Source organism: Solidesulfovibrio carbinoliphilus subsp. oakridgensis, assembly GCF_000177215.2.
GTDB lineage: Bacteria > Desulfobacterota > Desulfovibrionia > Desulfovibrionales > Desulfovibrionaceae > Solidesulfovibrio > Solidesulfovibrio carbinoliphilus.
The window spans coordinates 3,930,125-4,102,695 of sequence record NZ_CM001368.1 but is presented as its reverse complement, the minus strand read 5'-3'; the positions used below and the strand labels follow the sequence as shown (position 1 = coordinate 4,102,695).

Genomic DNA, 172,571 nt, shown 5'->3' with positions numbered 1-172,571 from the left:
TTTTTCGTGTTCCAACCGGCAACTTTTTGGTTGACCACAGGGAAAACCCGCTCGGCCCCTGCCTTGGCGTCCCAAGGCCCTGGCACGGCCGACTTGCACAAAGGAAGAACAATCACCTCATTTCATTAATCAAATGCGCGTAGCGGTATTGGGCAGCTGGTGGAAATGGCCAAAACAAAAAGCCCGCCGTCGAAACAGCGGGCCAAAAATCTGCACAAAAAAGTCGGAATTCTGGATTTATGCGGGAATTTGCGGATTTTCGAAGCGGCGCGGGTAGCGGCCGCAGGTAAACCGTTCATCTTCGGGACAATAGCCCAATCGTTCGCAACGCGCCCCGGCGCCGCCGAAAATGACCGGCAGCGCCTCCCGGCAAAGTCCCAGCATGGCCAGGGCCATGGCCCGGATCTCCCACTGGGCCCGGGTGCAGCAGCGCAGTTCGAAAAAGTGCAAAAGCGACCGGCAGTTCATGGTCACGACCACCTTGGTCTCGCAGGCGTTTGGCAACACGAACCGGGCGTCCTCGTTGGCCTTGCCGGCCCGGCCGTGGCGGCCGAGGATCTCCTGGAGCTCGGCGTAGGCCGCCCCGGCCTGCTCCATGGCCGCCTCGAACCGGGCCTTGGCCTCGGGAATGGCGGCCACGGCCGGCGGCAGGACGTAGTCGAAGGAGGCCGCGTCCACGTAGCGCTGGGACTGCTGGGAATAGCTCGCGATGCGGTGGCGCACCAGCTGGTGGGACAGGGCACGGGACACGCCGGCCACGGCAAAGGTGAAGGACACGTGTTCGATGGGCGACTCGTGGCCCGAAGCCAGGATGCGCGAGACGAACTCGGCCTGCCTGTCCCCGGGAATGTCGCCGGAAAGCAGCCTCGGCCACATGTCCGCCACATACCCCGGATGGTAACATTGGCGAAAGGCGGCATAGATGAGGGACAGGGCGTCCGGGGTGTGGGCCAGAAGGGTCACGGCAAGGGTGGTCTGGGGCATCAGTCGAGCATCCGTTTTTTGATGTGCGCGTAGGCCTTGGCCGTGGCCACCCGGCCGCGCGGGGTGCGTTTTATGAGCCCGCACTGGATGAGATACGGTTCGTAGATCTCCTCCAGGGTCCGGACCTCTTCGCTGATGGCCACGGCCAGGGTCTTGACCCCGACCGGGCCGCCCTCGTAGTGGCCGATCAGGACTTCGAGGATTTTGCGGTCCATCTGGTCGAGGCCCTGCGGGTCCACGTCCAGGCGGGCCAGGGCCTCCTTGGCCAGTCCCTCGTCCAGGGTGGCGGCCCCGGCCACCACCGCGAAGTCGCGCAGCCGGCGAAGGAGCCTGTTGGCGATGCGCGGCGTGCCCCGCGACCGCTCCCCGACCACCCGGGCCCCGGCCGGGGTGACGCCGATGCCGAGGATGGCGGCGGCCCGGGTGACGATGCGGGCCAGTTCGTCGGGGTTGTAGAATTCCAGGCGGAAGATGACGCCGAACCGATCGCGAAGGGGCGAGGTCAGAAGCCCGAGGCGGGTCGTGGCCCCGACCAGGGTGAAGGGTTCGAGGTCGATGCGGACCGTGCGTGCCCCGGGCCCCTGGCCGATGATGAGGTCGAGCTTGTAATCCTCCATGGCTGGATAGAGGATCTCTTCCACGGCCGGGGGCATGCGGTGGATCTCGTCGATAAAGAGGATGTCGCCCCGGCGCAGGTTCGTCACGATGGCGGCCAGGTCGCCACAGCGCTCAAGGACCGGGCCGGTGGTGGTCACCAGATTGACGCCGAGCTCCGAAGCCATGATCTGGGCCAGCGTGGTCTTGCCGAGGCCCGGCGGGCCGTAGAGGAGGCTGTGGTCCAGGGCACGGCCCTGCTCCATGGCCGCGCGCAAAAAGACGCGCAGGTTGGCCCGCAGCTCGTCCTGGCCGATGAATTCGTCCAGCTTCGAGGGCCGGATGGTGTCTTCCGGGGAAGCCGGGCCGGCGCTTCCGTCCGGCAGTCCGCAGGTGTCGAAATCGCTGGTCATGACTTCTCGGAGGCCAGGCGCTTGAGCGCCTGCCTGAGGGCTTGGGCCACGTCCAGGTCGGGTTCGGCCTCGAGCACGGCCCCGGCCACCCGCGAGGCGTCGGCGTCGGGATAGCCGAGGTTGGTGAGGCCGGCGATGACGTCGGCCAGGACCCCGCCGCCGATGGCCGGATGGGGGCCGGCGGAGACGGGGCCTTTGCCCTCGAGCTTGTAGGTCAGTTCGATGAAAATCCGCTGGGCGCTTTTCTTGCCGATGCCCGGCACCCGGACGAGGGCGTCGGCGTCGCCGGTGGCCACGATCCGCAGCAGGTCCTCGGTGGTGAAGCGCGACAGGATGGCCAGCGCCGTGCGCGGGCCGAGCTTGGTGATGCCGATGAGCGTGCGGAAGGTCTCGCGGTCGTCAAGCGTTGCGAAGCCGAAGAGTTCGAGGGCGTCCTCGCGGACCACGGTGTGGACAAACAGGCAAACCTGCCCGCCCTGGGGCGGCAGGGCCGCGGCCACGGGATCCGGCAGTTCGAGCTCGTAGCCGACGCCGCCCGGGGTCAGGACAATGGCCCACCGTTCGCGCCGGGCCAGGACCCGTCCTTCCACATATCCGATCATTGCGTCCCGCACAGGCGGCGAAGCCGCCGCTGGTTCAGATGGCACACGGCCGCGGCCAGGGCGTCGGTCGCATCGAGGGCGAACGTTTCCCGGCAGGAAAGCACCCGCCCGACCATGAAGGCCACCTGCGATTTTTCGGCCCGGCCCGTGCCGACCAGGCTCTTTTTAATGATGGTCGGCTCGTAGGAGAAGACCGGCAGCCCGGCCACGGCGCAGGCGGCCAGGGCCGCGCCCCGGGCCTGGCCGAGTTTGAGGGCCGTGCCGGCGTTTTTCGAGACGAACACGTTCTCCACCGCCGCCTCGATCGGGGCAAGCCGGCCGATCAACTCGGCCACGGCCGTATATATCACTCCAAGCCGGGTGGGAAAATCGTTTTCAGACCCGGTGCGCACGACGCCGGCAGCCACGAGTTCCAACACGCCCGATCGCTCGCGCACAACGCCATAGCCCGTCACCCGCGATCCGGGATCGAGTCCGAGCACCATCATTTCCTGGGAAGATTCCATGTCGACAAACAGCCTCGGCAGGAGGCTATGTCCTGCCTGCCGCCCTTCCTACCCGCAATCGGCCAAGAGAACAACACAAGGGAGAAACGGCGCAACTGCCGCCAACGCCCCCACCCAGGGGGGTCCGGGGGGGGGATGCCCCCCCCGGCGGGGCCTGGGGCGGCGCCCCAGCGGGGTCCGGGGCGGAGCCCCGGCCGCCGGAGGAGTCTGACAGCGCCGCCCTACCCCAACAGTTCGTCGGGCAGGTCGCCGTTGGTGTGGACTTTCTGCACGTCTTCGTTGTCTTCCAGGGCGTCGATGAGCTTCAGGAGCTTCTGGCCGTTTTCCACGTCCAGGGCCACGGTGTTGGCCGGCATCATGGCCACTTCGGCATCGTCGGACACCATGCCCGCCGCCTCGAAGGCCCGGCTCAGGGCATCGAAGTCTTCGGGTGCGCAGTGGACTTCCCAGACGTCGCCCTCGTCCGCGATCTCCTCGACCCCGTGCTCGAGGCCCACTTCCATGAGCTGGTCCTCGGTGAAGGTGGCCTTGGGGAAGGAGAAGACGCCCTTTTTGGCGAACATCCAGCCCACGCAGCCGGCCTCGCCCATGGCCCCGCCGCCCTTGGCCAGGATGTGGCGCACCTCGGCCACGGTCCGGTTGCGGTTGTCGGTGGCCGCCTCGACCAGGATGGCCACGCCGCCCGGGCCGTAGCCTTCGTACATGACCTCGTCGAAGTTCTCGCCGGCGATCTCGCCCGTGCCCTTCTTGATGGCCTGCTCGATCTTGTCCTTGGGCAGGTTCACGGCCTTGGCCGCGGCAATGGCGGTTTTGAGGCGGTTGTTGAGCGCCGTGTCGGCCCCGCCGGCCTTGGTGGCGAGCATCAGCTCCTTGGTCACCTTGGTGAAAAACTTGCTCTTCTTGGCGTCCTGGACCGACTTGCGGGCCTGGATGTTATGCCATTTGCTGTGTCCGGCCATTGCTCCTCCTGGGATGTCCACGGGCGTTCGCCCGAAATGTTTATGGGAGTGAAGATGCCTCCGGCGGCCGGGAGGGGGTCACCCCCTCCCGGACCCTCCCGTCCCGGGGGCCGCCTCTGCCCGGCCGCAAAGCCGGCCGGGCAGAGGCGGCCCCCCAAACGAGAGCATCCGGACAGGCAGTCGGCATCCGGATATACCGTCCCGGGTTTCCAAAGGGCCAAGCCCTTTGGCCGCCGGAGGCTTCAATACGACAATCTTCCGTCAGCCAGACGCGACCGCGCCGGTAAATCCCGTGGCCACGTAGAAAATTTCCTTGCTCTCGGCCCGCGAACTCTGGGGCTTGGCCACCCGGACCTTTTGAAAGAACTCCCGAAGCCCTTTCAGGTAGGCCGGAGCGTCCGGGCCCTGAAAGATCTTGACCACAAACCCGCCGCCGGGCCTCAGCCGCTCCCTGGCCACGGACAGGGCGGCCTCGCACAGCTCCAGGGACCGGCACTGGTCCGTGAACTTGATCCCCGTGGTCTGGGGGGCCATGTCGCTTATGACCACGTCAAAGGGGCCGAAGGCGGCAAAGGCTTCCAGGATGTCGGGACCCGGGTCGAGCATGTCGCCGAGCAGGTAGGTGACGTTGTCCGGAAACTCCGTGCCGGCCGGATTGAGGTCGATGGCCAGCACCCGGCCCTGGGGGCCGATCCGTTTGGCCGTAAAAAGGGTCCACGAACCCGGGCAGGCCCCGAGATCGAGCACCTTGGCGCCCGGAACCAGGAGGCGCGATTGTTTTTCGATCTCCTGGAGCTTATAGACCGAACGGGCCGGATAGTTCTCCAGCTTGGCCTTGTTGAAATAGTGGTCGCGATAGATTTTCATGGCGGCTGCCCCCGATACCGTTAACTGAGACAGGTTTCAAGGAAAAGACGCCCTATGCCCTCTGGCGAGCGCCCGCAGCGGACAACCGTTGTCGACGAAACCGGCTCCCCACGCGCCCTGGGCGTGGGTCCGGAAACCTTTGCGTCCTTTGGCCGCGGCCCCGAGCCGGTCTTTCTCGGCCTCGGCCCGGACCCGGCCGTGGCGGTCGGACTGGCCGGCGGCCGGCCGGCGGCCTTTTTGGAATGCCCGGCCTTTGCCGCGGCCATGCCGCCGCCGTGGGCCCAAGCCGTCCCGGCCGATTGGGAACGCCTGGAACCGGAGGCGCTTTCGCCCGCGCGGGCGGCCCGGTCCACGTTTTACCTCTACCGCCAGAACACGCGCCTTTTCCCGAGCTTCTGGGGGTCGATCTGGGCCAGGGCCCAGCTCGCCCTCCTGCCCCGGCCGGAGAAGGCCGAAACGACCCCGGCCGTGCTCCTGGCCCGGCGCCAGGGCGGGCTCCTGGAGCCGGAAATCGCCCGGGCCCTGGCCGCCCTCGGCCGGCCCGTCACGGACATCCCGGCCGAGGCCTCGGGCCCGGCCGTGGCCCGGATGCTTGCCGCCGGCAAGCCGTCCCTCTTTCTTTGCGTAAACGGCGCGGGCCTGGACGACGACGGCCTGCTTTTTTCCCTGCTGGCCGAGGCCGGGGTGCCGGTGGCCGTCTGGTTCGTGGACAACCCGTTCCACGTGCTCGGCCGTTTTCGCGGCGCGTTTTGGAAAAAGGCCCGGCTCTTCGTCACGGACGGGGCCTTCCTGGCCCCGCTGCGAAGCCTTGGCGCCCAGTCCGCCGTCCACCTGCCCCTGGCCGCCGCGGACCATTTCTTCACGGCCCGGCCGGAGCCGGGGCTGGCCAACCGGACGGTCTTCGTCGGCCGCAGCGCCTTTGCCGGGCGCGACCAGTTTTTCGCCGGCTGCCGGGTGCCGGAGGCCCTTCTGGCCACGGCGCGGTCGCTGGTCGCGGCCGGGGGCCGGCCGGACTTTTTCTGGTGGCGCGCGCGCCTCGGGGACGCGCCCCTTTGGCCGGGCAAGGCCGGGCGCACGGCCGGGCTGGGGGCCGAAACGGCCAGCCTGTTCCTTCGGGCCGGGGTCCTTGCCGCCCTGGCCGGGGCCGTGCCGCTGTCCGTCTACGGCGACCCGGGCTGGCAGGGCCTTTTACCCGAAAGCGCCACCCTTCACGGCCCGATCGACTACTACGGGCCCTTGGCCGGCCTTTACGCCGGGGCCGGGCTCGTGGCCAACGTGACGAGCCTTCTTTTGCCAGGCGGCCTGACCCAGCGCCACTTCGACGTCTGGGCGGCCGGGGGATGCCTTCTCACCGACGCCACGCCCGGCCTGCCCCTTTTTCCGGCCCGGCTGACGGCCCCGGTCACCTACGCCACCCCGGCCGGGGCCGCGTCCCTGGCCAGGACACTCCTGGCCGACCCCGGCCGCCGGGCGGACATCGCGGCCGGCTGGCGGCGGCTCATGGCGGCCGAACACCGCTACGAGCACCGGCTGGCGCTGCTCCTCGACCAGTGCACCCTCTGAAAGACACAACCAGCGAAGCGTCCCCTTGCCGCGCCCCGTTTCGGCCTTAGCTTCCGGGCAGCACACACGAACAACGCCGACAAGGCGGGAGGCCCATGGCCACACTGACTCATCCGACCATCATGCGGGCCCTGGACTGGGCCTGGACCCGGGCGGCCAAGGGCCTGCCCGGCCAGGACTCGGCCGAGAAACTGGCCAGCCGGCACAGGGACCCGTCCGTGCCCCTGGAAACGCGGCTGGCGGCCATCCTTAAAAGCCATCGGCGGCAGGCCGCGGCGGCCGGATTTCTCACCAACGTCGGCGGTCTGGCCCTGCTGCCGGCCACACTCCCGGCCAACTTGGCCGGCACGCTTTTCATCCAACTGCGCATGGTCCAGGCCATGGCGCTGGTCTGCGGCCACGACCTGTCCGACAACCGGGTCCGGGCCCTCTGCGGCCTGTGCCTGTGCGGCTCCAAGGCGGCCGAGGTGGCCGGGGCGGCCGGCGCGAAATTCGGTGTCAAAATAACCGAACGGTTTCTGGCCGAGCTTTCGACCCAAATGGCCGCCCGCCTGAACCGGCTGGTCGGGTCCCGGCTGCTGGCCCGGCTCGGGGAGCGTGGGGTCCTCGGGGCCGGCGGCCGGCTCGTGCCCGTGGTCGGCGGCCTCATCGGCGCGGCCTGCGACGGGGCGACCACGGCCGGCATCGGCAAGGCGGCCATGGTCCTGTTGACGGCGACCGCCGCCGGGAAAGAAGCATCGGGGCGCCGCCCCGAACCCCGCCGGGGGGAATGATTCCCCCCGGTCCCCCCCGCCTGTTTTCCCCCGCTCGGGGGGGCCGGGGGGGTGTGCAACCGGGAACATCGTTGACAGTTTGGACCGGGTACATCCCTGACACTTTTTAGCTGATCAGGGATCGAACCGGAACCACCCGTTTGGGGTCTTTGGGGCAAAACCCGCCGAGCAGGTGCTCTCCAAGATAAACCAGCCAACGATCATCATAATTTCTGGTCAGGCCGATGCGACATTTCGCAAATGCCTCGCCGAGAAAAATCTGCCTGCCTTCCCAGTTGAACATCCCATCCCGGCGAACCGTCCGACTTTCGAAAGAGGAGGGATACTCAAAGCATGGTTCGTTTCGAGGCAGCCGCCGGGACGAAGGCCGGTAGATTGAAGCCGGCGTGGCCTGATCAAGTGCTTCATGGGGACGATGGCTATTAAATCGCTCCCGCCAGGACTCCAATCGTTCTTGTTGCTCCCGCAGATTCGCCGAAGGCGGGATAGTGGCTTCCAGTTTCAAGGTCCGATGCATTCTTTCGTGGCAGCCATTTTGCTCGGGCTTTCCAGGCGCGATGAAGTCCACGACAATACCCAGCTGGAGCCACCAGACGCTTAAGCCGGTCAAACCTGCGATCCCGGTCGAACCAAACGGAGTCCCATTGTCCACGCGGATGGCGCGTGGCAGGCCGTATCGCATAAACACCCGCCGCATCGCCTCTTTTGTTCGTTCAAGCGTCTGCGTAGGAAAGACGTAACACCCTAAGACATAGCGGCTAAAGATGTCACTGATTGTCAAAGGATGGCAAATGCTCCTGTCCTCCAGGCGAAACCAGCCCTTGTAATCCGCACTCCAAACATCATTTGCCTGTTTGGGCTGCCGGAGATCCTCTCGCCGCAACCGGCCTCCTGACTGACGGCGCTTTGCTTTTGTGGCGGTGATCAATCCGTGCCGTTTCAAAATGTCGCCGGCTGTACTTTTGGCCGGTGGGTACTCTATGCCGTGCACATCTTGCAGAAGCCTGACGAGCTTTTTGGGACCCCAGTAGGGATTCTCCTGTCGCAATGCGAGTAATAACGTGACGACTGCATCAGGTGTTTTGTGCGGGCAATGCCGGGCAACGCGGCTTCGTTCCCCAAGCCCTTCCCCTGCCTGATAGCGGCGCAGCCACTTGTAACCCGTTTCGCGACTGATCCCATACTTGCGGCACAAGGCTGCAAATGATTCCCGTCGCTGCGACAACTCCACAATGAACCGGGCGCGTTCTTCCATCGGATTGACCTTTTTCCAGGGCATTGGAGCTTCCTCCTCTGCCCAAAAGTGTCAACCATGTACCCGGTCCGTTCTGTCAATCATGTACCCGGTTCATACCGGGGATGATCCCCCCCGGCCGCCGGAGGCCTCTTTCTCTGCCTCCTCTCCATCACCCCTTCTGGGGCACCCGCCAGGAAGGATCGTACCGGCCCTGGCGCGGCCGGCGGGAGGTGCCGCCGTGGAGCCCCCGGCGCACGAGATAGAGGAGCCGCCGGCTGAACTTGGCGGCCCAGGCGTCGCAGGCCCGGTCCTCCCGGATCTGCTCCTTCATGGTGGCGGCCGTCTCGGGCCGACCTTCCCGCCGGGCCAGCCGGCGGCGCAGGGCGTAGTGGCCAAGCTCGTCCACCAACGCCATGGTCTTGCGGAAATCCCGCACCGAATCGTTGATATAAATATGGTAGCGGCCGTCCCGGAACAGCAGGAACCCCCAGCTGTCGATGTCGTCCACCACGTCCACCACCAGATCGTCCCGTCTTTGGGCCAGGTCATAGAGCCTGGACAATACCCCCGCCATAGGCGCTCCTTTGCCGGCCGTGCCGGTACGACCATGACAATAACCCCTGTCCGCCACGCGTCAAGGCGGCGAGGCGGCCAGGGTTGCGCAGGGGCTGCGCCGGTGCTAGGAGTCGGACCGGGCGCGTGCAAGGCGCCGGCCGAAGTACCCAGGGCCGAGTCATGGCGCTTATCGAATTCAAACGTTGCCCCCACTGCGGCAAGACCACGTGGCAGGAGTTTGTGCCCCAGGCGCCTCCGGCCCCGTCCTATTGGCGTTGCCGCGACTGCGGCGACCGGCGGGACGCCAGGCGGATCAGTGTCGGCCAAAGCGCCCTGCTCAACCATGGCCGCATCCAGACCGACCAGTTGTGCGCCGATGTCCTGATCGTGGACATCAGTCCGCGCGGCGCCAAGCTCCGCTCTGACGAGGAAATGCCGGTCGTCGTGCGCGAGGGCGAGCGCCTGCTTTTCAATCCCCAGCTCCAGCCGTTCGGCGAACTGGCCCGCTACCATCCGAGCATCGTGCGCTGGATCCGGGACGGCGACTTCGGCGTCCACTTCGAGCGCCCCCTGGCCATGGCCTCCGTGGACATCATGCGCATCGTCAAGAACTGACCGCCTTTCCCCCCGGTTCCACTGCCGGCCGGAACATGGCCGCAAAGCCGGGCATGGCCGTTGCGCCCGGCCGGCCAAGCGGGTATGCTGCGTCCACCTCATGGCCGCGAAGCGGCCGTACCGGAAAGGAAGGCGCGCGGCCATGCAGGACTACGAAAAAATTCGCCACGCGGTAAAAACCGGGGACAAGATCATGGACCTGGCCGTTTCGCTCGGCCTCGATCCGGAGCACAGCACCATCCGCGACCTGGCCGACATGCTCCTGCAAAACGCCCTGGCCCCGGCCGATCCGGCGGCCCTGCCGGCCAAGCGCTGACCCGCCGGCCCCCCTTCTCCCATGTCGCGGCCCCGGAGCCCGGGCCTGCGGATTTCGAGAAGAACAGACCTGAGGAATCGTATTTTTCTTGGAAAATACCACCCTGTCCTTCAAAGGGCGCACCCTCAGGCCACAAGCCACGAAAAAAGCCCGGCGCGCGCGTCGGGCTTTTTTGCGGCACGAGGCCGCCGCCATCCGCCACCCTCTGCCGGCGCCGGCCGGAAGGCGGCCGGACGGCGGCGGGCCGCCTACTGTCGCGTTCTCGAAATTCGTGCATACGAATTTCGAGAATAACATATTTAAATAACTATCTTTTTCTAAAAAATAATAACCTATTTTTTAGCGAACGCCACCCTAGTTTTCCAGGTCGATGATGACCGGACCGAGGATGCTGGCCAGCGGGCGGGACAAAAACTCCTCCCGCTTGATCTCCTTGCCGTCGTACAGCATGCTTTCGATGTGGATGATCTTTTGCATCCAGACGTTATTCTCGATGGTCTTGGGGATCTCGGTCTCCACGATGCGGGCCGTGATCTTGTCGATATCGATCTCTTCCACGTCGCTGAACGAATACGTATGGATGTATTCTTCGTTGTATCCGAAGCAAAAGAGCAGGTTGTTCTTGACGTAAGGCTGGAATATCTTCTTGGCCGGGTGGCTCTTGACCTCGCAATTGATCTTGTTTAGGCTGACCCGGAGCTTTTCTTTCTCATTGACAATGATATAGACGACCGGACGATTGCTTTCCAGCAGATCCTCGCCTGAAGAGTGGACGTTGTTGTCCACCCCGTGGAAGATGTAATCGATATACCGTTCCCGGTTGGCTTCCCTGGCTTCCCGCACCAATTCCTTCTCGATGTAGGAATAAAAAACGCGCTGACCGAAACCCTTGATCTCAATGTTAAACTTCATCCTCAGCCTCCTCGGCGGATTCCATGGTGTTCCGGCCTTGTCCGGGAAACGGCCCCAGTCCTTCCGGCCCGGCTATCGTTTTGATACTACGCGGCTTTTCCGCTGTGGTCAATTTGCCGTCCTGTGCGCCGTTCTTTTCGGGCCGCTTCTTGGCCTTCCGGCCGTCCCGGCCCTGGCCGCCGACCCCATCGCGGCCCTGGCCCCGCTTCTCGACACCCCCTACCGCGATGACGGCGTGGACGATCCGGCCGGACGCCACACCCTTTTCGCCGACCCGGCCGCCGTCTTTCCCGGGCCGGGCTACAACTGCAGCGGCTTTGTCACCACGGCCTCGCGGCGTCTTTTCGGCCGTGCCCTGCCCTTGGATGCGGCCAAGCGCGACCGCAAGGGCGATTCCGGTCCGGGCTGCTGGCTCGGCCAGGACTGGGACTTCGGCTACGACCTGATCCTGAACATCACCGACGGCCTGCCCCGGCATGTGCTCGGCCCGGACGGCGGCGGCCTCGACCCGGCGGCCGTGGACGCGGCCCGGTTCCGGGGCTTTCCCCTGCACGACGCCGCCGCCTGGGCCGCGGCCCTGGCCGGCCTTGGGCCCGGCGAGGCCGCCCTGGCGGCCCTTAGCAAGAAAAAGGACGGCCGGCTTCTCTACTACCACGTGGGCCTCGTCGTCCGGGACGGCCAGGGCCGGATCTTTTTCTACCATGCCACCCCGGGCCGGGGGGCCCACCGCCTGGACCTGTCCTCGCCCGCCGGCATGGCCGCGCTCAAAAAGGAATTCGCGGAAAAGACCTTTGGCGAAAAGTGGATCCTGCTCGTGGCCGCGCCCCTGCCCCGCTAAGTCCCGCCCTCTTCTCTCGACTTCCTTCGATCAGCACAGCGGAAAGAGCCGGATGCCCTCGGCCGTATCCTCCACCCGGTAGCCGAGCCCCTCGATTTCGGCCCGAAGCGCGTCGGCCCGGGCGAAATCCCGGGCCTCCCGGGCCCGCGTCCGCTCGGCGACAAGCCTTGCCGCCGCCTCGGGCCAGGCCTCCCCGGGCACGGGCAGCCGGGCGGGGTCGAGGAGTCCGAGCACCGCGTCCGCCTCGGTGAGGGCCCGCAGGAGCCGCGCGGCGTCGGCCCCGGGCAGCCGGCCGGCCGACAGCCGGCCGTTGGCGAACCGGCAAAAGGCGAACAGGCGGGGCCAGAACTGGAAGACCGACAGGTCGTCGGCCACGGCCGCGGCAAGCGCCTCGCCAAGCCCGCCCGCCTCGGTCTCCACCGCGTCCGACGCCGCCCCCCTGCCCTCGGGAATGAGCCCCAGATTGGCGGCCAGCTCCTGGACCCGGCCCCGGTTTCTCTCCCACATGCGAAGGGCGTCCGGCGCGGCGGCCAGCGGCTTGTGGTAGCCGATGGAAAGGAGCCAGGCCCGCACCGTCAGCGGATGGACGCCAAGGGCCAGGAGATCGCCAAGGACCGGGGCCTTGGCCTCGGGCCCGTCCCGACCCGTGACCCGGCCGCCGGCCAGCCAGGCCGCCGGCGCGAGCCCGGCCCCGACCGCCCAGATGGCGCGCAGGTTTTCCAGATGCGGAAACGTCTTGTCCTCGTCGGTCAGGACCACGGTCACGGCCGGCAGGGCCTGGGCCGCAGCCGCGGCCATCTGGAGGAACCAGCTCGGCCGCACATTGCCCCAGGTCGTGGCCAGGGCGTCCCCGGCCTTGAGGTCTTTGAGGCTCACGCGCTTTAAAAGCGTGAAGTCCTGGGGGTTGTCCTTGGCGTAGGCCAAGAGGTCCACGGTCTTGCCAAGCGCCAGCTTGGTCATGTCCGTGCCAAGGAGCCGGCCGTAGGCCTTGTCCCGGGCCACGTCGAAATAGACGCTTCGAAGCTTCTCGTAGGCCAGCCCCTTGCCCATGAGCTTTCGCGTCAGGGCCAGGGCCTCGTCCAGGGCCTCGCCGGCCAGGGGAAAGACCGCGCCCGAGACGCCAAGGAGCCCGGCGTACCCGGCCACCCGGGTCCGGGCCGCCTCGGCGAAGTCGCGGCACTTCTGCCCGGCCGCCCGGGCGGCGTCGAGGCTCCTGTCCTCAAGATCCGCCAGCCCCACGGCCAGGGTCGGCCGGGCGGGCCCCCGGGACAGGGCCCGCCGCAACACGTCGAGGGTCACCACCCGCCGCCAGGCGTCCAGGTCGCCGGGTTCGGCCAAAGGCGGGCCGAAGGTGAAAAGCCCGGGAACGGCCCCGGCCGGGTCGAGATAGACCGGCTCGGCCGTGCCCAGGCCGCGCAGGGCCACGCCCTTTTTCTCGGGCACGGCGAAAAGCGTGGTCGACAGGTACCGTTCTCCGCCGTCGGCCAGGATGACGACCACCAGCCCCTCGGCGAGGGAGGCGGCCAGGGTCGCCGCCGCGGCCATGGCCGCGCCGCCGCTCATGCCGACCAAGAGGCCCTCCTCCCGGGCCAGACGCCGGGCCATGGAAAAAGCCTCCTCGTCCTCCACGGACACGATGGCGTCCAGGGCGTGCTTGTCGAAGATACCCGGCGGATAGGATTCCTGCATGTTCTTGAGGCCCTGGATCTTGTGTCCCGGATGGGGCTCCACTGCCACCACTTTGACGGCCGGATCGTACTCCTTCAGTTTTTTGACCAGTCCCATGGCCGTGCCCGAGGTGCCGAGGGCCACCACCACGTGGGTCACGGCCCCGCCGGTGGCCTCGAAGATCTCCACCGCCGTGCTGCCGTAGTGGGCCTCGATGCTGGCCGGATTGTTGAACTGGTCCATGAGCACGTATTTTTCCGGCTCCTCCCGGGCCAGCCGGTAGGCCTCCTCGATGGCCCCGTCCGTGCCGAGGTTGCCGGGCGTCAGCACGATTTCCGCGCCGTAGGCCCGCATGATGCGCTTTCGCTCCTCCGAGGCCGAGGCCGGCATGAGGAGCTTCAAGCGGTATCCCTTGACCGCGCAGACCATGGCCAGCCCGATGCCGGTGTTGCCGGAAGTGGCCTCGATGATGGTGTGGCGCGGGGTCAGCTCGCCCGCGCGCTCGGCCGCCTCGATCATGGCCAGGGCCACCCGGTCCTTGATGGATCCGCCCGGGTTTCGCATCTCGATCTTGGCGGCCAGGGTCACGGCCGGGTTGGGATTGACGCGCGCCATGCGCACGAGCGGTGTTGCGCCGACCAGGGAAAGGACGGAGTCATGGATCATGGGAGCCTCGCGGATTGGAACCGGACCGGTCCGGCTGGCCTTGGTGGTAGGCAAAAAACGGCCAACCGGCAAGAGTGGCAGGATTATTGCTTTGGGTTTGGCACTCCACCCCAAGGACGGCGCCATGCGGATCAACACGTTTCTTGCCGACAACATCAAGGCTCTGGCCGAGGCCAAGGCTCCGGTGGCGGCCTGGCTGGCCGCCACGGCCCCGGACCCGGACATGGTCTTCGACCGCATTTTCCTCAACCGGGCCGGCACCTTCGACTGGCGCATGGACAACGGCCAGGGGATTTTCGAAGGCCTGCCCCCGGCGCTCCTCTACCGGGACTGGCGCCCCAAGGACATGGCCGAAGGCGGGGCCACGGTCATCGTCGGCACGGCGCTCGGCTATGGCCTGAACCACGTCCTGACCGGCACGCCCCATTCGCACAAAGTCCTGGTGGTGGAACCCCGTCCGGAGATGCTGCTGGCCTGCCTCGGCCAGACCGATTACCGGGCCTTTCTGGCCCACGGCAAGCTCAAGTTCCTGACGCCGGACCCGGCCGCCATCGAGCAGGCCATCCATTCCCTGGACGTCAGCTTCCTTTTCGCCCGCATCCACCTGCGAAGCGACATGCCGAGCAAGCAGATGGGCCCCGAATACGCCCGGGCCACGGCCCTGGTGCGGGCCAAGCTCGAAAGCATGTCCGTGGAGCTGACGACGCTTCGCCACAAGCAGGAGGTCATGGTCGGCAACGAACTGCGCAACTTTTCCCGGGCCATGCGCGACGGCAGCCTGGCCCGGGTCGAGGGCATGGCCCGGGGACTTACCTGCGTCATCCTCGGGGCCGGGCCGTCCCTGCCGCGCTTCGCCCCGCTTCTGGCCGAAAACCGGCGGGGAGCGCTCTTTGTCTCGGCCCTCCAAACCCTGCCGGCCCTCGAACGCCTGGGCCTCAAGCCCGACCTGTGCCTGGCCATCGACTTCAACACCGACATGGCCAAGTGCCTGGAAAATCTTCAAGACCCCGGCTTCGCCGCCGACATCCCGTTCATCTATTCCACCAAGATGCAGCCCGGGGTCCTGGACCGCTATCCCGGGCCGAAAATTCCGCTGTGGACCCAGGGCGGCATCGGCACCTTTGTCCTGCGGGACCAGGAGCTGGTGCTCGACGCCGGCGGCAACGTGGGCGTGACCTTGGAGCGGTTCCTGACCTGGGCCGGGGCCGAGCGGTTCGTCCTGGTCGGCCAGGACCTGGCCTGGCAGGGGACCTCCACCCACGCCGCCGGCCACCACAACGCGGGCTGGGTCCACACCTACAACCCGAATGAGGACGTCAGGCTCAAGAACCTGGCCGGCGAGGACATCTACACCCACCACGGCTTCCTGGCCGCCAAGCGGGACATGGAAAAAGACATCAAAACCGCCAAGGCCGCCTTTTTCAACCTCTACGGCGGCGGCGTGGTCATCGAGGGCGCGGCCAACATCGGCCCGGACGAGCTTCTCTCCGGCGACCTTCTCCAGAGCGTCGGCATCGCCCGCGAGGTCTTCCTGGACGCCCTCGACCGGGCGGCCGCCCCCCGGGTGCGGCCGGTCTTTTCGGCCAAGGCCGCCGAGTGGGGCACGTCGCTCAGAAACGTCTCGCGCCGGCTGGAGAAGCTCATGCGCAAGGCGGACAAGCACCAGGACGAAATCCGGACGCTCTTGTCCCAGGTCCAGTTCTTCATCAAGCACGATCCGCTCTACATGCCCTACCTCTACAACGAGATCATGGACCTGGCCGGGCTCATCCACACCCGGCCCCGCTACGGCGTCAAGGAACTGACGGCGTTCAAGGCCATCCGCCAGCGCGTCCTCGACAAGGTCAAGGAAATCGACGCCTCCCTCGCCCCGTCCGATTCGTGGGCGGCCTGAGGGTGAGAGGAGAAGAGAAGAGGCCTCCGGCGGCCGGGGGGGATCATCCCCCCCGGACCCCCTGGAAGGGGATTTGGGGAAGCGGGAGGGGCTGCGGCCGTTGGCGGAAGACGGAGCGAGTTGAGCAGACGGCCCCCTTTCGGGTGGGTCCGGGAGGGGGTGACCCCCTCCCGGCCGCCGGAGGCCTCTTCCCTCCGTCTCACCCGGGACGAACACCGTCCACGATCCGCCGCAGTCTTGCGGCGGCTTCCCTGGGATTGGGCGCCGAGCAGATGGCCGAGACCACGGCCAAGCCGGCCGCGCCCTGATCGAGGACCGAGGCGGCATTGGCGCTGGTGATGGCCCCGATGGCCACCACCGGCACCTCGGCCAGGGCGATCATGGCGGCAAGACCGGCCAGGCCCTGGGCCGCGCCGGCATCGGGCTTGGTGGCCGTGGCGAAGACCGGGCCGGCCCCGAGGTAGTCTACGGGCTCGCCCCGGGCCGCCCGGGCCTCGGCCTCGCCCGTGACTGACAGCCCGATGAGGGCGTCCGGCCCGAGGATGGCCCGCACGTCCGCCGGGCGCATGTCGTCCTGGCCCACGTGCACCCCGTCCGCCCCGGCGGCCAGGGCCACATCCACCCGGTCGTTGATGAGGAGCGGCACCCCGCGCGGCCGGAGGATGCCGGCCACGGCCCGGGCCAGCTCCACGAACTCCCGTGTGGATGCCGTCTTCTCCCGCAACTGCACCAGGCCCGCCCCGCCGGCCACGGCCTGCCCCACCACGTCCAGAAGGTCGCGGCCCAAAAGCGCCGGCCGGTCCGTGACCAGGTAGAGGCCGAGGTCCAAACGCGGCCGGCTCACGACGCCACCCGGGCCCCGGCCCGGAGGTCCGCCTCGGCCAGGGAATACAACGTGTCCAGAAACCGGACGGCCAAGCTCCCCGGACCGGTCGCGCCGGCTGCGGCCAGGGAGCCGGTGGCCGCCATGACGGCCATGGCGTGGACCGTGGCGGCAAAGGCGTCGCCGTTGACCGCCAGAAACGCGCCGACAAGGGCCGTGGCCGTGCAGCCAAGGCCCGTCACCCGGGTCATCATCACATGCCCGCCGGCCAGCTCCAGGCGTTTTTCCCCGTCCGTCACCACGTCCACCGCGCCGCTGACGCAGACCACGCAGGACCGGTTTCGGGCCAGGGCGGCGGCGGCGTCCACGGCTTCGAGGCTCCCTTGCAGGCTGTCCACGCCGCGCGAGGCGGCCTCCTCGCCGGCCAGGGACAGGATTTCCGAGGCGTTGCCGCGTATGGCGGCCACCGGCCCGGCGTCAAGGACGCGCCTCGCCACCTCGCGCCGCCAGGGTGTGGCGCCGGCGGCCACCGGGTCGAAGACCACCGGCACCCCGGCCGCGTCCGCCGCCCGGCTGGCGGCCAGCATGCTGGCCACGTCCTCTTCGCCCGGCGTGCCCATGTTGCAGACCACGGCCCGGGCCAGTCCGGCCAGGGAGGCGGCATCGGCCGGATGGTGGGTCATGGCCGGCGAGGCCCCAAGCGCCAAGAGGGCGTTGGCCGTGGTGTTGGTGACGACCGAGTTGGTGATGTTGACCACGAGCGGATTTTCGTCGCGGATGCGGCCAAGGTCGGCAAAGGCGGCAGCGGCAAGGGGCATGGCAGTATCCCGTGTTGGCGGTGGCGGCCGGGCGGCCGTGACGGTCGGAGCGCAGGGGGAAACGGGCGGGCGGGCATCCGAATTCCCTCCGGCGGTACGAGCCGCGTCAGGTTCCATGGGTATGCTCTCAGCCGCGCCCCCGGGACGCGGCACCCCAATCGGACGCCGGACCGTAGCCGGTCGCTTTGGCCCTGGCAAGCCGGCACTGGAGAGAGGAAGAGGCCTCCGGCGGCCGGGGGCGATCATCCCCCGGACCCCCTGGACGGAGGAAAACGACGAAGGGCGGCCCCGTTTGGGGACCGCCCTTCGTCGTTTTCCGGGTCGGGTGGGTCCGGGAGGGGGTGACCCCCTCCCGGCGGGGTCCGGGGCAGAGCCCCGGTCTTCCTCTTCCTTTTATACGAACACCAGTGCCTCGTCGCGCACATCCACGGTGACGGTCTGGCCGTCGGCCACTTGGCCGCCGATAAGGGCCTTGGCCAGGGGCGTCTCCACGTGGGCCTGCAGGTAGCGCCGCAGCGGCCTGGCCCCGAAGACCGGATCGTAGGCCGTCTCGGCGATGAAGGCCTTGGCCGCGTCGGACAGGACCAGGCTGATCTTGCGGTCGGCGAGCCTGGCCCGCAGGCCGCCGAGCATGAGCTCGACAATGGCCGCGATCTGGCCGCGCAACAGCGGCTTGAAGAGTACGATCTCGTCCACCCGGTTTAAAAACTCCGGCCGGAAGTGCCCGCGCAAGGTGTTCATGACCGCCTCGGTCACACCCGGCAGAAACGCCCCCGACGGATCAATGCCCTCCAGCAGATGCTGGGCCCCGAGGTTCGAGGTCATGATGATGATCGTGTTCTTGAAATCCACGGTCCGGCCGTGGCTGTCGGTCAGCCGGCCGTCGTCGAGGATTTGGAGCAGCGTGTTGAACACGTCGCTGTGCGCCTTCTCGATCTCGTCGAAAAGGACCACGCTGTAGGGCTTTCGGCGCACGGCCTCGGTCAGCTGGCCGCCCTCGTCGTAGCCGATGTAGCCCGGAGGGGCGCCGATCAGCCTCGCCACCGTGTGCCGCTCCATGTACTCGGACATGTCGAGCCGGATCATGTTGTCCTCGGTGTCGAAGAGCGCTGCGGCCAAGGTCTTGCAAAGCTCGGTCTTGCCGACGCCGGTCGGCCCGAGGAAAATGAACGAGCCGATGGGGCGTCGCGGGTCCTTGAGCCCGGCCCGGGCCCGCAGGACCGCGTCGGCCACGGCCGTCACCGCCTCGTCCTGGCCGACCACCCGGCCATGGAGCAGGTCGCCGAGGCGCAAGAGCTTCTCGCGCTCGCTCTCGAGGAGTCTCGTCACCGGAATGCCGGTCCACCGGGAGATGACCATGGCCACGTCGTCGGGGCCGACCTCCTCGCGGATCATGCGGGCCCCGCCGGCTGCCTTGCCGATGGCCTCCTCCTGGCCGGCCAGCTCCTTTTCCAGGGCCGAGAGCCGGCCGTAGCGCAGCTCCGCCGCCCGGTTGAGGTCGTAGTTGCGCTCGGCCTCCTCGATGGCCTGCCGGGTCTTTTCGATGTCTTCCTTGATGCGCCGCAGCACATCGACCGCGCCCTTCTCCCGCTCCCACTGGGCCAGATAGCCGCCCTGCTCCTCCTTGAGGTTGGCCAGCTCCTCCTCGAGCTTCTCCAGGCGCTCCCGCGAGGCCTTGTCCGTCTCGCGCTTGAGGGCCTCGCGCTCGATCTCGAGCTGCATGACCTTGCGGTTGATCTGGTCGAGCTCGGCCGGCAGGGAGTCGATCTCGGTGCGAATAAGGGCCGCGGCCTCGTCGATGAGGTCGATGGCCTTGTCCGGCAACTGCCGGTCGGCGATGTAGCGGGCCGAGAGCACGGCGGCCTCGACAATGGCCGAGTCGCTGATGCGCACGCCGTGGTGGACCTCGAACCGCTCCCGAAGTCCCCGCAGGATCGAAATGGTGTCCTCGACCGTGGGTTCGTCCACGAAGACCGGCTGGAACCGCCGCTCCAGGGCCGGGTCCTTTTCGATGTACTTGCGGTACTCGTCCAAGGTGGTCGCGCCGATGCAGTGGAGCTCGCCCCGGGCCAGCATGGGTTTGAGCATGTTGCCCGCATCCATGGAGCCCTCGGTCTTGCCCGCGCCGACGATGGTGTGGAGCTCGTCGATGAAAAGGAGGATGCGGCCCTCGGACGACTGCACTTCCTTGAGCACGGCCTTCAGGCGCTCCTCGAACTCGCCCCGGTACTTGGCCCCGGCAATGAGGGCCCCCATGTCCAGGGCGAAGATGGTCTTGTCCTTGAGGCCCTCGGGCACGTCGCGGTTGACGATGCGCATGGCCAGGCCCTCGACGATGGCCGTCTTGCCGACGCCGGCCTCGCCGATGATCACGGGATTGTTCTTCGTGCGCCGCGACAGGATGCGGATGACCCGGCGGATCTCCTCGTCCCGGCCGATGACCGGGTCGAGCTTGCCCTTTTTGGCGGCATCGACCAGATCCCGGCCGTATTTAGCCAGGGCCTCGTAGGTGCCTTCGGGATCGGCCGAAGTGACGCGCTGGCCGCCCCGGATTTCACTGAGGGCCGCCAAAACGCGGTTTTTATCGATGCCAAGGGCCTTGTTGATCTGGCCGGCCATGGTCGAGGGCGGCTCGTCGCAAAAGGCCAGGAACAGGTGTTCGACGCTGACGTATTCGTCTTTGAGGTGCTTGGCCAGATCCTGGGCCTTGACCAGCATCTCATTGAGGCGCGGGGTGACGTAGACCTGCCCCGGACTCGACCCCGGGCCGCTGACCCGGGGCAGCTTGCCAAGGGCGCGTTCGAGCTCGGCCAGGTAGGTATCGGGCGCATAGCCGGCCTTCTCCAGAATGCGCGGCACCAGCCCCTGCTCCTGGGTCAGGAGGGCATAGAGCAGGTGCTCGGCGTCGACCTGCTGCTGGCCCATGCGCACGGCCACGGCTTGGGCCTCGCCGATGGCCTGCTGGGATTTCTGGGTGAACTTGTTGAGATCCATGTAGTATCCTCCTCCGTGACTGCGACAAAGATAAGGACGCTTGCGCCGAAGGCAATACGAAAAATATTACAGCAGCCGGTTGAGCTCCCGAACCTTGTTCTCCAGGCGCTCAATGCGCTCCAAAAGATCGACCACGATGCTGGCCCCAAGGAGCGGCAACTCGAAATCGCGGCAAATGCGATCAAGTTTTCGCAATCTATAAACATCCCGTGGTCGAAACAAATAGGCATCGGCCAGGGTGCGTTCCGGAGTTATCCAGCCGAGTTCGATCAATTCGCCCACAACAGTCGGATCAAGGCCCGTCAATTCCTGGAGCTGGGCGAAACTCAGGCGTTCGGAGCGGGCGGGCACGGTGGCGACGGTGATGACTTGCTTGATGTCCATAACGACCTCGCTTGGGCGCTAAAACGACCGGGGACTGAAATCCGAGGCCGCGGCCAGCTGCTCCCAGAGCGCGCGCTCCTCGTCCGTGACGCTTGGCGGCACCGCGACCATGAGCCGCACGAGCTGGTCGCCGCGCTGGCCCCGGCCGCCGAGGCCCTTGCCGGCCAGCCGCAACTTGCGGCCGGACGACGAGCCGGCCGGAATGTGCATCTCCACCGCCCCGTCGAGGGTCGGCACCCGGACCTTGGCTCCGAGCGCCGCCTCCCAGGGCGTCAGCGGCAGGTCGAGGATGACGTTGCCCTCCTCGAGCTTGAAAAGGGCATGGGGCAGAATCTTGACCTTGAGGTAGAGGTCCCCGGCCTGGCCGCCGGACCGGCCGGGATTGCCCTGGCCGGACAACCGGATCTTGCCGCCTTCGCGCACCCCGGCCGGAATGTTGACGCTGAGCGTCTTGGTGCCAAGGCGCGGCGAGCCGTCGGGCCCGATGGCCTGCTCCTGGAGTGTGATGGACTTGGCCCCGCCCCGGTAGGCCTCCTCCAGGGTCAGTTCGAGGGTGGCGTTGGCGTCCGTGCCCCGCGCCGGGCCGCGCGAATAGCCGCCGGCCCCGCCAAAGCCGCCCGCGCCGCCGAAGTCGCCAAACGTGCCGCCCCGCTCGAACCGGGTCCGGCCGCCCCCGCCGCCCTGGCTGAAACCGCCGCCAAAGACCGTCTCGAAAAAATCCGAGAACGCGCCGGCATCGAACTGCTGGCCGCCCGCGCCGCCGAAATGGTACTGGGCCCCCTCGGCTCCCGGCGGCCGCCGGAAATTCTGCCCGTCCTGCCAGTTCGGCCCCAGGGAGTCGTAGAGCTTGCGCTTCTCCGGGTCCTTCAAGACCTCGTAGGCCTCGTTGAATTCCTTGAACTTCTTCTCGGCCTCGGGTTCGTCGGGATGGAGATCCGGGTGGTGTTTTCGGGCCAGCTTCTTGAACGCCTTGGAAATCTCGTCCTGGCTGGCGGTCTTCGAGACGCCGAGGAGCTTATAATAGTCCTTGTATTCCACGCTCATAAGGGCTCTGTCTCCCGTTATTCCGGCTGGTTTTCCGGCAAGTTTACATAATAAGTCGGCATCGTATTCCGTCAACCATCCCGGATGATTATCCCTCGGGGGGCCGGCCCTTTCCGTTTTATACCAGGGCGCGGGCAAAGGCCATAGCCGGGCGGTTCTTTCGCAGGCCCGCTTGCCAAGGCCGGGGCTTGCCGGTAGCTTCCCCGGCCATGTCGAAAAAGGATAAACCAGACGCGCACCACCCCTTTGCCGCCGCTCTCAAAGGGGTCAAGGTCGCCAAGAAAAAACACGTTCCGGACATCGTGGCCCAAGCGATTTCCTCGGCCTCCAAACCGGACACCCCGGAAGACGTCGACGAATCGCACTTCTTCCGGGCCATGAGCGGCGTCGCCCCCATGGACCGGGAAAAAACCAGGGGCCGCGACGTCCGCCCCGTCACCCCGCCGCCGCCCCCGCCTTCCCCGGCCGACGAGGAGGAAAAGGCCCTGGCCGCCCTCCACGACCTGGTCTCCGGCCGGGTCGAATTCACCCTCGAATACAGCGACGAATACGTGCAGGGCTTCGTCTCGGACCTCGATCCCAAGGTCTACCGCCAGCTGCGGGCCGGCCAGTTCTCGCCCGAAGCCCACTTCGACCTCCACGGCCTCAACACCGACCAGGCCATGCTCTCGCTGCTCCACTTCGTGCGCGAACAGTACATGGCCGGCAAGCGCTGCCTGCTCGTCATCCCCGGCCGGGGGGCCAACTCGCCGGGCGGCGTGTCCGTGCTCAAGGAAGAACTCAAGACCTGGCTGACCCGCGATCCCCTCAAACGGGTGGTCCTGGCCTTCACCACGGCGCTCCCCCGCCACGGCGGCGCCGGGGCCCTCTACGTCCTCTTGCGCAAGTTCAAAAAGACCAAGGGCAAGGTCCGCTTCGAAAAGGACTGGCCCGACTACGGGTGAGAAGAGGCCTCCGGCGGCCGGGGGGGATCATCCCCCCCGGCCCCCTGAATGGGGGACACAAACGACAAAGGGCGGTCCTGCCATGGGACCGCCCTTTGTCGTTTCCGGGTCGGGTGGGTCCGGGAGGGGGTGACCCCCTCCCGGCCGCCGGAGGCATCTTCGTCTTCGTCTTCCTCGCCGACGTCTACAGGATCTGCTCTAAAAACTTCTGGGTCCGCGGATGCTTGGGGCTCACGAAAAATTCGGCCGGCGTGGCGATTTCGAGGATTTGCCCTTCGTCCATGAAGACGATGCGGTCCGCGACTTCGCGGGCAAAGCCCATTTCGTGGGTGACGCAGACCATGGTCATGCCTTCGCGGGCCAGTTTGACCATGACGTCGAGGACTTCGCCGATCATTTCCGGGTCGAGGGCCGAGGTCGGCTCGTCGAAGAGCATGATCTTGGGGCTCATGGCCAGGGCCCGGGCGATGGCCACGCGTTGCTGCTGGCCCCCGGAGAGTTTGGCCGGGAAGACGTTGGCCTTCTCGAGGATGCCGACTTTTTCGAGGAGCGTGCCCGCCATGGCGTCGGCGTCGGCCTGGGCCATGCCCTTGAGCTTTATCGGGGCAAGCGTGATGTTTTGCAGCACGGTCTTGTGCGGGAAGAGGTTGAAGCTCTGAAAGACCATGCCCACTTCCATGCGCACCTTGTTGATGTCCACGGCCGGATCGTCGAGATCGAAGCCGTCGACCACGACCTTGCCGGCGCTGATGTCCTCGAGCCGGTTGATCGTGCGCAGGAGCGTGGATTTGCCCGAGCCGCTCGGACCGATGATGACCACCTTTTCGCCGCTCGCCACGTCCAGGCTGACGTGGGACAGGGCGGTCACGTGGTCGAAGCGCTTGCTGACGTCGCTTATGCGGATGATGGGGTTGTTATCGTTTGACATGGTGGGACAGACGCTCCTCCATGATGCTCACGAGCTTGGAGAGGATCAGGGTGATGATCAGGTAGATCACGGCGACCATGGTAAAGGTTTCGAAGTACTGGAACGATTCCGAAGCGTATTCGCGCCCCCGGCGCAGGAGGTCGGCCACGCCGAGGATGGAGACCAGGGAGGTGTCTTTTAAAAGGGCGATGAATTCGTTGCCGACCGGCGGGAGGATGGTGCGCCAGGCCTGGGGCAGGATGACGTGGTACATGGTCTGGGCCCGGTTGAACCCGAGCGACCGGGCGGCCTCGGTCTGGCCCACGGGAATGGCGATGATGCCGGCCCGGAAGACCTCGCCCATGTAGGCGCCGTAGCACACGCTCATGGAGAGGACGGCGGCGAGCAGGTCCGGGACGTGCACGAAGCGGCCAAGGGCGTAGTAGATGTAAAAAAGCTGCACGAGCAGCGGCACGCCGCGCACGATCTCGACGTAGGTCGAGGCGATGAGGTTTATGTGCTTGTTGCGCGAAATCCGTCCCAGGCCGGTGACGAGGCCGAAGACCAGGGCCAGGGCGATGGAGCAGACCGTGACCTGGAAGGTGACCAGGATGCCGTCCGGCACGAATTTGAAGATGCGCAGGTAGGGATCCGGCTTGAAATAGAGCAGCGCGCCAAGCACGAGCAGCGCGCCGACAAACGAGATGCGCCAGGCCGAAACCAGTCCTTTGTCCGAGGGTTTGGGAATGGCGGCCCCGTCGCCGACATCGATGACGACGGGCGTCTCTTCCACGACAACCTTGCCTTGTTTGTTCATGCGACTCTTTCCGATTGGCGCGTCCGCCGGCTGGAAAAAGCCGGCGGACGCCGTCTGAATGCCAGGAGGCGGACTTATTTGCCGCCGCCGATCCACTTGGCGAGGAGCTGCTTGTCGATGCCCTTGCTTTTGACGGCTTCGATGCCCTTGTTGATGAGTTCGAGGTCTTCCTTGTTGCCCTTCTGCACGGCGATGCCGTAGAATTCGTCCTCGCCGGCTTCGACGATGCAGGCGATCTTGAGCGAACCCTTGTACTTCTCGTTCTGCAGGGCGTACTGGGCGGCAACCGGGTCGTCGCAGACCACGCCGTCGATGCGGCCGTTGTACAGGTCTTCGAAGGCCAGGCCGACCTCGTCATACGACTTGTCCTTGATGCCTTCCATCTTCTTGATGGCAAAGTGGCCGGTGGTGCTGATCTGGGCGCCAAGGGTCTTGCCCTTCATGTCGTCCACGCATTTGGCCGTGGACTTGACCGGAACGACCAGGGCCTGGCGGACCTTGAAATAGGGGGTGGAGAAATCCATGGTGTTCTTGCGTTCGTCGGTGATGGAGACCGAGGAGCAGATGGCATTGTACTTGCCGGAGGCCAGGCCGGCGAAGATGCCGTCCCAGGCCACGGCCTTGAATTCGGCGGTGAACCCGGCCTCCTTGCCGGCGGCCTTCATGTAGTCGATGGCGTAGCCGGTGATTTCCTTGTCGGCGTTGACGAACTCCATGGGCGGCCAGGTGGCGTCCGTGGCGAAGACAATGGTCTTGGCCAGGGACGCCGAAGCGGCCATGGCGACGATCACGAGGGCCAAAGCAAGTTTTTTGACCATGGAAGACTCCTCTCGTTGGATGTGGTACAATTTACGGGACAGTCCCTTGGCACCGGGTTGCGGGTCACATCCTTGTGTCCGAAACGACACAAAAATTCAAGGTCATGGGACCGTTATTTCGACCGTCCCGCGCCGTTGCGGCCGGCGGGCCCCCTGTTCCAAATTCGGCAAAATCCGGCCAGTCTTTCCAGATTTTCGGCGAAATCGGCCCGGCCGAAGCCGATGCGGAACCGGCCGGGCCACTCCTCGCCGTAGAGGCGTCCCGGCAGCAGCAGGAGACCGGCTTTTTCGAGGGCTTCCCGGCAAAAGGCGTCGGCGTCCCCGGAGACCAGCCCCGGAAAGGCCGTCAGTCCGCCGCGCGGGGCCACGAAATGGAACAGATCGGCCCGGTCCAGAAAAAAGGTCTCCAGGAGCCGCCGGTTGCCGGACAGGAGCGCGCGCATCCGGGCCAGGAGCGGCTCCCGGGCGGCCAGGGCGCAGCCGGCCAAAAATTCCGAGGGTCCGGAACCGCAGATGGACAGGTAGTCCTTGACCGTGGCCATGCGGGCGAGGAGCTCCCGGTCGCGGCAGGCCACCCAGCCGACCCGCAGTCCGGCCAGGCCGAAGGATTTGGACAAGACGCCAAGGGACACGGCCCCGGGGTCCAGGTCGCAGGCGGCCGGCAGGGTCGGCACGCCGTCGGCCTCGGAGAACCGGTAGACCTCGTCGGAAAAGACCCGGGCCCCGCGCTCCCCGGCCAGTTCGAGCATGGCGGCGAAGGCGCCGCGCGTCGGCAGGTAGCCGGTGGGGTTGTGGGGAAAATTGACCACCAGCACCTTGGCCCGGCCGTCCAGGAGGGAATCCAGCTCGGCCATGTCCGGGGCGAAGCCCCAGGCCGGATCGCAGCGCCAGGCGGCCACCCGGCACGAAAGGCTCCGGGCCACGTCGGTCAGGGACTGGTAGCTCGGGGTGGTGGCCACCACCTGGTCGCCCGGGGAGAGCGCCGCCCGCATGAAGGTGTAGATGGCCTCCTCGGCCCCGACATGGACCAGGATATCATCGGGCGTGACGGTCTCGTAGAGGCCGGCGATGGCCGCCCGCAGTTCGGGCGCGCCCCGGGAGTCGGTGTAGCCGAGCCGCAGCCGGGCCAGGCCTTCGGCGGCCCCGGGCACGAGGTCGAGCAGTTCGGCCACGGTCAGGGTTTCGCCGTCCGAGGCGCACAGCAGATGGGGCGCGGAAAATTCATGTTCCGCGAAAAAACGTTCCAGGCGAAAGGGAGGCAGCACGGCGTTTGCAATCCTTTTTGGGGCCGGATACGGTGCTTTGGCAAAAGAAAGCGGACATACCCATGATTTCATCTCCCGGCAAGCTGCTTGTGCTGCTTGGGCTGGCTGTGACCTGCCTGGGCCTCGTCCTGCTTGCGGCCGAAAAAACCGACCTGTGGCAAAGCCTGTGGTCCCGGTTTCCCCTGGGCCGGCTGCCCGGGGACATCCACCTGCGCGGCCAGGGGTTCTCGGTGCATTTCCCCTGGGTCACCTGCCTCGTCGTCAGCGCCGTCGTTTCCATCTTCCTGTGGATTTTCAGAAAATAACGTTTCCATGACATCCGGCCGGCCGGATTGTGGCCCGACCGGTTTTGTGCTAGCCCTCCCCTCCTATGCCATTCGACATCGCCCAGATCCTGCGCACCAACAAGACGTTGGCCATTTGGGCCGCCTTTTTCGGTCTTGTCTGGCTGGCCAGCTATTACGGCCTGTTTGGCCTGGTGTTCATCACCTACATCCTGTGCTTTCTCTTCAACGGCCCCATCGAGCGGCTGGCCGCCCGGACCAAACTGCCGCGCACCCTGTGGGCCGTGGTCGTCTACCTCATTTTCGTGGCCATGGTCCTGACCATCGCCTCCTCGGTCCTGCCCAAGCTCGGCTCCGAGTCCACGGCCTTCCTGAAAAAGCTGCCCGACACCCTGGAGACCCTGCGCCAGCGCCTGGATGCCTGGGCCTGGCTGGCCCCGGACATGGCCGCGCCCATCTCCAAGATCAAGGACTACCTGGCCCTCGAAGCCCTGGTCGGGGTCAAGGCGGAAACCCTTTTCGTCATCGCGGTCAATTCGTTCAACCAGATCACCACCTACATCTCGACGTTTCTCCTTGGCACGCTTTTCAGCTTCCTCATCATGCTCGACTTCCCGAACCTGCGCGCCCGCACCATCGCCCTTCGGGACTCGCGGCTGCGCGACATCTACGACGTGACCGCCCGCAGCGTGATCCGGTTCGCCGTGGTGGTCGGCATGGGCTTCCGGGCCCAGATGATGATCGCCGCCTTAAACACCATCCTGACGGCCATCGGGCTCGTGATCCTCGGCATCCAGCCGGTGATGCTCCTGTCCACGGTGGTCTTTTTCTGCGGCCTGATCCCGGTCCTCGGCACGTTCATTTCCTCGGCCCCCATCGTGCTCGTGGCCGTCAACACCGTCAGCCCCGGCCACGCCGTTTGGGCCATCGTCATGATCATCCTCGTGCACACCATCGAAACCTATGTCTTAAACCCCCGCATCGTGGCCGCCATGTTCAAGATCAGCCCGCTGCTCACGCTGGTCATCCTCTACGTCGGCCACAAGCTCTTCGGGTTGTGGGGCATGGTCCTCGGCGTCCCGGTCTCGGTCTTCCTCCTGCGCCACGTCATCCTCGGCTCGGACCTGGATGCCTCGCACAAGGACGCCCTGCCGCCGGCCGTGAAAAAGGAGTGGGGAGAAGGCGGCGGCGATGCCTGATCGGGTGCGGCGATTTTTCGCGGCAGCGCCGACCGCGCTGGCGCTCGTCCTGTGCCTGGGGCTGGCGGCCCCGGCCACGGCCGGCCTGGAGGAAGGCAAGCAGGCCTACCGCGACGGCGACTACGCCCGGGCCCTGGAGGAATTCCTGCCCCTGGCCACGGCCGGCGACGCCACGGTCCAAAACCAGGTGGCGGCCATGTACTACATCGGCCAGGGAACGTCCCAGGATCTGGCCCAGGCGGCCGAGTGGTTCCGGAAGTCGGCGGCCCAGGGCAATGCCGACGGCCAGTATTGCCTGGGCAAGCTCTACTATTCCGGCCAGGGCGTGGCCCAGAATTTCGAGGAGGCGGCGCGGCTCCTGACCGAGGCGGGGCTGGCCGGCAAGGGCGGGGCCCAGTATCTCCTCGCCACCCTCTACCTCTACGGCAAGGGCGTGTCGCGAAATCCGGTCAAGGCCTATTTCTGGTCCCTGCTGGCCGTTGGCGCGTCCGATCTGCCGGCCGAGGACAAGGCCGGGGCCTTGGGCCTTCGCGACCAGATCCAGGCCATGCTCTCCCAGCGCCAGATCGACTCCATCCAGGCCATGGCCCGCAACTGGACGCCGGGCAAACGCAGCGTCCTGCCGGGAATGCGCCGGGGGGGCTGATCGCCCGCCGACGCCTCTGCCGGCGGCCGGGCCCCTGTCCCGGCCGCCAAAGCCCGCTCGCGCGCGGCCCCCTCGCTATAAGGCGCTGCCGCCGGTTTCTCCGGTGCGGATGCGCACGGCGTCGCCAAGGGGAATGACGAAGATCTTGCCGTCCCCGATTTCGCCCGTATGGGCCGCCTCGCGGATGGCCGCCACCAGCCGGGGCACGTCCGCGTCCTCCACCACCAGCTCGATTTTGACCTTGGGCACAAAATCAATGGTGTATTCCGCGCCCCGGTAGACCTCGGTGTGGCCGCGCTGCCGGCCGAACCCCTTGACCGCGTCCACGGTCATGCCCCGGATGCCCATTTCCGTCAGTTTCTCTTTCACATCATCGAGCTTGAAAGGCCGGACGATGGCTTCGATGCGTTTCATGCAAGGCTCCCAGATGGCGACGCCGGGCGTCGGCGGAAGGTTGGCCGCTATTCGCCGTAGGCGGCTTCGGTGTGTTCCGAGAGGTCGAGCCCGATGGTCTCGGCCTGGGGTTCGAGACGCAGGCCCATCGTGGCCTTTAGGACCGCGAGAATGATCCAGCTGACGGCAAAGGCAAAGACCCCGACCACGGCAATGGCCAGGACCTGGGTCAGGAGCTGGTGGGGATTGCCGTAGAAAAGCCCGTCCGCCCCGGCCGGGTTGACCAGCTTCTGGGCCAGCAGGCCGACGAGCAGCGTGCCGAGCACGCCGCCGACGCCGTGGATGCCGACCACGTCCAGGCTGTCGTCGAAACGCAGCCGGGCCTTTAACAGCACGGCCCCGTAGCAGACCAGGCCGGCCACCATGCCGATCGCGACAGCCGCGCCCGGGGCGACGAAGCCCGCGCCCGGGGTGATGGTGGCCAGGCCCGCCACCGCGCCCGAGGCCGCGCCGAGGGTCGTGGGCTTGCCCCGGTGCCACCACTCGACGGCCGACCAGGTGGCCATGCCGGCCATGCCGCCCAGATGGGTGGCGGCAAAGGCCCCGGCGGCCACGCCGTCGGCGGCCAGCGCGCTGCCGGCGTTGAAGCCGAACCAGCCGAACCACAAAAGACCCGTGCCGAGAAGGGTCATGGGCAGGTTGTGGGGCACGATCTGGTGCTTGCCATGGTCCTTTCGGGGTCCGGTCACCAGGACGGCGGCCAGGGCGGCCGCGCCGCAGGTCAGATGGACCACGATGCCGCCGGCGAAATCGAGGACGCCCATTGCCTTCAGCCAGCCGCCGTTGCCCCAGACCCAGTGGCAGACCGGATTATAGACCAGGATGGTCCAGGCCAGGGAAAAGAGCAGAAAGGGGCCAAAGCGCATCCGCTCGGCCACGGCCCCGGTGATGAGCGCCGGGGTGATGGCCGCGAACATGCACTGGAACATGGCAAAAGCGATGTGGGGGATGGTGGCCGCGTAGTCCGGGTTGGGGGCCGCGCCCACGCCGCCGAGGCCCACCCAGGCCAAGGACCCGATGAGGCCGTGGCTGTCCGGACCAAAGGACATGGAATAGCCGAGGTAGACCCACTCGAAGGTGACCAGGGAAATGAGGATGAAGCTTTGCATGATGGTGCCGAGCACATTTTTCTTGCGCACCATGCCGCCGTAAAAAAGGGCCAGTCCCGGAATCATGAGCAGCACAAGGGCCGCGCTGACCAGGACAAAGGCCGTGTCGCCACTTTGAAGCATGTCGCCCCCCCAAAAATGTTTGGTGGGCTTCTAACACGGCGAAAGGCTTGGAGCAAATTCACGAGAATGTTAACACGGAAGGCCTTTGGGGCCGAATTCTTGTCGGGTTTGCGACAGGATAGCGGGCGTTGTCCGGGCAAAGGCGGGATGTGGCCGGCGCGGCGTGGGAAAACCGGCGTACAAACCAAAAGTGGGAGGCCCAAGGCCTCCCGCAACGGGCGAATAGACAAATTTCGGAAATACACCGGACGCACATCTCCCCAGGCAGGGGGCCCGGGGGAGTCCTTCCCCCGCTGGGGTCCGGGGCAAAGCCCCGGTTTCCTAAGCTCCCGGCAGGGCCAGGGTCCCCCGGTAGGCGTCGAGGCTCCCGATCCCGAGCTCTTCCATCAACACCGGCAGCCGTTCGGCGATGCGGAAGGCCATGTCCGGGCGCATGAAGTTGGCCGTGCCGATCTGGACGGCGTGGGCCCCGACCAGCATGAATTCCAGCACGTCCTCGGCGGAGCTTATGCCGCCAACGGCGATGACCGGGGCCGAGACCGCCCGGCAGACCTGCCAGACGCAGCGCAGGGCCACGGGCTTGATGGCCGGGCCGGACAGGCCGCCGATGCCATTGGCGAGCCGCGGCTTTCGGGTCCGGATGTCCACGCTCATGCCGGTCAGCGTGTTGATGCAGGTCAGCGCGTCGGCCCCGCCGAGCACGGCCGCCCGGGCGATGGCCACGATGTCGGTGACGTTTGGCGAGAGCTTCACCCAGACCGGCTTGTCCCCGGCCCGCTTTTTGACGGCCTCGGTCAGTCGCCCGGCCATGGCCGGGTCCTGGCCAAAGGCGATGCCCCCGGCCTTGACGTTGGGGCAGGAAATATTGACCTCCAGGGCGGCCACGCCCTCGGCCTTGGACAGGACCCCGGCCAGCTCGGCGAATTCGTCGGCATCGCAGGCGTAGAGGTTGGCGATGATCGGCGTTGCGGCGTGGGGCAGGCGCGGCAGCTTGTCGCGCAAAAAGACTTCCACGCCGCAGTTTTGCAGGCCGATGGCATTGAGCATCCCGGACGGCGTCTCGGCGATGCGCGGCATGGGGTTGCCCAGGCGCGGCGCAAGCGACAGCCCCTTGACCACGATGCCGCCCAGGGCCCGCAGGTCGCCGTAGGGCGCGAATTCCAGGCCGTAGCCGAAGGTGCCGGAGGCGGTCATGACCGGGTTTTTGAGCCGCATCCCCGGCAGGCGAACGGTGGTGTCCACGCTCATGCCTCCTCCGAAAGGGCCAGTTCCTCGACCCAGAAGACCGGACCCTCGGTGCAGGTCTGGACGTAGGAGCCAAGGACGTTTTTCTCGACGCAGCCGAGACAGCCGCCCACGCCGCAGGCCATGCGGTTTTCAAGCGACACCTGACCCCGGACGCTGTACTTGCGGCAAAGCCGGGCCACGGTCACCAGGAAGGGCCGCGGCCCGCAGGCCAGGACCAGCCCGTCGGCATGGGCGGCCACGGTGGCGTCCAAAAGCGCCACAAAGGCCGGCAGGTCGGCCGGCGTCTTTTCCTGAAACGCCCGGGCCGCGACCAGTCCGGCCAAATCGTCGAAGGGATAGCAGGAAAGCGGCTGGCGGTGGCCGAAGACCAGGGACAGGTTCTCCGGCCTCGGGTGCGTGGCCGCGTATTCCACAAAGGGCGCGATGCCGACCCCGCCGGCCAGCATGACCGTCGGCAGATCCGGCTCCAGGGCGAACCCCTGGCCGAGCGGCCCCCAGACCGTCACTTCCGCTCCGGCCGGCAGGCGGCAGAGGATGTCCGTGCCCCGGCCGCAGACCTGGACGAAAAGCGTCAGCCGTTCGGCCGTCAGGCGGCAGATGGAAAAGGGCCTCGGCCAGACCGGATCGGTGCCGAAGGCCTTGGGCCGGACCATGACGAACTGGCCGGCCACGGCCGGGGCCAAGCCCGGATTTTCCAGCTCCAGGATGTAACAGCCGCCGGCCGGGCCCGCTTCCCCCACCGGGGAGACGGACAGGACGGCCACGTCGCGGCAAGCGCCGGCAATACCCACAAGCCACCTCGCATTGAAAACGTGCCGCCTTTTACCGCCTTTGCCCGGCCTTGTAAAACAGGGACGTCCCGGACGCCCGGATCGCTTGAACTTGACCGGCCTTGCCCGTAGTGTGGCCGCACCCCGACAACGATCGGCCGGCCACGCGCGCCGGCCGCACGAGGAACCGCATGCGCCGAGACATCGACCTCGAGGACGAGCAGCGCGACACGACGGTGCGCACCTTCCACAAAGGCGCCACGCTGTTCAAGGAAGGCCAGCCCGGCGACGTGGCCTATATCGTGAAGACCGGCCGGGTGGCCGTCTACCGGGTGATCAACAACCGCCGGGTGGGTCTTGGCGAACGCGGACCGGGAGAGATGGTCGGCGAAATGGGGGTCATGACCGGCGAGCCGCGCGGCAGCTCGGCCGAGGCCCTGGAATACACCGAGGTGCTGGTGTGCGACCAGAACCTCGTGCGCACCATGCTGCTCAAAAGCCCGCGCCCGGTCCAGATCCTGGCCGGCTATCTGGTCGACCGGGTGAAAGCCCTGTCCGCCCGGGTCACCGACCGGCCGGCCGCCAATCCCTTCCTGTCCGTGTGCCGGGTGACGGCGCTCGCCTGGCAGGCGGCCAGCCGGACCGAAGTCCCGGAACTGCGCTACGCCGAGCTTTCCCGCACCATCAAAGACATCCTGCTCGTCAGCCAGATCGAGATCGACGCGGTCTTCGACCGCTTAAAGCAGATGCACCTCGTGACCGTAACCGACGTCAAAGGCAGCTTCACCCGCAAGGACCCGGTCCTTGGCTCGGAAAAGCCGGGCACGGCCTTTGTCAAAGACCGACTCGTCCGCCTGCCGGACGCGGACAAATTCCTGGCCGTGGCCAAAAACATGGCCCGCGACGCCAAGGGACGACCCGATTTCGAGGTGGACCTGGAATTTTGCGACCTGCCCGACTTCGCCGCCGCGGCCGGCACCACGCCGGACATCCTCTACAAGAAGATCGGCTACCGCGAGATTCCCGAAGAGCTCTTCTTTTTTCACAAAGGGCAAACCATGGCCTACATCGAGCGGATGGGGCCCGACTATTTCAAGCAGGCCCGCAAGCCGCGCCTCTCGGCCGCCGATCTCGAATGCCTCGACGACATCGTCCACGTGGACAACGCCACCTTGCAAGAGGCCTTCTCGAACCTCGGCTTCCACAAGGTGGCCGTGGCCGCGGCCACGGCCGGCGAGGCGGCCTGCGAGAAGATTTACAAGAACCTGTCGAAAAAGATCGCCGCCGTGGTCCGCGAAGAGGCCGCCGCCCTGGCCGGCTGCGACGAGGACGAGGCCGCCGACGTGGAGAAGGAATTGCTCGACCGGATCAAAGCCATCAAGGGACTCGCCCTGTGAACATCGCCACCGTCATCGGCATCGTCTTCGGCATCACCATCCTCGGCTTCGCCACCTTCCTGTCCACGGACAGCGCCGGGGTCTTCATCAACTTCCCGGGCCTGGCCATCGTCCTTGGCGGCACTTTGGCCTCGACCTTCATCTGCTTCCCCCTCAAAGAGGTCATGCGGGTTTTCAACACCTTCCTCATCGCGCTCAAGCGCGAGGAGCTGCCGACCGACAACTACATCGAGGAGATCGTGGAGATCGCCCGCCACGCCTCGACCCGGGGCACCATCCACCTGGAAAAAGCCCTGCCCGGCATCGAAAACGAATTTCTGCAAAGCGCCATCCAGATGCTCGTGGACGGCTACTCCCGGGAAGAGATCCAGGAGATCCTCGACACCCGCATCGAGCAGACCTACCAGCAGGAGCTGTCCTCGGCCGGCATCTACCGGACCATGGCCAAGCTGGCCCCGGCCTATGGCATGATCGGCACCCTGATCGGCCTGATCGGCATGATGCAGTCCATGAGTGTGGGCCTTGGCAATCTTGGCGCCCACATGGCCGTGGCCCTGACCACCACGCTCTACGGCATCCTGCTGGCCAACCTGATCCTCCTGCCCATCGCCATCAAGGTGGAAAAACGGATCGAGGAACGCATCATCCTCATGTGCGTCATCCGCGACGGCACGCTTTTCATCAAGGACAAGACCCCGGCCGCCATCGTCCTCGACAAGCTCAAGGCCTACCTGCCGACCAGGCGCTGGTCGTCCATCGAACGCAAGGACAAGGAAGAGGTCGAGGCGTGATGCCGCCGGCCAAGGCCAAGGCGACGCCCCCCTCTCGCACTGCCCCGAAGCAGGAAGACACGACGTGCTGAAACTCTCCGACCTGCGCAAGCGCCGCCCCGAAGACGATGACCTGTGGCCGATCTCCATGGCCGACATGATGACGCTGCTCCTGTGCTTTTTCCTGCTCCTCGTGGCCGTGTCCCACGTGGACCTCGGCCGCTACGAGCGGGTGGCCGACTCCATGCAAAAGGCCATGATCCCGGACAAGCCGGCTTCCAAGCCCAAAGCCCCCGAGCCGCAACCCGCACCCCCCAAGGCTCCCGCGCCGCAGGCCGCCCCCAAGTCCCCGCCTCCGCCGCCAGAGCCCGCGTCCGTGCGCTCCAAGGTCAGCCACACCACCCTGGCCAGCGACCCCGTGCCGCCGCTCGAACCCGAAAAGCCCAAGCCCGAGGCCAAACCGGCCGAGCCCGCCCCGCCCCAAGCCGCGGCCGTCCCGGCCGGACCCGAGGCCGAACGGACCGGACCCACCAAAAAAAGCCTGGAAGACATCCGCAAGGAACTGGCCGGCAAGCTCGACATCACCTCCGGCGCGGTGGAAATCCTGCCCCGCGAGAACGGCGTGGAACTGAACCTGCGCGGCGCGGCCTTCTTCGACGCGGCCAGCGCGGACATCAAATCCGGCGGCCTGCCGCTTTTGCGCGACATCGCCGCCACCCTGTCCGGCACGCCCTACAGGGTGACCGTCGAAGGCCACACCGACAACCGCCCCATCGAATCCTGGCTCTACCCCTCCAACTGGGAACTCTCCTCGGCCCGGGCCAGCCGGGTGGCCCGCCTCCTCATCGACGGCGGCGTGCCGGCCGGCCACATGCGCGTCGAAGGCCTGGCCGACACCCAGCCCGTGGCCCCCAACACCGACCCCGCCGGCCGGTCCATTGCCGAGAACCAGGCCCGCAACCGGCGCGTCGTCATCTTGGTCAGCCCGTAAGAGGGGGAAGGAGAAAAGATGCCTCCGGCGGCCGGGAGGGGATGATCCCCTCCCGGACCCTCCTCACTGGGGTTGGAACGGGTGGGAGGAGATGGGAAAGTGGGCGGCGCTTTTTCTTTAAAAGCCTGTTCGTAAAGTTCCTTCAAACTCGCCCGGTTCCTCCGGCCACACCGACGTACACCCGACCACGACCTCCAGCCACCCGCTTCCCCAACTTCCGCTCCCCCGCCCAGGGGGTCCGGGGGGGATGATCCCCCCGGCCGCCGGAGGCATCTTCCCCTCCTGCCTCCTCTCCTCGACCTTCGTCCCCCTACTCGTCGCGCAGCGACTCTGCCTCGTGTCGCCCCGCACCGCCCCCTGCCCCGGGACTGGGGCCGGTGCGGGGGAATTCCCGGCCGGCGAGCTTGCGGTAGAGCCGGCGGCCTTCCTCGAAGCCGGGACTGATGTCCAGGGCTTTCTCGACGCACTCCCGTGCCCGTTCGGTATTGCCCATGAAATAGAAGGCCTTGGACATGTTGAAATGGATGTTCTCGTCTTGGGGGGTGAGGGTCAGGGCCTGCTGGTAGGCGTGGAGGGCCCCGGCCAGGTCGCCGCTCTTGCGCAGCTTGACGCCAAGCGAGTTGAAGGGATTGGGGGTGTTGGGGTCGTATTTGAGGACTTCGATGAACAGTTCCTTGGTCTCTTCCATGCGGTTGAACTGGGCGTGGATCTCAGCCGCCTTCTGGAGATAGCGCTTGAATTCGTCCAGTTCGCCCTTGCCCTTGTAGGCGTCGGCCAGGCCCTTGTAGGCCTCGGCGAAGAGGTCGTTTATCTTGATGGCCTTTTTAAACGCGATGATGGCCTGGCCGTACTTCTGGCGGATCAGGCAGCGGCAGCCCATGTCGTAGTATTTCTGGGCCATGTTCTGTTCGGAGATGATCTCTTCGAAGGCTTCGATGGCGTCGTCGAAGTTGCCCATGGCCACCATTTCGCGGGCGTCCTCGATCTGCTCGCGCTCGATTTCGGTGACGCGTTCGACTTGGCAGCCGCGCAGGACATGCTTGGTGAAGGTCTCCTGGGAGTAGGGGCGCAGGATGTAGCCGGCGCAGCCCACGGCGATGGCGTCGAGGACCTTGTCGCGCTGGCTCTCCGAGGTGACGAGGACCACGGGCACGTCTTTGAGGCGCAGGTCGCGGCGGGCGGCGCGCAGGAACTGGGTGCCTTCCATGTCGTCGAGCTGGCTGTCGAGGAGCACCATGTCCGTGCGGTTGGCGGTGAGAAACTCCAGGGCTTTTTCCCCGGAGGAAAACTGCTCCACCCGCCTTGGCCGGAAGGCGGCCAGGGACCGGCGGTCGCGGCGGGCGTTCTCCTCGTTGCGGGTGACGATGACCACGGTGTCGAAGAGGATCGGGGAATAGTCCATGGCGACGCCCTCGTGTTACGCTGCGGGGGCGCTTGGCCCGAAGCGGTCGTGGTAGCGGTCCTTGAAGGCGCGAAGGGCCGGCAGGCCGGGCAAGACGTCGAAGAGTTCCCGGACGTGGCCGCGCTCGAAGAAAAGCCGCCGGGTCCGGGGAAAGGCCATGTCGTTGATCCAGCTTAAAAGCAGCAGGGCGAAATCGTTGGTCGTGCCCATGGCGGCGTAGTTCCCGATGCGGCCGGCCTCGATGTCGGCGAGGACGTCGGGGTTGTAGCGGTCCGGGATGTCGGGGAGGCCGAGGAAGACCACGTCGTCCTTGTCGCTTGGAGCCTTGAAATGCTCGATCATGATCCGGGCGATGTCGAGCTTGTCGGCGTCGCGCACGATGCGGACAAGCGTCAGGGCCTCCGGATCGCCGCCAAGAACCGCCCGGGGGATGGTCCGCCGGTTGTGGGCGACGACGGCCAGGCGCACGAGCCGGCGGTCCCGGTCCGGGAGCCCGGCCAGGCCGTGGTGGCGGGCCAGGGCGATGGCCCCGAGGACGGCGTGGTTGGCGCTGTCGGCGTCCCGGAAGGTCCGGTAGCGCTGGTATTGGGGGAATCTGCCCGTGTCGTGGACCAGTCCGGCCACGGTGGCCAGCCTGACTAGGCGCGGCGAAAGGTTCAACTCCAGGGCCTGCTCCCGGGCCTCGTCCATGACCAGCCGGCAGTGGCGGCGCTTGAGTTCCAGGCGCGCGGCATCGGCCGGCTCCGCCATGGCGCAGCCGGCCACGAAATCATCGAACCATGCGAGCAGCCGGTCAATCATGGCGCGTGCCCTGTCCCCTAAAAGACATGACCTTCTTTTTTAAGAAAAAAAGCAATTGTCCCCAGGCGTGGCTTTCGAAATCCCCTGCACGGATTCCGCGGGCCCGACCCTAGGGCCGGTCGTGGTCTTCGTGCCCGTCCTTTTTTTCGTCCTTCTTCGGGAGTTCGGGATCGGGCTCGTCGAACTCCTTGTCGCGCAGCGGCCCGCCCGGCCCGAACAGGAAGCGCAGGAGCCAAGCCATGCCGCCGAGGATGGCCGCGATGAAAAGGCCCTTGAGCACGACGGAAAAAAATCCCTCTTCGAGTCCCGGGCCGAACGGCCAGGTCTTATGCCAGCTCGGTTCCACGGCGCTCGAGGCCCAAAACACCAGGCCGCTGAAAAAACCCATAAGATGCTCCATAGGCGCATTTGCGCATCTCTTAAGACTTACTCGGGATTTTGACGCGTTGCAAGGTGCCTGCCGGGCTCGGATGCATTGCCTTTTCCCGGGGTTGCGCCTACAAGAAGCAGACTTGGGCGTTTCGCGAATATCCTCGCGCGCCCCTCCCCAATGGCCCCATGCCGGCCCTTTTGGGAAGACGTCTGGTCATGGAGGCATTGATGCGCGTGTTGGTTGTCGAGGATGATTTCACCAGCAGGAAGATCCTCCAGAAGATTCTCGGCCCCTTTGGCGAAGTCGACATCGCGGTCAACGGCCTGGAGGCCCTCCAGGCCTTCAACCAGTCCCTTGACGACGACAATCCCTATGACCTGATCTGCATGGACATCATGATGCCCGAGATGGACGGGCAGACGGCGCTTAAAAAGATCCGGGCCATCGAAAAGGAACGGGGCATCCTCCCGGCCAAGGAGGCCAAGGTCGTCATGACCACGGCCCTGGACGACCCGAAAAACGTGGTGGAAGCCTATTACAAGGGCGGGGCCACCTCCTACGTGCCAAAGCCCATCGACAAGCACATGCTGCTCCACCTGCTCAAAAATCTCGGCGTCCTCGAATAACGCCCCCCTCCCGGGATTCCCGGACTCGCTTTCCCCCGAACCGGCCGGTCCGTCGCCGCCGGCGGCCGGCCTGTGCCGTCCGGCTTCCGTTGCCTCCCCGCTTTTCCGCCCGTTCCCGGGCCACGCCCCCGTCCCGGCGGGCATGCCGCGACGGCATGGGCCGGCCGGTTTGCCTGGCCTGACCCGCTTCCGAGGCCCCTGCCGCGCCGGCCACCTTGCCCCGGCGGGCTTCCCGCTTTTGGTGCGCGCAAAAAAAACGACACCCCGGCCCGCTGCAGCGGGCCGGGGTGTCGCCGGAGAGGAAGGCGGGGGTTACGCTTCCTTCTTGATCTTGGACTTGCTCATGGACAGGCCTATGCCGCCGAACATGTCGAAAATGGCATAGCCATACCACATGGTGTAGAGGACGTAGAAGATGAGCAGACCGGCCACGGTCGGGATCTTGGTCATGATACTCTCGGCCGGGATGCCGTAGAAGTTGTAGGCCGGTTCGATGGCCTTCTGGTTGACCATATTGACGACGTTGGCTTCCTCGATCTGCTTGGCCTTTTGCAGCGGCTTGATCATGGAGGAGAGCAACGACCACCAGCCCTTCATGGCCACCTTGCCGTCCATGCCGTAGGCGTCGGTCAGGGGTTTGGCGTCGTCCTTGTAGAGCAGGTCGGCGTCGGCCACGACCTTGCCGAGTATGGCGCCGAGGTCGCAGGAAACGCCCAGCATTTCGCCCTTGACCTCGGCCGTGGCGCCGACCTTGGCCAGAAGCGCCTGGGCGATCTTCAGGTCCTCGGCGCTTTTGGGCTTCACCTCGACACTGATCTGCTTGCCTTCAAACGGCTTCACAGCCTTGGCAACCTCGGGAATGAAGTAGGACGATCCCTTGGACAGCTTGTTGAAAAGGTCGTCGGAGAAATGCAGTCCGTTCACCCCGCCCGGGAAGATCGGTGAGAAGATGAGCAGGAAGACCACGAGAAAGGACAGCATCAACATCGCGCCCTTGGCAAAGAGCTTTTTATCCCTGATAAGCATGCCTTATCCCTCCTGGCGCAAGGCGCCGATATTGACGATGAACTTGCCGATGACCCACGCGCCGAAGAGGGCGACCACGATCCAGAACACGATGTTGCCGACGTATTCGATGCCGTTGACCAGTTCCTTGGACATGTTCAGGTATTCGAGTTCCACGAACTTCTTGGGCAGGGTGGCCACCCGGTTGATGAAGCCGGCGATGATGGACATGGCGTAAAAGCCGCGGATGTGGATGCCCTTGACCACCTTGGTGGTCAGGGCCCCGACCTGGATGCCCAAAAGCGAACCGAGCAGCATGCCCATGGCCAGGGTGTAGAACACGTAGCCGTAGATGGCGTACTGGGCGATGGCGCCGAGGCCGGCGGTGAAGATGATCTGGAGGATGTCCGTGCCGACCGTGGTCATGGAGGACACGCCGAAGACGTAGACGAACATGGGGAAGGTGACGAAGCCGCCGCCGACGCCCATGAGCGCGGCCAGGATGCCGACGATCATGCCGCCCGCGGCCACGATCCAGCCCGAGATCCGCTTGCCGCCGGGCACGAAGTCCTCGTCGAAGGTGATCATGGGGGCGATGTTGAGGTTTTGCAGCTTGAGCGCCATGCCGGTGACGCCGGCCGGTCCGCCGTGGCTGCCGCCGTGGGCGTCGCTGCCGCTCTCCTTGCGGCTGGCCCGCAGGAAGTCGAACAGGGCGTAGAAACCGAGGAACCCGAGCAGCACGGCGTAGATGGAGCTGATGAAGAATTCGGAAAGGAGCGGATCTTTGTTGTAAAGGCCCTTGTTGATGGCGCCGCCGATGAACGTGCCGCCGCCGGAGCCGACCAGGAAGGCGATGGCCAGCTTGCCCGAGACGTTGCCGAGCTTTTTGTGCACGGCCGTGCCCATGATGGCCTTGGCAAAGATGTGAAAGAGGTCGGTGCCGACGGCCAGGATGCCCTTGACGCCCGCGGCCATCAGCGCCGGGGTGATGATGAAGCCGCCGCCCGCGCCGATGCAGCCGGTGATAAGGCCGGCGGCCAGGCCGACGGCGATGGACACCAGAAAGATCTGGGTGGTGTAGAAGGCCGGCCCGTAGGCGGTCTTGCTGCCGATGAAGTCGCTGGCCTCGACAAAGGACACTGCCAGGATGGGCAGGGCCAGGATCATGAGGAAAAGGAGCTTTTTCCTGTTCTTAAGAATGGACGTGGAAACTTCCATGTCCCACTGGGCGTGCGCGATGGACGCCGCCTTGAGGAATTCATAGACCTGTCTGCCGAACCCCATTTTCGCTTCCTCCGTTTTGAAAGTGCCGTTTCGCGCGTGTCGCGTCGCGCGACAACCCCTACCTCGCGACGATCAAACCCGTCCGTTTCCTTGCCTTCCCCGCCTGGTCAGCCGGCGCCGCCGCATTCTCCCAGCACCCGGCGCACCGTGCGCTTGAGACGTTCGAAATCACCCTCTTTCTCCACCCGGACCACGCCGGTCGCGCCGGCCTCGGCCTCGAAGCCGGGAAACACGTGCAGCACCACGGGCAGCAGAGGGTAGAGACGGGTGACATGCGGGACAAGGGAGCCGCCTTGCGGATCGCCGATCTCGGCATCGAGGACGAGCAGATCGGCCGACGCCGGGGCGGCCAGGTGCGCGAGGACCTCGGCGCCCGAGCCCGCCGTCAGCACGGCATAGCCCTCGCGGCCGAATTCCCGGCGCAAGAGCTCCCGGATGTTGGCGTTTCTCTCGGCGATAACAAGCGTTGCCCCCGCACACTTCACAACCACGCTCCATGACAAGGTTTAGCCGCCATATCGCAACTCCCGTGCCAAAAAAGACCGGGGGCACAGACGCATCAATAGACTGGAATTAAAAGTCTTTTGCCGCCGCCGATGCCGCGTCTCCCGGGGCTTGTCCGGGAGAGCCTGTCAGCAATCTTTACGGTTTGTAAAAGAAGGCGGAGGGGAGGGTCAGGAATCGGATTGGCGCACGCGCGATTCGATGCGAAGGCCGTACTTTTCGATCTTGGCCAAAAGCGTCGGCCGGGACAGGCCAAGGAGCCGGGCCGCCTGGGAACGGTTGCCGCCGGTGGCTTCCAAGGCCTCGCGGATGACGAGGAGGCCAAAACGGTCCATGAGGTCCTCGAAAAGGCTTTCCCGGCCGGAGGCGAGTTCCCGGCGGACGTACCGGGCCAGGGAATCGCCCGGATCGGCCTCGGCCGGACCGCCCCCCCGCAGCGGCTCGCCCGAGGCCTTCTGGACCTCGTCCGGGCCAAGGGGCGCGCCGAGGTTGAAGATGAGCGCCTTCTTGACGGTGTTGCCGAGCTCCCGGACATTGCCCGGCCAGGGCTGGGTGGTCAAAAGCGCCATGGCCTCGTCCGAGACGCCGGGGTCGGGCTGGCCCATCTCCCGGGAATACCGGGCCAGGAAATAGCGGACAAGAAGCGGGATGTCGCCCGGCCGCTCCCGCAGGGGCGGCATGGCCATGGTCACGACCTTCAGGCGATAGTAGAGGTCCTCGCGGAACTGCCCGGCCCGGACGGCGGCCTCCAGGTCCCGGTTGGTGGCCGCGATGATGCGGACGTCGACCGGGATGACCTGCCGGCCGCCCAGACGCTCGACGTTTTGCTCCTGCAAGAGGCGCAGGATCTTGGCCTGGATCGACAGCGGCATGTCGCCGATCTCGTCCAGAAAGACCGTGCCCCGGTTGGCCTGCTCGATCTTGCCCACCTTGCGGCCGGTGGCTCCGGTGAACGCCCCCTTCTCGTAGCCGAACAGTTCGGATTCGAGCAGCGTTTCCGGGATGGCCACGCAGTTTATGACCAGAAACGGTTTGTCCGCCCGCAGCGAATGCTGGTACACGGCCCGGGCCACCAGCTCCTTGCCGGTGCCGGATTCGCCCCGGATGAGCACCGTGGCGTCGGTGGGCGCGGCCCGGCCGATGGCCTTGTAGAGGTCCTGCATGGCCTGGCTGCGGCCGATGATGGCGTCGGCCGCCACGGCCGCCTCCCCCTCCTCGCCCACGGCCACCCGGCTGCGCATGGACCGGCCGGCGGCCACGGCCTTTTCGATCAGCTTGAGGATCTCCGGGATGTCGAAGGGCTTGAGGATGTAGTCGTAGGCCCCCATCTTGGTGGCCTCGATGGCAATGTCCGTGGTGCCAAAGGCCGTCATGATGATGACCGGCAGCCTGGGCTCGAACTCGCGCATGGCGGCGTAGGCCTCGAGTCCCGAGATGCCGGGCATGCGCACGTCCATGACCACGAGGTCGGGCACGGCCTCGCGCACGGCCAGGATGCCGGCCTCGCCCGAGGAGGCGGTGCGCACCGCGTAGCCCTCGGCCGCAAGCAGCCGTTCGAAGCTCTGGCGCAACTGGTGATCGTCGTCGACGATGAGAATCTGGGCCGTGCGGCTATCCACGGCGGGGCTCCGAAACGCCGGCGGCGCAAGCACCGTTGCCGGTCCCGGGCGCCGCCCCTATGCCCTGTGCCATCCCCGCTCCCCCTCGTACGGAAAGACCATGGTGAAGGTGGCCCCGCGCCCTTCCGGGGACTGGACCGTGATCCACCCGCCATGCTCCTCCACGATCCGTTTGACAATGGGGAGGCCAAGGCCCGACCCCTCGCCCTTGGTGGTGAAAAACGGCTGGAAGATCCGTTCGACCAACCCCGGCGGCACGCCCGGGCCGCTGTCCGTCACCCGCACGGCCAGGACGTGGCCGTAAGGTTCCAAAAGGCCCACCTCCTCGCGGATGCGGATGGAGCCGCCCTCGACCATGGCCTCGCAGGCATTGAGGACCAGATTGACCAGGGCCTCCTTCAACTGGTCCGGGTCGGCGCTTATCTCCGGCAGGGGCCGGGAGCGGTCCACGGTGACCTCCACGTTGTAGGACTCCAGGCGGTGCTTCAAGAGGACGAGCGCCGTGTCCACCACGTCCGAAAGGCCGACCGGCTGGGCCGTCAACTTCGGGGGCCGGGCGAACTCCAGGAAGTTGCGCACGATGGTATCGATGTGCCCGATCTCCTCGGCAATGACCTCGAAGTCCTCCTGCTGGGAGGGATCGAGCTTGAGGCCGCGCTCCAGGGAGAAAAGGCGCATCTTAACCGAGGTCAGCGGATTTCGGATGGTGTGGGCCACGCCCGCGGCCAGCCGGCCGGCCATGGCCAGCTTTTCCGACTGCATGAGGTGGCCCCGGCTCTGCTCCAGGTCCAGGTGGGCCTGGTCCACGTCCTTTTCGAGGTCGCGAAACTTCTGGCCGATGGCCTTGACCTCGTCGGAAACGCCCGCCATGGCCCCCTTGCCCCGGTCGCCCCGGGCCAGCCGCCGGATGGGGTCCAGGATCTGGCCGACCAGGACGTAGGCCAGGAAAAAGCCCAGGGTGGCGTTTATGACCACGCCGATCACGGCCACGCCCATGACCAGGTCCGTGCGCTCCAGGTAGACCAGGCCGGTCTGGCGCATGCGGGCCCGGTAGAACTCCTTGAACCGGTCGCACAGGTCGCGCAGGCCGTCGAAATCGTCGCGCACGGCCCAGTGCTGGTTCTTGGCCGCCTCCTCCCTCCCCTGCTGGTAGAGGTCGATGACATTGTCCTTGGCCGCCGAATACTCCTTGTAGGCCGCCGTGATGGCTTCGAGGAGCTCGGTCGGCTCGGGGGCGTCCACGTCCTGGCGGATGCGTTCGAGCCACAGGGCGAACGTCCGGCGGCTCTCGCTCAGCTTGCCGATCCAGGACGGGTCGCGGCTGAGGTAATAATAAGTGGCGTAGCCTTTCTGGTTCAAAAGGGCGTTTTCGAGTTCATGGGCGGCGGTCAGGGCGGCCAGGTCCTTGTCGGCCGTGGCCGTGTAGAGGTCGCGGGCCATGGCCGCGTACCAGACCATGATGACCGGACCGGCCATGTTGACCAAAAGCAGGCTTCCGAGCAGCAGGTAGACCCTGGCCCGCAGGCCCAGGCGGGAAAGTCCCGGGCGTCCCGGAACGGTGGCGGCGGTCATGGAACTTTTCGCGTCCTCGGTTGGCCGGTGGCAGAGGGAGCCGGCCCGGGCATCGCCTCCGGCATGGGCGACGTCCCGGTCTTACCGGGACCGGCCGGCCGTGGCAACGGGTCGCGGCCCGGGCAGCGAGGTTTCCTGCTTGCCGGGACTCAGGCCGCGGCCAGAATCTTCGGACGGGCCTCGTGGCCGCGCAGCCGGCCGATCAGGTCCTTGAGCTCCTCGGCCATGTTCGACAGGGCGTGGGCCGCCCGGCTGGAGGCGTCCACCCCGGCCACGTTGTCCTCGGCCACCTTGTTGATTTCGCCAATGGCCCGGCTGATCTGCTCGGACGCGGCGGACTGCTCCTCGGCCGAGGCGGCGATGGACTGGACCTGGGAGCTGGTGGCGTCGGCATGGCCCAGGATGGCGCGGATGGCCTCCCCGGACCGGCCGGCCAGGGAATTGGCGTCGGCCACGGCCGAAACCGCCTGGTCCATGCTCTTGATGTTGCGGCCGGCCGCCTCCTGGATGGCCCGGATGCGGGACTCGACTTCCTTGGTGGCCACCATGGTCTTTTCCGCGAGCTTTCTGACCTCGTCGGCCACCACCGCGAAACCGCGCCCGGCCTCGCCGGCCCGGGCCGCCTCGATGGCGGCATTGAGCGCCAGCAGGTTGGTCTGGTCCGCGATATCGTTAATCACGCCGACGACCTGGCCGATGGACTCGGCCTCCTGGCCGAGGCTGGCCATGTCGCCCTTGAGTTCCGTGGCGATGCCGTTGACCTTGGCCATGGACTGGCCGGCCCGGCTGACCACCTCGGCCCCGGTGGTGGCGTTGTCGCGGGTCTCTTCGGCCGTTTGGGCGGCCGCGCCGGCATTGGAGGCGATTTCGAGGATGGTGGCGTTCATCTGGCCGATGGCGGCGGCGGTTTCGTCCACCCGGCGGCGCTGCAGTTCGACGCCCGAGGCCGCCTGCTCGGTCTGGGCCGACAGTTCAAGGGCGGCGCTCGAAAGCCGCTTCGAGATGTCGCCGGCCTGCTCGGCCACGGCCTGCATGCGCGAGAGGGTGTGGGCCAGCTCCTCCTCCTTATGCAACGTTTCGCGCATGGCCTCTTCGGCGGCCTGGGCCTGCCGCGTGGCCTCGGCCTGCTTGTCCGCCACCTCGCGCATATGGATTTTCAGATTGTCGACCATGGCCGTGGTGTCGTCGCGAAGGGCCGCGAATTCCGCCTCGAAACGCCCGGTCGGCCTGGCGTCCAGGTCGCCCGAGGCCACCTGCCGGGAATAGCCCCCCAGGGCGGCCAGGGAACCGGTAATACCCCGGATGATCCACAGGATCACGGCCAGCACCGCCAGTCCCAACACGGCCTGGACCGCGAGCAGGGCCCCGTCGACCAGCCCCTGGACCTCGGCCCGGCGGGCGGCGTAATGGGCCTCGATCTTCTCGAAATGGGGCATGAGGTCGCGGCCGCTCGCCACCATGGCCTCGGTGACCTTCTTGGCCTTGGCGCTGGCCTCGACGTAGGCGTTGAAGCTGCGCTGGTAGGAATCGATGACCGCCACGAAACTTTTTTTCCGGTCCGCGGCCAGATCCGGATCGGCCGCGACCATGGCCTCCAGGCGCTTGACCCCCTCGGCCACCTTTTCCACGTAGCCGGCCTCGTCGCGCAGTTGCCAGTTCTTCTCATGCCGGCGGATGGTCAACAGCAGGATCTGGAAATCCTTGTCCGTCACGGGCTTGAACTTTTCGTCCAGATCCCGGGCGGCGTAGACGAAATCGCGCATCAGGCCTTCGTTCTCGTTAAATCCCTTGATCCGCGCAATCCCGACCAGCTCCTCGAAACCCTTGCGGTAGGCGGCGAGCTCGGCCAGGGCCTCCCGGGCCTCGCCGGCCAGGGCCCCGTCCAGTCCGGAGAGGCGGCCGATGTCGTCCCGCACCTTGTCGGCATGGCGCAAGGCCGGCTCGATATAGGCCGGGTCCATGCGCATGAGGAAATTCTTCTCCTCGCGCCGGGCCTGCAGGATTTCCAGATAGGCATTGGCGGCCAGGCCTTCAAGCTCCTGGAATTTCGCGGCATAGTAACTTCCTATCCGATCCGCCGCAAACGCGCAGCAAAATCCCAGCACGCACACACCGAGCAACAGATACAGTTTGCGTCGCACGCCCATCACATCCCCCCTTGGTTCCCCGCGACCCGCCTTCGCCATGCATCGCCTAGCCGATAGGCGATACGCCATACCGCAACGAATGTCATGAGGCCCATCCCCATCGTTCTGGCCGGGAATACGCTTCACGCAAAGGACATGCCAACCCGGCTCCGGCCCGAAGGCCCGGTTCCCGGGCCTGTCCGTCCGGCCGGGCCGGCCGGGGTGTCAGCATTTTTTCCACCTTGTCAAAGCCGGCGCATTGACTTGCCCGCCCCCCTTTGCCACACAGGCAGCATGGACACGCACCCCGGCTCCCCCAAGGCCCTGGCCGCCCTCCTCTCCCGCATCCCCAGCCGCACCCTGGCCGCCGCCGTCGGGCTGGCCCTGGCCCTGCCCTCCCCGGCCCGGGCCGAGGACCTGCTGACCGGCGGCCTGCTCGGCAGCGTCTTTCGCGGCGACGACTTCACCGGACCGCGCCTGGTCGATCTGGCCGTCCTCGGGCTGGCCCTGTTTCTGGTCCTTCGCCTCCTGCTCGGCCGGACCGGAAAAACCGGCGCAAACCAGCAGCCCCCGCCACCACCGCCGCCGGCCGCCTACGACGACGAGGCCCCGCCGCCCCTCGACAGCCCGCCCGGCAAGCCCAACATGTACACCAACGCCCAGGCCACCTGGGCCGCCCTCAAGTCGCCTCCCCCCAAGGGCACTCCCACGACCGCCGCCCCCTCCGGTGCCACCGGTCCCCTGCCGTCGGGTGCGACGCCGGAACAGGAATTCCTGGCCGGCGCCAAACTGGCCTACGGCCGCATTCTGGCCGCCATGGCCAAACGCGACTTCGACGATCTGGCCAACTTCACCACGCCGCTCTTTCTGGCCCAGCTCAAAAACAGCCTGCCCGCCTCGCCGCCGCCCGCGCCCGAGATCCTGCTCGTCGAAGCCGTCCTGGCCGGCGAACGCCAGGAATCCGGCCGCACCGTCATGGACGTGGACTACGAGGTTCTCGTCCACGAGCCCGACGCGCCCCACAACACCGACCGCAAGGAGCGCTGGCGCTTCGTCCGCGACACCGCCGCCCCCGGAGCACACTGGCTGCTCGACGGCATGGAGCGCGGCAGGGAGTAAGCGAGGAAGGGAGAAAAAGAATGCCTCCGGCGGCCGGGAGGGGATGATCCCCTCCCGGACCCTCCCCAATGGAGTGCGAAGGATGGCGTGGCGTAGTCGGACGGCCACACCGACGCACATCCGCCAACGCCCATCACGCCACCCGTTTCCCCCACTCCCATTTCCCCTTCCAGGGGGTCCGGGGGGGATGATCCCCCCCGGCCGCCGGAGGCATCTTCTCTTTAAAAGGGTGTGCCGTTCGCCTGGATATCGGCGACGATCCGTTCCTTGATGCGCCGGGAGACGGGGCCGGGTTTCCCGTCGCCGACGGGCGCGCCGTTGTAGCGGACGATGCTCAGACAGTCGTTGGTGGTGCCGAGGATGAACATCTCGCGGGCGGTGGCAATGTCTTCCTCGCGGATGCCGGCGAAGACCGTTTCCACTTCGCCATGGAGGAGTTCCACGGCGCGAAGGAGGGTCGTGCCGGTCAGGGCGTTGTTGAGCTCCGGCACGACGAGGCGGCCGCCGGCGTCCACGATGCAGATGTTTTCCGTGGCCCCTTCGGCGAGGAGCCCCTTGTCGTCGTAGCAGACGGGATAGTCTTCGCCGCGTTCGGTGGCTTCACGCTTCATGAGCACGTTCGGCAGGTAGTCGATGGATTTGATGCGGGCCAGATAGTTCTGTTTGGCCGGGATGGAGGTGCGAAAGGCGGTGACGCCCTTGGCGAAGGACTCGGCCGGCCGGGCGTGGAACCTGTAGGCCACGATGGTCAGGCTCGGGGTCGGACATTCGGCCGGATCGATGCCAAAGCCGCCGGGGCCGCGGCCGACCAGCACCCGGACCATGCCGTCGTCGGCGCCGGCGGCCTGGCATACGGAAAGCGTAAGATCGGCCACTTCGGCCCAGGAACAGGGCGGCGCGAGAAAGATGGCCGCAGCCGACCGCTCCATGCGTTCGAAGTGGGGGGCGATCTGATAGAGCCGGCGGCCGAGGTATTTGAGCGTCTCGAAGACGCCGTCGCCCCGGTGGACGAGGTGGTCGTCCAGGGGAATGAGCATGAGGCGCGGATCGGTGCCGATGACGCCGAGCCGGTGGTCGTAAAAGGCCAGGACCGCCTCGCTGCCGGGGCGCGGCGCGGCCAGGAGCCGTTTCAGGTACACGTCGGTATCCACAATGTCGGGCATAACTTCCTCCCAAGCAAAAGGGGAAAACATGCAGGCCATGTTTTCCCCTGTTCGATACGTTCGTCCACCCCTTTCGGGAGGGTCCGGGAGGGGGTGACCCCCTCCCGGCCGCCGGAGGCATCTTCTCCCGGCTTCCGCGCCCCTACTTCTCGACCCGCACCTTGTCGCGTTCGATGAGGAGCTCCGCGATCTGCACGGCGTTTAAGGCCGCGCCCTTGCGGATGTTGTCGGCCACGATCCAGAGGTGCAGGCCGTTGTCGATGGTCTGGTCCTCGCGGATGCGGCCGACGAACACTTCGTCCTCGCCCGCGGCGACAAGCGGCATGGGGTAGATCTTTTCCGACGGGTTGTCGTAGACGCGCACGCCCGGGGCCTGGGCCAGGATGGCCCGGGCTTCCTTGGCGGTCAGTTTCTTCTCGGTCTCGATGTTGACGGATTCGCTGTGCCCGTAAAAGACCGGCACGCGCACGGTGGTGGCCGTCACCTTGATCGAGTCGTCGCCCATGATCTTGTTGGTCTCTTTGATCATCTTCACTTCTTCGAAGGTGTAGTCGCCGTCGGTGAAGACATCGATCTGGGGCAGGCAGTTGAACGCGATCTGGTGCGGATAGACCTTCACGTCCGGGTCCTGCATGTGGAAAAGCTGGCGGACCTGGGTTTCGAGTTCGGCGATGGCCTTCTGGCCGGTGCCGGACACGGCCTGGTAGGTGGAGACGATGACGCGTTTGATTTTCGCGACGTCGTGCAGGGGCTTCAAGGCCACCACCATCTGGATGGTCGAGCAGTTGGGGTTGGCGATGATGCCGTTGTGCCAGTCCACGTCCTGCGGGTTGACCTCGGGCACGACCAGCGGCACTTCCGGGTCCATGCGCCAGGCGCTCGAATTGTCGATGACCACGCAGCCGGCCTTGACGGCAAAGGGCGCGAATTTCTTCGAGGTGGAGCCGCCGGCCGAAAAGAGCGCGATATCGACGCCTTCAAAGGAATCTTCCGTCATCTCCTCGACGGTCAGCTCGGTGTCGGCGTACGGCACCGTGGTGCCGGCCGAACGCGAGGAGGCCAAGGCCTTGATGGTCTTGGCCGGAAACTGCCGCTGTTCGAGGGTTTTCAGCATCTCCCGTCCCACGGCTCCCGTGGCCCCGGCCACGGCCACAACCCATTCGCCCCTGCCCATACCGTCCTCCATCTGTTGAAGAAAGAATGCCTCCGGCGGCCAGGAGAGGCTCTGCCTCTCCTGGACCTCTCCGCCGGGGGGGATCATCCCCCCCGGACCCCCTGAAAATATTGGTCGCATTCCGGCGTGGGGCGCGGCCCTGGGTACAGCCAGGGACCGCGCAAGAGTGCGCCGGAAGGGTGTTACATGGTCAGGCCCGAGACGATGGAGAGCACGGCCTCGGCCTTGTTGAGCGTGTAGAGGTGCACGCCCGGCGCCCCCCGGTCGATGAGATCCTGGGCCTGTTTGCGGGCGTGGGCAATGCCGACCTCGGCCACGGCCGCCGGGCCCCCGGCCGCGTCGGCGGCTTCCAGCGCGGCCAGATAGGCCGGCGGCAGGCTCGCGCCGCAAAGGCTGGACAGCCGCTTGACGCTGGCCAGGCTCATGACCGGCAGCACGCCCGGCACGATGGGCACGGTGATGCCCATGCCGCGCACCTTGTCCACGAAAGCGAAATAACAGTCGTTATCGAAAAAAAGCTGGGTCACGGTGAAATCGCCGCCAAGGGCAATCTTTTGGCGCAGGAAATCCAGGTCCGCCCGGGCCGACGGGGCCTCGGGATGGCACTCGGGATAGCCGGCCACGCCGATGGCCAGGGCCGGATATTCGCGGCGGATGAAGGCCACCAGATCGGAGGCGTGCTGGAAGTCTTCGGAGTCCGGGACGAACTGCTCCTGTCCCTTGGGCGGATCGCCGCGCAGGGCCAGGACGTTGTCCACGCCGGCCGCCGCCAGGCCGTCCAGAAAGCCCCGGATCTTCTCCCTGCTCGCCCCGACGCAGGTGAGATGGGCCATGGGCTCGAGGCCGTAGGCGGTTTTGAGGCGGGAGACGATTTCCAGGGTGTGGGCGTGGGTGCTGCCGCCGGCTCCGTAGGTCACGGACACGAACAGCGGCCGCACGGGCAAAAGCCGCTCCACGACGTCGAAAAAACCGGCCCAGGCCTCGCGCTCCTTGGGCGGGAAAAACTCCAGCGACACGAACGGCCGCTTCGCTTCGATCAACTCCCCGATTCGCACGCGGTCTCCTTGGTCATGGTGAGGGCTGGCGGGCGCTTCACGGCTTCCGGGCTAGCCGACGTCAGGCCGAACATCCTTCTGCCCGAAAGCGGCGACTTCGGCCAGTTCCGCGACAACATCCCGGTCCGCTTCCAGAAACGGACGGGCCAGACCGTCCTGCGGCGTCAGCCATTCCATCTCCTGGCCTTCCAGGGCCGCCGGTTCTCCAAGGAAGGCGCGGACGTGAAAAAAATGAAGATGGACGGAAATATGTTCGTAAGCATGCGCTTTTTCCCTGAAAAAGGCAATTGCGGTCGGCGTGATGCCCAGTTCCTCGGCCAGTTCCCGCACCAGCGCCGCCCGGGGCGATTCGTCGGGCTCGATCTTGCCGCCGGGAAACTCGTAGGCTCCGGCCAGGGGCTTGCCCTCGGGCCGGCGCACGCCGAGGTAGCGCCCTTCCCGCCAGATGACGGCGGCCACCACATGCACGATCTTCGGTCCGCAGTTCATGCGCCTTCTCCCAAAGCGGCCCGACGGGCCTCCAGATCGCCGATCTCCTCTTCCAGCACGGCCATGCGGGCCAGCAGGTCCTCGGCGGCATGGGAAAGCGCGCCGTACTCCTTGCTGAGTGTGGAGAAAAGCTCTTTCTGGGCATAGGTTTCCGGATCGGCCATGGTGGCTTCGACCTCGCCCTGCTTGGCGAGAAGCGCCTCAAGCTCGGCCTCCATGGCCTCCATGGCCTCGCGCTTGGGCTTGATGTCGCGGTAGAGCGCGTTTCGCTGCTCGGCCACCCGGCGTTTGCGCTCCTTGTCGTCCTGGCGCGAGACCTTGGCCGCCGGGGCCTCGGGCGCGTCCAGCCGGCAGGCGTTGGCCTCGGCCTGGGCGGCCTCGTAGGCGGCAAAGCCCTCGTCGTGGACCGTAATGCCGTCCTCGCCCACGGACCAGACCTCCCCGGCCACTTCACCGAGCAGATAGCGGTCGTGGGCCACCATGAGGATGGTGCCCGCGTATTCGGACAGGGCCCGCACCAGGGCCTCGCGGCTTTCCAGGTCCAGGTGGTTGGTCGGTTCGTCGAGGACCAGAAAGTTGGCCCGGGCCGAGAAGAGCCCGGCCAGGACCAGCCGCGACTTCTCGCCGCCGGACAGTTCCGACACCCGCCGCTCCCAGTAGTCCTCGCCGAGAAGGAAAAGCCCCAGGATGGAACAGACTTCCAGGTGCGTGGCCTTGGGGCCGGCCATGCGCCGCATCTCGGCCATGACCAGGGCGTCGGTATTGAGGATCTCGGTCTGGTGCTGGCTGAAGTAGCCGAGCTTCACCCCGGTGCCGAGGAGCACCCGGCCGGAGGCGGGCTTCAAGGCCCCGACCACGAGCTTTAAAAGCGTGGTCTTGCCCGCGCCGTTGTGCCCGACGAGCGCCACCTTCTGGCCGCGAAAGAGCTGGAAGGTCAGCGGCGGCCAGATGGGGGCCCGGTCCGGGTAGGCATAGGACAGGTCGGCGGCCGCGGCCACGGTCTTGTCCGATTTCTCGGGCTCGGGCAGGGTGAAGTTGAGGGTCCTCCCCTTCACGTCCGGCCGTTCGCTTTTCAGCGAGGACAGTTCCTTTTCGAGCTTGTCCTTGCTCTTGAGCTTGCTCTGGGCCTGCCTTGCCTTGGTGGCCTTGTAGCGGAACCGGTCGGCAAAGGCGTTGACCTGCTTGATCTTGCTGTCGATGGCCGCGGCCTGCCGCTCCCACTGCTTGTCCATCTCCTCGCGCCAGGCCAAAAACTGGGTGAAGGAGCCCGGCCGCCAGACGGGCTTCCCTTCGCCCGTGAAAAGGGTGTGCGTGGCCACGCGGTCGAGAAAGATCCGGTCGTGGGCCACGAAGACCAGCACGCCGGCAAAGGCGCACAAAAAGGATTCGAGCCAGGCGACGGCTTCGAGGTCCAGGTGGTTGGTCGGCTCGTCGAGGAGCAGGACGTCGGCTCCGGCCGTCAGCACCCGGGCCAGCTTGGCCCGCTCGCGCCAGCCGCCGGACAGGTCGGAAATGGGGGCATGCTGGCTTTCGTCGGAAAACCCCAGGCCCGTCAGGATGGTCTTGGCCCGGTACTCGGGGTTGTAGCCAAGGGCGTGCTCGAGGCTCGTCTGCTCGGCGGCAAGGACCGCCAGCGTCGCCTGGTCGCCGGCAGCCACGGCCGCGTCGTAGCGGACCCAGAACTCCTTCCAGGACGGCAAAGCGGCCATGACCCAGGCGAGAAGCGTCATGCCGAGGTCGCCGGCCTCCATCTCCTGGGCCACGTAGCCAAGGCGCGCTCCGGTCGAGAGGACCACCCGGCCGCCGTCGGGCTCGGACACGCCGGCAATGAGTTTCAAAAGCGTGGACTTGCCCGCGCCGTTCTGGCCGACCACGGCCAGCCGCGTGCCGGCCGGAATCTCGAGCGAGAAATCCTTGAACAGGTCGCGGCCGCCGTAGGACTTGGAAAGCTGTTGCAGACTGACTTTTGCCATGACTTCTTTTGCTGCGCTGGATGTGACGGCCGAAAGCGGCGACGGCCGGCATGCACGCCGGCGGGCCGCTTCATACGAAAAAACGGCCCGAAGAACCAGCCCCCCGCCCTCGCAGTGGAAACGGCGGTCCGGCCGGCCCCTGGGGCCGTTTTGCCAGGCCGGCCGGACGCGCGTCCGGCCGGCCGCGGTCGCGGGTTCTCAGCCGAGGCGGGCCACCACCAGGTCGCCCATCTGCCGGCAGCCGACCAGCACCTTGCCGGGCTCCATGATGTCGCCCGTGCGGTAGCCGTCGGCCAGCACCCTGGCGCAGGCCGCGTCTATGGCGTCGGCGGCGTCCGTCTGGCCGAAGGAGTGCTTGAGCAGCATGGCCACCGACAGGATGGTGGCCAGCGGATTGGCCTTGTCCTGGCCGGCGATGTCCGGCGCCGAGCCGTGGATGGGCTCGTACAGGCCCGGATTGCCCTCCCCGAGGGAGGCCGAGGGCAGCATGCCGATGGAGCCGGTGATGACCGCCGCCTCGTCGGACAGGATGTCGCCGAAAAGGTTCTCGGTCACGATGACGTCGAACTGCGACGGGTCGCGCACGAGCTGCATGGCCGCGTTGTCCACGTACATGTGCGAGAGTTCCACGTCCGGGTAGTCCTTGGCCACTTCCAGGACCACGGCCCGCCACAGGCGCGACACGTCGAGGACGTTGGCCTTGTCCACGGAGCAAAGCTTTTTGCCGCGCTTGCGGGCCGTCTCGAACCCGACCCGGGCGATGCGGCGCACCTCGTGCTCGGCATAGACCATGGTGTTGAACCCGACCTTCTCCCCGCCCCGCTCCTCGATGCCGCGCGGCTCGCCGAAATAGGCCCCGCCGGTCAGCTCGCGCACGACCATGACGTCAAGCCCCTTGCCGACGATGTCCGGCCGCAGGCAGCAGGCCGAGGCCAATTCCGGAAAGAGCTTGGCCGGGCGCAGGTTGGCGAAAAGCCCCAAGGCCTTGCGGATGCCGAGCAGGCCCTTTTCCGGACGGATGGCCGGGTCGATGGCGTCCCATTTGGGGCCGCCGACCGCGCCCAGAAGCACGGCGTCGGCCGCCTTGCAGGCGGCAACCGTCGCCTCGGGCAGAGGCGTCCCCTTGGCGTCGATGGCCGCGCCGCCAATGAGGGCTTCGGTAAAGGCGAACTCCAGCCCGAACTTCTTGCCCACGGCCTCCATGACCTTGCGGGCCTCGGCCACGATCTCGGGACCGATCCCGTCCCCCGGCATCACGCAGATGTTGTAACGCATGGTGTGTCCTTGGATGTATGTATGCCTCCGGCGGCCAGGAGAGGCGCTGCCTCTCCTGGACCTCTCCGCCGGGGGGAATCATTCCCCCCGGACCCCCCGGAAGGGGTAAGGGTATCGCGTGCATGTTTATTTCACATCAGCACCGCTGTCTGTCGCGGCTCCTGCTCTCCTGCCACCAGTCCCCGCGCTGTCGGGGGGTCCGGGGGGGATGATCCCCCCCGGCCGCCGGAGGCATCTTCCTCTTCCGGCGGGGTGGCATCGAGAAGGGCGGCGCCCCTCCCGAGCTTATCCTCGGGCAGCCAGACGTTCCTTGACGTAGGGAACCAGTCCGCCGGCGTCGAGGATGCTCTGCATGAACGGCGGCACGGGCTTGCACTGGATTTTCGCGCCTGTGGTCACGTTCTCGATGACGCCGGTGTCGGCGTCGACCGTCAGTTCGTCGCCGTCCTTGATCTTGGCCACGTCGTCGCCGATCTCCAGGAGCACCAGCCCCATGTTGAAGCTGTTGCGGTAGAAGATGCGGGCGAAGCTGTGGGCGATGACGACCGGGATGCCGGCCCCGAGCAGGGCCAGCGGCGCGTGCTCGCGGGAGGAGCCGCAGCCGAAGTTCTCGCCCGCGACCATGATGTCGCCCTTCTCCACCCGCTTGATCCAGCCGGGTTCCAGGCCCTCCATGCAGTTGGCCCCGAGTTCGGCCGTGTCGGTGGTCACCAGGAACTTGGCCGGAATGATCGCGTCCGTATCGATATGCGCGCCGACCTTATGCGCCTTGCCGTGGTACATGGCTGTAACTCCTTCGGAGTGGAGAGTGTGGGGAGGAAACCCCTTTTTGCAAAAAGGGGTTTCCTCCCCACGCCCCTCCTTCCCCAAAAACTCTTAACGGGGGCGTCCCCCATTATTCACGCTCTATTCCCTTTCCCCTACCACCACCTATGCCTCCATTTTTCCCGTCGAGGGGGGTCCGGGGGGGATCATCCCCCCCGGCCGCCGGAGGCATCTTCCTCTTCCTCCTCCCGCTACACCTTGGCCGGATCGACAATCTCGCCGGCGATGGCGGCGGCGGCGGCGGCGGCGGGGCCGGAGAGGTAGACTTCGCTTTCGAGGCTGCCCATGCGGCCTTTGAAGTTGCGGTTGGTGGTGGCGATGGCCCGCTCGCCGCCGGCCAGGATGCCCATGTGGCCGCCGAGGCACGGCCCGCAGGTGGCGGGACCGACGACGCAGCCGGCGTCCATGAAGGTCTCGATCAGGCCTTCGGCCAGGGCCTGGCGCCAGATCGACGGCGTGGCCGGCAGGACGATGCAGCGGACGTTTCGGGAAACCTTTTTGCCCTTGAGGATGGCGGCGGCTTGCCTCAGGTCCTCGATGCGGCCGTTGGTGCAGGAGCCGATGACGGCCTGGTCGATGGGCAGGCCGGCCACTTCGGACACGGGCTTGACGTTGTCCGGCAGGTGCGGGCAGGCGATCTGCGGTTCCATGCCGGTGGCGTTGATGGTGACGGTCCGCTCATAGGCCGCGCCCGGATCGGCGGCCAGGAGTTTGTCGCCGGTGCGGCCGGCCTTGGCGGTGTACTCCAGGGTCTTGGCGTCGGCCGGGAAGAGGCCGGCCTTGCCGCCGGCCTCGATGGCCATGTTGGACATGGTCAGGCGGCCTTCGATGGACAGGGCGGCGGCCAGGGGGCCGGTGAATTCCAGGGCCTTGTACAGGGCCCCGGACACGCCGATGGCGCCGATCAAGGCCAGCATCAGGTCCTTGCCGCCGACATAGGTTCCAAGTTCGCCGGTCAGGACGACCTGGATGGTCGGGGGAACCTTGAACCAGGTCTCGCCAAGGGCCATGCCGCCGGCCACGTCGGTGGAACCCATGCCCGTGGCAAAGGCGCCCAGGCCGCCGTAGGTGCAGGTGTGGGAGTCCGCGCCGATGACCACGTCGCCCGGGCCGACGAGGCCGAGTTCGGGCAGGAGCGCGTGCTCGACGCCGACGTTGCCGCCCTCGAAGTAGTGGGTGAGCCCCATGGCTTTGGCGAACTCGCGGCAGACCTTGACCTGCTCGGCCGAGGCGATGTCCTTGTTGGGCGTGAAGTGGTCGGCCACGATGACCACCTTGTCCTTGTCGAAGACGCCGGCGGCGCCCATCTTCTTGAAGGACTTGATGGCCAGGGGTGCTGTGATGTCGTTGGCCAGGACCAGGGACAGGCGGCAGCGGACGATCTGGCCCGGTCCGGTCACCTGTTCGTCGCTGTGGGCCTGCAGAATTTTTTCGGCTAAAGTTGCGGGCATATCCGGTCCTCCTTCTTGGCCAACCGATTGAGGGCGTTGATAAAGGCGAGGGTGCTCGCCATGATGACGTCATCGTGGACGCCGCGTCCGACGGACGTGGCGTTGCCTTCGCGCACGCGCACGGTCACCTCGCCCTGGGCGTCGGTGCCGCCGGTGATGGCGTTGATGTGGAACTCTTCCAGCTCTGGCTTTCTGCCGACGAGCTTGCACACGGCGTTGAAGGCCGCGTCCACCGGGCCGGAACCCGACGAGTACTCCCGCACGCTCTGGCCTTCCACTTCCATCTCCAGGACGGCCGAGGGGGCGAGTTCCACGTTGCCGCAGTGCACGGACAGGTGCTTGAGGGCGTAGTGGTCGGGCCGGCGCAGGACCTTTTCGAGGATAAGGGCCTCGATGTCCTCGTCGAGGATGCGCTGCTTGCGGTCGGCCAGCTCCTTGACCGCGTCAAAGACGATCTTGAGCTCGTCGTCGGTCAGCGTGTAGTTGAGCTCCTTGACCTTGGCGTCCAGGGCATGGCGGCCCGAGTGCTTGCCAAGGACCACCACCGCGCCCTTGCGGCCGATGTGCTCGGCGGTCATGATCTCGTAGGTGCGCCGGTCCTTCATGATGCCGTGCTGGTGGATGCCGGACTCGTGGGCAAAGGCGTTGCGGCCGATGATCGGGGCATAGGGCGGGATGGGCTGGCCGATGATGCCGGCGAGGCGGCGGCAGGAGGGGAAGATCTCCTCGGTCACGATGCCGGTGGTGAGGTTGTAGTAGTTGGGCCGGGTATTGAGGCCCATCACCACCTGCTCAAGCGACGCGTTTCCGGCCCGCTCGCCGATGCCGGAGAGGGTCACCTCGGCCTGGCGGGCGCCGGCGTGGACCGCGGCCAGGGTGTTGGCCACGGCCAGCCCGAGGTCGTTGTGGCAGTGGACGGCGAAAGTCACCTTGTCCGCCCCCTTGACCGTGCCGAGGAGGTGGCGGATCAGCTCGGCGAATTCGGCCGGCTGGGCGTAGCCCACGGTGTCCGGGATATTGATGATGGTGGCGCCGGCGGCGATGACCCGGTCGCACACGGCCACGAGAAAGGCGGGATCGGACCGGGAGGCGTCCTCGGCCGAGAACTGGACCTCGACGCCCTTGCCTACCGCGTGGCGCACGGCCGCCTCGGCCATTTCGAGCACCTGCTCGGGCGTCTTGCCGAGCTTGTGCTCCATGTGCAGGGCCGAGGTGGCGAGGAAGGTGTGGATGCGGCGGCGTTTGGCGTTTTTGATGGCCTCGAAACCCCGGTCGATGTCGGACACCAGGGCCCGGCACAGGGCGGCCACGACAGGTTTGGTGACGGTTTCGGCGATGGCGGCCACGGACTGGAAGTCGCCTTCGCTGGCGGCGGGAAAGCCGGCCTCGATGATGTCCACGCCGAGCGTTTCGAGCTGGCGGGCCATGCGGATCTTTTCCTCACGGGTCATGGTGGCCCCGGGCGACTGTTCGCCGTCCCGGAGCGTGGTGTCAAAAATGTAAACCCTGCTGTCGTCGGACATGGGTATCTCCCTTTGGTATCCCCGCGCGTGGCGCGGTACGGCTGACGCATGCGCGGCAGCCACGGCAAGAGGCTGTTAGCCGAGGGCCGGGACAATGACAAGCGATGTCAAAAAGGGATAAATGGTATTATGAGAGCTCCTGGAGGGGCTCCCGTAGCTTGGAGGCGCGGCGCGGCAGAACGAAAAAGGTGTAGATGGGTCCGGAGATGAGGTAGGCCGTGAAAAGCAGAAAGCCGATGAGCCAGGGCTCGGAGGCCACGACCACGAAGAGGAGCATGGCGGTCACCATGGCGCTGAAGGGGTGGGCCTTGACCAGCCCGAACTCCTTGAAGGAGGCATAGCGCACCCGGCTGACCATGAGGAAGGACAGGGCATAGACGAGGATGAGGCAGGCCCGGGGAACCACCGCCGCGGCGAAGGCGTCCGGGAGATAGCGCTCGAACATGAAAAAAAGCGAGATCATGCACCCGGCGGCCGGGATGGGCAGACCGATGAAGAACTTCTTGGAGGTGATGGTCTTGCCGGACATGACGTTGAAGCGGGCCAGACGCAGGGCCCCGCAGGCCACGAGCATGAAGGCGGCCAGAATGCCGAGCCGGCCGAACCGGGACAGCTGCCACTGGTAGACCATGATGGCCGGGGTGACGCCGAAGGCGACCAGATCGGCCAGGGAGTCGAACTGGACGCCGAAATCGCTGCTGGTGCCCGTCAGCCTGGCCACCTTGCCGTCGAGCCCGTCGAACAGGCAGGAGACCAGGATGGCCAGGGCGGTCATGTCGAAGCGGCCCTCGATGGCCCACAGCATGCCGAGGAACCCGGCGAAAAGGCTCGCCGTGGTAAACAGGTTCGGCAGGATGTAAACGCTCCTGCGCGCCCGGCTCTGGGTGGGTTTTTCTTCTTCCATCTAGTCCGCTTTCCGGGCCAGGACGGTCAGTCCGGCCGTGGTCTTCTGCCCCATTGTCACGGCAGGAAGATAACCATGTGGCAAATAGACGTCAAGCCGGGACCCGAACTTGATCATGCCATAGCGCTCGCCGCGCGAAAGCCTGTCCCCGGGCACGGCCTTGCAGACGATGCGCCGGGCGATCAGGCCCGCGATCTGGACCACCGACCACTGGCCGCCTGCGGCGTCGCGGATGCCGAGCACGTTGCGCTCGTTGTCCACCGAAGCCTTGTCCAGGGAGGCATTGAAAAACTTGCCCGGGAGATAGCGCACTTCCGTCACCGTGCCGTCCACCGGCGAACGGTTCACGTGGACGTTAAAGATGTTCATGAAGATGCAGACCACCTGCCGCATCTCGCCGGTGAGCGGATCGACGGCCTCGCCCATCTTGCAGACCACGCCGTCGGCCGGGGCCACGGCCAGCCCCTCTCCGGTCGGGGCGGCCCGGTCCGGATCGCGGAAGAAGTTGAGGCTAAAGGCGGTCAGAAGCAGCAGCACCACGGCCGGCGCGGGCCAGCGCAGGAGGGCGGCCACCAGGGTGGCCAGGGCGAAAAGGCCGATGATGGGCAGGCCGTCGCGGGCCAGGCCGAAAAGCGGATTATACATGGGTCGCTCCAAGGGGCGGACAGACGGCGGCCAGTTCGGTGAAAAAGGAGGCCTCGTCCCGGTAAAGGATGGTGTGAAAGCCAAGCGACGCGGCAAGGGCCGTGTTTCTCGGGGCGTCGTCGATGAAAAGCGATGTCCCGGCCCGGGCGTCCATGGCGGCCAGGGCCAGGTCGAAAAAGGCCCGGTCGCGCTTGGAAACGCCGTGCTCGCAGCTGTTAAATACCGCGTCGAAATGGGAAAAGACGCCAAGCCGCGCATCAAGCCGGGCCAGCCACTCGGTCTGGTCGCTCAAAATGGCGGTGCCAAGGCCCATTTCCCGGGCGGCGTCGGCCACGTTGAAAAGAAACGGCCGGGGCGTGAAGCGCGACAGCACGGCCTCGGTCAGGTCCGCGTCGCTGCGGGCGATGCCCGTGGCCCGGCGAAAGGCCTCCCAGAAACCGGCCTCGTCGCAGCCGCCGACCACGAACCCGGTGCTCCAGGCCATCTCGTAGGCCACGGGCACGATGGCCGCCGGGTCGCGGCCGGCCTCCTCCGCGATGGCAATGAGGCCCTCGCGGAAGCCCTCCTCGGCCAGCACGCCGCCGAAATCGAAAAAGACGGTGCCGATTCGGCACCCGCTCTCGCCTATTGCCTGCATGACACGTCATCCACCTTTGCCCGCCGCCTTTCCTTGGCGTCGTAAAAGCCGTAGAAACCAAAAAACGCCTGCAAGGCCTTAGCCGCTAACCCCGCGCCGGGCAAGCCGGGAAAACACACCGAGGAACAGATGCCCGAAGAAATCCGCGTCGGCGTCAGCGCCTGTCTGCTTGGCCAGCCCGTGCGCTACGACGGCGGCCACAAGCACGACCGCTACGTCACCGACACCCTGGGAAAGTATTTCACCTTCGTGCCGGTCTGCCCCGAGGTCGAAGCCGGATTCGGCGTGCCGCGCGAGGCCATGCGCCTTGTCGGCGATCCCGAAGCCCCGCGCCTGGTCACCCTCAAGACCGGCACGGACCTGACCGACCGGATGCGGGCCTTTGCCACCCGTCGGGCCGACGCGTTGGCCGGGGAGAACCTCTGCGGCTTCATCTTCAAGGCCAAGTCCCCGTCCAGCGGATTCACCCGGGTCAAGGTCTACAACGACAAGGGCTCGCCGGCCGAACGCGGGGTGGGGCTTTTCGCCCGGGCCTTCATGGACCGCCTGCCCCTCGTGCCGGTCGAGGACGAGGGGCGGCTCCACGACGACCGGCTGCGGGAAAACTTCATCGAGCGGATCTTCACCCTCGCCCGCTGGCGCCAGACGCTCGCCGGCGACGGCCAGACGGGCCTCACCGCCCGGCTGATCGGGTTCACGGCCAGCCACAAGCTGCTCCTCCTGTCCCACAGCCCGCAGCTGGCCCGGCAGATCGGCCGCCTTGCGGCCGAGGCCAAAAACTGGCCCGCCGACGCCCTGATCCAGTCCTACGAGACCCTGCTCATGCGGACCCTCGCCCTGCCGGCCACCCCGGCCAAACACGCCAACGTCCTCCAACATATAATGGGCTATTTCAAAAAGTCCCTGACCGGCGACGAAAAAAATGAACTGGGCGAGGTCATCGACACCTACCGCCTGGGCCTGGTGCCGCTCATCGTGCCGGTGACGCTTCTCGCCCACTACACCCGCAAGTACGACGTGGCCTATCTGCGCGGCCAGCACTACCTGACCCCCCATCCCGTCGAACTCAAACTGCGCAACCACGCCTGACCCGCCCGCCCCTGCCCTGGAGACGTCCCCATGCCGCGACCTTCTTTTTCCCTGCCGGCCGCCCTCGTGGTCCTGCTCGCCCTGCTCCTCGGAGCCGGGCCCCCGGCCCGGGCCGCCGGCCTGCCCGGTCGGCAGGCCACGGCCCAGGTCGTGGCCCGGCTGACCGAATCCGGCCGGGTCCACGGCTTGGTCGTCGGCTACGTCAGCCCGGCCGGCCGGGTGGTCCACGGCTTCGGCCGGGCCGGCGAGGGGCGGCGTTCCGGGGCCCCGGACGGGCGCACGCTCTTTGAGATCGGGTCCATCACCAAGACCTTCACCGGGCTCCTGCTGGCCCAGGCCGTCATGGCAGGCCGGGTCCGGGCCACGGACCCCATCCGCCTCGATCTGCCGGCCGGCACCCTGGGCAAGGAGTCGCCGCTGGCCCCGGTCAGCTACCTCGACCTGGCCACCCACGCCTCGGGCCTGCCCGAAGGCCCGGACAACCTGCCGTCCAGGGACCCCCAGAACCCGCTGGCCGGCTATTCCACGGGCCTGCTCCTCGACTATCTCGCCCGGGCCCGGCCCATCGCCCCTGTCGGCCGGGATTTTTTCTACAGCAACGTCGGGGCCGGGTTGTGCGGCTATCTCATGGCCCGGCTGGCCGGGACGGACTACGAGACGCTCGTCAAACACAAGGTCTGCGAGCCCCTGGCCATGGCCGACACCACCATCACCCTGTCGGCCGAACAGGCCGGCCGCATGACCCACGGCCATGACGCCAAGGGCAGGATCGTGCCCAACTGGGACGTGACCGGACTCGAGGGGGCCGGGGCCCTGCGGTCCACGGCCGACGACCTCCTGACCTACGCGGCCGCCAACATGGGCCTTCTGCCCACCCCCCTGTTGCCGGCCATGAAGCTGGCCCAGCTGCCCCGGAAACACGTCTCCTCCATTCCGACGCTCTTCCTGGGCTTTTTCTGGAACATCATGAACTTCGGCGGCAAGGAATACCTGCTCCACGCCGGCCGGTCGGGCGGCTATTTCGCTCTGGTCCTCCTGTCCCCGGAAGACAACGCCGGCATCGTTCTTTTGTGCGACACGGAAGGGGACTTCACCAAGGAGGGCTGGCGACTGCTGGAGCTGGCGACCGGGAAAGACCTGCCCTAGGCCGGCGTTTTTTCCCACCGTGGGCCGGGGGCAGAAGCCCGCTGCCGGCTTCCGGGCAACGGCAGGCCTTGGCCGGGCCGCAACCCCGCTGAGAGATGCCGTGCCCCGGCCATGACCATGGCCGAGCGGCAGCCTCCGCCTCGGCCGGCCAAATTTTTCCTGGCACCACTTTTGCTTAAAGACCGCGACGCAGCACACCCGGCAAGGCGCGACGCCAACCGGGCCACGGCCGGGACGTTGGTCCCGGTCCGGCCCGCCCGTCGGCCCCGGAACGGAGGAACAGTATGGCCCAGGCAGGAGATTCGGAAAAGCTCGCAGGCCTCGGCGGCGAACTCGCCGCCTTGAACATGGACGCGGCCTGCAAATATTACCACAACTATCTCAATACGTTCCAAATAGATTTGCCGCTGTCGGTCTCCTTTATCAACCGCCTTTTGGCCGAAGACATCGCCGAGTTGCCCCCCTATGCCAAGTCGCTGCTCGAACAGGCCATCAAGTCCGCCGTGCAGTTGGCCAATTTCGATCCGGACGTCCTGAGCATCGGGGTGGATTCCGGCATCTCCCCGGGCGCGGCCACGGTGGTCAAGGTCCTGGCCGGCACCCATGTGGAGCCCCAGACCTTCACCGAGCTGCGAAAGGCTTCCATGAAGTACCAGGGTGGGGACATCCGCACGATCTGCGAGCGCATCCTGGCCCGCCACCCCATGGCCGTGCGCTACGCCGACCTGCTCCTCAGCCTGGATTTCTACCAGGGCCAGCCGCCGAGCGAGAGCCTGGCCGCCTTCAAGTGCCCGAAGGTCCTCTTGCCCCTTTGGACCAAGCGGCTTTTCAACCACCACGCCGCCCTCGGCGACGATGCCGGGGCCTGGCCCCACTGGCCGGCCATCGCCGGCCGGGTGGACGACCCCTTCACGCTCAGCCGGGCGGCGGAGATGCACCACCGGGCCGGGGATACGGAGCAGGCCCTGGCCCTCTACGGCCGGGCTTTCGAACTCGATCCCCTGCAACGGCCCTATGCCCTGCGCCTGGAGGCCCTGCGCGCGCCGTTCGTCCCGAACCCCGGGCTCGTGGACGAGAGGCGCGTCGCCATCTATCTCTACAGTTACAACAAAGGGCAGGTGCTCGGGGAGACGCTGGCGAGCCTGGCCCGGTGCGCCATCGGCCCGGCCAGGATCAAGATTCTTTTAAACGGCTGCACGGACGACAGCCTGGCCGTGGCCGGCCGGGCCCGGGAGCTTTTCCCGCAAAACGAGGTGGAGATCATCGCGCTTCCGGTCAACGTCGGGGCCCCGGCCGCCCGCAACTGGCTCTTGGCCCAGCCGGCCACCCGGGAAAGCGACTACGTGGCCTTCTTGGACGACGACGTCTATCTCCAGCCCGACTGGCTGGCCCATTTCCTGACCGTGGCCGAAAGCGACCCGAAAATCGGCAACGTCGGCTGCAAGGTCGTCTTCCCGGGCCGGTTCAAGATGCTCCAGTACCTCTACCGCCACGTCTCCCTGACCCACGACGACGCCATCCGGGTCAGCCTGCCGACCGGCTACCAGCAGTACGACATCGGCCTTTACGACGTGGTGCGCGAGGCCCGGGTGGTCATGGGCTGCCAGCACCTCCTGCGCGTGGCCTCCCTGGCCGACGCCCCGAGCTTCGACATCCGCTACTCGCCCTCCCAGATCGACGACACGGACCACGACCTGCAACTGTGCCTGGCCGGCTGGAAGGTCTTTTTCTGCGGCACGGTCACCTGCGTGCACAGGCAGGACTCCGGCACCTCGGCCAAAAGCAGGTTGTCCCTGGCCAGCCAGGGCAGCATCATGGGCAACGACCTCAAGTTCCACTACAAGTGGTATGAGCGCAAAGAGGAGCTGTCGGCCCTCGATTCCCTGGGCCTGAACCGGTAGGCGCGCCCGGCCGGCCGGGACGTTTCGGGCCGGGAAAATCCGGTACCCGGGCCAAGGGGCCGGCTCCCGGGCCGTTGGCGGGCCGTGGCCGGCCGGGAAGCGGCCCGAAAATCATCCATAGTTTTAATTTAAATTGCAGCATGTTACAGAAAAAATTCGATCGGGCGCAAATTCCTTGTTGACGAAGGCCCGCAATTTTGACAGTTATGCGCCTCGGCAACGGCGGCCGCCCCGCCGCTCCGGACCGGACAGAAAGAAAGTTTGAAAAAACGATTGACAACCGGGCCGGGGGCGAATAAAGAGATTGGTCTTTGAGATTGAGGCGGCATAGCCAAGTGGTAAGGCAGAGGTCTGCAAAACCTCCATTCTCCGGTTCAAATCCGGATGCCGCCTCCACAGCCGAACATGAGCGGGAATAACTCAGTGGTAGAGTGCAACCTTGCCAAGGTTGAAGTCGCGGGTTCAAATCCCGTTTCCCGCTCCACTCCGCAAACCCAGGGCCGGCCCCAAAGCCGGCCCTTTTTCTTTGCCTCCCGGCCGCTTTTGGGCTAGAGGCGTTTTCATACCAGAACGGGAGTGATTGTGCATCCAACCATCCCCCTTTCCGCCCCGCTCGACGAACTCCTGGACGCGGCCAAAAGCCGCTACGACGTCCGGTTCGAACCCGTGTCCATCGCCGGCGAAACCTTGGAGATCCTCCAGATCGCCGACCTCGAGGCCCTGATCGACCGCCTCGTCCTGACCGCCGGCCAAGGGCCCATCACCCTGCCCTACTGGGCCAAGATCTGGCCCGCCTCCATGCTCCTCGGCCATTTCCTGGCCCACCTCGGCCCGGGCGACGGCCGCACCCTGCTCGAACTCGGCGCCGGCGTCGGCATTTGCGGGCTGTTTGCGGCGAAACAGGGCTTCACGACCCTTTTGACCGACATCCACCCCGACGCCCTGCTCTTTTCGCAGATCAACATCCTGCAAAACGGCCTGGCCGACCGGGCCTCGGTGGCCCACGCCGATTTCGCGGCCGACCGGCTCGGCCGGCGCTTCGACGTCATCCTCGGCTCGGAAGTCCTCTACCTGGAAGACCTCTACCGGGGGCTCCTGAAATTTCTCCTGGCCCACATCGCCCTCGCCCCGGGTGCGGAAGTCGTCCTGGCCAAGGACTACACCCGCAAGGCCACCCGGTTTCTCGGCATGGCCGAAAAGGAATTCCACCAGGCCGAGCGCGTGGTCGGGTACAAGGAAACCAACCCCGAAAGCGGCGAGCCCGAACGCAAGCTGTGCCAGATCTACCGCCTGCGCCCGCGCAAGCACGCCTGAGCCGCCCGTGGGCCGGGCCCGGCCCACGGCTCCCGCACTCCCCAAGCAAGCGAGCACCCATGGATACCAGCCGTTTCGTTCCCAAGGGACTGGCGTCCCGCCCCAAGGGCTATGCCCTGGACCAGGACAAGATCTGCCCCCCGGCCGAGACCGTGGCCCGGGCCAAGGCCGCCTTCGCCCGGCTTGGGGCCGGCGTCCTGGCCGAGACCCGGCGCATCGACACCGGCCGGCTCGGCATTCCCGTCTTTCTGAGCCTCTGCGGCGAAGCGGCCCGGGCCGTCATGCCAACCCGCAAGCAGATGGGCAAAGGGGCCTCCCCCGAGCAGGCCGAGGCGTCGGCGCTTATGGAACTGGCCGAGCGGTTCAGCTTCTTCTCCTTCTGGGAGGACGGGGGCCGGCTGGTTTCCGCCACCTGGTCCGAGGCCGAGGCTTCGTTCGGCGACCGCCTCGTGCCGCTGTCGCTCATCCGCCATTCGGTCGGCGAGACGGGCCTCGACGACGCGGCGGCAAGGCGCATCCTGGACCTGCTCCCCTGGCGGTTCGCCCTGGTGCGCGACGTGGCCGCGGGCGAGGACGTGGCCGTGCCCTTGGACTGGTTCAAGCTCTTAAACGAGTTCAACGGCTCCTCGGCCGGCAACTGTTTCGAGGAGTCCGTGCTCCAGGGGGCCTGCGAACTGGTCGAGCGGCACGTCTGCGCCGTGATCGATCGCGACCGGCCGGAACTGCCGACCATCGACCCGGCCACCTGCGACGATCCGGTTCTCTCCGGCCTCCTGGCCGCCTTTGCCCGGGAAGGGGTGCGGGTCTGGCTCAAGGACTTCAGCCTGGGCATGCCCGTGCCGACCGTCGGGGCCATCGCCTACGATCCGGCCACCTTCCCCGAGTCCTCGGAAATCGTCTTCACCGCCGGCACGGCCGCCTCGCCGGCCAAGGCCGCCATCCGGGCCCTGACCGAGGTGGCCCAGCTGGCCGGCGATTTCGAGACGTCGAGCAACTACGAGGCCTCGGGCCTGCCGAAATTCAGGACCCTGGACGAAGCCGCCTGGGTCTTTGCCGGGCCGACCGTCGGCCTTTGCAGCCTGCCGGGCATCGAGCGGGAGGACATCGCCGAGGAACTGGCCGAACTGGCCGGGCGCCTGGCCGCCATGGGCCATCCGCTCCTGACCATCGACACCACCCATCCGGAGCTCGGGCTGTCCGCCAACTACAACATCGTGCCCGGCTTCGCCTTCCGGGAGCGGACCCCGACCGCGAGCCTCGGGCTTTTCACGGGCCGGCTCCTGGCCGAACAGGCCGATCCGGACACGGCCGCAGCCGGCCTGGCCGCCCTGGCCGACATCTACCCGGACGCGCCGTTCGTGCCCTTTTTCGAGGGACTGCTTGCCCTTCGCACCGGCGACCCCTGCCTGGCGCTCCACCGTTTCGCCGTGTCCGAGGCCTTGCAGCCGCTGCCGGAAGACCAGGCCCTGGCCGCCTTTTACCAGGCTCACGCCCTGGCCCGGCTCGACCGGTACGGGGAGGTGGTGCCGCTCCTTGACCGGGCCATCGCCCTTTGCCCGGAGGTCAAGGAGTATTTCAACCTGCGCGGCGTGGCCCGGTTCAAGGCCGGGGACTATCAGGCCGCGGCCCACGACTTCGAGGCGGCCCTCGAGCTCGACGCCGGTTCGGCCATGGACCTGGCCAACCTGGGCCTGTGCCAGGCCCGGCTCGGGCGCACGGAACTGGCGGCCCACCACCTGAACGCGGCCCTGGCCCTTGATCCGGCTATCACCTTCGCCCGGGAAGCCCTGGCCGGTTTGGCCACAAAAAGCGATTAGGCGGCGATCCTGATTCAACACCTTGTCATAATGGACAAAATTGTCATTACCTTGTCACCGTGGCAGGGAAAGACGTTGACAAGAACCTTTTTTCCGGCGTACGTTAAAAAAGTAACGCGGGAGCCTGTTTGTCACACGGCGCCCTGACACACACGACCCATCGGGCATCAAGGGTGCTCTGATTCATGGGTGAGGCCCCCTGCCCCGCAGGGCGGCGCTTGCGAACCGCCCGGTTTTTTGAAGCAACGTTCCGGGCGCTTTTCTCATCAACCTGTAAGGAGGATGCGCATGGCTACTGTCGAGTACAAAGGCAAATCGTTCGAGGTCGATGAAGACGGCTTCTTGCAGAAATTCGAGGACTGGACGCTCGAGTGGGTTGATTACGTGAAGGACTCCGAGGGCATCAAGGAACTCACCCCCGAGCACAACAAGGTCATCGAGTTTCTTCAGGACTACTACAAAAAGAACGGCATTGCGCCCATGGTCCGCATCCTGTCCAAGGTGACCGGATTCAAGCTGAAGCACATCTACGAGCTGTTCCCGTCCGGACCGGGCAAAGGAGCCTGCAAAATGGCCGGCCTGCCCAAGCCCACGGGCTGCGTCTAGGCTTTACGATTCCTCGAGGAAAAAAGGCGGAGAGGCGACTCTCCGCCTTTTTTCATGGCCCCGGCCCCGGATGCCGGCCGCCGGGCGGGACGGCCGGGACCGCGCCGCCCGGGCGGCGAATGGCCCGGTGCGGCAAAGACAGAAGCGCTCCACCCGGCCGTCCGGGTGGCGGCCGGACGGAAGGGACGCCGGCTGCCGGGGCACGGGCGCGGCGGGCGGACGCCGCCGCACCGCCGTCCCGTCACTTGGCGGGCTTGGACTTTGGCTTGGGCTTCGGCTTGGGCTTTTTTTTCGGCTTGGGCTTTTTGACCGGCAGCTTGCCTTCCTCGGCCAGCTTGAAGAGCTTGCGCTTTTTCGAATCAAAGGTCATGGCCGTCTTGATGGCGGCCAGGGCCATGGCCGAGATCGTCAGGATAATGACCAGCCCCTTTTGCAGCTGCCACTTCTGCTGCTCCATCATGTCCGCCACCCAGCCCTGGCCCGAACGCTGGAACACGTAGACGAAGACCGGCACCAGGACGAGCGACAGGCCAAGGCCGACCACTTCCATCCACAGGAAGTTGCGGCCAAGGAGCATGCAGAAAAAGGTCGAGTCCCGCACGATGCGAAGGGTGATGAGCCGGGTGCGCAACGTCCGGATCCGCTCGTCCACCTCGGGCAAAAACACCCGGCTCTTGTGGAAATTTTCCGCCTCGGCCATGGACGAGGTCCGCATCCAGTTGAGCTTGGTGGCGCAGTAGTTGAAATCCTTGTTGAATTCCCGAAGGAGCGTGGGAAAGGGAAACCAGGCCGCCTCCCGCTGCACGCTTTTGAGATCCTCGAACTGCCGGGCCTGCTCCTGCTGCATGACCTTGATCTCGGAATCGATCTTCTTGCGGACCGCCTCCTCGATGTCCCCGACCCCGGCCTCCAGGCGCTTGAAGGCCACGAAGTTGCCGACCTGGCCGAGCGTGACCAGCGCCTTGACCCGGTCCTCGGATTCGACCAGATACGGCTCGCCCTCCAGAAAACGGGCGCGCAGGGACTCGGACAAGGCGCCGAGGGCGGTAAGTCTCGCGTTGGCCTCCTCCCGCGACTGCTTCCAGATCCGCCACAGGGAGGACAGGATGTGCAGCCTCCCCCGCTCCAGCTCCGGGTCCACCATCACCCGGTTGAACATGGTCGGGTCCCCGGCCAGAAGCTGGCCGAAAAGCTGGAGCCCCTGGTCCGTGAATCCCATCTTCACCAGGCAAACGCCCTGGCGGTAGACCGGCTCGGTCCATTTGGGACACTCCCGCAGGGCCTCCCGGAACAGGGCGATGGCCTTGTGGAACTCCCCCTGCACCTCCAGGGCCCGGGCCTGGAGGAACAGGAAATAGCCGCGCTGCAGGGCCGTGTAGCAAAGCCGCCCCGACTCCTGCCAATAATAGACCGCCTTGGTCCAGTCGTCGGCCTCCATGGACGCGAACCCCTGGACGGACTTCGGCTGGTAGGCCCGGGGGTATTTGGCCAGGGCCTGGGCGAGCTGGGCCTCGTAGTTCTGGTCGTTGCGCTCGCGAAGGGCGGCGAGCGCCTCCCAGAAATAGTCGCCCTCCCGGGGCCCCAGCTGCTCGAACCCGGCCGGCAGGTCCTTGCCCCGGCTGCGCCAGACCATCTCCAGGGTGCGGGTCTGAAACGGCAGGTCGATCTCGAAGATGGCCTGCAGGAGCAGATCCATCTCCTCCTTGCCGCCGAGCCGGCGCGTCATCTCGGCCACCGGATCGGCGGCCAGGGCGGCATCCAGGCTCTGGGACAGGCCCTCCAGGCGGCCGATGTCCAGCCGGCCGAACCGCTCCCAGACCTCGGGCCGGGGCCCGGCCAGGACCTTGGACGGACACTGGCGGGCCGGGTGGTTGTTGAGGCCGCAGTAGAAGCAGAGCCGGGCGTCCCCGCCGGACAGGTTGGACGGCAAGGGCACGGCCAGAACGCCCTGGGGCTCGGCCTCCTCGGCCGCGTCGACCAGGCTCACGTTGCACCAGTCCTCGACGGTCAGCCCCCGGGACAGGGTCCGGGCCTCGTGGATGACGAATTCGTCGCCAAGGAGGAAGGCCGAGCGGTAGTTCATGTGGGGGAAGTCCGGGGTCAGCTTGTCCCAGTCGAGCCCGATCCGCCGGGGCAGGTCCTTGCCGCAGGTCCGGCCCTTGGACGGGACCGCGGCCATGACGCTTGGCCAGTAGTGGCCGGCGTCCCCTTCCTCCTTGAGGCGCACGATGCGGGCCACGGTGTCCCGGCACCAGGATCGGAAAAGGCGCAGCCCGGGCACCTCGAAGATGAGAAACCCCTCGTGGCGCAAAAACTTGAGGCCGAGCCGGTCCACGATGTCCAAAAGCTCCACCGCGATGTTGCGCCACCCCTCGGCCGTGTCCCGGGCCAGCGGATCGCCAAGCGGCCGCAGCACGCACAGCCAGCCGAGCCCGGACTCGTAGGACAGGCCGTGGTCGGCCTCGAAATGCTCGAAGGCCACCCGGGCCAGGCCGGAGGCCGGCTTGGCCGGGGTGCAGGAGAGCCCGGGAATGAGCGCGATCTGGTTTTTGAGGTTGGGGTGGATGAGGATGTCCAGGGAATCGGACGGGTTCACGTGCTGGCGGGAGAGCTCCACGGACATGGACAGGGACAGCTCGAACTTCGGGCTTATGAGCATCGTGGCCGGGAAGACCTCGATGAAGACCGGCATGGCATTGACCCGGCCCCAGACATGGATGCGCCCCAGGGCCCGCAAGCCCTCGTCGCCGAAGAAAAACCACAAGGCCTGGCCCGTGGCCTCGGCCATGCGGAATCCGCCGTAATCGCGCAGCATGGCCTCGAAGGCGGTGTCGAGCTGGCCGTCCCAGGCCACCCAGACGCCGATGCCGGCATGGACCATGCGGGTGGAGCCGACCGTCGGCAGGCGGTCCAGGAGATTGGTGATGTAAAGCGTGGACAACGGGGCGATTCTCCCTTACTTGGCGGCCATGGACATCTCAAAAACCATTGCAGCGCTCAAGGCCGAGCCGGGCTTTCTCGAAAAGGTCGGCATGGTGCTCGTGCACAACGGCGTGGCCCGGGCCACGTCGCGCCAAGGCAGCCCCGTGGCCTCCCTGGAGGTCCGGGTGAACCAGGACCTGGTCGAGGCCATCCGCCGTGAGGGCGAGGCCATGCCCGGCATGTTCCGGGTGCTGGTCGAGGCCAGGGCCGGGACGTTCGCCCCGGGCGACGACCTGCTTTTCATCGTGGCCGCCGGCGACATCCGGGAAAACGTCCTGGCCGGGCTCACCCACACGCTGACCCGCATCAAGGCCGAAGCCATCACCAAGAAAGAAGTCGCGCCCTAGGCGGCTCCTTCGGCTTTCCGGCCTCATAAGGCGGCCGCCGCCTCGGCCAGGGCCAGCACGCGACCGGCCTCTTCCGGCCTGTCGCGCTTCAAGCACCCCGTGGCGTAGATCCGGGCCTTGCGGCCCAGCTCTTTTCGAATGCAATCCCTATGCCATGGGGACAGGTCGGGCCGCGTGAGCAACCGGGCCATGGACCGGATGCGGTAGAGGTCCTGGCCCAGGTGGATGGCCGAAAGCTGGTCCGGCCGGCCGCCGTGGCGCACGGCCAGATATTCGTCCAAAAGGCCGATCGGGTGGCACAGCAAGGTCCGCAGCCACAGGTCGTAATCCTCGCAGGCCGGCAGGGTCTCGTCGAAACCGCCCATCTCCTCCCAATAGGCCCGCACGCCCATGCTCGTGGACGGGCTGACCACGCACCGCACCAGCGCCTGCTCGAAAAAAAAGCCGTCCGGCTTGCGGTTTGCGGCCGTGGGATTGACCCGCCGGCCGTTGCGCATCCAGATTTCCTGGGTCTGGCTGACAGAGAGCTTCCGCTCCCGCATGAAGGCCAGTTGCCGCTCGATCTTGGCCGGCAGCCACTCGTCGTCGGAATCGAGCAGGGCCACATACGCCCCCCGGGCCGCCCCAAGGCCGGTGTTGCGGGCCGCCGACACGCCGCGCCCGGCCGCGTGGGACAGGACCCGAAGCCTCGGGTCGCCCAGGGCCGAGAGGCGCGCCACCGTGTCGTCCACCGACCCGTCGTCGACCACCAGCACCTCCAGGGCCGCGTGGGTCTGGGCCAGGACCGAAGCCACGGCCCGGACCACCAGCGCCGCCCGGTCGCGGGTGGGAACGACCACGGACACCAGGACGTCGCGCCCCGGTTCCCCGCGTCCTCTCCCGTCCCCTTTCGGTGATGCGCCGCCCACGGGCCGCGCCGCCTCTCGCTGCATCGTTTGGACTCTACAGGCCCGGCCCCGGCCTGCCAAGGCCATCCCCCTTTCCTCCCCTCCCCGATCCGGGCATACTGCCGCCGTCCCGATCCTCTATCCGCCGGAGCCTTCCCATGCCGCCCATCCATGACGATCCCGTGCGCGCCTACCGCCGGCCGCTGGTCCCCCGGCCGGGCGAGACCGCCTTCCAGGTGGTGGTGGCCCAGACCGACCTTTGGATCGTGGCCGACCGCCGCCTGGCCCGGGAAATCGCGGACTTCGTTTCAGGCCTGCGCGCCGGGCTCATGACCTACATCCTGCTCAATCCGGAATTTCGCGCGAGCCTCGTGCCCGTGGCCGTGCCGGACGACGCGCCCGCCATCGCCCGGGACATGGCCGAGGCGGCCACCCGCTTCGGCGTGGGGCCCATGGCCGCCGTGGCCGGGGCCGTGTCCCAGGCCGTGTCCGACCGGTTCGCCCCGCTTTCCCCCAACCTGCTGGTCGAAAACGGCGGCGACGTTTTCCTGCGCTCCACCGTCGGGCGGACCGTGGCCCTGCTCGCCAAACCCGTGGAAGGCGCCCGCCTGGCCCTGCACTTTGGGCCGGACAGGCTGCCTGCCGCCGTGTGCGCCTCCTCGGCCAAGGTCGGGCACTCGCTCAGCCTCGGGCAGGCCGACATGGTGACCGTGGTCGCGGACCGGGGAGCCGTGGCCGACGCCGCGGCCACGGCCCTTGGCAACCTGCTCGTGTCCCGGGCGGACCTCGAAGGCGTGCTGGCCGCCGCCCGGGGCATGGCCCGGGACGGCGTGCGCGGCGCGTTCGTCCAAATCGGCGAGATGGTCGGCCTGGTCGGCGACCTGGAACTGGTGGCGATCGAAGGGGAGGACGAAGCCTGAGCGGGAGGCCTTGGGCCTGTCCGGACGGACAGGCCGGATTGCCGCGGGGACCCCGGCGGCACGGACGGCGGGCGCGGCCCTTGGCCCAGCCCCGGCCGGGGGCGACGCCCCCGCCCCCGGCCGGGGCTGGACTATTTCAGCGAGCCGATCTTGCCGAACTTGCTGGATTCGGCCCGGTAAAAGACGTTCTCGATCACCTTGTCGTTGCCGACATCCTTGTAATCGATGCGCACGGGCGAACCGTCCTCCTTCACTTTGCGAAAGAAGTCGGCGATGTTTTTGAACTTGTCCGAGCGCAGGCCCGGGTCCACCACGAAAAACCCCTGGCTGGTGACGATGGTCAGGACATTTTTCGTCTCCTGCACTTCTTCGACCAGGGCGGTGGTTTTCTTGTACTTGACCGCCAGGCTGTCTTCGGTGACGAAATCCATCACGTAATAGGCGGCTACGATAAAAAGCAGAAAGGAAAGGACCAGGAGCACCTTTCCCTTGTTGACGGCGAAATCGCCGATGGCCTGCCGCAGTCGCGAAATCTTGGTCAAATCACTCATAGCGCCTCGTTGCGTCGGCGGTTCTCTGTGCGTCGCCGGCCCGCTCATCGCCAAGGGCTATACCACTGTTGGCCTGGGGAAAAAAGAGAAGAATCAGGGACGGCCCCGAAGGCCTGGGCCGTTCCCTGGCGCCGGATGCGCACCATGCCGGGAATCCGGCCTGATTTTTCGACCTTAGGGCTCGATTTTCGTGCCAAGCAGCCCCAGAAACTTGCGGATCCATTCCGGATGGGCCGGCCAGGCCGGTCCGGTCACCAGATTGCCGCTGACCACCGCGTTGGTGAAGGTGGCGTTGGGGCCGACGTAGGTGCCCCCGGCCCGCTCGATGTCCGGCTGCACGGCCGGGTAGGCCATGCACTGGCAGCCGGCCACCACGTCGGCCGCGACCAGCACCTGCTGGCCGTGGCACACGGCGGCGATGGGCTTTTTAGCCCCGGCGAAGTGCTTGACGATCTCGATGACCCGGGGGTTGAGCCGGATGTATTCCGGGGCCCGGCCGCCCGGGATGACCAGGGCGTCGTAAGCGGCCGGGTCCACGGCCGCGAAGTCGGCATTGAGCGTAAAATTGTGGCCCGGCTTTTCGCTGTAGGTCTGGTCGCCCTCGAAATCGTGGACCGCCGTGCGGACATGGTCCCCGGCCTTCTTGTCCGGGCACACGGCATGGACCTCGTGGCCGACCATGAGCAGCATCTGGAACGGGACCATGACCTCATAGTCCTCGACGTAATCGCCGACCAGCATCAGGATCTTCTTGACCGCCATACGTTCCTCCTTGGCTGACTGTACGGACTGGCCGCCGCCCCCTGGCGGCGGCCAAAACGCGGCGTCCGGGACAACCGGACCGGCCGCCTGCCTAGCTACTTGGCGCAGTTGCAGCGGTAGAACTTGCGGTTGCAAAACTCCCGGCAGGCGGCGTGGGCCGCCTTGACCTTGGCGCCGCACGGGCTGGACACCGAGGCCAGAAGCGACTCTTCCCGGTCCTTGCAGGCGGCATAGCAACCGTTCATGTCTTCATAGTAGTCCGTGACCACGGCCTGGTAGACGTCGCAGACCCTGGCCGCGCAGGCCGGATCGGCCCCGGCGGCGGCCTGCCGGCAGGAAGCCTCGAATTCCTGGGGCGTGATGATGGGCTGGACCTTGGCGCAACCGACGGCGGCGAGGCAGCAGACGAGCAGGGCGAGCGGAATGTATCGTGGCACGTGGTCTCCTCCCCGCGATAAGGACGGGATTTTCTAGGGGTTCCCGATTCTCGTACCCCCAAGCGCCGGCCCTGACAAGCGGCCTTGCGCATCCCGGCCGGCGGCTCTACCATCCCGCCCCAGCCAAGGAGACCGACGGGGCAACAACCGCATGGGCCACCACGCCGAGATCGCGCCATGAAGCGGGGCATCCCGCCGCTTTTGCCCTGGCAGCCGTGCCTGCTGGCCTACGCCGCCGGCATCCTGGCCGTGGCCTACGCCGTGCCGGCCGCCTGCGCCTTGCTCCTGCTCCTCCTCTTCCCGCGCCCGGCCCCGGGCCGGCCTTCCCTCGCCTGCCTCGTGCTCGCCTTCGGTCTCGGCTGCGGCGCGGGCGCTCTCGCCCTGCCGGCCGTGCCCCGGGACGTGCCGGCCTGGATCGCGGCCGGCGGCCCGGTCGCCCTCTCCGCAACCGTGGCCTCGGTCGACCCCCGGCCCGAGGGCCGCCTGTCCGTGACCCTGACCCGGGTCGCCGTGGCCGCCGAGGGCCGCGACACAGTCCCTCTTCCCGGCGACCTGGCCCTGACCATCGACCGGCCGGCCTTCCGGCCCATTCCCGGCGACGTCCTCTCCGTCACCACCCGGGTGCGGCCGACCAGCGGCTTTTTGAATCCCGGCACCGCCGACTTCGCCTTTTCCCGCCGCCTGGACGGGGTCTTTTACCGGGCCTTCGCCCGGGGCGACCGAGGACAGGTGGCCCTGGCCACGGCCAGCGGCGACGCCTTGGCCCGCCGGCGCGAGGCCCTGCGCCAGAGGATGGCCTCGGCCCTGGCCCCGCCTCCGGAGGCCGACGCCGCCACCCGGGCCGGCCGGGCCATGGTGGTGGCCCTGGCCTTCGGCGACCTGTCGGATTTTTCCCCGGCCGACCTGGACCGCATCCGCCGGGCCTCGCTCTCCCACACCCTGGCCCTCTCCGGCATGAACATCTCCTACGTGGCCGCCATGGGCCTGGCCCTGGCCTGGCTGGCCGGCCGGCTGCGGCCCACCCTTTTCCTGCGCCTGCCCCGGCCCTATCTGGCCCTGGTCCTGACAGCACCCCTGGTCGTCGGCTACTGCTGGCTCGGCGGCTATTCTCCCTCCCTCTACCGGGCGGCCTTCATGTTCGCCGGCGGCGGCCTGCTGCTCCTTCTCGGCCGCCACACCACCCTTTTCGACGGCCTGTTTCTGGCCCTGGCCGCCATGCTCGCGGCCATGCCGCTGGCCGCCTTCGACGCCCGGCTCCAGCTTTCGGCCCTGGCCGTGGCCGGCATCGGCCTTTTCTGGCCGCCCTTTGCCGCCTTCTGCGCCCGGTCCACCCTCAAAAGACCGTGGCGTTGGGTCGTTCTCGGCGGGCTCGGCATCCTCTGGACGAGCCTTTGCGCCGAGGCGGCCGTCATGCCGGTCATCTGCCGCCTGTTCGGCGACCTGAACTTCAATCCCTGGCTGAACGCCCCCTGGCTGCCGCTCCTCGGCCTGCTGGTCACGCCCCTGGCCCTGGTCGGGCTGGCCCTGCTGCCGGTCCCCTTTCTGGCCGGCTGCGGCACCGCCCTGCTCCTCGCCGCCGCCTGGTGCTGCGAAGGGCTCATGCGCTGCCTCGCCTTTCTGGAGGCCAACCACCTGCTCCTGACCCGGGCCGTTCTGCGGCCGTCCTGGCCGGAGATGCTCGGCTGCTTTGGCCTCCTCGCCGGCCTGGCCGTCACCCTGTCCGGCCGCCGGCGTCCCCTGGCCGCGCTCCTGGCGAGCCTCGCCCTCCTCACCGGCCCGACCGTCTGGCGCGCCGTGGAGGACGCCCGGGAGCAGGTCGTGCTCACCGTCCTCGACGTCGGCCAGGGCCAGGCCGTGGCCGTGACCCTTCCCGGCGGCCGACGGCTCCTGGTCGACGCCGGCGGGCTTTTCGGCAATTTCGACGTGGGCCGGGCCGTGGTCGGCGCGTTTCTGACCGACGGCCGGCCGCCGCGCCTTTCCCTGGCCCTGGCCAGCCATCCGCACGCCGACCACGTCAAAGGCTTTCTCTCCCTCCTCGACCGCTTCGCCGTCGGCCGCTTCCTCGACAACGGCGGCGCGCCCGAAGGAGCGCTCGCCGCGCCCATGGCCGCCGTCCTGGCCGGCCGCGGCATCCCCCACGGGAGCCTGGCCGCCGGCGACCGTCTGGACCTCGGCCACGGCCTGGCCCTGGCTGTGCTTCACCCCGGACCGCACGACGACCTGTCCGGCAACAACGGCTCCCTCATCCTGCGCCTGACCTGGAACGGCCGGGGGCTGGCCGTCATCCCCGGCGACGCCGAACGGCCCGTCCTTCGCCGGCTGGCCGTCGCCGACCCCGACCTCGCCGCCGACGTCCTGGTTCTGCCCCACCACGGGTCCGCAACCGGCCTGGCCAAGCGCTTCCACACCGCTGTTGCGCCCAAAATCGCCATCGCCAGCTGCGGCGACGGCGGCCGCTACCCCTCGCCCAAGGTCGTCGCGAGCCTGGCCCGCCTCGGCTGCGCCACCTACGCGACGAATGGGAACGGTGCGGTGACTGTGCGCTTCGCCGGCCCGGAAGCGGGGCCGGTGGTGGAAGTGATGACGGAGGAAGACAAAGGCATGTCTCCGGCGGCCGGGGGGGATCATCCCCCCCGGACCCCCTGAACGGGGCGTGCGGGAGGTGGGGAAGCAACGTCGGGCGGCGGTGCATCGACGTCTGTTGGCGGAATTGGGCCGGCGACACTGGCTGCAAAGCCAGCCAGCACGCCGGCCCAATTCCGCCAACAGGGTGCGCCAGCGGCGAAGCGCCGCAAGGGGAAGAAAAATCCCGTCCACCCCTTGAGGAGTTTTTAGGGGAAGGAGGGGGTCCGGGGGAGGGAACCCCCTTTTTACAAAAAGGGGGTTCCCTCCCCCGGTTCACATCAGGGCCGGCAGACGGGCTTGCCGGCGTCGCGGGGCGTGCCGGTCTTGAGGTCCAGGGCCATGGGCATGATGGCGGTCTGGCCGGCGGGGCAGAATTTCTGGGCGGCGTGCGGGCCCAGGAGTTCGCTGTAACGGAGTGTCCCCTTGTCCAGGGAAGAGCCGGGCACGACCGTGGCGTCAAGCGTTTGCTTTTGCGTGGCTAGGTTGACGGCCATGAGCCCGTGGATGGCATCGGCCGGGCCGTTCCGGACAAAGAGCGTATCGCCGGAGAGGCCTGCGAAGGAAAAATCGCCGCCGTTGAGGATTTCGAAAAGCGGCCGGCCTTCCAGGTTTTCGCACACAGCGTCCTTGGAATCGCCCGGGGCGTGGGCCAAAACGCGCAGGGTGTGGCCGTCGGAATAGGAGGCCAGGGTTTCGAGCACCGCATACCGGTCGTAGAGGTAGCAGGTCTTGTCGTGGTAGGCGTGGATTTGCCCCGCGTCGGCTCCGGGCAGGCCGAAACGCTGGCCTTGCTCGATGGTGGTCGAACCGTATTCGGCCGTCATGGGTCTGATGTCCGAGACGGCCAGGATGCGGTAGTTCTTGCCCTGGCGGGTGAAGGAATCCCGGATCTCGCCCTGGACCTGGACCTGGATGTTTACGACCTCGCCCATGATGGAGCCGGGATCGAAGGGAAGATAGACCGCGTCCGGTTCCTCGGCGTTGTTGAACACAATGCCCCCTTCCGGGGTCTGGTGGAACATGCCGTACAGCGTCACCTTCCTGGGGTCCTGCTCGGACGCGGCCAGGGCCGGATCGCCTGTCGCGGCGCAGGCAAGAACGCAAAGCGCCAGAATCGGGAAGAGCAAGCGGTGCATGGAGCCTCCTTGGCGGGGATGCCTTGGGGTAACAGACCCTTTTCTTTTTGCAAACGCCCTCCCTGGGCCGGTCGTTGTTGAAAAAAAACCGGGCACGGGTATTACTGGCGGCAAGGGAGGGCGGCATGAACGAAACGCACCCCGGCACCCGCCGCGAAACCGGCAAAAACTGGCTCATCGCGGCGCTGGCCCTGATCGCGCTGCTGGAACTGGTCCTGCTCATCCGCCGCCCGGCGGCACCGCCCGCCCCGCCGGCCCCAGATGGCCGGGAAGCGGCCGCCCCGGCCGCCGACGCCGTGCGCGTGGCCGGCATGGCCATGGACCCGGAGCGCGGCCGCTATCTCCTCCTCGCCTTTGACCGGCCCGTGGCCGGGGCCAGGGACGGCGCCTCCCCGGCCGGAGACCCGGCCGCCATCGAACCGCCGACCCCGGGCCGCTGGACCTGGGTGTCGCCCTACATGCTGCGTTTCGAGCCCAAGGACGGCTTTGCCCAGGCCACCACCTATTCCGTCAGGCTTTTGCCCCAGGGCTTTCTGCCCCCGTCCCAGACCCTGGCCGGCCAGGACGTCTGGCAGGCCTCCTACGGCTCCTTCGAGGTGGCCCGCCTGACCGCCCACCTGGAACCGGCCCCGGAAGGCGGGGCCATGGTCGTGGTCCGGGGCGAGGCGGCGTTCAACCGGAACGTGGACCCCAAGGCCCTGGCCGACCACATCGCCCTGGTCGATCCCCGCGATCCCGGCAAGACCGTGGCCGTCTCCCTGACCACCTCCTATGCCACGAAAAAGATAGGTTTCGTGTCCGATCCGGTGGAGAAGACGCCCCAGCAACGCGACGTCAAGGTCGTGATCACCCCGGGCGTCAAGCCGGAAAAGGGCGACATCACCCTTGCGCGCGAGGCTGTGGCCGTCATTCCGGTGGTCCTCGACCCGCACCTGCGCCTGCGCGAAGTGAAAGCCGCTTCCGAAGAAGGCGCGTCCACCGTCCGCCTCACCCTGTCCACGCCCGTGGAGGCCAACGACGCCACGGCCGACCATCTGAAAATCGAGCCCGAGGTGGAGGGCAACCTGTCCGCCGACGGCGGCGACCTGGTGGTCAGCGGCCCGTTCGAGCCCGGCCGCGAGTACGCCGTCACCCTGGAAAAGGGGCTGGCCGCGGCCGACGGCGCGGTCCTCGGCGAGACCGTCAGCCGCACCGTGCGCATCCCGGACCTGGAGCCGAGCGTGGACTTCAAGGACCAGGGCATGTTCCTGTCCAAAAACGGCTACAAGAACCTGGCCGTCAAAAGCATCAACACCAACGCCGCCGAGCTCAGCATCGACCGGGTCTACTACAACAACCTCTTCCCGCTCTTTTCCATGGACTACTCGGCCTTTGACGACGAGGCCAGCGGCTCGGGCGTCAATTCGAGTCTCGGCGACCGCATCTACCACGACCGGATTCCCCTGCGCTACAAGAGCAACAGCGCGGTGGTGACGCCGGTCAACCTGGAAAAATACATTGAGGGCCAGGAACCGGGCCTCTACCGGGTGGCCCTGACCGTGCCCGGCAAGTTCGAGGGCTTCCAGCGGTTCGTGCTCGTGACCGACATCGGCATCGTGGCCAAGCACGGGGTGGACGACTTCCTGGTCTGGACCGCCTCCTACTCGAGCCTCGCGCCCCTGGCCGGGGCAAGCGTGCGCATCCTGTCCTACCAGAACCAGGAGTTGGCCGCAGGCAGCACCGACGCCCAGGGACTCTTCCGGGCCAAAATCAGCCCGGCCATCATGTCCGACAAGCGGCCCTACCTCATCGTGGTCCAAAAGGGTGCGGACACGAGCTTTCTCCTCTACGACCGGTTCCGCGTGGATACGACCGGCCTCGACGTGGCCGGCGCGGTCATGCCGGCCACGGGCTACACCGCCTTCGTCTACGGCGAGCGCGACATCTACCGGCCCGGCGAGACGTTGGAGGGGCTGGCCGTGGTCCGCGACGCCCGGCTCGGCCTGCCGCCGTCCATGCCCGTGACCATCCGGCTGTCCGATCCCCGGGGCAGGAAGCTCGGCGAGCAGGCCGTGGTGACCGGGGCCGAAGGCATGGTCAGCCTGCGCCAGACGCTCCCTACCCAGTCCCTGACCGGGGCCTATGTCATCGAAATCGTGGCCGGCGAAACCGTCATCGGCCAGTACCGGTTTCAGGTGGAGGAGTTCGTGCCGGACCGCGTGAGCGTGTCCGTATCCTCCGAGACGGCTGCGGCCGGGCCGGGCGAGGCCCTGCCCTTTGCCGTGTCCGGCCGCTACCTCTTCGGGGCCCCGGGTTCGGGCCTGCCGGTCGAGGTCCGGGCCCGGCTCATAAAAGCCCCGTTCGCGCCCAAGGGCTTCGAGGACTACACCTTCGGGGACCCGGAAAAAAGTTTCGAGGACACCGAGATCCTTGAGGAGACCGGGGCCCTGGACGCCGACGGCAAGGCCGCCTTCGAGGCCGCCCTGCCGGGCGACCTGGCTCCGCCGGCGGCGCTTGAAGCCGTGTTCACGGCCCGGGTCCGCGAGGGCGGCGGCCGGGGGGTGACGGGCCTGGCCCGGACGCCGGTCCACGTCTACGCCGCCTACCCGGGGTTAAAGCGCTTAAAAAGCGAGGCCGCGACCCCGGGCAAGCCCCTGCGCTTCGATTTCGTGGTCGTTGCCCCGGACGGGACGCTGGCCGAGGGCGACGCAGAACTGACAGCGACCCTCTACCGGGACACCTGGCAGACGGTCCTGCGAAAGGGCCCGGACGGGTCGTACAAGTACGAGTCCGTGCGCGACCCCAAGACCGTGGACACCCGGCCCGTGGCCGCCAAGGGCGGCAGGGGCTCGGTCACCTTCACCCCGCCGTCCTTCGGCAGCTACCGGCTGGTCCTGTCCGACGCATCCGGGGCGGCCAGCCAGCTCGAATTCTACGCCGGCGGCTTCGGCTATTCGCCCTGGGCCGTGGAGAATCCCGGCCGGCTGGAACTCAAGCCCGACAAGGCCGACTACGTTTCCGGCGAGACCGCGACCTTCCAGGTCCGGGCCCCCTTTGCCGGCAAGCTGCTCGTGACCGTGGAGGGCTCCGGCGTCCACGACGTCCAGGTCGTGAATCTCCCCGGCAACACCGGCCAGATCTCGGTGCCGGTCAAGCCCGAATACATGCCCGGCGTCTACGTGACCGCGACCCTGGTGCGAAAGGCGGCCGACGTGGTGGCCGACGCCCCGTCCCGGGCCTACGGGGCCGTGCCCATCCCGGTGGACCAGGCCTCGGGCCGGCTGCCGCTTTCCCTCTCCGCCCCGGCCGAGATGCGGCCTGGCGGCAAGCTCACGGCCGAGGTGTCCGCCCCGGCCGGCGCAATCGTCACGGTCGCGGCCGTGGACGAGGGCATCCTCCAGCTCATCGCCCAGAAGACCCCGGACCCGTTCGCCTTTTTCTACGCCAAGCGCCAGCTCCAGGTGGAGACCTTCGACACCTTCTCGCTCCTTCTGCCCGAGGTCCCGCCCGTCATGGGCAAGGCGCTGGCCGGCGGCGGCGACTCCCTGGAAGACCTGTCCAACTTCGTGCGCTCCCAGAGCCCGGCCATAAAAACCGTGGCCTACTGGTCCGGACCGGTGACCGTCGGCCCGGACGGCAAGGCCCGGGTCTCCTTCGACATCCCGGAATTCCAGGGGCAGGTGCGCCTCATGGCCGCCGCCGTCTCGGGCCGGCGGTTCGCCGCGGCCGAGGCCCGGACCCTGGTCAAGAGCCCGCTGGTCCTGCTTCCCTCCTTCCCCCGGTTCCTGTCCTTTGGCGACGCGGCCAAAATTCCGGTCACCGTGCGAAACGACACCGGCAAGGACGGCACCTTTGCCGTCAGCCTGACGGCCACCGGCCCGGTCAAGGTGGAGGACCCGACCCGCACGGTGGCCCTTGCCAAGGGCGCGGCCGCGACGGTGGAATTTCCGGTCGTGGCGGGAAACGCCGAGGGCGTGGCCGTATTCGCGGTGGCCGTATCCGGCGGCGGGGAATCCTCGTCCGATGGGGCCCGGCTGCCGGTGCGCTCGCCGCTGCCGGCCCGGACCTCGGTCCGGTCCGGGGCCCTCGAAGCCGCGAGTCTCACCGTGCCGGACCTGGCCTCGGGCGAATTTCTGCCCGGCACGGCCCGGCGCGACGTGACCGTCGGCCGTTTTCCGCTCATCCGCTTCACCGGCAACCTCCGGTCGCTCCTCGGCTATCCCTACGGCTGCATCGAGCAGACCGTGTCCAAGGCCTTCCCGCTCCTCTACTTCGCGGATCTGGCCCGGGCCCTGGACCCGGCCGCCTTCGAGGCCCTCTCGCCCCAGGCCATGGTCCAGTCGGCCATCCGGCGCGTCACCGGCATGCAGCTCTATAACGGCGGCTTTTCCATGTGGCCCGGCGGCGAGGAGCCGCAGGCCTGGATGAGCCTCTACGCCACCCACTTCCTGATCGAGGCCAAACAGGCCGGCTTCCCGGTGGACCCCTCGCTCTTGTCCCAGGCCCTGGCCTTTGCCGGCGAGACCGGCCGGGGGGCGGACCTGGCCAAACCCGAGGGCCTGAACCTGGCCGCCTACGCCCTCTTCGTCCAGGCCCGGGCCGGCCGGGCCGACATCGGAGCCATGGACAACCTGCGCGACAGCCAGGCCAAAAAGCTCCCGCCCGAGGCGCGGGGGCTGCTCGGCGCGGCCTACGCGGCCGTGGGCAACACCCGGGCGGCGGACATCCTCGTTTCCGGCCCGGTGCCGCCGGCCGAACCGCGCAAGGAAACCGGCGGCAACCTCGATTCCACCCTGCGCAACAAGGCCCTGTTCCTTTCGGCCCTGCTCGACGCCGCCCCGGCCGACCCGAGGCTCGGCAGCCTGGCCGCCGAGGTCGGTCGGCTCCTGGAAGGCGAGGCCTACCCGTCCACCCAGGAAAACGCCTTCGCGCTCCTGGCCCTTGGCAAGTTCTACGCCCGGCAGCAGGCCAAAAAGCCCTTCTCGGGCCTCGTTTCCGCCGGCTCGGGCGTCCTGTCGGACTTCACGAGCGGGAAGGTCCTGACCCTTCGCGGCATCGACCAGGAGGGGGACCTCAAAATCAGCCTGGACCAGGGTTTCGAGCCCGGGGCCTGCTTCTATTCCGTGCGCACCCGGGGCATACCCACGCCCGCGGCCTACACCCCCCAGGCGGCCGGGATCGAAATCGCCCGGACCTACCTGACCCGCGACGGCCAGCCCCTGGACCTCAATGCCGTGCCCCAGGGGGCCCTGGCCGTGGTCAAGTTCTCGGTCCGGGCCGCCGCCGGCCCGGTGGCCAACGTGGTGCTCGAAAACCTGCTGCCCGCCGGGCTCGAGATCGAGAACCCGCGCCTGGCCACCACCGAGCGCCTGCCCTGGATGGAGCCGGAAGCGGAGGCCGGGGACGGGCCGAAAGCCGAGCCGGCCGCGCTTGACCTGCGCGACGACCGGGTGCTGCTCTTCACCGACCTGCCCGACGCCAAGTGGCACACGTTTTACGCCCTGGTGCGGGCCGTGACCCCGGGGGTCTTCACCCTGCCCCCGGCCCAGGCCGAAGCCATGTACGCCCCGGAACTGCGGGCCTCGGGCGACATGTCCCGGCTGACCGTGACCAACAACAGCCAATAAAAAGGGTTATGGAAAAATTCACCAAGCTCGTCAGCACCTGCGTGCGAAACGGCATCACCGACCTGCACATCCGCACGGGCCAGCCCGTGGCCGTGCGCAAGACCGGACACCTGCACTTCCAGCGGGAGATCGTGTTCGACACCGCCGAAATGGACGCCCTGCTCAAGTACGTGACCACCGAACGCCAGCGCCGGCTCCTGGCCGAGCGGTGGTCGGTCGACTTCTCGACCTGCTCGAGCGACGCCCAAATGCGCCTGAACGCCTTCTACACCGCCGACGGCCTGGGCCTGGCCGTCCGGTTTCTGCCCTCGGTGGTGCCGGACTTCGAGGCCTTAAACCTCCATCCGTCCCTGCGCGAACTCTGTTCGCTCCACCACGGCTTGATCCTCATCTGCGGCCCGACCGGCAACGGCAAGTCCACCACCATCGCGGCCATGATCCGGGAGATCAACCAGACCCGCTCGGCCCACGTCATCACTCTGGAAGATCCCATTGAATACCGCTTCACTTCGGAAAAGGCGCTCATGGACCAGCGGGAGCTCGGGGCCCATTTTCCGAGCTTCGAGCAGGGCCTGCAGGACGTGTTGCGCGAGGACGCGGACGTCATCATGGTCGGCGAGCTGCGCGACCCCGAGACCATGCGCCTGACGATCAACGCGGCCGAGGCCGGGCATCTGGTCATCGCCACCCTGCACGCCGGCACGCCCGAGGAGGCGCTTTTGCGCCTTTGCAACGCCTTTGGCGAGGGCTCCCAGGATTTCGCCCGGGCGCAGATCGCCTCGAGCCTCGGGGCCGTGGTGGTGCAGCACATGGAGATCCTGGCGCGGGTGGGCTTTCGCGCCCCGGTCCTGTCCATCGTCCGGTCGACCGTGTCGGTCAAAAACATCATCCGGGAAAACCGCTTCAACCAGCTCGAAAGCATCCAGCAGGCCGGACGCGGCGAGGGCATGTTTACCTTCGAACGCTACCGCGAGGATTTCCTGGACCAGAAGACCAACCTCGTGCCGCCGACCGTGGCCTTCCGGCCGAACGCCGCGGCCGCGGCGCCGGTCCGGCCCGTGGAAGCGCCGCAACCCCCGCCGCCTTGCGATCCCAAGCTGCCGCCATCGGCCAGTATCCCGGTCACCCCGCCTGTGGGCCAGACGGCCGCTCCCCGGTTCCAGGAGCGGGACGGGGCAGGCCCCTACCGTATCGACGACGAGACGCCCCTCGAGGAGCTCGTGGCCCAGATGCGAAAGACCATGGTTTAGCCGGCTTTTCCTTGTCCGGGTCCTGGTCCGGCCGCCCGCCGGGCCGCCTCCCCCAGAAATGCCGCCGCCCGGCCGGTCACGGCCGGGTGGTAGAGCATGGCCACGTGGGAGACCGGGGGCGTCGCTTCCTCGCGCCAGCCCGGCCGGCCGAGGGCGAGTCCCTCCAGCGGAATGACCATGTTGTCCACGGGCGAGGCCAGGGACAACAGCGCCGCCCCGGGCGGATCGGGCAAGGCGGCCAGGGCGGCGAAGAGCGGCGCGCCGGGCACGAGCCCCCGGCCGAGCCGCCCCACGGCCAGGGCCGCCAGTTCGCTGCCCCGGTGCGGCGCGCCCAGGGTGACCAGGGCCAGGGTTCGTGGCCCGATGTCCGGCTCGGCCGCCAGACGCCGGGCAAAAAGGCCGCCCAGGCTGTGGCCCAGGAAGAGGAGCGGCCCGTCCGGCGGCAGGTCGCGGCGCAGCCGGGCCAGAAGGTCCTGGGCCACGGTTTCGAACTCCGCGCCAAACGAGGAATAGGCCAGGCACAGGACATGGGGCAGGCCGGCCCGGCCCAGGGCCGGGCGCAGGGCCAGGAAGGCGGCGGCGTTGTGGTAGAGGCCGTGGAGACACACGACCGTCGGCCGGCCCGGTCCGGCCGGCGGCCCGTGCCGGCCGACCAGGCGCCCCAGGGGATAGGTCAGGACCAGGGTCGCCTGGCTGGCCAGGCCGGTGGCCACGCCGAGGGCCAGGCAGACGGCCGGCCGGTCCCGGCAGGCCCGCAGGAACTCCGGCGGCCGTCGGCGCCCCAGGGACCGGACAAAGAAGCCGTAGGTCAGCCCGGCCACCATAAGGGCCTCCAGAACCACCAGGAACGCAATCGCCGTCAGGACCGCCATGGCTCCCTCCCCTCGGCACCGGGTTCATGCTCCTTCCATACTGCCGGAATCATGAAAAAAAGTCGATAATTGCAAACTTTTCGAAAAAACCTGTTGACGGTTGGGGGGGAGATGCGTAGATACCGTGTCTCGCCGGGCGGGCGGGTAGCTCAGCTGGGAGAGCATCGGCCTTACAAGCCGAGGGTCACAGGTTCGAGCCCTGTTCCGCCTACCAGAGAAAATGCGGGGTCGTAGTTAAGCTGGTTATAACGCCGGCCTGTCACGTCGGAGGGCGAGGGTTCGAGTCCCTTCGGCCCCGCCAGATTCCAAAAGGATTCCTAATCCTTACAACCCCCCGGAGGTCACCGCCTTCGGGGGGTTCATTTTTGGTACGCTTTTGGTACGCTTTTGCCCTCCAGAGAGGCATTCGAGGTAGGGCCTCACCGTCTCCATTCGGCGCACATACCGCTCGGTTGTGGACAGTTTTTTGTGACGCAAGATGCCCTGGATGACGACCATGGGTACGTCGGCCCGGGCCAGGATCGAGGCCGTCAGGTGGCGGATGGCATGGCATCCGAACGGCTTGACCTTCACCTCTCGGCAAAGCTCCTGCGGGAACCCCCGGTTCTCGGTATAGGGCTTCCCGTCGTGGCGTCCCACCGTCTGCGTGAACACCCATTCATTCCTGGCGACCTGCCGGTGGGCCAGCAGCACGTCATAGAGTTCGCCCACCATGGGCACCCATTCTTCCTCCATGCTCCCGTCCTGGCGCTTTCTGGTGGTCAACCGGACTTGGCTTCGGGAGAAGTCCACGTCGGCCCAGGTGAGCCGGTAGACCTCGCCCTTGCGGGCCGCCAGATACAGCATGGAAAGGAGCAGCACCCTGTCCTGGCCGGTCGCGGCATCGGCCACCGTCCAGAAGTCGGCTTCCGTTGGGACGTATCGCGGCTCCCGGGCCTCCGGGAACTTGCGCACCAGCTTGAACGGGTTGATGGCCGGGAACCCTTCCAGGTAGTCGGCGCCCCAGGCCCAGGCCGCCGCAAGGTTTTTGCGATCCTTGTTGGCCGCATAGCCGCTTCGGCCTTGGAATTGCGCCTGGAGGAAGGTAAGCGCCTGCTTCCGGTCAAAGGCCCCCGCCTGCGTCTCGTGGCTCACAGAAGCAAACAGCCGGCGGAAGACGTTGGCCTTGTCGTTGGTGGTCTTGGATGCGTACCTGACGCAATAAGCCAGGTATTCAGTTGCCCATCCGAGGAGTGAGACAGAACGGGTCACGGTCGGCTGGGGCTGGTCGTGGTTCAACTCCCAATCCTGTGCCTCTTTTTTGGTCGAGAACTGGCGTTGGATCGTTTTCTCCCCGATCCTGGCCTGCCCACGCCAAACCGTCTTGCCCCGTCTTTTCAGTTTGTAAGGCATGGTACTTCCTCACCATCTCTGCAACTAAGTTTTCAAAGAACAGGACACGTCGGCCGATTTTCACCCCGCCGTACCGCTCGGGGTAACGTTCGGCGGTCGTGGTGGCAACCTCGAAAAGGTCCGCCACTTCCTGCTCCGTGAGCTTTCGTCCAAGGTTGCCTACCTGCATCCCCTACTCCTCCCTCAAATTCCCGGCCGGCACGGACACCATCAAATACCCCTCGCACCATGCCCGCCCCCTGGTCTGCACCGTCCAGCTTGCCCACGACTGGCGGTCCTGGGCTGGGCAGAGGTTGCGCCAACAGGACGCGCAAAGCTGGGCGTCTGAGCCGGGGCATTTTGTTATGTCGGTGCTAGGCATTCTCCACCTCCTCCTTGATCCCCTGGCACCTTATCGCGCTGTACCGTAGCGGGGCCGAGTCGGGGTGATCGTCGGCGTGGGCCAGGATGGGGGCCAGCGCCCGTTGCAGCCGGCAGACCTGTGCCCGCAATTCCTCGATCCGATCCTGGTCCGCCTCGAACCGGCGATACATGGCCGCCAGTTTCTGCGAGTCGTCCATAAGGATGTTGTGCGGGGCCGGGCAATCCGCGCCGCACCCGCACGAACTGCCGCAGTATTCGCATCGCGTGATTCCATTGCCGGCATCAGGCATGGCGCACCTCCTGGATCTCGCCGCGCCCCTGATGGACTCCGGGATCGACCCCCGCAGCCCTCAGGGCATCCTCGGCAGCTTCAACCGCCCTGGCTGCACGATCGGCGGCTTCTTCGGCCGTTTCCTCGAAGGCTTCCCTAAAACCTTCTGCGTCGACGTGAGCGGCCCAAGAGACTGCCCATGCGGCGTACAGGGCTTTCGTGACGGCATTCTCTGCGGCCTGGGCAAGGGGTGATTTATCGGGCATGGGCGGCCTCCCCCTTCTCGTCGGCGTCGAGCGCGGCGAGGGCACCGTCAAGACCATTGAAATCTCCAGACCCCACAAGGACCGCCCCACCGGCCCGGGACCGCAAAGCATCCTGCGTAATCAGTCTCCGGCCTGCCTCCGCCACCCGCTCCAGCTTCTCCACGCGGGCCAGAAGGTAGGCGAGATCTTCTTCCGCGTGATACCCTACGCTATCTTTGGACATGCAAAGGTTTTTAAACCCCTGGCCTGTATCGTGCGCCGCCGCCAGCCGCGCCCGTATCTCTTCAATCTTGGCCATCACTTCCCTTTCTCCTCGTAAAAGTCGCAAAACCCCAACTGCGCCACAGGGAACGCCCCCATCCGACACGTGTCGGCCCCTGTCCCTGGTTCGCGGAACTTGCAGTGCCGGCAGCACTTGGTCGTCCGCTTGACGTAGCCCTGATACTTTTTGGCGGCGGCTTGCTGTTTCACCAGTTCAACTCCTTGGCTCCTTGCTGGTAGACCAACGCGCCTTTCCACTCGGCCTGCTTCGGATTTTTGGCCTTGGACAAAAAGATGCGCGTTACACTGCGAAACCGCTTCGCCAGTTCGTCCCAACACTCCCCGCCTGCCCACTCGGCAATGGCGTCGTGGACAATCGCGTCGAGCGTCACCAGCCACGCGGCCCAACCATCCGCGTCCATGGGGTGGCCGAGGTGGCGCATCCTGATGCGCTCGAAGTCGCGTATCTCGCGCTCGGCCCGGCGGCAGACGGTGGGGCGGATGTGCTGGTCGCTGTCGGCCCCGCACTCGCGCAGGCAGGCCAGGAAAGGCGGTTCCATCCACCCGACCAGCTGGGTTATCTCAGGGTCGGCCTCGAACTCGTGGGCCATGCGGGATACCCACACGGCGGCGAGGGACATTTTGATTTGGAGCGTGCCGAGGTGGTGGACGGCCACCGTGTCGATTTTGCCGCGTCGGGATGCTTGGCCCATGGCTAGGGTCTCCTGACCGCCACAGCCCACGCCCATGGATTGGCGTCCCAACCGAGGCCGCGCTTGGCATAGTGGGAGTCCCAAAGGCGCTTGAAGTGCAGAACATTGGTGACCCACTTGCGCTCATCGACGTTTACAATCCCCGCCGCCTTTGCATCCTCTTCCGTCAACTCCTGCGCCCGCATCACGCGCACCCCCACCACATCCAGCGTGATCCTGGACGCCCAGGCCGGCATGGTGGCGGGGCTCCACCACCGGAAGTCGGGGCCGTCTACGTCATGCGAAACTTGGTAGACAACCTGACCGTCCGTTGCGCTGGCAGCGTCTTTTGCTTTCCAGACTTGTCCGGTGTGCCCCCACGTCTCCTTGCAGCACAGCCGGTCGCCGGGGACGCCGAAGGGGCACTTTTTGATCCTGATCTCTTCCGACTCGTTGTAGTCAAAAAGCCATTTGCCCGGGGGTATTGTCAGGCCCAAATAAATTCCGTTCGTTCTGGCTCTTGTAAACCGCTGGTGCGGCAAACCATTCACCGGCCGCACAACCAACCCCAACGTACCCGCCAGCGCGGCACGGACTTCGTGGGGGAAGAGGATGAGGAAGCGGGTTTTCATGACCTACTCCCCACCATCTTTATCGACATGATGCACCACCCGGCCGCGAGCCCGTAGGCCGGGCCGGAGAATACGTAGGTGACATGGGCAAGGACGGCGCGTCCCGTGTAAACGAGGGGCTTCCCGTCCTGCATTTCCTGACCGGTGTGCTGCGTTTCGAGCAACAGCAGACAGTCGTCCACGCAAAAGTTCCGGTCGTCCCGGCGAATCTCCCAGGTTTTTTCGCCGGAATAGACGTCCTGAAATACGGCGGGGTCGGTCTTGAGTTCGTGCTTCTTGCTCATGGCGTCTTCTCCTTTTTCGGCTCCTCCCAATCCCAGGACATCGCCCCGGGATCGGCAGGAACCGGCCCCTCGCGGGACAGGGCCGGTCGGAGGCGGGGCTACTTTTCGATCTTGACCTCTTCCGGCACGTCGATGGTGTAGCCAAAAGGCCCGAGCCTGAGTGTCACAAGGACCTTCTCCTCGCCGTCCACGATTTTGCGAATCTTGACGTGTTCGAGCTGCTTGACGGAGACGATCATGCTTGATGCCATGACGCCGGCGGTCCACAGGGCAAGGGCCAGGATGACGGCAACTACAGACCAGCCGTTGAGGCCGAAGACGTAAGCACCCATGTGCCCAAGACCGGCCAGGATGACGCAAAGCCACACGATGGCGCTCATGCCGCCTCCTCGGCCACCACCGTCTCGCGCAGGGCCCGGTGCAGCACGTCCACAACCTGGCCGAGCAGGTACAGCCGCTCAAGCAACAGGGCGTCCGGGTCATCGCCCTCTTCGGCCTTGGGCTGCGTCTTGGGGAGCTTGATGCCGGTCATCCCAAGGTCAGGCGTCACGGTCAGGTCGAAGCTGTTTCCGTCGTATTCGATGCCGATTTTGGCCTTGGTGATCTCGACGGCCGTAAGCTGCTTGACCGCCTCGCCCACGTTGTCCAAATCGACGGCTGTGACGGCCATGGTGGTGGTCGCGCTGCGGATAGTGGCCTTCTTCTCCACGACGATTTCCATGCCGTTGTCCAGGTGCAGACCCCCGTTGTAGGCGGCGGTCAGCAGTGCAACGCCGTGGCCGACTCCATAGGGATCTTCGAGGATGGTTTCCGGCGTCTGCTCGACCAGTCGCTCCCCGGTCATGGCGAACCACAGAGCCTCAAACGTGTCCTTCATCTTGATGGCCGTGGAGCCGAAAAAGACGCGGCCGGACGTGCGGTCCACGGCGACCTCGACAATGGCCGGGGCCGGCTCGGTGCGGGCGAGAAGTTGCAGCTTGACCCGATCCTTGATCTCGCGCTTGCGGTCCTTGGAAATGAAGGCCTTGCCATCGGCCACCATGGCCTCCTTCTCCTTGGACATGGCCTCGGCCAGATGCTTTTTCATCACGGCCGCCGGGATGCGGCGGGTGTCCACGCGCAGGCAGAACAGGGCGAACTGTCCGGCGAAGTTCTGCGCCATGGGCCAGGACGCGTGATCCAGCGGGGTGTCAAAGGGCACGAGCCCCTGGCCGCGCTCATCGGCCGTGCCGTCGATGGACAGGAGGGCGAAACGTTGGAGCAGTTCGCCGGTGATCTGGCCGGCCTGGGTCGTCTGGTACACAGTGAGGGCCGTGGTGCCTCGCTTGAAGCTCATGGTGGAATCTCCTTGTGGAATCTGATTATTCTTGATGCGCGGCGCACTGCCGGCAGTGTTCTTTGTGGTCTATTTCGCAATAGATCTTTGCGCCTCCCAGGCTTTCAAATACTGGCCGCCTGTTCTTGGGAAGCAACTCTTCGTCCGTTCCCCCCGTCGAGAATTTGATTTGGTCCTCCTCAAGGATGGGCTTAATGCGATAATAGAACTGCGGGCTGCCGCATTCATCCGTGTAGATTCCTGGGGCCGCATAGATGGTGTTGTCGTGGTCGTCGTATTCCTCAGTCCATTCGAGCATGGTCCTCTCCTCCTCGTCCCCCGGCCAGGACCCGCGCCCCGGCCGGGGTAAACGTCGCCGTTCAGTACCGGCGACCGTTCGGCTTTTTGAATTGCCGCTTGAACCCGCATGGATGGCCGCAATGATAGCCGCCACAAAACGGGCAGCGGTACGGCATAGTCCCATTCCGGGCCATGGCCTGCGCCTGCTCCAGGGTGGGATGGCGAATCTTTCCGGTGCAGGCTTTACGCCGGACTGCACGTTTGCTTGCCATGGGGGTTCTCCTCCTTCTCCCGCCGCGCCCGCTCCACGATGGCCAGCAGGGCGGACACGGCGGCGTCGATTTCGGGGGTGGTGGTGGGCATTAGGCGGCCACCCACGACGGACACCCGCCCCGGTCCATACAGCCCTCGCAGACGGTTGCCTTTACGTCCCAAAAGCCGCCGGTCTCATCGTTGGGCCGGTTGGGGCAGGGGACGGACGTGGGGGCGTCGACCGGCGGCGCTGCTTCGGCTTCCGTCTTGCCCAGAACCTGCGCCGCCCTGTCGCTGGCCGTTTTCGGCTCCGGGGTCACGTCGATGAAATCCTTGGGGAGGTCGAATGTCTGCGGGACACCGGCTTCGGCCTGATCGTCCAGGGCTACGGCCTTTGCCATGGCATCTTCGGTGCTTTGCGGGAGGTCTTTGCAGAGCTTCTTGACGGCGGTCTTGCGCCACATTTCCTCGGCCCACTTCCCCCAGGTGCTGTCCGGGGAAGCGGTATTCATCTTGCTCGTCTTGCGGCGCTTTTCGACCTCGTCCCGCAGACAGTAGGCAAAGTGCCGGCGGCCATCCTCCATTTCGGCCACGGCATAGGCCAGGACAAGGTCACCGTTGCGCAGTTCCGGGCGCAGGGGGTCAAGCTTGTGGGTCAGACTGCGGGACAGGCCGATTTCGATGGTGAACATGCCGGCCTCTACCTCGGGTTTATAGACAACCTCGGCATAGATCGCCTTGATGCCTCCGGCCCGGTAGGCCAGTTCCTTGATCCCCTTGTAGCCGATCTGGAGTTGCGCCTCCCGGCCATAGGGGATGAGATAGGCCAATCCCCTGGGATCGATCTCCAGGTTGAGGCTGGCCGACGTCATGAGCGCGCCGAGAAGGCTTTCGACACGGCATTGGGCAAGCTTGTCATTGTTGCGGATCGTGGTCAGGGCCACCCGGGCGAAACGTTCAGCCCGCTTCTGGCGCTCCTCTTTCGTACCGCCGGACACGGCCATGGCGATGGCCGGGATCTGCTGCTGGATCAACGCGGCAACGGACGCGCCGCCGCTCTCCTGGGGAAGATTTCCGTTCGACATTTCGTCCTCCGCTACGGCCGCTTCACGTGCCGCAGGATGATTTTTCCGTTTGCGTTCTGCTTTCTGGTGTAGGCCGTGCCGTCTGGGAGCATGCCCACGGCCGCGTTGCCCATGGTCTTGCGAATCTTTGCGAGGAATCGGGCCTTGACCGCTTCGGCGGCGGCTATCTCGGCGTTGGCTTCGGCCACGGTTTCGTGCCAGCGGGCAGCCTCGGCCGGCAGGTCAACCGTGGTCCCATCCGTGCCCGGGTAGGCGGCCTGGATCTCGGCCGTGGCTTGTGGGTGTTCCCAGTCCATCGGCGGTTCCTGGTTGCGCTCCACGCGATCCCAGAAAGCCGCCTCCTTGCGCATGAGGCCGGCAATCAGGCTCTCGTGGCGTTCCACCCGGTAAATATCCGGCCAGCGGCCCCACCGGCTCACGGCGAGGATGGCAAAGGCCTTGCCCATCACGGCCATGCCGTGCTGAACCTGGAGCAGGTAGGGCATAGGGATTTCGTCGGTCCCGGGCTGGCCCCACTCGTCGCTTTTGCCGTTGGCGCTTTTGGCCTCAAAAATTCCGTCTTCCCCGAGCACTCCGTCAGTGTCGTAGTAGGCCCACGGGTAGGACCGATTGAAGACCATGAAACGGTGGGGCTGTATGGCGAGGCCTGTCTCTTCCCTGGCCGCCAATAGGATGGGCTCCTCGATGAGCCGGCCCCATTGCAGGTGACGATCTTCGTCCTCGGTCGGCTCTGTGGCTTCGGTCTTTTCCAGCCAGAGGCCGTAGACGCTTTTCCACGGCGAGAGTCCGCAGGCGGCGGCGGCGTCCGATCCCCCCAAGCCTTCTAGGCGCAGGGCCAGCCACGTGGGGCGAGGCATGCCGTGCGTGGGGATTTGCCAGACGCCGGCCGTCATACCGCCTTCCCCCCGATCCTCCGCGCCTCAATCCTCCCGACACAAGCCGTCCGCGCCGCGTCCAGTCTCCGAAACACCTCGTCCTCGCGTCCAGCCTCGGCCAGAGCGGCAAACGCCTGTTGCTCGGCCACGTCCTCGGGGCGCGCCAGGATGTAGTGTACCGGGTCCAGGCGGACGGGGTGGCCGGATGTGGTGATGATGGTGGTCATGGGGTGGGCTCCTTGGCGTTCAGGGCGTCGTGGACGGAGTTGGATATGTCGGCCAGCATCTGCCAGGGATCGTGCCCGGCGTTGGGCGACTCGTTGGCCATGTCCTCGATTTTTCGCAGGTGGTCCTTGAGTTCACGGACGCGAGTACGCCAAAACTGCACCGACCGTTCGAGTCTGACGGCGACGGCTTCATGGTCGCTCATGATGCTCCCTCCGTGGTGCCGGCCAGGGCGGCGCGGGCGATGACTACGTGGTCGTTAAGCGTGGACCACCAGATCGTCGGATTGACAGGGATTGGCATGGAAAGGATAGCGACCAATCCTTTCAACGCCTCCTCCAGCCGCCGCTCCCTCTTCCCGCCCGTCGCGGCGTCGGTGGGGGCGGTAGGCGCGGGAGGTGTCTCGTGCAAGGAATTCCATGCCGTGACGGCATCCCTTGCTACGACTCCACTCCCGCAATCCTGGCATTGAACGAGGCCGGTACAATACCAAGCAAGTCCATCTGGTGGAGTGAATTTGATTTTTGGACTCTTGCACCAGTGGCAAGGTACAAGATTTGGCGAGTCACCCATGGTCTTTTTCCGTTTCAGGCGCGGGGGCGTGGCCGGCGAGGATGGCGCGGAGACACGTAACCAGCCCATCCGCCGCCGCCTCTTTCGCTGCAACGGCGGCGTCCCTCTCCCCCGTCAGCCTGCCGACCTCGGCCTCTGCCGCTTCGGCGCGCTTGCGCCAGTCTCGACCGGGATGAGGCGCCGTGGTGTCCCCAAACGAAACCTTGCGGATGTTTTTTAAGGCCCAATCAACGCCGCAGGCCCCGACTTCAGCGTCAGCAGCAAGACCGAAAACGATTGCAAGCTGGTCCTCCGCCGCTTCGGCGCGGGCCTTAAACTCCGTCCTCTCCTTGATAACGGCGTCTCTGCATTGGGCGGCATCGTTGTAGAGGCGTTCCCACTGGTCACGCTCGGCCTCCGCCGCCTTCAACCGCTGCACCGTTGACCTGTGGTGCTCGGCCTCCGCGAAACAGCTTTCGCAAAACGGCCCGTCGTCGCCCACGTAAAGGCTGTCCTCGCCTATGCCGGCGCGCCCGGTCGGGTTGTCGCAGACGCAACAATGTTCGATTGGTTGGCTCATACCTCCCCCCTGGCCTTCGCCAGCGCGTTGCCGATGAGGCAGCCGGGCGCATGGCCTTCGACTTTGGCCCGCCGGCAGGCTGGACATGTGGTGTAGGGCTTGCCTTCCAGATCCTTGAACATGGACCCCTGCCACTCCACCGCCTCCAGGGCCGCCAGAAGGTCAGGCGCGGCCGCCATCATCCGGGCGTTTGCTTGTTTGTCGCGGCCCCCCGGCGTTCCCATCACGATTGCAATGTTCCAACTGACCTTTCCGGGGAATCCGTGCGCCAAAACTGGCTCGGCCTGGACAACGGTATTCCCGTCAAATTTGGCAACGCTCCACGGCCCCTTCGTCGCCTTACCGCAGCCCATAATGCCCCTCCCAATCCTTTTGTGCCGGCGGCATGTGCGGCTTGCCGGTGGTTTCGTCGCCGTCGTCCGGCTCCCCGTCTTCCCGGGCCATGCGCTCGTACATTTCGATGGGCGCGTAGGGCACCACGAAGTCTTGTCCCCGTAGTTCCCGGAAAGCGGCCATGGTCAGGTCGAAGTCGCAGGGATAGTCCGTCACGTCCGCATTGGGATTGACCGGGATGCCGATGGTCAACATCATGGGGTGCGTCTTGGCGTCGCCAATCAGGGACTCCAGTAGGGCCGGACAAAGGGCGTTTTCGCTGCCGGGCCTCATGACCACCCTGGAACACTGCCAGCACTGCTTGTGTGCGATCTTGGACATGGCTACCTCCCTATTCCCCCGGCCAAAATTTTTACCCCCCGCAGCGCCCACTGCGCCTCCAGACTCGGCTTGTCCCAAGCCGCCGCAGCAATCAGGGCGCACACGATGGCGGCGATTGCGGCCAGCCCACGGAGGGCGTGCCAAAAGTCGGTCATGCGCATCGCGTCATCCTCCTTGCCCTACGGCGGGCGCGCTGGCGGTTGCTGCGGGTCTTGGCGCGGCGGCGGGTGGCGGTCATGGTGGGCCTCCGTGGGGGTTGGTTACTATGCTTCGATTCTGTACTCGTGGAGTTTGCAACGGGCGGCCTTCTTGACCGCAAAGCCACCGATGGAGCACCGGCAGTTTGTCTCTTTGACCCACGTGCCGCCGAACGCGCCCTTCTCCTCGGTAATGTCCGACTTGTAGTGCGCGCACGTCCTGCACGTGGCCGGCCTCGGCTTCGGTTCGTACCCCTGTTGTTCTTTCGCTTCGCTTTGCTTGCTCATCGCTGTCCTTCGTTGGGCCGCCCGTTGGTCCGAACGGCCCGGTTGTGGTTGCCACCTCGGCCCCATCGCCCGCCTGACGCGGACACGTGGCCGGTTGGTGGAAATTCGGGGCTGGAAGGGATGGCGGAACGATCTCGGCCACGCAATCGGCCTTCGGGGAATCCCCTGCCGCTCTTGACGGTCCCGCATGGCGGCCACGCTGTGCGCGAAACCCGCCGTTCATCGCCATCCCTCCCAACCTCGACTCCCTCTCCCCGGCAGCCGCAAAACGGATGACTTCCTTTTGTCGGGCATACGACCGCCAGGGTTCGGGCCTCCTCTGCCGACCACGGCCACGTGGCCCCGGGCTGACGCGCCGGGCGACGTTTGGTGCTGATTCCTGGTCTGAGCGTCACCTCTCGGCCAGGGGTGAGAGGGCGGCAAAACCCACTCCCTCACCTCTGACCCCATCCCTGCGCCCGGCTGCGAGGATTCTCCTTTCTGCGTTTACCGGGCGCGGGATGACGTGCGCCTCTGCCAGCCTCCCCGGGAGGCCCGTCCGTGCGTGGACGGTGACGTGTGCCCTAGCCAACCGCCCATAACTGCGGTCCCGGCGTGACGTGCCGGGTAGCGATGGTCCAACAACCTGACTGCGCCCTTTCAATTCGCAGCCAGGGGGGGATGGAGCGAGACATGCCGGCTTACTGTTGGCCAAGCAGCTCGGCGGAGGTCTTATTGCTTCGCTCCATCTCCAAGGCCGCGCTAACCCTGGCGCGGCGTGGCTTGTTTGGAAGCTTGTGGAGATTTGGTCCGCCAGAGAGGATTTGAACCTCTGGCCCCTCGCGCCCAAGGCGAGTGCGCTACCAAGCTGCGCTACTGACGGGGAAATTGGGGCTCGAAAGCTCCGTGGGGGCCACGAGCGCGGCCCCTGGGAGGTTGCGAACTAGTTTGCGCCCTTGCTGCTCTGTTGTGCGGCCGGCAGCGGGATGAAAAAAGAGAGTTGCGCCGGCTTATTGCTAAACTGGAGTTCAAGTCTGTTGCGAAGGTCAGAAATGGAAAAACTGTTCCTAGCCGTTCCAACGACGACGCCAATGTGGGAAACAAGGCGGTGCAGGCCAAAGTCTTCATTGAAGCGCTGGTGAAAACGCTTGTAGCGGCTCGATCTGGCGTTCTCCTTGAGCCAGTTCTTCACGTCCTCATCAAGGAAACCGTAAATGAATTCGTTGACGAGGTTTCCCCAATACATGGGGCGCTGACTGCCTTTCAGTTCGTGGCCGGTCAGGCGGGCGAACTCCTGCCAAAGCTGGTCAGGGAATACCTTCTGCCAGGGGCGGATTTCCTCAGCGAGGTAAAGCGCCAGCTTGGCTTGGACGTGATCGTCAACGAACCGGCTGCGTGCCTCCTCCTCTTTGCGGATGAAGTAGAGGCGTATCGCTCGGCCGACTGGCGTCCGCTCGACCATGCCCAGCTCTTTGGCCATGTCGAAGGTGACGTGGTAGTCGATGGGCGGCCGGCCGCCCTGGGAGGTTTTCGCCAGTTTTGGCGTAAACCTCACGTAGTCCTGGTTCTCAACAAACCCGTACTCCTCGATCCGATCCTTGATCCAGTTCGAGAAATCCCGGCCCACCTCCAGCGCCCTGTGCAGGTCGCGGGCGTTGACGGTCTGAATCATCCTGTTCCCCAATTCAGCCTTGCTGGTGGGGCACAGCGCGTCGAAATCAATCTTTGGGAAATCGGTCATGATACCCACCTCCTCGGTCAAACCCCGCACCATGCGCGAGGTCAGTCCCGAGGGCGACGTTTGACGGTCGCCCCGGTGTTGGTTGTTACATCGCCTCTAGTCTCCCCGGGGTGGTTCCGGCTGACCGCTGAAGGCGTCAATTTTCAAAGATCGGTGAACGTTAAAGTTTTTCTTACAAGTTGCCGGGCCGCGCCCTGGCCGCCTCGTCCGCCTTCCGCTTCCCAACCCCTGCATTGTTCCGGCTGTGCCGTGGATTTTCCCGTTCCCGGGTTCCCCTCGCGGGGCTTATCCTTCAGGGCTGCTTCTGGTCGCTGGTCGGCTCTCTCGTCCCGCCGCCCGCCCCGTACTGGCGCTGGGCCGGGGCCGCAGCGGGTTGGGGGTTGGGGTGGCGTTCGTTGAGATGGAATCTAACCAAACTTGGGTAGCAATGCAAGAAATTAATACCCGAATATGGGTATTAAATCCAAAAAAAATCCCCGCCGGGCTAGAGCCAAGCGGGGCGAGGGGCGTGGTCGGCTGATCGGCTACCCGGTCAGGGCGGTCAGCAGATCGTCGGCGGATCGGTAGATATGCACGCAGCTGCACTCGATCATGGCGTTGGCCAGGGAGGTGGGCGTGTCCCCTGCCTGCCGAAAGTCGGTCCGGAGCCCTATTATGGGGATACCCTTGGCATAGGCGTAGCCGATCTCCCAGGCCGTGCCGTCGTCCACTTGAGGGCCGTCCAAGAGGGCTATCATGTGGGAAGCCTCATGGATCGCATCGCGGCACCGCTGAAAAATGTGTTCCTTGGCCTTTGGTCCGAGAGAGGCAAGATGGGCATCATCGAATAGGTCGCCCGGCCACGTCACGACGGCGGGGACATTCTGACGCAGGCGGTCGCGGAGGGCGGAGAGGTAGGCTCGCTCCGCATGGGTGAACAGGGGGCCGGCGAGGTAGATGTGGTGCTTCATGTCAATTTGATAGCTGGTTGGTCAGGAAAAGAAAAGGCCCGCGCGGGGCGGGCCTTACTGACGCCGCGCTGGGCAGCAAACCCGGTGCGTGGCGGCCTTGCGGACGAACCCCAAGGACTTAGACACCCTTTCGGGTGCGAACTATTTTAGCCAGCCAAATCCTCTGGCCACAATGCCCACGAGGCTAACCCACCCTGCGCCAAAAAGAATCAAGGCCCAGATTTTGGCGTTGCCAAGATCTTTTCGTATTTCTTTCGTATCTTGCCGAATTTCCAGGAGATCACCCCTTATGTCAGTAAGGGCCTTTTCGGTGACTTCGGCCAAAGTTTCCAGGCGGGTAATTCTGGCTTCCATACCCCCAGAATTATCACCTCCGCCCGAGGAGTCAAGGCCGCTACCTCCTTGGCCGGCCAAAGCAAAACGGCTCCCATCGCCCAAAACCTTACCCATCGTCTTGGACCCCCAGGGCTAACGTAGAGTGCATCGCCAAATATCCACAATTCTCACAAACAACCGCTATAATTGGAATGGCAAAATGTATGGGGCTTTTCTTTTCGGACTTTTTCTTTGTCAGTGGTATATATGCCTCTCTGTCTAGAACTGAAAATTGATCGTGCCCGCACCTTGGGCAGGGAAGAAGGGCGTTTTTACTATTCAACGCCTCTGATACTTTCTCTTGAAATTGATTCATATTCACTTCCCCGTAATATCTTGCCAAGCCCAAACGCATCGTCCGATGATGGCCTCAGTGATGTTGTCGTTGTAGTCTCCCCTCAAGCTGAACGTCTCCGGCGGACTATTCACGGTGTCCTGGCTGTAGAACGTGATGAGCAGGTCATGGTCAACGGGCTTGATGGAAACCCGCTTGATCTTGGCCCCGCCGTGCTGTCCCGGCTCTCTGACCAGGAATATCCCGCCTGGCTTGGTCGGCTTGAAGTCGTCCCGGTCGCACAAAACGATGTCGCCAGGGTGTAGCAGGGGTTCCATGGACGTACTTCCCTGGCCAATTTCCACGGCCAGCAAATTCGATTTCAATCTGACCGCGTGTTGGTGGCGATAGACCAGGACCCACGACTTGATCACGTCATCCGACATGACGCCCGGTCCGGCCCCCGCCTCACCCACGAGAGGAACGGCGAAGTAGTTTTCCGAAGGGGGCAAGGGTTGTCCGTCGCCGGCCGAGACGATTTTGGCGTCTACCCAGCAGACGTCCCGGGTGGTCTCCGGCCGCTCTCCTGGCAAAACCAGCTTTGCCCCAACGGCGTCCAAGATTTTCGCCAAGATATCCGCTTTTGGCGATCCAGTCCCCTTAAACAGTCGGTTGAGCGTGGATTGTGGGACCCCGGTCAGCCTGACAAGCTCAGACTGGTTCCCTCTATATCTGTCCAAAAGGGCCTGGATTTCGTCAAGAAACGGCATAGACGGCCTCCTGTCCCTACCTATCGGAAGCCTCTTTTCTTGTCGTACCCAAGTTTGGCAAATTGATGTGGACATGTTACCCGTTAATGGGTAGAAGGGCCGCATGGACATCATAAATGACCTCCGAGCCGTCAAGGTATCCGGGATTTCTGATTCAGAAATAGCCCGTCGGACTGGTATCCCTCAGGCCACCATCTGGCGGCTTCTAAATGAGCCTTCGGCCAGCCCGAGCTATCGGACAATCAAAAAGCTTTGGCCCTTTCTCTACGGTGACCGCCGCCCGGCCCCAGCCCCCGACTCCCCCGCCCCCGCTCTCCATCGAAACCTAGTCCATGACGCCCGCACCCTGACGACCACCTGCACGTCCTGCGGCGTTCCTCTTGTCGGCGCGGCCCTGGACAGCCCCGCCTACCGCGATTTCGTGGACGTCCACAGCCGGTGTCCGGACCCGTACCCGGGGATGCGGCGGACGGAAGAGGAAGAGGGAGTGGGGGCGTGATGGAACCCGTCTGCGCTCCGAACGGCTGGCTCATGGCCGCGTTCTGCCTCTGTGTTTTTTGGGCGGGCGTCGTTTTCGGCCTCATCCTCGCGGGACTTTCCGGGCGGGGGCGGGCGTGAACTTGTCGCACGCCTCCTCATCCTCCCGGACGATCCGGCAGGCGGCCAAGCAGCACTTGAGCCATGTGCCGTCTATGTCCCGGCGGCCCTGGTACACGCTGCCCCACTCGGCGCACTGGCCGCACCGGTCATTCGACATGGCCGCAGTCTCCCAGGGGCAGAGCCAGCCGCCACATGATTCCGCCAGGCCATCGCTCCAGGGCCATCCGTTCGGCCTCGCGGACGATCTCCGCCCGGCTGGTCCCGGTCGGCCGGCGGAAGCGCCTGAAATGGGCGGCCGCTCGGTCAACGCACACAATGGTGACGAGCAGGCCGGCGGCGTCCTTTTCGACGGATACATTCAGGGTTTGCATGCTCAAACCATAGCCGAGTGCGTTGCAACCTCAAGGAACTAAAGGGAATGGCGGGGTTTATTATGGAACTTGACCTGAAAGTGATGCCGGTCGGGGCCGCAATCCAGCAAGCGAAATTGCTTTCCGGGCTGACACTCAAACAAATCGCCGTGCGGATGGAAATTCACGAGTCCGTGGCGAAAAAGCTTTTTGCCGAACACCAGGACCGCTTGCCCGACATCCTGGAAGTGGTGGCTATCTGCAACGCGCTCGGCAACCGCTTCCTCCTGGATTGGATGCTGGCGCAGCTGGAGCCGGCAACGGCCACCTCGGGCGGGCACAGGTCCATCCCCTCGCAGTTCTGCTCCCTCTCGGCTGCATTTGGGGAGCTTTCCCATGCGACCGGCGAGGCCCTGGCGGACGGGAAGATCAACGCCAGCGAGGCCAACGTGATGATGAAGCGGGCTCGAAGCGTCCGGGAATCCAGCGACAAGCTGATGGCGAACCTGGAGCCCATTGCAGGGCAGATTTTTACAGCCGGGAAGTGGGTCAGCAAGACGGTCTGCACGTGCGAAACGGAAGTTTCGGAGCAGAATATATGACCACCCACCCCACCACCTGCCCTTACGCCCCCGCCGGACCCGGCCTGCACGCCCACTGCCGGGAAGCCATCCTGTGCGACTCCATCCCCTGCCTGTCCTGCCGGCGTGGGACGGAAATCCTCAACGAGCAGCAGCGCCGGATGGCCGACCAGATGGCGCGGAGGGTGCGGTAATGGACATGAGCGTCACGTTCGGGACCTCGGACCCCTACAAGCCCATGGAGACCACCCGCACGCTCAACCGGGCCGGCGCGAAAGCCGAGGCACAGGCCTCACGCCGGGCCAGGGGCCTTGCCGCGGACTGTTGCCGGGGCATGGGACGGGTCTCTCCTGCCGAGTGCGTGGCGATGTTCCGGGCCGGGGACAAGACGTGCACACGCGACGGCGGATGCTCCATGGGCCGGCTTGAGGACATGCGCCGGCCAGACTTGCGCGCGGTCCTGGAGGAGGTCCGCACGATCGAGGCCCGGGTAGTCAAGCTCCTCGCCAAGCCGGTCAAGCGCGTCCCTCCCCCGGGCACCCTGCCGCGATCCACCGGGCTCGCTATCGTCGTGACTCGGATGCTGGACCAGCGCCCGGACCTGGAGTCGATCCCCCTGTCCAAATTGGTCGTCGCCATCAACGCCGTCCCGCGCGTCGTCAATCTATCTGGCGTGCCGGCTCTGGCCCGGCTCATCCGGGAGGCCGGACTGCCGAGGGCGCGGCGAAATGGCGGGTGGCGCTTGCTGGTGACGGATGAGTTGCGGGCGTTTTTGCGGGATCATGGACAAGGGGCCGCGTCATGACCACCGAATCCCCCCACATCACCGCTCTGGCCAGGACCGAGGGCCGGAAGGACGACTCCGGCAAGCTCCGCTACGACCTCGTGCCCCCTGACGCCCTGGGAGAGCTGGTGCGCGTGTATTCGGTCGGAGCAGCCCGCTACGGCGACAATAATTGGGCCAAGGGCATTTCCTTCGGTCGCATCTTCGCGGCCCTTATGCGCCACCTGTGGGCCTTCTGGCGCGGCGAGGAGAATGACCCGGACGACGGAATCCACCACCTTGCCCACGCCGCCTGGAACTGTCTCACGCTGTTGGCCTACCGGCTGCGGGGCATGGACGGGTTTGATGATCGGCCGAGCATGGCCCCGTCACAGGGGTGGAGGTTGCCGTAGGTGAACACGAACACGGACATTCGCATCGCGGTCAGCTTCAAGGGCCATCGCAAGCGCCGAAAGCTGCGGATGCTCCTCGGGGCCGGCTCCACGGACTACCTGATTGACCTGTGGATCAATACGGCTACCAACCACCCGGACGGAGTCCTGGCCGGCATGGACGCCATGGACGTAGCCCTGGAAGCCGGGTGGGAGGATGACCCCGAAAAGTTCATTTCGGCCATGATGGAGAGTGGTTTCCTCGACCAGGGCGAGGATGGCGTCTACCGGCTCCATGACTGGGAGGACCACCAGCCGTTCGTCATCGAGGCCCCGAAGAGGAGCCAACAGGCCAAAAACGCGGCCGAAGCCAGGTGGGGGAAGAATCCGGCAAAGCCCTCCGGATGCAAAGCAGATGCTCCGAGCATGCCGGCAGCATGCGACCAGCATGCCGACAGGAATGCCCCTACCTACCTACCTACCAACCGACCAGAAGAGGAACCTTCCCTTCGGTCAGGTTCTTGCCCGGAGGTGGCCGAGCCACCTTCCGGCCAGCCACCAGCCGAGTTGCCGAAGTTGGTTGGGACTTTACCCCTTGCAGGCAAAGACGCCTACGGCAAACCGAAGGTCTTCGAGGTCCGCCAGGACTACGTGGACGAGCTTTCCCCCCTCTATCCGGCCGTGGACGTGTTGCAGGCCTTGCGCAGCATGAAGGGCTGGCTCTCGGCTGATTCTAAGCGCCTCAAGACGGCCAAGGGCATCAAGCGTTTTATTACAAGCTGGCTTGATCGTGACCAGAACAAGGGCGGGAACATGGCGGCCCGGGCCAGCCCCGGGCAGGCGCAACCCCGGACGTACCAGGACCATCGGCGCGAGGAGAGCAAGAAAACGGCAATCGAGCTTATGCAGGCCATGGGCATGACAGGGGGCGGGAATGGAAGCGTTGACGAAGCAAGACGTGTGGCAGGCGATGCAGTTTTTCAACCTGCGGCTGGCGAACTCCTGCCAGAAGTCACGGGAGGAACTGGCCGTGCTTAGCGCTGCTCTGCATGACGATCTCGTGGAGGAGCGGTGGACGTCGGAACGGTTTGCCCTGGCCTGCCGCAAGCATCGCAAGCTTTCCAGCTTTCTGCCGACTACGGCCGATTTGATGGCGGCGGATAAGGTTTTGGCCGAAGCCACGCCTTGCCATGAAATGGTCGCGCTGCCTGCGTGGGATACTCCCGAGGACGAACAGGCGGAAAGAAACATCGCTGGGGCTCGGCGCATCCTTGACGCTCTGTGTCGGGGCAAGAGGCTCCAGTGACCAAGCCTTGCGACAAAGTCCCCACCATCCCTTGCGCCACAGGTGGCCTGTGCCATGGGTCGGTCTACTGGGACGGGAAGGCGGGTAAGGCCAAGCCACTGGCACAGGTGGCGGAATGCAAATGGACCGAACGATGCCGCCGCTGGTGGCGGGAGGGGAGATAGATGGCAGACCTGAATCGCTACGAGTGCATCGGCCGAGTGGGAAGATAAAAAATGAAACTTATCAAGCGTACGCGTTCTAAAAAAACATCTTCTGGGAAAAGGTGGATTTATTATGGCCTTTTCCAGTGTGATTTTTGCAAAAATGTAGTCGAGACAGATATATCTACAGGCAAAAGACAATTATCATGCGGCTGCAAGAGGGGTGAATTTATATCTTCTGCCCATACCAAGCATGGCGATAGCGACACGAGGGTGTATGCCGTTTGGAGATCAATGAAAGCACGATGTCTCAATAAATCTCACAAAAGCTGGCCAAGATATGGAGGGAGAGGAGTAACGGTGTGCCCGGAATGGCATGACTTCGATGTCTTTAAGAAATGGGCAATGTCGAGCGGTTATAACGAGGGATTACAGCTTGACAGAATAGACGGCGATGGGAACTATTCGCCATTTAATTGCAGGTGGGTAAGTCCAACGGTAAATGCTAGGAATAAAAAATCACTAAGATTAAACATTGATATAGCCAGAGCAATAAGGAAGTCCAGGGAGAGTGGATTGTCTTGCGTGGAGATATCTAGCATTTTTAATATTGGAATTGGATATATTTATAAAATAATAAACAATGAAATATGGAGGGAAATCTAAGGTGTCTTTAAACCGTTATGAGTGTATAGGACGTATTGGTAGTCTCAAGATGACCTACTTGCAAAGCGGCACGCCGGTCATGGAGATCAGCGTTGCTGTGGACGAATCGTACAAGGACCGCGAGGGGAACAAGGTCGAAAAATGCGAGTGGGTGCGGGTCAAGGCTTTCGATAAGCAGGCCGAATTTTGCGAAAAGTGGCTGCGTAAAGGGACTCGTATCTACGTCGCGGGGAAACTGGCCACGCGCACCTGGGAGAAAGACGGCCAGAAGCACTACCAGACGGAGGTCCTGGTCAACTCTCCGGGCATGGGCGTGACGCCCATCGACTGGCCGGACAAGGACGACCAGCCCCAGGACCGCCAGCCGGCCAGGGGGAATCAGGGCGCGGGGCGGCAGGGATTCCCGAGCGAGGCCAGCGGCATGGACGCGATGCCGGGGGGCGAAATGTCGGACGTGCCGTTTTAGCCCTGTAGCGGCCGCTGCTTCGCTTTTCCACAAAAAACGGCCTGGACATAGGGTGACCCCGCAAACGTCCAGCCACAAGCCTCCTGAGAGGAATTAGAGCCATGCCAGTCAGGATCGGAAACCACAGGATCGACTACACAGACCCGGGGTATCAAATTTCCCGTGTGCGTGTCTCGAAGAAGGCCGGCGAAGAATACGAGTCGGATCACGCCTATTTCGCCACGCTGGAAGGTGCGGCCAAGGCTGTCCTGGAACGCATGATGGGCGACAACCTGCGGGCTGACCGAGAGAACGTGGAGACGATGCGCGACCTCATCGTGGCCGTCGTGGATGCCAGGGACGAGGTTTGCGAGGCAATAAAAGCCGGCGGACTGGTGGCGTAATGTCCCTCCGCTACACCGACCACGCGATTAAGCGCATGAACCAGCGTAATATCTCGTTGCATTTGGCCGAAATCGCCGTGGTGTGTGGCAAGAAAACGCACATGGACCACAAGACGGTGCGTTACGCCTGGAACGGGTTCTGCTTTGTCGTCAACACGCAGTCTTTGACGGTGGTCACTGCTTACGACGTGACGGACAGGCACGACGAAAACAACATTAGCCCGGCGTGAGCCGGCAGGAGGAAGACCATGACCCAGACCGAATTTATCAAACGCTTTGCCACGGAATCCGGCATGACCCAGGACGCCGCGAAAAACTGTCTCGCCCTGGCCGGGCAGATGGTCGAGGCCACCATGCGGGCCGGTGAGTCCGTCAAATTCCCGTGCCTCGGCACGTTCACGCCGGTGGCCACCAAGGAACGCCAGGGCCGCAACCCCAGAACCGGGGAGCCGCTCACGATCCCGGCCGGGGTCAGGATCAAGTTCAAGGCCGCGTTCGAGGTGGACTAGCCATGCCCGGGGTGCGCGTTTCCGTCTCCGAGATCCACGCGGCCGGCGGCTTTGCCCGCTGGCACGAACGGATGACCAGGGCAGCAAACGCGCATCCCGTCAAATCGCCCGTTTTAGGTGGGGGTGGAGTCGAAAATGGACAACGTATCGGGTCCACCCCCAAAAACGCAGCCACGGGGCAGGAATCGGGCAAAACGACGGTCGCCAGGGGTACGCCGAACCTGACCGAGCGCCGCTACCACGAGACCTACCTCCTCCCGCGCATCCTGACCGGGGAGATTGTGGGGTGCGAGTTCGAGGGGAAGACGTTCGAGTTGGCCCGGGATTGCCGGTACACGCCGGACTGGTGGGTGGTCCTCGCCAACGGGCTGACCGAGGTGCATGAGGTCAAGGGCAAAATGGTGTGGGAAGACAGCCGCATCAAGGTCAAGTGGGCGGCGCAGCGGTTCCCGGAGGTGCGGTTTACGTGGGCGCAGTGGAAGGGCGGAAAGTGGACAATCAAGCAGGTGCCGGCGTAGCCGGACGGGGGAGTGTATGCCGGTAATTGTCAAAAGTGCCAAGCGAATCAGCGAGGAGATAGGCTACGGCCGGGAGACCATCCCGGCCTTGGTCGCGCACGGGGGGTTGCCGGCCTGGAAGGAGGACGGGGTCTGGCGAGCCGTGTATGACGAGCTTGTGGAGTGGGCCAAGCAGCGGCGGGTGGAGCAGCAGGGGCGCAGGGTGAGGCAGTAAAAAGAAGCCCCGCCGAAGCGGGGCGTTGCTACTCGGCAGGCACGTCCCTGTCAACATCGTCCACCGTCCCCTGCCTCGCGCTTTTCGTCCGGTACTCGGCCACGGCTCCGGACGGGATTTGCCAGTCCCGCCCGAATTTCGTCGCCCCGGGGAACCGCCCGGCCGCGAGTTGCTGCCTGACCGTGGCAGCGTCGATGCCGAGGATTTTTGCCGTCTCCTTGGTGCTCAGGCTCTTCCCGGGCAGGCGCAACGCGTGCTTGGCGGCATAGTACCCGATCCAAAAATCACCTTGCTCGGCCAGGAGGAGGGGCTTGGTTAAATCGCTGGCCTCCAGGGCCTCCATGGCCTCGCCCCAGAGGTCAAGTCCGGGCTCTCCCGCCTCCATGTACTGCCGGGCGTAGGTGCCCAGGAATATAGCCGGGGCCGGGAAGAATGCTTCGGCGTTTTTGACGCGGCCGGCGGTGATTTTTTCGATGATGGCGTAAATTTTTCCGAAGGCTTGTGCGCGGGTCATGATATTACCTCTGAGGGGGTTGAGCGTTGGAGGGGACAAGGGTTTTGGCTAGTTCGTAATTGTTGTGTACGGGCAACCCAGGACCGAATTTCTCTTGCAGCGCATTAACTGCCTTGTCGATGGCCTCTCGAATAAAATGGTGGTCGCCAAACGTGACCCACATCCAATAAACTGTGGTGTAATTATATCTAGCACAAACTTGAATAGCCTTATTTTTTATGTTGTTCGCAATGAGGATGTTGTTTATTTTGTCGGCGTGGCCCCAGCTATCCGGAATCAATTCATATCCATCAATCTCGTGTAACATTTCATTCCCCCTGCCCGTTTGTCTTTGTTGCGTCTTCCCATCCTCTCCGATATGCGCTGGTTACTGGACCAAAAAAGCCATGTTTTTCGCCTTGATCCGGGTGGATGCAGCCAGGAGTAACAGCCGCGTGTCTCCCCATGAGATACGCCATTTCTACAGTAACCAGTCCACTTTGCATGGACGGCCATGTCATCTCGTTGTTTGGATCAATAATCGGTTCTTCTATTGGTGCAGGCTTCGGCATGGTGTGAATTTTGGCATCAATGACCCGCAGGGTAGCCATCAGCCGGGCACTGTCGCCGGGGGTGTAGTCCTCTTCGTCGTTCCGTTCCTGCTCTGCCTCTCGGGCCGTGATGTAGGCCGACATTGTGGAGTTGCGCAGGGCCTTGAGGTCGTCCAGGTTGTCGGGGAGGTCTGTCGTGTTGGTGACCATGGAGAGCTCCTTTGGGGTCGGCTAGGCCAGGGGTGCGGTAGGATCGAAAAGAAAATCCCCGGGCTTGTTGTGGCATGCCGTGTCGTCGTAAGGCGCGAGTTCAAGGCCAGGGTCAAACGTGGTGGACTCGCCAGGGGCCAAAATGAACAACTCGTACCAGTACCCGGCGGCCATATTGAGGCCATCAAGCACCATTTGAGCCTGTTCGCGGGTGGCCCACTCGCCCACAACCTGGAGTTCGATCCCGAGGCCGCGATTGCCGATCACGAGGTAGGTGCCGCTGGTGTTTTCGATGGCTCTCATGGTGGTCTCCTTTCGGTTTTGCTCCGGGCCAATCCCGTCCGCCGTTGAGTAGACAGTAGCTACTCTAGCGGAGACTGTCAAGTGGCCCGTGAAAGTTTTTTGAAACTTGTCAATAGCCAATTCTTGTCGGTGGTTGCCTGTGGCTGTCGCTGGCTGAGGGAGCCCAAAAAGCGGGAGTAGAATTAGGCCCATCCGCCCGGCCCGTCCGGGATTTGGGAGGGCCGCATGGGTTTCACCGAAGCCGACAAATTCCGCACAAAATGGGAGGGCGGCCTATCCGACAACAAGGCCGACCCGGGGGGCGTCACAAAATACGGCGTCTCTTTCCAGTTTCTCCGCGCCCAGGGGCATGATGTCGACGGCGACGGGGATATTGACGCCGACGACATCCGGGCGTTGACCCCGGCCGCCGCATCCGCCCTGCTCAAGCAAGAATTCTGGACCTGCCAAGACCTCGACTCGTTTCCCGCCCTGACCGGCATCGCCCACTATGACGCCTCGGTGAACTGTGGCCGCGGCCGTGCCGTCCTTCTGCTCCAGGCGGCTTGTAACGCCTTCGACGGCCAAAAGATCGACGAAGACGGCAAGCTCGGTCCGAAGACGCGGGCCAGGGTGGCGGCTCTGGACGACGAACTGCTTGCCTTGCGCTGTGTCCAAGAGCGCGAAGCCTTTTACAAGCGCCTCATCGCCGCGAAGCCGGCCCTTGCCGTATTTGCCGATGGATGGGCGAATCGGACGGCTGACCTGATAAAGTACGTGCAGGAGGTCGCCAATGTGCAAGCGCCTGCGGTCCTGGCTCCAGCACCGACTGAACCCCCTGCACCTCGAATGCCGACTGGTGGACTGTCGGATGTCCCGGGCGACGGCACGACGATGGGCGATGCGGTGGAGCCGGGTCTACCGGATGTTTCTCGGCTGACCGTCGTCCTCAAGGCCCTGGCCAAGTCCAAGACCATCTATGGCGTCCTCGGGATGCTTGGGCTGCAACTGCTCGGGGCCAACGCCTGGGACGTCGCCCTCCGCATCGGCGGCCAAATCTACACCGTCCCCGACCTCTCCCCGCTCATCTCCACGGCCCTGGCCTCGCTGGCCGTGTGGGGCCGCGTCACTGCCCGGCCCATCGGAGGCCGCAATGCGTAGCCGCGTCTGCCTCGCTCTCCTCGCCGCATATCTCGCGTTGCCAGGGTGCATCCTCCCACCCGCCACGTCCACCGGAGGGGGCCGCTCCCCCGCCTCCTCCGGGCCGGACGGGGTCCAGGCGACCGAAGCCGTGTCCACGCTGCCGGCCAGGATCGCGGCCGGCGTCGAATGGCTGTGGGCCAGCTACACGGCGTTGCAGGCCAAGGGAGCCGTTCCGGGCCTGGCTGACCTGCGGGCTGACATCGTGGACCTGGAAGCCGTGGCCACCCGCGGCGACCTGCTGGCGGCTCTCGATCTGTACGGCCGGGCACGGGCCAGGGTGACGGCGATTGCGGAGGTGGCCTCGAAATGAATCTCCTCGCCCCCGAGTCCTACCTCGCAGCCAGCCAGGCCGAGCGCGCCGCCGTCGTCAACGGGTGCGGGCCGGGCGGTTGGCGCGTGGACCTCATCCCCGACCATCTGTTTGGCCTGTGCATCACAGAGCCGTGCAATATCCACGATTGGGGCTATGGCGAGGGCGGGGACGAGGCGAAGCGGCTTGAGGACGACATCCGGCTCTACCTCAATATCTGCATCACTGTCCTGGAGGCTGGCGGTCCACTCGAATCGGCCCGTATGGCCGGGGCAGCCATATTTTACAGGTCCGTGCGGGAGTGCGGAGCGCAGTTTTTTGGAGCGAAACAATGAGCCCCGTTCCGACGCCCTCCCCTGCTCTGCCTGACTGGCTGGCCTCTCTGTACCACTGGCTGGAGGCCTTGCCGGCTGTTGGCCTGGCTGTTCTCGGGGGTGTCGTCCGGGCGCTCATCGCTCACAAGCGCAAAGCATGTCCTCTCCGCGTGCTGCTCCTCGACGTGGTCATCGGGGCGGTCACGGCGTTTTTCGCGGGGTTTGTGACCTGGCTCCTCCTGGAGTCCACGTCCATCCCCGGCGGGATTCAGGCTGGGATCGTGGGCATGGCCGGATTCTCCGGGCCGCAACTCCTCTCCATCTTTTCGCGCAAGCTCCTGGCCGGCGCCGAGAAGTGTGACCTGTGAGGCGGCCGGTTATGCGGATCATCGTGGACACGCGGGAGCAGGCCCCCTTCTCTTTCGCCGGCTACGACGTCGAGATCACGGCCGGCACGCTCCAAGCCGGCGACTACTCCATCCCGGGCCTGGAATCGCTGGTGGCCGTCGAGCGCAAGAGCCTGCCCGATCTGGTGGCGTGCCTGGGGCGGGAGCGAGAGCGGTTCGAGCACGAGCTTGAGCGGTTGCGGGGGCATGAGGCTGCGGCCGTGGTCGTCGAGTCGCCGCTGTCCGATCTGGTCACGGGCAACTACAGGTCCAAGCTCAATCCCCAGGCCGCCTATGAGTCGGTGGTGGCGTTCATGTGCCGGTACCGCCTGACGTTCTATTTCGCCCAGGACCGGAGGGGAGCCGAGAGGTTTACGTATTCGTTCCTGCGGCACTTTTGGCGGACGGTCGAGCGACGGTATAAGGCGGTCGCGTAGCGTGTGGCATCCCTCGGCATCGCCCTCGCGGCTATGGTCCAAGCCAGGGCGGACCTGTCGCCGCATGAGACACTGGTGGGACTCATGATGGCACTCGCTGCCGACAAATCCACGGGCACGGTCTGGCTCAAGCGGGCCACGATGCAGGCCCGGACGCGGCTCAGCCTGGGGCAGCTCACGCGCTCCATTGCCGGGCTGATCGGCAAAGGGGTGATCGAGCGACACAGGACGCCACGGGCCACGGTCTACAAATTCCGGCCCCCCTATATACAGGATGGAGAGATGGATGGGTCACTGGTGGACCATCAGATGGGCCATGGGTGCACCACCGCAGCGCACGCCGCGCCCATGATCCAGGACGGCAGGGGAGACGGGCCGAGGTCGCTGGACGAGTTTAAGCGGGACCGCGAGGCCCGCCCGGTCAGGCGCCGCAGGTGCGCGAGATGAAGCGCGTGGTTGCCATGGGCGATATCCACGCCGGGCATTTCGCCGGCCTCACCCCTCCCGCTTGGCAGTACCGTGCCGGCATGGGGCCGGACTACATGCAGGCACGTGGAGCCATGCAACGGGAGTGCTGGAGCTGGTACGAGCGCACGATAGCCGCCCTTCAGCCCGTGGATGTGCTCCTGGTCAACGGCGACATGATCGACGGCAAGGGCTCTCGCTCGGGAGGGACCGAGCTTGTCACGTCCGACCTACGCGCTCAGGCAGACATTGCCGCCGCCTGCATACGTGAGGTCAAGGCCGGGCGGATCGTCTGCACCCACGGAACGCCCTATCATGTTTCGGCCGACGGCGAGGACATGGAGGAGATAGTAGCCGACAAGGTGGGCGCATCCATTGGCGGGCACGAATGGGTGGACGTCAACGGCTGCGTGTTCGACGCCAAGCACAAGGTGGGATCGTCCCAGGTCCCGCACGGCCGGCACACTGCCATGGCCCGGGAGCGGCTGTGGAACCAGCTTTGGGCCGAGCAGGACGGAGCCCCGAAGGCCAATGTCATCCTACGATCCCACGTCCACTATTTCGCGTTCAATGGGGACGCTGATTATCTCGCTATGACCCTGCCCGCCCTCCAGGGAATGGGCAGCAAGTTCGGTTCCCGGCAGTGTTCGGGGCTGGTCCATTATGGCCTCGTGCATTTCGATGTGGCCGACAACGGGAGTTACACATGGATGCCGCACATACTCAAGATTCGGTCGGCTCGTCCGCGTGCTGTGAAAGCGTGACCATGGACTTCGACGCTCTCTTTGCCGGTCTCGCGTTTCAGGTCGGAGGCGATGGCTATACCACGGCCGAGATCATGGAGCAGACCGGCATGTCTCCCGAGTTGACTCGGCGCAGGATCAAGCAGGCCCTAGCCGCCGGGCTATGTAGGGTGGGGCGCAAGCTGGTGCAGCGGATCGATGGCCGGGTAGCACCTGTGCCGGCCTATGTTTTTGAGGGTCGATAATGCTGGACCGTGAGCCCGTCTACCTCGACCCGGCCGAGGATATGACCGTGTGCTGGGCTCGGGCCAAGTCACACCGCTGGTGCGTGGGGTGCGGGACGGTGTTCACGGTTTCGGTGTTGGGCGCGCTTGCTGGCAGGGGCCGGTGCCCATGGTGCGGGAGCGGGGAGACAAGGGCGATGCAGGAGGTGGGGAGATGAGCGGAGGCTACCCCTACAACATGGCTAGGTGGCGCAAACTGCGGGCTGCCAAGCTGCGGGCGAACCCCATGTGCGAGTATTGCCCCCAGCAGGCTCAGGCCATCGCAACCGAGGTGGACCACAAACAGGCCATCAACAACGGCGGGGACCCTTGGGCCTGGGACAACCTCGCTTCGGCCTGCGGGGCCTGCCACAAGAGCAAGACCGTCGCCGACAAACAGGGGCGGCCGTGGGTGCGGCGAGGGTGCGGACCCGATGGGATGCCGATTGACCCGGCGCATCCGTGCTACAGGGATAGGGTGGTGTAATCTTTGGGGTTGTTGGGCTGGAAACCGATGTGGCCCAATCACGTAGAGTTTCGTCTGGCTTTTGGGGTGCTTTTCCCGGTCATTTTATCCCAAAAATTTCGTTTTAACGCAAGGAAAAGTTGAGGTCGGCCATGGGTAAACGAGGACCAAAACCGCAGCAGGCACTCGCCGCCGTCCCCGAGGTGGGCAAACGCCCCGTGGAGCGCGTCAAGCCGTTCTCCGGGATGAGCCCTGTGGCGAAGGAAATGTGGAAGCTGGTGGTCGAGGACTACCCGGCCGACCACTTCAAGGCCGGCGACCTTCCCCTTCTGCGCCGGTACTGCGAGGCGTATGCCCGTGCCGTCGAGGCGGAACAGTCCTTGGCGGTAGAGGGGATGATTGTCCCAACGGCGACCGGCTCCACGAAAGCCCACCCGGCTATCGCTATCGGCACGGCGGCGGACGGGACCATGAAAGCCCTGGCCGTGGCCCTGCGCCTGTGCGCCAATTCCAGAATGTCACCGAAGCAGGCGGGCAAGGAAGAGAAGCCGGTTGCCACCCCGTCCGGCCGTTCCGGGCTCATGTTCGGGGGCAAGGGTTGAACATTTACCAATCGGACAGGGGCGACAAGGTTGTCCGATTCATGAATAGCCTGTGCGTGCCCGAGGGAATGCACCAGGGACAGCCGTTCCGGCTTAGAAACTGGCAGACTGACATAATTCGGCGCGTCTACAATCCTGTTGACGAATACGGGCACCGTGTCGTCCGCAAGGTTATCTACTCCGTCGCCAAAAAAAACGGGAAAACACCTATCGTCTCTGGTGTGGTCTTGGCGCACCTTTGCGGGCCAGAGGCCAAAACAAACGAACAGCTTTATTCGGCGGCGTTCGAACGCGAGCAAGCGGCAATCACCTTTCGATATGCCCGACAAATGGTCGAGATGGATGACGAGCTTTCTTCCGTCGTCAACGTCAAGGCGGCGACTAAGGAGCTTGTTGCAACAAACGGGTCCATTTTCAAGGCTCTGTCCAGCGAGGTCAAGGGGAAGCACGGCATAGGCCCTGCGCTCCTGCTTTTCGACGAACTTGCACAGTTCGGGGCAGACCGCGAATTTTACGACACACTGGCGCAGGGTCGCGGCGCCCACCTTGAACCGCTCATGTGGATCATCTCCACTCAGGCAGAGAATGATGCTGCGCTTCTGTCTCAGGAAATCGACTACGGCCTCAAGGTCATGCGTGGCGAAATCGATGACCCCACGGTAGTGTGCTTTCTTTTTGAGACGCCACCCGAAATGGATATTGAAGACGAAGAGGCGTGGAAGCTGTCAAACCCGGCCTATGGAGACTTTTTAAATCCAGCCGACATGCGCGAGGCGGCCCGGACGGCCAAGGCCATGCCGAGCGCGGAGGCCGGATTTCGCAACCTCCGCCTTAATCAACGGGTTTCTTCGGCCGCCCACCTCATCACCCCCAACGTCTGGAAGGCCAACGGCGAAGAGCCGGACCTTTCCGTTTTCGAGGACCAGCCCGTAACCGGCGGCTTGGACCTTTCGGGGAAAAATGACCTCACGTCGCTTGAATATGTGGCAGAAGACCATGAAAAAAACTGGCACGTCCTGTCGTTCTTCTGGACGCCAGCCGACAATTTAAAGGAGCGGGCCGACCGGGACAAGGTCCCTTATTGCCTTTGGCGCGACCAGGGCTATCTGACTGCCGTTCCCGGGAAGACCATTGATTACCGCTATGTGGCACGCGCCATCGCCGAACACCGGTCACGGATGAACATCGTCGGCATCAAGTTCGACCGCTGGCGCATCGCCGATTTGCAGCGAGCCCTGGACGAAGAGGGCGTGGACGCCTGGATTGAGGGCGTCGATTGGTCACCCCCACCCAAGAATCACACCGGGACATGGCCGCCGATGCCGGACGGCCTGCGGCTCATTCCCCACGGCCAAGGCTTCAAGGACATGAACCCGGCCGTGGAGATCCTCGAGGATGCCCTGGCAGAGGGGAGAGTCCGCCACGGGATGAACCCCGTTTTAACCATGTGCGCCATGAATGTGCGAGCGCAGAAAGACCCGGCCGGAAACAGGAAGTTCGACAAGATCAAATCCACCGGCCGCATCGACGGCCTTGTCGCCCTAGCTATGGCCTTAAACGGGGCGACGGGCTCCCCGCCGAAGAATGCCGGTCCGAGCGTCTACGAAGGACGCGGCTTCCTGACCCTGGGATAGGAGACCCCCATGCAAGACACGATCAAGTCCGCCATAGCGCAGTTCAAGCGCCTTGCCATCGCCAATTTTTGGGACAGAAGGGCCGCCTTTTTGGAGGTCAAGGCCGTGACCATGTTCCGGGAGGCCGGGACTGCCCGGGAGAACGCCCGGCAGGCCCTTCAACTGCCCGACGACGGCGCGGCGAAGGTCTTTGACGTGCTGATTGGGGGTAGTGGGGTGAAGACGGTGGTGAAACCGGAAGGCGGCGAGGGGGTGGTGAACTGATGGCTGGCAAGACAGGCCCGACCAAAGAGGATGCGCGGACTTTCTTGAAGCGCCTGCAACAGGTCATGGCCGGGCGGACCTTAGACAATTGGATTTCCGTCCGCGACATAGTGCGCGAGATGGGGGAGTGTCATAACATCCCCGAGAAACGCTGCCTCTTCCTTCTCGAAAAGTGGGCTGGCTGTGGCTGGTACGAATACGGGGTGAGTCTGGACCTGGGCTGGCTCACAGAAGAGGGCATGGCCCTGGAGGTGAACTGATGCAGACCGTCCAACAACCCCATTCCCCCGTCCCTCTGTCGATCCCTCACGCCGGCATGTGGTCGAATTTCCGGCAGGCCGGGTGCTGCCCGCAGTGTGGCCGGTGGTGCAAAAAGGGAAACAAGGGCACGACGCACAAGCCGATTGGGCGGGTGCGGGTGCGGAATTTGCACTGCGAGGACTGCGGGGAGAGTTTTAAGGCGATTGAGGTTGACGAGACGGTTTAGGCGCTAGCGGGCTGTTCAATTAAAATAAACCTGTACTTAATGTCGTAGAGCCCTGAACTCCTTGGGCAGACGGAAAGTTTTGTGATTGTTTTACCGTTAACCGGCTCACCTTTGATTATAGCCGCTTCAAAGTATTCCACCCTGGCTGAGTTGGCGTCAAATTCCGAAATTTCCCCTGGCCCCGTACTCACAGATACTGCCCATTCTTGTTTCCCGGTCATCATGCCACCTTTCTTATGTTTTCGATTGCCATCGCCTCCGCCTTTGCCCTTGTCATTTGCCCCCTCTTTTGAAGCATTGATGCCGCATCGTTCCCGTTCTGCGGCAGTGCGTGGAAACTATCCCCATCAAGCCATATAGACCCCATGACGAGGGAGAAGTCTGGCAGGGTTGGCATGTGGTTATCTCCCCTCCTTTGAACAAACCAGCGACGGAAACTTGCCGCCGGCCCATCTCACTCGCATGTCCTTATGGGCATCCCTCTTGGCCGCCTTATGGGCGGCAATGGTCTCATTGTACATATCAAAAAAACAGTTTCCACTTGCAGTCGTCCCCGTGCGTCTCGTCGTAATCCCTCATGCTTGGGCAAAACAAGCACTCCGCATCGCCGTCTCGATCCTGCCCTGCCCACTCGATATCGCGCAACATGCCGATGGCGATATTCAGTAATTCTTCTTTTGATTTTGCGGCCATCCCGTCGCCCTCCCTTTTCTTTGGACAGTATCGGTCTATTGATTGGCCGGGAGAATGCTTGCCCTGAGTTTCTCAAATTCTCCATGGCTCATCTTTGTTTGAAAATGATAATGCCTACACCGTGAGCATCTAAATGTCACCGCAACACCTCTTTCATAGGTTTTTATGACCGTATCCCCAAAATTACCATCGTCCTCTACTATGGTTGAAAAATCAAGACATTCTACAAGTGTAACGCCCCAATCGTCTTGACCACATGATCCACAATTGTGTCTAATCTTAACGCCCATTTCTTTGTTCCCCATTTTGTTTAATGTGTCCCCCTCCACTCCCTTGGTAATTCCCCTTTGAATCATAAACCCGTTCCGTCCCGTCCGGCAAGGTCATCACGCGGCCCAAGTAGTTGCCCCGCGAATCGTAAAGGCTCTTCTGGCGCGGGTTCGCCGTGTTGGTTGTCGCCCGGCCCCGGTAATGTCCCTTGGCGTCGTAAAAGTGTGTCTCATCTTTGGCGAAGGCCAGGGAGGCGAAGAGCAGGACGGCGGCGGCTGCGATGACGGTACGCATGTCAACCTCTCTTTTGCCCCCCCCTATTCTACCACTTCAAAACCAGCCCCGAAAGGACTAAAATGCGCCCCATGACACGTTTCTTCCTGGCCCTGGCCCTTGTTCTTATCCCTACCCTCACCCTTGCCGGCGAACGGACCTATGGCGACCTGTTTGCCGTCGTCATCAGCGTCTATGACGGCGACACGATGACCGTCTCTATCCCGGACGTGCATCCGCTCCTGGGCGACGGCATCAGCATTCGGGTGCGGGGAATCGACACGCCGGAAATGAAGGACCAGCGGCCCGAGATTCACGCGATGGCCGTCCTGGCCCGGGACATGGTGCGCGGCTTGTGTCCGTCTGGCTCGACGGTGGAGTTGCGCGGCGTCGGCCGGGACAAATATTTCAGGATAGACGCAACGCCGGTCTGCGGCGGTGTGGACGTGGCGGCGGAATTGGTTAAGGCCGGGCTGGCGCACGGGGACTATGAGGGCGGGACGAAGGTGGCGTGGTGAGACGGAAAAGGGCCGCTTTCGAGCGGCCCTGTGACTAGCAGTGGGCTTTCTTGTGGTCATTCCCGCAGGCATCGCCGCCGTTTTTGGGCTTGTCAGGGGGGAGGATGAAGAAGAGAATGGCGAGAGCGATCCCGAACAATCCGATGAGGTTATATATCCACGTGCTGCTCATTTGTCAGCCCTCCATTGCAGGAATAAACATAATCCAGCGAGGGTAAAAGCCCATGCCAGCGGCAACACCCGTTCTTGGATAATCGCTCCGACAAAGCAACCCGCTGCCATCTTCTCGATCAGGTCAACGATTCGCTTCCTCACGCCCAGACAATGCCCATTTGGCGGCCCAGGTCAAGTTAACTCTTGTTTTTTGGTAGAAGAAAAAGGGCCGCCCCACCCGGAGCGGCCCCCTATTCTCGACGATCTGGCCCCTATCCTTTGTTCAGCAACAGCCAAAGGCTCCGAAAGCCTTCCATAGCATCGAAGACTTGGCAGTAGGCCAGATGCAGGTTTCTTTCTGCGTTGTCGAACATGCGATAGGCCGGCGTCATGGCCTCGTCAAAGTAGGTGGACACGCCGGATTTGCGGTTCACCCGGAACGGCTTCGTGGCTTCGGCTTTCACCGCCTCCAGTTCGCTGCCCAGGATTTCGTGCGCGTGGAGATACCGGGAAAGCAGGTCCATCCAATACTGCGGCGATGGCGGCAGACTCCGGTAGAGGGCCTTGTAGTCGTCCAGGGTGCTGCGAGGGTAGGCCGGCGGGAGAGCCGGGGTAGCCGCCGCTCCTTCCAAGGCCGGCGCGTCCACGCTCCGCACCTGCATGGCGATCACGTAGTCCCGGGCCTCACCGAACAGACTGACGGGCAACTCCTCGTAGCGCGGCACCTTGAACTTCCGTTGCAGGCGCATCCATATTTGCGAGAAGACCTTACGCTTCACCGCGTCCGGGTAGGCCGACGCCTTGGCCTGGACCAGTTCCTTGATTTCCTGTTGCTGGCCGGCAGTCAGTGTGCCGGTGGTGGGGCAGATTTCATACTTGCCCTGCCGGCGCAGGGCCGGGATGACCTCCGAGGCTATCCAGTTCGTGAATCGGTCCGCCTCGGGCTTGTTCGAGCGGAAGGCCAATTTGTAGACGGCTGGTTCGGAGATCGTGGCAACGTCGTTGACTTGTTTTCTCCCGTCGCGGGTACGGGTCGGGAGTTTCCCCACCCGTTTCCATGTGTCGGGGATGGCGCTCAGGCTCTTCATGCCCTGCCAGGAAATGTTCATGGCGGCGCACACATCCCGGGCTACGAACCAAGGATTGCCGTCGCCGTTAATGACGGTACGGATTTCGTGAGACTCGAAGGCGAATGGGACGGGATTGCTCGTCGGGACGGGTTCGGATATGATCGCGCTAGCCATAATTGCACCTCGCATGTGCGGTTACTGGTTAGGCCCTGGTCGGATGTTCCAGCATCCGGCGGGGGCCGCTTATTTTTGGGCCTTGTCTCTCTCCAATTTCTCCTTGACGGCTTTTATGAGCCAATCCCTAAAGGTTATGCCCTCCATCACCGCTGCGGACCTCGCCTCCCTGTGAAGGTCGAGCGGGAACTTCCTGACGTTGATAATCGTTGTTTCCATATCCACGCTCCTGGTGGTCTAGCTAAGCTAGCTTGGCGTGCTTGTCAACCCGGCCCGCGCTGAAATTTTGACCTGTCAACAAAAAAAGCCCCGGACACCCAGGGCTTTCTGGCGTCAGATGGTTGTCAAACTCTACCTAGCACCTTTTGATGAACTTAATTTCAACTGTTGCCTCTCTGCGGTCAAAAATTGACGTTACGCCAGGGGGTGGTCCAGTCATTTCTAATATTTTAATATCTAAAACGTACCCGCTGCATTTTGCCCTTAAAAGTTTTTCCTTAACTCCGATATGGTAATTAAGCTTGCCAACATCACGTCCGTTTGAGTCATGAAAAACCAAGACAATATCGTACATTGAGGATGATTTGGCGTAGTGTTCAATCGGCCTATCTGCCAAGAAAAGACTATCCCCGCACTGTAGACCGCGTTGAATATCTAAAGAGATTTTACATATTATTGACTTTTTCGGTCTATATGTTTTTGAAATCTGCTCAGCTAAACAGTTGCTTCTCCTTTTTATCTCAATTTCAGATGCGTCTTTTGAGAAAATCTCAATTCTAACCCTTTTCTTCCCGCCAACATCAGAAAAAATAGCTTCTACGACTCGCCCCTCTCTCTTAGCTAATGAGATATCTTCCGTGAATTTGTCCGGCACTGTAGAAATCTTCCCGCCCTCGCCTGGATTCCCAGGTTTATAGACGTGGTACGCGTATGACTCCGATTTTGGCCATAAATTTAGCACCTTACCGTCAGGGCACAGGTTGACAATTCCTTTTTCCCCGCCCCTTGGGGCGAATACGCAAACTTTGTTTTTCTCCATGACTAGCCCTCCGGTTTTTTTGTCCAAAATCCCGAGAGGTCAGTCTTTGTCAACAAAAAAGCCCCACGTGGGGCGGGGCTCGAAAGGTCGTGCAGGACAGCGCCTGCTACGAAAACAGCTTCAACGCGGCGACGACTCCCATGGCGGCGGCGAGAAGCGCCCCCATGCGGACGGTCAGGTCGTTCTTCATCTTGGCCATTTCGGCCGCGCATCAGTCCTGGAAGTAGTGGCCGCAGCCTTCGCACTTGTAGGCACGGAGGGGGTTTTCGTGGCCGCATTGGGTGCAAGGGATCGTGCTGTCGGGGTCAGTGCCGGCCCCAGACACGTCCTTCCCGCAATGCTTGCAAACCACCGCCTCTTTCTTGATGAACTCCGCGCAAAACGGGCACTTGCGCTCATCGCCGGCCGGGCCTTCTTTCCCAGCGATGGCCGCGAAGATCACCCCGAACGGCCCGAGCAAGAGTCCGAGAAAAAACCAACCGCCCGCGCTGCGCCCCTTCGATGACGCAATCATGGCCGACGCGATGCCGCAACAGATGGCGACGAGAAAATAGCCCATGTGCCCCTCCCCTTTCGGCTCCCAATACCAGGGAGCCGGGACGAGGGGCAAGAGAAAGGCCGCCCCGAAGGACGGCCCGTCAAACCGGCAACTGTTGCCGTTTTGGTCAAGCGGCCTTCCCGGGATGCTTCGACGTGACCGCATTCCGCTCTCTGGCTGCCGCGTTGGCGATGAAGGCCAGGGGCACCTTATCGGAACGTTTCCGGTTGTAAATTTCTTCGAGCACGGCCAGATAGGCGTCAACGGCCGTGCATTTTTGGAACAGGTAGGGATGCGCCGTCATCTTGGACTTGAGGCGCGGGAGGTCGAGGCCATCGGCCTTGGCGACCTTGGACAGGGCGATGACGAAATTCCGATTGGTTGCCCCGTTGAAGCCGGCCGACTTTGCAGCGGCCACGAGGTCGGCCACAACAGCAAGATGGGCGGTGTCCTTGACTTTAAAAGTCCCACTTTTGAATGCCTTGGTGTGGTTTCCCGAGCCGGCGGTATTGCCTCCGAGCATGGAGACAACGCAGGTAAGGGGGATACCGGTTTCGTCTTGGTATTTCTTGACCTTCAAGTAGTTCACATTGCCATTGCGGACGTGCGAGGTCAGATGGTCTTGCCAGTCCCAGGGCGTGGTGGCGTCCTCCAGTTCGTGGATTGTCGCCTTGTCGTCGCAGACGACGTACTTTACGGGGATGCCGAGCTTTTTGGCGACCTCGAACCTGTGGTGGCCGCCCTTGATTTTCAGGTGGCCACCTTCGCGGACAACGTGCATGGGGTAGGCCGGAATCCATCCGTTTGCCTTCATGCTCTTTTCGAGCTTGGTGATCTTGTCCACGTCGCGGTTGAGGTTGTGCAGAGCAAACATTCCATAGTTGCGTGTCTCAAGAACCTTGGACATTTATTCAACCTCCTGGCTTGCAATCCAGTCTTTGATTTTTTGGAAAGCTTCCTTCCGGCCGGGATCGTCTCGCTTGATCCTGCTTAATTGCAGGATGGCGATTTCGACGAATTGCCACGCTTCGGACGGGGAGTCTTCGGGGGCCAGCTTCTCCCGTTCACGGGCGTAGGCGCTTCGGACGGCGGATGGGCGCTTGCCTGTTTCTTTGGCGATCTCTTCGGATGCCTCCCGGATTGACTTCCCTTGCCCGACCATCTTTTCGATCTTGGCGACGACTTGTATGGGGTCAAGTTTGCAACCAGTGCAACCACCCTTGACCGGCTCCTGGCCTTGGTTTTCGGGTTGTTGGTCAACTTGACCAGTGGCGGCCTTGGCAATCTTTTTTCGGAGAGTTTCGATGCTGACCAACGTGTCGAAGTGCTTTTTAATGTCGGCTTGAATTTCACGACTGACCTCTAAAAACGACTTCGCCACGTCGTCTCCGCTTTCCACCGCCTCTTGAACGGCCTGCTCCACCCAAAGGGCACACGCCTCACTCATTGGCATCGTCGCCCACCTCCTCCCGCAACGTCGCTCTCCACCAATCCAGGAACGGATCGCGCTTCACCAACACCTTCCGGCCGGACTTCACGAAGCACGACACGGGAACCTCTTTCCGCGCCCTGGCGTTCAAGATGGTCCGCCAGATGATGGCCCCGCCAGTGAGTTCGTCGATACTTTGCCCTGCAAAGATGGGCGGGAGCAGGCCCCGCAACTCTTCCACTGCCATTTGTGTATTTCCCATGCCGATTCCCCCGTGTTGTGATTCGTTCACTAGGGGCAGTATATCCGCAGGCACAGGATAAATTCAATAGCGAGACTCCCCCACGGGGGACCAACCCCCTTCCGTTTTCTTCAATAAGCCCCCTACGCTGTGACTAGCGAGGGGGCTTTCATGCCGCAATTCATCGACTCCGCACAGTTCCGTGCCGCGCCCAAGGCCGGACAGAACGTCCAGAAAGGCTACAGCTTCCAGGCGAAAGGCTTGGACGTTGCGGCCCGCACGGTGTCGTTCGTCGCTTCGACCGAGGCCGTGGACCGCATGGGCGACTCCATCAAGCTGGCCGGCTGGCGGCTGGATCGGTTCAAGAGCAACCCCGTCATTCTTTTCGGCCACGATTCGCACGACTTGCCCATTGGTAAGGCCGTGTCGGTCGGCATTGAGGGTGACGCTCTTGTCGTTACCGTCCAGTTCGCATCCGCCGAGGCCAACCCCATGGCTGAGAACGTTTTCCGGCTCATCCAAGAGGGGTGCCTGAATGCTGTTTCGGTTGGCTTCATCCCGATCCGCTGGGAGTGGGTGGACGACGAAGCGAATGGCCGGTGCGGTATCGACATTCTGGAAGCCGAGCTTTTGGAAATTTCCGTGGTTCCCATCCCCGCCCACCCGGACGCGCTGGTGCAGGCCGGCATGAAGGGCCTGGACGCCTCCCCCATGCTGGCGTGGATGCGCGAACAGGCCGGGGCCGCCCCTAAGCCGGAAGGCGCCGACGCGACCAAGGGCGACGACATGCCGCCCGAGGACATGCCCATGGACGACCCCGAGGACGACAGGCCCGAGGATGAGGCCGGATGCCAGGGCGACAAGCCCAAGAAAGGATTTTCCAGCAAGCGGGCCGGGCTCGTTTGCCGTTTTTTGAAACTCAAGAGGGCGGCATAGCCCGCTCAAAAGGAAGGAGAATCTCCATGAAGGATATTCTGGCCCTCCGCAAGGAGCGGGCCGAAAAAGTGGACAAGCTGGCCGCCGTGCTGACCGAGATCGGTGACGGCGACCCGACCGAGGACCAGGCCAAGGCGTTTTCCGACGTCGAGGCCGAAATCAAGTCCTTGGACGGCCAGATTGACCGGGCCGAAACCCTGGAAGCCGCCAAGGCCAAGTCCGCCGTCCCTGTCAAGGACGAAGCCGCCCCGTTCACGGTGGAGCGTGACGCCAATGGCCTGCCTCGCATCGTCCAGGTCGAGAGCGACCAGAACATCAAGGGCGCGACCTTCGGCAAGTTTGTCCGGGCCATCGCGGCCGGTGGCGGCCAGAAGTCCGGCGCGACCGCTGCCGCTGCCAGCCTCTACGGCGAGTCCCACCCCGTCACCAAGGCCCTGGCCGCGTCCATCGGTTCGGCCGGCGGCTTCCTGGTCCCGGCCACCTACAGCAATGAGGTCATCGAGCTGCTCCGCGCCCAGGCTGTGGTGCGTCGGGCCGGTGCCCGTTCCATGCCCATGCAGGGGACCTTGCTCGTGCCGCGCATCACCGCCGGCACGTCGGCGTCCTACGTTGGGGAAAATAACCCCATCGGCAAGACCGGCATGACCTTCGGCCAGATCCAGTTGAACGCCCGCAAGCTGGCCGCCGTGGTGCCCATTTCCAATGACCTGCTTCGCGCCAACGGCCCGGCCGCTGACGGCATCGTGGCCAGCGACATCGTTTCCGGTATGGCCCTGACCGAGGATTCGGCCTTCCTGCGTGGCGACGGCACGGGCAACGCCCCCAAGGGCATCTATCACTGGATCGTGGCCGCCAACCGTCAGGCGACCGCCGGCACGACCCTCGCCAACATCGAAACCGACATCCGCTTTTGCCTCAACAGCCTGCTCGGCAACAACGTGCGGATGCTGTCCCCCGGCTGGATCATGCCGCCGCGCTCCCGCGTCTATCTCCAGTTCCTGCGCGACGCCAACGGCATGCTGGCCTTCCCCGAAGTCTCCCAAGGCCAGCTTAAGGGCTACCCGATCTACGAGAGCAACGTGGTCCCGGCCAACCTCGGTTCGGGCGGCAACGAAGCGGAAATGTACCTCTGTGACATGGCCGATGCGGTCATTGGCGAGGAGTCTGGCATCGAACTGATGGTGTCCGACACCGCCGCCTACAACGACGGCAGCACCGTCGTGGCCGCCTTCTCGCAGGACCAGACCGTGGTTCGCGCCATCGCCCGCCACGACTTCTGCCTGCGCCACGACCGTTCCGCCGCCATCGTCACCGGCATCACCTGGGGCGCGTAAGCGCACGGGACAAGAGGAGAATCAGCCATGCACATGAACGCCCAAGGCATCGCCGAGACCCTTGCCGCCCGTTTCGCCGCCATCTCGGCGGCCACGGCCGGCGGGACCGGTGACGCCACCGAAGTGGACGGCGCGTATATCGACCGCCAGGGCTTTTCGAGCCTCAAGGTCATCATTGCCTACACCGCCACCCTGGCCGCTACCAAAACCCTGACCGTTGCCGCCAACCTCCAGGACGCCACGTCCACCGCCGGGGCCGGCGTTGCCGACTTCGGGGCCGCCCTGGCTACGGCCGTGGTTGCGACCGGCCCGACCGGCGGCGGCACCGTGACCGGCGTGGTCGAACTCGACTTCGACGTGTCCGGGGCCGACCGCTACGTGCGCGTCCAGTACACGCCCGATCTGACCGCGACCGGCACCGACACGGCCACACTGTCGGCCGTCTACGTCCTGGGGGGTGCCCAGGTGCAGCCCGTGACCGCCAAGGCCAACTAGGCGGAAGCGCATAGCGGGGCCGGGCATCCTCCCTCGGCCCCGCACTTTCGGGGGGAAAGTATGCTGATCCAGTTCACGCGCAAAGTTCCGCCCTACAATTCCGGCGAAGTGGCCGGCTTCCCCGTGCTTGAGGCTGACCGGCTTGTTCGCCTGGGGGCCGCCACGCCCGTCAAGGAAGCCCCTGCCGTGCCCGCACCGGCACAGGGCAACGCCTATCCCGACAAGTCCATGCCCCAGGCCCCGGCCAACCGCCAGATGGGGCGCAAGGGGCGATAATGGGCCTCTTTTCCCGCATGTTCCGCCGCAAGTCGGCCGGGACCACCAACCCCGGATGGCTTGGCCGTCTTTGGGGCGGCGGCCCGACCGGTTCCGGTGTCAATGTCGATCCGGCCACGGCGCTGGGGCAGTCCACGTTTTTTGCGTGCTGCTGCATCCTGGCCGAAGACGTGGGCAAGCTTCCGGTCGCCGTCTACCGCACGAATGAGGCCGGCAAGTCCGTCGTCGCCAAGGACCATGCGCTTTACAAGCTGCTGCTTCGCCCCAACGGCTGGCAGACGCACGTCGATTTTTTTGAACAGATGATGTTCGGGCTCCTCCTTTGGGGCAATGCCTACGTGGTCATCCTGCGCGACGGTCGCGGTCGCCCCGTGACCCTGGCTCCGATCAATCCGTCCCAGGTGACGGTGATGGTCGCCCCGGAAGACGGTTCCCTGTTCTTTCAGGTCGCCCGCACCGGTCCCCACGATTCCGCCATTCTCCGCGACCAGCCGTTGACGATCCCGGCCCGTGACGTGCTGCATGTCAAGCGGCTCAATACCGGCGGCTTGCTTGGCACGTCGATCTTGACCGGCCTGCGGGAAGCAATCGGCCTGGCTATCGCTACCGAACAGCACGGCGCAAACCTGTTCCGCAACGGGGCGCGGCCGTCCGGCATCCTGGAACATCCGCAAATCCTGAGCGAGGGCGCGGCCGAACGTCTGCGCCGGCAGTGGGACGGTATGTATTCCGGGACGAACAACGCCGGGAAAACCATCGTTCTCGAAGAGGCCATGGCCTACAAGCCGCTCTCCATGTCCTCGGTGGACGCCGAATGGCTGGAAAGCCGTAAATTTCAGGTCGAGGAAATCGCCCGCGTTTTCCGCATCCCGCTTCACATGCTCCAGCACACGGAGAAGTCCACCACGGCCGGGGCCGGGCTGGAACAGCAAAGCCGGGGCTACTACGACCAGACGCTCATGCCCTACCTGGAGCGCATCGAGGCGGCTTTCGACCGCGCCTTCGGCCTTAGCGAGGCCGGAATTTCCGTTTCGTTCGACACGTGGGCGCTCCTCAGGGCCGACATCAAGACCCGGTTCGAGGTCTACGCCAAGGGCATTCAGTGGAGCATCCTGGCCCCCAACGAATGCCGCGTGTGGGAGGGCGAGAGCCCCGTCGAGAACGGCGATTTCCGCATGGCCCCGGTCAACATGATGCCCGTGGACGAATGGGTCAAGGGCGGCTGGAAAAACGTCTCCACCCCGGCTGAAGGTGACGGAAGCGGGAGGAAGGATTGATGGCCATCCGCATCATCACCCCGCCCGCCTCCGAACCCGTGACCCTGGCCGAAATGAAGGCTTGGGCGCGGATCGACGCGACCGGCGACACCGCAGCCGATGCGGCCAACGACGCCTTGCTTTCGTCGCTCATCACGGCCGCCCGCGAGGAGGCCGAGAACCTGACCCGCCGGGCGATCCTGATGCAGACCCTTGAACTGACCCTCCCCGGCTTCCCCCGGTGGGGCCAGGGTGTCGAGCTCCCCCGGCCGCCCCTGGCCGCCGTGGAGTCGGCCGCCTACTTCGACGCTGGCAACGCCTCGGTCACGATGGACGAAGCGGCCTACGTCGTCTTGAACGCCTCGGACGCCGTGCCGCCGTCGCTCTACCCGGCCCCGGGCGGCTTCTGGCCCGACACCTTCCGCCGGGCCGACGCCGTGACGATCCGGTACACGGCCGGCTGGCCGAATGCCGCCGCCGTACCCGAGAACATCAAAACCTGGATCAAAATGCGCGTGGCCACCCTGTGGGCCAACCGCGAAAGCATCGTCGCCGGCAATGTCTCCGCGTCCGCCGTGGAGGTGCCGTCCCGGTTTGCGGACGGCCTCTTGGATCGCTGGCGCATCATGGAGGTTTCCTAATGCCGATCGAATCCGATTTGCTCCCCGCCGAAGAGTTCCACCGCGCCGTCATGGAGGCCGCCAGGGTCTTCTACGACCAAACCGGCGTCCGGGCTGTGCAGGTGAAGCTGTCGTGGCAAGCGACCATGGGCAGCGCTGCCGACGTGGTCGACGTTGACGTGGCGATGGAGTCGTAAATGGGTATTCGCGCCGGGGAACTCAAGCACCGCCTGACCATCGAGGCCAACACGCCCGTCAGGGACGAATACGGCGGGATGGTTCCGGGCTGGGCTCCGGTCGCCAAGGTCTGGGCCAAGCTGTGGGCCAAGTCCGGCCAAGAGCGGCAGACGGCCCGGGCCAACCAGGCCGAAGTGTCCCACGGCGTGCTCATGCGGTCCTTCGCCGGCCTGACCACGGCGCACCGCCTAACCATGGGCACGCGGTCCTTCGCCATCACGTTCATCAACGACACGATCCCGGGCCAATTCACCCTGGACGTGACCGAAAAGCTCGGCCGGGAGGCTTCGTAAATGGTCCTCGCACGGATCGACCTTCGCCCCCTGATCGTCAAGGCCATCGTCGCCCGGTTCGACGCGAACCCGACGCATGGCTTTGCCACGGGCATCGGTGTCCGGTTTGCGTTCGGCGCGGCCGCACAGGGGTGGGCGCTGCCCTACTCGGTCTTCTTCTTCGTGGACGCCCCGGACGCCAGCACCTGGACCGAGCGGGCCGTTGACGTACTGGTCCAGTTTTCCGTGTGGGCCAAGACGGCCGGTGCGGCCATGAATCTGGCTTCCCTGGCCTACGACCTTTTCGAGGAACAGGAGATGTCCACCGTCGGTCTCATCCCTTTCCGGCTGGTGCGGGACACCCCCGTGCCGACCATGGACGAATCGGACGGCACAACCGCCCTTTGGCAATCAGGAATCACCCTGGCCGGGCTGGTGCAAGCGCTCTAGCACCGGCCTTTCCCGTAAAATTCAACCTTCAAGGAGCACACGCCATGGCGCTTCGTGCGGAATTCCTCAAGGCCGTCAACTCGGCCGTCGTTCTCGGGACATTTAGCGGTGACCCGGCCGTGGTCAAGGGGCTCAACTCCCTGACCATGCCCGTCGAGTCCCGCGACCTTCTCACCTTCTCGACCTTCGGCGTCGATTTCCAGACCCAGGAAGTGGGCGAGGGCAAGCGGTCGGCCGCCGCCTTCTCCGGCTACACGATCCTTGGCGACGAAGAGGGCCAGAACGCCCTGGAGGCCGCCATGGTCGCGCAGACCAAGCTCAAGGACGTGCGGTTCTACTTCGACTCCGTGACCATGCACTTTCGCGCCCTGGACCTCGCCAACGACCCGGATGGCTTTTTCCAGGTTTCCAAGGCCGGCCCGGACGGCGCGGCCGGCAAGAACGACTCCTACAAGTTCTCGGGCGAAATGCCGTGCGGCGGGGCCATCAAGACCTTTGCCTATCACGTGACCGCCTCGGACATCGCTTTCGTGGCGACCGGCTCCAAGATCACCAGCACCACCACGGACTTCGAGGCCGCCGGGTTCAAGGCCGGCCGGACCATCATTATCGATACCGGCACGAACAAGGGGTACGCGAAGATCACCACCGTCTCGGAAAACGAGATCGTCATCAGCACGTTGACCACCGTGACCGGCAACACCGTCGCCACGGGCGTGGCCGTCATGGATGCGGCCGCCGGGGCCACCACCCTGCACGCCAGCACCTACTAGGCGCGGCTCCATATTTGGGCGGCAGGGACGCGCGTGTCCCGGCGGGTAAACCCCGGCCCGCCAGCCGCCCATTAACTACGGGATTCCTCAAGAGGGGAAACGCCATGTTTATGCTGCCCAAAAAGTCCAAGGCCCCGAAGTCCGCTTGGTACACCTACAAAGACGGCGTGCAGTTCGAGGTTTCGCTCCTGGTCCCCGGCCAGCAGCGCGACATCAACGCCAAGACGCAGAAGATCGTGGCCGGCGGCAAAGACGGCTTTGTCCAGGAGTTCGACACCGCGTCGGCCAGCCTCATGAAGGCGCAGATGGCCATCACGAACTGTCGCGGCCTCAAAGACCCCGACGATGCGGACGGTCCGGACGTCAAGATGACCACGGCCAACAAGATGATGCTCCTGAATAATGAGCCCGACTTCGAGGGGTGGGTGCTGTCCAAATACGCCGACCTCGAAGAGTCCTATCGGCTGGAGCAGGAGGCCGACGAAAAAAACTCCTCGTCCTCGGCGAATGGCTAGGCCGTGACGCCAACTGCGAGGCGTGCCGTGTCGCTTACGCACCGACCCCCTGGGACAAGCCGGCGGACGTGGAGCGCAAGAAAAACGGCCCGCCTTGCGGGAAGTGTCGGCCGGACATCGCGCCGGGGAATGTCGAAGCTTATGGCATCTGGTCGCGCTGCCGGGGGCAACTGATCCTGGGATTTGGCGGGGCCGTGGACATCAACGTGGTGGCCGTCAAGACCATCATGGACCTGGAAGAAGTCGAAGACCAGCGCGAGTGCATGGCGAAAGTCCAAACCCTGGCCGCCATCGTCCTGAGTGAGCAGGCCCGGAAGCGCGAAGCCGAGAAAGAGACGGAATAACACGGGGCCGGGACAGCCGGCCCCAACAACCGGGAAGCGTTATGGCCCAGGCTACCTACATATCGAACGTTGATGCCATCCTTGAGGCCATGAAAACTGGCATCGAGGCCGGCGTTTCCGAGGCGGTCGAGAAGATCGCAGCCAAGGCGCGACAGCTTTGCCCGGTCGGGACGGTTACGAAGGGGACTCGTTCTTTTTTTTACGCCCGGACTCTGAAATACAACCGAGCCAAGTGGAAGAAGCGCAAAGAGTTGGCTGAAAATGGGCAGAAATGGGAACTCAACAGCCAGGGGAAGCGCACCAGAAAAGACACAAACAACGGGTCTGGTTGGACCGCCCGCCGGCCCGGGACTCTCCGAGACTCCATTTTTACCCGCGTTCGCTGGAAGGATGGAACGTGTCTCGGATGGGTCAAGGCCGGTGCGGAGGGTTCGCCCGGCGGCTCGGCTTTCTACGCCCCGTTCGTGGAGTTTGGGACGTCAAGAGAAAAGAATGGAGCGCGACCCTTCATGCGCCCGGCCCTGCGAGGGGCAAGGGCCGCAAGCCTTAACGACATCGGCATGGCCATCGGCCTTGAACTTGGACAGACCACGCGCCGGGGCGTGAAGCGGAAGGTCTACGGGGCTTAGGCCCAAAGAATTTCGCCCCGCCAACAGTGGCGAGGCAGATCATTGACAATTGAGGAAGGGATGTCTGCTTAACGGGGCCGGTTTCCGGCCGGCCCCACATATTTTGTTGCGCCTATCCTTTGTTCAGCAACATCCAAATGTTCCGGCAGCCATTCAGGGCGTCGAACACGTTGCAGTAGGCGTGATGTTGATTTTTCTCGGCCGCATCAAACAGGCTGTACATGGGCGACATGGCCTCATCGAAGTAGGTCGATATGCCAGACTTCCGGTTGACGCGGAACGGCTTGGTGGCTTCGGCCTTGATTTCGTCTAGCTTCCGCCCGAACGCCTCGCTGGCCTTGGCGTACTCGGTCAGCAGGTCCATCCAATACTGCGGGGTGGGCGGCAGGCCCCCGTACAGGGCGCAGTAATCGCCCAAGTTGTTTCGTGGCCGACCGGCCGGCAGGGCTTTGGGCTCCACTCCTTCCCGGAAGGCAATCAGCGCGTCCACGAACGCCAGCGCCCTGGGCAACTGGTCCACGGTGATCTCGTCCACGGACTTGACGCCGAAGACCTCGTGGAACCGTCGCCAAAAGGCGATGTAGGCCGGGCGCGTCGGTCCCTGTTCACCCATCAGCTTGTTGACCAGCACGGCCAGCGGGTTGCGCTCTTGGGCCGTCGTGCGGCGCGGGATGGCGGGAGAGGCGACGGGAGCAGCCAGGGCCTTGGGTTGGCCGGCAATCTCGGCTTCCATGGCATTGAACGCCTGGACGTACCGAATCTTCCAGAGGATGGCCTTTTTGCCCGTGAAGCCCATGGCGACGATCACGAAGCCGTCGCGGGTCATGTCGTAGGCGGGGCAGTCTTTGAAGCCGCCGCCGTTGGGGATTTCGACACGGTAAGACGTGCGCTCAAAATTGAGCCCACCGAACGATTCCGGGGCGTTACGGATAATGGCCTCAATCGACCGGATGACGTTCTTGTGCTGCTTCCCGAAGTGGTCGGCAACCTGACGGGACGAAACGACGGGCCGCCCGCTGACAATTTTAAGGACAGGGCCACTCGGGGCGTTGGGATCGACGGTGGGGACTGAATTGATCGAACAGCCGGTTTCGTTTAAGATGGCGCTAGCCATGGTCGTACCTCCTGTGAAGGTCGGTTGTGGTTAGGCTCCGGTTGGACGCGGGAACGTCTGGCCGGGGCCGTTTATTTGGGACGCTGCAACTCCTGGTTTTCGGCCAATTTCCTCGCTCCGTACAAGAAAATTTCCTTGAAGTTCAAGCCAAGTTCTGCGGCCAGGATTTTCAATCTCCTGTGCTCCTCCTTTTCCAATTTGATTGAGATGGCGACAATTTCCTTGCTCATGGGGAGTAAGTACGTATCTACTCCCAGCCTGTCAACCCGGCCCGCACCGAAATTTCGACCTGTCAACAAAAAAAGCCCCGGATACCCGAGGGCGAAAAGTTTTTAGGGTCACGGCCCTGGTGCTTTACCGGCCGGGTTCTGCCTTGGCGGTTTCCTCTGTCGGCTCTGCCACGGTTGGCGCTTCTTGAGAGGCCCGCGCCTCTTGCTTTTCAAGGATGGCCAGGATTTTCCGCAGGACAACAAGCTGCTTCCATTGGTCTTGAATGTGCTCATTGATTTTGAAGTACCAGCAATTGAATTCTCTTAGCAAAAGAAAAATTAACAATAATACGCCGAAGACAATAGACAGCTCAACAATACCAATTCCAAACATTATACTTTCTCCTTACGGGAACACCCTATTTGCCTATCAAGCTAACCCCATGAAGAACAAGGCAAACCCAGGCTAAAACATTTTTGGGCTCTTTCCTGGCCAAAGAGGCGACAGCAAATAGAATCCCCACCAAGGACACAAGAAAAAATATCCATCCGAATAGGCGCCAAAATACAGCAAACCGAAATAGGTAACCGTTAATTCCGCCCGCTGATTCGCTTGCAATATAAGCAGTGGCTCCAGCTATTGAAACAAGCTCTATTACAAAAACAACCCACGAAATCTCCGCAAAAACACTTGCACTGCGCTTTCCATTTTTATTGGAAACACCGAGCTTGACGCCACAGCCTGGGCATGTCTCCGCCTTATCCGAAATTTCGCGGCTACATTCTGGACACTTGATAAGGCTCATGTATTCCCCTGCGCCGGCTCCCAGCCGCAAAAGCGACATTTTGATGGGTCGCCATCATGCTTAGTCCCGCACGAAGGGCAAACAAGAATAGTTTTCCACGGTGCGAGGGGCGGCTGTTCAAGTATCCACTTGGAGATGTCTTTCTTGCTTACGCCAAGGGTATCTTCTTTGGGCAAATCTTTTCCACAATGCTTACAAACAATGGCCTCTTTCTTGATAAATTCCGCGCAGAAGGGGCACTTCCTTTCCCATTCTGCCGGGCCTTCTTTCCCGGCGATAAGCGCGAAGATCAGCCCGAACGGCCCGAGGAGAAGCCCGAGGAAGAACCAGCCGACTGCATTACGACCTTTTGAGGACGCGACCATAGCGGCGGCGATGCCGAAAAGAATCCAAATAAAGATAAACATGCCGTCACCCTATTCGCACCGCTGGGGTTTCGTGCCCCAGGGCTCCACGCAAAGGTACTTTTGCCCTATCACGACACGATATTTCAAAGTATTGTCGTTACAATATACGCGGAAAAGTTGTCCTTTATATCCGCTGCCGAGGGCGTGGCCGCCTTCGCATGTGGCACATTGATAGCCTGACGCCTGGACCGCTTCTTTGAAAAATCCGAAGTGAGACTTTTCAATCATTGAATCAGCCAACGATTCTTTATTGTTAAGAGAAAAAACGAGAATCGAACACACAAAAAGTAGGCATGTTTTGATGTTTGTAATTTTCATGGCTAGTTGACATTTGTAACTTTGCCGTTCTTTATAAAGACAGTCCCGGCCTTCCCTTCGTTCGCTTTATTGACACACACAAAAGAGACTGCCACCGTCCCATCAGGTCGTGTGGCTATATTGCTGCTACATGCTGGCGGCAACGAAGCAACAAAAGACTTTGCCTCTGCCATATCGGACGGGTTCGTATTGCCTTGCGCCCACGCCGAACCGGCCAACAAAAACACCACCAGCAAAGTCAAGATAATTTTCATATTTCCCCCTTTCCCGCCCCGATACCAGGGGATGGGCCGGGGGGGCAACCTCAACCACGGGGAAAGATCATGAAACCGCTCCCGGACTGCAACGCATGCAACATGAACACGGGCAGTTCGTGCCTGGACTGCACGAACGCGATACGGGAGGCCAAAAAGGGACCTCTCGTCATCAACTGCCCGATGCACACGGACAACCTGACCGGAATCTTTTTCAACGGCATGGAAATCCCGCTCCATAAGTCTGGAATTTTCCATATTGAGTTCGTCGCCCACGGGCGAGAAGCCCCGGTGTTCACTGTCAAGTATTTCTCGGCAGGCCCCGAATACCAGGGCGTTGACCATGAAAAGATCGGCAACGTGGGCCGAGGCACTAACGACCCCAGCCCACAGCACGACGCCCGCCAGTTAAAAGCTCAAGCCGAAGACGAAAAGGCGTGTGGCGAATGCTTCCTCGCGTCTAACCGTCGGCCGCCATGCTCTTCATGTGAGCAATATGCTCTTCGAAAGCCTCAATTTCAGCTTCTGGAGGATAAACTTGAAGTCCATTGCTCCTTAAGCCGTTGATCGCTTTTTTATAAGCGGAAAAGGCTTCCAAAGTGTCCTTGACGGCGAATGTCTCTCCACAGCTCGGGCACTGGATGGTGCCGGATGCACCAATTGAGACGTTTGTCACTTGGAATACAGCATCACAACTTGGCTTGTCTTTTTTGATGTGCTTAAATGTCCACATCTTCGGTAAGTTCAAAATCACTTTTCTTCCTCCTCTCGGTTAAAGGGTCCACGGGGTCACGACCGGACCCTACCGGGAGGAGGTGAGAAATAGAAGTCCTCCGATAGCAGACATTCCTTCCTCGATTGTCAACGGCGAAAACGCCAACCGACGAAAGAGGAACGCGCCATGACCAATATTGGCACCATTGAAGCCAAGATCAAAGCAGAAGGCTTCCCTGAGTTCGCAAACGACCTGAAAAAGGTTGATGCGACCATGGAAGCGTTCGCCGGATCGACGCAGAAGCAGTTTCGGCGCGTTGAACTGAGCGTCAACGAAGTCGCCAAGATGATGGGCATGTCCGGCCAAGCCTTTGAGGACTTCCGGTCCAAGGCGATGAAAAGCCTTGCCGCCGTCCAGGGGTCCAAGGCGCTGGAGACCATGGCCCGGCAGTGCGGTTTCGCCAAGGACGAGATCGAGAAGATGGGTCGGCAGATGGGGTTGACGGAGCAGTCGATTGCGGCGCTTACGACGAAGATATTTGGTCTTTCGGCTCCAATAAAATCTACACAATCTTCCGTATCTTCTCTTACCAGCCTGATAACTCCATTGGCAGGGGCTATCGCTGGTGCATTTACCTTGGGCGCTGTCTCTAGTTTCGTCCAGGAGATTGCCAGCGCAAAAATGCAGTTTGAGGCATTTGACCGGACTCTAAAATTGGTCACTGGCTCACAAACTGGCGCGTCTTTGGCTATGGAGTCTATTGCGGAAACATCTAACCGACTTGGCCTGAAACTCACTGACGCAGCAGACGGATACAAGCTCATTGCAGCGGCTGCACGTGGCACGACGCTTGAAGGGGCCGAGACTACAAAAACATTTGAAGCGGTTGCCTCATCGGCGTCCGTTTTGGGCCTGTCTGCCAGCGATACCAACGGCATCCTTTTGGCCCTTTCCCAAATGATTTCAAAAGGAAAAGTCCAGGCCGAGGAGCTGCGGGGCCAGCTGGGAGAGCGCCTTCCGGGCGCATTTCAAATTGCCGCCCGCGCCATGGGGATGACGACCGGAGAGTTGGACAAGCTTCTGTCTTCTGGTGGGCTAGCGACAGAAACATTCCTGCCAAGGTTCACCGCAGAATTGCTAAAGTCTGGACAGGGGGCGACTGATGTAGGCAACAGCACCCAGGCAGCGTTCAACCGAATGACTAACTCCTGGGATAGCCTAAAGGCCGCGCTAGGAGAAACAACGGCTTTTGGGGCAGCCATCGCGGCCGTAAATGCTATTGGAAGTGCTGCCGACACTGTAGCAAACAAGATTAGATCACTTAGCGAGACGCTTACAGCTACCAAGCAGATCGAGGATTACGAGAAGAGGGCAAAGGCTCTCAAAGATCAGCTTGGCGACGGACAGGGTATATCGCAAAAAATATCAGCATTTGAATACGAAACGATTCCCAGGGAAGATGTTCTGGAAGAAGTCCGGCGCATGGAGAATGCAGCCAATGAGCTTCGACAGAAAATTTCCGAGAACGCCCGAAGAGAAATTGGGAAGAAGAATCTCGCTGCAATAAATAAGCAAAACGAGGACAATCTCGCAGCCGAGAAGAAGGGGCAAGAGGCGGTCCTCGATTCTTGGGCGTCTTCGGCTGATAAGGGGAAATCCCTTTGGGCGCAAAACAGAAAAGACGTGCTGGCGGCATGGGGGAAGGCCTACAAAGGCGAAATCACCAATGACGCCATGTCTGTCCTGATCGACGAGTCAAACAAGAAGTACGCGCAGGGCCTCGAAGACCTGGGGAAGAAGGGCCAGAAATCCGCCAACGCCGCCGCCCGCTACGCCGAACGTACCTCCGCATACCTTGAGCAGGCCCAAGACCAGTACGATCAACTTGAAGCGCAGCTTGGGGGCGACTCCCTGGGGGCGAAGGTCGCGGCCATCGAAAAACGGTACGACAAGGCCGCGTCCGCTGTCCGGCAAGCCATGATCGGCGCGAAAGGCAGCACGGCCGAGTTGAACGCCACCCTGGAAGTCATGGGCAAAAGCAAGGCCCTGGAAATCCTCGCGGCCCAGGCCGACGCCTGGAAAAAGTCCATGTCCGACGCGGCCAACATGCTTGGCGAACTTGGCCGGCTGACCGGCGACCCGGACGCCATCTACGGGGCCAGCATGACCACGGCCCAGGCGTGGGAGGCGGACCAGCAAAAGCGGATCGGGGCCATTGCCGACGAAACCGAGAAGGAAAAGCAGCTTGGCGAATTGCGCCAGGTCATGGCTTTCAAGGAAGTAGAGGCGAAACGGCAGGCTTACGAAGGCGTGGCCGCCGTCTCCTCCGAATACTGGAACGCCGAAAAGGCGCTTCTCGACGTACACCTGGGAGTCGTCAAGGCCAACGCCCAAGACGAACTGGCTTTCCGTGTCTACGCCGCGCAACAGGAAGACGAACTCCGCAAAAAGCAGCTTGAGAGCGAATCGCAATACGCCGGCACCTTTGCCGAAACCTTTTCGTCCCGCTGGTCCCTCGCCTTCGGCGGCTACAAGTCCGAGATGACCAAGACCAAAGAGTCTTGGAATCAGATGAGCGACTCCATCATTTCGTCCACCAACGGGATGATTGACGGTATCGCCGGCGGATTTGGGGACATGATCCGTAACATCGGTAACGGGACCGCCAGCATCGAAGACCTGTGGAAGAACATGCTGAGCCGGATGCTGGATGCCTTCGCGTCATTCGTGGAAGACTTGGTGAAACAGCAGTTGAAGGACATGGTGGGTGGGCTGTTTTCCGGCTCTGCTACATCGGGCCAGCGAGGCGGAGGGCTCGACCTCTCCAACCTGCTCAAGGGCTCCTCTTCGTCTTCATCCGGCAGTTCCGCCTACGACCCCACCCTCTTTGACAAGTTGGGTGACAGGATTGGCGAAAGCTCGGGTGATTCATTCTTGCAGGGCCTCCAGTCGTCCGGCTCCGGGACTTCGCTCCTTATTGGTGACGCCCCCGACATCGGCAAGGGTATTGGCAAAGGACTGACGCAATACCAGGACGTTTGGAACGCGACCTCCTCCCGATGGAACCAGGGTGGGAATGAAGCGTGGCAGAATGGCAGCTTTTCATCGGCAACCGCCGCCACCGACTCCAAATACTCCTGGGGCGGCGCGGTCGCTGGGGCCGGTGCCGTGGCCGGCGGGGCCATGGGCATGGTCAATTCTACCAGCGCCCTAAGCGCCCTGGGCAGCGGCGTCATGGCGGCCGGCGGCGTCATGATGATGATTCCGGGCTTGCAGGTCGCGGGGGCTGTGACCGCAGCGGTTGGCGGGCTCGTCTCGCTGTTCGGCCAGGAGAACAAGAAGGAGATCAAGAAAGTCGCCGAGGGCTACAACATCGGCGTGACCGGGGGCGCGGTCAACGCCTCGGGCGTCGATTTCTACAGCGACGGCTCCACGGTCTCCACGGGCGTCACCGATCCGGACGTGGTCCGCAAGGTGTCCGAAGCCTTCAAGGACGCCGCGAAGAACGTCACGGACTTTTCCAAGGTCTTGGGGTTCTCGACCAAGGAATTCGTCAAGAATTTCAATTTTCCCACGATGAACATCACGAGCGATCAGCTCGACGGCTATATAAAAAATGGCACGAACGCCATGGCCTTTAGCGCCCTGGACCAGTCCGGCTTGCGTGGTGCCTTCGACGCCGTGGCCGAAAACGGCGAAGTCTACATCGACGAGTTCTCGCGCTTATCCAAAGCCTACCAAACCGTTGGCGGCTACACCGAGGCCTACGGCTACGACCTGGAAACCCTGGCCGGGATCACCCAGGACAGCATTGACGCTCTGCGGGCAACCAACACCCAGGTGGCTCAGGGCACCCTGCCGGCCATGCTCACTATGGCTGCCGCCATGGGCGCGACCGGCGATATCATGTCGGTCCTGGCCTCCACGGCCACGGACACGTCGGTTGCGCTCAATGTCACGGATGAGCAGCTTTCCAAGATTCTCCAGGCCGACTACGCCAGCCAGATCGAGGACGCCGTCGGTGGTGAAGACGCCTTTAAGACGATCATGGGCAACCTTGTCAAGAACACGCTCGACAACATTGACGCTTACAAGAAGCAGGCCACCTACTATACCGACAAGTCGAACGAGGCTATTTCCGACCTCAAAGACCCGTCCGTCGCGATAGACAGCTTCTGGGCCAGCTTTGATGCCGCGATGAAGCGCGGGCTTACTGTTGACGAGTTCGAAGCGTGGGCGGACGCCTCTTCGTGGGTCAACAATTTCGACACCATTTCCGACGCCATCACGGATTTTTACAACACCATTGAGAAGCTTGGGCAGAGCCTCCAAGCCCGGACCTACAAGGCCCTGGGCATGGACACGGCGTCGTCCGCCTCCGCGCAGATCGCCTCGAACCGGTGGGAGCTCTACGACGCGGACAAGGCCGGGTACGACGATGCCACCATATCCGCCATCGCCTACACCCAAGAACTTGAGCGCCAAGCCTCGATCCAGGACGCGATGGCCAACGCGCAGTCCGCCGTGGACGATGCGACCGGCGCGGACAAAACGGCCTCCGAGGTCGCCAAGATCACGTCGGAATTTGGCGACTGGATCGAGGCGGCCCGCATCCTCGGCGCGTCCGAATCGCAGCTTGCCACCCTGCGCCAGCAGGAAACCGCAACCGTCCAGGCCACCTATGACGCCCTGGCCGAAGTGATGGCCGAAAAGGCGTCTGACGCGGAAATCCGGCTCTTGAAAGCGCAGGACAACGACTACGCTGCCTCTATTTACGAAAAGCTGGAGAACAACGCCAAGGAACTCAAGGAGGCCATGGCAAGCAACCTCTACACCGCCGAGAGCTACGCCACCCTTGTGGCTGCACAGACGGCCGAGGTTGCTGCCCTGGTCAAGGCGCAAGAGGATGCGCTGACGACGCAGTTTGAGACGTGGCAGTCGAATTGGGCCAAGCTGACCGCCCGCCAGTACACTGTCGCGGGCGATGACCCCATGTCCACCTGGACCTCTTTGGTGCAGAGCCAGCGCGAGGAGTACGCGCAGGCGCAGAAGGACGGCATGTCCGCCGAATACCTGGCGCAACTCGTCCAGGTCATGGCTGGGGAGCGCCAGACCGCATGGGACGACGCACAGGAAGCGGCGTGGTCCAAGCGCATGTCCGATCTTAACGATCAGATCAGCAAGCTTAAGGACAGCTTTTCCGACCTTGTGGACGACCTGACCGAGGCGGCCAACAGTTTTGGCTCGATCCTGGACGAGCAAATCACGCTGGTTGGCGACCTATTCGACAGCGCCAAAAGCGCCCAATCCGCTATCACTTCGACCATCAAAGACCTGACGACCGGTGACCTTTCGCCGCTTTCAGGCGCTGATAAAACGTCCTCCCTGGCCGGGCAGATCGCCACGGCCTACCAGCAGATGACCACGGCCGGGCGCGGGGCCGGACAGATTTCGGCCGCCGCGACGTTGGAGAGCCTCGCTACCGACTACCTGGACGCACTTCGGGCCTCCGGTGACAGCGAGACCTACCTCGCTGGCTACATCGACACCGTGACCAAGCTCAATCAGGCCAAGGCCATTACGGGCAGCGATGTCAATTACTACGCCCGCATGACCGACCTGCTGGACGCCGAAAAAAATATCATGGCCGAAATCCTGGCCGAGCTTTCTAAGCAAACGCCCGATATCCAGAAGCTTCAGGGTTTGAAGGACGCCTCCGAGGCCACGCAATCCGGCATCCAAGACCTGTACGGCGACGTGACGGACAACGAATCTTCCTGGCGCAAAGCGGTCGAAATCACGCTGGCGCAATCCGGGCAGACGCAGGACAATATCGCCAAGCTGCTTGGTACTGGCGGGTCGGTCGGCACGTTCCTTTCCGCGATGACCACGTTTAACACGACCTCCATGCCGACCTACATCGGCCAGATCACCACGCTTCTGGCGCAGATTGCTTCGGTGGCTGGAAACATCACGGTCACGCCCCCGACTGTTCCAGTCCCAGGCACTCCCGACGTAACGACCGGTGGCACCACCTACACCGCCGAGCAAACCGCACTGGCGACCAATCTCCGCGCCCTGATGAGCTATGCCAATTATGGCGGTTCTTCTTCGTGGACGGCCGACCAGATTCTTCCGGCCCTGTCCACCTACGCAGCGTGGGGCTCCCAATTTGGCGTGACAGCCTCCAACGGGTTTAGCGTCCCCTCGGATGCAGTAGGCGCATACCTCTACGCCAAAATGGCGGATTGGAACAAAGACACAGGCGGGACGCACACGTACCTTGAAGTCCAAAATTCCATAGCCGGACTTTATGGCAGTGCGGCCAACGTCTTAGCCCACTGGCTTGAGTTTGGATATAACGAGGGTGTTCCTTTCCCGAACGTCGATAATGTCATGTACAAGACGGCGCAATACTACAAGAACAAAGCCACGTCTCTTGGCATAAATCCGTATGCCGCAGCCAAGTCCATGGCAAGCACCCTCGGCATGTCTTTCAGCCCGTCTACTTCGACGCTGGAAGCTATCGCCAAGGCCCACTACGCCGCCTACGGCCGCGCCGAGGGGATGATCCAGCCATACGCCCTGGGTGGCATCGCCCCCGGCGGATCGTGGGGTCTCGTTGGTGAGCAGGGGCCTGAGATCGTCCGCTTTGGCGCGACCACGGCTATTACACCACACTCACAGACCAAGAACATCATGGGTGACGCATTCGCGGACCTCGTGGCCGAAATAAAATCCATGAAGCAGCAGCTTTACGCCGCTGCACGGGAGACGGCCAAGAATACGCAGAAACTGGCGCGGCTTGCGGACGATTGGGATGCAAACGGATTGACCACCAAGGCGGCGCAGTAACATGAAACTCATCGTCCCGAAACAGATCACGGCCGATACAATTGTCTCGTACAACGTGGTCGAAAACGACTATGACCCGTACAACTCCGCGACACTGTATCTTGTCGGCCAGCGTGTCATTGACAACCATAAAATCTATCAAGCGTTGGTCGGGGATTCGATCACGGGCATATCAGCATGGGCAAGCGGCACTGCTTATGCCGCCAGCAATCTGTGCTACCTCGTTTCAACGCACAAAATCTATCAGGCCAACAAGGACACAACCGGGCAACAGCCGGACAACTATCTGACCGGAGAATCGCCGGTTTGGACAGAGGTTGGCAGCGTCAACCAAGGCGTCGTGCTCACGGACACCAATTTCTGGATTGAGCTTGGCCCGACCAATTACTACGCGATGCTCGACAATTATACGGACACGCAGACAACAGGCGTGGCTGTCACTGGTGGCAATGCCATAATAATCGAACTGGACTCGTCCAAGTGCAATGCTGTCGCGCTGTTTAACTGCGTTGGCAGCTACATCGACATGGAATGCCTGTCAGCGGACGATACTGTTGTTTGGTCTTCTCGGGTTTGGCTTATCTTGCGTGATTCCAAATCATGGAGCGACTTTTTTTTCAGTACGCAGTCCAAGACAAGAAAAGATACGTATCAGCAATTCCCGATGTTTTATAACACGCGGCTTCGCCTAACCATATTCTCGCCGGAAACGGCAAAATGCGGGGACGTTGTTATCGGCGCAACAAAAAACATTGGAAGCACAAAATTTAATCCGACACTCTCCATAATTGACTATTCAAAGAAAGAAACTAACAGCTTCGGCGTGACATACCTGTCAGTTGGCAAATATAAAAAGAAAACGTCCATTGACATGTATGTGCGTAACAAAGAAATAGACACGGTTTATCGAACTCTTGCTGATTTGCGGGCAACTCCAGCCGTGTTTATTTGTGACAACTCCACAACTGCCACAGAAATGTATGAGTCCATGCTTGTCAAAGGGTTCTACACAGACTTTTCAATCGTCGTACCTGGGCCGAGCATGAGCGACTGTTCGCTGGAAATCGAAGGACTTGCTTAGGAGACAGCTATGAGCATCACACAGACTATTTCGCCTATTCCTGATCCGCCTTCGATTGCGGACTCCGCGTCGTTCGACGAGCGCGCCGAGGTTTTTCTTAACGCGCTGCCGGAGCTTGCAACCGAGCTTAACGCTTTTGGAACGCAGGCGAATAGCACGGCCGACGCGGTGGACACCGCTGCCGGGACAGCCACAACCAAGGCGAGTGAAGCGGCGTCCTCTGCCTCCACGGCCTCTGGAGCCGCCTCCACGGCGGCAACCAAAGCCAGCGAAGCATCGGCCTCTGCTACCACGGCCTCCGGGGCCGCCGCCACCGCGACCACGAAAGCCGGCGAGGCCGCCACCTCTGCCACCGTCGCCAGCGGGGCAGCGACGACGGCCACCACCAAAGCCGGCGAAGCGGCAGACAGCGCAACCACGGCGTCTGGAGCCGCCAGCACGGCTACCACCAAAGCGGGCGAGGCATCCACCTCGGCCACGGCTGCGGCCGGATCGGCCACGACCGCCACCACCAAGGCCGGAGAAGCCTCATCTAGTGCCACCTCTGCGGCTTCCGCGAAGACGGCGGCCGAGTCCGCCCGAGACACGGCGGTAGCCGCGAAAGACCTCGCTGTCTCCTCGAAAGACACGGCGGTCGCAGCGGCAACAACGGCCACCACCAAGGCCGGCGAAGCGGCCGATTCGGCTACGGCGGCGGCGGCCAGCGCGGCGGCTGCGGCTGAGATCGCGGCGGGCAATATCCCTAACGCCACTACCGAGGCCGCCGGCAAAGTGGAACTGGCGACCACGGCTGAGACGCAGACCGGCACGGACGCGACTCGGGCGGTGACTCCGGCCGGGGCAGCCGCCACGTTTTCGATCCTGGGTCACGTCCATACTGGCGTTTATGAACCGGCCAATACCAACATTCAGACGCACATCTCCCGGACGGACAACCCACATGCCGTGACCGCCGCTCAGGTTGGCGCCGCCCCGGCCGCCAAGGGCGTCACCAACGGGGACGGCCACGACCACAGCGGCGGGGATGGGGCGCAGATTTCGTATGCCGCCCTGGCCGACCTGCCGACGATCCCGGCCGCTGGATCGGCTACCCCCGAAGCCCTGGGCACGGCTGCGGCCGGGACTGCTTCGGGGCTGTCCCACGAGGACCACGTCCACGCGATGCCTACCGCCGCCCAGGTCGGTGCCCTCGCCACGGCTGGCGGCGCGATGACGGGACGCCTGGACCTTCTGTCCACCTCCGAGGGCATGTCCGCCCGGGGCTCCATTTCCGGGGCGCAGACGCTGGACATGGCGCTCGGCAACTGCTTCACCGCGACGGTCACCGCAGCGACAACCTTTGCCCCGAGCAACGTGCCGGCGTCCGGTGTCTTGGCCGGCTTCGTGCTCCTCCTGACCAACGGTGGGGCCTACACGATAACATGGCCGACCGGCACCAAGTGGGCAGGCGGCACGGCTCCGACGCTAACGACCAGCGGCACGGACGCGCTGGTGTTCGTGACGACGGATGGCGGGACGACCTGGAAGGCGTTCGTTAGCGGGAAGGACTTGAAGTAATGCTTGCTACAAATCTTCTTGCAGCAGTTGCAGGTTCACAGGCGGACAAAACATACATCGAAGACGTGTTTTCCGTCGATTTGTACACTGGGAACGGCGCAGCACAGACAATAACAAACGGTATTGATCTGGTTACATACGGGGGACTGGTATGGATAAAACCTCGTTCCGACATAGGGCACCATTTCCTGTACGATTCTGCAAGATCATGGAATAATTATTTGAGAACTAGTCTTGTTGACGCTCAAGCATTCGACACTAGCTTATTTTTTGGCGGGGCGCTAGCTAATGGATTTAAAACAGGAACGTACTGGAGTGGTGTTAAAGTGGTCGCCTGGACCTTTCGCGAGGCCCCCAAGTTCTTCAAGATGGCCCTCATCACCAAGTCGGCCGGCTCCAACGCCACCGTAGACCTCTCCTCCCTTGGCACAGTCGGCATGGTCCGCGTCAAGCGGATCGACGCCGCCGGCTCCTGGTATGTTTGGCACCGCTCCCTCCCGGCCGGGCAACTGCTCATCGGTGAGACGACGGCCGCAGCGGCTACGCTTGGGCATATCACCGTCTCGGGTACGACGCTGACGCTGGTCAACGGGGTTATCGCGGACGGCACGTATATCATCCATGCTTGGGCGCATGATGAGAGCCCGGACGGGTTGGTACAAGCCATTACTTTCACGACCGACTCTAGCGGCAATGCTGCTGTCCCGTTTGGTTTTGAGTCTCAACTCGACATACTGAAAGCGTCTACCGCCACGGGCAATTGGCTGGTCGTTGACACTATGCGCGGCATTCTAACCGGATCAGTCGATCAGCAGTTATACCCTAATGCCAGCACCGCAGAGACGGCCGGAACAACCATTGACTTGACCTCAAATGGCCTCAACGCAACATCTCTGTCTGCGTCAACCACGTATGTTGGTCTCGCCATCCGCCGTGGCCCCATGAGAGTCCCCACGGACGGGACCAAAGTTTACAACGCCATCGCCAGGACGGGAACGGGCGCAGCGGCTACGGTGACGGGAGTGGGGTTTGCGCCGGATATTGTGATTGCGAAGGGGAAAGATATTCGTGGTTGGTTCGTTGGGGATAGGCTGCGTGGAGCATACAAAGAATTAGAAACATCAAGCACGATGGCGGAGTACGCCGATAATTCGTCTTGGGGCGGGGTTACTGGTTTTGATACTCAAGACGGTGCACGTCTTGGGAGTGACCTTGACTATGGTCGCGTGAACCAATCATCTGTACAATTCGTTAACTACTGCTTCCGCCGCGCCCCAGGCTTCTTCGACCAAGTCTGCTACACGGGCACCGGAGTAGCCCGTACAATCCCCCACAATCTCAAATCTATACCAGGGATGATATGGTTTAAGGGGCGTAGTGCTGCTTATAGTTGGGTGGTATATCATAAAAGTCTTGGTGCTACTAGACTAGCGGGTCGTCTCGAAAAAACTGATGCTGCTAGTACCAATTCTGCGTGGTTCAATAATACAGAACCTACAGATACTGTGGCAACGGTGGGGGCTAGTGGCCCTAATGATGCTGGCACTACATACGTCGCATACCTCTTCGGTGACACCCCAGGCCTCTGCAAAGCCTTTTCCTACACGGGCAACGGCACCAACCAGGATATCCCCCTCGGCTTTATCCCCCGGTTCATAATCCTTAAACGCACCGACGCATCGGGCGACTGGTACGTTTTCGACACCGTGCGCGGCATCGTCTCAGGCAACGATCCGTACCTGCTCCTCAACTCCACCGCTGCCGAAGTCACAACCACCGACTTTATTGACCCTATTGCCAACGGCATCAATGCGAGCGGGTCACTCATCAACATCAACGGCGCGCAGATGATTGGTTGGGCCTGCGCCTAGGGAGATACTATGTACCGCGATAAACTCACCGGCCAATACCCGCTTAGCAAGCAAGAACTCGTCGCCCGCAACCCCAACATCTCCCTGCCCGCCGCCTGGGACGATTCCGTGCTGGACCTGCTCGGCGTGGGTTACGTCAAGCCTGTCGCCTGGCCCGAGATCACGGCCACGCAGCGGCTTGTGGAGGGGGAGCCCGAGCAGCGGGAGGACGGCGCTTGGTATCAGACGTGGACCGTGCAGGATTTTACACCCGAGGAGGTGGCCGAGGCGCTGGCGCGGGCGAAGGGGGCCAAAATCGCCGAAGCCCGCGCCGCCTGTGACGCCGTCCTGGACCCCCTCGGCACCGAGTATGGGGCCTGGGAAAAGCAGACGTGGGACCAGCAGGCCACCGAGGCCGCCGCCCTCATGGCTGACCCGACGCTTGAAACCAACACGTCGGCCGGCGACAAGATCCCGTGCATCCGGTCCATGGCCGCCGCCAGGGGCATGCCGGTCGCGGAACTGGCGCAACGCATCCTGGCCAACCGGGAGGCATGGTTACAAATCTCCGGGGCGGTCATCGGGCAGCGGCAGGCGATTTATGACCGGGTGCAGGCGGCCACGACGGCCGAGGAGGTCGCGACCATCGACGTCACGATCGCGCTGCCGGGGTAGGTGGCCCCGGGCCGAAACGACAAAAGCCCCGAGCGGGTGCCCGGGGCTAGATGGTACGCTTTTGAAATGCTCCCAGCATTCACGCCCTGCCGCGAGTGGTCGCGAAACGGCGTAAAAGCTGGGTGAAAAACGGCTATCAGCGGCCTGTCACGTCGGAGGGCGAGGGTTCGAGTCCCTTCGGCCCCGCCAGATCGAAACAAGCGCCCGTCGCTTGTTGAAGCCTCGAAGGAAACCCCTTCGGGGCTTCTTGCGTTTGGCGGCCGTGACAGACGTCTCGATCCCAGAACCTCGGGTCTTTTATTCTCGTCTGGATCGTTTACCGGACCGACAACAGCACCGATGGTGAATATGTTTCCTTTTTGAGGGAGTGTCGCCGCACGGCTCCAGGGCCTTGCCTCAAAAAAGCGGTGCTTCCTTTGCCCGAGCCCTGCTTCTTATAATGAGCATGATTATCATGCACACATTTCCCAAGCCCTCCGCTTGGTTCATGCCGTTTTGCACAAGTCAATAAAGCATTTCCGCCACTGTACAAACCACTGGTGATGCTATTCTTCAGGCACAAGGCCCTACCGAACGCATTGCAAGCGCATGTTATTGGAATAGGGCTTCCATGAATTGCTGGTGTTGCATTTTCCCCTTCTCCCCGCCGCGCCACTCCATCGCGCAGAAATAATTCATACGGTAAGCATCAGAAATAGTCCCGACTCTTTTGTGTTTTACAGAACCATTTATTTCATTCTTGCCATTTCTGAAAAATGCCCTTAGAAAAGCCCAGAATAACGCAGGACGTTGTTTTGAGTTGGCGCCGGATACTCTATTGCCTATGTCGGAATACGCGTTCCCGGGTAGCCGGGGCGCTGTTCTGCGGAGTGTCATGTTGCAACATTTTCATTATTATCAAGCGTCTGCACCGAGAAGACCGCAACTGTCGGCGAACCTGTCGTCGCTTGTCGCGGTCGCGTGTCCGCCAAGAAGTGTGCGTTATAAGGACGTAGGCGAGGCGCTGCCAGTCGTCGGGTGAGGCCGGTGTTCCTTTTTTTCTTCTCCCTATAACTTGAGGATGCACAACATGAACGAGCCGACGTGGTTTAACCAAAGCTATTATCTCGAGCAGAAAGCCGCCGCCTTGAATACAGCCGGCACGGGCGGCCGCACCGATTGGACGGCCGCCGAGGTTCTGCAGTCGATGCAGAGCGGCGGCCTGACGCCCTACCAGCACTACACGGCGTTTGGCGCCGGCGAGAGCCTGAGCCCCAACCCTTCGTTTGATGTGACCTACTACCTGCAGCAAAAGGCCACGCAGCTCAACGCCCATCTCCAGCCCGGCCAAACGCCCTACACTACGAGCACGGCCCTGCAAGCCATCCTGGACGCCGGCCTGACGCCCATGGAGCACTACGAGCAGTACGGCGCCAACGAGAGCCTCAACCCGAACCAGTATTTCGACCAAGCCTACTATCTGAGCGCCAAGGCGGCCGAGCTCAACGCCGCCAGCGCCGGCGGCCGCACAGACTGGACCTCGGCGGAAGTCCTGCAGTCCATCGCGGGCGCGGGCCTGACGCCCTACGAGCACTTCGCCCAGTTCGGCGTCAACGAGGGCCTCAACCCCAGCGCCAGCTTCGACGTCCAGGCCTACCTGCAGAGCAAGGCCGACGAACTGAACCAGACCGGCACCACCACCTGGACGCCGGCCCAGGTTCTGGCTTCCCTGCAAAGCGCCGGGCTGGACCCCATCAGCCACTACGTCGAGTACGGCCACACGGAAGGCGTGCCGGTCACGCCTGTCACGCCGGTCACGCCTGAAAATCCGAGCACGCCTGGCGGCGGCGGGGGCGGCGGTGGTGGGGGAACGACTTTTACGGTGACCAACACGGCGGGAGTCCTTACCTTTGGTGGCACAGCGACAGGCGATGTAACTGTAAGCTGGGCTGGCACGGTAGGTGACTCCGTTGCAACATTTACTCGAAGCACGTTGACTGGCACTGCTGACTTCACTTCGACAACTGTGGGTAAGGCGACTAGTATTTCTTTAGCTGCTAGCGACGTACTTGCAGTAACGGCTGCACAGGTGGCAGATGTAACTATTTCTGGCACTGGATCAGTAAAGTTGAGCGACACGACCTTACCCGCAGCCACTTTGACCACCCTTGACGCAGCAATTGCACCAACTATCAATGCTTCTTCTGTGACCACCGTGACCGGTACAGCGGCTGAAGTTGCTGCCTTTGCGGCTGCCGAAACCGCCGGCACCATTACCGCGGCGGCAAACTATAATGCGACGGTGAGCGGCACCGACATGACGGTGGCCCAAGCCAACGCAATCGATGCGGCGAATGGCACGGGCGTGACCACGGCCACACTGGACAACACCTCGACCGTCGCTTCCCTGAAGACCCTGACGGCAGCGGGGGCGGTCAATGCCTACACCATCGCTATCGCAGCTGGCGATGCCACCTCGGCAGCCGCCGACCTGACGACGATTGACGCCGCCACCTCGGTGGCGGTCGGTGCGACGAACGTGACCACCGTGACCGGTACGGCGGCTGAAGTTGCTGCCTTTGTGGCTGCCGAAACCGCCGGCACCATTACCGCGGCGGCAAACTATAATGCGACGGTGAGCGGCACCGACATGACGGTGGCCCAAGCCAACGCAATCGATGCGGCGAACGGTACGGGCGTGACCACGGCCACACTGGACAACACCTCGACCGTCGCCTCCCTGAAGACCCTGACGGCAGCGGGGGCGGTGAATGCCTACACCATCGTCATCGCAGCCGGCGATGCCACCTCGGCAGCCGCCGACCTGACGACGATTGACACCGCCACCTCGGTGGCGGTCGGTGCGACGAACGTGACCACCGTGACCGGTACGGCGGCTGAAGTTGCTGCCTTTGCGGCTGCCGAAACCGCCGGCACCATTACCGCGGCGGCAAACTATAATGCGACGGTGAGCGGCACCGACATGACGGTGGCCCAAGCCAACGCAATCGATGCGGCGAATGGCACGGGCGTGACCACGGCCACACTGGACAACACCTCGACCGTCGCTTCCCTGAAGACCCTGACGGCAGCGGGGGCGGTCAATGCCTACACCATCGCCATCGCAGCTGGCGATGCCACCTCGGCAGCCGCCGACCTGACGACGATTGACGCCGCCACCTCGGTGGCGGTCGGTGCGACGAACGTGACCACCGTGACCGGTACGGCGGCTGAAGTTGCTGCCTTTGCGGCTGCCGAAACCGCCGGCACCATTACCGCGGCGGCAAACTATAATGCGACAGTGAGCGGCACCGACATGACGGTGGCCCAAGCCAACGCAATCGATGCGGCGAACGGTACGGGCGTGACCACGGCCACACTGGACAACACCTCGACCGTCGCTTCCCTGAAGACCCTGACGGCAGCGGGGGCGGTGAATGCCTACACCATCGCCATCGCAGCCGGCGATGCCACCTCGGCAGCCGCCGACCTGACGACGATTGACGCCGCCACCTCGGTGGCGGTCGGTGCGACGAACGTGACCACCGTGACCGGTACGGCGGCTGAAGTTGCTGCCTTTGCGGCTGCCGAAACCGCCGGCACCATTACCGCGGCGGCAAACTATAATGCGACGGTGAGCGGCACCGACATGACGGTGGCCCAAGCCAACGCAATCGATGCGGCGAACGGTACGGGCGTGACCACGGCCACACTGGACAACACCTCGACCGTCGCTTCCCTGAAGACCCTGACGGCAGCGGGGGCGGTCAATGCCTACACCATCGCCATCGCAGCCGGCGATGCCACCTCGGCAGCCGCCGACCTGACGACGATTGACGCCGCCACCTCGGTGGCGGTCGGTGCGACGAACGTGACCACCGTGACCGGTACGGTGAACGAAGCCAAGGCATTTGCGGCTGCAGAAACGGCAGGCACTATAACTGCAAATGCCAATTACAACATTCAGGCCAGTGACGCTACAGTGACGGCTGCAGATCTGAACACCCTTTATTCTGCAAACGGTTCGGGCACGATCACCACTACCAATGGTCCTGGCTGGACGATCACCGCCCTTAATGGACTCAATGTCACCGCGACTGCTTCTGCAGATACATTTATGTTGGCAAATGCCGACATAAATGTCGGCATAACCAGCTTCAATATTCCGACAGATGTGGTTAATGTCAACGATCTTACTACAGCGGATGCACTCACAAATGTAACCGCAGACTTCACGACTACGAACGATGTGGTGTATTTCCTAGAAAACCAGGCGGATGGAGCGGCGGATACGGCAGCAGGGGTTGCTGCAGCATTCAACACTTTTACCATTACCGATGCGGACGCCACCGCCATCGTCGTAATTGCTGATAACAACAGTTCTGCAATCTATCGTTGGGCCGATACTTTGGCATCTGCCGATGGAATGAATGCAGGCGAACTAACCCTCATTGGCACTATCGACCAGGCATTGGCTGGAGCCAATATCTCGTTCGCATAACACCTCCGAAGAGACCCTTCGATTCGACGAAGAGCTTGGGTAGAAGCAACGCCCCCGCCCCTCCTCAGGGGCGGGGGCGTTTTTTATTCCACAATCTCTCCCTCCCCGCACTTCCGCTGAAGCCTGCTCCCTCACAAACTCGGCCGGTACCGGGTCGGGTCCTGGATATCCGCTTCCTCGAAGCCTTTTTTGCGCAAGAGGCAGCTGTCGCAACGGCCGCAGGCCAGGCCTTCCTCGGTCGGGTCGTAGCAGGAGTGGGTCAGGCCGAAATCCACGCCGAGGCTGGTGCCGAGGCGCACGATGCCGGCCTTGGTCAGGTGCAGAAGCGGCGTGTGGATGCGGATGCGAAGCCGCCCTTCCACCGCTTCCTTGACGGCCAGGTTGGCCATGGCCTCGAAGGCGGCGATAAACTGCGGCCGGCAGTCCGGATAGCCGGAATAGTCCAGGGCGTTGACGCCGATGAAGATGTCCTCGGCCCCCAGGACCTCGGCCCAGCCGAGAGCCAGGGACAGGAAGATGGTGTTGCGGGCCGGCACGTAGGTGGCCGGGATTTCCGTCTCCATGGTGGCCGGGTCCCGGTCTTTGGGCACGTCGATGTCGGCCGTCAGGGCCGAGCCACCGATGGCCCCGAGCGGCAGGGGCAGGATCAGATGGGCGTGGACGTCCAGGGCCGCGGCCACGCGCCGGGCGGCCAAGAGCTCCACGCTGTGGCGCTGGCCGTATTCGAAACTGAGCGCGCACGGCAAAAACCCTTCGCTTCGGGCCACGGCCAGGCAGGTCGTGGAATCCAGGCCCCCGGAAAAAAGCACCACCGCCTTGGGTTGCGCTGTCATGGCCGCCTCCTCATACGCCCCGCGCCTCGGGGCTCCAGATGGTTTTGTGCAGTTGCAGCCCAAGCCGGGCCCGGACCCGGTCGGCCACCATCCAGCCCGCCAGCTCGGCCGGGTCGAGGCTGCCGGTAACGGGCGACAGATGGACCGTATGGCGGTCCCAGACCCGCTTGGCCACGTCCAGGGCGAACCGGTAATCGTCGCGGCCGGCGAGCACGAATTTCACCTCGTCCCGGGGCCGCAGCCGGTCGAGGTTTCGGTAGTCGTTTCGGCCTTCCATGCCGCTGCCCGGGCATTTGATGTCCAGGATGGCGATGGCCCGGGGATCGAGCACGGCGATGTCCCGGCTGCCGTTGGTCTCGACCAGGACGGTCGCCCCGGCGTCGAGCAGGGCCCGGGCCAGGGCCGGCAGCTCCGGGGCCAAAAGCGGCTCCCCGCCGGTCAGCTCGACCAGGGGCAGGCCAGAGGCCAGGAGCGCGGCCGCGGCCTCGGGGACGGTCATTTCGACGAACGATGCGGCCGCGTAGCGGGTGTCGCACCAGACGCAGTCGAGATTGCAGCCCGACAGGCGCAAAAAGGCGCACGGCCAGCCGGCGAAGCTCGATTCACCCTGGATGCTGGCGAAAATCTCGTGGACGCGAAGGCTCATGCGTCTTCCGCGTAGGTGGCGGCCAACCCGGCGCTTTCGGTCACCGTCACCCGGGCCACCCGCACCCGGCCGTCGTCCAGGCGCTCGCGAAGCTGCCCGAAGATCCAGGCGGCCAGGACCTCGGCTGTCGGCGGCGACAGCTCGGGGATGTCGTTTAAGCAGGCGTGGTCGAGCCGGGCGAAGGCCGCGTCCAGGGCGGCGCGCACGTCCAGGAAATCGGCCACCATGCCCCGGACGAGGGCCGTTGCCGTGAGCGCCACGGCCACCTCGAAGTTGTGGCCGTGCATGAACGCGCACGGCCCGGGATGGTCGGGCAGGCGGTGGGCGGCGCTGAACGCGCCGGAAACGGTGATGGTGTAGGTCCCTGGCATGAAGGCTCCCTCCGTGGCATTGAATAGGAAGGCCGGGGAGCGTAGGGAGACGCCCTGGCCTTGTCAATGACCATAAAGACAACCACGGCCCTGCCCGGCCGTCAAGGAGGACGCCATGTCCGCGCCCAAAGCGCCTTCAGCTCCGAAAGACGACGTCAGCACCCTGACCACCCTCGGCCAGGGGGCGACCGCCTATCCCCGCACCGTGACCCCGGGGCTGCTCGAAACCTTTCCCAACGCCTTTCCCGGCCGACGCTACACCGTGACCTTCGCCTCGGAGGAGTTCACGAGCCTGTGCCCCAAGACCGGCCAGCCCGATTTCGGCATGATCACCATCCGTTATGTGCCGGACGAGCGGTGCATCGAGTCCAAGTCCCTCAAACTCTACCTGTTCAGCTACCGCGACGAGGGGACCTTCATGGAGACCCTGACCAACCGGATTCTCGACGATCTGGTCGCGGCCTGCCAGCCCCTCGAAATGGAAGTGACCGGCGACTTCGCCGCCCGGGGCGGCATCACCATTTCGGTCACGGCCGGCTATGTGAAGGAATAAGGGCGGAAGGGCGGCGGTGGGCCAGCGGTAACCAGCCGGCCGGGGCCGGCGACTGGAAAAGGAAGGCGCGGCGTTTCATGCCCCGACCCCAGGCGGTTTGGCCGGGCCGGAAAAGATCCGCAGGCTCTGGAACGGAACCTGCAATCCCAGGCCAGACTCCGGGAGGAAGCCATGTTCGCACCGACCGTCCATGTGGAATGCGTGAGTGTTTTCGAGCCCGTCCAGGGCGTGTGGCAGGGGGGGGACGTCAATCCCCTGACGGAGGAGGACGCCGCCGTGCGCCGGGAAGCCGACGACGAGGACTTCCTGGATTTTTGCCGCCGCTCCCTGGGCTGAGACGAGAAGGGCCGGGCTGCCGGCTTTTGGGCCGACCCGCCTTGGCAAACCCGGAACTTCCGGCTAAAGGGGCGAGAGTGCGGGTCTCCGGCCAGCCGGCCGGACAAGCCGCCCACGCCTTTTCGGGAGGTCCTATGAAACGCCTGCTCTGCCTTCTGGCGCTTGTCGCCTTTGCCCTGACGGCCATGGGCTGTCCGCCGCCGCCGCGCCACCGGCCGCCCCCGCCGCCCGTCGGCCAGGGCCCCCATCCGGTGCCCCACCCGGGACCGGCCAATCCGCCGGGACCGCCGGGGCCCATGGGGCCTGCCAACTGAAAAAACCGAAAGGGCCGGGATATCCCGGCCCTTTTGTCTTCGCCGCCAGCTAGCCGGCGGCGAAACGCGGCAGGCCGGGTTCCAGTTCCCGGACCAGCCGGCCGGCCAGTTCGTCGCAGTAGCCGCACTCCCCGCACCGGTGCGAACAGCCGTCGGTCCGCTCGAAAAAATCCTCGGGCAGTTCGCTGTTCCCGATCCACAGCCGGCCGGACAGGATCTCCTGGGTATCGAGGAGCCAGGCCAGGTTGCCGGCGAACGACCCGTCCAGGTAGGCCCGGACGATGGCGGCCAACTCGGCCGCCGGCCGGGTCCGGCCGCAGATCTTCAGGAAATCCACGAGGCCTTCCACCTGCCCCACGTCCTCGGGCCGCAGGAAGGGCGAGGCGAGCATCCGGCCAGGATGCCTGAAAAACGACCGCAGGCAGCCGATGTCGCGGTTCATGTCCGGTCCGGCCGGGCAGGAGGCCAGCCGCGAGAGCGCGATGTAGGCGTCGTGCGGCGTCTTGAAGGGACAGGCGAACAGGCACCCTTCGTTGGCCATGAGCCCGACCTGGAGCCCCGGCCAGGTCCGCCGGGCCGCTTCGGCCAGGGCGGCGACGCGCTTCGTGTCGCGGTTCAGGTCCCGGTCGAGGATCACGGCATCCGGGAAGCGAAACCGGGTATCGGCCACCGCGTCCAGGATGGCGGCCAGCCGTTCGTACCGGTCCAGCCGGAAATTGATGCTCGGGATGGCGGTCAGCTCCCGGGCCACGTCCGGCGCCGTGTCGGACAGGGCGGTCAGCAGATAGTGGTCGGCGTAGACGATGCCCGTGATGGCCCCGGCCGCCAGATAGCCTTCGAGTAGAAGGACCAGGTCCCGAAGCCCGTCCCCGGCCAGGACCTCGGGCCCGTGGAAGGCGGCGTTCAAAAGACCCAGCCGGGCCACCCCCGGCAGGTTGGCGAGGCCCTCGGCCAGCTCCTGGGGCGAGGCGTCGCCGATTCCGGGCAGGCGGCCGTCGGGGGTATCGGGCCCCAGGCGGAAATAGACCGCCGCGATCGCGTCGCTGTGGGCCGCCAAAAGAGCCGCGTAAGCCGTATCCGGCACGAACGGGACCTCGAAACGCATGGGTCGCTCCTTGCCGCTTCACTTGCCAGCCGGGCTCGCGGCGCATTCGGTAGAAGGTGAACACTCGTTAACCATCGGGATTCCACGTTCCCCGGTCGCCCCTCCCGCCCGTCCGGCGGAAAAAGGCTGTAGTATGGTCAACCCTATGCCGCTTGGGCCCGGCAATGTCAAACACTCTTGCCTTTGCTTCGTTCGGGCTTATGTTGCGTGCTTGCCGCGAACGGCTCTTGGAGGCATGGATGACCGAGGCTCCCCATATTCATATCGAAGGCGCGCGCCAGCACAACTTGAAGGACCTGACCCTCGACATTCCCCGCGACCAGCTCGTGGTGGTCTGCGGCCCGTCGGGCTCCGGCAAGTCCACCCTGGCCTTTGACATCGTCTACGCCGAGGGCCAGCGGCGCTACGTGGAATCCCTGTCCGCCTACGCCCGCCAGTTCCTGCCCCAGATGGACAAGCCGCAGGTGGACAAGATCGAGGGCCTCTCGCCGGCCATCTCGCTCGAACAGCAGACCGCCACCCGAAACCCCCGGTCCACGGTGGGCACGGTGACGGAAATCTACGACTTTTTGCGGGTCTTTTTCGCCCGCCTGGGCAAGCCCCACTGCCCCAAGTGCGGGGAGCCCATAACGGCCCGCACGGCGGACGAGATCATAAGCGACATCCTGGCCTATCCCGAGGGGTCCAAGGTCCTGCTCCTGGCCCCCCTGGTCGAGCACCAGAAAGGGACCCACGCCGATCGTCTGAAAAAGTTGAAAAGCCAGGGCTTCGCCCGGGTCCGCGTCGGCGGCGTCATCGTGCCGCTCGAACCCTTGCCGGAGCTCGAAAAAAACAAGCGCCACTCCATCGACCTGGTGGTCGACCGGCTGGTGGTCAAGGACGGCATCCGCTCGCGCCTGTCCGACTCCGTGGAACTCGGCCTCAACCAGGGCGAAGGCCGGCTGGTGGTGGCCGACCACGAGGGCAAGGCCCCGGACCGGCTTTTTTCCACGGCCTCGTCCTGCCCGACCTGCAAGATCAGCGTGCCCAAGCCCTCGCCCCAGCTTTTTTCCTTCAACAGCCCGCAAGGCGCCTGTCCGGCCTGCTCGGGCATCGGCGCGGTCGAGTATTTCGAGCCGGCCCTGCTCGCCCCCAACAAGGGCCTGACCTTGTCCTCCGGCGGCATCCTGCCCTGGAAGAGCGACCGGGCCCTGGCCCGCTATTCCAGGCGGCTTACGGACCTCGGCCAGCGCCACGGTTTCACCCTCGGCACCCGGCTGGCCGATTTTTCCGAGGCGGCCTGGCAGGCCCTTTTTTACGGCGACAAGGCCTTTGGCTGGGAGGGGGTGGTCAATCTCCTGGAGCACGGCCAGTCCTTCGGCTCGGTCTGGCGCGACGAACTGGCCCGCTACCGCCAGTCCCGGCCCTGCCCGACCTGCCAGGGGGCCAGGCTGCGGCCGGAAGCCCTGTCCGTGCGGGTGGCCGGGGAGAACATCTCCCAGTTTTGCGCCATGCCCATCGACCGGGCCCTCACCTGGCTGACGGGCCTGGACTTCGCCGGGTCCGACACGCTCATCGCCGAACCGCTCTTGAAGGAACTGACCCACCGCCTGCGGTTTCTCTCGGGCGTGGGCCTCGAATACATTTCGCTCTCGCGCAACATGGCCACCCTGTCCGGCGGCGAGGCCCAGCGCATCCGGCTGGCCGGCCAGCTCGGCTCGGGCCTGGTCGGGGTCACCTATGTCCTCGACGAGCCGTCGATCGGGCTCCACCCCCGGGACAACGACCGGCTCCTCGGCACGCTGCGCCAGCTCCAAGGCCGGGGCAACACCGTGCTCGTGGTCGAGCACGACGAGGCCACCATCCGCCACGCCGACCACGTGATCGAGCTTGGGCCGGGCTCGGGCCGCCTTGGCGGCGAGATCGTCTACCAGGGAAACGTCGCCGGCATGCTGGCCTCGCCCCAGTCCCTGACCGGCATGTACCTTCGCGGCGAGGCCATTTCCCCGCGCCCGGAGACCCGCCGGCCGGGCAACGGGCTGTTGGCCCTTCGCGGCGTCACCACCAACAACCTGAAAGGCATCGACGCCGAGATTCCGCTCGGCTGCCTGGTCTGCGTCACCGGCGTGTCGGGCTCGGGCAAGAGTTCGCTGGTCATGGATTCGCTTTACAAGCACCTGGCCCTGGCCAAGGGCATCAAGGTGGACGCGCCGGGCATGATCGCCGGCATCGAGGGGGCGGAGCGCATCGAGAAGATCGTCAGCATCGACCAGACGCCCATCGGCCGCACCCCGCGCTCCAACCCGGCCACCTACACCAAGGTCTTCGACGAGATCCGCGAGATCTTTTCCACCACTCCCGACGCCAAGCGCCGGGGGTTCAAACCCGGCCGGTTCAGCTTCAACGTCAAGGGCGGCCGGTGCGAGGCCTGCGGCGGCGACGGCCAGATCCGGGTGGAGATGCACTTTTTGCCGGACATCTACGTCACCTGCGAAGTCTGCGGCGGCCTGCGGTACAACCGCGAGACCCTGGACGTCCGGTACAAGGGCCTGAGCATCGCCGAGGTCCTGGACCTGACCGTGAAACAGGCCCGGGGCTTTTTCGAGAACTACCCGGTCCTCGACCGGCGGCTGTCCGTGCTGGAGGAAGTGGGGCTCGACTACCTGCACCTGGGCCAGCCGGCCACGACCCTGTCCGGCGGCGAGGCCCAGCGCATCAAGATCTCGCGCGAACTCGGCAAGCGCAGCCTGCCGGGGGCCCTCTACATCCTGGACGAGCCGACCACGGGCCTGCACATGCAGGAGGTGGGCAAGCTCATCACCGTGCTCCACCGGCTGGTGGACAAGGGGGCGAGCGTGCTGGTCATCGAGCACAACACCGACGTGGTGGCCGCCTCGGACTACGTGATTGACCTCGGCCCGGGCGGCGGCGAGGCCGGCGGCCGCATCGTGGCCCAGGGCACGCCCGAGGAACTGGTCGCCAACCCCGACTCGGTCACGGGGAAATTCCTGGACCTCTCCCGCCCGGCCGGCCTCAAAAGCGCCGCCTCGTAAGCTCCGACCCTTACCTCCGCAACGCGGGGCGGCAAGACCCCCTTCCCTCAGCCGTCGGGCTGCCCTGGCCCGGCCACCATCGTGGCCGGGCGGGACGGAGGACGACGGCCGCCTGCCGCATCCCGCGCCGGGGCGGCCCCCTTACAGGTCGTCGTCCTTGTCCCGCCTGCCGGTCAGCCAGTAGTCGATGGGGTTGTCCTTGCCGGCGCCGTCCTTGGACGGGGCGCCTTTGCGCGCCGCGTGGCGCTCCGTATAGTTCTTGGCCCGCCGGTTGAAGTAGGCCAGGATGACGAAGCCGAAGACGATGAGGAGGAGCAGGAAAACGCCGTTGCTCATGGGGGCCTCCCATGCCGTGCTCCACGGGAGGGGACCACGGCTATCTTCCTGATACGCCGTCTCTCCCCCCCTTGTACAGCCCCGCGCCCCTTCCGCCGCTCCGGCGCGCGGCCCCGCTTCGCCTTGCCCTCCCGCCCTTGCCGGTGTCGCGTTCTCCCCATTCGTGCCTACGAATTTCGAGACCAACACTCTGAATCATTATTTTTCTGTAAAGAAGAGGATCCTGTTTTTTACAGAAGGCCACACGAGTCGCCATTTTTTTCACAAAAAACTCTTCCGCCCTTCCCTGTCCTGCCCTTATGCGTTGCGCGAAAACGGCAACGCTGTCCGCCTCGTCCCGGGTCCAAACAGCGAGGGGCAGACGTTTCTTTCTCCGTTGTCCACTGGACAAACCCTGGCCCTTGCCACTAAAGTCGGATGCAATCCTCTTTCGGAACCTGTGGTCTGAGGCTTGACCGCGCTCCGTCATATTGAAAATAAAGTATAGAGAAACATTTTAATATCCTCAACATGGGGATGTGCCATTATTTTTCCATCTCAACGCTTGAAAATACGGCGTCCTTTCGCCTGCACAGACAAAGACAGCATGACCATTTCTTTCGAAAAAGGAGAAACCCCATGCGCCGGATCGGCCTCAACTCGGTATTGACGCTCGCCGTCGTTGTTTCACTGTTTATCGGCATCGCGGCCATCATCGTCTACACCGCAATGTCAACCCACGACATCACGACCAGCCTGCAGGAATCCGCCCTGCAACAGACCGCGAAAAGCACGGTCAGCATCCTGGACCTTTATATCGAAAACGCCCGGGACGAGGTCGAGAACCTGGCCAACCTCCCCGTGGTCCTCCAGGCCCTCGGCGGCACGCCCGAACATGCGCAGAGCATGCTCACTTCCTATGTCGCCAAATCGAGCATCCTGCAGTCGGCCGTGATCATCGGGCCAGACGGAAAGTCCGTGGCCGGAACCACCAAGTCCGGGCAAATCCAGCCCACCAGCTACGCCGACCGCGACTACTTCAAGGCCATCATGGGAGGACAGGAGTCCTACTTGGACAAAAAGGTGCTCAAGAGCAAAAGCACCGGCGATCTTATTTTCGTAGCGGCCCATGCCGTGCGCGATGCCGCCGGCAAGACGCGCGGCGTCGTGATCGTCTGCCCGGCCTGGAACAACTTCACCAAGAAATTCATCGACCCGATCCGGTTCGGCCAGGCCGGCTACGGATTCATGATCGACTCCGAGGGGATGATTCTGGCCCATCCCCTGGACAAGAGCCTGCTCCTGTCGACCCCGGCCGACCGGACCATCTCGGACAAGGCCCTGCAGACCAAAAACGGCCTCGTGACCTACACCTACAAGGGCGAACAGAAATACATGGCCGTGGCCGAAGTGCCCGCCGTGGGCTGGCTGGTCTGCATGACCGCCGCCGAGGCGGACATGTCAGGCTTGGCCGCCGGACAGCGCAACATCCTGATCGGCGTCGGCCTGTTCGTGCTCGTGGCCGTGGCGGTCCTGATCACCATCTTCAATCGGGTCATGGTTCTCGCCCCGCTGGCGGCCATCCGCCAGTTCACCGAAAAGGTCGCCGGCGGCGACCTCGGCGCCCGGCTGTCGGGCCGGTTCCGCTTCGAGCTGGCCGGGCTGGCCAAAAACCTCGAACGCATGGTCGGAGAACTCAAGACCAAGCTCGGCTTCGCCGAAGGGGTCATGAACGGCATTCCCACCCCCTGCGGCATCGTGGCCCCGGACTGCACCATGCTCTGGGCCAACCGGCACATCTGCGACCTGCTTGAGAAGACCGCCCCGCCCGAGACCTTCAAGGGCCAGAAATCCGGGCTCTTCTACCTCGGCGACGCCTCGCGCGAGACCTGCTCGGACCGGGCACTGCGGGAAACACAGGCCTTGACCATGCAAAACGAATACGTCACCCCCTCGGGCAAGACGCTCTACATCAGCGTCATCAGCACGCCGTTTTTCGACATGGACGGCACACTGCTCGGCTCCATCTCGTTTTGGACCGACCAGACCGAAATCCACGCGCAGCAGGCCCGCATCGCCGCCCAGAACGCGCTCATGGCCGAAACCGCAGACAAGGCCTCCCTGACCTCGGACCGCATGGCCTCGGCCTCGCAGCAGCTCTCGGCCCAGATCGAACAGGCGAATAACGGCGCCCAGGAGCAAAACGGCCGGGTCCAGGAAACGGTCACGGCCGTGGAGGAGATGAACGCCACCATCCTGGAGGTGGCTCGAAACGCCGGCGACACCGCGACCGGGGCCGAAGCGGCCCGGCAAAAGGCCCGCGAGGGCGCGGACATGGTCACGGAAGTGGTGGCGGCCGTGGGCACGGTGCGCGACGCCGCCGCAGCCCTCAAGGACAAGATGCGGGGACTTGGCCAGCAGGCCCACGGCATCGGCGCGGTCCTCGGCGTCATTTCCGACATCGCGGACCAGACCAACCTGCTGGCCTTAAATGCCGCCATCGAGGCCGCCCGGGCCGGGGAGGCCGGACGCGGTTTCGCCGTGGTGGCCGACGAGGTGCGAAAGCTGGCCGAAAAAACCATGCACGCCACCAAGGAAGTGGGCGAGGCCATTGCCGGCATCCAGCAGGGGACCACCGACACCGAGCGCATGGTGGACCGGGCGGCCGCGGCCGTGGACCAGGCGACCACGCTGGCCGAACGGTCGGGCGCGGCCCTCTCCGAGATCGTGTCCGTGGTCGAGATCGCCGGAGACCAGGTCCGGGCCATCGCCACGGCCGCCGAACAGCAGTCCGCCACCTCCGAGGAGATCAACCGGGCCGTGGAGGCCATCAGCCGCATCGCCTCGGAAACCGCCGACGCCATGGCCCAGTCGGCCCAGGCCGTCGCCGAACTGGCGTCCCAGGCCCAGAGCCTTTCCGCCCTGGTGGCCGAAATCCGGGCAAACGGCGGGCAGGAGGCCCTTTCCGCCTGAAAAGGCCGGCGGCCCATTCCCTCCGCCCGCCACCCTCTGCCAGTCCGGGCCGCGGCATCCGGAAAGCGGATTTCGCGGCCAAGCCCCCTCTCGTGCCCGGCCCGGCTCCAAGCCCGGGCCGGTCTTTTGTCGTGCCCGCGCTTTTTTGGTTGCCACAATTCGTGATTGTCCGGTAAAATCGGACCGCTTCTCTAAAAATACGGGCAGGAACGCCGCCACACGCGCCATGGCCCTCGTTTGGCCTGCGGCAGCCCCAGGCCTCCCAGCCGGCGTTCGGAGGTTCCCATGCCAAAGGCCAGCAGCAACACGCTCCTCACCGCGCTTGTGGCCGGCTCGGTCCTGGCCGGGGTAACGGTCCTCGTCCTCTATGTCTCCAGTTCCTCGTTCACCATCACCTCCCGGCTCCAGGAGGCCTCGCTGGCCCAGCTGGCCGCCTCTTCGAGCCGCACCCTCGACCTCTATCTGGCCGACGCGGCCGACGTGGCCCGGGCCCTGGCCGGCCAGGAAGCGGTGGTGGCCGGCCTCACCGGCGACGTGGACCGGGCCAGGGCCCGGTTTCGCAACTCCATCGAGAGCTACCGGCAGTACTGGGCCATCTTCGCCTTTGACACGACCGGCCGGGTCGTGGCCGGGTACAACGCCAACATGGAAGACATGGCCGGCGGCAGCCGGGCCGACCGCAGTTATGTAAAAGATGTCCTGGCCGGCCAGGATCTGGTGTTCACGGACCAGATATTGAGCGCCCGAAGCGGCGACACCCTCATTTTCGTGGTGGCCAAGGCCGTGCGTGGTCCGGACGGCCGGCTCCTTGGCGGCGTGGCCGTGTGCCCCAAGTGGAACGTCTTCACCAAGAGCTTCATCGATCCCCTGCGCTTTGGCGAACGGGGCTACGGATTCATGCTCGACGCCTCGGGCACGGTCATCGCCCATGCCGTGGACAAGGAGATGCTCCTTAAAAACGTGGCCGATCAGGATTTCGTCAAACAGGCCCTGGCCCGGAAAGAAGGCCTCATCGCCTACGACTGGAAGGGCGAGCGCAAGCTGCTGGCCGTGGCCCCGGTGGCGACCACGGGCTGGCTGGTCTGCATGACGGCCTACGAATCCGAGATGACGGCCATGGCCACCGGCCAGCGCACCATGCTGCTCGGCATCGGGGGGCTGGTGCTGGCCGCGGTGGTATCGGTCATCACCCTGGCCAACCGGTCCCTGGTGCTGCGGCCGCTCGCCGCCGTGGAACGCTTCACCGAAGCGATCACGGCCGGGGATTTGCAGGCTTCGCTGCCGGGCGTCTTCCGTTTCGAACTCGGCACCCTGGCCGCCAACCTGCGCCGCATGGTGGCGGAGCTCAAAAGCCGGCTCGGTTTTTCCCAGGGCGTGCTGGCCGGCATCCCGGCCCCCTGCGCCGTGGTCGGCCCGGACAGCCGCATCCTGTGGATCAACCAGCAGGTCATCGACCTGCTCGGCCTGCCCGCCACCGTCGAATCAGCCAAGGGCCAGAACACGGGCCAGCTCTTCTACGGCGATCCGGCCCGCGAAACCCTGTCGCGCAAGACCATCACCGAACGGCGCAGCCTGTCCCTGGACATCGACTTTTCCACCCGCGACGGCAAAACGCTCCACCTGCACGTGGACACCACGCCCTTTTACGACATGGACGGCGAACTCCTCGGCTGCCTGGTCTTCTGGAACGACCTGACCGGGCTCGTGGCCCAGAAAAACCGCATCGAGGCCCAGAACGCGGCCATCGGCCAGACTGCGTCCGAGGCCACCCAGGTGGCCGACCGCATGGCCCAGGGGGCCGAGGAACTCTCCGCCCAGATCGACGAGGCGAATGACGGCGCCCAGGAGCAAAACGGCCGGGTCCAGGAAACGGTCACGGCCGTGGAGGAGATGAACGCCACCATCCTGGAGGTGGCCAGAAACGCCGCCGAAACGGCCAGGGGCGCGGAAACGGCCCGGCAGAAGGCCCGCGAGGGCGCGGGCATGGTCACGGAAGTGGTGGCGGCCGTGGGCGCGGTCCGCGACGCGGCCACGCGGCTCAAGGACAACATGCGCGAACTCGGGGAGAAGACCCACGGCATCGGCGCGGTCCTTGGCGTCATCTCCGACATCGCGGACCAGACCAACCTGCTGGCCTTAAATGCCGCCATTGAGGCCGCCCGGGCCGGCGAGGCCGGACGCGGCTTCGCCGTGGTGGCCGACGAGGTCAGAAAGCTCGCGGAAAAGACGCTCACCGCCACCAAGGATGTGGGCGAGGCCATTGCCGCGGTGCGCCAGGGGACCACCGACACCGAGCGCATGGTGGACCAGGCGGCTGCGGCCGTGGACCAGGCGACCAGGCTGGCCGAACGGTCGGGCACGGCCCTCTCCGAAATCGTGTCCGTGGTCGAGATCGCCGGGGATCAGGTCCGGGCCATTGCCACGGCCGCCGAACAGCAGTCCGCCACCTCCGAGGAGATCAACCGGGCCGTGGAGGCCATCAGCCGCATCGCCTCGGAAACCGCCGACGCCATGGCCCAGTCGGCCCAGGCCGTCACCGAGCTGTCCGGGCTGGCCCAGCACTTAAACGGCCTCATCGACGGCCTGCGCAATACCGACACACCGTAAAACAGGTCCGCCCCGACCCGGCCGAGCCTGTATCGTTTCTTGCCTATTTCCCATTTTGCCGGTATGCATCCCGGCCATTGTCCGTCGTGACCCCGGCCCGACCAGATATCCTCCCCCCGGCCACGGGCGTCGTGCCTTGCCACGCCGTGCCGCCGCGCCCTCCGGTATTTTTCCCCTCCGGACCCGAGGATGGCTGTCATGCCAGGCGGTGCCATGTCCGAACGCTCCCCTTGGCGGGAGGCGTCAGCCGCACGGCGGGACGGCCGGGGCCGCATGCTCCGGTCCCGCCTTTCCGTTTCGACGGACATTTCCATCGAAGGAGCCTTCCATGCGCAAAGCCGGCATCAACGCCATCCTGGCCGTGTCCGTCACCCTGTCCGTCCTGGCCGGCATCGCCGCCCTGGTCCTCTACGCCTCCCGCTCGTCCATGACCATGGCCGAGGACCTGCAGGGCCACTCCCTGTCCGAGGCGGCCAACCTCACCGCCAGGACGGCGGAAGTCTATCTGCACACTTCCGCCTCGGTGGTCGAATCCCTGGCCTCCCAGGACGCGATCCGCGAGGCCTTTACCGGCTCGCCGGCCCGGGCCCAGGAACGGTTGTGCAATTACGTCAAGGGATTCAAGGACTATTTCTCCTTTTTCGTTTTCGACGCCAAAGGCAGGATCCTGGCCGGCGCCAATGCCGACGGCAAGGACCTGACCGGCGGCGAACGGCTGGATCGGGATTATACCCAGGCCGTGCTTGGCGGCCGGGATCTGGTTTTCAGCAAGAGCGCCATGAAGGCCACCAGCGGCGAGGCCCTCATCTATGTCGTGGCCAAGGCCGTGCGCGGACCGGACGGCCAGGTCATCGGCGGGGTGGTCGCCTCGCCGCTCCTAAACGAATTCACGGCCGCGACCATCGATCCGATCCGGTTCGGCCAGCGCGGCTACGGCTTCATGCTCGACGCCACCGGCCGGGTCATCGCCCATGCCACGGACAAAAAGCTCCTCCTTGAGGACGTGTCCAAGGAAGACTTCATCCGGCAGGCCCTGCGGACCGGCCAGGGCATCTTTGACTACGACTGGAAAGGGGAGCGCAAGGTCATGGCCGTGGCCCGGATTCCGTCCACGGGCTGGCTGGTGTGCATGTCCTTTTACACCGACGAGATGACGACCCTGGCCAGGGACCAGCGCACCGTGCTTCTGCTGATCGGCTTGGCCGTGGCCGCGGCGGTGGTGGCCGTCATCACGCTCCTGAACAACCGGCTGGTGCTCCGTCCGCTCCTGGCCATGAGCGCCTTTACCCGGCAGGTGGCCTCGGGCGACATGGCCGCCAGCCTGGACGGATCGTTTCGGGCGGAACTGGCTGTCTTCGCCGACCACCTGCGGCACATGGTCGGCGAGCTCAAAACCAGGCTCGGCTTCGCCCAGGGGGTGTTAAACGGCATTCCCACGCCCTGCGGCATCGTCGGCCCGGATTTCGCCATGCTCTGGGCCAACCGGCAGGTCTGCCAACTGCTCGAAAAGACGGCCCCGCCCGAGACCTACAAGGGCGTCCGCTCCGGAGCCTTCTATTTCGACGACCCCAACCGCGAGACCCTGTCCGACCGGGCCATCAAGGAAGGCCGGCCCCTGGCCGTCGAAACCGACTACGTGACGCCCTCCGGCACCCGGCTGCACATCGCCGTCAACACCACGCCCTTCTACGACCTCGACGGCAAGCTCCTCGGCTCCATTTCCTTCTGGACGGACCTGACCCAGATCCATGACCAGAAAACCTGCATCGAGGGGCAAAACGTGGTCATCGCGGAAACGGCCGCCAAGGCCTCGGCCGTGGCCGACCGCGTGGCCTCGGCCTCGGAGGAGCTTTCGGCCCAGATCGAACAGGCCAGCCTCGGGGCCGAGGAGCAAAACGGCCGCGTCCAGGAGACGGCCACGGCCGTGGAAGAGATGAACGCCACCATTCTCGAGGTGGCCAAGAACGCCTCGGAAACGGCCCGGCGCGCCGGCGAGGCCCGGGACAAGGCCCGGCAAGGCGCGGGCCTGGTCGAGGACGTGACGGCCGCCGTGCTGGCGGTCCGGGACGAGGCCGAGGTCCTGACCGGCGACATGCGGCAACTCGGCGAGCAGGCCCGGGGCATCGGCGCCATCCTCGACGTCATCTCCGACATCGCGGACCAGACCAATCTCCTGGCCCTCAATGCCGCCATCGAGGCCGCCCGGGCCGGGGACGCCGGCCGGGGCTTCGCCGTGGTGGCCGACGAAGTGCGCAAGCTGGCCGAAAAGACCATGCACGCCACCCACGAAGTGGGCCAGGCCATCGGCGGCATCCAGCAGGGCACGGCCGACGCCGTCTCGCGCGTCGGCCGGGCCGTGGACCGGGTCGGCGAGGCCTCGGCCCTGGCCGAGAAGTCGGGCGCGGCCCTGGCCGCCATCGTGGCCGAGGTCGAGGCGGCCGAGGACCAGATCCGCTCCATCGCCACGGCGGCCGACGAACAGTCCGCCACCTCCGACGAGATCAACCGGGCCGTGGACTCGATCAGCACCATTGCCGCGGAAACGGCCCAGGCCATGAACCAGTCGGCCCAGGCCGTGTCGGACGTGGCCAGTCAAGCCCAGGAACTCAACAGGCTGATCGCCGAACTCGGCTCCGGAGCCGGCGCGGTCAAAGCCCTGTCCTGATCCCGTCCCCGGTCCGGGAAGCCTTCCCCCCCCTCCCGGACCGGTTTGCCTTTCCCCCGATTTCCGGCTATTTTTCCCACTGCAACTTCCTTCCGGCAAGACCCGCGTCTCCCCCATCCAGGGGGTCCGGGGGGCATGATGCCCCCCGGCCGCCGGAGGCATCTTCCCTTCTTTTCATTTTCAGAGGAGACGCGCATGCGCATACTGGTGGTCGGCTCGGGGGGCCGGGAACACGCCCTGGCCCATACCCTTGTCAAAAGCCCGGACGTTTCAGCCATCCTGGCCGCCCCGGGCAACGGCGGCACGGCCGGCATCGGCGAAAACGTCGCCGTATCCGACACGGACGTGCCCGGGCTTGTGGCCCTGGCCAAGGACCGGGGCATCGACCTCGTGGTCGCCGGTCCGGAAGCGCCGCTTGTGGCCGGCCTTCGCGATGCTGTGGAATCGGCCGGCATCGCCTGTTTCGGCCCGGACGCCTACGCTTCGGGCCTCGAGGGCAGCAAGGCCTTTGCCAAAGAAGTCATGGCCGCCGCCGGCGTGCCGACCGCGGCCTACGAGACCTTCACCGACGCCCGGGCCGCCCGGGCCTACGTCGAGAAAATCGGAGCCCCCCTCGTGGTCAAGGCCGACGGCCTGGCCGCCGGCAAGGGCGTCACCGTGGCCCTGACCACGGACGAGGCCCTGGCCGCCATTGACGAGGCCATGGTCAAAGGCGCCTTCGGCCAGGCTGGAGCCACCGTGGTGGTCGAAGAGGCCCTCGTCGGCGAGGAGGCCTCGTTCCTGGCCTTTTGCGACGGCAAAAACGCCGTGCCCATGACCGCCTGCCAGGACCACAAGGCCGTCTTCGACGGCGACACCGGCCCCAACACCGGCGGCATGGGCGCCTACTGCCCGGCCCCGGTCCTGCCGCCGGACCGCTACGCCGCCACCATGGATCTGGTTATCCACCCCATCCTGCGGGAAATGGAAAAGCGCGGCCACCCCTTCACCGGCATCCTCTACGCCGGCCTCATGATGACCGCCGCCGGCCCCAAGGTCCTCGAATACAACGTCCGTTTCGGCGACCCGGAGTGCCAGCCGCTGCTTTTTCGCCTGGAAAGCGACCTGCCGGCCATTTTCATGGCCTGCCGGGGCGGCAGCCTGACCCCGGATCTGGTCCGCTGGTCCACCGACAGCGCGCTGTGCGTGGTCATGGCCGCCCCGGGCTATCCCGGCGACTATCCCAAGGGCATGGCCATCACCGGCATCGCGGCGGCCGAGGCCGACCCCGCCGTCAAGGTCTTCCAGGCCGGCACGCGCCTCGACGGCGACCGGCTCGTCACGGCCGGGGGCCGGGTGCTCGGCGTCACGGCCCGAGGGAGCGATCTGGCCGCGGCCCAGGCGGCGGCCTATGCGGCCTGCGCCAAAGTCGGCTTCAAGGGCGCGTTTTACCGTCGTGACATCGGACAAAAAGGCATCCTGCGGGAGGAAAAATAATGCGCGTAGCGATTTTCATCGGTTCCATCTCCGACGAGGAGAAGATGCGGCCCGCTTCCAAGGTCCTGACCTCGCTTGGCATCGACCACCTCTTCACCGTGACCTCGGCCCACCGCACCCCCGAGCGGACCGAACGTCTCATCCGGGAGTGCGAGGATGCCGGCTGCCAGGTCTTCATCTGCGCCGCCGGCCTGGCCGCCCACCTGGCCGGAGCCGTGTCGGCCCGGACCCTCAAGCCCGTCATCGGCGTGCCCCTTTCCACCTCGGGTTCGGCCCTTGGCGGCCTGGACGCCATGTTGGCCACGGTGCAGATGCCGCCGGGCTACCCGGTCGCGACCGTGGCCCTGGACGTGACCGGGGCCAAAAACGCCGCCTGGCTGGCGGCCTCCATCCTGGCCCTGGCCGACCCCGAACTGGCCACCCGCATCCGGGCCTCCCGCGAAGGCTTTGTCCGGGACGTGGAAACCGCCGCTTCCAAGCTCGGCCAGTCATAAGCGAAGGATGGAGCTGCCGCGCAGGCAGCCATCCTGCCGCCGCACGGGAAGAAATCGGACGTCGCGTCCGGAACCACGCTGCAAAAAGTCCCCGCTTCGGCGGGGACTTTTTTATGGACGTTGTGGGGATCTTTCTGTTTGAATTTTGGGCATAAAAAAACCCGAAGGCCCGTCTGTTTTTGCAGACGGGCCTTCGGGTTTTGAAAAGAGCCCTGGCGGCGACCTACTTTCCCACGCAAGAGTACGCAGTATCATCGGCGATGGAGGGCTTAACTTCCGAGTTCGGAATGGGTTCGGGTGTACCCCCTCCTCTGTGACCACCAGGACAAATATATAAGTTAAAATAAGGGATGGGATTCGTTGTTTGGCAAAAATCAAGTCGAACGGACTATTAGTACCGGTTTGCTGAGAACATTACTGCTCTTGCACATCCGGCCTATCAACCGGGTAGTCTACCCGGGTCCTTCAGGGAGAACTCGTCTTGAGGCAGGCTTCCCGCTTAGATGCTTTCAGCGGTTATCCTTTCCGAACGTGGCTACCCTGCGATGCCACTGGCGTGACAACAGGAACACCAGAGGTTCGTTCATCCCGGTCCTCTCGTACTAGGGACAACCCCTCTCAATTCTCCAACGCCCACGGAAGATAGGGACCAAACTGTCTCACGACGTTTTAAACCCAGCTCGCGTACCACTTTAATCGGCGAACAGCCGAACCCTTGGGACCTGCTCCAGCCCCAGGATGTGATGAGCCGACATCGAGGTGCCAAACCGCATCGTCGATGTGAACTCTTGGATGCGATCAGCCTGTTATCCCCGGCGTACCTTTTATCCATTGAGCGATGGCCCTTCCATGCGGGACCACCGGATCACTAAGGCCCACTTTCGTGCCTGATCGAGATGTCTCTCTCACAGTCAAGCTCCCTTATGCCTTTGCACTCGACGGCTGGTTTCCAATCAGCCTGAGGGAACCTTTGCATGCCTCCGTTACTTTTTGGGAGGCGACCGCCCCAGTCAAACTACCCACCAGACAATGTCCCCGAGCCGGATGACGGCATCAGGTTAGAAGCTTAAACAACCGAGGGTGGTATTTCAAGGTTGACTCCGCCGACGCTGGCGCGCCGGTTTCACAGTCTCCCACCTATCCTACACACGATTGTCCAAGCTCCAATGTCAAGCTATAGTAAAGGTGCACAGGGTCTTTCCGTCTTTCCGCGGGTAGACGGCATTTTCACCGCCACATCAATTTCACTGAGTCTCTGGTTGAGACAGCGTGGAGATCGTTACGCCATTCGTGCAGGTCGGAACTTACCCGACAAGGAATTTCGCTACCTTAGGACCGTTATAGTTACGGCCGCCGTTTACCGGGGCTTCGGTTTAGAGCTTCGCTTGCGCTAACCCCACCCCTTAACCTTCCGGCACCGGGCAGGCGTCAGTCCGTATACGTCGTCTTACGACTTCGCACAGACCTGTGTTTTTAGTAAACAGTCGCCACCACCGTTTCACTGCGACCCCCCGAAGCTTACGCAGCAAGTGCTTCACTCTAGGGGGCACCCCTTATCCCGAAGTTACGGGGTCATTTTGCCGAGTTCCTTAACCAGAGTTCTCTCAAGCGCCTTGGGATACTCTCCCCGCCCACCTGAGTTGGTTTGCGGTACGGTCTGCTCGTGCTAAACTTAGAAGCTTTTCTCGGCAGCATGGGATTAGTCACTTCAGTCGATTGACACGACATCACGTCTCGGCCGTCCAGAGGAGCGGATTTGCCTACTCCTCAAGCCTACACGCTTGTACCGGCACGTCCAACAG

At 64.5% G+C, this 172,571-nt stretch carries 180 protein-coding genes, 6 tRNA genes, 2 rRNA genes and 1 riboswitch (1 of these 189 cut by a window edge); of the genes, 86 read left to right on the top strand and 102 right to left on the bottom strand.

Going from position 1 to position 172,571, the window contains the following annotated elements:
- Positions 1-237 precede the first annotated feature (237 nt).
- The 6 genes from thyX to DFW101_RS18105 all read right to left on the bottom strand — a co-directional run bounded on the left by thyX (position 238) and on the right by DFW101_RS18105 (position 4,925).
- A complete protein-coding gene (gene thyX, locus DFW101_RS18130; protein ID WP_009182971.1) occupies positions 238-984 on the bottom strand; it encodes an FAD-dependent thymidylate synthase in 747 nt (248 codons plus the stop codon).
- Positions 984-1,991 (bottom strand): Holliday junction branch migration DNA helicase RuvB, encoded by a 1,008-nt coding sequence (gene ruvB, locus DFW101_RS18125; RefSeq protein ID WP_009182970.1) that lies wholly within the window; start codon positions 1,989-1,991, stop codon positions 984-986. Before ruvB ends, thyX begins: the two co-directional genes overlap by 1 nt.
- A complete protein-coding gene (gene ruvA, locus DFW101_RS18120; protein ID WP_009182969.1) occupies positions 1,988-2,593 on the bottom strand; it encodes a Holliday junction branch migration protein RuvA in 606 nt (201 codons plus the stop codon). The genes ruvB and ruvA overlap by 4 nt, the downstream gene beginning before the upstream one ends.
- Positions 2,590-3,099 (bottom strand): crossover junction endodeoxyribonuclease RuvC, encoded by a 510-nt coding sequence (ruvC, locus tag DFW101_RS18115; protein ID WP_009182968.1) that lies wholly within the window; start codon positions 3,097-3,099, stop codon positions 2,590-2,592. Before ruvC ends, ruvA begins: the two co-directional genes overlap by 4 nt.
- A gap of 221 nt (positions 3,100-3,320) precedes the next feature.
- Entirely contained in the window at positions 3,321-4,058 is a 738-nt protein-coding gene (locus DFW101_RS18110; RefSeq protein WP_009182967.1) for a YebC/PmpR family DNA-binding transcriptional regulator, read from the bottom strand.
- A 261-nt stretch (positions 4,059-4,319) separates the two neighbouring features.
- Positions 4,320-4,925, bottom strand: coding sequence for an RlmE family RNA methyltransferase (locus tag DFW101_RS18105; protein ID WP_009182966.1), 606 nt, complete (start codon positions 4,923-4,925; stop codon positions 4,320-4,322).
- Between the two features lie 54 nt (positions 4,926-4,979).
- Here DFW101_RS18105 and DFW101_RS18100 point away from each other — a divergent pair, with 54 nt between their 5' ends.
- Entirely contained in the window at positions 4,980-6,488 is a 1,509-nt protein-coding gene (locus tag DFW101_RS18100) for a glycosyltransferase family protein (protein ID WP_009182965.1), read from the top strand.
- A gap of 95 nt (positions 6,489-6,583) precedes the next feature.
- Positions 6,584-7,261, top strand: coding sequence for an EcsC family protein (locus tag DFW101_RS18095; RefSeq protein WP_009182964.1), 678 nt, complete (start codon positions 6,584-6,586; stop codon positions 7,259-7,261).
- Positions 7,262-7,367: 106 nt separating this feature from the next.
- Here the strand turns inward: DFW101_RS18095 and DFW101_RS19255 are convergent, their stop codons facing one another.
- Positions 7,368-8,540 (bottom strand): integrase core domain-containing protein, encoded by a 1,173-nt coding sequence (locus DFW101_RS19255; protein ID WP_009179523.1) that lies wholly within the window; start codon positions 8,538-8,540, stop codon positions 7,368-7,370.
- 127 nt (positions 8,541-8,667) lie between these two features.
- Entirely contained in the window at positions 8,668-9,072 is a 405-nt protein-coding gene (locus tag DFW101_RS18090; protein ID WP_009182963.1) for a hypothetical protein, read from the bottom strand.
- Between the two features lie 161 nt (positions 9,073-9,233).
- Between DFW101_RS18090 and DFW101_RS18085 the strand changes: the two genes are divergently transcribed.
- The 3 genes from DFW101_RS18085 to DFW101_RS19700 all read left to right on the top strand — a co-directional run bounded on the left by DFW101_RS18085 (position 9,234) and on the right by DFW101_RS19700 (position 10,291).
- Complete coding sequence (locus DFW101_RS18085) at positions 9,234-9,668, top strand: PilZ domain-containing protein (protein ID WP_009182962.1); 435 nt, start codon at positions 9,234-9,236, stop codon at positions 9,666-9,668.
- Positions 9,669-9,810: 142 nt separating this feature from the next.
- Positions 9,811-9,984, top strand: a complete 174-nt coding sequence (locus DFW101_RS19855; protein ID WP_009182961.1) for a hypothetical protein — start codon at positions 9,811-9,813, stop codon at positions 9,982-9,984.
- 88 nt (positions 9,985-10,072) lie between these two features.
- Positions 10,073-10,291, top strand: coding sequence for a hypothetical protein (locus DFW101_RS19700; RefSeq protein ID WP_157137673.1), 219 nt, complete (start codon positions 10,073-10,075; stop codon positions 10,289-10,291).
- 47 nt (positions 10,292-10,338) lie between these two features.
- Here the strand turns inward: DFW101_RS19700 and DFW101_RS18080 are convergent, their stop codons facing one another.
- A complete protein-coding gene (locus tag DFW101_RS18080) occupies positions 10,339-10,896 on the bottom strand; it encodes a hypothetical protein (protein WP_009109853.1) in 558 nt (185 codons plus the stop codon).
- A 37-nt stretch (positions 10,897-10,933) separates the two neighbouring features.
- Between DFW101_RS18080 and DFW101_RS18075 the strand changes: the two genes are divergently transcribed.
- Positions 10,934-11,734: a hypothetical protein gene (locus tag DFW101_RS18075; protein ID WP_009182960.1), complete on the top strand. Its 801-nt coding sequence runs from the start codon at positions 10,934-10,936 to the stop codon at positions 11,732-11,734.
- 30 nt (positions 11,735-11,764) lie between these two features.
- Here DFW101_RS18075 and DFW101_RS18070 read toward each other — a convergent pair whose 3' ends face one another.
- Positions 11,765-14,068, bottom strand: coding sequence for a cysteine synthase (locus DFW101_RS18070; protein WP_009182959.1), 2,304 nt, complete (start codon positions 14,066-14,068; stop codon positions 11,765-11,767).
- A gap of 124 nt (positions 14,069-14,192) precedes the next feature.
- Between DFW101_RS18070 and DFW101_RS18065 the strand changes: the two genes are divergently transcribed.
- On the top strand, positions 14,193-15,962 hold the full coding sequence (locus tag DFW101_RS18065) for a motility associated factor glycosyltransferase family protein (RefSeq protein WP_009182958.1): 1,770 nt from the start codon (positions 14,193-14,195) through the stop codon (positions 15,960-15,962).
- A 199-nt stretch (positions 15,963-16,161) separates the two neighbouring features.
- Here the strand turns inward: DFW101_RS18065 and thiE are convergent, their stop codons facing one another.
- From thiE to DFW101_RS18040, 5 genes are all read right to left on the bottom strand, one after another.
- A complete protein-coding gene (gene thiE, locus DFW101_RS18060; protein ID WP_009182957.1) occupies positions 16,162-16,806 on the bottom strand; it encodes a thiamine phosphate synthase in 645 nt (214 codons plus the stop codon).
- Positions 16,803-17,603 carry a hydroxyethylthiazole kinase gene (gene thiM / locus DFW101_RS18055; RefSeq protein ID WP_009182956.1) on the bottom strand — a complete coding sequence of 267 codons (801 nt, stop codon included), beginning with the start codon at positions 17,601-17,603 and terminating at the stop codon, positions 16,803-16,805. Before thiM ends, thiE begins: the two co-directional genes overlap by 4 nt.
- A 66-nt stretch (positions 17,604-17,669) precedes the next feature.
- Positions 17,670-17,770: riboswitch (TPP riboswitch) on the bottom strand.
- Positions 17,771-17,996: 226 nt separating this feature from the next.
- Positions 17,997-20,597, bottom strand: a complete 2,601-nt coding sequence (gene clpB / locus DFW101_RS18050) for an ATP-dependent chaperone ClpB (RefSeq protein ID WP_009182955.1) — start codon at positions 20,595-20,597, stop codon at positions 17,997-17,999.
- A gap of 66 nt (positions 20,598-20,663) precedes the next feature.
- The gene (locus DFW101_RS18045; RefSeq protein ID WP_009182954.1) at positions 20,664-20,981 is read right to left on the bottom strand and encodes a chaperone modulator CbpM; all 318 of its coding nucleotides are present in this window, start codon (positions 20,979-20,981) and stop codon (positions 20,664-20,666) included.
- Between the two features lie 18 nt (positions 20,982-20,999).
- Positions 21,000-22,025 carry a DnaJ C-terminal domain-containing protein gene (locus DFW101_RS18040; RefSeq protein ID WP_009182953.1) on the bottom strand — a complete coding sequence of 342 codons (1,026 nt, stop codon included), beginning with the start codon at positions 22,023-22,025 and terminating at the stop codon, positions 21,000-21,002.
- A gap of 209 nt (positions 22,026-22,234) precedes the next feature.
- Between DFW101_RS18040 and DFW101_RS18035 the strand changes: the two genes are divergently transcribed.
- Positions 22,235-22,969, top strand: a complete 735-nt coding sequence (locus tag DFW101_RS18035) for a Smr/MutS family protein (RefSeq protein WP_009182952.1) — start codon at positions 22,235-22,237, stop codon at positions 22,967-22,969.
- Positions 22,970-23,153: 184 nt separating this feature from the next.
- On the opposite strand, the gene DFW101_RS18030 is transcribed toward DFW101_RS18035, so the two are convergent.
- The 4 genes from DFW101_RS18030 to DFW101_RS18015 form a co-directional block, all read right to left on the bottom strand.
- Positions 23,154-23,897, bottom strand: coding sequence for an amino acid ABC transporter ATP-binding protein (locus DFW101_RS18030; protein WP_009182951.1), 744 nt, complete (start codon positions 23,895-23,897; stop codon positions 23,154-23,156).
- Positions 23,884-24,693, bottom strand: coding sequence for an amino acid ABC transporter permease (locus DFW101_RS18025; RefSeq protein WP_009109871.1), 810 nt, complete (start codon positions 24,691-24,693; stop codon positions 23,884-23,886). Before DFW101_RS18025 ends, DFW101_RS18030 begins: the two co-directional genes overlap by 14 nt.
- Positions 24,694-24,767: 74 nt before the next feature.
- A complete protein-coding gene (locus tag DFW101_RS18020; protein ID WP_009182950.1) occupies positions 24,768-25,511 on the bottom strand; it encodes a basic amino acid ABC transporter substrate-binding protein in 744 nt (247 codons plus the stop codon).
- A 113-nt stretch (positions 25,512-25,624) separates the two neighbouring features.
- On the bottom strand, positions 25,625-26,776 hold the full coding sequence (locus tag DFW101_RS18015) for an aminotransferase class I/II-fold pyridoxal phosphate-dependent enzyme (protein ID WP_009182949.1): 1,152 nt from the start codon (positions 26,774-26,776) through the stop codon (positions 25,625-25,627).
- A gap of 62 nt (positions 26,777-26,838) precedes the next feature.
- On the opposite strand from DFW101_RS18015, the gene DFW101_RS18010 reads away from it, so the two are divergent.
- The 3 genes from DFW101_RS18010 to DFW101_RS18000 all read left to right on the top strand — a co-directional run bounded on the left by DFW101_RS18010 (position 26,839) and on the right by DFW101_RS18000 (position 28,905).
- Positions 26,839-27,081, top strand: a complete 243-nt coding sequence (locus DFW101_RS18010; protein WP_009182948.1) for a DUF2905 domain-containing protein — start codon at positions 26,839-26,841, stop codon at positions 27,079-27,081.
- A gap of 65 nt (positions 27,082-27,146) precedes the next feature.
- Positions 27,147-28,259, top strand: coding sequence for an AI-2E family transporter (locus tag DFW101_RS18005; RefSeq protein WP_009182947.1), 1,113 nt, complete (start codon positions 27,147-27,149; stop codon positions 28,257-28,259).
- Positions 28,252-28,905 (top strand): tetratricopeptide repeat protein, encoded by a 654-nt coding sequence (locus DFW101_RS18000; protein WP_009182946.1) that lies wholly within the window; start codon positions 28,252-28,254, stop codon positions 28,903-28,905. Before DFW101_RS18005 ends, DFW101_RS18000 begins: the two co-directional genes overlap by 8 nt.
- Positions 28,906-28,980: 75 nt before the next feature.
- Here DFW101_RS18000 and DFW101_RS17995 read toward each other — a convergent pair whose 3' ends face one another.
- The 4 genes from DFW101_RS17995 to DFW101_RS17980 all read right to left on the bottom strand — a co-directional run bounded on the left by DFW101_RS17995 (position 28,981) and on the right by DFW101_RS17980 (position 32,629).
- Positions 28,981-29,319, bottom strand: a complete 339-nt coding sequence (locus tag DFW101_RS17995; RefSeq protein WP_009182945.1) for a P-II family nitrogen regulator — start codon at positions 29,317-29,319, stop codon at positions 28,981-28,983.
- Between the two features lie 47 nt (positions 29,320-29,366).
- Entirely contained in the window at positions 29,367-30,590 is a 1,224-nt protein-coding gene (locus DFW101_RS17990; RefSeq protein WP_009182944.1) for an ammonium transporter, read from the bottom strand.
- Positions 30,591-30,911: 321 nt separating this feature from the next.
- Positions 30,912-31,838, bottom strand: coding sequence for a dihydroorotate dehydrogenase (locus DFW101_RS17985; RefSeq protein WP_009182943.1), 927 nt, complete (start codon positions 31,836-31,838; stop codon positions 30,912-30,914).
- Complete coding sequence (locus DFW101_RS17980) at positions 31,835-32,629, bottom strand: iron-sulfur cluster-binding protein (RefSeq protein ID WP_009182942.1); 795 nt, start codon at positions 32,627-32,629, stop codon at positions 31,835-31,837. Before DFW101_RS17980 ends, DFW101_RS17985 begins: the two co-directional genes overlap by 4 nt.
- A 170-nt stretch (positions 32,630-32,799) precedes the next feature.
- On the opposite strand from DFW101_RS17980, the gene DFW101_RS17975 reads away from it, so the two are divergent.
- The 3 genes from DFW101_RS17975 to DFW101_RS17965 all read left to right on the top strand — a co-directional run bounded on the left by DFW101_RS17975 (position 32,800) and on the right by DFW101_RS17965 (position 35,766).
- The gene (locus DFW101_RS17975; RefSeq protein ID WP_009182941.1) at positions 32,800-34,005 is read left to right on the top strand and encodes a Crp/Fnr family transcriptional regulator; all 1,206 of its coding nucleotides are present in this window, start codon (positions 32,800-32,802) and stop codon (positions 34,003-34,005) included.
- Entirely contained in the window at positions 34,002-34,796 is a 795-nt protein-coding gene (locus DFW101_RS17970; RefSeq protein ID WP_009182940.1) for a motility protein A, read from the top strand. The genes DFW101_RS17975 and DFW101_RS17970 overlap by 4 nt, the downstream gene beginning before the upstream one ends.
- A gap of 64 nt (positions 34,797-34,860) precedes the next feature.
- Positions 34,861-35,766 carry an OmpA/MotB family protein gene (locus DFW101_RS17965; RefSeq protein WP_009182939.1) on the top strand — a complete coding sequence of 302 codons (906 nt, stop codon included), beginning with the start codon at positions 34,861-34,863 and terminating at the stop codon, positions 35,764-35,766.
- A 310-nt stretch (positions 35,767-36,076) separates the two neighbouring features.
- On the opposite strand, the gene DFW101_RS17960 is transcribed toward DFW101_RS17965, so the two are convergent.
- From DFW101_RS17960 to DFW101_RS17950, 3 genes are all read right to left on the bottom strand, one after another.
- Entirely contained in the window at positions 36,077-37,168 is a 1,092-nt protein-coding gene (locus DFW101_RS17960; RefSeq protein ID WP_009182938.1) for a tetratricopeptide repeat protein, read from the bottom strand.
- Between the two features lie 15 nt (positions 37,169-37,183).
- The gene (locus DFW101_RS17955; RefSeq protein WP_009182937.1) at positions 37,184-37,969 is read right to left on the bottom strand and encodes an HD domain-containing protein; all 786 of its coding nucleotides are present in this window, start codon (positions 37,967-37,969) and stop codon (positions 37,184-37,186) included.
- 109 nt (positions 37,970-38,078) lie between these two features.
- Positions 38,079-38,357: a hypothetical protein gene (locus tag DFW101_RS17950; protein WP_009182936.1), complete on the bottom strand. Its 279-nt coding sequence runs from the start codon at positions 38,355-38,357 to the stop codon at positions 38,079-38,081.
- Positions 38,358-38,569: 212 nt separating this feature from the next.
- Here DFW101_RS17950 and DFW101_RS17945 point away from each other — a divergent pair, with 212 nt between their 5' ends.
- Positions 38,570-38,968, top strand: coding sequence for a response regulator (locus tag DFW101_RS17945; protein ID WP_009182935.1), 399 nt, complete (start codon positions 38,570-38,572; stop codon positions 38,966-38,968).
- Positions 38,969-39,280: 312 nt separating this feature from the next.
- Here DFW101_RS17945 and DFW101_RS17940 read toward each other — a convergent pair whose 3' ends face one another.
- The 6 genes from DFW101_RS17940 to DFW101_RS17915 all read right to left on the bottom strand — a co-directional run bounded on the left by DFW101_RS17940 (position 39,281) and on the right by DFW101_RS17915 (position 47,099).
- Positions 39,281-39,994 (bottom strand): hypothetical protein, encoded by a 714-nt coding sequence (locus tag DFW101_RS17940; RefSeq protein WP_009182934.1) that lies wholly within the window; start codon positions 39,992-39,994, stop codon positions 39,281-39,283.
- Between the two features lie 3 nt (positions 39,995-39,997).
- The gene (locus DFW101_RS17935) at positions 39,998-41,257 is read right to left on the bottom strand and encodes a sulfite exporter TauE/SafE family protein (protein ID WP_009182933.1); all 1,260 of its coding nucleotides are present in this window, start codon (positions 41,255-41,257) and stop codon (positions 39,998-40,000) included.
- Between the two features lie 107 nt (positions 41,258-41,364).
- The gene (locus DFW101_RS17930) at positions 41,365-41,742 is read right to left on the bottom strand and encodes a response regulator (protein ID WP_009182932.1); all 378 of its coding nucleotides are present in this window, start codon (positions 41,740-41,742) and stop codon (positions 41,365-41,367) included.
- Between the two features lie 189 nt (positions 41,743-41,931).
- Complete coding sequence (locus DFW101_RS17925; RefSeq protein WP_009182931.1) at positions 41,932-43,380, bottom strand: sigma-54-dependent transcriptional regulator; 1,449 nt, start codon at positions 43,378-43,380, stop codon at positions 41,932-41,934.
- A gap of 57 nt (positions 43,381-43,437) precedes the next feature.
- Positions 43,438-44,952 carry an ATP-binding protein gene (locus tag DFW101_RS17920; protein ID WP_009182930.1) on the bottom strand — a complete coding sequence of 505 codons (1,515 nt, stop codon included), beginning with the start codon at positions 44,950-44,952 and terminating at the stop codon, positions 43,438-43,440.
- Between the two features lie 149 nt (positions 44,953-45,101).
- The gene (locus DFW101_RS17915; RefSeq protein ID WP_009182929.1) at positions 45,102-47,099 is read right to left on the bottom strand and encodes a methyl-accepting chemotaxis protein; all 1,998 of its coding nucleotides are present in this window, start codon (positions 47,097-47,099) and stop codon (positions 45,102-45,104) included.
- A 273-nt stretch (positions 47,100-47,372) separates the two neighbouring features.
- Here DFW101_RS17915 and DFW101_RS17910 point away from each other — a divergent pair, with 273 nt between their 5' ends.
- A complete protein-coding gene (locus DFW101_RS17910) occupies positions 47,373-48,197 on the top strand; it encodes a Tim44 domain-containing protein (RefSeq protein ID WP_009182928.1) in 825 nt (274 codons plus the stop codon).
- Positions 48,198-48,418: 221 nt separating this feature from the next.
- On the opposite strand, the gene DFW101_RS17905 is transcribed toward DFW101_RS17910, so the two are convergent.
- The 12 genes from DFW101_RS17905 to DFW101_RS17850 all read right to left on the bottom strand — a co-directional run bounded on the left by DFW101_RS17905 (position 48,419) and on the right by DFW101_RS17850 (position 61,311).
- A complete protein-coding gene (locus DFW101_RS17905) occupies positions 48,419-49,360 on the bottom strand; it encodes an aminotransferase class IV (protein WP_009182927.1) in 942 nt (313 codons plus the stop codon).
- Positions 49,361-49,502: 142 nt separating this feature from the next.
- Entirely contained in the window at positions 49,503-50,534 is a 1,032-nt protein-coding gene (locus DFW101_RS17900) for an aspartate-semialdehyde dehydrogenase (protein WP_009182926.1), read from the bottom strand.
- Between the two features lie 182 nt (positions 50,535-50,716).
- Positions 50,717-51,589: a methylenetetrahydrofolate reductase [NAD(P)H] gene (gene metF / locus DFW101_RS17895; RefSeq protein WP_009182925.1), complete on the bottom strand. Its 873-nt coding sequence runs from the start codon at positions 51,587-51,589 to the stop codon at positions 50,717-50,719.
- A gap of 51 nt (positions 51,590-51,640) precedes the next feature.
- Positions 51,641-52,078, bottom strand: coding sequence for a (deoxy)nucleoside triphosphate pyrophosphohydrolase (locus tag DFW101_RS17890; RefSeq protein WP_009182924.1), 438 nt, complete (start codon positions 52,076-52,078; stop codon positions 51,641-51,643).
- Entirely contained in the window at positions 52,075-54,051 is a 1,977-nt protein-coding gene (locus tag DFW101_RS17885; protein ID WP_009182923.1) for an ABC-F family ATP-binding cassette domain-containing protein, read from the bottom strand. The genes DFW101_RS17890 and DFW101_RS17885 overlap by 4 nt, the downstream gene beginning before the upstream one ends.
- A 198-nt stretch (positions 54,052-54,249) precedes the next feature.
- Positions 54,250-55,326 (bottom strand): 3-isopropylmalate dehydrogenase, encoded by a 1,077-nt coding sequence (gene leuB / locus DFW101_RS17880; RefSeq protein ID WP_009182922.1) that lies wholly within the window; start codon positions 55,324-55,326, stop codon positions 54,250-54,252.
- A gap of 285 nt (positions 55,327-55,611) precedes the next feature.
- Entirely contained in the window at positions 55,612-56,109 is a 498-nt protein-coding gene (locus DFW101_RS17875) for a 3-isopropylmalate dehydratase small subunit (RefSeq protein ID WP_009182921.1), read from the bottom strand.
- Positions 56,110-56,342: 233 nt separating this feature from the next.
- Positions 56,343-57,602 carry a 3-isopropylmalate dehydratase large subunit gene (gene leuC / locus DFW101_RS17870; RefSeq protein WP_009182920.1) on the bottom strand — a complete coding sequence of 420 codons (1,260 nt, stop codon included), beginning with the start codon at positions 57,600-57,602 and terminating at the stop codon, positions 56,343-56,345.
- Complete coding sequence (locus tag DFW101_RS17865) at positions 57,587-59,125, bottom strand: 2-isopropylmalate synthase (RefSeq protein WP_009182919.1); 1,539 nt, start codon at positions 59,123-59,125, stop codon at positions 57,587-57,589. The genes leuC and DFW101_RS17865 overlap by 16 nt, the downstream gene beginning before the upstream one ends.
- A gap of 127 nt (positions 59,126-59,252) precedes the next feature.
- Positions 59,253-60,029, bottom strand: a complete 777-nt coding sequence (pssA, locus tag DFW101_RS17860) for a CDP-diacylglycerol--serine O-phosphatidyltransferase (RefSeq protein WP_009182918.1) — start codon at positions 60,027-60,029, stop codon at positions 59,253-59,255.
- Positions 60,030-60,674: a phosphatidylserine decarboxylase family protein gene (locus DFW101_RS17855; RefSeq protein ID WP_009182917.1), complete on the bottom strand. Its 645-nt coding sequence runs from the start codon at positions 60,672-60,674 to the stop codon at positions 60,030-60,032. It abuts the gene before it with no gap.
- The gene (locus tag DFW101_RS17850) at positions 60,667-61,311 is read right to left on the bottom strand and encodes an HAD family hydrolase (RefSeq protein ID WP_009182916.1); all 645 of its coding nucleotides are present in this window, start codon (positions 61,309-61,311) and stop codon (positions 60,667-60,669) included. Before DFW101_RS17850 ends, DFW101_RS17855 begins: the two co-directional genes overlap by 8 nt.
- A gap of 129 nt (positions 61,312-61,440) precedes the next feature.
- On the opposite strand from DFW101_RS17850, the gene DFW101_RS17845 reads away from it, so the two are divergent.
- The 8 genes from DFW101_RS17845 (at position 61,441) to DFW101_RS17810 (ending at position 69,184) form a co-directional block, all read left to right on the top strand.
- On the top strand, positions 61,441-62,400 hold the full coding sequence (locus tag DFW101_RS17845; protein WP_009182915.1) for a YbgA family protein: 960 nt from the start codon (positions 61,441-61,443) through the stop codon (positions 62,398-62,400).
- A gap of 30 nt (positions 62,401-62,430) precedes the next feature.
- A complete protein-coding gene (locus DFW101_RS17840; protein WP_009182914.1) occupies positions 62,431-63,546 on the top strand; it encodes a serine hydrolase domain-containing protein in 1,116 nt (371 codons plus the stop codon).
- A gap of 284 nt (positions 63,547-63,830) precedes the next feature.
- Positions 63,831-65,447 (top strand): glycosyltransferase, encoded by a 1,617-nt coding sequence (locus DFW101_RS17835; RefSeq protein WP_009182913.1) that lies wholly within the window; start codon positions 63,831-63,833, stop codon positions 65,445-65,447.
- Positions 65,448-65,768: 321 nt separating this feature from the next.
- A tRNA-Cys gene (locus DFW101_RS17830) sits at positions 65,769-65,843 on the top strand.
- Positions 65,844-65,856: 13 nt separating this feature from the next.
- Positions 65,857-65,931 (top strand) — tRNA-Gly (locus tag DFW101_RS17825).
- A gap of 98 nt (positions 65,932-66,029) precedes the next feature.
- Positions 66,030-66,761, top strand: a complete 732-nt coding sequence (locus DFW101_RS17820) for a class I SAM-dependent methyltransferase (protein WP_009182912.1) — start codon at positions 66,030-66,032, stop codon at positions 66,759-66,761.
- A gap of 59 nt (positions 66,762-66,820) precedes the next feature.
- Positions 66,821-68,578, top strand: a complete 1,758-nt coding sequence (locus DFW101_RS17815) for a YcaO-like family protein (protein WP_009182911.1) — start codon at positions 66,821-66,823, stop codon at positions 68,576-68,578.
- A gap of 288 nt (positions 68,579-68,866) precedes the next feature.
- Positions 68,867-69,184, top strand: a complete 318-nt coding sequence (locus DFW101_RS17810; RefSeq protein WP_009109179.1) for a TusE/DsrC/DsvC family sulfur relay protein — start codon at positions 68,867-68,869, stop codon at positions 69,182-69,184.
- Between the two features lie 241 nt (positions 69,185-69,425).
- Here DFW101_RS17810 and DFW101_RS17805 read toward each other — a convergent pair whose 3' ends face one another.
- Entirely contained in the window at positions 69,426-72,125 is a 2,700-nt protein-coding gene (locus DFW101_RS17805; RefSeq protein ID WP_009182910.1) for a tetratricopeptide repeat protein, read from the bottom strand.
- A gap of 28 nt (positions 72,126-72,153) precedes the next feature.
- On the opposite strand from DFW101_RS17805, the gene DFW101_RS17800 reads away from it, so the two are divergent.
- Positions 72,154-72,513: a molybdenum cofactor biosynthesis protein MoaE gene (locus DFW101_RS17800; RefSeq protein WP_009182909.1), complete on the top strand. Its 360-nt coding sequence runs from the start codon at positions 72,154-72,156 to the stop codon at positions 72,511-72,513.
- 23 nt (positions 72,514-72,536) lie between these two features.
- On the opposite strand, the gene DFW101_RS17795 is transcribed toward DFW101_RS17800, so the two are convergent.
- Entirely contained in the window at positions 72,537-73,487 is a 951-nt protein-coding gene (locus tag DFW101_RS17795) for a glycosyltransferase family 2 protein (RefSeq protein WP_009182908.1), read from the bottom strand.
- 71 nt (positions 73,488-73,558) lie between these two features.
- On the opposite strand from DFW101_RS17795, the gene DFW101_RS17790 reads away from it, so the two are divergent.
- Positions 73,559-74,320 (top strand): UPF0280 family protein, encoded by a 762-nt coding sequence (locus tag DFW101_RS17790; RefSeq protein WP_009182907.1) that lies wholly within the window; start codon positions 73,559-73,561, stop codon positions 74,318-74,320.
- A gap of 131 nt (positions 74,321-74,451) precedes the next feature.
- On the opposite strand, the gene DFW101_RS17785 is transcribed toward DFW101_RS17790, so the two are convergent.
- From DFW101_RS17785 to DFW101_RS17775, 3 genes are all read right to left on the bottom strand, one after another.
- Positions 74,452-74,871 (bottom strand): hypothetical protein, encoded by a 420-nt coding sequence (locus DFW101_RS17785; protein WP_009182906.1) that lies wholly within the window; start codon positions 74,869-74,871, stop codon positions 74,452-74,454.
- A 174-nt stretch (positions 74,872-75,045) separates the two neighbouring features.
- Positions 75,046-75,633, bottom strand: coding sequence for a DJ-1/PfpI family protein (locus DFW101_RS17780; RefSeq protein WP_009182905.1), 588 nt, complete (start codon positions 75,631-75,633; stop codon positions 75,046-75,048).
- A gap of 95 nt (positions 75,634-75,728) precedes the next feature.
- Complete coding sequence (locus DFW101_RS17775) at positions 75,729-76,070, bottom strand: hypothetical protein (RefSeq protein ID WP_009182904.1); 342 nt, start codon at positions 76,068-76,070, stop codon at positions 75,729-75,731.
- Between the two features lie 177 nt (positions 76,071-76,247).
- Here DFW101_RS17775 and DFW101_RS17770 point away from each other — a divergent pair, with 177 nt between their 5' ends.
- Positions 76,248-78,716: a ComEC/Rec2 family competence protein gene (locus DFW101_RS17770; protein WP_009182903.1), complete on the top strand. Its 2,469-nt coding sequence runs from the start codon at positions 76,248-76,250 to the stop codon at positions 78,714-78,716.
- Positions 78,717-78,973: 257 nt separating this feature from the next.
- On the opposite strand, the gene DFW101_RS17765 is transcribed toward DFW101_RS17770, so the two are convergent.
- Positions 78,974-79,831, bottom strand: coding sequence for a hypothetical protein (locus DFW101_RS17765; protein ID WP_009182902.1), 858 nt, complete (start codon positions 79,829-79,831; stop codon positions 78,974-78,976).
- A gap of 125 nt (positions 79,832-79,956) precedes the next feature.
- Here DFW101_RS17765 and DFW101_RS17760 point away from each other — a divergent pair, with 125 nt between their 5' ends.
- Together DFW101_RS17760 and DFW101_RS17755 are read left to right on the top strand one after the other, a co-directional pair.
- A complete protein-coding gene (locus DFW101_RS17760) occupies positions 79,957-85,437 on the top strand; it encodes an alpha-2-macroglobulin (protein WP_009182901.1) in 5,481 nt (1,826 codons plus the stop codon).
- Positions 85,438-85,445: 8 nt separating this feature from the next.
- Positions 85,446-86,687, top strand: coding sequence for a type IV pilus twitching motility protein PilT (locus DFW101_RS17755; protein WP_009182900.1), 1,242 nt, complete (start codon positions 85,446-85,448; stop codon positions 86,685-86,687).
- Here the strand turns inward: DFW101_RS17755 and DFW101_RS17750 are convergent.
- Entirely contained in the window at positions 86,684-87,559 is an 876-nt protein-coding gene (locus DFW101_RS17750; RefSeq protein ID WP_009182899.1) for an esterase/lipase family protein, read from the bottom strand. The genes DFW101_RS17755 and DFW101_RS17750 overlap by 4 nt on opposite strands.
- 138 nt (positions 87,560-87,697) lie before the next feature.
- Between DFW101_RS17750 and DFW101_RS17745 the strand changes: the two genes are divergently transcribed.
- Both DFW101_RS17745 and DFW101_RS17740 read left to right on the top strand, forming a co-directional pair.
- Positions 87,698-87,773: transfer RNA gene (locus tag DFW101_RS17745), tRNA-Val, on the top strand.
- Positions 87,774-87,783: 10 nt separating this feature from the next.
- Positions 87,784-87,860 (top strand) — tRNA-Asp (locus DFW101_RS17740).
- Positions 87,861-87,883: 23 nt separating this feature from the next.
- Here the strand turns inward: DFW101_RS17740 and DFW101_RS17735 are convergent.
- Positions 87,884-88,951: a tyrosine-type recombinase/integrase gene (locus DFW101_RS17735; protein WP_009182898.1), complete on the bottom strand. Its 1,068-nt coding sequence runs from the start codon at positions 88,949-88,951 to the stop codon at positions 87,884-87,886.
- Between the two features lie 353 nt (positions 88,952-89,304).
- Positions 89,305-89,604: a hypothetical protein gene (locus tag DFW101_RS17725; protein WP_009182897.1), complete on the bottom strand. Its 300-nt coding sequence runs from the start codon at positions 89,602-89,604 to the stop codon at positions 89,305-89,307.
- On the opposite strand from DFW101_RS17725, the gene DFW101_RS17720 reads away from it, so the two are divergent.
- Positions 89,603-89,839 (top strand): hypothetical protein, encoded by a 237-nt coding sequence (locus DFW101_RS17720; protein WP_043643050.1) that lies wholly within the window; start codon positions 89,603-89,605, stop codon positions 89,837-89,839. The two genes, DFW101_RS17725 and DFW101_RS17720, sit on opposite strands and share 2 nt — an antisense overlap.
- A 1-nt stretch (position 89,840) precedes the next feature.
- Here the strand turns inward: DFW101_RS17720 and DFW101_RS18760 are convergent, their stop codons facing one another.
- The 22 genes from DFW101_RS18760 to DFW101_RS17610 form a co-directional block, all read right to left on the bottom strand.
- Positions 89,841-90,149 (bottom strand): hypothetical protein, encoded by a 309-nt coding sequence (locus DFW101_RS18760; protein WP_009182895.1) that lies wholly within the window; start codon positions 90,147-90,149, stop codon positions 89,841-89,843.
- A gap of 169 nt (positions 90,150-90,318) precedes the next feature.
- Complete coding sequence (locus tag DFW101_RS17710; RefSeq protein ID WP_009182893.1) at positions 90,319-90,825, bottom strand: hypothetical protein; 507 nt, start codon at positions 90,823-90,825, stop codon at positions 90,319-90,321.
- Positions 90,826-90,827: 2 nt separating this feature from the next.
- On the bottom strand, positions 90,828-91,436 hold the full coding sequence (locus tag DFW101_RS18755) for a hypothetical protein (RefSeq protein WP_009182892.1): 609 nt from the start codon (positions 91,434-91,436) through the stop codon (positions 90,828-90,830).
- Positions 91,433-91,720, bottom strand: coding sequence for a DUF3850 domain-containing protein (locus DFW101_RS17700; protein WP_009182891.1), 288 nt, complete (start codon positions 91,718-91,720; stop codon positions 91,433-91,435). The genes DFW101_RS18755 and DFW101_RS17700 overlap by 4 nt, the downstream gene beginning before the upstream one ends.
- A 98-nt stretch (positions 91,721-91,818) precedes the next feature.
- Positions 91,819-92,100: a hypothetical protein gene (locus DFW101_RS17695; protein WP_009182890.1), complete on the bottom strand. Its 282-nt coding sequence runs from the start codon at positions 92,098-92,100 to the stop codon at positions 91,819-91,821.
- Positions 92,097-93,056: a recombination-associated protein RdgC gene (rdgC, locus tag DFW101_RS18750; RefSeq protein ID WP_009182889.1), complete on the bottom strand. Its 960-nt coding sequence runs from the start codon at positions 93,054-93,056 to the stop codon at positions 92,097-92,099. Before rdgC ends, DFW101_RS17695 begins: the two co-directional genes overlap by 4 nt.
- A 25-nt stretch (positions 93,057-93,081) precedes the next feature.
- Positions 93,082-93,354 carry a hypothetical protein gene (locus tag DFW101_RS17685; RefSeq protein WP_009182888.1) on the bottom strand — a complete coding sequence of 91 codons (273 nt, stop codon included), beginning with the start codon at positions 93,352-93,354 and terminating at the stop codon, positions 93,082-93,084.
- A gap of 343 nt (positions 93,355-93,697) precedes the next feature.
- On the bottom strand, positions 93,698-94,672 hold the full coding sequence (locus tag DFW101_RS18745) for a recombinase RecT (protein ID WP_009182886.1): 975 nt from the start codon (positions 94,670-94,672) through the stop codon (positions 93,698-93,700).
- A gap of 11 nt (positions 94,673-94,683) precedes the next feature.
- Positions 94,684-95,565, bottom strand: coding sequence for a YqaJ viral recombinase family nuclease (locus DFW101_RS17675; protein ID WP_009182885.1), 882 nt, complete (start codon positions 95,563-95,565; stop codon positions 94,684-94,686).
- On the bottom strand, positions 95,562-95,774 hold the full coding sequence (locus DFW101_RS17670) for a hypothetical protein (RefSeq protein WP_009182884.1): 213 nt from the start codon (positions 95,772-95,774) through the stop codon (positions 95,562-95,564). Before DFW101_RS17670 ends, DFW101_RS17675 begins: the two co-directional genes overlap by 4 nt.
- Complete coding sequence (locus DFW101_RS17665) at positions 95,771-95,977, bottom strand: hypothetical protein (RefSeq protein WP_009182883.1); 207 nt, start codon at positions 95,975-95,977, stop codon at positions 95,771-95,773. The genes DFW101_RS17670 and DFW101_RS17665 overlap by 4 nt, the downstream gene beginning before the upstream one ends.
- 360 nt (positions 95,978-96,337) lie before the next feature.
- Complete coding sequence (locus tag DFW101_RS17655; RefSeq protein WP_009182882.1) at positions 96,338-96,904, bottom strand: hypothetical protein; 567 nt, start codon at positions 96,902-96,904, stop codon at positions 96,338-96,340.
- On the bottom strand, positions 96,901-97,257 hold the full coding sequence (locus tag DFW101_RS17650; protein ID WP_009182881.1) for a hypothetical protein: 357 nt from the start codon (positions 97,255-97,257) through the stop codon (positions 96,901-96,903). Before DFW101_RS17650 ends, DFW101_RS17655 begins: the two co-directional genes overlap by 4 nt.
- On the bottom strand, positions 97,244-97,618 hold the full coding sequence (locus tag DFW101_RS17645) for a hypothetical protein (RefSeq protein WP_009182880.1): 375 nt from the start codon (positions 97,616-97,618) through the stop codon (positions 97,244-97,246). The genes DFW101_RS17650 and DFW101_RS17645 overlap by 14 nt, the downstream gene beginning before the upstream one ends.
- A gap of 2 nt (positions 97,619-97,620) precedes the next feature.
- Positions 97,621-97,779 carry a hypothetical protein gene (locus tag DFW101_RS19695; RefSeq protein WP_009182879.1) on the bottom strand — a complete coding sequence of 53 codons (159 nt, stop codon included), beginning with the start codon at positions 97,777-97,779 and terminating at the stop codon, positions 97,621-97,623.
- A gap of 1,109 nt (positions 97,780-98,888) precedes the next feature.
- Positions 98,889-98,965, bottom strand: a tRNA-Pro gene (locus DFW101_RS17635).
- A gap of 60 nt (positions 98,966-99,025) precedes the next feature.
- On the bottom strand, positions 99,026-99,823 hold the full coding sequence (locus tag DFW101_RS18740) for an antA/AntB antirepressor family protein (protein WP_009182877.1): 798 nt from the start codon (positions 99,821-99,823) through the stop codon (positions 99,026-99,028).
- Positions 99,824-100,347: 524 nt separating this feature from the next.
- Entirely contained in the window at positions 100,348-100,773 is a 426-nt protein-coding gene (locus DFW101_RS17620; protein WP_009182876.1) for a nucleoside 2-deoxyribosyltransferase, read from the bottom strand.
- 141 nt (positions 100,774-100,914) lie between these two features.
- A complete protein-coding gene (locus DFW101_RS19690; RefSeq protein ID WP_157137670.1) occupies positions 100,915-101,127 on the bottom strand; it encodes a hypothetical protein in 213 nt (70 codons plus the stop codon).
- 339 nt (positions 101,128-101,466) lie between these two features.
- On the bottom strand, positions 101,467-102,192 hold the full coding sequence (locus tag DFW101_RS17615) for a LexA family transcriptional regulator (protein WP_009182874.1): 726 nt from the start codon (positions 102,190-102,192) through the stop codon (positions 101,467-101,469).
- Between the two features lie 580 nt (positions 102,193-102,772).
- Positions 102,773-102,949, bottom strand: coding sequence for a hypothetical protein (locus tag DFW101_RS20085; RefSeq protein WP_009182871.1), 177 nt, complete (start codon positions 102,947-102,949; stop codon positions 102,773-102,775).
- Complete coding sequence (locus DFW101_RS17610) at positions 102,939-103,163, bottom strand: hypothetical protein (protein WP_009182870.1); 225 nt, start codon at positions 103,161-103,163, stop codon at positions 102,939-102,941. Before DFW101_RS17610 ends, DFW101_RS20085 begins: the two co-directional genes overlap by 11 nt.
- A 62-nt stretch (positions 103,164-103,225) precedes the next feature.
- Here DFW101_RS17610 and DFW101_RS17605 point away from each other — a divergent pair, with 62 nt between their 5' ends.
- The 12 genes from DFW101_RS17605 to DFW101_RS18730 all read left to right on the top strand — a co-directional run bounded on the left by DFW101_RS17605 (position 103,226) and on the right by DFW101_RS18730 (position 108,869).
- Positions 103,226-103,744: a phage regulatory CII family protein gene (locus DFW101_RS17605; protein ID WP_157137669.1), complete on the top strand. Its 519-nt coding sequence runs from the start codon at positions 103,226-103,228 to the stop codon at positions 103,742-103,744.
- A complete protein-coding gene (locus tag DFW101_RS19685) occupies positions 103,741-103,917 on the top strand; it encodes a hypothetical protein (RefSeq protein WP_009182868.1) in 177 nt (58 codons plus the stop codon). Before DFW101_RS17605 ends, DFW101_RS19685 begins: the two co-directional genes overlap by 4 nt.
- Before the next feature lie 5 nt (positions 103,918-103,922).
- Entirely contained in the window at positions 103,923-104,528 is a 606-nt protein-coding gene (locus DFW101_RS17600; protein WP_157137668.1) for a hypothetical protein, read from the top strand.
- The gene (locus tag DFW101_RS17595) at positions 104,525-104,899 is read left to right on the top strand and encodes a dATP/dGTP diphosphohydrolase domain-containing protein (RefSeq protein ID WP_009182866.1); all 375 of its coding nucleotides are present in this window, start codon (positions 104,525-104,527) and stop codon (positions 104,897-104,899) included. Before DFW101_RS17600 ends, DFW101_RS17595 begins: the two co-directional genes overlap by 4 nt.
- Complete coding sequence (locus DFW101_RS18735) at positions 104,900-105,916, top strand: hypothetical protein (protein WP_009182865.1); 1,017 nt, start codon at positions 104,900-104,902, stop codon at positions 105,914-105,916. It begins immediately after the preceding gene.
- Complete coding sequence (locus DFW101_RS17585) at positions 105,909-106,184, top strand: hypothetical protein (RefSeq protein ID WP_043643045.1); 276 nt, start codon at positions 105,909-105,911, stop codon at positions 106,182-106,184. The genes DFW101_RS18735 and DFW101_RS17585 overlap by 8 nt, the downstream gene beginning before the upstream one ends.
- A 215-nt stretch (positions 106,185-106,399) precedes the next feature.
- Positions 106,400-106,993 (top strand): hypothetical protein, encoded by a 594-nt coding sequence (locus DFW101_RS19680; protein WP_009182864.1) that lies wholly within the window; start codon positions 106,400-106,402, stop codon positions 106,991-106,993.
- Positions 106,971-107,459, top strand: a complete 489-nt coding sequence (locus DFW101_RS17575) for a single-stranded DNA-binding protein (protein ID WP_083838502.1) — start codon at positions 106,971-106,973, stop codon at positions 107,457-107,459. Before DFW101_RS19680 ends, DFW101_RS17575 begins: the two co-directional genes overlap by 23 nt.
- A 101-nt stretch (positions 107,460-107,560) precedes the next feature.
- Complete coding sequence (locus tag DFW101_RS17570; RefSeq protein WP_009182862.1) at positions 107,561-107,842, top strand: hypothetical protein; 282 nt, start codon at positions 107,561-107,563, stop codon at positions 107,840-107,842.
- Positions 107,842-108,072 (top strand): DUF4258 domain-containing protein, encoded by a 231-nt coding sequence (locus tag DFW101_RS17565; RefSeq protein WP_009182861.1) that lies wholly within the window; start codon positions 107,842-107,844, stop codon positions 108,070-108,072. The genes DFW101_RS17570 and DFW101_RS17565 overlap by 1 nt, the downstream gene beginning before the upstream one ends.
- 18 nt (positions 108,073-108,090) lie before the next feature.
- Positions 108,091-108,351 carry an HU family DNA-binding protein gene (locus DFW101_RS17560; protein WP_009182860.1) on the top strand — a complete coding sequence of 87 codons (261 nt, stop codon included), beginning with the start codon at positions 108,091-108,093 and terminating at the stop codon, positions 108,349-108,351.
- Between the two features lie 2 nt (positions 108,352-108,353).
- Positions 108,354-108,869 carry a DUF1064 domain-containing protein gene (locus DFW101_RS18730; RefSeq protein WP_009182859.1) on the top strand — a complete coding sequence of 172 codons (516 nt, stop codon included), beginning with the start codon at positions 108,354-108,356 and terminating at the stop codon, positions 108,867-108,869.
- 242 nt (positions 108,870-109,111) lie between these two features.
- Here the strand turns inward: DFW101_RS18730 and DFW101_RS17545 are convergent, their stop codons facing one another.
- Genes DFW101_RS17545 through DFW101_RS17535 form a run of 4 tightly spaced genes read right to left on the bottom strand, consistent with a single transcriptional unit; the run spans position 109,112 to position 110,640 of the window.
- Complete coding sequence (locus DFW101_RS17545) at positions 109,112-109,597, bottom strand: helix-turn-helix domain-containing protein (RefSeq protein ID WP_009182857.1); 486 nt, start codon at positions 109,595-109,597, stop codon at positions 109,112-109,114.
- 4 nt (positions 109,598-109,601) lie between these two features.
- A complete protein-coding gene (locus DFW101_RS19675; RefSeq protein ID WP_009182856.1) occupies positions 109,602-109,904 on the bottom strand; it encodes a hypothetical protein in 303 nt (100 codons plus the stop codon).
- Between the two features lies 1 nt (position 109,905).
- Positions 109,906-110,337: a hypothetical protein gene (locus tag DFW101_RS17540; protein WP_009182855.1), complete on the bottom strand. Its 432-nt coding sequence runs from the start codon at positions 110,335-110,337 to the stop codon at positions 109,906-109,908.
- Between the two features lie 21 nt (positions 110,338-110,358).
- On the bottom strand, positions 110,359-110,640 hold the full coding sequence (locus DFW101_RS17535; RefSeq protein WP_009182854.1) for a hypothetical protein: 282 nt from the start codon (positions 110,638-110,640) through the stop codon (positions 110,359-110,361).
- Positions 110,641-110,865: 225 nt separating this feature from the next.
- Between DFW101_RS17535 and DFW101_RS18725 the strand changes: the two genes are divergently transcribed.
- The 12 genes from DFW101_RS18725 (at position 110,866) to DFW101_RS17465 (ending at position 117,966) form a co-directional block, all read left to right on the top strand.
- Positions 110,866-111,780: a glycoside hydrolase family 108 protein gene (locus DFW101_RS18725; RefSeq protein WP_009182853.1), complete on the top strand. Its 915-nt coding sequence runs from the start codon at positions 110,866-110,868 to the stop codon at positions 111,778-111,780.
- A 130-nt stretch (positions 111,781-111,910) separates the two neighbouring features.
- Positions 111,911-112,132 (top strand): hypothetical protein, encoded by a 222-nt coding sequence (locus DFW101_RS20080; RefSeq protein ID WP_232286105.1) that lies wholly within the window; start codon positions 111,911-111,913, stop codon positions 112,130-112,132.
- Positions 112,129-112,467, top strand: coding sequence for a hypothetical protein (locus tag DFW101_RS17520; RefSeq protein WP_009182851.1), 339 nt, complete (start codon positions 112,129-112,131; stop codon positions 112,465-112,467). Before DFW101_RS20080 ends, DFW101_RS17520 begins: the two co-directional genes overlap by 4 nt.
- Positions 112,464-112,814, top strand: coding sequence for a phage holin family protein (locus DFW101_RS17515; protein ID WP_009182850.1), 351 nt, complete (start codon positions 112,464-112,466; stop codon positions 112,812-112,814). Before DFW101_RS17520 ends, DFW101_RS17515 begins: the two co-directional genes overlap by 4 nt.
- 11 nt (positions 112,815-112,825) lie before the next feature.
- Entirely contained in the window at positions 112,826-113,269 is a 444-nt protein-coding gene (locus DFW101_RS17510) for an ERCC4 domain-containing protein (RefSeq protein WP_009182849.1), read from the top strand.
- 443 nt (positions 113,270-113,712) lie between these two features.
- On the top strand, positions 113,713-114,498 hold the full coding sequence (locus tag DFW101_RS17500; protein ID WP_009182847.1) for a hypothetical protein: 786 nt from the start codon (positions 113,713-113,715) through the stop codon (positions 114,496-114,498).
- A gap of 2 nt (positions 114,499-114,500) precedes the next feature.
- Positions 114,501-114,722 (top strand): hypothetical protein, encoded by a 222-nt coding sequence (locus DFW101_RS17495; protein ID WP_043643040.1) that lies wholly within the window; start codon positions 114,501-114,503, stop codon positions 114,720-114,722.
- Between the two features lie 193 nt (positions 114,723-114,915).
- A complete protein-coding gene (locus DFW101_RS17485; RefSeq protein ID WP_009182844.1) occupies positions 114,916-115,227 on the top strand; it encodes an HNH endonuclease in 312 nt (103 codons plus the stop codon).
- Between the two features lie 131 nt (positions 115,228-115,358).
- The gene (locus tag DFW101_RS17480; RefSeq protein ID WP_009182843.1) at positions 115,359-115,808 is read left to right on the top strand and encodes a P27 family phage terminase small subunit; all 450 of its coding nucleotides are present in this window, start codon (positions 115,359-115,361) and stop codon (positions 115,806-115,808) included.
- A 41-nt stretch (positions 115,809-115,849) separates the two neighbouring features.
- The gene (locus tag DFW101_RS17475; protein ID WP_009182842.1) at positions 115,850-117,442 is read left to right on the top strand and encodes a terminase large subunit; all 1,593 of its coding nucleotides are present in this window, start codon (positions 115,850-115,852) and stop codon (positions 117,440-117,442) included.
- A gap of 9 nt (positions 117,443-117,451) precedes the next feature.
- Positions 117,452-117,706 (top strand): hypothetical protein, encoded by a 255-nt coding sequence (locus tag DFW101_RS17470; protein ID WP_009182841.1) that lies wholly within the window; start codon positions 117,452-117,454, stop codon positions 117,704-117,706.
- Positions 117,706-117,966 (top strand): hypothetical protein, encoded by a 261-nt coding sequence (locus DFW101_RS17465; protein ID WP_009182840.1) that lies wholly within the window; start codon positions 117,706-117,708, stop codon positions 117,964-117,966. Before DFW101_RS17470 ends, DFW101_RS17465 begins: the two co-directional genes overlap by 1 nt.
- Positions 117,967-118,715: 749 nt before the next feature.
- Here the strand turns inward: DFW101_RS17465 and DFW101_RS19670 are convergent.
- Both DFW101_RS19670 and DFW101_RS17455 read right to left on the bottom strand, forming a co-directional pair.
- Entirely contained in the window at positions 118,716-118,886 is a 171-nt protein-coding gene (locus tag DFW101_RS19670) for a hypothetical protein (RefSeq protein ID WP_009182838.1), read from the bottom strand.
- A 279-nt stretch (positions 118,887-119,165) separates the two neighbouring features.
- Positions 119,166-119,450 carry a hypothetical protein gene (locus DFW101_RS17455; RefSeq protein WP_009182837.1) on the bottom strand — a complete coding sequence of 95 codons (285 nt, stop codon included), beginning with the start codon at positions 119,448-119,450 and terminating at the stop codon, positions 119,166-119,168.
- Between the two features lie 71 nt (positions 119,451-119,521).
- Between DFW101_RS17455 and DFW101_RS17450 the strand changes: the two genes are divergently transcribed.
- On the top strand, positions 119,522-119,947 hold the full coding sequence (locus DFW101_RS17450; RefSeq protein WP_043643491.1) for a thermonuclease family protein: 426 nt from the start codon (positions 119,522-119,524) through the stop codon (positions 119,945-119,947).
- Between the two features lie 34 nt (positions 119,948-119,981).
- On the opposite strand, the gene DFW101_RS19665 is transcribed toward DFW101_RS17450, so the two are convergent.
- From DFW101_RS19665 to DFW101_RS17420, 8 genes are all read right to left on the bottom strand, one after another.
- Positions 119,982-120,119, bottom strand: a complete 138-nt coding sequence (locus DFW101_RS19665; protein ID WP_009182835.1) for a hypothetical protein — start codon at positions 120,117-120,119, stop codon at positions 119,982-119,984.
- Between the two features lie 253 nt (positions 120,120-120,372).
- Positions 120,373-121,344, bottom strand: coding sequence for a BRO family protein (locus DFW101_RS17445; RefSeq protein ID WP_009182834.1), 972 nt, complete (start codon positions 121,342-121,344; stop codon positions 120,373-120,375).
- Between the two features lie 69 nt (positions 121,345-121,413).
- On the bottom strand, positions 121,414-121,563 hold the full coding sequence (locus DFW101_RS17440) for a hypothetical protein (RefSeq protein ID WP_009182833.1): 150 nt from the start codon (positions 121,561-121,563) through the stop codon (positions 121,414-121,416).
- Positions 121,564-121,699: 136 nt separating this feature from the next.
- Complete coding sequence (locus DFW101_RS19660; RefSeq protein WP_009182832.1) at positions 121,700-122,383, bottom strand: hypothetical protein; 684 nt, start codon at positions 122,381-122,383, stop codon at positions 121,700-121,702.
- A gap of 211 nt (positions 122,384-122,594) precedes the next feature.
- Positions 122,595-122,942, bottom strand: a complete 348-nt coding sequence (locus DFW101_RS19655) for a double zinc ribbon domain-containing protein (protein WP_009182831.1) — start codon at positions 122,940-122,942, stop codon at positions 122,595-122,597.
- Positions 122,943-123,048: 106 nt separating this feature from the next.
- Complete coding sequence (locus tag DFW101_RS17430) at positions 123,049-123,828, bottom strand: ParB/RepB/Spo0J family partition protein (RefSeq protein ID WP_009182830.1); 780 nt, start codon at positions 123,826-123,828, stop codon at positions 123,049-123,051.
- Positions 123,829-124,374 (bottom strand): hypothetical protein, encoded by a 546-nt coding sequence (locus tag DFW101_RS17425; protein WP_009182829.1) that lies wholly within the window; start codon positions 124,372-124,374, stop codon positions 123,829-123,831. It abuts the gene before it with no gap.
- The gene (locus DFW101_RS17420; RefSeq protein ID WP_009182828.1) at positions 124,361-124,612 is read right to left on the bottom strand and encodes a hypothetical protein; all 252 of its coding nucleotides are present in this window, start codon (positions 124,610-124,612) and stop codon (positions 124,361-124,363) included. Before DFW101_RS17420 ends, DFW101_RS17425 begins: the two co-directional genes overlap by 14 nt.
- A gap of 150 nt (positions 124,613-124,762) precedes the next feature.
- Here DFW101_RS17420 and DFW101_RS17415 point away from each other — a divergent pair, with 150 nt between their 5' ends.
- From DFW101_RS17415 to DFW101_RS17360, 13 genes are all read left to right on the top strand, one after another.
- The gene (locus tag DFW101_RS17415; protein ID WP_009182827.1) at positions 124,763-125,527 is read left to right on the top strand and encodes an HK97 family phage prohead protease; all 765 of its coding nucleotides are present in this window, start codon (positions 124,763-124,765) and stop codon (positions 125,525-125,527) included.
- A 26-nt stretch (positions 125,528-125,553) separates the two neighbouring features.
- The gene (locus DFW101_RS17410) at positions 125,554-126,861 is read left to right on the top strand and encodes a phage major capsid protein (protein WP_009182826.1); all 1,308 of its coding nucleotides are present in this window, start codon (positions 125,554-125,556) and stop codon (positions 126,859-126,861) included.
- Positions 126,862-126,888: 27 nt separating this feature from the next.
- A complete protein-coding gene (locus DFW101_RS17405; RefSeq protein WP_009182825.1) occupies positions 126,889-127,356 on the top strand; it encodes a hypothetical protein in 468 nt (155 codons plus the stop codon).
- A gap of 60 nt (positions 127,357-127,416) precedes the next feature.
- Complete coding sequence (locus DFW101_RS17400) at positions 127,417-127,632, top strand: hypothetical protein (protein WP_009182824.1); 216 nt, start codon at positions 127,417-127,419, stop codon at positions 127,630-127,632.
- Positions 127,632-128,909: a phage portal protein gene (locus tag DFW101_RS17395; RefSeq protein WP_009182823.1), complete on the top strand. Its 1,278-nt coding sequence runs from the start codon at positions 127,632-127,634 to the stop codon at positions 128,907-128,909. The genes DFW101_RS17400 and DFW101_RS17395 overlap by 1 nt, the downstream gene beginning before the upstream one ends.
- On the top strand, positions 128,909-129,529 hold the full coding sequence (locus tag DFW101_RS17390; RefSeq protein ID WP_009182822.1) for a head-tail connector protein: 621 nt from the start codon (positions 128,909-128,911) through the stop codon (positions 129,527-129,529). The genes DFW101_RS17395 and DFW101_RS17390 overlap by 1 nt, the downstream gene beginning before the upstream one ends.
- Positions 129,529-129,705 carry a hypothetical protein gene (locus DFW101_RS19650; protein WP_009182821.1) on the top strand — a complete coding sequence of 59 codons (177 nt, stop codon included), beginning with the start codon at positions 129,529-129,531 and terminating at the stop codon, positions 129,703-129,705. The genes DFW101_RS17390 and DFW101_RS19650 overlap by 1 nt, the downstream gene beginning before the upstream one ends.
- Positions 129,706-130,038 (top strand): phage head closure protein, encoded by a 333-nt coding sequence (locus DFW101_RS17385; RefSeq protein WP_009182820.1) that lies wholly within the window; start codon positions 129,706-129,708, stop codon positions 130,036-130,038. It begins immediately after the preceding gene.
- Positions 130,039-130,467: a tail completion protein gp17 gene (gene gp17 / locus DFW101_RS17380; RefSeq protein ID WP_009182819.1), complete on the top strand. Its 429-nt coding sequence runs from the start codon at positions 130,039-130,041 to the stop codon at positions 130,465-130,467.
- A gap of 44 nt (positions 130,468-130,511) precedes the next feature.
- Positions 130,512-131,240, top strand: a complete 729-nt coding sequence (locus tag DFW101_RS17375; RefSeq protein WP_009182818.1) for a hypothetical protein — start codon at positions 130,512-130,514, stop codon at positions 131,238-131,240.
- Between the two features lie 104 nt (positions 131,241-131,344).
- Complete coding sequence (locus DFW101_RS17370; protein ID WP_009182817.1) at positions 131,345-131,755, top strand: hypothetical protein; 411 nt, start codon at positions 131,345-131,347, stop codon at positions 131,753-131,755.
- 68 nt (positions 131,756-131,823) lie between these two features.
- Positions 131,824-132,099 carry a DUF1799 domain-containing protein gene (locus DFW101_RS17365; protein WP_009182816.1) on the top strand — a complete coding sequence of 92 codons (276 nt, stop codon included), beginning with the start codon at positions 131,824-131,826 and terminating at the stop codon, positions 132,097-132,099.
- Positions 132,100-132,140: 41 nt separating this feature from the next.
- Positions 132,141-132,728, top strand: coding sequence for an HK97-gp10 family putative phage morphogenesis protein (locus DFW101_RS17360; protein WP_009182815.1), 588 nt, complete (start codon positions 132,141-132,143; stop codon positions 132,726-132,728).
- Positions 132,729-132,840: 112 nt separating this feature from the next.
- On the opposite strand, the gene DFW101_RS18720 is transcribed toward DFW101_RS17360, so the two are convergent.
- The 6 genes from DFW101_RS18720 to DFW101_RS19635 all read right to left on the bottom strand — a co-directional run bounded on the left by DFW101_RS18720 (position 132,841) and on the right by DFW101_RS19635 (position 136,590).
- Positions 132,841-133,842 (bottom strand): Rha family transcriptional regulator, encoded by a 1,002-nt coding sequence (locus tag DFW101_RS18720; protein ID WP_009182814.1) that lies wholly within the window; start codon positions 133,840-133,842, stop codon positions 132,841-132,843.
- A 354-nt stretch (positions 133,843-134,196) separates the two neighbouring features.
- Entirely contained in the window at positions 134,197-134,445 is a 249-nt protein-coding gene (locus DFW101_RS17350; protein WP_009182813.1) for a hypothetical protein, read from the bottom strand.
- Between the two features lie 25 nt (positions 134,446-134,470).
- A complete protein-coding gene (locus DFW101_RS19645) occupies positions 134,471-134,857 on the bottom strand; it encodes a zinc ribbon domain-containing protein (RefSeq protein ID WP_157137666.1) in 387 nt (128 codons plus the stop codon).
- Entirely contained in the window at positions 134,854-135,264 is a 411-nt protein-coding gene (locus DFW101_RS19250) for a zinc ribbon domain-containing protein (RefSeq protein ID WP_083838498.1), read from the bottom strand. The genes DFW101_RS19645 and DFW101_RS19250 overlap by 4 nt, the downstream gene beginning before the upstream one ends.
- Positions 135,265-135,584: 320 nt before the next feature.
- On the bottom strand, positions 135,585-135,836 hold the full coding sequence (locus DFW101_RS19640) for a hypothetical protein (RefSeq protein WP_157137665.1): 252 nt from the start codon (positions 135,834-135,836) through the stop codon (positions 135,585-135,587).
- Positions 135,837-136,296: 460 nt separating this feature from the next.
- Positions 136,297-136,590 (bottom strand): MJ0042-type zinc finger domain-containing protein, encoded by a 294-nt coding sequence (locus tag DFW101_RS19635; RefSeq protein ID WP_157137664.1) that lies wholly within the window; start codon positions 136,588-136,590, stop codon positions 136,297-136,299.
- A 147-nt stretch (positions 136,591-136,737) separates the two neighbouring features.
- Here DFW101_RS19635 and DFW101_RS17345 point away from each other — a divergent pair, with 147 nt between their 5' ends.
- The 7 genes from DFW101_RS17345 (at position 136,738) to DFW101_RS17310 (ending at position 153,049) form a co-directional block, all read left to right on the top strand.
- The gene (locus DFW101_RS17345; RefSeq protein ID WP_009182811.1) at positions 136,738-143,406 is read left to right on the top strand and encodes a tape measure protein; all 6,669 of its coding nucleotides are present in this window, start codon (positions 136,738-136,740) and stop codon (positions 143,404-143,406) included.
- Position 143,407: 1 nt separating this feature from the next.
- The gene (locus tag DFW101_RS17340; protein WP_009182810.1) at positions 143,408-144,487 is read left to right on the top strand and encodes a hypothetical protein; all 1,080 of its coding nucleotides are present in this window, start codon (positions 143,408-143,410) and stop codon (positions 144,485-144,487) included.
- A gap of 9 nt (positions 144,488-144,496) precedes the next feature.
- On the top strand, positions 144,497-146,044 hold the full coding sequence (locus DFW101_RS18715; protein ID WP_009182809.1) for a hypothetical protein: 1,548 nt from the start codon (positions 144,497-144,499) through the stop codon (positions 146,042-146,044).
- Complete coding sequence (locus tag DFW101_RS17325; RefSeq protein ID WP_009182808.1) at positions 146,044-147,915, top strand: DUF7483 domain-containing protein; 1,872 nt, start codon at positions 146,044-146,046, stop codon at positions 147,913-147,915. The genes DFW101_RS18715 and DFW101_RS17325 overlap by 1 nt, the downstream gene beginning before the upstream one ends.
- Before the next feature lie 9 nt (positions 147,916-147,924).
- Positions 147,925-148,569: a hypothetical protein gene (locus tag DFW101_RS18710; RefSeq protein WP_009182807.1), complete on the top strand. Its 645-nt coding sequence runs from the start codon at positions 147,925-147,927 to the stop codon at positions 148,567-148,569.
- 120 nt (positions 148,570-148,689) lie between these two features.
- Positions 148,690-148,758: transfer RNA gene (locus DFW101_RS17315), tRNA-Asp, on the top strand.
- A gap of 880 nt (positions 148,759-149,638) precedes the next feature.
- Positions 149,639-153,049 (top strand): beta strand repeat-containing protein, encoded by a 3,411-nt coding sequence (locus DFW101_RS17310; RefSeq protein WP_009182806.1) that lies wholly within the window; start codon positions 149,639-149,641, stop codon positions 153,047-153,049.
- A gap of 131 nt (positions 153,050-153,180) precedes the next feature.
- Here DFW101_RS17310 and queC read toward each other — a convergent pair whose 3' ends face one another.
- Genes queC through DFW101_RS17295 form a run of 3 tightly spaced genes read right to left on the bottom strand, consistent with a single transcriptional unit; the run spans position 153,181 to position 154,899 of the window.
- Positions 153,181-153,882 (bottom strand): 7-cyano-7-deazaguanine synthase QueC, encoded by a 702-nt coding sequence (gene queC, locus DFW101_RS17305; RefSeq protein WP_009182805.1) that lies wholly within the window; start codon positions 153,880-153,882, stop codon positions 153,181-153,183.
- Positions 153,883-153,892: 10 nt separating this feature from the next.
- Positions 153,893-154,528, bottom strand: a complete 636-nt coding sequence (locus DFW101_RS17300; RefSeq protein ID WP_009182804.1) for a 7-carboxy-7-deazaguanine synthase QueE — start codon at positions 154,526-154,528, stop codon at positions 153,893-153,895.
- On the bottom strand, positions 154,525-154,899 hold the full coding sequence (locus tag DFW101_RS17295) for a 6-pyruvoyl trahydropterin synthase family protein (RefSeq protein WP_009182803.1): 375 nt from the start codon (positions 154,897-154,899) through the stop codon (positions 154,525-154,527). The genes DFW101_RS17300 and DFW101_RS17295 overlap by 4 nt, the downstream gene beginning before the upstream one ends.
- Before the next feature lie 115 nt (positions 154,900-155,014).
- On the opposite strand from DFW101_RS17295, the gene queF reads away from it, so the two are divergent.
- The 3 genes from queF (at position 155,015) to DFW101_RS17285 (ending at position 156,102) form a co-directional block, all read left to right on the top strand.
- Positions 155,015-155,452 (top strand): preQ(1) synthase, encoded by a 438-nt coding sequence (gene queF, locus DFW101_RS17290; RefSeq protein WP_009182802.1) that lies wholly within the window; start codon positions 155,015-155,017, stop codon positions 155,450-155,452.
- Between the two features lie 171 nt (positions 155,453-155,623).
- Positions 155,624-155,788 (top strand): hypothetical protein, encoded by a 165-nt coding sequence (locus DFW101_RS19850; protein WP_009182801.1) that lies wholly within the window; start codon positions 155,624-155,626, stop codon positions 155,786-155,788.
- Between the two features lie 134 nt (positions 155,789-155,922).
- Positions 155,923-156,102 (top strand): hypothetical protein, encoded by a 180-nt coding sequence (locus DFW101_RS17285; RefSeq protein ID WP_009182800.1) that lies wholly within the window; start codon positions 155,923-155,925, stop codon positions 156,100-156,102.
- Positions 156,103-156,151: 49 nt separating this feature from the next.
- Here the strand turns inward: DFW101_RS17285 and DFW101_RS17280 are convergent, their stop codons facing one another.
- Positions 156,152-157,207 carry a hypothetical protein gene (locus tag DFW101_RS17280; RefSeq protein ID WP_009182799.1) on the bottom strand — a complete coding sequence of 352 codons (1,056 nt, stop codon included), beginning with the start codon at positions 157,205-157,207 and terminating at the stop codon, positions 156,152-156,154.
- A gap of 239 nt (positions 157,208-157,446) precedes the next feature.
- Here DFW101_RS17280 and uvrA point away from each other — a divergent pair, with 239 nt between their 5' ends.
- Complete coding sequence (gene uvrA, locus DFW101_RS17275) at positions 157,447-160,239, top strand: excinuclease ABC subunit UvrA (protein WP_009182798.1); 2,793 nt, start codon at positions 157,447-157,449, stop codon at positions 160,237-160,239.
- 141 nt (positions 160,240-160,380) lie between these two features.
- On the opposite strand, the gene DFW101_RS17270 is transcribed toward uvrA, so the two are convergent.
- Positions 160,381-160,575, bottom strand: coding sequence for a hypothetical protein (locus tag DFW101_RS17270; RefSeq protein ID WP_009182797.1), 195 nt, complete (start codon positions 160,573-160,575; stop codon positions 160,381-160,383).
- Positions 160,576-161,193: 618 nt separating this feature from the next.
- Here DFW101_RS17270 and DFW101_RS17265 point away from each other — a divergent pair.
- The 5 genes from DFW101_RS17265 (at position 161,194) to purE (ending at position 170,769) form a co-directional block, all read left to right on the top strand.
- On the top strand, positions 161,194-163,527 hold the full coding sequence (locus tag DFW101_RS17265; protein ID WP_009182796.1) for a methyl-accepting chemotaxis protein: 2,334 nt from the start codon (positions 161,194-161,196) through the stop codon (positions 163,525-163,527).
- A gap of 285 nt (positions 163,528-163,812) precedes the next feature.
- Positions 163,813-166,134, top strand: a complete 2,322-nt coding sequence (locus DFW101_RS17260; RefSeq protein ID WP_009182795.1) for a methyl-accepting chemotaxis protein — start codon at positions 163,813-163,815, stop codon at positions 166,132-166,134.
- A gap of 328 nt (positions 166,135-166,462) precedes the next feature.
- Positions 166,463-168,799: a methyl-accepting chemotaxis protein gene (locus tag DFW101_RS17255; protein WP_009182794.1), complete on the top strand. Its 2,337-nt coding sequence runs from the start codon at positions 166,463-166,465 to the stop codon at positions 168,797-168,799.
- A gap of 195 nt (positions 168,800-168,994) precedes the next feature.
- Positions 168,995-170,275 carry a phosphoribosylamine--glycine ligase gene (purD, locus tag DFW101_RS17250; protein WP_009182793.1) on the top strand — a complete coding sequence of 427 codons (1,281 nt, stop codon included), beginning with the start codon at positions 168,995-168,997 and terminating at the stop codon, positions 170,273-170,275.
- Positions 170,275-170,769: a 5-(carboxyamino)imidazole ribonucleotide mutase gene (gene purE, locus DFW101_RS17245; RefSeq protein WP_009181599.1), complete on the top strand. Its 495-nt coding sequence runs from the start codon at positions 170,275-170,277 to the stop codon at positions 170,767-170,769. The genes purD and purE overlap by 1 nt, the downstream gene beginning before the upstream one ends.
- A 210-nt stretch (positions 170,770-170,979) precedes the next feature.
- Here the strand turns inward: purE and rrf are convergent.
- Positions 170,980-171,094, bottom strand: a 5S ribosomal RNA gene (gene rrf, locus DFW101_RS17240).
- Between the two features lie 45 nt (positions 171,095-171,139).
- Positions 171,140-172,571, bottom strand: a 23S ribosomal RNA gene (locus tag DFW101_RS17235); it runs 1,493 nt beyond the window's last position.

What these genes read in the sequence shown, in the direction of transcription:
- thyX (WP_009182971.1), bottom strand. Translation starts at nt 984, where the DNA reads ATGCCCCAGACCACCCTTGCCGTGACCCTTCTGGCCCACACCCCGGAC.
- ruvB (WP_009182970.1), bottom strand. Translation starts at nt 1,991, where the DNA reads ATGACCAGCGATTTCGACACCTGCGGACTGCCGGACGGAAGCGCCGGC.
- ruvA (WP_009182969.1), bottom strand. Translation starts at nt 2,593, where the DNA reads ATGATCGGATATGTGGAAGGACGGGTCCTGGCCCGGCGCGAACGGTGG.
- ruvC (WP_009182968.1), bottom strand. Translation starts at nt 3,099, where the DNA reads ATGGAATCTTCCCAGGAAATGATGGTGCTCGGACTCGATCCCGGATCG.
- DFW101_RS18110 (WP_009182967.1), bottom strand. Translation starts at nt 4,058, where the DNA reads ATGGCCGGACACAGCAAATGGCATAACATCCAGGCCCGCAAGTCGGTC.
- DFW101_RS18105 (WP_009182966.1), bottom strand. Translation starts at nt 4,925, where the DNA reads ATGAAAATCTATCGCGACCACTATTTCAACAAGGCCAAGCTGGAGAAC.
- DFW101_RS18100 (WP_009182965.1), top strand. Translation starts at nt 4,980, where the DNA reads ATGCCCTCTGGCGAGCGCCCGCAGCGGACAACCGTTGTCGACGAAACC.
- DFW101_RS18095 (WP_009182964.1), top strand. Translation starts at nt 6,584, where the DNA reads ATGGCCACACTGACTCATCCGACCATCATGCGGGCCCTGGACTGGGCC.
- DFW101_RS19255 (WP_009179523.1), bottom strand. Translation starts at nt 8,540, where the DNA reads ATGCCCTGGAAAAAGGTCAATCCGATGGAAGAACGCGCCCGGTTCATT.
- DFW101_RS18090 (WP_009182963.1), bottom strand. Translation starts at nt 9,072, where the DNA reads ATGGCGGGGGTATTGTCCAGGCTCTATGACCTGGCCCAAAGACGGGAC.
- DFW101_RS18085 (WP_009182962.1), top strand. Translation starts at nt 9,234, where the DNA reads ATGGCGCTTATCGAATTCAAACGTTGCCCCCACTGCGGCAAGACCACG.
- DFW101_RS19855 (WP_009182961.1), top strand. Translation starts at nt 9,811, where the DNA reads ATGCAGGACTACGAAAAAATTCGCCACGCGGTAAAAACCGGGGACAAG.
- DFW101_RS18080 (WP_009109853.1), bottom strand. Translation starts at nt 10,896, where the DNA reads ATGAAGTTTAACATTGAGATCAAGGGTTTCGGTCAGCGCGTTTTTTAT.
- DFW101_RS18070 (WP_009182959.1), bottom strand. Translation starts at nt 14,068, where the DNA reads ATGATCCATGACTCCGTCCTTTCCCTGGTCGGCGCAACACCGCTCGTG.
- DFW101_RS18065 (WP_009182958.1), top strand. Translation starts at nt 14,193, where the DNA reads ATGCGGATCAACACGTTTCTTGCCGACAACATCAAGGCTCTGGCCGAG.
- thiM (WP_009182956.1), bottom strand. Translation starts at nt 17,603, where the DNA reads ATGCCCCTTGCCGCTGCCGCCTTTGCCGACCTTGGCCGCATCCGCGAC.
- clpB (WP_009182955.1), bottom strand. Translation starts at nt 20,597, where the DNA reads ATGGATCTCAACAAGTTCACCCAGAAATCCCAGCAGGCCATCGGCGAG.
- DFW101_RS18045 (WP_009182954.1), bottom strand. Translation starts at nt 20,981, where the DNA reads ATGGACATCAAGCAAGTCATCACCGTCGCCACCGTGCCCGCCCGCTCC.
- DFW101_RS18040 (WP_009182953.1), bottom strand. Translation starts at nt 22,025, where the DNA reads ATGAGCGTGGAATACAAGGACTATTATAAGCTCCTCGGCGTCTCGAAG.
- DFW101_RS18035 (WP_009182952.1), top strand. Translation starts at nt 22,235, where the DNA reads ATGTCGAAAAAGGATAAACCAGACGCGCACCACCCCTTTGCCGCCGCT.
- DFW101_RS18030 (WP_009182951.1), bottom strand. Translation starts at nt 23,897, where the DNA reads ATGTCAAACGATAACAACCCCATCATCCGCATAAGCGACGTCAGCAAG.
- DFW101_RS18025 (WP_009109871.1), bottom strand. Translation starts at nt 24,693, where the DNA reads ATGAACAAACAAGGCAAGGTTGTCGTGGAAGAGACGCCCGTCGTCATC.
- DFW101_RS18020 (WP_009182950.1), bottom strand. Translation starts at nt 25,511, where the DNA reads ATGGTCAAAAAACTTGCTTTGGCCCTCGTGATCGTCGCCATGGCCGCT.
- DFW101_RS18010 (WP_009182948.1), top strand. Translation starts at nt 26,839, where the DNA reads ATGATTTCATCTCCCGGCAAGCTGCTTGTGCTGCTTGGGCTGGCTGTG.
- DFW101_RS18005 (WP_009182947.1), top strand. Translation starts at nt 27,147, where the DNA reads ATGCCATTCGACATCGCCCAGATCCTGCGCACCAACAAGACGTTGGCC.
- DFW101_RS18000 (WP_009182946.1), top strand. Translation starts at nt 28,252, where the DNA reads ATGCCTGATCGGGTGCGGCGATTTTTCGCGGCAGCGCCGACCGCGCTG.
- DFW101_RS17995 (WP_009182945.1), bottom strand. Translation starts at nt 29,319, where the DNA reads ATGAAACGCATCGAAGCCATCGTCCGGCCTTTCAAGCTCGATGATGTG.
- DFW101_RS17990 (WP_009182944.1), bottom strand. Translation starts at nt 30,590, where the DNA reads ATGCTTCAAAGTGGCGACACGGCCTTTGTCCTGGTCAGCGCGGCCCTT.
- DFW101_RS17985 (WP_009182943.1), bottom strand. Translation starts at nt 31,838, where the DNA reads ATGAGCGTGGACACCACCGTTCGCCTGCCGGGGATGCGGCTCAAAAAC.
- DFW101_RS17975 (WP_009182941.1), top strand. Translation starts at nt 32,800, where the DNA reads ATGCGCCGAGACATCGACCTCGAGGACGAGCAGCGCGACACGACGGTG.
- DFW101_RS17960 (WP_009182938.1), bottom strand. Translation starts at nt 37,168, where the DNA reads ATGGACTATTCCCCGATCCTCTTCGACACCGTGGTCATCGTCACCCGC.
- DFW101_RS17955 (WP_009182937.1), bottom strand. Translation starts at nt 37,969, where the DNA reads ATGATTGACCGGCTGCTCGCATGGTTCGATGATTTCGTGGCCGGCTGC.
- DFW101_RS17950 (WP_009182936.1), bottom strand. Translation starts at nt 38,357, where the DNA reads ATGGGTTTTTTCAGCGGCCTGGTGTTTTGGGCCTCGAGCGCCGTGGAA.
- DFW101_RS17945 (WP_009182935.1), top strand. Translation starts at nt 38,570, where the DNA reads ATGCGCGTGTTGGTTGTCGAGGATGATTTCACCAGCAGGAAGATCCTC.
- DFW101_RS17940 (WP_009182934.1), bottom strand. Translation starts at nt 39,994, where the DNA reads ATGCTTATCAGGGATAAAAAGCTCTTTGCCAAGGGCGCGATGTTGATG.
- DFW101_RS17935 (WP_009182933.1), bottom strand. Translation starts at nt 41,257, where the DNA reads ATGGGGTTCGGCAGACAGGTCTATGAATTCCTCAAGGCGGCGTCCATC.
- DFW101_RS17920 (WP_009182930.1), bottom strand. Translation starts at nt 44,952, where the DNA reads ATGACCGCCGCCACCGTTCCGGGACGCCCGGGACTTTCCCGCCTGGGC.
- DFW101_RS17915 (WP_009182929.1), bottom strand. Translation starts at nt 47,099, where the DNA reads ATGGGCGTGCGACGCAAACTGTATCTGTTGCTCGGTGTGTGCGTGCTG.
- DFW101_RS17910 (WP_009182928.1), top strand. Translation starts at nt 47,373, where the DNA reads ATGGACACGCACCCCGGCTCCCCCAAGGCCCTGGCCGCCCTCCTCTCC.
- DFW101_RS17905 (WP_009182927.1), bottom strand. Translation starts at nt 49,360, where the DNA reads ATGCCCGACATTGTGGATACCGACGTGTACCTGAAACGGCTCCTGGCC.
- DFW101_RS17900 (WP_009182926.1), bottom strand. Translation starts at nt 50,534, where the DNA reads ATGGGCAGGGGCGAATGGGTTGTGGCCGTGGCCGGGGCCACGGGAGCC.
- DFW101_RS17890 (WP_009182924.1), bottom strand. Translation starts at nt 52,078, where the DNA reads ATGAACTGCGGACCGAAGATCGTGCATGTGGTGGCCGCCGTCATCTGG.
- DFW101_RS17885 (WP_009182923.1), bottom strand. Translation starts at nt 54,051, where the DNA reads ATGGCAAAAGTCAGTCTGCAACAGCTTTCCAAGTCCTACGGCGGCCGC.
- leuB (WP_009182922.1), bottom strand. Translation starts at nt 55,326, where the DNA reads ATGCGTTACAACATCTGCGTGATGCCGGGGGACGGGATCGGTCCCGAG.
- DFW101_RS17875 (WP_009182921.1), bottom strand. Translation starts at nt 56,109, where the DNA reads ATGTACCACGGCAAGGCGCATAAGGTCGGCGCGCATATCGATACGGAC.
- leuC (WP_009182920.1), bottom strand. Translation starts at nt 57,602, where the DNA reads ATGCCCGCAACTTTAGCCGAAAAAATTCTGCAGGCCCACAGCGACGAA.
- DFW101_RS17865 (WP_009182919.1), bottom strand. Translation starts at nt 59,125, where the DNA reads ATGTCCGACGACAGCAGGGTTTACATTTTTGACACCACGCTCCGGGAC.
- pssA (WP_009182918.1), bottom strand. Translation starts at nt 60,029, where the DNA reads ATGGAAGAAGAAAAACCCACCCAGAGCCGGGCGCGCAGGAGCGTTTAC.
- DFW101_RS17855 (WP_009182917.1), bottom strand. Translation starts at nt 60,674, where the DNA reads ATGTATAATCCGCTTTTCGGCCTGGCCCGCGACGGCCTGCCCATCATC.
- DFW101_RS17850 (WP_009182916.1), bottom strand. Translation starts at nt 61,311, where the DNA reads ATGCAGGCAATAGGCGAGAGCGGGTGCCGAATCGGCACCGTCTTTTTC.
- DFW101_RS17845 (WP_009182915.1), top strand. Translation starts at nt 61,441, where the DNA reads ATGCCCGAAGAAATCCGCGTCGGCGTCAGCGCCTGTCTGCTTGGCCAG.
- DFW101_RS17840 (WP_009182914.1), top strand. Translation starts at nt 62,431, where the DNA reads ATGCCGCGACCTTCTTTTTCCCTGCCGGCCGCCCTCGTGGTCCTGCTC.
- DFW101_RS17835 (WP_009182913.1), top strand. Translation starts at nt 63,831, where the DNA reads ATGGCCCAGGCAGGAGATTCGGAAAAGCTCGCAGGCCTCGGCGGCGAA.
- DFW101_RS17815 (WP_009182911.1), top strand. Translation starts at nt 66,821, where the DNA reads ATGGATACCAGCCGTTTCGTTCCCAAGGGACTGGCGTCCCGCCCCAAG.
- DFW101_RS17810 (WP_009109179.1), top strand. Translation starts at nt 68,867, where the DNA reads ATGGCTACTGTCGAGTACAAAGGCAAATCGTTCGAGGTCGATGAAGAC.
- DFW101_RS17800 (WP_009182909.1), top strand. Translation starts at nt 72,154, where the DNA reads ATGGACATCTCAAAAACCATTGCAGCGCTCAAGGCCGAGCCGGGCTTT.
- DFW101_RS17795 (WP_009182908.1), bottom strand. Translation starts at nt 73,487, where the DNA reads ATGGCCTTGGCAGGCCGGGGCCGGGCCTGTAGAGTCCAAACGATGCAG.
- DFW101_RS17790 (WP_009182907.1), top strand. Translation starts at nt 73,559, where the DNA reads ATGCCGCCCATCCATGACGATCCCGTGCGCGCCTACCGCCGGCCGCTG.
- DFW101_RS17785 (WP_009182906.1), bottom strand. Translation starts at nt 74,871, where the DNA reads ATGAGTGATTTGACCAAGATTTCGCGACTGCGGCAGGCCATCGGCGAT.
- DFW101_RS17780 (WP_009182905.1), bottom strand. Translation starts at nt 75,633, where the DNA reads ATGGCGGTCAAGAAGATCCTGATGCTGGTCGGCGATTACGTCGAGGAC.
- DFW101_RS17770 (WP_009182903.1), top strand. Translation starts at nt 76,248, where the DNA reads ATGAAGCGGGGCATCCCGCCGCTTTTGCCCTGGCAGCCGTGCCTGCTG.
- DFW101_RS17765 (WP_009182902.1), bottom strand. Translation starts at nt 79,831, where the DNA reads ATGCACCGCTTGCTCTTCCCGATTCTGGCGCTTTGCGTTCTTGCCTGC.
- DFW101_RS17760 (WP_009182901.1), top strand. Translation starts at nt 79,957, where the DNA reads ATGAACGAAACGCACCCCGGCACCCGCCGCGAAACCGGCAAAAACTGG.
- DFW101_RS17755 (WP_009182900.1), top strand. Translation starts at nt 85,446, where the DNA reads ATGGAAAAATTCACCAAGCTCGTCAGCACCTGCGTGCGAAACGGCATC.
- DFW101_RS17750 (WP_009182899.1), bottom strand. Translation starts at nt 87,559, where the DNA reads ATGGCGGTCCTGACGGCGATTGCGTTCCTGGTGGTTCTGGAGGCCCTT.
- DFW101_RS17735 (WP_009182898.1), bottom strand. Translation starts at nt 88,951, where the DNA reads ATGCCTTACAAACTGAAAAGACGGGGCAAGACGGTTTGGCGTGGGCAG.
- DFW101_RS17720 (WP_043643050.1), top strand. Translation starts at nt 89,603, where the DNA reads ATGGCGCACCTCCTGGATCTCGCCGCGCCCCTGATGGACTCCGGGATC.
- DFW101_RS17725 (WP_009182897.1), bottom strand. Translation starts at nt 89,604, where the DNA reads ATGCCTGATGCCGGCAATGGAATCACGCGATGCGAATACTGCGGCAGT.
- DFW101_RS18760 (WP_009182895.1), bottom strand. Translation starts at nt 90,149, where the DNA reads ATGGCCAAGATTGAAGAGATACGGGCGCGGCTGGCGGCGGCGCACGAT.
- DFW101_RS17710 (WP_009182893.1), bottom strand. Translation starts at nt 90,825, where the DNA reads ATGGGCCAAGCATCCCGACGCGGCAAAATCGACACGGTGGCCGTCCAC.
- DFW101_RS18755 (WP_009182892.1), bottom strand. Translation starts at nt 91,436, where the DNA reads ATGAAAACCCGCTTCCTCATCCTCTTCCCCCACGAAGTCCGTGCCGCG.
- DFW101_RS17700 (WP_009182891.1), bottom strand. Translation starts at nt 91,720, where the DNA reads ATGAGCAAGAAGCACGAACTCAAGACCGACCCCGCCGTATTTCAGGAC.
- DFW101_RS17695 (WP_009182890.1), bottom strand. Translation starts at nt 92,100, where the DNA reads ATGAGCGCCATCGTGTGGCTTTGCGTCATCCTGGCCGGTCTTGGGCAC.
- rdgC (WP_009182889.1), bottom strand. Translation starts at nt 93,056, where the DNA reads ATGAGCTTCAAGCGAGGCACCACGGCCCTCACTGTGTACCAGACGACC.
- DFW101_RS17685 (WP_009182888.1), bottom strand. Translation starts at nt 93,354, where the DNA reads ATGCTCGAATGGACTGAGGAATACGACGACCACGACAACACCATCTAT.
- DFW101_RS18745 (WP_009182886.1), bottom strand. Translation starts at nt 94,672, where the DNA reads ATGTCGAACGGAAATCTTCCCCAGGAGAGCGGCGGCGCGTCCGTTGCC.
- DFW101_RS17675 (WP_009182885.1), bottom strand. Translation starts at nt 95,565, where the DNA reads ATGACGGCCGGCGTCTGGCAAATCCCCACGCACGGCATGCCTCGCCCC.
- DFW101_RS17670 (WP_009182884.1), bottom strand. Translation starts at nt 95,774, where the DNA reads ATGACCACCATCATCACCACATCCGGCCACCCCGTCCGCCTGGACCCG.
- DFW101_RS17665 (WP_009182883.1), bottom strand. Translation starts at nt 95,977, where the DNA reads ATGAGCGACCATGAAGCCGTCGCCGTCAGACTCGAACGGTCGGTGCAG.
- DFW101_RS17655 (WP_009182882.1), bottom strand. Translation starts at nt 96,904, where the DNA reads ATGAGCCAACCAATCGAACATTGTTGCGTCTGCGACAACCCGACCGGG.
- DFW101_RS17650 (WP_009182881.1), bottom strand. Translation starts at nt 97,257, where the DNA reads ATGGGCTGCGGTAAGGCGACGAAGGGGCCGTGGAGCGTTGCCAAATTT.
- DFW101_RS17645 (WP_009182880.1), bottom strand. Translation starts at nt 97,618, where the DNA reads ATGTCCAAGATCGCACACAAGCAGTGCTGGCAGTGTTCCAGGGTGGTC.
- DFW101_RS19695 (WP_009182879.1), bottom strand. Translation starts at nt 97,779, where the DNA reads ATGCGCATGACCGACTTTTGGCACGCCCTCCGTGGGCTGGCCGCAATC.
- DFW101_RS18740 (WP_009182877.1), bottom strand. Translation starts at nt 99,823, where the DNA reads ATGACCGATTTCCCAAAGATTGATTTCGACGCGCTGTGCCCCACCAGC.
- DFW101_RS17620 (WP_009182876.1), bottom strand. Translation starts at nt 100,773, where the DNA reads ATGAAGCACCACATCTACCTCGCCGGCCCCCTGTTCACCCATGCGGAG.
- DFW101_RS19690 (WP_157137670.1), bottom strand. Translation starts at nt 101,127, where the DNA reads ATGGAAGCCAGAATTACCCGCCTGGAAACTTTGGCCGAAGTCACCGAA.
- DFW101_RS17615 (WP_009182874.1), bottom strand. Translation starts at nt 102,192, where the DNA reads ATGCCGTTTCTTGACGAAATCCAGGCCCTTTTGGACAGATATAGAGGG.
- DFW101_RS20085 (WP_009182871.1), bottom strand. Translation starts at nt 102,949, where the DNA reads ATGTCGAATGACCGGTGCGGCCAGTGCGCCGAGTGGGGCAGCGTGTAC.
- DFW101_RS17610 (WP_009182870.1), bottom strand. Translation starts at nt 103,163, where the DNA reads ATGCAAACCCTGAATGTATCCGTCGAAAAGGACGCCGCCGGCCTGCTC.
- DFW101_RS17605 (WP_157137669.1), top strand. Translation starts at nt 103,226, where the DNA reads ATGGAACTTGACCTGAAAGTGATGCCGGTCGGGGCCGCAATCCAGCAA.
- DFW101_RS19685 (WP_009182868.1), top strand. Translation starts at nt 103,741, where the DNA reads ATGACCACCCACCCCACCACCTGCCCTTACGCCCCCGCCGGACCCGGC.
- DFW101_RS17600 (WP_157137668.1), top strand. Translation starts at nt 103,923, where the DNA reads ATGAGCGTCACGTTCGGGACCTCGGACCCCTACAAGCCCATGGAGACC.
- DFW101_RS17595 (WP_009182866.1), top strand. Translation starts at nt 104,525, where the DNA reads ATGACCACCGAATCCCCCCACATCACCGCTCTGGCCAGGACCGAGGGC.
- DFW101_RS19680 (WP_009182864.1), top strand. Translation starts at nt 106,400, where the DNA reads ATGAAACTTATCAAGCGTACGCGTTCTAAAAAAACATCTTCTGGGAAA.
- DFW101_RS17575 (WP_083838502.1), top strand. Translation starts at nt 106,971, where the DNA reads ATGAAATATGGAGGGAAATCTAAGGTGTCTTTAAACCGTTATGAGTGT.
- DFW101_RS17570 (WP_009182862.1), top strand. Translation starts at nt 107,561, where the DNA reads ATGCCAGTCAGGATCGGAAACCACAGGATCGACTACACAGACCCGGGG.
- DFW101_RS17565 (WP_009182861.1), top strand. Translation starts at nt 107,842, where the DNA reads ATGTCCCTCCGCTACACCGACCACGCGATTAAGCGCATGAACCAGCGT.
- DFW101_RS17560 (WP_009182860.1), top strand. Translation starts at nt 108,091, where the DNA reads ATGACCCAGACCGAATTTATCAAACGCTTTGCCACGGAATCCGGCATG.
- DFW101_RS18730 (WP_009182859.1), top strand. Translation starts at nt 108,354, where the DNA reads ATGCCCGGGGTGCGCGTTTCCGTCTCCGAGATCCACGCGGCCGGCGGC.
- DFW101_RS17545 (WP_009182857.1), bottom strand. Translation starts at nt 109,597, where the DNA reads ATGACCCGCGCACAAGCCTTCGGAAAAATTTACGCCATCATCGAAAAA.
- DFW101_RS19675 (WP_009182856.1), bottom strand. Translation starts at nt 109,904, where the DNA reads ATGTTACACGAGATTGATGGATATGAATTGATTCCGGATAGCTGGGGC.
- DFW101_RS17540 (WP_009182855.1), bottom strand. Translation starts at nt 110,337, where the DNA reads ATGGTCACCAACACGACAGACCTCCCCGACAACCTGGACGACCTCAAG.
- DFW101_RS17535 (WP_009182854.1), bottom strand. Translation starts at nt 110,640, where the DNA reads ATGAGAGCCATCGAAAACACCAGCGGCACCTACCTCGTGATCGGCAAT.
- DFW101_RS18725 (WP_009182853.1), top strand. Translation starts at nt 110,866, where the DNA reads ATGGGTTTCACCGAAGCCGACAAATTCCGCACAAAATGGGAGGGCGGC.
- DFW101_RS17520 (WP_009182851.1), top strand. Translation starts at nt 112,129, where the DNA reads ATGAATCTCCTCGCCCCCGAGTCCTACCTCGCAGCCAGCCAGGCCGAG.
- DFW101_RS17515 (WP_009182850.1), top strand. Translation starts at nt 112,464, where the DNA reads ATGAGCCCCGTTCCGACGCCCTCCCCTGCTCTGCCTGACTGGCTGGCC.
- DFW101_RS17510 (WP_009182849.1), top strand. Translation starts at nt 112,826, where the DNA reads ATGCGGATCATCGTGGACACGCGGGAGCAGGCCCCCTTCTCTTTCGCC.
- DFW101_RS17500 (WP_009182847.1), top strand. Translation starts at nt 113,713, where the DNA reads ATGAAGCGCGTGGTTGCCATGGGCGATATCCACGCCGGGCATTTCGCC.
- DFW101_RS17495 (WP_043643040.1), top strand. Translation starts at nt 114,501, where the DNA reads ATGGACTTCGACGCTCTCTTTGCCGGTCTCGCGTTTCAGGTCGGAGGC.
- DFW101_RS17485 (WP_009182844.1), top strand. Translation starts at nt 114,916, where the DNA reads ATGAGCGGAGGCTACCCCTACAACATGGCTAGGTGGCGCAAACTGCGG.
- DFW101_RS17480 (WP_009182843.1), top strand. Translation starts at nt 115,359, where the DNA reads ATGGGTAAACGAGGACCAAAACCGCAGCAGGCACTCGCCGCCGTCCCC.
- DFW101_RS17475 (WP_009182842.1), top strand. Translation starts at nt 115,850, where the DNA reads ATGAATAGCCTGTGCGTGCCCGAGGGAATGCACCAGGGACAGCCGTTC.
- DFW101_RS17470 (WP_009182841.1), top strand. Translation starts at nt 117,452, where the DNA reads ATGCAAGACACGATCAAGTCCGCCATAGCGCAGTTCAAGCGCCTTGCC.
- DFW101_RS17465 (WP_009182840.1), top strand. Translation starts at nt 117,706, where the DNA reads ATGGCTGGCAAGACAGGCCCGACCAAAGAGGATGCGCGGACTTTCTTG.
- DFW101_RS19670 (WP_009182838.1), bottom strand. Translation starts at nt 118,886, where the DNA reads ATGGCCGCAAAATCAAAAGAAGAATTACTGAATATCGCCATCGGCATG.
- DFW101_RS17455 (WP_009182837.1), bottom strand. Translation starts at nt 119,450, where the DNA reads ATGCGTACCGTCATCGCAGCCGCCGCCGTCCTGCTCTTCGCCTCCCTG.
- DFW101_RS17450 (WP_043643491.1), top strand. Translation starts at nt 119,522, where the DNA reads ATGACACGTTTCTTCCTGGCCCTGGCCCTTGTTCTTATCCCTACCCTC.
- DFW101_RS19665 (WP_009182835.1), bottom strand. Translation starts at nt 120,119, where the DNA reads ATGAGCAGCACGTGGATATATAACCTCATCGGATTGTTCGGGATCGCT.
- DFW101_RS17445 (WP_009182834.1), bottom strand. Translation starts at nt 121,344, where the DNA reads ATGGCTAGCGCGATCATATCCGAACCCGTCCCGACGAGCAATCCCGTC.
- DFW101_RS17440 (WP_009182833.1), bottom strand. Translation starts at nt 121,563, where the DNA reads ATGGAAACAACGATTATCAACGTCAGGAAGTTCCCGCTCGACCTTCAC.
- DFW101_RS19660 (WP_009182832.1), bottom strand. Translation starts at nt 122,383, where the DNA reads ATGGAGAAAAACAAAGTTTGCGTATTCGCCCCAAGGGGCGGGGAAAAA.
- DFW101_RS19655 (WP_009182831.1), bottom strand. Translation starts at nt 122,942, where the DNA reads ATGGGCTATTTTCTCGTCGCCATCTGTTGCGGCATCGCGTCGGCCATG.
- DFW101_RS17430 (WP_009182830.1), bottom strand. Translation starts at nt 123,828, where the DNA reads ATGTCCAAGGTTCTTGAGACACGCAACTATGGAATGTTTGCTCTGCAC.
- DFW101_RS17425 (WP_009182829.1), bottom strand. Translation starts at nt 124,374, where the DNA reads ATGCCAATGAGTGAGGCGTGTGCCCTTTGGGTGGAGCAGGCCGTTCAA.
- DFW101_RS17420 (WP_009182828.1), bottom strand. Translation starts at nt 124,612, where the DNA reads ATGGGAAATACACAAATGGCAGTGGAAGAGTTGCGGGGCCTGCTCCCG.
- DFW101_RS17415 (WP_009182827.1), top strand. Translation starts at nt 124,763, where the DNA reads ATGCCGCAATTCATCGACTCCGCACAGTTCCGTGCCGCGCCCAAGGCC.
- DFW101_RS17410 (WP_009182826.1), top strand. Translation starts at nt 125,554, where the DNA reads ATGAAGGATATTCTGGCCCTCCGCAAGGAGCGGGCCGAAAAAGTGGAC.
- DFW101_RS17405 (WP_009182825.1), top strand. Translation starts at nt 126,889, where the DNA reads ATGCACATGAACGCCCAAGGCATCGCCGAGACCCTTGCCGCCCGTTTC.
- DFW101_RS17400 (WP_009182824.1), top strand. Translation starts at nt 127,417, where the DNA reads ATGCTGATCCAGTTCACGCGCAAAGTTCCGCCCTACAATTCCGGCGAA.
- DFW101_RS17395 (WP_009182823.1), top strand. Translation starts at nt 127,632, where the DNA reads ATGGGCCTCTTTTCCCGCATGTTCCGCCGCAAGTCGGCCGGGACCACC.
- DFW101_RS17390 (WP_009182822.1), top strand. Translation starts at nt 128,909, where the DNA reads ATGGCCATCCGCATCATCACCCCGCCCGCCTCCGAACCCGTGACCCTG.
- DFW101_RS19650 (WP_009182821.1), top strand. Translation starts at nt 129,529, where the DNA reads ATGCCGATCGAATCCGATTTGCTCCCCGCCGAAGAGTTCCACCGCGCC.
- DFW101_RS17385 (WP_009182820.1), top strand. Translation starts at nt 129,706, where the DNA reads ATGGGTATTCGCGCCGGGGAACTCAAGCACCGCCTGACCATCGAGGCC.
- gp17 (WP_009182819.1), top strand. Translation starts at nt 130,039, where the DNA reads ATGGTCCTCGCACGGATCGACCTTCGCCCCCTGATCGTCAAGGCCATC.
- DFW101_RS17375 (WP_009182818.1), top strand. Translation starts at nt 130,512, where the DNA reads ATGGCGCTTCGTGCGGAATTCCTCAAGGCCGTCAACTCGGCCGTCGTT.
- DFW101_RS17370 (WP_009182817.1), top strand. Translation starts at nt 131,345, where the DNA reads ATGTTTATGCTGCCCAAAAAGTCCAAGGCCCCGAAGTCCGCTTGGTAC.
- DFW101_RS17360 (WP_009182815.1), top strand. Translation starts at nt 132,141, where the DNA reads ATGGCCCAGGCTACCTACATATCGAACGTTGATGCCATCCTTGAGGCC.
- DFW101_RS18720 (WP_009182814.1), bottom strand. Translation starts at nt 133,842, where the DNA reads ATGGCTAGCGCCATCTTAAACGAAACCGGCTGTTCGATCAATTCAGTC.
- DFW101_RS17350 (WP_009182813.1), bottom strand. Translation starts at nt 134,445, where the DNA reads ATGTTTGGAATTGGTATTGTTGAGCTGTCTATTGTCTTCGGCGTATTA.
- DFW101_RS19645 (WP_157137666.1), bottom strand. Translation starts at nt 134,857, where the DNA reads ATGAGCCTTATCAAGTGTCCAGAATGTAGCCGCGAAATTTCGGATAAG.
- DFW101_RS19250 (WP_083838498.1), bottom strand. Translation starts at nt 135,264, where the DNA reads ATGTTTATCTTTATTTGGATTCTTTTCGGCATCGCCGCCGCTATGGTC.
- DFW101_RS19640 (WP_157137665.1), bottom strand. Translation starts at nt 135,836, where the DNA reads ATGAAAATTATCTTGACTTTGCTGGTGGTGTTTTTGTTGGCCGGTTCG.
- DFW101_RS17345 (WP_009182811.1), top strand. Translation starts at nt 136,738, where the DNA reads ATGACCAATATTGGCACCATTGAAGCCAAGATCAAAGCAGAAGGCTTC.
- DFW101_RS17340 (WP_009182810.1), top strand. Translation starts at nt 143,408, where the DNA reads ATGAAACTCATCGTCCCGAAACAGATCACGGCCGATACAATTGTCTCG.
- DFW101_RS18715 (WP_009182809.1), top strand. Translation starts at nt 144,497, where the DNA reads ATGAGCATCACACAGACTATTTCGCCTATTCCTGATCCGCCTTCGATT.
- DFW101_RS17325 (WP_009182808.1), top strand. Translation starts at nt 146,044, where the DNA reads ATGCTTGCTACAAATCTTCTTGCAGCAGTTGCAGGTTCACAGGCGGAC.
- DFW101_RS18710 (WP_009182807.1), top strand. Translation starts at nt 147,925, where the DNA reads ATGTACCGCGATAAACTCACCGGCCAATACCCGCTTAGCAAGCAAGAA.
- DFW101_RS17310 (WP_009182806.1), top strand. Translation starts at nt 149,639, where the DNA reads ATGAACGAGCCGACGTGGTTTAACCAAAGCTATTATCTCGAGCAGAAA.
- queC (WP_009182805.1), bottom strand. Translation starts at nt 153,882, where the DNA reads ATGACAGCGCAACCCAAGGCGGTGGTGCTTTTTTCCGGGGGCCTGGAT.
- DFW101_RS17300 (WP_009182804.1), bottom strand. Translation starts at nt 154,528, where the DNA reads ATGAGCCTTCGCGTCCACGAGATTTTCGCCAGCATCCAGGGTGAATCG.
- DFW101_RS17295 (WP_009182803.1), bottom strand. Translation starts at nt 154,899, where the DNA reads ATGCCAGGGACCTACACCATCACCGTTTCCGGCGCGTTCAGCGCCGCC.
- queF (WP_009182802.1), top strand. Translation starts at nt 155,015, where the DNA reads ATGTCCGCGCCCAAAGCGCCTTCAGCTCCGAAAGACGACGTCAGCACC.
- DFW101_RS19850 (WP_009182801.1), top strand. Translation starts at nt 155,624, where the DNA reads ATGTTCGCACCGACCGTCCATGTGGAATGCGTGAGTGTTTTCGAGCCC.
- DFW101_RS17285 (WP_009182800.1), top strand. Translation starts at nt 155,923, where the DNA reads ATGAAACGCCTGCTCTGCCTTCTGGCGCTTGTCGCCTTTGCCCTGACG.
- DFW101_RS17280 (WP_009182799.1), bottom strand. Translation starts at nt 157,207, where the DNA reads ATGCGTTTCGAGGTCCCGTTCGTGCCGGATACGGCTTACGCGGCTCTT.
- uvrA (WP_009182798.1), top strand. Translation starts at nt 157,447, where the DNA reads ATGACCGAGGCTCCCCATATTCATATCGAAGGCGCGCGCCAGCACAAC.
- DFW101_RS17270 (WP_009182797.1), bottom strand. Translation starts at nt 160,575, where the DNA reads ATGAGCAACGGCGTTTTCCTGCTCCTCCTCATCGTCTTCGGCTTCGTC.
- DFW101_RS17265 (WP_009182796.1), top strand. Translation starts at nt 161,194, where the DNA reads ATGCGCCGGATCGGCCTCAACTCGGTATTGACGCTCGCCGTCGTTGTT.
- DFW101_RS17260 (WP_009182795.1), top strand. Translation starts at nt 163,813, where the DNA reads ATGCCAAAGGCCAGCAGCAACACGCTCCTCACCGCGCTTGTGGCCGGC.
- DFW101_RS17255 (WP_009182794.1), top strand. Translation starts at nt 166,463, where the DNA reads ATGCGCAAAGCCGGCATCAACGCCATCCTGGCCGTGTCCGTCACCCTG.
- purD (WP_009182793.1), top strand. Translation starts at nt 168,995, where the DNA reads ATGCGCATACTGGTGGTCGGCTCGGGGGGCCGGGAACACGCCCTGGCC.
- purE (WP_009181599.1), top strand. Translation starts at nt 170,275, where the DNA reads ATGCGCGTAGCGATTTTCATCGGTTCCATCTCCGACGAGGAGAAGATG.